Source organism: Pseudoalteromonas sp. ASV78 (assembly GCF_047806705.1).
Taxonomy (GTDB): domain Bacteria; phylum Pseudomonadota; class Gammaproteobacteria; order Enterobacterales; family Alteromonadaceae; genus Pseudoalteromonas; species Pseudoalteromonas prydzensis_A.
On sequence record NZ_JBLOPA010000002.1, the window covers coordinates 1 to 230,686 of the forward strand.

General features: G+C 41.7%; 200 protein-coding genes (1 of these 200 cut by a window edge). 79 read left to right on the forward strand and 121 right to left on the reverse strand.

Annotation, left to right across the window (positions count from 1 at the left end):
• Positions 1-187 precede the first annotated feature (187 nt).
• A complete protein-coding gene (locus tag ACMVDV_RS18205) occupies positions 188-568 on the forward strand; it encodes a VOC family protein (RefSeq protein ID WP_304180498.1) in 381 nt (126 codons plus the stop codon).
• 106 nt (positions 569-674) lie between these two features.
• A complete protein-coding gene (locus tag ACMVDV_RS18210) occupies positions 675-911 on the forward strand; it encodes a hypothetical protein (protein WP_416159120.1) in 237 nt (78 codons plus the stop codon).
• A gap of 14 nt (positions 912-925) precedes the next feature.
• Here ACMVDV_RS18210 and ACMVDV_RS18215 read toward each other — a convergent pair whose 3' ends face one another.
• From ACMVDV_RS18215 to ACMVDV_RS18225, 3 genes are all read right to left on the reverse strand, one after another.
• Positions 926-1,432 carry a zf-TFIIB domain-containing protein gene (locus ACMVDV_RS18215; protein ID WP_416159121.1) on the reverse strand — a complete coding sequence of 169 codons (507 nt, stop codon included), beginning with the start codon at positions 1,430-1,432 and terminating at the stop codon, positions 926-928.
• Between the two features lie 41 nt (positions 1,433-1,473).
• A complete protein-coding gene (locus ACMVDV_RS18220; RefSeq protein ID WP_416159122.1) occupies positions 1,474-2,067 on the reverse strand; it encodes a DUF4202 domain-containing protein in 594 nt (197 codons plus the stop codon).
• A 117-nt stretch (positions 2,068-2,184) separates the two neighbouring features.
• Positions 2,185-2,649, reverse strand: a complete 465-nt coding sequence (locus ACMVDV_RS18225) for a TlpA family protein disulfide reductase (RefSeq protein ID WP_416159123.1) — start codon at positions 2,647-2,649, stop codon at positions 2,185-2,187.
• A gap of 298 nt (positions 2,650-2,947) precedes the next feature.
• Between ACMVDV_RS18225 and ACMVDV_RS18230 the strand changes: the two genes are divergently transcribed.
• Positions 2,948-3,442 carry a hypothetical protein gene (locus tag ACMVDV_RS18230; RefSeq protein WP_416159124.1) on the forward strand — a complete coding sequence of 165 codons (495 nt, stop codon included), beginning with the start codon at positions 2,948-2,950 and terminating at the stop codon, positions 3,440-3,442.
• Here the strand turns inward: ACMVDV_RS18230 and ACMVDV_RS18235 are convergent.
• On the reverse strand, positions 3,439-4,644 hold the full coding sequence (locus tag ACMVDV_RS18235; protein ID WP_416159125.1) for an anhydro-N-acetylmuramic acid kinase: 1,206 nt from the start codon (positions 4,642-4,644) through the stop codon (positions 3,439-3,441). The two genes, ACMVDV_RS18230 and ACMVDV_RS18235, sit on opposite strands and share 4 nt — an antisense overlap.
• Positions 4,645-4,841: 197 nt before the next feature.
• Between ACMVDV_RS18235 and ACMVDV_RS18240 the strand changes: the two genes are divergently transcribed.
• Positions 4,842-7,583, forward strand: a complete 2,742-nt coding sequence (locus tag ACMVDV_RS18240; RefSeq protein WP_416159126.1) for a TonB-dependent receptor domain-containing protein — start codon at positions 4,842-4,844, stop codon at positions 7,581-7,583.
• 179 nt (positions 7,584-7,762) lie between these two features.
• Here ACMVDV_RS18240 and ACMVDV_RS18245 read toward each other — a convergent pair whose 3' ends face one another.
• The 5 genes from ACMVDV_RS18245 to ACMVDV_RS18265 all read right to left on the reverse strand — a co-directional run bounded on the left by ACMVDV_RS18245 (position 7,763) and on the right by ACMVDV_RS18265 (position 14,225).
• A complete protein-coding gene (locus tag ACMVDV_RS18245) occupies positions 7,763-9,280 on the reverse strand; it encodes a glycoside hydrolase family 10 protein (RefSeq protein WP_416159127.1) in 1,518 nt (505 codons plus the stop codon).
• A gap of 77 nt (positions 9,281-9,357) precedes the next feature.
• The gene (locus ACMVDV_RS18250) at positions 9,358-11,997 is read right to left on the reverse strand and encodes a TonB-dependent receptor (RefSeq protein ID WP_416159128.1); all 2,640 of its coding nucleotides are present in this window, start codon (positions 11,995-11,997) and stop codon (positions 9,358-9,360) included.
• Between the two features lie 363 nt (positions 11,998-12,360).
• Positions 12,361-12,939, reverse strand: a complete 579-nt coding sequence (locus ACMVDV_RS18255; RefSeq protein WP_416159129.1) for a YdeI/OmpD-associated family protein — start codon at positions 12,937-12,939, stop codon at positions 12,361-12,363.
• 4 nt (positions 12,940-12,943) lie between these two features.
• Positions 12,944-13,786 (reverse strand): SMP-30/gluconolactonase/LRE family protein, encoded by an 843-nt coding sequence (locus ACMVDV_RS18260; RefSeq protein WP_416159130.1) that lies wholly within the window; start codon positions 13,784-13,786, stop codon positions 12,944-12,946.
• Positions 13,787-13,799: 13 nt separating this feature from the next.
• Positions 13,800-14,225, reverse strand: coding sequence for a hypothetical protein (locus ACMVDV_RS18265; protein ID WP_416159131.1), 426 nt, complete (start codon positions 14,223-14,225; stop codon positions 13,800-13,802).
• A gap of 268 nt (positions 14,226-14,493) precedes the next feature.
• Here ACMVDV_RS18265 and ACMVDV_RS18270 point away from each other — a divergent pair, with 268 nt between their 5' ends.
• From ACMVDV_RS18270 to ACMVDV_RS18280, 3 genes are all read left to right on the forward strand, one after another.
• The gene (locus tag ACMVDV_RS18270) at positions 14,494-15,525 is read left to right on the forward strand and encodes an NADP-dependent oxidoreductase (protein WP_416159132.1); all 1,032 of its coding nucleotides are present in this window, start codon (positions 14,494-14,496) and stop codon (positions 15,523-15,525) included.
• 46 nt (positions 15,526-15,571) lie between these two features.
• A complete protein-coding gene (locus ACMVDV_RS18275) occupies positions 15,572-16,189 on the forward strand; it encodes a glutathione S-transferase family protein (protein ID WP_416159133.1) in 618 nt (205 codons plus the stop codon).
• Between the two features lie 222 nt (positions 16,190-16,411).
• A complete protein-coding gene (locus ACMVDV_RS18280; protein WP_416159134.1) occupies positions 16,412-18,034 on the forward strand; it encodes a methyl-accepting chemotaxis protein in 1,623 nt (540 codons plus the stop codon).
• Positions 18,035-18,136: 102 nt separating this feature from the next.
• Here the strand turns inward: ACMVDV_RS18280 and ACMVDV_RS18285 are convergent, their stop codons facing one another.
• The 3 genes from ACMVDV_RS18285 to ACMVDV_RS18295 all read right to left on the reverse strand — a co-directional run bounded on the left by ACMVDV_RS18285 (position 18,137) and on the right by ACMVDV_RS18295 (position 21,116).
• Positions 18,137-18,928 (reverse strand): diguanylate cyclase, encoded by a 792-nt coding sequence (locus tag ACMVDV_RS18285; RefSeq protein WP_416159135.1) that lies wholly within the window; start codon positions 18,926-18,928, stop codon positions 18,137-18,139.
• 201 nt (positions 18,929-19,129) lie between these two features.
• Positions 19,130-19,798, reverse strand: a complete 669-nt coding sequence (locus ACMVDV_RS18290; protein WP_304181927.1) for a response regulator — start codon at positions 19,796-19,798, stop codon at positions 19,130-19,132.
• Positions 19,791-21,116, reverse strand: coding sequence for a DUF4118 domain-containing protein (locus tag ACMVDV_RS18295; protein ID WP_304181925.1), 1,326 nt, complete (start codon positions 21,114-21,116; stop codon positions 19,791-19,793). The genes ACMVDV_RS18290 and ACMVDV_RS18295 overlap by 8 nt, the downstream gene beginning before the upstream one ends.
• 148 nt (positions 21,117-21,264) lie before the next feature.
• Between ACMVDV_RS18295 and ACMVDV_RS18300 the strand changes: the two genes are divergently transcribed.
• The 3 genes from ACMVDV_RS18300 to ACMVDV_RS18310 are packed head-to-tail and all read left to right on the forward strand — an operon-like array spanning position 21,265 to position 24,753.
• Positions 21,265-22,719 (forward strand): TrkH family potassium uptake protein, encoded by a 1,455-nt coding sequence (locus ACMVDV_RS18300; protein ID WP_416159136.1) that lies wholly within the window; start codon positions 21,265-21,267, stop codon positions 22,717-22,719.
• 12 nt (positions 22,720-22,731) lie between these two features.
• Positions 22,732-23,385, forward strand: a complete 654-nt coding sequence (locus tag ACMVDV_RS18305; RefSeq protein ID WP_304181921.1) for a potassium channel family protein — start codon at positions 22,732-22,734, stop codon at positions 23,383-23,385.
• A 3-nt stretch (positions 23,386-23,388) separates the two neighbouring features.
• Positions 23,389-24,753, forward strand: a complete 1,365-nt coding sequence (locus ACMVDV_RS18310; RefSeq protein WP_416159137.1) for a TrkH family potassium uptake protein — start codon at positions 23,389-23,391, stop codon at positions 24,751-24,753.
• Between the two features lie 84 nt (positions 24,754-24,837).
• Here ACMVDV_RS18310 and ACMVDV_RS18315 read toward each other — a convergent pair whose 3' ends face one another.
• Together ACMVDV_RS18315 and ACMVDV_RS18320 are read right to left on the reverse strand one after the other, a co-directional pair.
• Positions 24,838-25,164: a YkgJ family cysteine cluster protein gene (locus ACMVDV_RS18315; RefSeq protein WP_416159138.1), complete on the reverse strand. Its 327-nt coding sequence runs from the start codon at positions 25,162-25,164 to the stop codon at positions 24,838-24,840.
• A gap of 45 nt (positions 25,165-25,209) precedes the next feature.
• Positions 25,210-27,147 carry an ATP-dependent DNA helicase RecQ gene (locus ACMVDV_RS18320; RefSeq protein ID WP_416159139.1) on the reverse strand — a complete coding sequence of 646 codons (1,938 nt, stop codon included), beginning with the start codon at positions 27,145-27,147 and terminating at the stop codon, positions 25,210-25,212.
• A 264-nt stretch (positions 27,148-27,411) separates the two neighbouring features.
• Here ACMVDV_RS18320 and ACMVDV_RS18325 point away from each other — a divergent pair, with 264 nt between their 5' ends.
• Positions 27,412-28,716, forward strand: coding sequence for an NAD(P)/FAD-dependent oxidoreductase (locus ACMVDV_RS18325; protein ID WP_416159140.1), 1,305 nt, complete (start codon positions 27,412-27,414; stop codon positions 28,714-28,716).
• A 6-nt stretch (positions 28,717-28,722) separates the two neighbouring features.
• Here the strand turns inward: ACMVDV_RS18325 and ACMVDV_RS18330 are convergent, their stop codons facing one another.
• Positions 28,723-29,472: a substrate-binding periplasmic protein gene (locus ACMVDV_RS18330; protein ID WP_416159141.1), complete on the reverse strand. Its 750-nt coding sequence runs from the start codon at positions 29,470-29,472 to the stop codon at positions 28,723-28,725.
• Between the two features lie 167 nt (positions 29,473-29,639).
• Between ACMVDV_RS18330 and ACMVDV_RS18335 the strand changes: the two genes are divergently transcribed.
• The 3 genes from ACMVDV_RS18335 (at position 29,640) to ACMVDV_RS18345 (ending at position 32,990) form a co-directional block, all read left to right on the forward strand.
• Positions 29,640-30,209 carry a manganese efflux pump MntP family protein gene (locus ACMVDV_RS18335; protein WP_416159142.1) on the forward strand — a complete coding sequence of 190 codons (570 nt, stop codon included), beginning with the start codon at positions 29,640-29,642 and terminating at the stop codon, positions 30,207-30,209.
• A 155-nt stretch (positions 30,210-30,364) separates the two neighbouring features.
• The gene (locus tag ACMVDV_RS18340) at positions 30,365-31,870 is read left to right on the forward strand and encodes a phospholipase effector Tle1 domain-containing protein (protein WP_416159143.1); all 1,506 of its coding nucleotides are present in this window, start codon (positions 30,365-30,367) and stop codon (positions 31,868-31,870) included.
• A gap of 145 nt (positions 31,871-32,015) precedes the next feature.
• Positions 32,016-32,990 (forward strand): sulfite exporter TauE/SafE family protein, encoded by a 975-nt coding sequence (locus tag ACMVDV_RS18345; protein WP_416159144.1) that lies wholly within the window; start codon positions 32,016-32,018, stop codon positions 32,988-32,990.
• 103 nt (positions 32,991-33,093) lie between these two features.
• Here the strand turns inward: ACMVDV_RS18345 and ACMVDV_RS18350 are convergent, their stop codons facing one another.
• From ACMVDV_RS18350 to kdpA, 13 genes are all read right to left on the reverse strand, one after another.
• Complete coding sequence (locus ACMVDV_RS18350) at positions 33,094-33,327, reverse strand: CorA family divalent cation transporter (RefSeq protein WP_416159145.1); 234 nt, start codon at positions 33,325-33,327, stop codon at positions 33,094-33,096.
• On the reverse strand, positions 33,327-34,082 hold the full coding sequence (locus ACMVDV_RS18355; RefSeq protein WP_416159146.1) for a CorA family divalent cation transporter: 756 nt from the start codon (positions 34,080-34,082) through the stop codon (positions 33,327-33,329). The genes ACMVDV_RS18350 and ACMVDV_RS18355 overlap by 1 nt, the downstream gene beginning before the upstream one ends.
• Entirely contained in the window at positions 34,049-34,681 is a 633-nt protein-coding gene (locus ACMVDV_RS18360; RefSeq protein WP_416159147.1) for an FAD:protein FMN transferase, read from the reverse strand. Before ACMVDV_RS18360 ends, ACMVDV_RS18355 begins: the two co-directional genes overlap by 34 nt.
• A complete protein-coding gene (locus ACMVDV_RS18365; RefSeq protein WP_416159148.1) occupies positions 34,668-35,072 on the reverse strand; it encodes an FAD:protein FMN transferase in 405 nt (134 codons plus the stop codon). Before ACMVDV_RS18365 ends, ACMVDV_RS18360 begins: the two co-directional genes overlap by 14 nt.
• Positions 35,069-35,920: a mechanosensitive ion channel family protein gene (locus ACMVDV_RS18370; protein WP_416159149.1), complete on the reverse strand. Its 852-nt coding sequence runs from the start codon at positions 35,918-35,920 to the stop codon at positions 35,069-35,071. Before ACMVDV_RS18370 ends, ACMVDV_RS18365 begins: the two co-directional genes overlap by 4 nt.
• Positions 35,921-35,990: 70 nt before the next feature.
• A complete protein-coding gene (locus ACMVDV_RS18375; protein ID WP_416159150.1) occupies positions 35,991-36,959 on the reverse strand; it encodes a calcium/sodium antiporter in 969 nt (322 codons plus the stop codon).
• A gap of 9 nt (positions 36,960-36,968) precedes the next feature.
• The gene (locus tag ACMVDV_RS18380) at positions 36,969-37,769 is read right to left on the reverse strand and encodes an undecaprenyl-diphosphate phosphatase (protein ID WP_416159151.1); all 801 of its coding nucleotides are present in this window, start codon (positions 37,767-37,769) and stop codon (positions 36,969-36,971) included.
• A 322-nt stretch (positions 37,770-38,091) separates the two neighbouring features.
• Positions 38,092-38,769, reverse strand: a complete 678-nt coding sequence (locus ACMVDV_RS18385) for a response regulator (RefSeq protein ID WP_416159152.1) — start codon at positions 38,767-38,769, stop codon at positions 38,092-38,094.
• Between the two features lie 5 nt (positions 38,770-38,774).
• Positions 38,775-41,444: a DUF4118 domain-containing protein gene (locus ACMVDV_RS18390; RefSeq protein ID WP_416159153.1), complete on the reverse strand. Its 2,670-nt coding sequence runs from the start codon at positions 41,442-41,444 to the stop codon at positions 38,775-38,777.
• A gap of 21 nt (positions 41,445-41,465) precedes the next feature.
• Positions 41,466-42,185, reverse strand: coding sequence for a TorF family putative porin (locus tag ACMVDV_RS18395; protein WP_416159154.1), 720 nt, complete (start codon positions 42,183-42,185; stop codon positions 41,466-41,468).
• Between the two features lie 97 nt (positions 42,186-42,282).
• Positions 42,283-42,876: a potassium-transporting ATPase subunit KdpC gene (gene kdpC, locus ACMVDV_RS18400; protein WP_416159155.1), complete on the reverse strand. Its 594-nt coding sequence runs from the start codon at positions 42,874-42,876 to the stop codon at positions 42,283-42,285.
• A 2-nt stretch (positions 42,877-42,878) separates the two neighbouring features.
• Positions 42,879-44,879, reverse strand: coding sequence for a potassium-transporting ATPase subunit KdpB (gene kdpB, locus ACMVDV_RS18405; protein ID WP_416159156.1), 2,001 nt, complete (start codon positions 44,877-44,879; stop codon positions 42,879-42,881).
• A 19-nt stretch (positions 44,880-44,898) separates the two neighbouring features.
• The gene (gene kdpA, locus ACMVDV_RS18410; protein WP_227006838.1) at positions 44,899-46,629 is read right to left on the reverse strand and encodes a potassium-transporting ATPase subunit KdpA; all 1,731 of its coding nucleotides are present in this window, start codon (positions 46,627-46,629) and stop codon (positions 44,899-44,901) included.
• 262 nt (positions 46,630-46,891) lie between these two features.
• Between kdpA and ACMVDV_RS18415 the strand changes: the two genes are divergently transcribed.
• Complete coding sequence (locus tag ACMVDV_RS18415) at positions 46,892-47,923, forward strand: FAD:protein FMN transferase (protein ID WP_304181890.1); 1,032 nt, start codon at positions 46,892-46,894, stop codon at positions 47,921-47,923.
• Positions 47,924-47,968: 45 nt separating this feature from the next.
• Here ACMVDV_RS18415 and eat read toward each other — a convergent pair whose 3' ends face one another.
• From eat to ACMVDV_RS18430, 3 genes are read right to left on the reverse strand one after another with little or no spacing between them, the layout of a single operon-like run.
• Positions 47,969-49,369 carry an ethanolamine permease gene (gene eat / locus ACMVDV_RS18420; RefSeq protein ID WP_304181888.1) on the reverse strand — a complete coding sequence of 467 codons (1,401 nt, stop codon included), beginning with the start codon at positions 49,367-49,369 and terminating at the stop codon, positions 47,969-47,971.
• 50 nt (positions 49,370-49,419) lie between these two features.
• Positions 49,420-50,289 carry an ethanolamine ammonia-lyase subunit EutC gene (eutC, locus tag ACMVDV_RS18425; RefSeq protein ID WP_416159157.1) on the reverse strand — a complete coding sequence of 290 codons (870 nt, stop codon included), beginning with the start codon at positions 50,287-50,289 and terminating at the stop codon, positions 49,420-49,422.
• A complete protein-coding gene (locus ACMVDV_RS18430) occupies positions 50,286-51,692 on the reverse strand; it encodes an ethanolamine ammonia-lyase subunit EutB (protein ID WP_304181884.1) in 1,407 nt (468 codons plus the stop codon). The genes eutC and ACMVDV_RS18430 overlap by 4 nt, the downstream gene beginning before the upstream one ends.
• Positions 51,693-51,930: 238 nt before the next feature.
• Here ACMVDV_RS18430 and ACMVDV_RS18435 point away from each other — a divergent pair, with 238 nt between their 5' ends.
• Positions 51,931-52,878, forward strand: coding sequence for a helix-turn-helix domain-containing protein (locus ACMVDV_RS18435; RefSeq protein WP_416159158.1), 948 nt, complete (start codon positions 51,931-51,933; stop codon positions 52,876-52,878).
• Here ACMVDV_RS18435 and ACMVDV_RS18440 read toward each other — a convergent pair.
• The 8 genes from ACMVDV_RS18440 to ACMVDV_RS18475 all read right to left on the reverse strand — a co-directional run bounded on the left by ACMVDV_RS18440 (position 52,875) and on the right by ACMVDV_RS18475 (position 66,541).
• Entirely contained in the window at positions 52,875-53,633 is a 759-nt protein-coding gene (locus ACMVDV_RS18440) for a substrate-binding periplasmic protein (RefSeq protein WP_416159159.1), read from the reverse strand. The genes ACMVDV_RS18435 and ACMVDV_RS18440 overlap by 4 nt on opposite strands.
• 105 nt (positions 53,634-53,738) lie before the next feature.
• Positions 53,739-56,363, reverse strand: a complete 2,625-nt coding sequence (locus ACMVDV_RS18445) for a glycosyl hydrolase family 18 protein (protein WP_416159160.1) — start codon at positions 56,361-56,363, stop codon at positions 53,739-53,741.
• 67 nt (positions 56,364-56,430) lie between these two features.
• Complete coding sequence (locus ACMVDV_RS18450) at positions 56,431-58,026, reverse strand: lytic polysaccharide monooxygenase (RefSeq protein WP_416159161.1); 1,596 nt, start codon at positions 58,024-58,026, stop codon at positions 56,431-56,433.
• A 54-nt stretch (positions 58,027-58,080) separates the two neighbouring features.
• Positions 58,081-61,251: a glycosyl hydrolase family 18 protein gene (locus ACMVDV_RS18455; protein ID WP_416159162.1), complete on the reverse strand. Its 3,171-nt coding sequence runs from the start codon at positions 61,249-61,251 to the stop codon at positions 58,081-58,083.
• Between the two features lie 460 nt (positions 61,252-61,711).
• Positions 61,712-61,912 carry a ribosome alternative rescue factor ArfA gene (gene arfA, locus ACMVDV_RS18460; protein ID WP_304181873.1) on the reverse strand — a complete coding sequence of 67 codons (201 nt, stop codon included), beginning with the start codon at positions 61,910-61,912 and terminating at the stop codon, positions 61,712-61,714.
• 108 nt (positions 61,913-62,020) lie between these two features.
• Positions 62,021-64,558, reverse strand: coding sequence for a TonB-dependent receptor plug domain-containing protein (locus tag ACMVDV_RS18465; protein ID WP_416159163.1), 2,538 nt, complete (start codon positions 64,556-64,558; stop codon positions 62,021-62,023).
• A gap of 307 nt (positions 64,559-64,865) precedes the next feature.
• Positions 64,866-65,516: a UPF0149 family protein gene (locus ACMVDV_RS18470; RefSeq protein ID WP_304181869.1), complete on the reverse strand. Its 651-nt coding sequence runs from the start codon at positions 65,514-65,516 to the stop codon at positions 64,866-64,868.
• A gap of 68 nt (positions 65,517-65,584) precedes the next feature.
• On the reverse strand, positions 65,585-66,541 hold the full coding sequence (locus ACMVDV_RS18475) for a sensor histidine kinase (protein ID WP_304181865.1): 957 nt from the start codon (positions 66,539-66,541) through the stop codon (positions 65,585-65,587).
• A gap of 180 nt (positions 66,542-66,721) precedes the next feature.
• On the opposite strand from ACMVDV_RS18475, the gene ACMVDV_RS18480 reads away from it, so the two are divergent.
• Complete coding sequence (locus tag ACMVDV_RS18480) at positions 66,722-68,050, forward strand: HD domain-containing phosphohydrolase (RefSeq protein ID WP_416159764.1); 1,329 nt, start codon at positions 66,722-66,724, stop codon at positions 68,048-68,050.
• A 96-nt stretch (positions 68,051-68,146) separates the two neighbouring features.
• Entirely contained in the window at positions 68,147-69,166 is a 1,020-nt protein-coding gene (gene hemH, locus ACMVDV_RS18485) for a ferrochelatase (protein WP_416159164.1), read from the forward strand.
• Between the two features lie 31 nt (positions 69,167-69,197).
• Here hemH and arfB read toward each other — a convergent pair whose 3' ends face one another.
• Entirely contained in the window at positions 69,198-69,611 is a 414-nt protein-coding gene (gene arfB / locus ACMVDV_RS18490; protein ID WP_301562803.1) for an alternative ribosome rescue aminoacyl-tRNA hydrolase ArfB, read from the reverse strand.
• 132 nt (positions 69,612-69,743) lie between these two features.
• On the opposite strand from arfB, the gene ACMVDV_RS18495 reads away from it, so the two are divergent.
• A complete protein-coding gene (locus tag ACMVDV_RS18495) occupies positions 69,744-70,304 on the forward strand; it encodes a short-chain dehydrogenase (protein WP_416159165.1) in 561 nt (186 codons plus the stop codon).
• Positions 70,305-70,418: 114 nt separating this feature from the next.
• Positions 70,419-74,477 carry an SNF2-related protein gene (locus ACMVDV_RS18500; protein WP_416159166.1) on the forward strand — a complete coding sequence of 1,353 codons (4,059 nt, stop codon included), beginning with the start codon at positions 70,419-70,421 and terminating at the stop codon, positions 74,475-74,477.
• An 8-nt stretch (positions 74,478-74,485) separates the two neighbouring features.
• Here ACMVDV_RS18500 and ACMVDV_RS18505 read toward each other — a convergent pair whose 3' ends face one another.
• The 4 genes from ACMVDV_RS18505 to ACMVDV_RS18520 are packed head-to-tail and all read right to left on the reverse strand — an operon-like array spanning position 74,486 to position 76,611.
• A complete protein-coding gene (locus tag ACMVDV_RS18505; RefSeq protein ID WP_416159167.1) occupies positions 74,486-75,241 on the reverse strand; it encodes a phytanoyl-CoA dioxygenase family protein in 756 nt (251 codons plus the stop codon).
• A 4-nt stretch (positions 75,242-75,245) separates the two neighbouring features.
• Positions 75,246-75,836 (reverse strand): uracil-DNA glycosylase family protein, encoded by a 591-nt coding sequence (locus ACMVDV_RS18510; protein WP_304181852.1) that lies wholly within the window; start codon positions 75,834-75,836, stop codon positions 75,246-75,248.
• Positions 75,826-76,200, reverse strand: a complete 375-nt coding sequence (locus ACMVDV_RS18515; RefSeq protein WP_304181851.1) for a VOC family protein — start codon at positions 76,198-76,200, stop codon at positions 75,826-75,828. The genes ACMVDV_RS18510 and ACMVDV_RS18515 overlap by 11 nt, the downstream gene beginning before the upstream one ends.
• Before the next feature lie 48 nt (positions 76,201-76,248).
• Positions 76,249-76,611 carry a VOC family protein gene (locus tag ACMVDV_RS18520; RefSeq protein ID WP_416159168.1) on the reverse strand — a complete coding sequence of 121 codons (363 nt, stop codon included), beginning with the start codon at positions 76,609-76,611 and terminating at the stop codon, positions 76,249-76,251.
• 276 nt (positions 76,612-76,887) lie between these two features.
• Here ACMVDV_RS18520 and ACMVDV_RS18525 point away from each other — a divergent pair, with 276 nt between their 5' ends.
• From ACMVDV_RS18525 to ACMVDV_RS18535, 3 genes are read left to right on the forward strand one after another with little or no spacing between them, the layout of a single operon-like run.
• The gene (locus ACMVDV_RS18525; RefSeq protein ID WP_304181847.1) at positions 76,888-77,232 is read left to right on the forward strand and encodes a hypothetical protein; all 345 of its coding nucleotides are present in this window, start codon (positions 76,888-76,890) and stop codon (positions 77,230-77,232) included.
• Positions 77,229-78,836: a PepSY-associated TM helix domain-containing protein gene (locus ACMVDV_RS18530; RefSeq protein ID WP_416159169.1), complete on the forward strand. Its 1,608-nt coding sequence runs from the start codon at positions 77,229-77,231 to the stop codon at positions 78,834-78,836. The genes ACMVDV_RS18525 and ACMVDV_RS18530 overlap by 4 nt, the downstream gene beginning before the upstream one ends.
• A complete protein-coding gene (locus tag ACMVDV_RS18535) occupies positions 78,836-79,171 on the forward strand; it encodes a DUF3325 domain-containing protein (protein ID WP_416159170.1) in 336 nt (111 codons plus the stop codon). Before ACMVDV_RS18530 ends, ACMVDV_RS18535 begins: the two co-directional genes overlap by 1 nt.
• Before the next feature lie 267 nt (positions 79,172-79,438).
• Here ACMVDV_RS18535 and ACMVDV_RS18540 read toward each other — a convergent pair whose 3' ends face one another.
• Positions 79,439-79,975, reverse strand: a complete 537-nt coding sequence (locus tag ACMVDV_RS18540) for a lipocalin family protein (protein ID WP_416159171.1) — start codon at positions 79,973-79,975, stop codon at positions 79,439-79,441.
• Positions 79,976-80,098: 123 nt separating this feature from the next.
• On the opposite strand from ACMVDV_RS18540, the gene ACMVDV_RS18545 reads away from it, so the two are divergent.
• The 3 genes from ACMVDV_RS18545 (at position 80,099) to ACMVDV_RS18555 (ending at position 81,518) form a co-directional block, all read left to right on the forward strand.
• Positions 80,099-80,548, forward strand: coding sequence for a YaiI/YqxD family protein (locus ACMVDV_RS18545; RefSeq protein WP_304181840.1), 450 nt, complete (start codon positions 80,099-80,101; stop codon positions 80,546-80,548).
• Positions 80,545-81,078: a DUF6942 family protein gene (locus tag ACMVDV_RS18550; protein ID WP_416159172.1), complete on the forward strand. Its 534-nt coding sequence runs from the start codon at positions 80,545-80,547 to the stop codon at positions 81,076-81,078. The genes ACMVDV_RS18545 and ACMVDV_RS18550 overlap by 4 nt, the downstream gene beginning before the upstream one ends.
• Before the next feature lie 68 nt (positions 81,079-81,146).
• Positions 81,147-81,518: a response regulator gene (locus ACMVDV_RS18555; RefSeq protein ID WP_304181837.1), complete on the forward strand. Its 372-nt coding sequence runs from the start codon at positions 81,147-81,149 to the stop codon at positions 81,516-81,518.
• A gap of 29 nt (positions 81,519-81,547) precedes the next feature.
• On the opposite strand, the gene ACMVDV_RS18560 is transcribed toward ACMVDV_RS18555, so the two are convergent.
• Positions 81,548-82,459, reverse strand: a complete 912-nt coding sequence (locus ACMVDV_RS18560; RefSeq protein WP_304181836.1) for a LysR substrate-binding domain-containing protein — start codon at positions 82,457-82,459, stop codon at positions 81,548-81,550.
• A gap of 113 nt (positions 82,460-82,572) precedes the next feature.
• On the opposite strand from ACMVDV_RS18560, the gene ACMVDV_RS18565 reads away from it, so the two are divergent.
• Positions 82,573-82,878: a hypothetical protein gene (locus ACMVDV_RS18565; RefSeq protein ID WP_283708864.1), complete on the forward strand. Its 306-nt coding sequence runs from the start codon at positions 82,573-82,575 to the stop codon at positions 82,876-82,878.
• Between the two features lie 127 nt (positions 82,879-83,005).
• Here ACMVDV_RS18565 and ACMVDV_RS18570 read toward each other — a convergent pair whose 3' ends face one another.
• Positions 83,006-83,290 carry a putative quinol monooxygenase gene (locus ACMVDV_RS18570; protein ID WP_416159173.1) on the reverse strand — a complete coding sequence of 95 codons (285 nt, stop codon included), beginning with the start codon at positions 83,288-83,290 and terminating at the stop codon, positions 83,006-83,008.
• The gene (locus ACMVDV_RS18575; protein WP_416159174.1) at positions 83,287-83,508 is read right to left on the reverse strand and encodes a DUF2798 domain-containing protein; all 222 of its coding nucleotides are present in this window, start codon (positions 83,506-83,508) and stop codon (positions 83,287-83,289) included. The genes ACMVDV_RS18570 and ACMVDV_RS18575 overlap by 4 nt, the downstream gene beginning before the upstream one ends.
• Positions 83,509-83,589: 81 nt before the next feature.
• On the opposite strand from ACMVDV_RS18575, the gene ACMVDV_RS18580 reads away from it, so the two are divergent.
• Positions 83,590-84,453, forward strand: a complete 864-nt coding sequence (locus ACMVDV_RS18580; RefSeq protein ID WP_416159175.1) for a LysR family transcriptional regulator — start codon at positions 83,590-83,592, stop codon at positions 84,451-84,453.
• A gap of 63 nt (positions 84,454-84,516) precedes the next feature.
• On the opposite strand, the gene ACMVDV_RS18585 is transcribed toward ACMVDV_RS18580, so the two are convergent.
• Positions 84,517-85,224, reverse strand: coding sequence for a hypothetical protein (locus ACMVDV_RS18585; protein WP_416159176.1), 708 nt, complete (start codon positions 85,222-85,224; stop codon positions 84,517-84,519).
• A 302-nt stretch (positions 85,225-85,526) separates the two neighbouring features.
• Here ACMVDV_RS18585 and ACMVDV_RS18590 point away from each other — a divergent pair, with 302 nt between their 5' ends.
• On the forward strand, positions 85,527-85,763 hold the full coding sequence (locus ACMVDV_RS18590; protein WP_416159177.1) for a hypothetical protein: 237 nt from the start codon (positions 85,527-85,529) through the stop codon (positions 85,761-85,763).
• A 170-nt stretch (positions 85,764-85,933) separates the two neighbouring features.
• Here the strand turns inward: ACMVDV_RS18590 and ACMVDV_RS18595 are convergent, their stop codons facing one another.
• The 8 genes from ACMVDV_RS18595 to ACMVDV_RS18630 form a co-directional block, all read right to left on the reverse strand.
• Positions 85,934-86,695 (reverse strand): nucleotidyl transferase AbiEii/AbiGii toxin family protein, encoded by a 762-nt coding sequence (locus ACMVDV_RS18595; protein WP_416159178.1) that lies wholly within the window; start codon positions 86,693-86,695, stop codon positions 85,934-85,936.
• Positions 86,688-86,885, reverse strand: coding sequence for a hypothetical protein (locus ACMVDV_RS18600; protein WP_416159179.1), 198 nt, complete (start codon positions 86,883-86,885; stop codon positions 86,688-86,690). Before ACMVDV_RS18600 ends, ACMVDV_RS18595 begins: the two co-directional genes overlap by 8 nt.
• Positions 86,875-87,273: a DUF6088 family protein gene (locus ACMVDV_RS18605; protein WP_064664724.1), complete on the reverse strand. Its 399-nt coding sequence runs from the start codon at positions 87,271-87,273 to the stop codon at positions 86,875-86,877. The genes ACMVDV_RS18600 and ACMVDV_RS18605 overlap by 11 nt, the downstream gene beginning before the upstream one ends.
• A gap of 253 nt (positions 87,274-87,526) precedes the next feature.
• Positions 87,527-88,663: a HipA domain-containing protein gene (locus ACMVDV_RS18610; protein ID WP_416159180.1), complete on the reverse strand. Its 1,137-nt coding sequence runs from the start codon at positions 88,661-88,663 to the stop codon at positions 87,527-87,529.
• Positions 88,664-88,889: 226 nt separating this feature from the next.
• Positions 88,890-89,177 carry a HipA N-terminal domain-containing protein gene (locus ACMVDV_RS18615; protein WP_259398490.1) on the reverse strand — a complete coding sequence of 96 codons (288 nt, stop codon included), beginning with the start codon at positions 89,175-89,177 and terminating at the stop codon, positions 88,890-88,892.
• Positions 89,161-89,481: a helix-turn-helix domain-containing protein gene (locus ACMVDV_RS18620; RefSeq protein ID WP_145242858.1), complete on the reverse strand. Its 321-nt coding sequence runs from the start codon at positions 89,479-89,481 to the stop codon at positions 89,161-89,163. The genes ACMVDV_RS18615 and ACMVDV_RS18620 overlap by 17 nt, the downstream gene beginning before the upstream one ends.
• Before the next feature lie 663 nt (positions 89,482-90,144).
• Positions 90,145-91,239 carry a Fic family protein gene (locus tag ACMVDV_RS18625; protein ID WP_416159181.1) on the reverse strand — a complete coding sequence of 365 codons (1,095 nt, stop codon included), beginning with the start codon at positions 91,237-91,239 and terminating at the stop codon, positions 90,145-90,147.
• A gap of 355 nt (positions 91,240-91,594) precedes the next feature.
• On the reverse strand, positions 91,595-93,055 hold the full coding sequence (locus ACMVDV_RS18630) for a family 43 glycosylhydrolase (RefSeq protein ID WP_416159182.1): 1,461 nt from the start codon (positions 93,053-93,055) through the stop codon (positions 91,595-91,597).
• Between the two features lie 895 nt (positions 93,056-93,950).
• Between ACMVDV_RS18630 and ACMVDV_RS18635 the strand changes: the two genes are divergently transcribed.
• From ACMVDV_RS18635 to ACMVDV_RS18645, 3 genes are all read left to right on the forward strand, one after another.
• On the forward strand, positions 93,951-94,115 hold the full coding sequence (locus ACMVDV_RS18635; protein ID WP_416159183.1) for a hypothetical protein: 165 nt from the start codon (positions 93,951-93,953) through the stop codon (positions 94,113-94,115).
• Positions 94,116-94,117: 2 nt separating this feature from the next.
• Complete coding sequence (locus ACMVDV_RS18640; protein ID WP_416159184.1) at positions 94,118-95,191, forward strand: AAA family ATPase; 1,074 nt, start codon at positions 94,118-94,120, stop codon at positions 95,189-95,191.
• Between the two features lie 94 nt (positions 95,192-95,285).
• Positions 95,286-97,169: a DNA phosphorothioation-associated putative methyltransferase gene (locus tag ACMVDV_RS18645; protein ID WP_416159185.1), complete on the forward strand. Its 1,884-nt coding sequence runs from the start codon at positions 95,286-95,288 to the stop codon at positions 97,167-97,169.
• Here ACMVDV_RS18645 and ACMVDV_RS18650 read toward each other — a convergent pair.
• Genes ACMVDV_RS18650 through ACMVDV_RS18670 form a run of 5 tightly spaced genes read right to left on the reverse strand, consistent with a single transcriptional unit; the run spans position 97,144 to position 105,267 of the window.
• Complete coding sequence (locus ACMVDV_RS18650) at positions 97,144-99,363, reverse strand: hypothetical protein (protein ID WP_416159186.1); 2,220 nt, start codon at positions 99,361-99,363, stop codon at positions 97,144-97,146. The two genes, ACMVDV_RS18645 and ACMVDV_RS18650, sit on opposite strands and share 26 nt — an antisense overlap.
• Positions 99,364-99,368: 5 nt before the next feature.
• Positions 99,369-100,031, reverse strand: a complete 663-nt coding sequence (locus ACMVDV_RS18655; RefSeq protein WP_404688557.1) for a hypothetical protein — start codon at positions 100,029-100,031, stop codon at positions 99,369-99,371.
• Between the two features lie 2 nt (positions 100,032-100,033).
• Positions 100,034-100,861, reverse strand: a complete 828-nt coding sequence (locus ACMVDV_RS18660; protein WP_404688556.1) for a phosphoadenosine phosphosulfate reductase family protein — start codon at positions 100,859-100,861, stop codon at positions 100,034-100,036.
• A gap of 27 nt (positions 100,862-100,888) precedes the next feature.
• Positions 100,889-104,332, reverse strand: coding sequence for a hypothetical protein (locus ACMVDV_RS18665; RefSeq protein ID WP_416159187.1), 3,444 nt, complete (start codon positions 104,330-104,332; stop codon positions 100,889-100,891).
• Positions 104,332-105,267 (reverse strand): DUF4007 family protein, encoded by a 936-nt coding sequence (locus ACMVDV_RS18670; protein WP_404688554.1) that lies wholly within the window; start codon positions 105,265-105,267, stop codon positions 104,332-104,334. The genes ACMVDV_RS18665 and ACMVDV_RS18670 overlap by 1 nt, the downstream gene beginning before the upstream one ends.
• Before the next feature lie 1,217 nt (positions 105,268-106,484).
• On the opposite strand from ACMVDV_RS18670, the gene ACMVDV_RS18675 reads away from it, so the two are divergent.
• From ACMVDV_RS18675 to ACMVDV_RS18685, 3 genes are read left to right on the forward strand one after another with little or no spacing between them, the layout of a single operon-like run.
• On the forward strand, positions 106,485-106,784 hold the full coding sequence (locus ACMVDV_RS18675; RefSeq protein WP_416159188.1) for a helix-turn-helix domain-containing protein: 300 nt from the start codon (positions 106,485-106,487) through the stop codon (positions 106,782-106,784).
• 11 nt (positions 106,785-106,795) lie between these two features.
• Positions 106,796-106,951 carry a hypothetical protein gene (locus ACMVDV_RS18680; RefSeq protein ID WP_416159189.1) on the forward strand — a complete coding sequence of 52 codons (156 nt, stop codon included), beginning with the start codon at positions 106,796-106,798 and terminating at the stop codon, positions 106,949-106,951.
• The gene (locus tag ACMVDV_RS18685) at positions 106,917-107,177 is read left to right on the forward strand and encodes a hypothetical protein (RefSeq protein WP_416159190.1); all 261 of its coding nucleotides are present in this window, start codon (positions 106,917-106,919) and stop codon (positions 107,175-107,177) included. Before ACMVDV_RS18680 ends, ACMVDV_RS18685 begins: the two co-directional genes overlap by 35 nt.
• A gap of 826 nt (positions 107,178-108,003) precedes the next feature.
• On the opposite strand, the gene ACMVDV_RS18690 is transcribed toward ACMVDV_RS18685, so the two are convergent.
• From ACMVDV_RS18690 to ACMVDV_RS18710, 5 genes are all read right to left on the reverse strand, one after another.
• On the reverse strand, positions 108,004-109,272 hold the full coding sequence (locus ACMVDV_RS18690) for a tetratricopeptide repeat protein (protein WP_416159191.1): 1,269 nt from the start codon (positions 109,270-109,272) through the stop codon (positions 108,004-108,006).
• Positions 109,273-109,447: 175 nt separating this feature from the next.
• Complete coding sequence (locus ACMVDV_RS18695) at positions 109,448-111,877, reverse strand: PKD domain-containing protein (protein ID WP_416159192.1); 2,430 nt, start codon at positions 111,875-111,877, stop codon at positions 109,448-109,450.
• Positions 111,878-111,910: 33 nt separating this feature from the next.
• Entirely contained in the window at positions 111,911-114,610 is a 2,700-nt protein-coding gene (locus tag ACMVDV_RS18700) for a TonB-dependent receptor domain-containing protein (RefSeq protein WP_416159193.1), read from the reverse strand.
• Between the two features lie 113 nt (positions 114,611-114,723).
• Entirely contained in the window at positions 114,724-115,704 is a 981-nt protein-coding gene (locus ACMVDV_RS18705; protein WP_416159194.1) for a FecR domain-containing protein, read from the reverse strand.
• Between the two features lie 6 nt (positions 115,705-115,710).
• Positions 115,711-116,229 carry a sigma-70 family RNA polymerase sigma factor gene (locus tag ACMVDV_RS18710; protein ID WP_304182026.1) on the reverse strand — a complete coding sequence of 173 codons (519 nt, stop codon included), beginning with the start codon at positions 116,227-116,229 and terminating at the stop codon, positions 115,711-115,713.
• A gap of 245 nt (positions 116,230-116,474) precedes the next feature.
• On the opposite strand from ACMVDV_RS18710, the gene exbB reads away from it, so the two are divergent.
• The 5 genes from exbB to ACMVDV_RS18735 all read left to right on the forward strand — a co-directional run bounded on the left by exbB (position 116,475) and on the right by ACMVDV_RS18735 (position 119,987).
• A complete protein-coding gene (gene exbB, locus ACMVDV_RS18715; protein WP_416159195.1) occupies positions 116,475-117,428 on the forward strand; it encodes a tonB-system energizer ExbB in 954 nt (317 codons plus the stop codon).
• 1 nt (position 117,429) lies between these two features.
• On the forward strand, positions 117,430-117,864 hold the full coding sequence (locus ACMVDV_RS18720) for a biopolymer transporter ExbD (RefSeq protein WP_416159196.1): 435 nt from the start codon (positions 117,430-117,432) through the stop codon (positions 117,862-117,864).
• Complete coding sequence (locus ACMVDV_RS18725; protein WP_416159197.1) at positions 117,861-118,703, forward strand: energy transducer TonB; 843 nt, start codon at positions 117,861-117,863, stop codon at positions 118,701-118,703. The genes ACMVDV_RS18720 and ACMVDV_RS18725 overlap by 4 nt, the downstream gene beginning before the upstream one ends.
• Before the next feature lie 55 nt (positions 118,704-118,758).
• The gene (locus ACMVDV_RS18730) at positions 118,759-119,361 is read left to right on the forward strand and encodes a biliverdin-producing heme oxygenase (protein WP_416159198.1); all 603 of its coding nucleotides are present in this window, start codon (positions 118,759-118,761) and stop codon (positions 119,359-119,361) included.
• A 206-nt stretch (positions 119,362-119,567) separates the two neighbouring features.
• On the forward strand, positions 119,568-119,987 hold the full coding sequence (locus ACMVDV_RS18735; RefSeq protein ID WP_416159199.1) for a YbaN family protein: 420 nt from the start codon (positions 119,568-119,570) through the stop codon (positions 119,985-119,987).
• 207 nt (positions 119,988-120,194) lie between these two features.
• Here ACMVDV_RS18735 and ACMVDV_RS18740 read toward each other — a convergent pair whose 3' ends face one another.
• On the reverse strand, positions 120,195-121,568 hold the full coding sequence (locus tag ACMVDV_RS18740; RefSeq protein WP_416159200.1) for an ATP-binding protein: 1,374 nt from the start codon (positions 121,566-121,568) through the stop codon (positions 120,195-120,197).
• A 371-nt stretch (positions 121,569-121,939) separates the two neighbouring features.
• Between ACMVDV_RS18740 and ACMVDV_RS18745 the strand changes: the two genes are divergently transcribed.
• The gene (locus ACMVDV_RS18745) at positions 121,940-122,830 is read left to right on the forward strand and encodes a tetratricopeptide repeat protein (protein ID WP_304182012.1); all 891 of its coding nucleotides are present in this window, start codon (positions 121,940-121,942) and stop codon (positions 122,828-122,830) included.
• On the opposite strand, the gene ACMVDV_RS18750 is transcribed toward ACMVDV_RS18745, so the two are convergent.
• The 5 genes from ACMVDV_RS18750 to ACMVDV_RS18770 all read right to left on the reverse strand — a co-directional run bounded on the left by ACMVDV_RS18750 (position 122,827) and on the right by ACMVDV_RS18770 (position 126,982).
• Entirely contained in the window at positions 122,827-123,147 is a 321-nt protein-coding gene (locus ACMVDV_RS18750; protein WP_304182010.1) for a hypothetical protein, read from the reverse strand. The two genes, ACMVDV_RS18745 and ACMVDV_RS18750, sit on opposite strands and share 4 nt — an antisense overlap.
• Before the next feature lie 35 nt (positions 123,148-123,182).
• Positions 123,183-123,995 carry a nuclear transport factor 2 family protein gene (locus ACMVDV_RS18755; protein ID WP_416159201.1) on the reverse strand — a complete coding sequence of 271 codons (813 nt, stop codon included), beginning with the start codon at positions 123,993-123,995 and terminating at the stop codon, positions 123,183-123,185.
• Between the two features lie 62 nt (positions 123,996-124,057).
• Positions 124,058-124,798 carry a ferredoxin--NADP reductase gene (locus ACMVDV_RS18760; RefSeq protein WP_304182006.1) on the reverse strand — a complete coding sequence of 247 codons (741 nt, stop codon included), beginning with the start codon at positions 124,796-124,798 and terminating at the stop codon, positions 124,058-124,060.
• Positions 124,799-125,042: 244 nt separating this feature from the next.
• A complete protein-coding gene (gene deoD / locus ACMVDV_RS18765) occupies positions 125,043-125,750 on the reverse strand; it encodes a purine-nucleoside phosphorylase (RefSeq protein ID WP_304182004.1) in 708 nt (235 codons plus the stop codon).
• Positions 125,750-126,982: a phosphopentomutase gene (locus tag ACMVDV_RS18770; RefSeq protein WP_416159202.1), complete on the reverse strand. Its 1,233-nt coding sequence runs from the start codon at positions 126,980-126,982 to the stop codon at positions 125,750-125,752. Before ACMVDV_RS18770 ends, deoD begins: the two co-directional genes overlap by 1 nt.
• 191 nt (positions 126,983-127,173) lie before the next feature.
• Here ACMVDV_RS18770 and udk point away from each other — a divergent pair, with 191 nt between their 5' ends.
• From udk to ACMVDV_RS18785, 3 genes are all read left to right on the forward strand, one after another.
• On the forward strand, positions 127,174-127,803 hold the full coding sequence (udk, locus tag ACMVDV_RS18775; RefSeq protein WP_064664752.1) for a uridine kinase: 630 nt from the start codon (positions 127,174-127,176) through the stop codon (positions 127,801-127,803).
• Positions 127,804-127,822: 19 nt separating this feature from the next.
• A complete protein-coding gene (locus tag ACMVDV_RS18780) occupies positions 127,823-129,046 on the forward strand; it encodes a NupC/NupG family nucleoside CNT transporter (protein WP_416159203.1) in 1,224 nt (407 codons plus the stop codon).
• A gap of 197 nt (positions 129,047-129,243) precedes the next feature.
• The gene (locus tag ACMVDV_RS18785) at positions 129,244-129,960 is read left to right on the forward strand and encodes a substrate-binding periplasmic protein (RefSeq protein ID WP_304180951.1); all 717 of its coding nucleotides are present in this window, start codon (positions 129,244-129,246) and stop codon (positions 129,958-129,960) included.
• A 4-nt stretch (positions 129,961-129,964) separates the two neighbouring features.
• On the opposite strand, the gene ACMVDV_RS18790 is transcribed toward ACMVDV_RS18785, so the two are convergent.
• Positions 129,965-130,711: a substrate-binding periplasmic protein gene (locus tag ACMVDV_RS18790; RefSeq protein WP_416159765.1), complete on the reverse strand. Its 747-nt coding sequence runs from the start codon at positions 130,709-130,711 to the stop codon at positions 129,965-129,967.
• 121 nt (positions 130,712-130,832) lie between these two features.
• Positions 130,833-131,042, reverse strand: a complete 210-nt coding sequence (locus ACMVDV_RS18795) for a cold-shock protein (protein ID WP_058559473.1) — start codon at positions 131,040-131,042, stop codon at positions 130,833-130,835.
• A 491-nt stretch (positions 131,043-131,533) separates the two neighbouring features.
• Here ACMVDV_RS18795 and ACMVDV_RS18800 point away from each other — a divergent pair, with 491 nt between their 5' ends.
• A complete protein-coding gene (locus ACMVDV_RS18800) occupies positions 131,534-133,705 on the forward strand; it encodes a M3 family metallopeptidase (protein ID WP_416159204.1) in 2,172 nt (723 codons plus the stop codon).
• Between the two features lie 71 nt (positions 133,706-133,776).
• Here the strand turns inward: ACMVDV_RS18800 and ACMVDV_RS18805 are convergent, their stop codons facing one another.
• On the reverse strand, positions 133,777-137,784 hold the full coding sequence (locus ACMVDV_RS18805; protein WP_416159205.1) for a rhombosortase-dependent M36 family metallopeptidase: 4,008 nt from the start codon (positions 137,782-137,784) through the stop codon (positions 133,777-133,779).
• Positions 137,785-137,918: 134 nt separating this feature from the next.
• Here ACMVDV_RS18805 and ACMVDV_RS18810 point away from each other — a divergent pair, with 134 nt between their 5' ends.
• The gene (locus ACMVDV_RS18810; protein WP_416159206.1) at positions 137,919-138,419 is read left to right on the forward strand and encodes a hypothetical protein; all 501 of its coding nucleotides are present in this window, start codon (positions 137,919-137,921) and stop codon (positions 138,417-138,419) included.
• Here ACMVDV_RS18810 and ACMVDV_RS18815 read toward each other — a convergent pair whose 3' ends face one another.
• Positions 138,420-139,133, reverse strand: a complete 714-nt coding sequence (locus ACMVDV_RS18815) for a M15 family metallopeptidase (RefSeq protein WP_416159207.1) — start codon at positions 139,131-139,133, stop codon at positions 138,420-138,422. It lies immediately after the preceding gene.
• Between the two features lie 121 nt (positions 139,134-139,254).
• The gene (locus ACMVDV_RS18820; protein WP_416159208.1) at positions 139,255-140,853 is read right to left on the reverse strand and encodes a sensor domain-containing diguanylate cyclase; all 1,599 of its coding nucleotides are present in this window, start codon (positions 140,851-140,853) and stop codon (positions 139,255-139,257) included.
• A gap of 302 nt (positions 140,854-141,155) precedes the next feature.
• Here ACMVDV_RS18820 and ACMVDV_RS18825 point away from each other — a divergent pair, with 302 nt between their 5' ends.
• Entirely contained in the window at positions 141,156-142,346 is a 1,191-nt protein-coding gene (locus ACMVDV_RS18825) for an acyltransferase family protein (protein ID WP_416159209.1), read from the forward strand.
• Between the two features lie 6 nt (positions 142,347-142,352).
• On the opposite strand, the gene ACMVDV_RS18830 is transcribed toward ACMVDV_RS18825, so the two are convergent.
• Positions 142,353-145,217 carry an FAD-binding and (Fe-S)-binding domain-containing protein gene (locus ACMVDV_RS18830; RefSeq protein WP_416159210.1) on the reverse strand — a complete coding sequence of 955 codons (2,865 nt, stop codon included), beginning with the start codon at positions 145,215-145,217 and terminating at the stop codon, positions 142,353-142,355.
• A 374-nt stretch (positions 145,218-145,591) separates the two neighbouring features.
• Here ACMVDV_RS18830 and ACMVDV_RS18835 point away from each other — a divergent pair, with 374 nt between their 5' ends.
• The 5 genes from ACMVDV_RS18835 to ACMVDV_RS18855 are packed head-to-tail and all read left to right on the forward strand — an operon-like array spanning position 145,592 to position 150,674.
• Complete coding sequence (locus ACMVDV_RS18835) at positions 145,592-147,409, forward strand: glycoside hydrolase family 3 N-terminal domain-containing protein (protein ID WP_416159211.1); 1,818 nt, start codon at positions 145,592-145,594, stop codon at positions 147,407-147,409.
• A 15-nt stretch (positions 147,410-147,424) separates the two neighbouring features.
• Positions 147,425-148,222 (forward strand): putative hydro-lyase, encoded by a 798-nt coding sequence (locus ACMVDV_RS18840; protein WP_304180976.1) that lies wholly within the window; start codon positions 147,425-147,427, stop codon positions 148,220-148,222.
• A gap of 12 nt (positions 148,223-148,234) precedes the next feature.
• Positions 148,235-148,966 (forward strand): 5-oxoprolinase subunit PxpA, encoded by a 732-nt coding sequence (locus tag ACMVDV_RS18845; protein ID WP_304180978.1) that lies wholly within the window; start codon positions 148,235-148,237, stop codon positions 148,964-148,966.
• Entirely contained in the window at positions 148,951-149,820 is an 870-nt protein-coding gene (locus ACMVDV_RS18850; RefSeq protein ID WP_416159212.1) for a glutamate cyclase domain-containing protein, read from the forward strand. Before ACMVDV_RS18845 ends, ACMVDV_RS18850 begins: the two co-directional genes overlap by 16 nt.
• A complete protein-coding gene (locus ACMVDV_RS18855; protein ID WP_416159213.1) occupies positions 149,817-150,674 on the forward strand; it encodes an aminotransferase class IV in 858 nt (285 codons plus the stop codon). The genes ACMVDV_RS18850 and ACMVDV_RS18855 overlap by 4 nt, the downstream gene beginning before the upstream one ends.
• A 74-nt stretch (positions 150,675-150,748) precedes the next feature.
• Here ACMVDV_RS18855 and ACMVDV_RS18860 read toward each other — a convergent pair whose 3' ends face one another.
• The 5 genes from ACMVDV_RS18860 to ACMVDV_RS18880 form a co-directional block, all read right to left on the reverse strand.
• Positions 150,749-151,729 (reverse strand): WD40 repeat domain-containing protein, encoded by a 981-nt coding sequence (locus ACMVDV_RS18860; protein WP_416159214.1) that lies wholly within the window; start codon positions 151,727-151,729, stop codon positions 150,749-150,751.
• An 86-nt stretch (positions 151,730-151,815) separates the two neighbouring features.
• Positions 151,816-152,388: an NAD(P)H-dependent oxidoreductase gene (locus ACMVDV_RS18865; RefSeq protein ID WP_416159215.1), complete on the reverse strand. Its 573-nt coding sequence runs from the start codon at positions 152,386-152,388 to the stop codon at positions 151,816-151,818.
• Between the two features lie 39 nt (positions 152,389-152,427).
• Complete coding sequence (locus ACMVDV_RS18870) at positions 152,428-152,790, reverse strand: MerR family DNA-binding transcriptional regulator (protein ID WP_416159216.1); 363 nt, start codon at positions 152,788-152,790, stop codon at positions 152,428-152,430.
• Positions 152,791-152,793: 3 nt separating this feature from the next.
• Positions 152,794-153,555, reverse strand: a complete 762-nt coding sequence (locus ACMVDV_RS18875; RefSeq protein ID WP_416159217.1) for a polysaccharide deacetylase family protein — start codon at positions 153,553-153,555, stop codon at positions 152,794-152,796.
• Between the two features lie 23 nt (positions 153,556-153,578).
• Entirely contained in the window at positions 153,579-153,959 is a 381-nt protein-coding gene (locus ACMVDV_RS18880; RefSeq protein WP_304180991.1) for a VOC family protein, read from the reverse strand.
• A 193-nt stretch (positions 153,960-154,152) separates the two neighbouring features.
• Between ACMVDV_RS18880 and ACMVDV_RS18885 the strand changes: the two genes are divergently transcribed.
• The gene (locus ACMVDV_RS18885) at positions 154,153-154,842 is read left to right on the forward strand and encodes a 4'-phosphopantetheinyl transferase family protein (protein ID WP_416159218.1); all 690 of its coding nucleotides are present in this window, start codon (positions 154,153-154,155) and stop codon (positions 154,840-154,842) included.
• A 134-nt stretch (positions 154,843-154,976) separates the two neighbouring features.
• Entirely contained in the window at positions 154,977-157,001 is a 2,025-nt protein-coding gene (locus tag ACMVDV_RS18890) for a S9 family peptidase (protein WP_416159219.1), read from the forward strand.
• A 779-nt stretch (positions 157,002-157,780) separates the two neighbouring features.
• Here the strand turns inward: ACMVDV_RS18890 and ACMVDV_RS18895 are convergent.
• Entirely contained in the window at positions 157,781-159,382 is a 1,602-nt protein-coding gene (locus tag ACMVDV_RS18895; protein ID WP_304180997.1) for an isocitrate lyase, read from the reverse strand.
• Between the two features lie 259 nt (positions 159,383-159,641).
• Between ACMVDV_RS18895 and ACMVDV_RS18900 the strand changes: the two genes are divergently transcribed.
• Entirely contained in the window at positions 159,642-161,819 is a 2,178-nt protein-coding gene (locus tag ACMVDV_RS18900; protein WP_416159220.1) for a malate synthase G, read from the forward strand.
• A gap of 192 nt (positions 161,820-162,011) precedes the next feature.
• Here ACMVDV_RS18900 and ACMVDV_RS18905 read toward each other — a convergent pair whose 3' ends face one another.
• The 4 genes from ACMVDV_RS18905 to ACMVDV_RS18920 form a co-directional block, all read right to left on the reverse strand.
• The gene (locus ACMVDV_RS18905; RefSeq protein ID WP_416159221.1) at positions 162,012-162,737 is read right to left on the reverse strand and encodes a YebC/PmpR family DNA-binding transcriptional regulator; all 726 of its coding nucleotides are present in this window, start codon (positions 162,735-162,737) and stop codon (positions 162,012-162,014) included.
• A 178-nt stretch (positions 162,738-162,915) separates the two neighbouring features.
• Positions 162,916-163,542 (reverse strand): HAD family hydrolase, encoded by a 627-nt coding sequence (locus ACMVDV_RS18910; RefSeq protein ID WP_416159222.1) that lies wholly within the window; start codon positions 163,540-163,542, stop codon positions 162,916-162,918.
• A 167-nt stretch (positions 163,543-163,709) separates the two neighbouring features.
• On the reverse strand, positions 163,710-164,228 hold the full coding sequence (locus ACMVDV_RS18915; protein WP_304181005.1) for a DUF6702 family protein: 519 nt from the start codon (positions 164,226-164,228) through the stop codon (positions 163,710-163,712).
• Positions 164,228-166,669, reverse strand: coding sequence for a M1 family metallopeptidase (locus tag ACMVDV_RS18920; protein ID WP_416159223.1), 2,442 nt, complete (start codon positions 166,667-166,669; stop codon positions 164,228-164,230). Before ACMVDV_RS18920 ends, ACMVDV_RS18915 begins: the two co-directional genes overlap by 1 nt.
• 459 nt (positions 166,670-167,128) lie before the next feature.
• Between ACMVDV_RS18920 and ACMVDV_RS18925 the strand changes: the two genes are divergently transcribed.
• From ACMVDV_RS18925 to ACMVDV_RS18945, 5 genes are all read left to right on the forward strand, one after another.
• Entirely contained in the window at positions 167,129-167,368 is a 240-nt protein-coding gene (locus ACMVDV_RS18925) for a hypothetical protein (RefSeq protein WP_304181009.1), read from the forward strand.
• Positions 167,369-167,443: 75 nt separating this feature from the next.
• Positions 167,444-168,685 carry an exonuclease SbcCD subunit D gene (locus tag ACMVDV_RS18930; protein WP_416159224.1) on the forward strand — a complete coding sequence of 414 codons (1,242 nt, stop codon included), beginning with the start codon at positions 167,444-167,446 and terminating at the stop codon, positions 168,683-168,685.
• Entirely contained in the window at positions 168,682-172,335 is a 3,654-nt protein-coding gene (locus tag ACMVDV_RS18935) for an AAA family ATPase (RefSeq protein WP_416159225.1), read from the forward strand. The genes ACMVDV_RS18930 and ACMVDV_RS18935 overlap by 4 nt, the downstream gene beginning before the upstream one ends.
• A 12-nt stretch (positions 172,336-172,347) precedes the next feature.
• A complete protein-coding gene (locus ACMVDV_RS18940; RefSeq protein ID WP_304181015.1) occupies positions 172,348-173,013 on the forward strand; it encodes a class I SAM-dependent methyltransferase in 666 nt (221 codons plus the stop codon).
• A 188-nt stretch (positions 173,014-173,201) separates the two neighbouring features.
• On the forward strand, positions 173,202-173,786 hold the full coding sequence (locus ACMVDV_RS18945) for a hypothetical protein (RefSeq protein ID WP_416159226.1): 585 nt from the start codon (positions 173,202-173,204) through the stop codon (positions 173,784-173,786).
• Positions 173,787-173,818: 32 nt separating this feature from the next.
• Here the strand turns inward: ACMVDV_RS18945 and ACMVDV_RS18950 are convergent, their stop codons facing one another.
• Positions 173,819-175,159 carry a hypothetical protein gene (locus ACMVDV_RS18950; RefSeq protein ID WP_416159227.1) on the reverse strand — a complete coding sequence of 447 codons (1,341 nt, stop codon included), beginning with the start codon at positions 175,157-175,159 and terminating at the stop codon, positions 173,819-173,821.
• 164 nt (positions 175,160-175,323) lie between these two features.
• Complete coding sequence (gene dgt / locus ACMVDV_RS18955; protein WP_416159228.1) at positions 175,324-176,787, reverse strand: dGTPase; 1,464 nt, start codon at positions 176,785-176,787, stop codon at positions 175,324-175,326.
• 161 nt (positions 176,788-176,948) lie between these two features.
• Here dgt and ACMVDV_RS18960 point away from each other — a divergent pair, with 161 nt between their 5' ends.
• Entirely contained in the window at positions 176,949-178,148 is a 1,200-nt protein-coding gene (locus ACMVDV_RS18960) for an ectonucleotide pyrophosphatase/phosphodiesterase (RefSeq protein WP_416159229.1), read from the forward strand.
• Positions 178,149-178,281: 133 nt separating this feature from the next.
• On the opposite strand, the gene ACMVDV_RS18965 is transcribed toward ACMVDV_RS18960, so the two are convergent.
• Complete coding sequence (locus tag ACMVDV_RS18965; protein ID WP_416159230.1) at positions 178,282-179,025, reverse strand: zinc-dependent metalloprotease family protein; 744 nt, start codon at positions 179,023-179,025, stop codon at positions 178,282-178,284.
• Between the two features lie 56 nt (positions 179,026-179,081).
• Positions 179,082-179,783, reverse strand: coding sequence for a hypothetical protein (locus ACMVDV_RS18970; protein ID WP_416159231.1), 702 nt, complete (start codon positions 179,781-179,783; stop codon positions 179,082-179,084).
• A gap of 458 nt (positions 179,784-180,241) precedes the next feature.
• On the opposite strand from ACMVDV_RS18970, the gene ACMVDV_RS18975 reads away from it, so the two are divergent.
• Positions 180,242-181,243 carry an ATP-grasp domain-containing protein gene (locus ACMVDV_RS18975; protein ID WP_416159232.1) on the forward strand — a complete coding sequence of 334 codons (1,002 nt, stop codon included), beginning with the start codon at positions 180,242-180,244 and terminating at the stop codon, positions 181,241-181,243.
• On the opposite strand, the gene ACMVDV_RS18980 is transcribed toward ACMVDV_RS18975, so the two are convergent.
• The 4 genes from ACMVDV_RS18980 to ACMVDV_RS18995 are packed head-to-tail and all read right to left on the reverse strand — an operon-like array spanning position 181,223 to position 185,180.
• Positions 181,223-182,563, reverse strand: coding sequence for a sensor histidine kinase (locus tag ACMVDV_RS18980; protein ID WP_416159233.1), 1,341 nt, complete (start codon positions 182,561-182,563; stop codon positions 181,223-181,225). The two genes, ACMVDV_RS18975 and ACMVDV_RS18980, sit on opposite strands and share 21 nt — an antisense overlap.
• A complete protein-coding gene (locus ACMVDV_RS18985) occupies positions 182,553-183,245 on the reverse strand; it encodes a response regulator transcription factor (protein WP_283708818.1) in 693 nt (230 codons plus the stop codon). The genes ACMVDV_RS18980 and ACMVDV_RS18985 overlap by 11 nt, the downstream gene beginning before the upstream one ends.
• Before the next feature lie 42 nt (positions 183,246-183,287).
• Positions 183,288-183,821 (reverse strand): hypothetical protein, encoded by a 534-nt coding sequence (locus ACMVDV_RS18990; protein WP_416159234.1) that lies wholly within the window; start codon positions 183,819-183,821, stop codon positions 183,288-183,290.
• Positions 183,822-183,872: 51 nt separating this feature from the next.
• Positions 183,873-185,180 (reverse strand): DUF5666 domain-containing protein, encoded by a 1,308-nt coding sequence (locus tag ACMVDV_RS18995; protein ID WP_416159235.1) that lies wholly within the window; start codon positions 185,178-185,180, stop codon positions 183,873-183,875.
• A 209-nt stretch (positions 185,181-185,389) separates the two neighbouring features.
• On the opposite strand from ACMVDV_RS18995, the gene ACMVDV_RS19000 reads away from it, so the two are divergent.
• Positions 185,390-186,547 (forward strand): benzoate/H(+) symporter BenE family transporter, encoded by a 1,158-nt coding sequence (locus ACMVDV_RS19000; protein WP_416159236.1) that lies wholly within the window; start codon positions 185,390-185,392, stop codon positions 186,545-186,547.
• A gap of 175 nt (positions 186,548-186,722) precedes the next feature.
• Here ACMVDV_RS19000 and ACMVDV_RS19005 read toward each other — a convergent pair whose 3' ends face one another.
• The 6 genes from ACMVDV_RS19005 to ACMVDV_RS19030 all read right to left on the reverse strand — a co-directional run bounded on the left by ACMVDV_RS19005 (position 186,723) and on the right by ACMVDV_RS19030 (position 191,599).
• Complete coding sequence (locus ACMVDV_RS19005; RefSeq protein WP_416159237.1) at positions 186,723-187,760, reverse strand: DUF2955 domain-containing protein; 1,038 nt, start codon at positions 187,758-187,760, stop codon at positions 186,723-186,725.
• 9 nt (positions 187,761-187,769) lie between these two features.
• A complete protein-coding gene (locus ACMVDV_RS19010; RefSeq protein ID WP_304181041.1) occupies positions 187,770-188,831 on the reverse strand; it encodes an HlyD family secretion protein in 1,062 nt (353 codons plus the stop codon).
• 3 nt (positions 188,832-188,834) lie between these two features.
• A complete protein-coding gene (locus ACMVDV_RS19015; protein ID WP_304181043.1) occupies positions 188,835-189,311 on the reverse strand; it encodes a MarR family winged helix-turn-helix transcriptional regulator in 477 nt (158 codons plus the stop codon).
• A 114-nt stretch (positions 189,312-189,425) separates the two neighbouring features.
• Positions 189,426-190,310: a spermidine synthase gene (locus ACMVDV_RS19020; RefSeq protein WP_416159238.1), complete on the reverse strand. Its 885-nt coding sequence runs from the start codon at positions 190,308-190,310 to the stop codon at positions 189,426-189,428.
• A complete protein-coding gene (locus tag ACMVDV_RS19025) occupies positions 190,303-190,923 on the reverse strand; it encodes a fused MFS/spermidine synthase (RefSeq protein WP_416159239.1) in 621 nt (206 codons plus the stop codon). Before ACMVDV_RS19025 ends, ACMVDV_RS19020 begins: the two co-directional genes overlap by 8 nt.
• Before the next feature lie 175 nt (positions 190,924-191,098).
• On the reverse strand, positions 191,099-191,599 hold the full coding sequence (locus tag ACMVDV_RS19030) for a lactoylglutathione lyase family protein (RefSeq protein ID WP_416159240.1): 501 nt from the start codon (positions 191,597-191,599) through the stop codon (positions 191,099-191,101).
• A 103-nt stretch (positions 191,600-191,702) separates the two neighbouring features.
• Between ACMVDV_RS19030 and ACMVDV_RS19035 the strand changes: the two genes are divergently transcribed.
• Positions 191,703-192,572: a LysR family transcriptional regulator gene (locus ACMVDV_RS19035; protein ID WP_304181048.1), complete on the forward strand. Its 870-nt coding sequence runs from the start codon at positions 191,703-191,705 to the stop codon at positions 192,570-192,572.
• A gap of 60 nt (positions 192,573-192,632) precedes the next feature.
• On the opposite strand, the gene ACMVDV_RS19040 is transcribed toward ACMVDV_RS19035, so the two are convergent.
• Complete coding sequence (locus tag ACMVDV_RS19040) at positions 192,633-194,561, reverse strand: flavin monoamine oxidase family protein (protein WP_416159241.1); 1,929 nt, start codon at positions 194,559-194,561, stop codon at positions 192,633-192,635.
• Positions 194,562-194,880: 319 nt separating this feature from the next.
• On the opposite strand from ACMVDV_RS19040, the gene ACMVDV_RS19045 reads away from it, so the two are divergent.
• The 3 genes from ACMVDV_RS19045 (at position 194,881) to ACMVDV_RS19055 (ending at position 196,330) form a co-directional block, all read left to right on the forward strand.
• Positions 194,881-195,330 carry a GyrI-like domain-containing protein gene (locus ACMVDV_RS19045; protein WP_304181050.1) on the forward strand — a complete coding sequence of 150 codons (450 nt, stop codon included), beginning with the start codon at positions 194,881-194,883 and terminating at the stop codon, positions 195,328-195,330.
• A 395-nt stretch (positions 195,331-195,725) separates the two neighbouring features.
• Positions 195,726-195,935: a cold-shock protein gene (locus ACMVDV_RS19050; protein ID WP_304181051.1), complete on the forward strand. Its 210-nt coding sequence runs from the start codon at positions 195,726-195,728 to the stop codon at positions 195,933-195,935.
• A 185-nt stretch (positions 195,936-196,120) separates the two neighbouring features.
• Positions 196,121-196,330 carry a cold-shock protein gene (locus tag ACMVDV_RS19055; RefSeq protein WP_016706518.1) on the forward strand — a complete coding sequence of 70 codons (210 nt, stop codon included), beginning with the start codon at positions 196,121-196,123 and terminating at the stop codon, positions 196,328-196,330.
• Positions 196,331-196,409: 79 nt separating this feature from the next.
• Here ACMVDV_RS19055 and ACMVDV_RS19060 read toward each other — a convergent pair whose 3' ends face one another.
• Positions 196,410-197,231 (reverse strand): alpha/beta hydrolase, encoded by an 822-nt coding sequence (locus tag ACMVDV_RS19060; RefSeq protein WP_304181054.1) that lies wholly within the window; start codon positions 197,229-197,231, stop codon positions 196,410-196,412.
• A 49-nt stretch (positions 197,232-197,280) separates the two neighbouring features.
• The gene (locus ACMVDV_RS19065) at positions 197,281-197,922 is read right to left on the reverse strand and encodes a glutathione S-transferase family protein (RefSeq protein ID WP_416159242.1); all 642 of its coding nucleotides are present in this window, start codon (positions 197,920-197,922) and stop codon (positions 197,281-197,283) included.
• Between the two features lie 414 nt (positions 197,923-198,336).
• Between ACMVDV_RS19065 and katG the strand changes: the two genes are divergently transcribed.
• The gene (gene katG, locus ACMVDV_RS19070; RefSeq protein WP_416159243.1) at positions 198,337-200,514 is read left to right on the forward strand and encodes a catalase/peroxidase HPI; all 2,178 of its coding nucleotides are present in this window, start codon (positions 198,337-198,339) and stop codon (positions 200,512-200,514) included.
• Between the two features lie 78 nt (positions 200,515-200,592).
• Here katG and ACMVDV_RS19075 read toward each other — a convergent pair whose 3' ends face one another.
• On the reverse strand, positions 200,593-202,410 hold the full coding sequence (locus tag ACMVDV_RS19075) for a metallophosphoesterase (RefSeq protein ID WP_416159244.1): 1,818 nt from the start codon (positions 202,408-202,410) through the stop codon (positions 200,593-200,595).
• A 75-nt stretch (positions 202,411-202,485) separates the two neighbouring features.
• Positions 202,486-205,254 carry a TonB-dependent receptor gene (locus ACMVDV_RS19080; protein WP_416159245.1) on the reverse strand — a complete coding sequence of 923 codons (2,769 nt, stop codon included), beginning with the start codon at positions 205,252-205,254 and terminating at the stop codon, positions 202,486-202,488.
• A 292-nt stretch (positions 205,255-205,546) separates the two neighbouring features.
• Between ACMVDV_RS19080 and ACMVDV_RS19085 the strand changes: the two genes are divergently transcribed.
• The 3 genes from ACMVDV_RS19085 to ACMVDV_RS19095 all read left to right on the forward strand — a co-directional run bounded on the left by ACMVDV_RS19085 (position 205,547) and on the right by ACMVDV_RS19095 (position 209,899).
• Complete coding sequence (locus ACMVDV_RS19085) at positions 205,547-206,011, forward strand: RNA polymerase sigma factor (RefSeq protein WP_416159246.1); 465 nt, start codon at positions 205,547-205,549, stop codon at positions 206,009-206,011.
• Positions 206,012-206,071: 60 nt separating this feature from the next.
• The gene (locus ACMVDV_RS19090) at positions 206,072-206,947 is read left to right on the forward strand and encodes a FecR family protein (protein ID WP_416159247.1); all 876 of its coding nucleotides are present in this window, start codon (positions 206,072-206,074) and stop codon (positions 206,945-206,947) included.
• 96 nt (positions 206,948-207,043) lie between these two features.
• On the forward strand, positions 207,044-209,899 hold the full coding sequence (locus tag ACMVDV_RS19095; RefSeq protein WP_416159248.1) for a TonB-dependent receptor: 2,856 nt from the start codon (positions 207,044-207,046) through the stop codon (positions 209,897-209,899).
• A 209-nt stretch (positions 209,900-210,108) separates the two neighbouring features.
• On the opposite strand, the gene ACMVDV_RS19100 is transcribed toward ACMVDV_RS19095, so the two are convergent.
• From ACMVDV_RS19100 to ACMVDV_RS19110, 3 genes are read right to left on the reverse strand one after another with little or no spacing between them, the layout of a single operon-like run.
• Entirely contained in the window at positions 210,109-210,657 is a 549-nt protein-coding gene (locus ACMVDV_RS19100; RefSeq protein WP_416159249.1) for a GNAT family N-acetyltransferase, read from the reverse strand.
• A 52-nt stretch (positions 210,658-210,709) separates the two neighbouring features.
• On the reverse strand, positions 210,710-213,814 hold the full coding sequence (locus ACMVDV_RS19105; protein ID WP_416159250.1) for a multidrug efflux RND transporter permease subunit: 3,105 nt from the start codon (positions 213,812-213,814) through the stop codon (positions 210,710-210,712).
• 20 nt (positions 213,815-213,834) lie between these two features.
• On the reverse strand, positions 213,835-214,989 hold the full coding sequence (locus tag ACMVDV_RS19110) for an efflux RND transporter periplasmic adaptor subunit (RefSeq protein WP_416159251.1): 1,155 nt from the start codon (positions 214,987-214,989) through the stop codon (positions 213,835-213,837).
• Between the two features lie 113 nt (positions 214,990-215,102).
• Here ACMVDV_RS19110 and ACMVDV_RS19115 point away from each other — a divergent pair, with 113 nt between their 5' ends.
• Positions 215,103-215,837 carry a response regulator gene (locus tag ACMVDV_RS19115; protein WP_416159252.1) on the forward strand — a complete coding sequence of 245 codons (735 nt, stop codon included), beginning with the start codon at positions 215,103-215,105 and terminating at the stop codon, positions 215,835-215,837.
• Positions 215,834-216,910: an ATP-binding protein gene (locus ACMVDV_RS19120; protein ID WP_416159253.1), complete on the forward strand. Its 1,077-nt coding sequence runs from the start codon at positions 215,834-215,836 to the stop codon at positions 216,908-216,910. The genes ACMVDV_RS19115 and ACMVDV_RS19120 overlap by 4 nt, the downstream gene beginning before the upstream one ends.
• A gap of 542 nt (positions 216,911-217,452) precedes the next feature.
• Here ACMVDV_RS19120 and ACMVDV_RS19125 read toward each other — a convergent pair.
• Positions 217,453-218,130, reverse strand: coding sequence for an ArsR/SmtB family transcription factor (locus tag ACMVDV_RS19125; protein WP_416159254.1), 678 nt, complete (start codon positions 218,128-218,130; stop codon positions 217,453-217,455).
• 42 nt (positions 218,131-218,172) lie between these two features.
• Here ACMVDV_RS19125 and ACMVDV_RS19130 point away from each other — a divergent pair, with 42 nt between their 5' ends.
• Positions 218,173-218,574 carry an NIPSNAP family protein gene (locus tag ACMVDV_RS19130; protein ID WP_416159255.1) on the forward strand — a complete coding sequence of 134 codons (402 nt, stop codon included), beginning with the start codon at positions 218,173-218,175 and terminating at the stop codon, positions 218,572-218,574.
• Positions 218,555-218,854 (forward strand): antibiotic biosynthesis monooxygenase family protein, encoded by a 300-nt coding sequence (locus tag ACMVDV_RS19135; protein ID WP_304181074.1) that lies wholly within the window; start codon positions 218,555-218,557, stop codon positions 218,852-218,854. Before ACMVDV_RS19130 ends, ACMVDV_RS19135 begins: the two co-directional genes overlap by 20 nt.
• Positions 218,855-219,026: 172 nt before the next feature.
• On the opposite strand, the gene ACMVDV_RS19140 is transcribed toward ACMVDV_RS19135, so the two are convergent.
• Positions 219,027-219,617, reverse strand: a complete 591-nt coding sequence (locus ACMVDV_RS19140; protein WP_416159256.1) for a TetR/AcrR family transcriptional regulator — start codon at positions 219,615-219,617, stop codon at positions 219,027-219,029.
• A 124-nt stretch (positions 219,618-219,741) separates the two neighbouring features.
• Here ACMVDV_RS19140 and ACMVDV_RS19145 point away from each other — a divergent pair, with 124 nt between their 5' ends.
• On the forward strand, positions 219,742-220,938 hold the full coding sequence (locus ACMVDV_RS19145) for an MFS transporter (protein WP_064664830.1): 1,197 nt from the start codon (positions 219,742-219,744) through the stop codon (positions 220,936-220,938).
• Positions 220,939-221,177: 239 nt separating this feature from the next.
• Here the strand turns inward: ACMVDV_RS19145 and ACMVDV_RS19150 are convergent, their stop codons facing one another.
• Positions 221,178-222,053, reverse strand: a complete 876-nt coding sequence (locus tag ACMVDV_RS19150; protein WP_416159257.1) for a LysR family transcriptional regulator — start codon at positions 222,051-222,053, stop codon at positions 221,178-221,180.
• Positions 222,054-222,144: 91 nt separating this feature from the next.
• Between ACMVDV_RS19150 and ACMVDV_RS19155 the strand changes: the two genes are divergently transcribed.
• Positions 222,145-222,582 carry a PACE efflux transporter gene (locus ACMVDV_RS19155; RefSeq protein ID WP_416159258.1) on the forward strand — a complete coding sequence of 146 codons (438 nt, stop codon included), beginning with the start codon at positions 222,145-222,147 and terminating at the stop codon, positions 222,580-222,582.
• A gap of 106 nt (positions 222,583-222,688) precedes the next feature.
• Here ACMVDV_RS19155 and ACMVDV_RS19160 read toward each other — a convergent pair whose 3' ends face one another.
• The gene (locus ACMVDV_RS19160; RefSeq protein ID WP_416159259.1) at positions 222,689-223,378 is read right to left on the reverse strand and encodes an FMN-dependent NADH-azoreductase; all 690 of its coding nucleotides are present in this window, start codon (positions 223,376-223,378) and stop codon (positions 222,689-222,691) included.
• Positions 223,379-223,508: 130 nt separating this feature from the next.
• Between ACMVDV_RS19160 and ACMVDV_RS19165 the strand changes: the two genes are divergently transcribed.
• Positions 223,509-224,360 (forward strand): LysR family transcriptional regulator, encoded by an 852-nt coding sequence (locus ACMVDV_RS19165; protein ID WP_416159260.1) that lies wholly within the window; start codon positions 223,509-223,511, stop codon positions 224,358-224,360.
• A 150-nt stretch (positions 224,361-224,510) separates the two neighbouring features.
• Here the strand turns inward: ACMVDV_RS19165 and ACMVDV_RS19170 are convergent, their stop codons facing one another.
• The 5 genes from ACMVDV_RS19170 to ACMVDV_RS19190 form a co-directional block, all read right to left on the reverse strand.
• Positions 224,511-224,807 (reverse strand): hypothetical protein, encoded by a 297-nt coding sequence (locus ACMVDV_RS19170; RefSeq protein WP_416159261.1) that lies wholly within the window; start codon positions 224,805-224,807, stop codon positions 224,511-224,513.
• A 218-nt stretch (positions 224,808-225,025) separates the two neighbouring features.
• Positions 225,026-226,174: a lipase family protein gene (locus ACMVDV_RS19175; protein WP_416159262.1), complete on the reverse strand. Its 1,149-nt coding sequence runs from the start codon at positions 226,172-226,174 to the stop codon at positions 225,026-225,028.
• A 32-nt stretch (positions 226,175-226,206) separates the two neighbouring features.
• Positions 226,207-226,737 carry a DUF6795 domain-containing protein gene (locus ACMVDV_RS19180; protein WP_416159263.1) on the reverse strand — a complete coding sequence of 177 codons (531 nt, stop codon included), beginning with the start codon at positions 226,735-226,737 and terminating at the stop codon, positions 226,207-226,209.
• Between the two features lie 390 nt (positions 226,738-227,127).
• Positions 227,128-227,565, reverse strand: a complete 438-nt coding sequence (locus ACMVDV_RS19185; protein WP_416159264.1) for a hypothetical protein — start codon at positions 227,563-227,565, stop codon at positions 227,128-227,130.
• A 71-nt stretch (positions 227,566-227,636) separates the two neighbouring features.
• On the reverse strand, positions 227,637-228,407 hold the full coding sequence (locus ACMVDV_RS19190) for an SDR family oxidoreductase (protein ID WP_416159265.1): 771 nt from the start codon (positions 228,405-228,407) through the stop codon (positions 227,637-227,639).
• Between the two features lie 136 nt (positions 228,408-228,543).
• Here ACMVDV_RS19190 and ACMVDV_RS19195 point away from each other — a divergent pair, with 136 nt between their 5' ends.
• On the forward strand, positions 228,544-229,428 hold the full coding sequence (locus ACMVDV_RS19195) for a LysR family transcriptional regulator (protein WP_404343313.1): 885 nt from the start codon (positions 228,544-228,546) through the stop codon (positions 229,426-229,428).
• 294 nt (positions 229,429-229,722) lie between these two features.
• Here ACMVDV_RS19195 and ACMVDV_RS19200 read toward each other — a convergent pair whose 3' ends face one another.
• Positions 229,723-230,686, reverse strand: the final stretch of a protein-coding gene (locus tag ACMVDV_RS19200; RefSeq protein ID WP_416159266.1) for a S9 family peptidase. 1,367 nt of this gene lie beyond the right edge of the window; only the last 964 of its 2,331 coding nucleotides appear in the window; the start codon falls outside the window, past its right edge; the stop codon is at positions 229,723-229,725.

Sequence of the window (230,686 nt, forward strand, 5' to 3'; positions counted from 1 at the left end):
TGTAAGCTGTAAGCTGTAAGCTGTAAGCTGTAAGCTGTAAGCTGTAAGCTGTAAAAATTAAACCTTGTTGGGCACGCCCTTACAAGGTTTTTTTATAAACAAATTTAAGTGTTTAGTTTTACCTTGTGTCGCAAATCTTAGGAAACTGTGCTTTATTTAGAAGATGTAAACTTAAATAGAGTATTGAATGGAATTAATCAGTCAAGTTATCTATGTTGATAACGTTGAAGAAACCTTGGACTTTTATTATCAAGCATTTGGCTTGAGTACCTCATCAATCAGTGATAATGCCGAATATGGTGAGCTTGCAACAGGTGCTGTCAAAATAGCATTTGCTAATCACCCTTATGCACAAGCTCATTTTAAACAAGGCTACATTCGTGCCCACCCTAAGCAACCTGCCCTAGGTTTTGAACTGCGCTTTAGCTGTAGTGAGCTCAGCGAAAGCTATGATAGAGCGGTATTGGCGGGTGCAGAGCCACTTTGCCCACCAAGCTATAGAGAAACTCAATATTATGCCTACGTACGAGCCATTGAAGGTACCTTGATTTGCTTAATACAAGCCTAGTCCTTCATCAAAACAGCATTAAAGTTTAACTTTGTAGCAATATAAGCCACACGCAACTGTCATCAATTTTCCTTATCTTAGCGGTAATTTAAATAAGGAGATGGCGATGAATACACTACTACTGACATTACTGTTACTAAGCCCTAATGAAGTATTATTAAGTGAGCAAGTAAAACTACAAACAACTGAAACTCTTCACGTTATGCAGAATGAAAATAAAGCAATGTTGAAAAAGCAAATCACCACGACATTAGAGAATATGGAACTGGTATTGCCTGTGATTGTTGATAAGCAAACTTTAGCGAAAGTACAAAACGTAAAACAGCAACTTAGCCAAGACTAAGTTGCTCCGCTGGATTAGTCCAAAAACGAAGCTAAAGCGAGCTCAACTAAGCTTTCGGTATTTCTATTATGGCTTTTCTTAATACCGCGCTGGCTAAATCGATTAGTCGGTATTTCAAATTGTGTAAAACCATGATTATTGGCTTGCTGGTTCACTAGTAATTGCTTTTCTTTCACTGTTAAGTGATTTTCGTGAATTTTATGCAGCTCACTTGGATCTAGCCAAATACCTGCGCAGCTTGGGCACTCATCAATTTCGACCACATGAAGAGGTGTGAAAAAACGCCGCATCATCACGATATTCGGGCACTTAGGACAATTAATTCGTGCAGTTAAATCAACATCAGTGTCAGGTAAAGTAGCCAAATGCTCAGCAAGTACCACCGCTCTTTTTAAGGATGGATCACTAAAATTAAAAATCTGGCGATTATCAAAAAATACCCCGCCATTGGCGGATGAGAAAACCTCGATCTCCCCGACCACTAGTTTAGTGAGCTCTATATTTGTCCTTGGGCAGCGCATATCCAGCTCCTTAGCATTTGCTTACTCATTCCAGTGAGATATTAACTCGGTGCAAGTGCCTTTTCAATTAACGGTACTAACGGCGCTGGTAAAGTAACATTACCCGCCAAAACGAAACTGTGGGCTTCTGTAGACATTTTTTGCCACGTACGTTGTAAAATGCCAATCCACTTTTGCTCATCATAATCAGGTTTAGTTTGCGCAAACGCCAACATGTAATGCTCGATAAACACTAAACTTGCGATATCTTCAACTAACTGGCTGTCAGGATTACGCTTAATCTGTTTTTTTGCCACCGCATTATACACTCGTTGCTGCTGGGCTTCAGAGCAACCCGCTTGCTGCATTAATTCAACCACAGTATCAGCATGAAAAATATATAAGGCGCTACGCCATTGGTGGTAACCTTGCTTATTGAGCGGAAAATCACTTCGCGGTGAACACCAGCGTTTAATGTGCTGCGCTCGAACTGCTATATGCATTAACTCGTCGGCATCAGGCTGAAAACGATTGAGCATATCTGTCATCCGCTCTGAGTATAAGCGCTCTTTAGGCCAGTCTTTATTGTTATGCTGCTGTTGGTTTGGATCTTGGCTGTTTGCCTCATCAATTAATGCGATTACGTGTTGCAACATCGGTGACTCGTTATTGTTATTTAACTAATAGCTCTATTCTAATCAGCAAGTTGCTAATTAGCTAGAAGGAAAACAGGACGACATAAAAACAATCCCCCCCCTAATTTAGCTATCTAGTTAATTAAATTGGCTTAAATCACTGGCAATAGAGATAGTTGGCTTTTCAACTAAACGCCCGAGTTCCTTGCCTGCTGTTGAGATAATAATTGTCGGCGTATACTTCAACTGATAGCGCCCAGCGATGCCTTCAGGATCTTGTTTATCATAACCCACAGCAACCAATTGCAAACTTGCTAATGCCACGTTGGCGTTATCAAGTAGCTTAAGTAAGCGTGGCACTTCACGTTGACTATCGTGACACCATGCCCCAAATAGCACAAAAATATCTTTCCCCGCAAGGGCTTGCATTGCCTGTGTATCTGCAGATGTTGGGGTGAATTTTTCATATTCACTGGCAAACTTAGGATACTCGCTCAATAAATCTGCGGCGCTGATCTGACCTGCAAACGGCTTGTTATCTGCAGCAACTGACAAAAAAGAAACGACACAAAGTGATAATAGTAGCGCTAATCGTTTAAACATAATGATCTCAACGGTTTATTTTAACCTGACTATACCCAAATCCGTGTATATTACGAGTGCTTTTATACACAGGCAAACAAGTCAGCTTAATTATTAAAGCGATGCTAAAAATGGTTTATAAATTTATCGTTCTAAAATTTAGCAGTTTGATATTACTTATTAGCAAACGATACTGCATTGTTTCTACTCAACAAGTGAAAATCGATGAGAATTCATTCAATTTAGTCATAAATCTGCAATTAAAATATAGGATAATTTCCATTCGATTTAATTAACTTAGAAAAGACGACTGACCTTAATGACCACTCCTTTAGTGCGCTTGAACTTTGCACTGCAATCTTTTGAAGATCCGCTATCAGCTGCCATGGCACATACTATGGAGTACGATACGCTGCATCTAAATGCAAACGCACAGCATGAAATTACACTGCTTTGTGTATTACCTGAAGATGCGCATGAAGGCGACATTATCTCGTTAAGTGCAACACATATAGCAGCGCGTGACGCTCGTTACTTTATACAATACACACTGCGTCAGCTCGATATAGAAACCGGTACGGTAGCGCTGACACTTGAAAAAATAACTATCAGCGATGAAAGCGACGAATATGTGCTGCAATTAATGCTGCATGGTTTACATGCCACCCTCAAAGACAGTGCTGAATTTGATGTCGCAATCAAGGAATATGGCGCAGGTTATATACCACAATACGAACAGGCTCTAGTTTCTAAAAGTCATTCACTGCGCCAATTAATGACCAGTTTTAGTAGTTCATTTTTATCACTTTTTTAATCAGCAAAGCTCACTTTACCCATAGTGATAGTGGGTATGCCTTGCGCTTGATTACCAAAACGTTGCTGCCCTCCCGCTAAACATTCGTTTGCTAAAATAGCAAATAACACCGCTTCTTTGGCATCGGGATCAATGCCTAATGCGTGGGTGTTTTTGATCATTTGTAACTGCGGGCATAAAAATAAAATATGCTGCATAAGTAATGGGTTATGAATTCCACCACCACTTGCATAAACCGCAACATTATCAAGCTTTGCACTACAATCATTAATAGCGTTAGCAATCACTTGGGCTGAAAAGCGATTTAAGGTGGCCATAACATCTGGATGGGTGAGCTCTGTGGTATTAGTTGCTGCTTGCGCACGTGCTAGGTATTGCAAGTTAAATACTTCAGGCCCAGTGGTTTTTGGCAACGCCAAACTAAAAAATTCATTATCACAAAGCGCTGTCAGCAAGGCTTGATTAACCGTACCTTGAGCTGCAACTTGACTGTCTTTATCATAATGCAGTGGCGCAAAGTAACGCTGTATATACGCATCCATAATGGTATTACCAGGGCCAATATCTGAACTAAACACCGCACTGGCATCGGCAGATTTTGGTAAGTAGGTTAAGTTAGCAATGCCGCCCATATTGAGCAAAATACGGTTTTCATCAGCACTGGTAAAGAATAAGTAATCGCCATACACCGCTAAAGGTGCCCCCTCGCCACCAGCAGCAATGTGTTTTTGGCGAAAATCGCCAATCGTGGTAATACCGGTAGTTACCGCTACATGGTCACTATCACCGATTTGCAAGGTGCCATGCTTAAAATCAGCTTGGCTATGTTGGCTGTTCGGACAGTGATAAATTGTTTGCCCATGACTGGCGATTGCGTCAATGTCAGCCGCGGCTATATTCCATTTTGCTAAACACTGGTTCACCATTTTACCGTGTAACGTACCTACCCAAGGGTGCAATAAAGTGACCAGTTCAAGGTCACATTCTCGCTTGGCAAACACCTTTTTTATTTTTTGCTTATAGTCATCGTCATAATCAACGGTTTCAAAGGCCAAGACTGCAATTTGGGTCTCCATACCTTGGCCTGAAATTTGGCACAACGCGACGTCGAGGCCATCAAGTGATGTGCCACTCATCAGACCAATTATCAATCTTTGTTGCTTTTTAGCACTATTATACAGCTTTAATATATGCTGATGCATGATATTTACCTTTTAAATCAATATATTATTTTTTATAACCGCGTCAAACCACAAGGAATACTTTATACCTTAACTTTAAATATTGGAAGAATAATTATTGCAAACACGTTAAAAATGCTTTAAAACTAATCAACACGCTAAGTGTACCGAGATCAACACCCATAATAGCAAAAAATACATAACCACGGGAATCGACAATGAAATACTGCAAACATAACTCAATACGGCCACTGCATTTACTGTCTCCTATTGCATTGGCAATTATTACTACAACCAGCCCGGCATTATTAGCCGCAGAACAAACTGTTGAGCAAAAGAAACCTGAAGTGATCACTGTGACAGGTTCGCGTATTCAACGCACTGAATTAGTGTCTAGTAGCCCTGTGGTGAGTGTTGACGAGACACAAATACATTTAGATCGTGCTGTAAATGTTGAAGACATTACCGCTAAGTTGCCACAAGCAGCAGCGGGTGCAAATAGTACCGGCGCTACAGTGGGCGATTCATTTGGTTCATCAACCATTGATTTACGTGGCCTTGGTCAAAACCGTACGCTGGTGCTTATTGATGGCACCCGTGCAGTACCGTTTAGTTTTCGTAACTCAGTAGATGTTAATACGATTCCTGCTGGTTTGATCAAACGTGTTGATGTGTTAACGGGCGGTGCTGCTGCGGTATACGGTGCCGATGCGGTTGCCGGCGTGGTCAACTTTGTACTGGATGATAATTTCACCGGCGCAGAGTTTTCAAGCAGTTATGAAACAGCCGATGGTGGCAATGAAAAACTTAATTTTGAAGCCATTTTTGGTGGCGATATAGCCGATGGTCGTGGCCATATTACTGGCTACCTTGGTTATTCACAGCGTAAAGAGTTACTTGCTGGTGAACGTGATTATGCCTTAGAGAATGGCGCAACCATGATCAATAGTGGCGGGTTTTATACCGACGTTGCCAGCGGCAATAGTTTAGCGATTGATGACGCAGGGCAAGTCGTGAGCGACCGTCAAACCAGTGACTTTACCGGCGACCGTTACCTAACTCAGCCAATGGATAGATTCTCTGCTGGGTTATTATTTGATGTTGATGCCAGCGATAGCGCAATCATTTACGGCCGTGCTATGTATTCAAAAGTTACCGTCAATGGCGCCGGCGCTAGCGGCCAAACGCCTATCCTTGTTAACGAGCAAGTGACGCTAACTGAAGATAACCAATACATTCCTGATCAATTACGCCAACAACTGAGCTTTGATGCTGATGGCAATGCGCTAGTCAATGTTGAACGTAACTTAGGTTTAGGTGTACAAAACACCGAAGCGGTGCGTGATTCACTGCAATTTCAACTGGGTTTAAAAGGCGATATTAACGATTACTTACGTTATGACATTTATGGTCAATACGGTCAAACCGATGAAGTCGCTACAATTTACAACAATGCTTATAAAATAGATAACAGTGGCAATAGTCGCTTTGCCAGTATTGCCAATAGCATGGATATTTTCGATCCTAATTTAGATTTAAGCGAATTTAGCGATCCACTCCTTTACACCACCCGCGAGCGTACTCAGAGCGTGTTTGCCGCCACCTTATCGGGGGACTCAAGCGCATTATTTGAACTACCAGCAGGCTATGTTGATTTTGCAATTGGTTATGAATACCGTAAAGAAACCGGTAAACAAACCCCAGGTGATGCGTTTAGAAACGGCACTAGCTTTGCGTCAGTAAGCGCGTTTGATATGGATGCCAGCTTTGACAGTAGCGAGTTTTATGCAGAAATTTTAGTGCCAATTCTAATTGATATGCCATTTGCCAAAGAACTTAGTTTTGAAGGTGCTTACCGTATTTCTGATTACTCAAACACCGAAGCTGAAGACACTTATAAGCTTGGCATAAACTGGGCAATTAACGATGACATTCGTATTCGTGCTAATAAGCTCACAGCATTTAGAGCGCCAAACTTAGGCGAATTCGCAAGTCCGATCACGGGGTTATCATTAGCTTTATTTGATCAAAACAGTGACCAATTTGTGCCACGCTTTGCAGGTCGCTTTAATGGCGATCCATGCTTGCTAGGTACGGGGGACGCAGCGCAATGTGCAGCATTTGGCGCACCGCCTGCTGGCACTGAATTTGATTCAACCACGGCCGAGTATACTTACGGCGGTAACCCGAATATCAAGCCTGAACAAGCAGAATCAGATACCTTAGGGGTGGTTTATACCCCAAGTTATATTGAGGGTTTTGACCTATCACTTGATTACTACAGTATTCGCGTAACCGATGCGGTAAGCCAAATTCAACCCGCTGCGGCATTGCAAAGCTGTTATATCGACGATCCAAATCCGAACAACCCATTATGTGGCGCTGTACTGCGCGATCCTAATACCGGCTTGATCAGCACTGCAATCGTAAATGACTTTAACCTTGCTGCGATTGAGCAAGCCGGTATTGATCTAGCTGCTAACTATGTAGTTGATGCGCCAATGCAGTTAGGTGGCCGGTTTCGATTCTCATACCAAGGTAACTTTGTAACCAAGCAAACTCGCCAAAATAACAGCACGGTTGCCGAAGTTGATTGTAAAGGTACTTATGGCAGCGCGTGTTCAGGGGATTTTGCCAGTATTTTACAAGCTGACTATAAGCACCGTGCTACCTTTGATTGGCAGCTAGACACGATGAACTTCCAATTAGGCTGGCGCAGAATTGGCGAAGTCGACTATGCTGTAGATAGATCAGAAACAATCGATGCGCAAGATTACATGGACTTTGCTGCATCGTGGCAAGCTAGTGACAGCATCGCGGTTAACTTTGGTATCGATAACCTATTTGATAAAGCACCACCAACACCTGACATCGGCGCAAACCATTTTAATACTGTTAGTGATTATAGTGTGATTGGCCGCACCGTGGGCGTTGCCGTTCGTTACTCACCGAGTTTTTAGTTAATCCCAAATTGCCTATAGCAACACAGGATTAAACCCTTGAAGCGCACCCTGCCCGGTGCGCTTTTTCTTGGTTTAATTTTTATCTAGCCTATCCTGCGCGATAGAAACCTTAAATTAATCAGAGTAGGCTTGCTCATAGTAATTATTGCCTATCTCCTTACTTGCCAAACAAGACATTACTTAAGCTGTACTTCCATCGGCTCGCTAAGCACTTCATCACGGCTTACTGCAACAACTAGAATAGTTGTCAGTGGCTGTCCATTGTTGTTATTTTCAACTGTGATTGAGCGCATCATTGCTGGATAGATTTTATACTGCCAATCATCGCCATATTTAAGATAAACAAGGGTTTTAAATACATGCTCAGGTTGCGCATGATGCCAACTCAATTTTGTTTCCTGTGCATACTGGTTATAACTCACGGTAGGTTTACTCACCTGCTGAGCTGGTAACCAGTTTGATAGCGGCAGTAATGCTTGATGTTGAAACACGCCCTTTTCTATCACCTGAGAAAAGTCAGGGTTTTCTAATGATTTTACATTCCAAAATACAACGCCAGGCGAGTTATTAAGCATCGCCCGATTGATCATAATTTGGTTAACTACTTCGTCTATTCCGGCATCCGTATTTGCTATCAGTGTGTTGATACCAGGCCATAAATGACGCTGTTGAGTATTTTGCGATTGCCACCACGCAACTAATAATGGGTAGCTTTGCGAGTATTGGTTGATCGGCCAATATAATTGCGGAGTAAAATAATCAAGCCAGCCTTCATTTAGCCATAGTTTGGCATCGGCATAGAGCTTTTCATACTGATCTAAACCACGGATAGTAGCCGGTTGCTTAGGGCGATATATCCCAAATGGGCTAATACCCACTTGTACATGTGGCTTCTGCTGTTTTACTTGCTCGTAGAGCGTTTTAGTAAATTGATTCACGGCAGCTCGGCGCCAATCACCTTTAGTTAATTTACCTCCTTGCTGTTGATAATTTAAATATTGGCTATGATCAGGAAAGTCTTCACCCTCGTTATAGGAAGGATAAGGGTAAAAATAATCATCATAGTGAAGGCCATCAATGTCATAGTTTTTTACCAATTCTAATAAGGTCGCAATACTATAATCAATAACAGACTGATTAGTTGGAATAAACCAGTGCATACCATTTTTAAGCTGCACGACATCTTCTGCCATCTGCATACTCATTGACTGCTCGCTGACACTGCCGCCAGATGGGTGATGAACGCGATAAGGGTTGAACCACGCATGTAGCTTTAAACCGCGCTTGTGTGCTTGTTCAATCCAAAACTGCAATGGATCGTAAAAGGGCTCAGGCGCTTGCCCCTGCTTAGCAGTTAAATAGTAAGACCATGGCTCAGTCGAGCTTTGATAAAGGGCATCTGCTTGAGGCCGTACTTGAAAGATCACTGTATTAAAATTATTTGCTTGCAGCGTATCTAATATTTTTATTGCTTGGCGTTTTTGCTCTTCGACAGGCAGGCCAGGTTGCTGCGGCCAGTTAATATTTGCAACAGTCGCGACCCATGCGGCACGAAATTCACGAACAACGTCTTCTGTATGAATAGTTGCAAGCAACGGGTTAGCTTGTTTTTTAGTAGTAGGTGTTAACGGAGCGGACTGGCAAGCGATTAAAGTAACAGCTATGAGCAGAGAAAGAATTACTCGATGCATCATTTATTTCCTAACAAGTGAAAAAATATAGCCGATAGTGAGGACTATCGGCTATTTATATCGTATATGGCGGGGGGGAATTAAAATTTATACTGCGCGCCCAGTAAGAATCTACGGCCATAATTATGGATAGCCAGTGGGCGGTTGCTATCTGACATGCCAGTGCTGTTACTTGACATTGAACGTTGGTCTTCATCTGTTAAATTAATGGCTTGAAATACCACATTCAGGTTATCAGTCACATTGTAGCTAAGGTTCAAATCATATTGACCAAAGTCATCAATGTACTGATTTAGCCCTAAATAAGTTGTGTAAAAGTATTCAGAACGATAAGTATATGAAACCCTTGCACTAAAGCCCATGTTCTCGTAATACACAGTGGCATTAAAGGTATCTTCCGAGTTATTAGGCAGGACGGCCTCTTCGCCAGCAGCAACTTGCTCTGGTGTTTGCTCAAGCTCTGCATCAGAATAGGTATAGTTAGTTTGAATACCAAAACCATAACCTAGCTTTTGCGTATAATTAACTTCAAAACCTGAGTTTTCGCCGCCTAAACCATTTAACGGCTGAGTGATTAAAAAGGTACGTAGCTCTTCAATACCAGTATCAGGGTCGGTCCACAGCCACTCTTTATCAACGGTGCTATTTGTAATGTATGAATCGATATCTTTATAAAAGTAAGCTAACGATAAAATAGATGACTCATTAAAATACCATTCAGCTGACAAGTCATATTGCGAAGCGCGATATGGTTTTAAATCAGGATTACCTTCATTACCCTTACAGCCTGTTGCTGCAGTGCAATAACCACTTTTACGCGCGGATAAAAAATCATAATCAGGACGAGACATCACTTTTGCTGCAGCAAAGCGCAGGATGATCTCATCACTGTAATCATAAGCAATATTTAAACTCGGTAGAAAGTCATCATAACTAGTAGAAAAACCAACTTCTTCGATATTTTGCGGATCAAAACTGCGGCCAGTATATTGTAAAGACTGCGAGTCAACCTCAGTTTTGACTGCTCGCACACCTATGTTACCGCGAACATCACTGAATGCAAATAATGCTTTAACGTAGCCAGCTGTAATGGTTTCTTGCAAGTCATATGTGTAATCTAGGTGCTCATACGGCGCTGTTGATGGTTCGGTTTCTGCAATCCATTTACTGTAAGCAGCATTATCAAATTGCCATAAGATGGCATTCTCACCGCCCATAAAATCATTAACTGTGGTCGTTGCAAACTGGCCTAAATTATTCGTACTGCCATCAGCCCCCTTTTTAGGGTAATTTGCTTTAATTAAATTTGCAGCTTTACTGTGCTCGCGGTATTTAACCCCAGTTTTTATCGCCGTAAAGTAATCATTATCAAGTCGATATTCAAAATCAAATTGCACATATTTCTCATCTGAATCATTCGCTATATCGTTTTTATGATTGTAGTCTAAGCGATAATCAGCAGGCGTAAGAGAATCTGATAATGTAACCTCAGGGGTGCCATTTTCAATGCTGTAAGAAGCTTCTGTGTTTGCATAGTACTCTGAATATACATCACTGACTGCGCCTTCAGCTTTACTATAGCCAAACTGTGTTGTCAGTGTGTAGTTATCTTGTTCATAGCTAACTTTAATATCGTGAGCTTGAGTTTTAAATTCACCTTGGTATCCGGCATTGCCGTAATAGCCTAAATTATTATGGGCCGGTAACGTTCCCGCGACCACAGTACCATCGACAATATCGGCTTGCTCAATATTGCCAATGTTTTGTAATATAAAACCACTCGAATAAGTACCGTACGATTCATGCTCAGATTTTGAATACAAGTTATTAAATACGATATCTAAATTTGCTGAAGGTGCGTATTGCAAGGTAGCCGTAAGGGTATTTAAATCCGAATCACTGGCATAGCGGTTATAACCGACAGCCCCAGGATAATATTCATTATCGCCATCACCATTGGCATCTGTACTACGGTAACCAAACCTTACTTCTTTACTGTCTCTTTGGGTGGCGAGTTCTTTGCGCACAAAGCCCACATTAAAACCAAAGTCTTCATCTTCATTTTTCCAAGAGTATAAGCCTGAAATATAGGGTTTAGTTTCATCGGCATTTTCAAAATGAAATGCTTTCACTGACAGTGCTGCATAGTTAGATTCACTGTCCAGTGGCTTGCGTGTTCTAACCACCACAGTGCCACCAATTGAACCTTCATCAACATCAGCTTCAGCTGACTTAAACACTTCTAAAGTATCAACTAATTCTGCAGGCAAAAGTGAATAGTTAAAGCCACGTGATGGCCGAGTGATAGATGCCGATGCCGTCGCTGAAGCAACACTCTGACCATTTAATAAGGTAATGTTTAAATGAGGTGCTGTACCACGAATACTTACTCGGTCACTTTCTCCGCCGAGGTCTTTTTCAACTTGCACACCCGGAATACGTTGCAGGGCATCGGCTACCGTTTGATCGGGGAATTTACCAATATCTTCTGCAGATACGGCATCGACAACACTGTTAGCAAAGCGTTTCATATTAAGGCTCTTCTCAACAGACGCGGCGTAGCCTTTTACCTCTATCCGTTCGATATCTTCTTTTGTTAAGTTTTCTTTCTCTAATTGCTCTGTATCATTAGCAAAAGCCGTACTAGAAGCTGAAATAACCAAAGTGGCGAGTAATGATTTTTTGAATTGAGTTGTAATTGTGTGGAATTTATTATTCATAGTATAAGCATTTAACCTTTTTTATATTGCAAAGTACTTGTACGGCTACTACTGGTTTAACGTTGTTAAACCAAGACATAAGTTATAGTTTTGTTACCTGCTGTTAACTTAGTCAAAAAAACACACAAGGTCAATATAATTTATTCCTTAAATAATGCATTTTTACAATTTATAATTCCTATCGTGGCTATACCGTCATTTAATCGCTATCTTCATAAAAACTTAAACCACTGAAAAATAATAATAATTAAAAATGTAATCAACTCTATGACGAATTTTGAGGTTAATTTAAATTAGGTTAGCGCAGAGTTGGCAACGTGAACTACATTGTCAATCGCTTAGAAGGCGTATAAGATATTGTAACTACTGCGGTTTTTGCTGGTTGTCGAGCATCAGCAAATATTTGTTAAGGCGGCGCTCACGAGTTTCTGGTTTCTTAGCCGAGCTCAACCCATGGTAAATGATATGCTTGTTTGATTTACTTAATGTGTCAAAAAACGCTTGTGTCTCTGGCTTAGCAGCTAATGCCTGTAAAAAATCGTCCGGGAATTGCATGTCTGCCGATATTGCATAAGCGGCATCCCAGCGACCATCGGCTTTTGCCAAACGCACTGGGATCATTCCGGCTTCTTGCATTAAGCCATCTTCAATTAACTGTGCTACGTATTTGGTATTGCGTTTTGACCACATGCTGTTTGCTTTACGGGGAGTAAAACGCTGTAGATATGAATCACCATCTAAGGATTTTTTAATACCATCAATCCAGCCCCAGCAAAGCGCGACTTTGACAGATTCTTGCCAATTTATAGATTTTTGCGCAGATCCTTGTTTATAGATCTGCATCCATAGCTCTGCGCAATCAAAATGATTTTCTGCAAGCCAACTATAAAAGCTCGCAGTTGTTGCAAAAGACTTGATATTAGACGGTTCAATTTTTGCCATTTTTTTACAGCTCAATCACTTCTATCGCACCACGTTTTTGCATAGTGACAAACAGCTTGGTTTGCCCATCGTTAAACGCCACGTTGGTTGGATGTTGCCCTGTTAACGTATAGGTTTGTAACACAGTCCCTGCGGGGCTGATCTTTAATATCACGCCAGCACCATAACGCGCCACAAACAGGTTACCTTGGTTATCAACGCGCATGCCGTCCATGCCATGATCAGCAAACTTAATCAGCGGCTGTTTATTGCTAATGTTTAATTCGCTATCAAGATCATATTGCCAAATAACTCGCTGCACGCTTTCATTTACATAGAGCTTGCTATTATCGTTATTGACCGCCACACCATTGGTAGTGCCCATATTCTCTTCTAATAATTGCGTACTGCCATCGGCATCTATACGCCACAATTTACCAGTACTGTTTGCCCAGTTTGGGTCGCTGGCAAACAACGCGCCGCGCTTGGTGATGGCGATATCATTCGGTTGATTCATGGTGTTATTATGAGCAAACACCTCAACACTTTGGCTATTTGCTGGCACTTTTAAAATATTATGATTGACATAATCGGCTATGTATAAATTACCTTGGCTATCAAATTGCAAACCATTACCAACGCTGTCATTTGGCAACTTAATAAATAACTGGGCGTTACCATTGCTATCAACCTTGCCAATCGTACCTTGCTCAGCAAAATTAACCGCGTATAAGTGCTGCTTATAGAACACTGGGCCTTCTATGCCTTGAGTAAACACATTATCAGGCACAAACTCCTTGCTGTGCTGCGCAATACTGGTAGCACTAAAAAGTGCCGCGCAGCTTAATCCACAGATCATCGCTTTCATTTTATTATTATTCCTAATTTAAATTATTACTGGTGAAGATACTTAAGATGGGAAAATTATCTTCGCCAAACGACAGCGTTAATGAGCGCTGTTCGCCATCATCTAGTTTAATATTATCAGCCAGTGCCATAGGTGCTACTCGCCTGCCATCGGCAAATAACGCCATAATATGCTCGGCCTGTAAAATACGCGAACCCGAGGCATCATTACGAATTGTTACCACTGCGACTCGGCGGCCTTGTTCACTGCTCATCAGCACAGAGTTAACCACAGTAAAGTCACTGTTTTTTGGCCTTACTTTGGCATCATTTGCAAAACTGAACGGCATTCCTTGCAGCGCAACCTGATCAACTGACAATACTTCATCACTGGCCTGTGTAGTAAAACAACTTAAGCCACTGATCATCAAGGCTAACAGCATAAATGGGTGTATTTTCATTTCATTCCCTCGTTAACAGCATCAATTTAAAGGCTATTTTTAACACAACTGATTCCAAAATGGCAGCAAATAGTGCCACTGTTGCACAGCTGCAAAAATGATTCTCCGTATAGCGATAAACTAACCTATGCTAACTGTTGAATTTATAAAGCTCTGCCCTAAGTTCATGATTTAAGTATTTAACACGCTGCAAAGTACATAACCACTGCGCATTTAGTTTTACAGTCGTTATGCAGCCTTCACTCTTAACTGGATACGGAAAATAATTATGCAAGCTATCTCAAATAAGCAATTTACCCTTCAATCTCGCCCGCATGGTGCGCCAACTCTTGATAACTTTGCACTTAAAAGCGTGCAACTACCAGAGCTACAGCAAGGCGAGGTATTGCTACGCACTATTTATTTATCACTCGACCCTTATATGCGCGGCCGTATGAGCGATGCCAAATCATATGCCGAACCTGTAGCTATTGGTGATGTAATGGTAGGTGCAACTGTGTGCCAAATTGAGCAATCAACTAACGATAAATTTGCTGTGGGCGATTGGGTATTAGCCTACACTGGCTGGCAGGAATACGCTATTTCAAACGGCGAAGGATTAATGCCACTCGGGAAAGAGCCAAGCAAGCCTTCTTATGCGTTAGGCATTATGGGCATGCCAGGTTTTACCGCTTACATGGGGCTATTAGATATAGGTGCACCAAAAGCAGGTGAAACTGTGGTGGTTGCCGCTGCAACCGGCCCAGTTGGTGCCACAGTGGGGCAAATTGCAAAGCTCAAAGGTTGTAAAGTTGTGGGTGTTGCTGGCGGCAATGAGAAATGCCAATACGCGGTTGAAAAGCTTGGTTTTGACGCCTGTATTGACCACCGCAGCGATGACTTTGCCGCGCAATTAGCCACAGCCTGTAATGCGGGTATTGATGTTTATTATGAAAATGTGGGCGGAAAAGTGTTTGACGCCGTATTACCTTTACTGAATACCGCAGCACGGGTGCCATTGTGTGGTTTAGTGTCACAATATAATGCCACTGAACAACCACAAGGGCCAGATCGTATGGGCGCGCTAATGGGGCAAATTCTCACTAAGCGAATTCGCATGCAAGGCTTTATTATTTTTGACGATTATGGCCATCGTTATGATGAGTTTGCAACCGATATGCAAAAGTGGCTAAGTGAAGGGAAAATTCACTATCGCGAACATATAGTGACAGGCTTTGAAAACACCGTATCAGCGTTTAACGATATGCTGGATGGCAAAAACTTTGGCAAAACGGTAATACAAGTAAACCAGCCACTATAAACTTTATTTTTCAAGCGCAGTTATTACTGCGCTTACAAGGAACACCATGATCAAACTACATCATTTAAATAAATCCCGCTCTAAACGTATTATTTGGTTACTTGAAGAGTTAGACGTTGACTACGAAATTGTGGCTTATCAACGCAGCAGCGAAACATTTTTAGCTCCTGATGAACTAAAAGCAGTGCACCCACTGGGTAAATCTCCGGTGATTGAAGATGACGGTTTAGTTATTGCCGAATCAGGCGCAATCACCGATTACCTGATCACAAAATACGGCAACGGTAAATTTGCGCCACAAGTAGGCACAAACGAATACGTTGATTATCAACAGTGGCTACATTTTGCAGAAAGCTCAGCGATTTTACCGCTATTGTTAAAAATGTTTGTGCAAAAAGACGGCGCTAAAACCGAGTTTTTAGAAGGCTACGCCGATGCTGAAACCGCTAAAGTGATTAGTTACTTTAACGCCCGACTTGAAGGTAAACGCTATTTAGTAGGCGATACTTTAACTGGCGCCGACTTTATGATGTCATTTATTGTTGAGATTGTTAAAAATGCCGGTCAACTAGCGCATTTCAAAAATCTTGTTCGCTATGATGAGCAATTACACAGCCATGAAAAATTTCATACCGCCAATGAGCTAGAAGCAAAGTACGATTAATAAACTAATTTAATGAGTTAAAGTTAGATTCATTAAACGCATTACCATAATCAGAGGTGAGATCTCACCTCTGATTAAACGTTTTAGTTAGCCTTTTAGCGCAATTAATTACCACTACCTAATCACGCTATTCTTACTCTAAATACGCACTGACTCCAACTACACAACAGCAGCAGTGTCACTTAAAAATAACAGCATCAACAGTAAACACGGAAAATATAAATGACTATAAATACGCGATTAGCAACAGGTTTTGGGGTTATCTTACTAATGATGCTAACTTTAACTGTGATTGGCACATCAAGAGTTAATCAAATTGATGGCAACATTACAGAGATAACCGATATCAATTCGGTCAAACAACGCTACGCTATCGATTTTAGAGGAGCCGTACACGACAGCGCAATTGCCATTCGTGATGTTGTTTTATTAACAAGCCCAAGTGATTTAAATGGTACCGTTAATTTATTAAATGAACTCAACGATACTTATCAAGTATCTCACCAACAAATGTCGACACTGATTGCTGATATGTCTGATGCTGAACGTTCATTAATGCAAAAAATTGATAAAATTGAGGCCCACACCCAACCTTTGGTTGCCAATATCATCGCGGCTAAACGCGCAAATAATATTGATCAAGCAACGACGCTACTGTTAACTGATGCACGTCCCTCTTTTGTACAATGGCTTAATACCATTAATCAATTTATAAACCTACAAGAACAAGCAAACCAAACATTAACGGAACAAACACGAGAAATAGCCAGCTCTTTTGAGCTATGGATGATCTCGCTCACGGCACTGGCCATTATTATTGGTGCTGTAGTTGCCTATATTATTGGTTCGCGAATTAAAAATGCGGTTGGTGGTGAACCACAACAAGCAGCTGAAATTATCGCACGCATAGCAAAAGGCGATTTAACGACAGAAATAACTTCATGTTGCCCGAATAGCATGATGGCATCGGTGCAAATGATGCAAAAAGAATTAAAAACAATCGTCAATAATATTATTAACTCTTCAAATGAGCTGTCATCTCACTCTGCCAGTGTGGCATCTGGTTCACAACAAGCACTGCGTGCAGCAGATAATCAAGTGACGCATACTAATGCTGCGGTGGATAGCTTAGAAACAATGAGTCAAAGTATTCATTCGGTTGCCAGTGCGGTGAAACAAACTGAAGACAATTCAAAAGTCACAGCGCAACTATCGCAGCAAGGCAGCCACTCAGTGCAAAAAGTAGCCACTGAAATTGAAGGTATATCAAGCACAGTAAAAGCAACCGTTAAGCAGGTCAATATACTGCAAGATCACGTGAAAAATATTGGCGACATATTAGGCGTTATTCGCAGCATTTCAGATCAAACAAACTTACTCGCTCTTAATGCGGCAATAGAAGCCGCACGTGCTGGTGAATCAGGCCGAGGCTTTGCGGTCGTCGCTGATGAAGTAAGACAACTAGCTCAACGCACCGGTGATGCAACAGGTGACATTGAAAAAATGATCCTACAAGTACAAGAAAACACCCAAGCATCGGTAACAGCGATGGAAACGACGGTTCCCAAAGTTGAAAACGGTTTAATATTAATGGGTGAAGCGAATCAGCTGCTGCATGAAATACAACAGCAAGCCAATGACTCGTTGACAAAAGTACTCGAAATTGTTGATGAAACATCAATGCAAGTGGCCACCGTTTCAGAGATCAGCACTGGGGTAGAAGAAATAGCTAATATGTCAAAAGAAACGAGCTTATCGCTTAACAATAATGCCAAAGAAGCCGTTGCGTTGGCGCAGTTGTCTGACACTTTAAAACAATACATAACCTACTTTAAAGTAAGTTAACTAGAGTTTAGGTTCAGTTAATAAAAATAAATGTTAATCTATTCGGCCCATCTGCAATCATATTTAACTGCCGTGGGCCTTACTTTTATTTAAGCAAAATCGTTATTTTACTTGATTACGCCCAGCAGCTTTTGCTGCATACATCGCTTTATCAGCCTCGGCGATAGTTGTTTCAACATCAGTATTAGCATTAAGCTGCGCGACACCAAATGAACCTGTTACCGAAATAGTAATATCCTCAGCGACTGCAATATTAAGCGCTGCAATTGCTTGCCTTAATCGCTCGGCAAATAATCTAGCCTCAGATACTGTAGTTTGCGTTAAACATAACAAGAACTCTTCACCGCCATAACGATATAGTTGATCATAACTACGCAAGTGTGACTGTAGACATTTGACAACTGCAATGAGTACTTTATCCCCCGCAGCGTGGCCATATTGATCATTAACTGCCTTAAAGTGATCTAAATCTAACATCACTAATGCACAATGCTGTTCCTTACGTTTACATAAGGCTTGTTCTTTATGTAAATTAGCTAATAGATTGATACGATTAGTCGCGCCTGTTAACGGATCACGACTATGCATCAACTGATAAAACTCATCACTTATAGCAATAAATAATTCTCGTAATTCATCTAAATCATCTAAATCATGATGAAACTGATCGAGTAAATCAACTGGCACAGCTTGTTTACTTGCTTTTAAAGACAGCAAACTTTTAGCACCTTGGTGCATTTTTATATGAGCATCACCTATTTTTGCAAATAAAGGATGAGAATTAAGTTTATCACCTGAAAGTGTCGCAAACCATTGACCAAACTGGCACTTTAAATGAGCATCGTCACGCAGGTCTTTGCTATTTGCTGGTGTGTCTGCAATCAAGCTGCGCAATAATCAACGCCAATTGAGGGTTACTAAAAGTATATCTAGGCTGTTGCTTTGCGTTTTGATTAACGGGTGTAATGTTAGCCACATAGATAATTCATACTGGTTGGTATTTATTATAATATGCAATTAATCGCGCGATCTCAAATATTCGAAAAAATAACGACAGTTTTGCTAACTTTAACTGTAAAGCCCCTTTACATTCTTTTAATCAACTAATCGGTATCCCACCGCAGGTTCAGTAAGTAAATGCTTAGGGCTGGCAGGGTTCACTTCAAGTTTTTGCCTTAGCTGCGCCACATGCACGCGAACATATTCAGGACGATTAATATACTGCTCTCCCCATACATGGCTTAATATTGCATTATGCGTTAGCACTTTATCTTTGTTTTGCAACATCAACAGTAAAATTGCATATTCTTTTTTGGTGAGTTTAACTTCTTGCTGCGCCACTGTGACTGTGTGCTTGTGTGGGTCAATAGTAATGCTGCCGCATGTTAAAGCTAAACTCGTTTGCGTATTAGTACGTAGTAACACGCGAATTCGCGCCAGTAGTTCATTAGCACTAAAAGGTTTAGTTAGGTAATCATTAGCGCCATTATCAAGGGCGGTAACTTTTTCAACTTCACCGTCACGTGCTGAGAGCACGAGTACCGGTAACTGACTCCACTGCCTAAGTTCTAGCAGCCAATCTTGACCATCCATATCTTGTAAGCCTAGGTCTAATAACACTAAATCAAAGTGTTGCTCGCTCAAAAGCGCAAAGCCATCGAGCCCTTTAGCACTGATGCTCACTTGGTAACCACTGGCGGCTAATAGGGTTTTTAAAAAACTTTGCAATGGTGGCGAGTCTTCTAAAGCTAAAATATTAATCATTTAACTTACTCCATGCTAAGCAAGCGCTGGCACTTTGTTGTTGCTCATTGATGTCTAAAGTAAAACTACCGTGGTGAAATTTAGCGACCACATCACAAATTACACTGCCCAAGCCAACACCTTGATCGGTGCTTGATTGCAGTGAGCTTGCTAATCGATTGGTAATACGCAGTTGGTAGTCAATTTGCCGCGCATGTTGCTGATAACTAAAATAGAGCTTGGCGTGGCCATCGCCATAGCGGCTGGCATTTTCAAACATATTCGCCAGCGCTATTTCTAATAGTGTGACATCGCCTTGACAGCTCGAATTGGCATCAATATTTGTTGTTACCACAAAGTGTACTAATTGCTGTTGCCTACGTGCTTTTGCTTCGCTTAGCAAAGCTTGCAAGTTAATTGTTTGCCAGCACAGATTTTCGCCCATTTTATTGACTCGGCTTAGTTCCATCACCTTGTCAAAATGCTGATTAAGAATTTTACTTTGCTCAAAAATATTACCCGCCTGCTCTTTTACTATCGCTTCACTGAGTGTGATCTCATCATCGGCCAGCATGCTTGATGCGCCCATAATAGTTGCCAGCGGCGTGCGCAAGTCATGGGATAAACTGCGTAATAATGCATTTTTAGCGCGCTCGAGTTCAGCTTGCACTGAAATAGCCGCCGACTGCTGCCTCAGTGAGGTTTTCTCATGTACCTGATACAGTAATGAAATGGCGGTATTTACGAAGCTCCTTTGTCCTTCAGACAGTAACGTTGTAAAAGCAAAGCCTCCCAAGCTATGCTCTTTATCACTTAATAGCATAAATTCGCCAGTCGGTTGCTGACGTGTTTGTTGAAACTGGCAAGTAATGGCTAAATGATCGCTAATAAGTTGCTGAAAATACTGCTTTTGCTCATCCAGTGTGTCTAAACTATTTAACCCTTTAGCTAGCTCATAAAGTGTTCGACTATTACTCGCGTGTAATTGCCCATCTCGCACTTTGGTATTTAATTCACCCGCTAACTGGCTGATCATTAACCCCACTATGAGCATTACCAAAAAAGTGACTAAATACTCAATATTTTCAATATGAAAGGTAAAATACGGAGTAACAAAAAACCAATCGGTGCACGCCACACTGACCAAAGTGGTAATGGCTGCAACTCGCCGATTACTGCGTACAGCAACCCACGCCACCCATAACAGCTGTAGCATGACAATATCGGTGGTAGTAAACCAGTTTTTAAAAGGGTAAATGGCCATAACCACCAATAGTGGCATAACTAAACTAAGCAATAATGCCTTATACCAAAACGACTTTTCCCCTATTTTTTTCATCACAACCTTATTTATATAGATTAAGTGGCTAGATTACTGTCTTTTCACATTTGCCTCTATAAAGTTTTTATAAAGATTCTATAAAATTGTTCGTTAAACCTTTCTTAGGCTTTACAATCGTCGGCAATAATTTGCAAAAGGTTATCTTATGATAAACTGGAGAATCACATTACGATTACTGGCATTTCCAATTATTTGGATGGGCACTGTCCAGCTTATTTTTTCTACGCTGTCGTTGTTTATTTTTAAAGATCGTGTGATCGCAAGCTTTCTCATTCCTGGCTTAACAATGCTCACTACCGGTTTGTTAATTCTTGTTAATCTGAATAAAGCAAATCTTTCTGCGGCCAGTTTTAGGGATGCCTTAATTTATGCCACCGTCACTTGGGCTATTGCTGGTACGTTGGGGGCTCTGCCTATTGTTTTTATTACCGGTGTCAGTTTTACCGACGGCGTTTTTGAATCAATTAGTGCACTCACTACGACAGGGGCAACCATTTTATCTGGGTTAGATAATATGCCACCAACATTCTTACTTTACCGGCAATTTTTACAGTGGATGGGCGGACTAGGCATTGTTATCTTTGTGGTAGCTATTTTACCTATGCTCAATGTAGGTGGCATGAAGTTATTAAAGGCAGAAACGCCTGGCCCCATTAAAGATGAAAAACTGACTCCGCGCGTAGCCAGTACCGCCCATTATTTATGGGGTGTTTATTTGGTAATCACTGTGCTTTGTACTTTAGCTTATTATGCCGGCGGAATGAGTTTTTACGATGCCATTGCCCATGCCTTTACCACTGTTTCAACTGGTGGCTTTTCGACGCACGATGCCAGCATGTGGTTTTATCAAAGTCATTTACTGCTGTGGATATCAAATCTATTTATGATCGCAGGTGCGATTAATTTTGGTTTGCACTTTAGAGTCGCTTATAAAAAAAGTATTGGCAGTTATTATAATGATGAAGAAACCCGCTACTTTATTTATATTATTTTATTTTTGTCGGTGTTAGTTGCCGCCCTACTATTACTTAATGAAACCTATACGAACACTCTTGAAGCATTCAGCTTTGCAACATTTCATATTGTGTCTTTCATTACCAGCACCGGTTATGGATCTGCCAGTTTTACTGAATGGCCTGCAGTAACAGCCACTATCTTAGTGATTGCTGGTTATTTAGGAGGCTGTGCTGGCTCCACAGCCGGTGGTAATAAAATAATTAGAAATGTAATAGTCGCAAAAATTATCAACAAAAATATCAAACAATTACTGCACCCACGCGCTATTTTTACGATTAAATATCAAGACATTCCTGTAAAAGATGACATCCTTCACGCAATTATGGCGTTTATGACCTTTGCGGCAACGTCTAGTTTACTATTTACATTGATGTTAATGGCTACGGGTCTTGATTTTTGGAGTGCGTTTACTGCTGTAGCCGCATGCGTTAATGTACTTGGCCCTGGCTTTGGTGAAGTTGGCGCTAACTTTCAGCCTGTTTCAGACACCGGCACTTGGATACTCTCGGTCGCCATGATCGTGGGTCGGTTAGAATATTTTACTGTTTTTGCACTTTTTACTCATAGCTTTTGGAAAAAGTAACGAAGGAATACTATGGCACATTTTACAGTTATTGGTTTAGGCCGCTTTGGCATTGCAGCAAGTCTTGAGTTGATCCATTTAGGACACACAGTGACGGGCGTTGATAGCAACCCAAAACTCGCCGAAAAATATGTTGAGCACTTATCAGAGACAGTGGTATGCGATTCAACAGATGAAGCGGCGTTAAAAGAACTCGATTTAGCAAATAGTGAAGCTGTGTTAGTCGCGATTGGTGAAGATATGCAATCCAGCATACTGTGTACCTTGGCACTAAAAAACTTAGCCGTTAAGCAAATATGGGTTAAAGCCGGTACTAAAGCGCACCATACGATAATATCGAAGCTGGGCGTTACACGTATTATTCACCCCGAGGAAGAAATGGGAGTGCGTGTTGCGCAAGCGCTAAATTATCCAATGGTGAACGACTATATCTCCCTGGGTAATGGCTTATATGTTGTTGAAATTCATATCAAGGCACATTTGCAGGGGATGTCTTTAGGAGTGCTACTTAACGACATCAAAGGGGCAATCGATCCGCTACTGGTAAAACGTGGTAAACACACTTTTGTTAAACTCGATCATGACTTTATCTTACATGAACACGATGCATTACTGCTATCAGGTAACCGCGCAGAATTAAAGCATATTGCCCCAAGGCTGGTATAAAACATGGTCCAATGGCACCCCTTAAAAACCCCAATTGAGCGAAAACCAAGGGGTAGTAGAAAACTGAACGCCGCACCGCCAGTGATTTTAAGTGCTGGTTTTATTATTTTGATAATACTCGGTGCAATCCTGCTCAAACTGCCCTTTGCAGCACATATTCCGATCAGTTGGGAGCAAAGCTTATTTACTGCAACCTCTGCGGTGACCGTAACCGGACTCGTGGTGGTTGATACTGGCTCAGCATTCACAGGATTTGGACAAGCCATTATAGCGCTGCTGATTCAATTAGGTGGACTGGGGCTAATGACCTTTGCCGTAGTAACCTTAATTGCGTTAGGTAACAAAGTAGGATTTTTACAAAAAACCGTTACCAAAGCGGCATTTAATCAAACTGATACGTCAACCTTAGTCAGCACCGCCAAGTCAGTATTGCTGTTTTCGCTGTTGGTGGAAACCTTAGGCATTATTATTCTCACCTTGTATTGGGGTCAAGAATTGGGCTGGTTAAAAGCCTTGTTACATGCGGTATTTTATACCATCAGTGCCTTTAATAACGCTGGTTTTGCGCTTAGTCCTAATAGCTTGATGGAGTATGTGGCCGATCCGGTCGTCAACCTCACCATTACTGGTTTATTTATTATTGGTGGCCTTGGTTTCACTGTGTGGATGGATTTATACAAATCAAAGCGCTGGGCAGGGCTGTGTACTTACAGTAAGTTAATGATCATCAGCACCGTGGTTATTAACGTGGTGGCGCTGTTGCTTATTTATGCCATTGAATACAATAACCCCAATACTTTACAACCATTAAGTGAACTCGGTAAATGGTTAGCTGCGTGGTTTCAAGCAGTCACACCGCGAACCGCTGGTTTTAATACCCTCGCAATCGAAGAGCTACGCAATGCCAGTACTGCACTGACTATGATGTTAATGTTTATTGGTGGTGGCTCGCTCAGCACCGCCAGTGGTATCAAAGTGGTGACCTTTGTGGTGTTAATTTTAGCGACCTACAGCTACTTACGCCGCGATAAAGGCGTTACAGTGCTGCGTAGAGAAATTGATAAAGAAACCATTTACAAAGCATTGGCATTGACTATTATTTCAGCGGGAGTCACTTGGTTAGCTATTTTCACTTTACTCTTGGTAGAAGATGCGCCGTTTATTGATGTAGCGTTTGAAGCGGTATCGGCAATTGGCACGGTGGGTTTATCCCGTGGGCTAACAGGTTCGTTATCGCCTATAGGAGAATTCATTATTATGTTCTTAATGTTTATAGGCCGGATTGGTCCCCTAACCATTGCTTACTTTTTAGCAAGCCCAAGAAGTAAAAAACTTCGCTATCCAAGCACCAAACTGTCTATTGGTTAATGCAGTTGAGCTCGTGGTGCGTTATTTTTAGCCCGAGCTCAGCTATTTTACTGTGCCATAATGGTTATTCATATCAAATAAAAACTAAATGCCCGCCAATTCACGCTCAGTTATACACTCCCCTGACGCCATCTCAAATTCGCGGCAAACTAATGGGCGGTTTTCGTAGATTGAACACATTAACGTGTTGCGATCAAGCGCTTGGCACCAGCCATCATCGGCGCGTTTCATCACTTCGCTGCCCCATTTATCATATTCAATATAATGAAATGGCACACCAGTGTCGGTGACTATGCGCACTTCCAACTGACAACAACAGGCTTGGCAATTTGCACACGTTACAGGCTCTGGAGCTGATGTGATATTTTTAACGACAATAACGTTTTCATCGGGGTGAACAATGTGAGGCATAGAGACTTACTGTTACGAATAAGCCTCTAGCATACCTGAGTGAGTTTAACGTGCCAGTAATTTCGCTTTTATTTCACTATAGCGTTGTTGCTCGCACAAGCCAAAACCGCTGAGCTGGCGGACTTTATTACGAGTAAATAACGGCACGCTCATCCCCGCTAAAAAGCGGCATTGGGTTTCTATACCGATATTATTAACCCCTTTACTGGCTAGATGACTAAGTAACTCGTCAACCTTTTGATAAATTACAGCATCGTCAGCGAAGCGAGGTACTTGTGAATATTCAAGCGTTACGGCTTGTCCTCTGCATACTGAGCAATGCCCGCATTGTTCTGGCGCTTGATGGTCGTCAAAATAACGAGCAAGGTTATAGCTCAAACAGCTTTTTAGCTCAAAAAAGCGAATAAGCGCCGCAATACGTTTGATCTCAGCTTGCTCTTTATCAACAAAATAGCTGTGTAATTGCTGAGCCAACTCAGGATTATTGAGCACCTCATTATGTACTTGATAGACTTGGGTGATCCGCTTGGTTTCCAGCGCAATTAAATTCTTCTCGGCTAAATAATCAAGGGCTGCAACCACCCGTTTGCGATCCGCCTGAGCGGCTTGGGTAAGCGTGTCAAAATTAAGTGTACCCCAGATTTTTTTAAACTGGGTATGGCTAAATATTAAATTTAAGAATTCTTGCCGAGCTGCATCAAAATGACTTAACAACGTGGCTTTGTCTTCTAAAAACTTATATTTAAAATCAGCGTAGTAAGCATAAAGTGGCGTTATCGCGCCTTGCATTTCCAGTTGTACGAGCAAGGTTTTAAGCGCTAATTGACGAATATTACTATCACTTGAGAGACTGTATTCTTGCATCTCCCATTGCTGTTGTTGATCGTGATGTTGGCGAATATCGTTGATAACAAATTCAATCCCACTGAGTTCTGGGGTATCGCCGTAAACAAAGTTTTCTACGGTATTTAAGCCATCTAAATTGGCTAAGGTATAACACTTTGCAGGCTGCCCATCTCGCCCTGCACGGCCAATCTCTTGGCTGTAGTTTTCAATCGACTTTGGTAAATCATAATGTATAACAAAACGGATATCTGATTTATCTATCCCCATACCAAACGCAATCGTAGCAACAACGACATTAATTTTACCCGCCATAAAATCATCTTGAATACCATAACGCAGAGTATCTTCAAGCCCAGCATGATAAGCCACAGCGTGTAAACCTTGGCGACTAAGTGCTTCAGCGACTTGCTCAGCTGTATGCTGCAAGGTCACATAGACAATTCCTGGGCCCGTTTGCTCGCGCACAATATTAGCCAATGTGCTTGCTTTATCAGCGCTTTTTACACTGAGTACCGATAAGTCTAAATTAGCCCGATAAAATCCGGTTTGTACAATGCATTCTGGGGCAATTGCAAAACGCTCACTCATATCACGTTTTACTTTTTTGGTCGCCGTTGCAGTTAACAGCAGCACCAATGGAATATTAAGTTCATCGCGATATCGAGGCAGTTTTAAATAATCAGGTCTAAAGTTATGACCCCATTCAGAAATACAGTGCGCTTCATCAACCACCAGCATAGAAATAGCGATTTGATTAATAAACTCACGAAACCGTTCATTTTTAAACCGCTCCACCGACACCATTAAAATTTTAACTTTACCTGCACGCACATCGCTCATTACAGTGTGACTTTGCTCTGTAGTTTGGCTTGAATCTAAACTTGCGGCATAAATGCCTTTACTATTTAAAAAGCTGATTTGATCTTTCATTAATGCCAATAACGGCGAAACCACTAAGGTTAAATGCGGCAAATGCAATGCCGTTAATTGATAACACAATGATTTGCCAGAGCCAGTGGGGAAAATTGCCAATGAAGATTGATTGTTTAGCAGTTGCTCAATGGTTTGTTGCTGGCCTTGACGAAATTGATTAAAACCAAAATGCTGCTCAAGCGAGGAAAGTAGCGTGTCGTTCATAATATTCCCTTTATTATAATTCCCTAATAAAGGAAATTATAGTTTGAAAATTCAATACCTGCCATGGTAACTTTTTTTTGCTTTATTTTCTTGGCTTATCTATTTGTTCCCATTAAATTTACTGACAAATCAATTTAAAAGGCGCATTATTAACTGGTTGCTTGACAAGGTATTTTAAAGCTTTTTGTCTGCTCAATACCTAAGTGTTCTTCGCCTTGAGCCACCATAAGAGTGTTTAGGTATAATTCTTTTGAGGGCAACGTAATGATAACTACACATCCTAAAATCGTCATCATCGGTGGTGGCGCAGGCGGCTTAGAGCTGGCAACGCAATTAGGACATAAACTAGGAAAGAAACAGCACGCAGATATTCTACTCATAGATAAAAATCGCACTCATATTTGGAAGCCGTTACTGCATGAAGTAGCTACGGGATCTATTGATGCCGATTTAGACGGTGTAGTTTACTCAGCCCATGCTGCAAAGCACCATTACAATTTTCAACTTGGTACTTTTTGTGACCTCGATAACACCAATAAAACCATTACTTTAAGTGCTTTAAATGATGAATTGGGTCATCAAATTTTGCCACAACGCACCTTCCATTATGACTACTTGGTAATTGCCATCGGCAGTGTCAGTAACGACTTCAACACTCCTGGTATTAAAGAGCATTGCTTTTACCTTGATTCAAACCAACAGGCCGAACGTTTTCAACACGCGCTACTCGATAACTTTACCCGCTTACACCAAGACGACGACCCACAACATGCCTTAAATATCGCCATTGTTGGCGGTGGTGCAACGGGAGTCGAGCTTTCGGCTGAACTTTACCATGTATCCGATCTATTAAAACTTTATGGTTTGACCAATATGTCGGCCAAACGTTTACATATTCACCTAATTGAAGCTGGCCCACGAATACTACCCGCTTTACCGGATAGAATTGCTAATTCTGCAAAACGAGAGCTATTAAAATTAGGCGTCACCGTGCGTGAAAATACTCAAGTTAAGCAAGCCACTGAGCAGGGTTTTATCACTAAAGATGATGAACACATTAATGCCGATATCATGGTCTGGGCAGCTGGCGTTAAAGCCCCTGACTTTGTTAAAGAACTAGGAGTTTTTGAGCTCACCCGTAATAATCAAATAATGGTCAATGATTTCCTACAGAGTAACGTTGATGAGCGAATTTATGTATTGGGTGATTGCTGTGCATTTACCCAACAAGATGGCAAACTCGTGCCACCGCGCGCGCAGTCGGCTCACCAAATGGCGCAATGTGTTGAAAAAAACTTAATCGCGACTTTACGCCAACAACCCCTCCGCGGATTTGAATATAACGATCATGGCTCGTTAGTTAATTTATCACGCTACAGCACCGTAGGCAGTTTAATGGGTAACCTCACCAGCAATAGCTTTTTTATTGAAGGTAAAATTGCCCGCTTTATGTATATATCACTGTATCGTATGCACCAACGCGCCATTCATGGCAGCGCAAAAACCTTTGCATTGTGGATCAGCGAAAAAGTGTTGCGGGTGGTAAGACCGAAAATGAAGCTGCATTAATACAACTCATGGTGGTATCGCTAAAGTTTGCTCATAGCGGGCACTTATTTGCGCATATTCACCTGAGCGACGAATATTCTGCAGTCCTCGGTTAAAAGCACTAATAATTTGCTTGGCCTGAGGATGGGATTTGTGTACGCCTATATGTAACGCACGGGTTATTAAAACGGGTTGTAAGATAGTTAATTCAGCTAATTGGCTATCTTGCATTATTTCATAACGCGCAGCCCAACTATCGGCTAAAGCAACATCCACACGGCCTTTTTGCACTTGTTCTAAGCAAGCATGCAAATCATTTAACTGCACCACCGTAAGCCCTTTAATTGTTTGCAAAAAATCATGATAGCCATAGCCACGAATAGTACTTATCGTTAAGTGCTGTAAACTGGCGGCACCAGTAAAATTTATAGCTAACATGTTTTTAGTGATGACGCTTAGTTGATTGTCAAAATATGGGTCACTAAATAATATTGTTTCAGCGCGCTGCGCTGTCCACCACAACGCAGGGATCAGATCAATTTTCGTTTGTTCTAACATTCGAATGGCGCGACTAAATGGCGCAACTTGCATGTTAAATTCAATCCCCTGATCAGCAAAAACGGCGCCAACTAATTCATCTGTAAGACCTGTACCATCTTTCATAACATAAGGAGGCCACTGACTATGAGCACCGACTAATGGCGTAGCTTGCGGTTGGGCCAATACAGGAGAAAAACAGTGACCCACCAGCAACAAAGCAATTATAAGTCTAATCATCGGACTAAGGCCAAATGTTATAATTGTAAAGTGTAGACTAATAAACACTCAGCTGTATATGCAGACAGAGCTGCAGCCTTTCTAGTCATAGCGTAAATAGCACATTCAATTGTGTATCCGTTTATCGCGTATTTCTCTATAATACGGCATTTTTGAGGGGCACTCACTTGAATATTCTCACGCTTTCATTACTTTCGCTGGCCATGTCGACTGATGCCTTTGCAGCATCTATCGGTAAAGGTGCCAGCTTGAAAAACCCGCGCCTTATCAATGCGCTAAAATTAGGCCTGATTTTTGGTTGTATCGAAGCTATTGCGCCACTTATTGGCTGGTTTATTGGCAGCGCAGGTTCAGCTTACGTCGCAGCGTGGGATCATTGGATAGCCTTTGTGTTACTGGTTGCGCTAGGTGTTCATATGCTTATTGAAAGCGCAAAAAAGAGCGATACCCAACCACAACCAGAAACTAAAAAACGTACTTTACTCGCCACCTTACTGACCGCTGTTGGCACCAGTATTGATGCGATGACAGTGGGTATTAGCCTGGCATTTTTAAACGTTAATATTTACTTAGCTGCGGCCATGATAGGCCTTGCGACCACAATAATGGTCACCATAGGCTCACTGCTTGGCCATGTAATAGGTGCTATGGTTGGCAAAAAGGCCGAAGCGTTTGGCGGTATCGCTCTTATTATTATTGGTATTTGGATTTTATATTCACACCTAAGCGCAGGCTAATATTTACAGGTTATTGTTGTGGCGTTGCTGGCAGCGCCGGTAAAAAGTAAGCAATTTATGGTTGCTCTGCATTTGATCTGCAATATACAAATTTGTCTTCAAATTTTAATATTTCCCCTGTAAATTAGGATAAACCAACTAAAAGGAATGATGCTATGACGGCTAAAACGCTGATTTTCAACTTTGATGGTACCGGCAGTGAGCCCCGTGATGCCGAGCAGTTCAGTTCTGCACATTTTAAAGAAGATGCCAGTATCACCAATATCCTTAAACTACATTTGTTATTTGGCGGCGCATTAAATAACGAACCTCACACTCCATTTGCTAACCAACTTAGTTTTTATTACCAAGGAATTGGTACCCAAGGCAGTCGTTTTAAACGGTTACTTAATCAATCATTTGCGCCCCGAGGCGATGACGTTGCCAGCATTTTAAATCGCGCTATCAATGACTTTAACAGCTATTATCAAGTTGGCGATAGAGTGTTATTAACCGGTTTTAGTCGTGGTGCAGCGCTTGCTCGACGCTTTGCGAAATGCCTAGAGCCACTGCTCAGCACAGACGTTTATTTATGTGTCTTTGATACCGTTGCCTCAATTGGTTTATCTAAAGTAACTAAAGCCACCCGGGGTGCTGAGCATGTTATTTTTGAAAACTATACCCTGGCAACAAACATAACCACGGCGCTGCATTGTGTCGCACTGGATGAAAAACGCCGCGCATTCGAGCCAACCTTAATTAACCATGCTCCCCATGTTCACGAAATTTGGTTTGCGGGTGCCCACTCTGATGTTGGTGGTGGCTACTACCGCGATGGGTTAGCCGATATTTGCTTACGTTATGCCTTAGAGTGGTTAATAGAACAACCTCTGCAGCTGCATTTGCTAACCAGCACACAAATTGACTACAGCGTATTATTACCATCAGAGCGCAACGCTTTAATTGCTCAAGATGATGTGACTATTACCCCCGATCCATTAGCACTTAGCCATCAACAAAATTACTTTTGGTTTAATCCATTATTTAAACTGATTGATAGAGAGTGCTGCGTATTAGTTGATAACGAACAAAGTGATTTAACCCCCCTTGTCCATCAAAGCGTGGCTGAGCGCATTAATCGCTTAACCAGTTACCGACCTGAATCACTGAAAAGTCTCAAATACCAAGTGCTGTATAGTGACGATACGACCCTTACCTTTACCGGTTTAAGCCCACATATAGCGCTCGATAAACAACATATGACACTCCTAGCCCAAGCTGAGAGTAAAGATGTTATGGTATATGGTGCAGAGCCTTATAATCACACTGGCTTAATGCTAGAGCAAGGTGGTACCTATCGTTTTACCCCCTACCCTGAACAAGTTTGGTATGACGACGGAGTCAGTTGCGGGCCACAAGGTTGGCACCGTGATAACGTGCAATTAGGCGTAAAAGAAATCCCCATGGCTTTACTCGAACCGTTTCGACGCTTGCCACACGCACAGTGGTTTGCATTAATTGGCGCTATTGATAACAACGATGACAACCTGTTTGAAATAGCCGGTGGCGCCGATATTAAAATCACCAGATCAGGAGAGTTTTGTCCTTTCGCTAATGATTTGAAACGTTTTTATGGCGCTAATACGGGTCGTATTAAGGTTAAAGTGACGCGTTTAGGATAAAAATACCCATACTGCACAAATGTGATACGCTTATTGCCATAATAAACTACATATTAATGCTATGAATTTACTGCATCCACAAAAAAAATATCCATGGCTCTGGTTTCTTTGGCTAGGTATTTTTTACAGCATTTGGTTATGGTTAATGATAGACCAAGCGCAATGGACTACCGCGCTTGAACATTGGCCTATGGCACTTGCTATGGCCATAGGAAGCTATGCCGCTGGTTCAACCCCAATGGGAGGTGGTACGGTTGGTTTTCCGGTGTTAGTGCTGTTATTTGAGCTACCTGCCAGTCTTGGCCGTGATTTTAGTTTTGCAATTCAAGCTATCGGCATGACCAGCGCCAGTATTTTTATTCTTGCTCGTCGGCAACCCTTAGCTAAGGCAATATTAAATGGAGCAATTGCCGGGTCCCTTATTGGTACGCCATTAGGTATTTTCTTTATTGCGCCTTACGTACCCGAACTATGGATAAAACTTATTTTTGCGGTTGTTTGGGCGAGTTTTGGTTTATTACATCTGTTTAGAATAAACGAAATAGCCGGTCATACTGGCATGACCGAATTTAATGAGAGATGGGATTTTAAGTTTGGTATGTGGCTTGGACTTATTGCAGGCGCTACCATTACCTCTGCCACGGGCGTTGGTATTGACATGGTCCTGTATACCGCACTTGTACTGGTATGTCGGGCTGATTTAAAAATTGCCATCCCTACATCAGTGGTCATCATGGCGTTTAATTCCATATTGGCAGTGGCAACAAAAGTATTTTCGGGACAAGGATTGCAGCCAGGTGTCTATGAAAACTGGTTGGCAGCAGCGCCTGTTGTAGCCTTAGGTGCCCCACTAGGGGTGTTCATCGTTGCTAAAATAGGACGTAAACCCACCCTATTAGTTGTTGCAGCCTTGTGTGTCGGTCAGTTCATTTGGACGCTATTTTCAGAGCAAAAACTACTGGGAATATCAGGCATATTGATATCCACCTTAGCCGTCGCTATTTGCTTAGGCGGTTTTGAATTATTACGCCGTTGGGGTGCAAAGCTCGCAGGAGAAAGGCAAGAGTTTCCTGCAAACCACACTGGGGAAAACACCACTGATTCAAGTTTTGCAAAATAAAATTAGTTTGACGTCAAAATAACTAACCACAATAAATTGGCCTGTGTTTATAGCCATATTGGTCTAAGAAGCTGAGCCAGCTTATTTACTTTTCACAATCTCGTTATTTAAGCCACCCCTTGCGTTTAAAATACAAGTAAGGTGAAAAACCGGCCACAATCATCAACCCGATAGCCCACGGGTAACCGAATGTCCACTTGAGCTCTGGCATAAATTCAAAGTTCATTCCATACATACTCGCTATAAGCGTTGGAGGCAAAAATACGACGGCAGCAATAGAAAAAATCTTTATAATTTTATTTTGTTCTATATTGATAAAACCTTGTGTTGAATCCATCAAAAATTAATTTTATCGAATAAAAAGGTGGTATGTGACATCAAGGTCTCAATATCCCGCATGATTTCTCTAAGCGTTTCCTGTTCTGACGATTGAACAGACAAGTGTCTGAGTAAAAATGAGATATCTCGTTGTGTATCCATTAAACACAGACGGATTTTACCATTTGTGTCTTCCAGTCTAGCCAGCTTTCCTATCGCTTCTTCCAGTTCAGATGACTCATCCTCCAATACTAAATAGCTCACGGCCTCTAACTCTCGGTGTAAATCTTCCAGCGAGTCAGCGTGATTCTCAACTTTTTGTTCCAATAATGTCAGTAGCAAGTCTTGCGGCGAACGTGATTCTACTTGCCCACGACGCGCTCGCATTCTCAGCAAACGAAAGTCTGCAATATCGCCATCGTGGATCGTGATCAATCGTTCTTTCTGTAAAATACACGCGACACTCACAGTCTGATGCCGTCCTTCAGACGGCGTCATAAACAGTGAATGGATATGAATGCCCGATTTATCAACAAAACAGCGTGCAGAGGCTTCGATCTCTTCAATATCATTGGATTCAGGAAGCTCTGTATGTAACAACCGAGTCAAAAAAGTGCGATCAAAGTCATTAGCGTCATGGACATCTATCCATTGCGCATTGTTTATGACACTAGATAGATTTTCAGCATCATGTTCAATTTCCTGAATGATATTCTGGTGAATTGAGAATAGTCTTAACATCAGTTTACCCCTATATTTTTCATCGTATTCCACGCTTTACTGCTGTACTCGATTAGCAAGCCCTGCTCTTCTGCAATAATAAAAGCGACAACACCATGTTCGTTAGCGACTCGTATAGCATCACTTTCACCGAGGCACAGTAAAGCAGTTGACCACGCATCTGCTTGCGTAGGGTCGTCATGAAGTACAGTAACAGATAAGGTAGAATGAGTAACAGGTTTGCCTGTTCGTGCATCTAAAACATGACTATAGCGCTGGCCTTGTTCATCGAAGTAGTGTCGGTAAGTGCCCGACGTCATAATGGCAATTGAATCATCCTGCTTAATATCAATTACCTTGTGAACAGCCCTATCGCCAGGTAATGGGCGTTCTATCGCAATGCGCCAGAACGAGCCATCTGGTTTATGCCCGCGTGTTTGCATCTCACCACCTATTTCGACTAGGTAATCGGTTATTCCTACTTTTTCAACAACCTTAGCAATACGTGATACACTGTAGCCTTGTGCTATCGAGGATAGATCAACACTTAGTTCAGGCTGTTTTTTTAATAAGCTGGTTTGTGTTGGTGAGGTAAGATAGCTTAGGCCAATTTTTTTTATGACATTTTGAATGTCTGTCTCAGAGGGGGGCATTAAATACATCTTTGCTAAACCCCCACAAATCAAAGAGCGGCTTAACGGTCAAATCATAGCAGCCATTGGTTGCCTGACTCACTTGCCGAGCAATGTTAACCAAGTTGACAATTTCTTCTCCCACTTCAATAGCTTGAGGATTTTGATTGCGGTTAAACTGCTCAATGATAGAGTCTTGGCGGTAATTCGACATCATTTTATCAATTCGCAGGAACTCAGCTTCTATCTCTTCCTGTAATCTTTCGGTATCAATTGCGGAGTCGCTCCACACTGAAACGTGCCAAGTGGTGCCTTGTGCAGCGCCACTTAACATTTGTACCTCAACAGGCTTAGAACAAGCCACCAAGCCAAGCATTAAGCTGGTCAACACCACCAAAGTTAATCGCTTCATGACTTATCCTTTTCGGTAGGTAAACGTTGCTCAGAAACAACGTGCAGTGTGCGTTGTGGAAAAGGGATCGTCAGGCCAGCGGCTTCAATGGCTTCTTTTACTTGTTTATTCAAATCCCAATAAGCAGACCAATAGTTTTCATTGGTTGCCCATGCTCTAAGCTGAATATTTACCGCACTATCGGCCATGGATGCAACCATGACTTGAGGCGCTGGTTCAGTCATCAATCTTGATTCATTTGCTGCTAACGCCTGCAATATTTTAAACCCGTCATCTATCGAGTCTGAATAGGAAATACCCACAACAATATCCATGCGGCGTTTACCATTGCGAGTAAAGTTTTTAATGTTATTTCCCCACAAAACGCTATTCGGTGAAGCAATATACAAGCCATCTATGGTTTCAAGCACTGTAGTGAATAAACTGATTTCTTGAACTGTCCCTTGAGTGGAGCCAAACTCGATAAAATCGCCAGTTTTAAAAGGTCGTAATATCAGAAGCATGATCCCAGCAGCGATGTTGCTGAGTGTATCTTTAAGCGCAAGACCAACTGCCAAACCTGCCGCACCAACTAAAGCGATAAGGCTGGCAGTATTTACACCAAAGATGTCTAAAATAAATACACTGCCGATGACATATACCGCGTAGCTGGCTACGGTTGAAAATATTGGTATCAGGGTCGCGTCGACTTTATTCAACTTAGAGTTAGTGTTTTGAATCGCTTTGCGTACTGCTCTTGCTATCAATGAGCTAGCCACCAAAATAACAATCGCTAAAATTAAATTATAACCGAGTGCTATTATTGTCTCAGAATGACTTTGCCAAAATTGAATAAGTGAATCTTTCATATATATCTCTTTCTTTATATGCATTTGAACCGAGTTCAAATGCAAATTTCTTAATTTTTAAATGTCGTTATCAAATAACAGACGAAACTAACCAGACATTGTAAGCACAAAATGCGACCAACAAGCCCGCACCTTCAAATCGGTTAATCCGTCCAGCGCCACGAAAGCCATACGCCATGAATAGTAACGCGAGTGTCAAGCCCATCATAACCAACCAGTCGCGAGACATAACCTCCCCAGACAAGCTTGTAATGGGAGATATAAAGCCCGCTATACCCGTTACTGCCAGTAAGTTAAACATGTTCGACCCCACCACGTTGCCAATAACGATGTCATGTTCACCTTTTCTAACCGCGATGATGGATGCTGCTAATTCAGGTAGCGAGGTGCCCAATGCGACAATTGTTAAACCGATAATTAAATCACTCACACCCAGTACTTCTGCAATACTAACCGCTCCCCAGACAAGTACTCGCGAACTCACTATCAGTAATACCAGCCCAAGTACTAGCCAAAAAACCGCCTTTTTTATCGGCATGGCGCGTTCTGCCAGTTCTTGGTCCATTTCGCCTTCTAATATGTCTCCTTTGCCTTTCATGGCAGAGTATATGCTCCAGCCAATTAACGTAAAAAAACCTACCAAAAGAAGGATTGATTCAACACGAGTTAACGCGCCATCCCAAAGAAAATGACCCAGCGCTAAACTTATCAGTAATAATAATGGGATTTCTTTTCTGACTATTTTTGACTGCACTAAAATTGGCGTAATAATGGCGGTAATACCCAGTATCAATCCGGTATTAACAATATTTGAACCCAGCGCATTACCAAGGGCCAAATCAGGATTGCCATCAATGGCCGCCATGGCAGAGACCACCATTTCAGGCGCAGACGTACCGAAACCAACAATGACCATTCCAATTAGCAGTGACGGCATGCCAGCATATTTTGCAGTCGCGGCCGCACCTTCAACAAAGCGGTCAGCGCTCCAAACCAATAAAATAAAGCCACCTAAAATGGCTAAAATCGCGAGGGTCATAGTGTTACCTTACGTTAAAAAGAAAATGTAAATTAGGCCGGCTAAGAGGATGCGATATATGACATAGGGCCACATACCAAACTGATTTAGCCATTTTAAGAAAAAGTGAATTGCTGTTAATGCCATCAAAAATGATGTAATGCCCCCAATAAGGAAAGCCAGCCAGTCAACACTTGCGTTTGACTGAGCGACATCTATCAGTTTTGCGGCAGAGGCGAGCGCAGTTATGGGTATTGCTAGCAAAAAGGAAAAGCGAGAAGAAGCTTCTCTGCTCAGGCCCAGCAACAAAGCCATGGTAATGGTGGCCCCAGACCGTGATGTGCCAGGAATAAGCGCAACCGCTTGCGCGACGCCGATAAAAATTACATCTTTGAATTTCAAATCGTCTAACTGGCGTTGTTTATTAGGTTTCCAATCAGCCCAACCTAATAAAAGACCAAAGAACAATGTAGTAGCAAAAATAATAGCTACGGAGCGCAGTTGATTATCGATAAGGTCCATTAATAATAACCCAGCTAATACAGCGGGAATGGTTGCAACCATTATAAAAAACGCAAGTTTCCCCTGTCCGACACACCGACGCTGTTGTAACGATAGGAACCCATCTCTCGTTAATTCCGAAACATCTTTTCGAAAGTAAAGCAGAACAGCAAACAACGTTCCAACATGTACCGCAAGATCAAATGCTACACCTTGGTCTTGCCATCCAGCGAATAGGGGTGCCAAAATCAAATGAGCAGAACTAGAAATCGGTAGAAATTCTGTGATACCTTGAACGATGCCAAGTAAAACAGCATTAATAGAATCCATACATACCCCATGTATTAGGGCGTACGCATTGGCTTTTGAATATATTCATGAAAGTTCCTTGGGGCGGCAGGAACGAAGACAAGCGAAACCCTCCACCCCGAGAGCGACACTTGCCTTAAGTCTTGTCAATCCAATTAGGACATAACCGCCACGAACTGCTGTTCGGGGACTGTTGACGATTATCTCAGTAGAGCTGAGAGACTACTCCCCTAAGGTTAGAGATATATGGTATAATCATTTATACTTATTTACAACTTAGTAATAAGTATTGAATCTGCACGCAGTATGTTGGCTCATCTTTGACTTGCTATAGAACACAACTTTACAACATTAAGCGATAGCCGATACCCGCTTCGGTGATCAAATAACGTGGCGTGGTTGGATCATCGCCTATTTTATGGCGAATATGACTAACCACAATACGTAAATAATGGGTATTTTGTGCATGACTTGGCCCCCAAATATGTTCTAACAGCTGTTTTTGAGTAATAACGCATTGTCGATGCTGAGCAAGCTTGGCAAGCACCGCATATTCTTTTGGAGTCAGTTCTACTAATTTACCGTTACAGGTCACTAAACGCCGCGCTAAATCAATTTTTAAATGACCATCATCAAGTACAGAGGCGGTTTTATCTGGAAATCGGTCTCGCAGCTGGGCTCTCACCCGAGCTAATAACTCTTCCACACTAAACGGTTTAGTAACATAATCTTGCGCGCCAATATCAAGGGCTTTGATTTTATCGAGATCCGCACTGCGCACCGATAACACAATCACTGGCACACTCGAAAAACTGCGAATTTCGGCTAATAGCTCTAAGCCATCGCCATCTGGCAAACCTAAATCCAAAATAACTAAATCTGGTTGCTGGCGAACAGCTGCTGCCAACCCAGTACTCACTGATTCAGCCTCACAGACCTCATAACCGACACTTTTCAGTGCAATTCGCAACATTTTGCGGATCTGAAATTCGTCATCTACAACTAAAATATGTGCCGACACGCAGGTTAACCTCTTACTGGGATGTCTTGGGGATCGGGTAAGGGCAGTTCAATAATAAAACGCGAACCACTGCCAGAGCGTGCTGTATCAGCCTTAACCTTACCGCCATGAGCCGCAATCATACCACGGCAAATAGCTAAGCCCATACCGGTATTGTGCCGTTTACTATCACCATCGGCGACCACGTAAAACATATCAAATACTTTTTCTTGTAATTCTTCAGCAATGCCAGGGCCATGATCTTCAATTTCAATGCGACACAGTCGGCCGTTCTGATTCGCAGTAATGGTCACCGGCTCATCAATTGGGCTGTATTTTGCTGCGTTTTCCAAAATATTAAAAATGCCTTGCTCTAATAAAGCCGCATGAGCATATAGCAAAGGTAAGTTTTTTTGCTCTTGATAGTCCACTTCAATATCAGGAAATAAATATTTTAAGCGCTGTTTAGCACTGCCAATAATATCAGCAACCGGCACCCAATCGCGCTCTAATTTTAAGGTACCATGGCCTAAACGAGTCATATCGAGCAAGTTTTCAATGTAACGATCAAGACGTCGGCTTTCATGTATGATGGTTTCAAGTAAATCTACTCTGTCTTGCGCTGATAGCTGTTTATCGAGTACTTTTAAGCTTTCTGCCGAGCCCATCATGGCAGACAAAGGTGAACGTAAATCATGAGACACTGAAGCTAGTAATGCAGAGCGAAGCTGTTCCATTTCCGCTTTGCGAGTCGATGCTTCAAGCTCATTATTAAGATGAATACGTTGCCACACATTAACCATTTGCTGTACAAAAGTACGAATCAAATTATTATCTTGCTCTGTGATCACCTGTTGCTCTTTGGCAAACTTTAGCAATAGTACTGCAATCGATTTATTATCAGCTTGTATTGGAAATGCCGTCCAATCACTGGCATTTAAGGTATCACTAAAACGACCTGCCATTTGCTTGTGGGCATAACACCAATCAACCATAGCTTGATCAAGTGACTGTAAAGGCTGCCCTAAACGCGGGCTGATCTGTTGCTGATGATGCTCAAAAACCACCACATGAGCTGGGCAGTCCAGTGCTTGCTGTAACTGCCCTGCCAAGGTTAGGCACAATTCATCGGCTTGATTGATCACCGTTAATTGCTGAGCAAAATCACGTTGCAGCTCAGTATAACGATTCGCCTCTTTTAATAATAAGAACTGTTGGCGAATACGCGATGCCGCAGGCCCACACACAACACCAATTACAAATAAAAACAGTAAGGTGGCAATATCATCATTTTTATTAACGAAAAAGGTGTAATACGGATCGGTAAGAAAAAAGTTAAAACTTAGAAATGACAATAAAGCGGTAAAAATCGCAGGCCGCGCGCCGTATTTTAAGCCACAAAATACCACAGCTAATACATACACCAGTACTAAGTTACCACTTTGCAACCAACTTGATAATGCAAGTGCAAGCGCGCTGGCTACAGCAACCAAAAGTGAACCAAACAAATAGCCCATTTTTTGGCCAAACGCCAGTGACGGAGCGGCTTCTGTTACGTACTTGTGCTGGCGTTTACTGGCTTGCCAAACCGACACTTCTATCGGTAAACCGCTATTGATTAATTGTTGATATAAGGGTTTACGCCATGGTTGCAAGCGCCGCTTAGTGCCCGCCCCCACTAACACGGTATTGATCCTATGTTCACTAATATAGGGTAAAATTGTTTGTATGCTGGAGGGACCACGTAATGTATCGGTTTCTGCTCCCAGCTCTTTTGCCAGTGCAAAAGCCGATTGCAATCGTTTTTGCTCAAGCTGGTTATGTATTTTGCCAGTGTCCACCCACACCACAATCCAAGGTGTATGGCGTTTTTCTGCCATTTGTCGACCAATACGAATTAGGTGTTCATGATCACGGCGATTCGAGATCAACACCAACACCTTATCTTGAATTAAATAATCGTTACTGCGCGCTTTGGCTTCTTGTTCATTTTTTAGTTGATCGTCAACATGCCCAATCACCCGCTTCATCGCCATTTCACGCAGTGCGGTTAACGTTTCTAATTGAAAAAACTGCTGTATCGCTTGTTCAGCATAGTCACCAAGATACACTTGCCCTTGAGCTAAGCGGTCCAATAAATGATTAGGTGCTAAATCGACGAATACCAGTTGCTGAGCGCGATCAATAAACTGATCGGGAACGGTTTCTTTAACCCTAACACCACTGATCTGTAATACCAAATCGTTGAGGCTGGCAATATGCTGCACATTCATAGTGGTATACACATCAATGCCCGCTTCCAGCAATTCGGCGATATCTTGATAGCGCCTTTTATGGCGACTACCGGGAATATTGGTATGAGCGAGTTCATCGACCAAAATCAGTTGCGGTTTGGCTGCCAATGCGGCATCGAGATCAAATTCACTCAGTTGTTGATCGTGATAACTAATTTCACGACGAGGTAAAATATCAAAGCCCTCGAGTAAACGTTGCGTCTCGGCTCTGCCGTGGGTTTCAATCAAACCTATTTTTACCGACGCGCCTTGTTGCATATATTCTCTGGCCGCATTAAGCATGGCACAGGTTTTTCCAACGCCAGGGGCGGCACCAATAAAAATTTTTAGTTGCCCACCTTGATGTTGTTGCAAGCTTTTTAGTAGCGCATCGGCTTTTTGGTTACGAGGATCAACGGCCACGGCAGTTCCTTTTCAGTGGAATTAAAAACTTTTTGCTACACTTAATAGCAAACGGTTATCGCATATATCAGCGCAGGCATTATTGGCAATTGAATTGCCAACATAGCCAACTGACCAAGTTAGCCCTAGTTGCTCAGTCGACAGCGTCAGCCCCCAATCAGTATACCCTGAGCCATCCATCACTGGCGAGCCTAAAAAGGTTTTAAACTCTTGATCATTATCGAATTGATTGTACCCTAAATGCCAATTTAGCTGTAGCTCACTGGTTAATGTTTGTTGCCAATCAAGCGATAAATACCAAAATTTGCCCACATCGTTACCAAAATAACTATCACTCAGCGCTAAACCAAGTTGCCAATCTTGATAGTTTAACTTAGCGTAACCTTCCATGTAGTTATAGCCTGTCATATCATTATCACCTTCTGGGTAGCGATACTGTACTAGCCCCATATCTAAAGCCCAGTTTTCATCTAAAGCCCAATGACGACCCAGTGATAAATCCAGTTCCATACTGCCTTCACCAAAGCGAATATTTGACCCCCACGCACTAGCGTACCAACCATCCTGATGATTAATACTCACGCTACCTTGAATTGCAGGCCCCTGCTCAGTTTGCGAAATACCACGAAAATAATAATCAGATACCAAGGTTACAGAGCCTTCACTACTGAAAGGGGCCGCCACGACGCCAGCGCTGGTCATTACGGTTGCAGCCGTTACTAAAGAAAGTATAAAACGCATTATTGTTTTCCTATAAAAAAGCGGGAGAGAAACCGCTCTGTACTAAGACGAGAGCGGCAGTCGATTGTCCCGCATCACAATCGACTAACTAATTAATTTATAGAGGGTAATTGTTATCAAGTGCTAAATTTAATAGCAGCACATTAACCCGAGGCTGACCAAAAATGCCCCATTGTGCAGACTCGTTATATTGCGCAACCAATTGCGATACTTGTTCCGTACTGATCCCCCGAGCTTGCGCTACACGCTCCACCTGTAACGCCGCAGCGGCTGGGCTAATGTGAGGGTCTACGCCCGACCCTGAGCTGGCCAGCAAATCGACCGGTAACTGCTCAGGCTCAAGTTGATAAGTCGAAGCCAGTGCAGCGCTTTGCTGCGCCACTCTATCGCGTAACTCAGGGTTTGATGGCGCTAAATTACTGCCCCCCGTTGCCATAGGGTCATTATCAGCGCTGCTTGGTCGACCATGAAAATACACGGTACTCGTAAATGGCTGGGAGACTAACGCCGATCCCATTGCTTTTCCTTCAACCATCACTAAACTGCCTGTTGCTTGAGTGGGAAATAACATACCGCCAAGGCCTGTTATAACCGCCGCATAAAAGCCGCCGCAAATTACCAACATACTAACAGCCAAGCCGATTGCAGGACGCCACGGTGCCTGTCCAGAACTATGATGTAATCTATTCATGGTTAAAATACTCCGTTAAGTAGTAGGTCAATCACTTTAATGGCGATAAACGGCAGCGCAATCCCGCCCAGACCAAAGATCAACATATTGTTGCGTAGCAGCTTTTCTGCGCTGATAGGCTTAATTTTCACACCTTTTAATGCCAGTGGAATTAGGGCTGGAATAATCACCGCATTAAATATCAATGCTGACAACACAGCCATTTTCGGATCGGGTAACTGCATAATGTTTAACGCATTGATGCTTGGCATTGCACTGGCGAACACCGCAGGTACAATCACAAAGTATTTTGCTACATCGTTTGCTAATGAAAAGGTGGTTAATGCGCCACGGGTGATCAACATTTGTTTACCCACCGCAACAACAGCAAGTAATTTAGTGGGATCGGAATCTAAATCCACCATATTACCCGCCTCTTTCGCAGCTTGCGTGCCTGAATTCATGGCTAAACCCACATCTGCTTGCGCCAGTGCAGGCGCATCATTCGTGCCATCGCCCACCATCGCTACGAGTCGACCTTGTGCTTGCTCTTTGCGGATCAGCTCAAGTTTATCTTCGGGTTTTGCCTCAGCCACAAAGTCATCCACCCCTGCCGCAGCCGCAATTGCGCCAGCTGTGATAGGGTTATCACCGGTGATCATGACAGTACGTACGCCCAATGCTCTTAACTCAGCAAAGCGCTCGGCAACACCAGGTTTGATCACATCAGAGAGTTGAATAACCCCTAAAATCCCTTTCTCGCTGGCAACCACCAAAGGGGTCGCACCTTGTTGTGCAACGCGCGTGACGATTGGATCTAAACTGCTTGGCACTGTGAGGTCGCGTTGTTGCGCCCAATTTTTTACCGCATCGGTTGCCCCTTTTACCCAGCATTCACCGCTTGCTAGTTGTATTGATGAAAGACGCGTTTGCGCACTGAATGGGGTAAATTCATCTTGCTCAGTTAACGTTGGAATGGTGTATTCACCTTGTTCAGCAAGCTGAACAATTGATTTTCCCTCTGGAGTGGGATCTTGCAATGAACTCCAAAGTGCACCAGCAACTAATTCACTTTCAGCAACACCTGAGACCGGCAGAAACGCTGTTGCTTGGCGATCACCAAAGGTAATTGTGCCTGTTTTATCAAGGAGTAAGGTGTCAATATCACCGGCAACTTCAACGGCTTTACCTGACTTTGCAATAACATTTTCAGCCAAAGCACGGTTCATACCCGCAATCCCAATCGCTGGTAACAAGCCTGCAATGGTGGTTGGAATTAAACACACCACCAGTGCAATTAACATTAACCAATCCAGCTCAATACCGACAAACCCCGCCATTGCCGGTAAAGTGGCAACAGCAATTAAAAACACTAAAGTTAGGGCAGCCAACAGCACCGTTAAGGCCAGTTCATTGGGTGTTTTTTGACGATTAGTGCCTTCAACTAGGCTGATCATTTTATCAAGAAAGCTGTGCCCTGATTCTGCGGTTACTTGCACTGTAATTGTGCCACTTAGCACTTTAGTACCGGCAATAACACCGGAATGATCGGTACCCGCTTCGCGAAGTACCGGCGCTGATTCACCGGTTAATGCCGATTCGTTGATAGTTGCCACGCCAGTGACAATTTCACCGTCGGCTGGGATCAACTCACCACTGTGAACCAAAACTATATCACCGGCTTTTAATTGACTTGCAGAAATCTGGCTTTGCGTTTTACCATCAACCCGTAAAGCGGTTAAATCTCGACGCGTTGCTTTTAAACTACTCGCTTGATCGCGTCCTCGTGCTTCGGCAATGGCCTCCGCAAAATTGGCAAACCATAGAGTAAAAAACAGCACTAAACTACTAGCCAGAGCAAACGCAATATTGTCACCGGCAACAAACTGTTGCACCGTCATAACCATAGCTAACAGGGTGGCCACCCACACGACTAGCATAACGGGGTTTTTAACCGCCAGTTTAGGATGAAGTTTGGCAAAGGCCTGCCAACTGGCTTGTGTTAATTTTGATGTATTATTCATTTTATTCACCTGCATACTGCTATTGCGCTAGCACCACAGCGGCTTGCTGTGATATCTCAAGAGCTTCACCAATCGGACCCAATACCATAGACGGTAGGAATGACAGGAAGTTAATAATCAGGATCACTGTAATTAAAGTGACAGCAAACGTGACGTTATACAGTGGTAAAGTACCGGCACTGGTAGGCACTTGACGCTTTTTCGCTAACGAACCAGCAATTAGTAGTGGAATAACCAAAGGGACATAACGGCCTAAGATTAGTACCACCACACAACTTAGATTCCACCATGTGGTGTCATCCCCTAGTCCTTCAAAACCAGAGCCATTGTTTGCAAAGGCAGAGGTGTACTCATAAAACACTTGGGCAACGCCATGTAAGCCTGGGTTGCTATTGCCTGTTAATGCAGGAAATGCCACTGTGATAGCAGTAAAGGTTAAGATCACTGCACTTGGCAGCACTAATAGCACGCCTAACCAACTGAGCTCACGCTTTTCCAACTTACGACCAAAAATTTCAGGGGTGCGGCCAATCATCAAGCCGGCAATAAATACCGCTAACCACACGTACACCAGAAAGTTCACAAAACCACATCCGATACCACCCCAAATACCATTGATCAGCATCCCCGAGCGGGTAACAAGCCCGGCAATCGGATTAAGTGAATCATGCATGGCATTCACAGAGCCGTTAGAGGTTTGAGTCGTAAACGTGGCCCAGAGCGCCGATAAGTCAGTCCCAAGGCGAACTTCTTTACCCTCCATATTTCCGGCCTCTTGAGCTAACCCAGCAAAGGCGGCATTAGGCTGCTGCTCGCTGTAAACAGCGGCACCAATAAAGGCCAAGCTAAGCAATCCCATGACCGCAAGCGATAACAAGGTAAATTTTTGTCGGCGCAATAGGCCACCGGCCATAAACACCACTGCCATCGGCACCAATACCAAGGCAATGGTTTGAATCGCGTTACTGACTGGGGTTGGGTTTTCTAAAGGATTACTACTGTTAGGGCCAAACCAGCCGCCGCCGTTAGTGCCTAATTGCTTGATTGAGACCATAGCCGCAACCGGCCCTAGTGGGATCGTTTGTTCGCTCAAGGTTTGTTGTTGTTCAACCACGTCCACCGTTGGACTCGCCTGATAACTTGAAGGCACGCCTTGACTGGTAAGTGCAAGTGCAACAATCGCAGCCAGTGGCAGCATCAGTCTCAGCACTGCACGCACAGTATCTTGATAGTAATTACCTAAGTTACGCTCTTCACCTTCTTTTGCGGTTGTTGCATTACGGCCTCCTAACATGCCGCGTAATACCGCAACACAGACCGCCAATGCCATTGCCGGAGTAACAAACTGCAAGGTAAGAATGACAAAACCTTGGCTTAAATAACTCAGCTGAGCCTGCCCAGAATAGTGCTGTTGATTTGTATTGGTTAAAAACGAAACCGCCGTATGCAGCGCCAAGTCCCAATCTAATGCCTCGATATCATTAGGGTTAAGGGGCAATATATGCTGAAATTGCAACAGTAAATAGGCGATAATGCCGAGCACTAAATTACTTAACAAAAACGCGATACCGTAACTTTTCCATGTCATACCATGACGTGGGTTAATACCCAGTAGTTTAAATATGCCATTTTCTATTGGCAAAAAAACCTTATCACTCCAGTGTGATCCCGCAGAGAATATACCGGTCATGTAACGACCCAATGGCCATGCTAACAGCACAGCTAATGTAAATATTAGTAGCACTTCCATCAGTGATTCCTTAAAACTTTTCAGGTGCCAACATGGCAACAATCAAAATGGCGCTTAACACGCCAAGTATTAATAACAATAACCAGCCCATAACGTTCCTTAGTGAGAAAACTTAAGGCTGTACAATAGGTGGGATCGGTGTAAATTTTCCAGATTGATAGTCGCCGAAGGCGTAAAGATTTCGTAAAAATGATGCAACGCCGCGCAAAAAAGTAGCTGTAGAGGTTACAATTTAGCGACATTATTTAAGAGGTGAATTTGAATGAAAACCACACTGATGCTATTAGCTATCGCCGTTTGTTTACTGGGCTGTCAGCCAACAGAGCAAGTGCAGTCTTTTTCAGGCGCGGCGCAAGGCACGACTTATCATGTTCGTTACTGGAGCGAACAACCGATTAGTCAACCCGCTTTTCAGCGGGCAGTAGAGCAAGAGTTACAGCGTATAGACAGCTTAATGTCTAATTATCGTAATGATTCTGTTATCGAAAAATTTAATCAACAACACACAACGGATGCTATCAATGTGGGGCCTGAAATTGTCCAGCTCGTGACTATCGCAAAACAAATAAGTGAGGCTACATCAGGTTGTTACGATTTAACCATTGCCCCACTTTTTTCATTGTGGGGGTTTCGTGATCAACAGCTTACAATTCCCAGCGAGCAACAACGGGCACAACTTGCCCCACAGATTGGTCTCAACTTAGTTAATATCGTCGCAACTGAGCAACTTGCCAAAAGCCATCCTGCTGTTAGTATTGATTTATCATCAATCGCGCAAGGCTATTCAGTACAGCGTTTAGTGGATATTGCCAAACAGTATGGTATTAGCAATTACCTGATTGAAATTGGCGGTGAACTACAAACCCAAGGTAGCAAACCTGATGGCAGACACTGGCGTATCGCAATTGATAAGCCATTACCCCAGCAACAGCAACTACAAAAAATTGTTGACGTTATCAAGCCTGAGCCGCTCGCCATTATGACCTCGGGTACCTATCGGCATTATTATGATCAGGCAGGTAACCGTTATAGCCATATTATTGATGCACGTCGTTTAGCGCCGGTGTCGCATAGCACGGTGTCGGTTACTGTGTTTCATGATGATCTGAGCGAAGCCGATGCATGGTCAACGGCATTATTGTGCCTAGGCTCCGCAGCAGGTATGGATGTTGCTAAGCAATACGGGTTATCGGTATTATTTATTGATCAACATCAGGATACTTTTACTGAATACAGCTCAACAGCGCTGCAACATAACCGCGCCATTACCCTCACTCAGCCACAGTACCCCTAGCGATGAAAATGGCGAGCAAATTATGGCGTTGCTCGCCAGTGTCAGTTATTTAGCGACTGCAAGCTCCGATTCTGCCTCGGCAAGCATGGCAAACTCTTCATCGGCACTTTTTGCCACTAAGTGCTTACTACTGTAAGCAAAGTAATAAATCGCCCCGATCACAAATAACACCATAGTAAACAAGAATGCGCGAGGATCAAACGCGTACACCCCCGTTAAAGCCACCAAGGATAAGACCAGCGCGATTGCCGACGTTACCACGCCACCGGGCGTTTTATAAGGACGTGCGAGTTCAGGCTGTTTAATGCGCAGCAAAATATGGCTCAATGCCATTAACGCGTAAGAGACCGTAGCACCTACCACGGCCATCGCCAGCATTAAGTCACCTTCACCACTTAATGATGCTAAGAAGCCAAAAATACCCGGCACAATTAGGGCACGCGCAGGCACTTTACGGTCACTGGTGATTGACAAGCTTTTGGGCAAATAACCCGCTCTTGATAATGCAAATACTAACCGGCTATAGCCATAGATAATCGAAAAGAACGACGCCACTAAGCCAGCTAAACCTAATATATTAACGAGTGTGGCTAAACTTGTATTACCCGTTACATTTAGCGCATCAACTAACGGCACGGCACTGGCTCCCATTGCACTGGCACCACCGGCACCGGGGATCAATACTACGACTAACAGAGCGGTAAACAATAAAAACACCATAGCGCCTATAATCCCTTTTGGCACATCTTTAGCGGGATCTTTGGCTTCTTCTGCCGCTAATGGTACGCCTTCCACGGCCAAAAATAACCACATTGCAAACGGCAAGGCTGCCCACACTCCATACCAGCCAAATGGTAAGAACTCGGAGGCTCCTGCAGCATCGGTAATGGCAATATCAAATAATTGCGACGCATCAAAATGTGTAAACAATGCGATCGCAGTGGCTATAATGGCAAAAACCGCTAAGCCACTTATCACCATCATCACTTTTAATGCTTCACCCACTCCCGCTAAATGAATACTGATAAATACAATATAAAACAGCGCATACACCCAAGGGCCATTAAACCCTAACAATGCCTCTACCGCAGAGCCGATAAAAATAACAATCGCAGCAGGTGCTAATGCATACTCGATTAACACTGCCAAGCCGGTCAGATAACCACCAGCAGGGCCCATTGCCTGGCGCGCAAAGCTATAGCCACCACCCGATGCAGGAATGGCCGCCGACATTTCTGCCAATGACAAAACCAAGGTTAAATACATCACCGCCATTAATACTGTGGCTACAGCAAAACCGCCCCAACCTGCTTCTGCAATACCAAAGTTCCAACCCGCAAAATCACCCGAAATAACATACGATACTCCTAGTCCCGCCAGCAAAATCCAACCCGCGGAGCCCCGTTTTAACTGCCTTTTTGCAAGGTACTCTTTATTATCTGACATTATCTTCTCCTGCTCTTTATTGTTGTAATTAAATGATGTTTTGTTGTTGATTATTCTGATAGTAAAAAGTTTGTTGGTTGCGTTTGATGTTCTATCACATCATCTTGGCTGCGATCTTTTAATCCCACCCCTGACAGATTTAAACGCTGCGCTTCTTGTAAAAGATATACAGTACGTTGTGCGGCGTCCTGATATGACAGCCCCGCAGGACGAATATTAGAGATACAATTACGACAAGCATCATTCAGCCCTGTTTTTGGCTGCCAAGTTAAATACAAACCTAAACTATCTGGCGAACTTAAGCCTGGCCGTTCACCAATTAATACCAGCACCACCTTGGCGTTAAGGAGCTCGCCAATGTCGTCGCCTATCGCCACTCTCCCTTGCTCCACTAAGCTGATCGGTGCTAAACGCCATGGCTCTGGTTGTTCATCCAGTATGGTCAGTAACTGAGCAAGAAAAGGATGGGCATTTTTTTGCACAGCTAAAGACGATAAACCATCCACAATAACGATTGCGATATCATGATGAGGCTCAGTAGCTGTGGCCGCTTTACTCATAAAATTGCTTAACTGATCCCGTGATGCTTGATCCAGCTTGCGGCCTAAATCAGGGCGTTGTAAATAATGATTGCGATCCACGGCTTGGCTATGTAAATGCAGTGGTGACGCGCAAAAATCCTTTAGCTGTTCGCTTAACGCAGCTAAATCCAAAGGAAAACTCACCGCATCTCGTGCTTGTGCATGGGAGAGTTGAAACGCCAACATTTCAGCCGTCGGAAGACTGATCCCAGCGCGCCCTAAGCCAATCCGTGCATCGGTAAAGCTGCGCAGTTGCCGCCATGGGTTATGCACCACTTTGCCATTCTCTTGATGTTGTTGCGGTGTTTGCTGCGCCGTTTTGGGTGATGAGTTTTTCATGGCTGTCCACCACTTAACGTTTTTAAAGAACGCGCAAATTGCGACGGTAGCGTGTCAGACAAAATATGCTGTTGGGTATCTGTCATAATGTTCATTTTTGCCAGCCAAAGTTCAAACTCTGGTGCAGGGCGCAAACCTAATACCCGCCTTGCATACAGTGCATCATGAAATGAGGTGGTTTGGTAATTAAGCATAATGTCGTCAGAGCCTGGAATGCCCATTACAAACGAGCACCCCGCTACACCGAGTAAGGTCAGTAAGTTGTCCATATCATTTTGATCTGCCTCAGCATGGTTGGTGTAGCACACATCACAGCCCATCGGCACACCCAGTAATTTGGCACAAAAATGATCCTCAAGCCCTGCGCGAGTGATTTCTTTGCCATCAAAAAGGTATTCAGGGCCAATAAAACCCACCACCGTATTGACCAGTAACGGCTTAAACTTGCGCGCTACGGCATAAGCACGGGTTTCGCAGGTTTGTTGATCAAGCCCATGATGGGCATTTGCTGATAACGAACTGCCCTGCCCCGTTTCAAAATACATCACATTATTGCCTACCGTTCCGCGTTTTAAACTCAGTGCGGCATCTTGCGCCTCAGCTAGGGTATTTAAATTAAACCCAAAGCTTGAGTTAGTGGCCTCAGTGCCGCCAATTGACTGAAACACTAAATCGACCGGCGCACCGGCATTAATACATTCAATGGTGTTAGTTACATGGGTGAGAACACAGCTTTGGGTTGGTATTTGGTATTTTACAATCACATCATCCATTAACTGCATTAGCTTAATCGCTTGGGCAACATTATCTGTAGCGGGATTAATACCAATCACTGCATCACCACTGCCATACAGCAGTCCATCTAAAATACTCGCGGCAATGCCGTTAACATTATCGGTTGGGTGATTTGGCTGTAAGCGTGTTGATAAGTGGCCTGGCAAGCCAATGGTGTTTCTAAATGCAGTCGTGACATGGCACTTTTTGGCAACTAAAATCAGATCTTGATTGCGCATTATTTTGCTAACAGCAGCGGCCATTTCGGGGGTAATACCCGCTCTGATTGTCGCTAAAACATGGCTTGTTGCGTGATCACTTAGCAACCAATTACGAAAATCCCCTACCGTTAAATGCGCGATTGCTGCAAATGCGTTAGTGTCATGTTCATCGATTATTAGCCGAGTAATTTCATCGTCTTCATAGGGGATCAATGCCTCGTTTAAAAAGGTTTTTAAAGGCACTTCCGCCAGTGTCATTTGCGCCACGGCGCGCTCTTCAGCAGAGCTGGCAATTACGCCTGCCAAGCTATCACCAGAGCGCTGCGGGGTTGCTTTTGCCATCAGTTGAGCCAAGTTTTTAAATTGATAGCGTCGATGACCTAACGTATAACTGTACAATTGACCCATAAACTTACCTTGTTGAGATAATGTGTGTTAAAAAGGATGAGCATAGCTATTGCTTATAAGGCAATAAAAAGCAGTGCAAAACTAATTCGATTCACATTTAAACGTAGCTTATAACGTACCAAGTACCTATCAAGTTTTGGCAAATCTTATTTAGTTATTAAAAATCAAAAAACTATAAAAGGTACATGCGTCAATTAGGTCACTTACGAGTGTGCAGCCAGAGGTATTATAGACAATAATGCAACATAACTTAGCAGCTGATGCACCGATTAAGTGCACTACCCAAACCACTGATGTCGACCAACAAGCCGACAACTTAAGCAATTGGCAGCAAGAATATGATCAAGTTAGTAATGGCAGTTTTTATGGCTGTATTGAAGAAATTGCTTACGATGATTTACAAGTATTTAAAGAGTACACACACCGCGCTTTGCGTCAGCAGTGTCAAGTATGGCCTAATTCACTGTGGCTTGGCATTCCGGTACAAACCAGCAACAGTAAAATAAATGGCCTGACTATCGATAGTAATCAGCTTATGTGCCGCCCCAGTGCCTGTGACTTTGAGCTGGTTACACCAGAGCAGTTTAATATTTATGGCATGGTAGTTAACCAAGATACTTTACGTCATATAGCGCAGTGCCAAGGTATATCACTAACAGGGCTTTGCCAGCATGAGTCGCCACGCATTACGACGTCAGCAGCGCATCTTGAACAAGCGCGCAATGGCATAGCACAGCTTATTAAAAATAACTCGGCAGTAAACACACACATACAACATGAAATGCTGTTCAACCTAATACTTACTTTATTGCAATCACCACAGCCCAAGCAAAAAGTATCGCCCAGTTATCAACATCGCAAAGCAGTAGTCGAGCGTGTAAAAGACTACATAAACGCGCACCCTCACGACGTTATCACCATGACGCAATTATGCGAACTGAGTCATGTTAGTCGTCGTACTTTGCAATACAGTTTTGAGAGTATTTTAGGGATTAATCCACTGCGTTTTTTGCGTATCACTCGGCTTAATCAGGTTAGGCGCGAGCTAAGCGATCCACAATTGCACAAACCGGTATCGGTGATCGCAGCAAATTGGGGGTTTGGCCACCCGGGTCAATTTGCCAAAGACTATAAACAGCTATTTGGTGAAAACCCATCGGCAACGGCAAAACGCAGGGATCGTTAATAATAGTGCTTACTATAGTTATTAATAATCGTTTGAATACGTTGTTTGCTATTGATGATAGCCAAATTAATGGCGTTCAATTCATCATCACTCAGTGTGTTTTTGCTTAGCATAAAATGCACCGGGTTATCATTTATAATATATGGGTGCACATTGATGCCTTTGATATTCTCATTATGGACTAAGTATAAACCCGCCAGCTCATCGTCAATAAAAAAATCAATTCGTTTCGCCACCAGCATATCTAAACGCTGTCTCAGTAAAGGTACAGAAACAATTAAATCATTGTATTGGTCATTATCACTGAATCTGGCAAACTCCTCACCATAATAGCTACCGCTGTTAACCACTATTATTTGTTGATTGGTAAACAACCCAGCTAAGTCTTGCTCTAACAAAGCCTGATTGGGATACCAAAATAAACGCATCACTTCGCGTCGATAAGGTTCAGAGAAATGGCTGAAACGGGTTCGTTGTGCGGTATAACTTGCTGCAGGTAATAAGTCTACGCGGCCTTTTTCAAGTTCGACAAAAGCCCGATTCGACGATGGAAAGCGAATAAACTGACTACAAAACCCAGCCTCTTGCAATACCAGCTTCACAATCTCGATATCAATTCCAGCTAACTGACTCTGAGCATTAAAAATATAAGGCGGCCATAACTGACTAGTGCCAACTTTAAGGGTTCGCTCACAGGCTAACGTCATCCCGCTGAGCGTCAATAATAACCCAAACAATAACTGCATATACTTCATTAAATTGACCTCTATTGCTCAGTTCTAAGTATGGATCATAGAATTTAAAACACAAAAAAAGCAGCCTAATTGCTGCTTTTGTTTGTAATAAAATGTGCTAAGTCATTACAGGGCTTGCCATACATCCGCGCTGCCTGGCTCATCTCCTTGAGTCCACCACTGTGCTTGATATTGCACGCCTTGATAGGTCACTTGGTCACCATTATTATAAATACCTGATGCTTGCCAAACTACATCGCCATTACCATCACTTGGTTGCGACGTTGCTTCCCATGCACCGCCCAGATCAGGGCGATCACCTTGTGTCCACCATTTTGCGGTGTACTCAACGCCATTGTAAATCACAGTGTCACCGCCAACATACACTGCCGTTTCTTGCCATGTATCACCTGTGGGTGGTGTATCAGCGTCGGTCACCGTTACGGTAAAGCTAACAACGGTTGAGGCTTGACCATCACTCACTGTAACAGCAACGCTATAATTTGTGTCTGCATCAACTAGGTCAGCCGTTAGACTCACGTTTGCGCCACTGCCGACAAGAGTTAAACCTGCGGGTACATTGTAGCTATAACTAAGGGTGTCTCCTTCTGCATCGCTTGCTGATACATTCACTGCTGTTGATCCACCTTCTTCGACTGTTACATCTGCAATAGCAGCAACCGTTGGCGCAGTATTTTCACCCGTACTTGGGGCAAGCACATTCACGACCACATCTTGGCTAACCGTTGCTTCACCATCACTGACCGTCACTGTCGCTAAATATTGACTGTCACTTGTGACGTTCGGCGCACTGATCACTAAAGTGCTTGAGTTGCTACCTGATACCGTTAATTCAGGTGATGCAGTCCAACTAAACGTCAGTGGATCGTTATCGGCATCCGTTGCTGAAGCACTGACAGAAACACTTTCGCCAGCGTTAACGGTTACAGTGCTTGATACTGATAACACAGGTTTTTTATTACTTGGCGGTGTAACAACTCCACCTAAGCCATCATGCATTGCATTTAAGATATCACCATTGTCGGCATCAATTTCCCAAGCAAATAACCCCCCTAAATCGTGTTGATTCACATACTGGCCTTTGGCAATAACCGAAGCAGGGCTATCGTAAGTAATTAATTTACCCGTAGCACGATTCCACACATAAGCGCCTTTAGCTTGCTCATCGTAGCCGACTTCAAAGCCATTGATACCAGTGCCCGCAGCACCAATCATATGCGCTTTGACCCCTTTGTAATCAATCACGCCATCTTCCCAAACACCTTGTGCCGTTGAGCCTGTTAATGGCCCACTGCCAGTGGCCGTCATTGGGTTACCGTCAATAGTAGTGCCTGTTGGAAAAACACCTTCCCAACCACGGCCATACATAGCAGTTCCAACAACGATTTTCTTCGATGGTACATTTTGCGCTAGTAATAATTGTACTGCGTTATCAGTGGTATAGGCAGGGCCTTTGCGTGGCTCGCCATTTTCATCAACACCGGTGCCATTACATTGGCCTGCACTCATGTGCTCACCACAATAAAGTGCCGTTTGATGGCCCGTTACGCCACTCCATGCCCCATAGAAGTCATACGTCATCGCGAAGATGTAATCCATATATTGGCTAGCGGCTTGGTAATCAACGTCTTCAATTTTGTCGTAACCTGCGCCAATTGCTGACGTAAGCTCGTAAGTGCGGCCAGTTTCAGCTTCAAGCTTATCAAGCATAGCGCGCAGCTCTTGCATTAACGCAACATAGGCAGGACCATCATTGATTGGATCGCCAATATCTGGGTTAGGGCCGTCACCACCAGGAAATTCCCAGTCAATATCAACCCCATCGTAAAATTTCCAGGTTCTTAAAAACTCTTCCATTGAGGCGACAAAGGTGTCGCGGTTAGCTTTATTAGTAAAGCCACCGAATGGGTCAGATAATGTCCAGCCACCCACTGATGGTAAGATTTTCAGATCAGGGTAACGCTGTTTCAGCGCCATTAACTGTGAATACGTACCACGGATTGGATCTTTTGCGTCCACCCCTGGTAATGCTTTTTGCACAGCGGCCCATGGATCGTGAATAACCACTTCATAATCAGCAGAGCCTGCACAGGCTGTTTCAAGTGCTTGCTTAGGAGCACCCGTTAATGATGCATTTTCACCACAAATTGGAATAAAGCCATATAAAATGTGGCTTAGGTTTTGTGCTGGAATATTTGTTACATCATAATCACGACCATAAATGCCCCACTCAACAAAGTAAGCACCAGTTACTAAGCCTTGCTTAATGCCAATATCACGGTTATTAGGATCAACGTCCATCGGTAATGGCGCTAAATGGCCGCCGTCTGTATCAGCAATTACAATTGGCTTACCAGCACTGCGCGCACAGCTAGTACCGCCTTCACACAATTCTACATACAAGGTATGACGGCCCGCTTTATCATACGGGAATGAAATAGTGCCAGTCTTAGAACCTGCTGCAAGTGGCCCTTCATTTACTAGCATGTCATCAAAGTAAACTTTATAGCTATCACCACCATCACCGCTCCATGCACTCCATTGAATGTTGATAGCGACTTGCTCAACACGGGTAACAAGTTGCTTATAAGAGCCATTTCCTTCAAGGTCCACTTCAACAAACGAATATTGTTGTGGCTCCCAGTTGATGCTTGGTGTAGATGGCGCAGCAGACACAGTGCCTGCAAATAAAGCAACACCAATGGCTGCGGTTAACTGTTTGATATTCATATTTCTCTCTTATCCATTATTAATGTAATTATTTAATAAGTTTGAACTACAAAACTTAGGCTTTTATTTAAAGTTGAGTCCATACATTGGCTTGTCCAGGAGTATCCCCTTGAGTCCACCAGTTAGCGCTATAGCGCTGTCCTTGATACGTTACTTCGGCACCAGCTTGATAGGCTTTGCCTGCATTCCAGTTACTGTCTACGTCGGAAGTCGATGTCTCTTGCCAGGCATTGGAGTTGTCAGGTTGTTCGCCTTGATTCCACCATTGGGCGGTGTAAACAACACCTTGAAAACTGGCTTGATCACCAGCCTGATAAACCGCACTACTGCTCCACGGTGCAACAACAGGATCAGTGATAACGCTGTCATTTACAGTGACGGTAAAACTGGTTTCAGTACTGAGTTGACCATCCGATACCGACACAGAAACGCTGTAATCTGCGTTTGCCGATACTTCAGGAGCAGTAATTACAATATTTGCGTCCCCTCCAGTAAAACTCAGTGGCGCAGGTACTGACCAGTTGTAAGTCAATGCAGTTTGCTCATCGTCAAAAGCATGAAGGTGCACGGCTACGGTGGTATTTTCATCGATAACTAAATCATCCGGAGTGTGAACAATTGGCGCCGTATTAGTCGGTGCAGTTTGCACGCTTAATGTGTAGGTGTAGTTTGCATTACTGCTATAGACTTGATTGGTGAGTACATCATTGCCATTAAATACCACCTCACCGGCTTGATTTTGCACGCCAATTTGCACTAAGTGGGCGTAATCTAAGTTCAGCTGCGCAGCGAGTGTTTGTTGCCAATTTGCTTGGTTTTCTGCGGTGATTTTTAACTGCTGATTAATCACTTCTTGGCCATTTTCATCAAATAAACGTGCCCAAACGCTCTCCCCTGCAATCGCATCTTGCCCTTGGCGAACAAAATAACCCACGCTTGTCCAAACACTTGGATCCGTCGGCCCTGCGTCGCTCACAATGGTAATATCGCTACAGTTATAGAAGCCTTCACCCACTACATCGTTACGTTGCCAACGGCTATACAAAATAGCCTCGCCGCTGCGCCCTTGTGGGATAGCAACGCTCATTTCGTAATAGCGCTTGCCATCGGTGTCTTTAATTACTGCAACATTGTCATGATCTTGCACTAATTCTAGATCAGCCCATGTCAATACATCGGTTGCAGCATTAAAACTTGGCTTGGTTAAATAAAACTGCCAAAAGCTTGGATTATGCGGCGTCGCTGCAAGGTAGCGAATTTGAATATCACCATTAGCATTAGGCACCACATCGCTGCGCTGCCAATGTGGCGAAGGTAAATCCATGCCGCGTTTAGCATTATCACCACCGGCGCACAGCAGTCCATTGGGAACCGATGCCTCTACCGCAGCTTGATTTAAATAATCTGGTGTATTAACAGAAAATTCAATATCTTGTACAAACTGGACTGTGCCTGATTCTAAAAATGCAGCACGACATGCAAGGTTTGGAATATTAGTGCCATCTTCAGGCCACCAATATCCGCCATCGGCTTGGCAAAATGCTTGACGCGCTTTGGGGCTGTCCATATAACCGTGTGCGTTTACATCCGTAGGTATTAGCGTTAGTAACACGCTACTTGCTACTGCTGACAGCGACAGGGTTTTTAATTTAATTAATGTCATTGTGTTGTCCTTAAAAAGCGAAAGTTCTGGGGCAAATGAACTTGCCCCTATGATTTACAGGCTACAACTCTTGGTCCAATCAGCCGTTGCACCCGGCTCTGAACTTGTCCACCACTTCGCTTTATAAACCGCGTTGTTATGAACCATTAAGTCACCACCTGTAGCATGGCTGGGATTGCCAGCCCAATCTGTTTGTGGGAAGTTTGGATAAACAGCAATTGCAGTAACGGCTACGCCTTCACAAGTGCCTGACGTGTCGTCGCCACCAGTATCGGGATCTGTATTACCACCACCTGTTGAAGTACCGTTTGGTAGGTGTGGATACTCAAATTTGAATGCGTAAACTTTGCCATCTTTTTCAATGGTAAAGTTACTCGGACCGGTAATTGGCATGTAATACATCACTTGCGCATTGACTGTTTTACCAGCGCTGAAATCTTTTGGCTGACCGCCCCACTCATTGTTAAGTGTGATTGAAAACCGGTGGAACTCGTGCTCGTAACCGCCAATGTTATTACCCGCTGCATTAGAGCCATTTACTTCAACGGCCATGCCGAGTTTTTCTTGTGCGTTCCAATTAGATTTAAAAATAGCCGAAGTTGATACCGGCACATCAAACGAGATTTTCGCACCGCTTAGATCAATATTTGAGTTATTAGTAAACGCAAAGGTTGGGCTAATTGGGTAGTTATCATCACCAATGGGGAAGTCTTTTGCTGCAAACTTTACATCTACCGCTTCGGTTGGTACCACAAAGTGTGGGTTACCTGGATGAGTGTCATATGCCACACCGCTTTGGTTAAACTTGTCATAAGCTAGTGTCGTTAAAGTCGAGCCCATAAAGTACTCGCCCTTTGCCGCGTCAAAATCATAGTCACCAGCAAGTTCCCAGAACATAATCCCGCCAAGGCCATTGTTGATGACATAATCAAGCTTAGCCGCCATTGACTGTTCATCTTCAATAGAGAGGAATACTTTTTTCTCGGCGTTCCATAACCACGGTGCAACCGCAACATCATCGTAATGACGCGTATAAGTACCTGTTAGCTGATCATCAGGATCGGTATCTGGTGTTAAACCATAAACACCTAAGTACGAACCAACAATACCATTTTCAAGATTTTTAACATGCCATAATGGGTTAGACCCTGCTGGCATTTCTTGCCCTGCATCGTTCTTATCATGCCAAAGATTATCTATTCCTAATGCACCATTACCACACTTGTTCTTTTCACCAACGCCAGTGCCTGTTGCGCAATCAGCTTGGTTTGGCAGTGCCGCTTGGCCCCATAAACCATTCGTGCCACCGCTTACGTCTTTAAAGCCACGCGTATAATAAGGAAGGCCGATGTTAATACGCCCTGCAGATACAGCACCACGGAAATAACGTACCGCCCAATCGGTATTTAAATAACCAATGCCTTCAAACTCAGCCGTGGTGTATACGCCCCATTGTGCCAGCTCAGAGTCAACACCGGTGTCAAACAAGGCTGCATTGTGGCCAACATGTGAGTTCCATGCACCGTGCAAGTCGTAAGACATAATGTTTACGTAATCTAGGTACTTAACTGTTTGGAATGTTTCCATACCGCGTAGTAAATAACCTGAAGATGGCGATGCAATGGTGAGCAAGTAATGTTTACCCGCTATTTCACCAGCGCGGTCTAGTTCTTCACGGAGTTTTTTCATCAACACTTGGTAAGAGGCATTTAAACCAGCGCGGCGGGCATTTGAAATAGGGAAATCATCAGGGTGGCCTGAATCTTTCATTGATGATGGGTATTCATAATCGATATCAACTCCGTCAAAGCCATATTTTTCAATGAATTCAACGGAGCTTTTTGCAAATGCCTCAATACCCGCTTGATTCACTGAACCATCAGCATTGGTTGTCATGGTATAAAAACCACCACTTTCAACACGGCCCGTTTCATCAAAGTAACCACCGGTTTCAGCCCAACCGCCAACAGAAACTAATGTTTTTACATGAGGGTGTTGTTTTTTAAATTTATTTAATAGATTGAAGTGGCCTTTATAAGCAAAGCTAGGATCCATTTCCGCACCTACAATACCTGGCCATTCCATATTGGTAGCTGGGTTGTCGGCTGCGTTAGGATCACCAATTGACACTTTATTATTGGCATCAACATGGGCAAACGCATAGTTGATATGGGTTATTTTATCCCATGGAATATCGTTCACTAAATAGCTAGGTTGACCATTTGCGCCATTGCGCCAACTAGTAAAGTAGCCAATTACACGACGCGGATGATCAGCGCCCATGATCTCACGACCATCTGCATCATACACTGTACAATACGGCGTATTAACACCTGGTGTTTGATATAAACCTTGTGGGCGACAATCAGTACCTGGAACTGGCCCTGTGTTTTCCTCAACAACAGTAAGCACCTTAGTTACTTGAGCTGTTGCGCCTTCGTTATCGGTTACCGTTAACGTAAACGAGGCTTGGCCAAGTGCCGTTGCTTGCCATGCATAACTACTTGATGCCGTACTGGCTTGATGTACGTCGATGCCATTAGCAGCAAAGCTTAATCCCGTTACTTGACCATCACTGTCAGTACCTGATAGCGCAAACACCACTTGAGAACCAACAATCAGTTGCTCAGGTAAAGTACTAAATGAAATAGCAGCAACCGGTGCTTGATTAACAGGATCAAGCACCTCTGTCACGCTAATCGTGTTGCTCACTTGTATTGATGTAGCACCTTTATCATCCGTTGCCACAGCACTGAGCTGATGCGAACCCGCCACAGCTTGCCAGTTAGTCGTAAATGGAGCCGTGTTGTCAACAGCCACAGAACTACCATCAACAAAAAACTCAACAGCAGCCACTGAACCATCGGCATCCGTTGCTTGCACCTCAATGACAACGCTGTCTTCATCGTTAAATAAAGAGTTATTCGCCGGTGTTAATAAGGTGATAACTGGCACTTGGTTTTCCGTGACAGCGCTGTCACAAACACCCAAAAGTTGCCACTCTTGATATTCACCAGCATTTTCCACTGGATTTGACTGTGTCCACCACTTAGCTTCATAGGCACTCTCTTGTGCATGTACTTGGCTGCCACCCGTATGAGTTTGTCCCGCTTGCCACTGCGTTAACGTACTGCAATCGACTGCTGCATACGCACTTAAGCCGACAAAACTAAGCGATACTACACTTAGCTTAAATGCATTTTTTATTATCATTTGTGAGCTCATCAGCTCCTCCGCCCAGAGTTTTAATATAACATTAATTTTACAATTGAATTTGAAAACTACCACAGTTTACTCATACGTCAACTTAATTTGGCTATATGATGTATAGAAAACAGCCATAAAAGTAATGAAAAAAGACCATAAAAAAGTTTTTTTATCGCCATTTAACACTAAACAAAAACATCAAGTTTAGAGAATGGGTAATTTCGCATACAAAATATGAACGCAAGGTTAATTTATGGTTACAGTTTATTTACGAGTATCTTAGCGGGCTCTAGCAACCTTTACGCAAACGTAAACAAGAGTGGGAATAGGCAGAAACAATAAAATGGCAGACTATATAACCAAAAAACCTCGCTTAGAAAAAAATTATCTAAGCGAGGTTTTTAAAAAATGTCCGAGCTTGCTATTTTTTTGTAAAAAATAGCGTTTAGAATAAAAGCCCTATTTGATCACAACGTCATTAAGCGGCGATTAAATAGGACTCTTGTCCTGCATGTTTGTTGTTGCGCTTATAAGCACCTTTGCCTTTTTTAGCGGCTACAATTTGTGGTTTAAAAATTTTCGATGTAACTAATGCGGCTAATGCATTATCGCGAATAACACCTCGGCCAGTATCTACTGATGCAGTAGATTTAGTCACTTTAGAACGACGTTTGCTCATTTTTTTTCCTCTTTAAAAGTATCGCGATTGTATGCTTGATATAAAAAAATACAAGCAGTTTTAATAAAAAAGCCCGCATAATTGCAGGCTTAATAAACAACTCTAAATTTAGAAACTAAAACTTACTTTTGCGTAGTAACTTCTGCCATCAAAGCCATAAGGCAATGCACGTACAGGGTATTTAAATGCGCCATTGGTGATAAAGTTTAGTACTTCGTCATCGCCTAGTTCATCTGGCGTTTCATCAAATACGTTATCCGCACCAACCGAAAGCACAAACATATCGTTAATTTGGTAACTAACGTTTAAATCAACTAACACTGCAGATTCAACTGTACTTGTTGGTTTAAACGAACCTGTTGGCGAAAGCTCACCCGGTAATGGTATATGATCGTTACCAAAATATTTTACATCGGTTTCGCCAAAGTAATTAAAACGAATTGTTGAAGTGTATGCATCACGTTCGTAATCAAAGGTAAGTGTTGCTCGTTCACTAGGCTGACCGTCGGTAAAAAAACTGCGTTGTAAATCATCAAACGCTACAGATTCTGGAATGCCATCCGCTGCGTTTACACCATCAATTTTAGTATCGTTTAAGTTACCCGCAAAAGTAACACCAAAGTTACCGCCTTCTACATCTGTACGATATGATGCAATTATATCAACACCTTGAGTAGTTGAATCAACTGAGTTTGAGAAGTAGTTAGCTTGTACTGCGCCGGTTGCTTGTAAAGCAGCAACAGCCTCAGAGCTAAACGATACATCGTCAGCCGTTAATAAGCTGCCAAGTGTAATACGGTCTTCAATTTCTACGCGGTAAAAATCAACCGTTAACGAAAGTTCGCTTGTTACATCGTAAACAAAACCCGCACTGTAGTTTGTCGATGTCTCAAGCTTTAAGCTGTCTACACCTAGTGCACTTGGAAAAGCAGTGCCAGTGTTTGCAGTGAATGACTGGGTTAACGTGCCGTCGGATCCTAAGTTAGTAGTAAATGCTGTATAGCCACTCTGCTGCAGCGAAGGGGCCCTAAAGCCAGTAGATACCGCACCACGTACTGCAAAGTCGTCTGAGAATTCATAACGCGTTGCTAGCTTACCAATTAAATCATCCCCGGCATCAGAGAAATCTTCATAGCGAAGTGCACCACTGATGTTCCAGGCATCAGTGAGCATGGTTTCAACATCTACGTAGAATGCGTAGCTGTTACGATCACTTTCATTTGCAGCTTCTGGACGCAAACCGTTATAAGCTTGAAAGCCACATTGTGCAAATTGCTCAGGGTCGTTCACTGATGGATACGATGTATCCATATTTGCTAAACCACATGCGTACGATGCTTCATCACCAGGTACTATTTCATAATTCTCTTTACGGTATTCTGCGCCAATTGTTACATAAAGTGGTTCGCCGCGACCAATGTCCACAATACCATTTACGTCAAGGTTAACTGTTGTTTGATCGAACCTAAAACCACCGGAGTAACCACCACTTGGGCCTGCATTTGCTGCTATATCCGCATCACTTGCCGTTGGGTTATTAAATAAATACTCCGCCGCATAAGAAGCGTTTAATGTATTGCGTGATGTAAAGTCATATTGGTTTTCACCATAAACTGCCGATACATCGTAGTTCCAATCTGGATTAATATCACCTTTAAAACCTAGTGCAACAGAAATATCCTGCGCTTCGTTATAAATGCGCGGTAAAAAACCATCACTGTATACTTGAGTAACATTTTTAGATGCTTCATTAAAGTTACGGTAAAAGCCGTTACCCAGTGCTGTACGCTCAGAGTAACCACCAAACGAGTAAAGTTCACCGTCGCCCATTGGCAATGCCATATTATAAAATAACGAGGTAAATTCACTTTCCGAATTACCTTGGCCCCAACGAACGTTGTCAGATAACGTACCTGGTTCTACATCAAGCGAACCACCGGTATCGCGCTCTGCGCGGTTAGTACCATCGGCATCACGATACTCAAGTGATAAGTTAATAAAGCCACCTGCAGTGCCCAAATCAAAACCGCGATTTAAACCCGCTGAAATGGTCTCGCCATCACCTTCAGCTGTTTCACTATATTGTACATAACCAGTTGTTATACCTGTTGAATCATTCAGTGATAAGTTAATGACCCCAGCAATAGCATCAGAGCCGTACTGCGCTGCTGCACCATCACGTAATACTTCAACCCCTTTAAGTGCAGTCAGTGGAATTGCATTCATATCGGTACCCGCAGCACCTGCACCAACTGTACCATTAAGGCCAAAAATAGATTGATTATGACGACGTTTACCGTTTACTAATACCAGTGTTTGATCTGGCTGTAAGCCACGTAACGTCGCAGGGCGGAATAAATCAGAGCCGTCTGAGACTTGCGTACGCGAAAAGTTAAACGATGGCGCGGTAGCTTGTAAACTTTGCCCCAGCTCAGTAAAGCCGCCTTTATTTAAATCATCAGCGTCAATTAAATCAATTGGTGACGAAGATTCAGTTGCTGTGCGGTTAGAGACCCGCGAACCTAAAACGGAAATTTGTTCTATGTTTTTTTCTGCTTCGACTTGTGCGTCTTCAGCCATGACAGCTGAGCTACTAAATGCAAGTCCTACGGCGATAGCCAGTGTATTTAAACGAAATGTTGTCATGTGTGTTGTTCGACCCTGTTGACTCTTCACCTGTTTACTCAATTGCAGTCATAAACAAGTGAATTCATAAAAGTTATAATTAGTGTAATCAAGCGTCATTTACAAAAATAACGCCTTGGCGAACATCCTAGCAACATACACGTACAAAAAGAAACATATTTAACTGCGACAATGGTCGAAATATGCAAAAATTAGCTAAATTATCTCCTATTTTATGATTTTGATTGAATTTCAAACAAAAAAAAGCATGATTATTCAAATCATGCTCATTGTTAAAATATTGTTGTGCGCTAAATAGCGTGAGGGATTAGCCTTCTTCTTCCCAAAGCGCTAACTTTTCATCTTCAAGCATTAATGCCATTGATGCAATGCTGGTTAAGCTTTCATCCAATCCTTTGTAAAGTAATGCAAAACCATCACTGAGCTGCTCTGGTTCTGGGTGTTCTTTAATCGTATCAGGCCACATTGCAAAGGTCGCAAGTAAGTTTAAGGTTGCTTCAAAGTTATCAATAAACAGCTGCCCATCAGCTTGATTTGCAACTTGTTGTTTATCCGCACTTAATAAAAAAGCAAAATCACTTTGCCACACTTCTTGGTTAACCATATACGCAGCTAAGTAACCCACACACCACTGTTGCAGTTGCTCACTTGGGGCTTTAGCATCATCCCCATGAGGATAAATAGTGCTCAATAAATGTTGCTGTGCTACCTGCGCTTCGGTCACATTATCCAATAACGTGATCATTGCCTCGTGTTCAGCAGAGCCGGTCATTAAACGGGTATAAATAGGATCATTTTTATCAGCAATGTAATTGGCAATTTCTGACTCGCCATAAAACTCCGAGCACGCTAATAAACCACTAATAAAGCCAATTACACTGTCAGTGCTCACCACTTTTAATTCAGGGTGCTGACTTAAATAATCACTCAAAACCAATGTACTTTTTTCATTAAGCATTATTCACCCTCAGGTCGTTATACAATCAGTCTATACACTAACCAACTATTGGTTTTTTTTAAAGCAAATTATTCATGTCTTAGAATTGGGAAAAAACAATGTATCTGTGTACCTTGCCCTTGTTGGCTGTCAATTTCAATCTCACCTTGGTGATCATGGACCATGGCGTACACTAACGTCATCCCCATTCCAGTGCCAGTGCCAACGGGCTTAGTGGTAAAAAATGGATCAAAAATATGTGCTTTTACATGTTCACTCATGCCGCAGCCATTGTCACTGACGGTAATGCATATCTGCTGATCGGCAAAAGCCACCGTGACAGTAATTATTGCTTGAGTATCACTAAGCTCATCACATGCGTGTTTAGCATTAATTAATAAATTCACCATCACTTGATTAATCGCAGCTAAGTTACACCATGTCATTGGCACTGGTTGATAATTGCACTTAACCTCGCAGTGACCCAATTGATTTAACAATAATTTAACTGCATTTTTTACTGCATCAGTCATATCAACAAGCTGTTTTTCATTGTCTTTTGGTCGAGCAAAATCCAGTAAATTACGCACTGTATGGTTTATCCGCCTAAGCCCTTGGCTGCTATCGGCTAATAATTCATGAATATCATCACGCAGACTGAGCAATGACTGTTGCTCAGTAAGCTGGTTAAGTTGCGCAATTAATTCGCTATCGCTAATTGTTCTATCAAGAACCTGTTGATTCATTTCAAGTAAACGGTAAACAGTGTTATTACTGCTATGTAAACTTTCAATATTACTCATCGCATAAGCTAACGGATTATTGATCTCATGAGCAACTCCTGCGCATAACGTGCCTAAAGTCGCCATTTTTTCAGCCTGAATAAACAGCCCATGTTGATGCTCTAATGCCACGACCTTTTTTTGCAGCTCTTGATTTAACGCAAACAACACCCTACTTTTATCTTCAAGTAGTTGTTCCGCCTGCTGTCGCGCAACTTTTTCGCGTAAAAACGCCTCCCGATAATTGTCATCTGTTAATGTCATAATGAGCTATTCCATCCCTAGTGCTAATAATTCGCAAGTAGCGTATTCGTACGGTTTGAGTATAGTTACTTAGCTGTACTTAATACTTTAAAGTTAGCACAATTAACGCTTACACGCTTTAATTCGAAAAACTCGCAGCAACAGACTATGGTTAATAATAACGCTTAACTTTATGAGGCCATTGTGGGACTAGCAGCAAAACCGCCGAAAACACAGCAAACACAACAAATATTATGCGTCGATGATGATGAAATTGTGCTGCGTTCGTTATCGCATTTATTAAAAAGCCATCAACTCAACGTGCTGACTTGCTGTTGTCCCGTTGCGGCATTAGAGCTTGTAAAACAACATCAGTTTGAAGTGATCATTTGCGATATGCGGATGCCAAAAATCAATGGTGCACAGTTTTTTCAGCAAGCAAGAGAACTTGCCCCTGACTCGCAACGTATTTTATTAACCGGTTTTACAGATATAGACACCACACTGACCGCCATAAATGACGGGCAAATTCATGGTTATATCCAAAAACCATGGCAAAATGATTTATTACTCAGCTGCATTGTCGATAGCATGGAAAAATACCAATTAAAAAAACAAAACCAAGCTTTACAACAACAGATCAATGCACAAAATATCGCTTTAAAAGAACTCAATAACTCACTAGAGCAGCGCGTCGAAAAACGCACTAAGCAGATCAAACAAGTACTTAAACAGCTTGAAATCGCTAATGCCAGTGAAAAGCATGAGCACCGCTCAACGGTTGAATTACTTTATAACTTTATTAACGCCAACCCCTATTTAGATGGCATAAAAGCAGAAAATATCGCCAATACCTGCACGCAGATAGCAAAACAACTGCAACTCCCCGAAAAAAATATCGAAATGGCCGCCATGGCAGGCTATTTAGCGCAAATTGGCTTGCTGGCAATGGATCCTCAGTTATATGAACACCCTTTACATGAACTGACCGAGCAACAACGCAAACGTTATTATACTCACCCAAGTACAGCCCAATTAATGCTGATGCCAGCGACCCATTTACACGATGTGTCTGATGCCATTTATCATCAATACGAACATTATAGTGGCAATGGTTTACCTAAAGGGCTCAAAGGTAATGATATTCCACTGAGCGCAATGATCCTTGCCTTAGCGCGTGATTATTGGGATGCCTATGAGCAGTGCCAGCAAACTGATGCTAAAAAACACCAACATGCTTTAGAAACAGTCACGCGATTCAGTGGCACTTATTACCACCCCAAATTAGTGCACGCCTTAACTGAATGTAGGATCAAGTGTATAAAGCAACAATCAAAAATCGGCTCCATGCAAATCATTACTGCACGACAGCTCACTGTGAATATGGTGTTAGGCCATGCTTTGCATAGCCATAACGGCATTATGCTGCTGCCAAAGGGCCACCTTTTTAGTGCCAAATCGATAGAGAAACTGCAACAGCTTGAGGCTAAAAAACCATCACCTTTTCGGATCATGATCAAATCATCATAAATCAGTGATCCTATTTAGCCTTTCATTCGTTACAATAGCCTAATAATATACATGGAATATTTTCCATAACTGGCTATTTTTCTTTAGGAGCAGTGTGTGTCGCGATTTTCAGCCGTTACCGATAACCCTCATGATCAGCGTTTTCATCAAAAAACAGGCGTTTTACTGACCAACTTAGGGAGTCCAGATGCACCCACAGCGAAAGCATTGCGCATTTACTTAAGAGAATTTTTATCTGATCCGCGCATCGTTGAGATCCCGCGTTTAGTCTGGATGATCATTTTGCATGGCATTATTTTGCGAGTACGCCCTAAGCGCTCAGCAAAATTATACCAAAGTATTTGGACCGAAAATGGCTCGCCATTAACCCATATAACTCGTTTACAACGGGACAAACTCGCCGCTCAGCTAAAAAACCAAGGCTATGAGAATACCGACGTCGTGATGGCGATGCGTTATGGCAATCCATCCATTGCAGCAGGTTTAGAAAAATTACGCGACAAAGGTTTTACTCGCATTGTGGTGCTACCTTTATATCCGCAGTACTCAAGCCCCACCACAGGCTCGACCTTTGATGCAGTAGCAAAAGTACTGCGAAAATGGCGTTGGGTGCCAGAGCTACATTTTATAAATGGCTATCATAAAAACACCACATACATAGAATCTTTAGCCAACAGCATTAGTGAAGACTTACAAACTAATGGGATGCCACAAAAATTAGTGTTTTCATATCATGGTATGCCGAAACTGTTTTTAGAACGCGGCGACCCATATTATTGCTTATGCCTGCAAACCACCCGTTTAGTGGTCGAAAAACTTGGCCTTGATAAAGACTTAGTTGTCAGTACCTTTCAAAGCCGCTTTGGTAAAGCTGAGTGGTTAAAACCCTACACAGATGCAACCCTTGAGAGCTTGCCTGGTGAAGGTATTAAAGATGTGGCTATTATCAGCCCTGCATTTAGCGCCGATTGCCTTGAAACACTTGAAGAATTAGAAAGTGAAAACCGTGAAATTTTTGAACATGCCGGCGGCGAAAAATACCGTTATATTGCAGCGCTTAATGACCGCGACGATCATATTAACGCACTAATCGATGTGCTTAAACCAATGCTTTAAAACCCCTGAGTAGGCGCATTTTAGTGCCTACTCAAAATTTAATATTACCGCGTAATGCTTTTGTGTTGCCGTGCTTGGTTTTTTTATCCATGCGTTTACGCTGCGAACTACGACTGGGCTTAGTCGCGCGGCGTGCTCTTTGCACTTTAGTGGCAGACACAATCAGCTCTTTTAAACGTGCCAGCGCATCTTCTCTATTTAATTCTTGAGTACGATGACTTTGCGCTTTAAGCACAATCACCCCGTCTTTAGTAATACGACTATCATTAAGTGCGAGTAAACGTTCTTTATAAAATTCTGGGAGTTTTGAGCGATTAATATCAAAGCGCAGGTGTATTGCACTGGCTACTTTATTAACGTTTTGCCCACCAGCCCCTTGTGCACGAATAGCAGTTAGTTCAACTTCCCACTCATCAATTGTTACAGCGTTTGAAATAGTTAACATTAGGTTCAGTTACATTTGGCAAAAATGCATTATAGCATTTGCTGCATAGAGACCAAAATCGACTACTATTAGTAGCGGTTAAGCTATATTTCGTCTTTAAAGCGACAATAGAAATAAACAAAGGATCTAACTATGAAAAAACTATTATTATCAATCAGCTTATTAGCCATGAGCTTTTCAAGCCTAGCTGTAGATATCACTGAAAGTGAGCTGCAAGGTTACATGAAAGCACTCCCTGCCGTAGTTGACTGGTCAAAAAACCAAGATTCATTAAAAAGCATGGACTTAGGCAATATGTTAGGTGGCTCTGAAGGGGGCTCGACTGCAACGGCATTAGGTACTCTAGGTATGATCAAAGATAATGATTTATACAAAGAGTTTACCGCATTAACGACTAAATATGGTTTTACTCCTGAGCAACTTATTGCTGTAGGCTCTGAAGTATCAATGGCTTACCTTGAAAATATCAAAGGTAATTTATCACCAGAGAATAAAGAAACAGTAAATCAGCTAATGGGTGGCTTACAAAGTATGAGCGGCTCGCAAAATAACAGTGCTAACTCAATGCTAGGCTCAGTAGCTAACTCAGCGAATGCCGCCAGTGCAGATGCGCCAGTTGTTAATGAAAACAATGTAAACCTCGTGAAAGAATACATGCCGCAACTGCAAAAACTATTTGCAATGGTGCAATAAGTACGGCAAAAAATATTTATAACGCGACCTTTTGGTCGCTTTTTTTATTGGTTGTAACCAACACCACTGAAATTTATACTGGCAGCAATTATTAGCGACTGACTTACTGATTTTATGCCAATTAACCTAGCCCCAAGTGCCACAACTGACGAACAACAAAAACAACTGTGTGTATTACTTGCAATTGTAATTAGCGGTGCCTCGAGCGGCTATGATAATTCGACCCAGCAAGTGACTAAACGCCTTTATAACAACATTAAAACAGGCTATTCATTTTCTAAAACAGAAGTCGCCAAGTTCACCAAACAACTTGAAGCACAAGATTTCATTTGGCAATACCCGTTTGGGGATCGCTTTCGTATTTCAATCAATGCCATCGCTTTTATAATCGTTAATGTCACTAAACACCCTAACTTGCTGAATGCCTTTGTGACAGAGGCAGTAAAAAGTTGTTTTTATTACGATAACAATGTTGCTTTTTTACAATGCTTATTTGATCACATTAGCCGTACCCAAAATGGTAAACCGCAATTACTCAAGGACTTATCACAAGCGATTGATTTAAATTATATTAACTCACTCGCACAGTCGCAGTATAGCAGCCAAGTGTGGCACTGTTTACCCCAGCAGTGGCAACAACTGTGTTTAGAAAACTTTATTCGCGGGCAGTTTTTTAATCTTACTGCCACTCCAGCCTGGCCGACACTAATCAACCAAGCAAAGCCAGCACTTACAAGACATACACGCATTTACCTCAATGAAAACTTAGCCGTTTTACTGCAAAATAACAACTACACACAGTTGCTTGATGACAAACGCGATGCTGTTTTAGCCACCTTTATCGAGGCAAATCGCAATGCCATCAATGGTGGGTTTATTGATATTGCATTAATACAGTATAAAAGCGCATTAACAGTGTTTAGAAAACAATTTGGCAAAGGAATTTACCCAGGCGAACTGAGCGGGTTACTCTATACAGTATGTTTATTTATCAGCGGTAGACCTGCCGATGTAAAGCAGCTTAGTACCTGTCAAAAATGGTATAAGAAAAATTTCGGCGAGTTCAGCCATGCCAACCAAGCGATTGTTCACCTACTCGAAGATGACTTAGCAAGCTGTGAGAAGCATCGTCTAAGTAACGATTTATATCGTTATATAAATAACCCAAATGCATTGGCGCCGCTATTTTGCTTATTGCTGGCAATCATTAAAAACGCCACTGATGAGCAAATAAATCACCTAAGAGGTGATACTGAGTTATTAACGCAACTTAAAACAGCCGCTAGCCAACAGCAACATTGGTTAGCAGAGCAATGTTCGCACCTCGTTAATTGGCTTCGCGATGACATACCATTACCCAGCACTGGTTTACTACAGCACTTTACGCGAGTGCCACACTGGCAACGTTGGCTTAATGAAATTAGCCAAATAGACACCCCAACTGCGCAGCAACGAGTGATTTGGCAACTGGATGTCACTCATCTAGATTTACCAATTATTCAAGCTAAAGTGCAACAACTCAATGCCAAAGGCGACTGGACCAAAGGCCGCAAAATAAACGCACATGAACTTGCCTATAGCCAATATGAAGACGCATTAACCAGCATTGATCGCAACTTAATTCAAGTGCTCAATAGCCATGCAGGGTTTGGCTATAATGAGATACACGCAACTGGCGCAGTATTACAAGCGCTGATCGGATTTAAAGGGCTTGAAGATCACAACGGACAACCGCTGACTCTAATTAAAGGTGAGTTTGTCCTTGAAATTGCACAAGACATAAATGATTGCTACCGGCTTGTGATGCAACCGAGTATTAGCGATATTGATTGTGATTTTGTACTTTTACACAGTCATGCGCACTGTTATCAAGTTTTTAGAATTGATGATAAACAACTAAAATTACTACAATTACTAGAGCAACAACCCAACAACTTAACTGAAGAAAGATTGCCACAACTCAACGCCGCATTACAAGTACTGGCCAACGAGCACCATATTAGTAGCCAACGTAGCGAGTTTGCCGAGGTTAATAACGTACGCCAAGGGCTCTGCGACATTGCCGCAGTGATTGCGCTGACTCAATTAGGCATTAATGTTAATTTCTACAGCATGCCAATTGGCGTAGAGGGTCCTTGGCTTGAGCCAGGTATTGGTGCGTTAACACTGGCACACAGTACGGATGAACAAACCGACAGCATTATTATCAAGCGCGATTTGAAAGCAGAACAAAAAGCGCTGCGAAAACTACTTAAAAATATGGCAGGGGTTTTTGCTGATCGACAAACTGGGCAATACAACAAGTCACAGCAACAATTTTACTTACCAGAAGATATCAGCCAAGCAATAGAACTACTTGAAACAGCACAGCAACAACAGTCCTTGGTACTAAGCTGGGATGAAAGCAGCCAAGGCATGCAAGTGGCGAAGAGCAAGCACCTGTCACTGAACCTCAATGACGATAATGACTGGTTAAGTGTCAGTGGCAATATCTCACTGCCCAGCGGCCAAATATACGAATTACAAACGCTACTCAAAGCACCTCGACGCGGTAGCATTTTAGAGTTTTCAGAGGGTAATTCGCTGTTATTGGATCAGCGTTTAACTAACTTGTTAAATCGTTTAGAAGGTATGCAAAACCTTGATAAACACAACCCTACTGATGAGCTAAGGATTGCCAATGCGCGCGCCCTGCCATTACACAAAACGATTGCCGACTTAGGTGATGTCACATTTGGTGAAAGCTGGCAAACCCGTTTAGCTAAGTTTAACCAAACAGTCGAGCCAACTTTACCTGCACATTTAACCCATATTCTGCGTGATTACCAAATAGTAGGCGTGAACTGGTTAATGCAATTAGCTAACTGGGGACTCAATGCCTGCTTAGCCGATGACATGGGACTTGGCAAAACACTGCAAACCTTAACCGTGTTACAAATGCGCAGTAGTTTAGGTGCCAGTTTAGTGGTTGCGCCAAAATCAGTGTGTCATAACTGGCGAGTCGAAACCGAGCGATTTGCAGCTAGTTTGAACGTAAAAATTATTGAAAACGCTGCGACATGCGCCGAAGTACTCGCCAATGCGGGCAAACACGATTTAGTGATTGTCAGTTATGGTTTACTGCCGCTGATTGGCGAGCAGCTCTGTCAATTTAGTTTTGCTAATATTGTCTTTGACGAAGCACAAGCAATTAAAAATCCTTTGAGCTTACGGGCAAAAGCCGCGTTTGCACTCAATGGTCAATTTAAAATAGCACTGTCGGGCACGCCGATTGAAAATCACTTAGGTGAACTGTGGAGTTTATTTAACTTTTTAATGCCGGGTTTTTTACACACCCTGCCCGTATTTAAAAAGCGCTTTGGCAATGCCGACAAAAATCAGCAGCAAGCCGACACCCTAAAAACCTTAATTGCACCATTTATCCTGCGTCGTACTAAGCAAACTGTGTTAACTGAGTTACCAGAAAAAACCGAAATAAACTTAACCTTTGCGCTCAGTGATAAAGAGCAGGCACTCTACGAAGCAACTCGCTTAAATGCGCTTGAGCAAGCGTCACAGGATGACAGTCAATACATCACTATCTTAGCTTCATTAACTAAATTACGCCGCGCCTGTATTGCTCCGCAGTTGTTACTGGAAAATAGTAAGTTACCATCGAGTAAACTCGACACCGCCGAAGCCATTATTGAAGAATTACTAGAGAACAATCACCAAGCGCTGATCTTCAGTCAATTTGTTGATGTATTAAAACTGCTTGAGCAACGTTTGCAAAAACGCGGTATCGATTACTGTTATCTGGATGGCAGTATGAGCAGCAACAAACGCAAACAACAGGTTGATAAATTTCAAGCCGGCGATGCGCCGTTGTTTTTGATCAGTCTAAAAGCCGGTGGTACAGGGCTTAATTTAACCGCAGCCGACTATGTAGTGCATTTAGATCCATGGTGGAACCCAGCGGTTGAACAACAAGCATCTGATAGAGCCCATCGTCTCGGGCAAACTCGCCCTGTCACTGTGTACAGGCTAATTGCACAAAACACCATTGAAGAAAAAATTCTACAATTACATGAGCATAAACAAGCATTAGCAGACAAAGTATTAGCAGGAAGTGGTGATGCGGGGCAAATGTCTAAAGATCAATTACTGGCTTTGTTAAATAACAATGATCTGTAATGTGACGGTTACGCTTGGTGCGCCAAGGTAACCGCAAAGGCACTGTCATCTTCTAGTTTGCGCAGCATTTTTGCAGTAGGCAGGCAGATATCTTGCACAAAGTGCAGCACATGGGGCTCTGGCTCACAAAACAAAATATCCAGCGCTAAGCGATCTTTACCGTATAAACCACGGTGGAGCATATTCGCTGAAAAAATCAGTAAGTCGCCCGCTTGCATTTCAATAACCTGGCCAGAGGCTAAATCATCACTTGAGTTATAGCCGCCTTCAGATAACCTAGTCGCCAATTCAGCTGGGGTATCCCAACGACGATGGGAACCCGGCACCAGCTCAATACCTGGTTCATCCTCAAGTGCCACCCGACAATGAATAACTTCTGGGCCTGATAACGCTGCTTGTTGCTCAAGCAAACTCAAATGGTACTGCATATCACGATGCCAATAGTTTTCTTGCTCAGGGTTTACTGGGTTAAAAAATAGCTGCGTATTGATAAATGCCGCAGTGTCTAAAATTGAGTCTACTTGCGCCATTAACTTATGGCTGGCAATAAACTTAAACAATACTAATCGTTGCGCTTCATCTAAATAGGTGCTTGCAGTTAAGTAAGCGCTATTAACCGCCTTGGTTTGATAAAACTGTTGGTTATCAGCAATCCAATGCTGGTGAAAACAATTGGTCACTTCGCGCACTTGCACAAGCTCACGCTCAGTGTAAAAACCTTTAACATGAAAAAAGCCGTGTTGCTCAAATTGCGTATTGATCATCTGGCTAATCACCCTGAGATTTTAAAATTGATTGCACTGCTTGCGCTAATTGTGGCACTACATCACGCTCAAACCAAGGGTTGTTAGCGAGCCAAATATTATTACGCGGGCTGGGATGTGGTAATGGCAGAATGGTTGGCCAATACTCACGCCACGATTTTACTAACTCAGTAAGCGGTAAATGTTTGGTCTGTGGCAGATGATACGCTTGCGCGTATTTACCCAGTACTATGGTCAGCTTAATATTTGGCAGTGCGGCTAACAGCTGCGCACGCCAGGCAGGCGCACACTCTTTGCGTGGCGGTAAATCGCCCGACTTACCTTTACCGGGGTAACAAAACCCCATCGGCAAAATAGCAATTTTAGTCGCATCGTAAAAATCGTCTTTACTGAGCCCTAACCACTGGCGTAACCGCTGACCACTGGCATCATCAAATGGTATCCCAGTTTGGTGCACTTTAAGCCCTGGTGCTTGCCCAGCAATTAAAATTCGTGCGCTAGGGTTAAATTGCACAACCGGACGTGCGCCGAGCGGCAACTGTGCTTCACAGATCACGCATTGACTAACTTGCGTTAATAAATCGCTAGCCAGCATCACTATTTTGCCCTATCCGCCACAACACACCGCTTGGATCATAAACCACAAAATCAATCATCTGCCATGGCTGTAAGCTTGGCTCTGTTATAGTAATGCCATACTTTTGCGCTAAAGCTGTGCTTTTTAGCTGCGCATGCCATGCATGCACATCTGCAACTAATAGGTGCATCATAAAGTTATTAGCATGCTCTGGGTTATAAAAGTTTTGCAATAAAAAGCTGCAATCACCATGATAAAAATACGCCATCTCTGGGCTTTGCCATGCGAGCTCAAAGCCCATTTGCTGATAAAATTCGCAGCTCAACGCGTAATCTTTTGCAGGCACAAATGCCTTGATCTCTTCGCAACTCAAATTTGCCATGCAATTCCTTTCTTTGAGTTAGTAAAATTATGATCTGTTATAAATGAACTAGATGCGTTCTGACCACACCGCAAACTCATTACCACTGGGTTCGGTAAAATGAAAACGACACCCACCAGGAAAATCAAAAATAGGTTTTATAATTTTTCCTCCATGCTGCTCAACCTTACTGAGTGTTTGGCTAATATTTTCACTATAAAACACCAGTAATGCGCCGCCATGTTGCGTTAATGAACTGGCATTTGCTTGATAGAATCCGCCATCAAGCCCTGCACAGTCACTATTGAACGCAGTATATTCTGGCCCATAATCAATAAACTGCCAGTCAAATACAGCACTAAAAAACGCCTTCGTTGCCGTTAAGTCGGCTGCCGCAAATTCAACATAATTTAACTTTTCATGTGCACTCATAATAAATCCTGAAAAAAATAACAATCATAATGCTACCAACCACTAAGCATACAAGCAGTTGAAAAATTTGCGAACTTTTCAATTAAAACAGCTGATAATCCGCTAGAGATCACGATTTTACTAAGTAACCTAAACTCTGGGTAATAAAAAATAATGATTATCGGGACTTACTTAGATAATAAAGCCAAAGGTAATACGAATCACTATCTTTTCTGTGTCTAGAATATATAATACCCTCTTTATTCGCTCCCCATTTTGGGGCTTTGAGGGATCACTATGCACGCTCAATCGGTCAAAAACAGGCAAACATTCTCGATAGCTTCTAAATTAAGTCATGTTTATCAATCTCATAGCTATCGTATTGCGGTAATCTCACGATTTTTAGCAGCCATTGTAGGTGGTTACGTCTTTACCGCCGTATTTAGCTCTTTACTGAGCATTATGTTACCGCTGAAAAAGTCAGATGCCGTGTTACTTAGTATCAGCCTGACTATTTTTATTTATAGCTGCGTGTTTATTTGGGTGTTTGCCGTTAAATCACTCACTAAAATTTGGATCACTATTTTACTAACTACAGCAGGATCTGCGTTGATCTTATCGTTACTTAAGGGCTGGTTATGAAAGAGAACTTTTTTCGCTCTATGACTTGGATGCATACATGGGTTGGCTTATTGGTATGCTGGCTACTGTATTTAATTTTTTATGCCGGTACATTAAGCTTTTTCCGTGATGAAATGACGCTGTGGAATCAACCAGCTTTACACAATGTACAAGCGCCAGAACAGCGTGTAGCGCAACAGCGTAGCCAAATTATCAGCGGTATTAATTACCTACAAAATGCAGCACCAGAGTCTACACTTTGGGGGATTTACTTACCCACAGAGCGAAAACCGCAGCTTAATTACGCCTATGAAAAGCCTCGTCCTGAAGGCAAGCGTTTTGGTGGTTGGCAAGATCACAATATCAATCCACAAACAGGTGACGAAATAGCGCAAACAAGAGACACCAGAGGTGGTAACTTCTTCTACCGACTGCATTTTGACCTACATTATATTGATGTCCGCACAGCCCGCTGGATAGTCTGCTTTGCGAGCTTATTTATGTTGGTAGCGCTTATATCTGGGGTTGTGATCCACAAACGTATATTTAAAGATATGTTTAGTTTTCGCGCTAATAAAGGCAGCCGCAGTTGGTTAGATGGCCATAATGTATCGTCGGTTTTAGCCCTGCCTTTTCATCTTATGATCACCTATACAGGCTTAATAACACTGATCTTTATGTTATTCCCCTATCCGGCAATGACCGCCTATGAAGACGGTGTACGCGGCTTATTTAATGATGTGTTGCCAACCAATGTTCGTAGCAAAAGCAGCCCTGAAAGTGCCCCGCTAGCTGGTATCGAAGGCATTTTAGATCAAGTTTATACTAACTGGCCTAATGCTGATTTAACGCAAATATCAATCCGCGATCCGAACAAAGCGTCGGCGACTATCACGGTTCGCGCCTCTACCGGCACACAGGTACGCGATCAAACCCCAACCTTATTATTCAATGGCGTTGATGGTAGCTTAATTGCAAAAAGTGCCACTGAGCTGAGCAACACAGAAGTGTTTTACGATTCAATGACCGCACTGCATACTGGTCGCTTAGCCAACCCGCTACTGCGTTGGTTATATTTTTTATGTGGCATTGCCGGCTGCGTAATGATAGCTAGCGGCTGCATAATGTGGGCTAAACGGATCCGCGAGCGGATGAAAAAACAACAAACAGCGTCGTTTGCTTTAAAACTGGTAGAAGGTTTAAACCTTGCCACGCTAATGGGCCTACCACTGGCAACCTGTGCATTCTTTATTGCCAATCGGCTACTACCAATTAACGCAGTAGAGCGAGCTGATAAAGAGATTTTAGCGTTCTTTTTAACTTGGCTTGCAGTTGCCTTATTTGCCTTATTTAAACGCGCCACAGCACAATGGTTACAACTTGCTTGGCTCAATGCTGCTGCCTGTATTGCCGTGGTGCTTATCAATGCACTCACAACCGACGGCAATATAATCAGCTACTTACTGAATGGCCAATGGGCACTGTTTAGCTTTGACTTTTTATGTATCATTTTTGCTGGGCTATTTGTTATTCAGGCCAAAAAAATACCTACTCGAGCTCAGCCTAAAGCACAACAGCAAGGTTCGCGACGCGCTGCAAAAACCAACTTACAGGAGCAATCATAATGCATGAGTTACTGCAATTTAGCCTGTGTTTATTGGCTTTTAATTGTTTTGCTTTAGCAAAATTCAATCATTATCGAGAGGTATTTAAAACGCGCCCAAATGAAAAGCAGAGTAAACAATTTTTATTGGCGGCTTGGATCAGTATTTTACTAAGTTTAGTGCTGAGTGTTGTGCAACATAACGGCTATGGCGCCTTGCTTTTTTGTGGCTATATTGCTGTAAGTCTTTTAATTTTAATGATTTTTTATAGTTTTAAAGCATCGTGGGTAAAAATCATCAGTGTACTAAATATCACGGTAATAATGCTCAGTGGGCTGTTTTTAAGTGTTTTTTAAGCTTAGTTAGTAAAATCATGATCTGATACCAATAACTTAACACGATTGGTATAACATAAAAAAAGGCAAACTAAGTTAGTTTGCCTCTATATCCAAATAATTTGGTTATAAAAAGTAGGGGGATACACATGTCTACAAATAGCTATGGGCAATTGCTACTCAAGCTATGTAGGCATAATACTCATTTCATGTGTCATATTTATTACTGCGCTAATTTTTCTGCATTCGAAGATTAATTAACACAGTGGCTGTAAAGGGAATTTACAATCACTGTGCAGGGTCTTGCTTCACCATTATCAGGTTGTCAGTATTAAAGCCGCGTTGTTTTGCGCTGGCTTTAAAATCCGCTAACCGTTGCTCACTCACAGTCGGAGTGCGCGCTAATAGCCACAGGTAATCATTATTGTAACCAGACACATAAGCATACTGATAATCTTGCTGATCTAAACCAAACACCACGTAGGAGCTATAAAACGGCCCAAAAAACGACACTTTTAAATGCCCTACATTATCACTATCAACAAATTTCGCCTTACCTTGCGCCTCGCTCCATTGCTGCTCCTCTGAATTAAACCCACGGTTTAGCACAGTGACACTGCCATCCTCATTAATAGCGTAATTCGCAGTTATATTGTCTAAACCCCGCTCAAATGAGTGATCTAATCGGGCTATTTCATACCATTTACCTTGATACTGTTCGATAGAAAAAGGACTTACGGGGGTTACTTTATCAGGCATGCCAGTACAGCCGAGCAGTAAACTACTAACGAACAGAGTCAAAGTGATAAATAATTGATTTTTCATAGTCGATCCCTTTATGGTTTATCAAGCATTCTACGCTGTAATCTATAAAAAAGTTCACTTAATACTAGTGGTTAGAAAAGGCTTAGGTTAGGATCATTTTTTTACTAACGATATGAGCTAATAATGAAGATATGGGTTGATGCCGATGCCTGTCCGGTGGTGATCAAAGAGATTTTATTTCGCGCCGCAGAGCGTACGCAAACTGAGACCATTTTAGTCGCTAACCATGCCATGCGTATCCCGCCTTCAAAATATATTAGCCGTTTGCAAGTATCATCAGGATTTGATGTCGCCGATGACGAAATCGTGAAACGCATAGCCGTCAATGATTTAGTGATCACCGGTGATATTCCACTGGCCTCTGAAGTGATTGATAACGGCGGCCAAGCACTCAATCCGCGTGGTGAACTGTACACCAGCGAAAATATTCGTTCATTACTTAATGTACGTGATTTTATGGATACTATGCGCTCCAGCGGCGTAGAAATGAATGGTGGGCCACCACCACTGAGTCAAAGCGACCGGCAAAACTTCGCCAATAATCTTGACCGTATTTTAGCTAAAAACAAATGAGTAACAGCGTAAATAATATCGGCTTTGGTGATCCCAGCTTTACTGTTGCGGTCTACATCGCAAATCTGCCACCAATGCCTGAATATAGCCATTTAAGCGATGTCACTGCGCTGCGTGACGGGCAAATAAATACCATTAACCAAGCTTGCGGTAATGGCTGGCGTAAAGTGTTTAACGTGTATGCAAAAGTGCTGTTTGCACTGCCAAGTGAGCATTATCAGTTTGCTAAACTCGCCCCCACCTGGCAGCAATATCGCGATAGCCAATTATTGCAAAGCGATAGTCACACCGCTTTATTGTTTAGCCCTCCACAACTGATCAACAACTCTACCTTGCATATTATTGCTGGGCGAACGTATGCCAAAGCATTGATAAACCAAGGGCTGTTAACGGCAGAATTAGACTGGCTAGATGAGCAGTTTGCGATAGATAAAGCCAACAAATTAATTGTCTGCCCATACTTTGACTACCGTCAATTGAGCAATATAAAAATAGCCCGACTCAGCCAATTAGTTGCCGAGTGTTTTTAATAATATGGCGCGGTATCACTTTGTTAGCTAATCTTAATGGCATGAAAAAGCTCGGATGATTTAACTCTATGAAAATACTCGTCGTTGACGATATGCCGTTAATGCGCCATGTATTAATTAACATGCTCAGAGCACTTAATTTCCCAGATCTAGTCGAGGCCACTGACGGCATACAAGCACTTACCTTTTTGAAAAATCAACACTTTGATCTGGTGATCACCGATTTACACATGCCAAAAATGGATGGTAAAACCCTACTCAACCGCATTCGTGACGATCAAGAATTAAAGGCGATCCCAGTGCTTATGATCACCTGCGAAGACAGCTCCACAGCGATCAAAGAAATTATTGCCGCGAAAGTGTCTGGCTTTATTGTCAAACCTTTTAATTTAAGTGTGTTAGATAACCAGTTAAAGAAAGTTATGAAATTAGCGAGTTAAAAAGTGAGTTAGTCAATCTCAATGTTGTATTACTTTAAACATAGCTTAAATGCATCATCATCTTGCTCAAATTGAGCTAATAACCACGCTTGAAAAGCGATCACTTTAGGCCAGTTAAAATGCGCTTTTGGGCCCACTAAATAATATTTATAGTGGCAACTAAATTCAAAATCTGGGTAAATTTCTAACTGCCCTAATTTAATATGCGACTCAATTAAGCGTCGTCTTACTAATGCAACACCTTGCCCTGCAAGGGTTGCTTGGATCACCAAAGCGGCATTATCAATTTCTAAAAATACCGGCATCGCGGCTGCGCTAATTGCCAATTCATCAACCAGTGAGCGCCAACCACGCTCAGCATCAGGGCAAATATCCATAATCAATTGCTGCTGTAATAACTGTGCTCGTAATGGTAATTGTGGGTCAAGCATGCCCGGCTTATATGCCAAATATAAACTGTCATCAGCAAGAAATTCACTATGCAACTCAGGGTATTGCCCTAAGCCAAAACGAATGCCTAAATCTACTTGCCCAGCCGCAAAGTTGGCATGTTGGTCACTCGGATCAATGCGTAAATGAATATCAGGGTAATGGCGTTGAAAATCACTAATATGCTGCAATAACCAACCGCTGGCAAATGAGGGTAAAACAGATAAGTTTAAACTATGCGGCTCAGTATCTTGGCTGAGCCCGTTAACTCCAGATTGAAAGTGACTAAAGCCTTGTAAAATTGCAGGCAGCAGCTGCTCACCTGCCCGCGTTAAGGCAACAAACCGAGTTTGTCGAGTAAACAACTGACAACCTAAATGGGCTTCTAACAACCTGATCTGCTGACTTACAGCCGCTTGGCTGACAAACAATTGCTCAGCAGCAAGCTTAAAACTCCCCAGCTCCGCAGCGTGCTTAAAATACCAAAGACTTTTTAATGGCGGTAAGTTCATCGTCAACCACAGTTAAGAAAAACTAAAGCATAGCCAATTTTATATCGTTTGTCAGTTTTTCAACTAAGCGCAATACTCATACTGTAAAACAAGCCTAAGTAGGAGCCACTACCATGAAATACCTCGCTATATTAATCATTATATTAATAAGTACGGCAAGCCAAGCGCAAGCAAACAGCAATATAAAACTGACGACAGATGAAGGGTACCCTTATAAAAACTTAATTAATAAGGCGCAAAGAATTGAACTGCGTTACGTTGAAAATGATCATCAAGTGAGCTGTAAAGTAAGCGTGCAGACACTGCATAATCAATATATGGGCAAACAGCAGACTGTCTCGGCCAAAACCTTTAAAAAGCAACCACTGGCGGCATGCTTAACCCGCGTAAAAGCAAAACAAATTTTAAATATGTTGTAGCGCCTTGCGAATAATAGTTTCAACCTAAACAAACTGGGCTACGAAAAACCAGTACTTTCCCCAGTAGCCCAGTTTTATTACCGTTGTAATTGCAGTTCCAGCCAAATATCGGCTACCGCTGCGTAACTTAGTTTACTGCTTGCAGGTAATTCACCTCAACGGGTAAAGCAAGTGCCGACTCATAAAATGCAAACACCGCTGTAACATAAGGTTGTTGGTAATGCGTATCGAGTGCTGCTTGCGATGCAAATTGTTCAATTAAAAATAAACATTGCTGCTGTGTATCCGTATATAACTCAAAGCGCATGCAACCAGCTTCTGCCAAAGTTGCTGCTAAGATCCCCTGTAAACGCCCTTTACAATCATCAAACAGCTCAGGCTTTGGGGTTATTTTTGCCACAATATTAATCATTTTTGTTCCTTACTAAACAAACGCATAACCATTAAACGGATCGGGGGTGCCACACTAAAGGCCACCACAAATGCCGCAGGCCAGGCATTAGCAAAAGCTGTCATCCAGCTTTGCATAAATGTTTCAGTTAAGCCTAAGTTTACGTAAGTCACACAAGCCGATAATAAAAACGACATCAAAAATGAGAATGCCGCGGTAAATGTTAAATGAATTTTCATATCTCCTCCTTAGCGTTACTATATTCAAAGCCGAGGCAGGCAAACAGTCACGAAAACGCAAACTAAGATTGAGAAATTGATATGCTTGATGATCTTCATTTATTTATTGAAATAGCGCGGCGTAATAGCATGAGCCAAGCAGCGAAAGATCTGGGGTTGAATTTATCAACCCTGTCAAGACGTATGCAAGGACTAGAAGAAAAGCTCGCAGAGCCATTATTGCAACGCACAGCCAGAGGCATTGTGCTTACCACAAAAGGCGAGCAGCTTTATAGCGAACTTGCCGAGCAAGTGCTGGCGCTCAATGATCAGCTCAATCAACTAAACAGCAGCGAGCATGGCCTGAGTGACTTTTACTTACTGTGCCCACAAAATATTATGACAGGGCCACTAATGCCGGCAATCAACGAATTTGCAGCCACTAATTCGGCGCTCAATCTGCACATTTACCCAAGCAATGCCAATAGTCAGCTCAGCCAAAAGCGTTTTGATTTAGCCATTCGCATTGGCGAACAACAAGATTCGAGCTATTACCAAAAACGCTTAGGTTCAATTGCTATTAAACTCATTGTTAAAAATAATGCGCCCACTACTCGGCTGGTTTTACCCTATACTGAATCGCAGTTCCCTGCAGGGCTTTTAAAACAGCTTAAACAAACGTACCCACAAATTAGTTTTTGTTTTGATATAACCATTGCTAAAAATATGGTCGAGTCAGGGTATGGCGTAGGCCTACTGCCGATGAGTGAAATTGACACTATTTGTGAAAAACATGCCTTTAGATATCTTGAACTACCAATAAATTTCCCAGCAAGGCCTATATACGCTCTATGGCCACATTCTCGTAAGCCCAGCTATGCAGCAGAGCAATTAATTAGTTTAGTACAAGCGAAGATTGCACAGAACCCCAGTTTGCAAGGTGAAACAGTTGAGTTGCTTGGCTAGTTAGCAAGTTAACCCACAGCAGATTTTATATCGCGACTTTCCTTTTTGTCATGCAAACCTAGTTTAATCTTTAAACCAGCGATAAAAGCCAAACACACCCATAACTGCAATGCAACCAACAACCAATAGTTGCCAAATTTTGTAGTTAGGCCTTTCTTGCTCTGGCGCTAACACAATCAAACGGGTATCTACTTTTGACACTGGGGTTAACGTCATAGAATGAGTCAGCAACGTTGTTGCATTAGCGCTTTCCTGAGGCATTGCAACCTCAGCTTGTTTAACATTCGTGCTTGCTTTGCTTGGTGCTTGCCACTGGGCTTCAAATTTTGCGCGCTGTTCAGCTCGGTTTTCACTGCACCAAACAAAGTCAGTTTGTTGCATTTCTTTAGCACGGCAGCGCCCAGGATATTGGTAAAAGTTACTCCACGCGAGTCGTTTGCTATCACTGTCATATGTTTTACTATAGACCGTAGAATCATGAACTTTTTTATTTAATAAATCATTAGCCGATGAACGGGAATAACTACGCGATGTTGAGCTACTCCCTTGACGCTTCGGACTTTTACAATAGCGCCCTAACTCTTTAAAGAGCTCCGTTGAACGCTGCCGTAAACGCTCACCTTCGCTTGCGCTATAGCTAGATCTCATTCTATCCCGAATCTTTTCTCGCTCGGCTTTTATACGATCACACTGTAGTTGCGAATACTGCTCTGCGGCCAATGCGCTATTGCCTGAAATCAAGCAGCTAGCTAATAAAATCCTTTTAATCATGTTTACATCACTATAGCTAAATTAGGATTAGCGTATCAGTTTTTACACTAGCAGCAAACTTTACTCTTTTGTCAGCTTAAATTAATCGAAAATTTCAAAGGCCATCTTCTCCACCTTTGATGTCTGGTCAAAAAATGCATCTCAACGATTTGCTTTAGTGTCACGCCCACCTTTTGCGCGCTATTGTTGCCTACAAAGGTCGGCCATAAGTAACCTGGTGCTTTATTGCCAGTGATATTGATTTGCGTACTTTTTGGGTTTTTATGCTTTGGCGCATGCAAAGCAGCGGTTCGGTTGAACAATTGACAAAAGAAGTTATTACCGGATTCCCCGCTCTACTCAATGATATACCTGCGACTCAACACAGAAAACCGAGCGATTTGTTAGGCACTTTAATCAAATCTCGCTTTATAGAACGATTTTTACAGTTTTGGGGATTTATCACCGTTAACCCTAAGCGATTTTCAGATGGCAAACCCATTGCAATAAAAGCAAATATACAACCTTTATTAAAGCAAACCTTTGCGTTTGATATATAAAGTTTAAGCTGTTATTCGCCTCACAGAATGAGGCGAATAATAAGCTTAATTGCCTCATTGTGTAGTTTGCGAGTGTGCGAGTTGAAATAGCAACGGGTTTCGAGCGACGAATTGCAGGTTGCCCCAAGCCAAGAACCTTTAGTAAGTAAAGCGCTTTTCAAAATTGATGGTTAAAGCTCGATATCAGTTAAAACAGCTAAACTAAACGATTTAAATACATCAAATGCATGTTCCCAATTAACGCTATGATCACCATAAACCATTGGCACGACATATTCATTAAAGCGCGTTTCATAGAGTGAATTAGTTTGCAATACATCTAAAGCAAACTTAAGTTCAACTATAGGATCTTCCATGAATTCTAAATGCTGATTACCGTAGCGGGTAATATCTTCTGCTATGACTTTTTTGACTAAAGGTACTACATCTTGAACATTCGCCAATGCTGCTTGTTGAATATAATAGGTATCATAAATATGACGAATTAGCGCAGGATCATCGTCTCTTTTATTATCACGTGCAAAGCTCGCTGTTCGCCTAAGCATAGACACTAACTTTTCAGCTTGTGTACTCTTAATATTAGAAAAATCCATCAGCGGCACTTCTGGTGCCTGTTGAGTTACCTCGTTCACTAAAGAAGATATATTACGGCTTTGTACATTATCAAAAAGTAACGTTTCTATAAGCTCTAATTTAATAAACGGTCGTAAGCATGGGACTTTTGAATGGGCTTGAGGATAGCGAATATCAATTTGTTGATATCGATATTCATCAAAAAGAGTTGGAGTATTTTCTACAGAAAAATAATCATGTGAATTAATCGCAGCAATTAACTGCAAGTGGAGCGCTTTTCTAGCCTTTCTTCTTTTAGTTTTAGACGTGTTAGCAGCTAAATCTTTAGGAATGATTTTTATATCAACATCTTCAGACATTCTGATGAGTTTTAATGCCTGACTTTGTTAATGCCGTACCACCTGAAAAAACTAAAAAATGCGTATCAAAAGATAACTCACAAAGTAGCTTAAGTAGTACAACTACATAGTAATCTTTTTCAACAATGGCAGGATTACCCATACCAAGAGCATCCGCTACATCTAAAAATAAATCGCTATCAACTCGCATTGATAGCGCTATTATTTACAACAATCTTACGCTTAAATCGACTGGTGGTCATTATTTTAAATGAAGCGGGAACTTGTAAACTTTCACCATTAAGGCTGCGTTGTGAAAATTCATCAAACTGATACTCAACGCCCAGTTTTTCAATAGCCTCTAAAATGACTCCATCTGCACCCGCAGGTGATGCTGGCATTAACTTACCAGTAATGCGATTTTCTCGCGCTTTGGTATAAAGCCCATAACCAATGCGTAACAATTGACCACTATCAACCAACTTTTTTAGTACACGACCAACTTGGTCGTAACCTGCAATATCAGCAAAATCAGCGCGCTCAAAAACATAACGCTTAGAGCGATTTATTCTTGTCGTTACTTTACTTGCTATTGTCATATTAATTACTCTCGTTGCTTAGACAAAATATAGCAAACATACGACATTTAAACAATGCAAACATACGACACTTAGTTGATGTAATCACATCATCTTAATGGTATCTATCACCAGTAGGAGCGCGCTTTAGCAGTAATTGTTTTTAAATCCAGCCACGGGCATCGAGCTATGGGCTACGGTTACACACTAGTCCCTAGTCACTTCCCTAGAACCTAGCTCCTTTTACTACCTCACTTCACTACACCGAAGAAACTTAAATAAACGCTTTCATACTTGGTAACAGCTCAACCTGCTCACTCAGTTCGCCAGCTGCTTTATTGATAATGTTAATACATAAGCCGATGTGTTCTAGTTCACTATTAGACAAGTTATTTGCAATAGCAGTCGCTTTAGCCATTGTTATTGCAGCTAATACTGACTGAATTGTTTGACTCATCAGTAGCTGCATACGCGCAAGAGAAATATCAAACTCATCAGCAAAATCAGCTAACATATAAGCCGTTATTTCATTACTAAAATTACCCGCGTCTTGTGAATTATAGTCACCTAGCGACATTGCATAATGCCTTGAAATAGCTAGCTTTGAACCACCTTTTGCACAATCAATCCCCGCCTGTTCAATAATCGCTTCTATGTTTACCAAATCGTAAAATGGTGTGAGCTCTAAACCATTTTTACCAACAAAAAAACTAATGTTTTTGCCGTGAGCATCATAATTACGCACTAGAATATTAAATGTCATCCAGCGAATAAGTTGCGCCTGATACGCTTGCAGATTCACTGTTTCAATATTGAAGAGCTTAGGAAAAGAAACACCATCTCGAATATAAATACCGTCCCCCTGATCACCGTGCTGACGCTCGTATTTGTAAGAAGGAGGCAAATTTGTCGCTTGGCACCCATCAATAACATGACGACGTAACACTCGGTTTTGCTCTTTAACAACACGCCTATCAAAACGATCGATAACAAAGGCCCGCATTTCACCATAGCTACGCAATTCAACGTCAGGCACATCAAGTCCTGCGCCTCTTGCCAGCAACATAGTAAATAACTCATTTACGGCTATGAAAGGCGCAGCGCCCGTTTCAAACTTAAATATTTTATTAGAGCATAATTCGCCTTCACCAAACCCCAGCCTGCCGTCGATTTCGAGTAAATTAAGCTTATCTTGAACCCCAGCGACAGAGAGCCTCGTTCGCCCGTCCCATAATGTAATAGGCTCGCCCGCTTGCTTAAAACGGTTCAGCTTTTGACTCAATTGGTGATTCGTTACTTCACGAAAAGATGTTTGCTTTACTGCACGGTTACTTGCTCTAAACGACAAAGCGCCCGATGTTTCTTCGCCAATAACTTTAATTAAACCAAGGGTATACTCAAACCACCTCAAGATGCAGAATTCAGCGTTTCACAGGAGCTTAATATCAAGGCGTTACTTTGCAAGAATGGCAGTCCCTTTTAAGAAGTAACAACGCTGAGAGTAAGTGCCTGTGAAACGCCCAGCGGGTTGGTTTAAAAGCAATTTATACTGCGTTATTGATTTTAACAATAGAACCACTATTACTTGCAATCAATGCCTTGCCTAAATCGCTTTTAATTCCAACTGAAACTCGTATCTAGAGGTAGTTTGAGTATGTATTCTTAGAAATGGTCGTGCTACTGATGATCTCCTCAAGCCCTTTACCTTCCGGTAATAAATTTTGCAAATAATTACGTACTGCACGAGAGTCAAAATCGCCATTGAGTGGCAAATGTGGTGAAACTGCAAAACCCTCGTTGATCCATTTAGCCTCATAAGTAAATGAAATCTCATTTTCAGAGCCTATTGCCAGCGTTATCTCAGCCACCTTTTGCGATTGACCGATAAACACATCTAAACGATTGGTGTTAGTACCACTGTTCATCGCTCACCTCATCATTGCTATGAGCTATATCATCACTGACAAGGCTGAACGACAACCCTAAATACTCCATAACTTTTAGTACATTATGCAGTTGCACAGTTACATCACCTTTTTCTATTTTTATTAGCGTAGGCTTAGAAATAGCAAGCGCTTGTGATACATCCACTAATGTCAGCTTCATACCAGTTCGCTTTGCAGTAATGGCTTTAGCCAGCTGCATGGGTGAAAATGGCTTAGAAAGCTCAGGCATTTCAGTACGCTTAACAACTCTTCCGAGTGTTTTTTTGACGGAGGAATCGCTCATTTATGGTCAACTATAGTTTACTTATACAACCAATTCTAGAATACCTTAAGAAAAAGTCAACGGTACTTTACTTTTAGACTAAATAATTAATCAACAAGACCATAAGTAAAATATATTTAACTTATGGCGACTTGTAATTAAATTAAAACCCATAAGTAAATTTTAATTGACTAGTTTATAGCGTAAAACTGGCAAGTTGAAAAAACGGGCTACGGATTAATCCTAGAGGCTAGTCATTTTCCTAAAACCTAGCGCCTTTACCTTAATCTGTGATTGTTTTAAAACCAATTTTACCACCGAGCTCACCGAGGCGCGGCGCTACACAGAGAAGATAAAATGCTACGGGCTATGGGTAACAGGCTACGAATTAACCCTAGCCACTAGTCACTTCCCTGAAGCCTAGCACCTTTTACTACCGTAGGCGTTAAGCTTGCTGACGCGAAAAGCGCAGCTTTTGAATAGGTAGATGCGATTTTATATCGCGCTTGGGTTTATAACCGTTGACCCAAAACAAAGGGTTAATGGCAACGTATCCCCATAAACACAGCCATAGAGTCATTACTAACACAAACTTTTCAATTTGCATTTTTAACACAGCACTTATAATTATTATTCGCCTCACTAAATGAGGCAATAAATTCACTTAATTGCCTCACTGTGTGATTACGTTACAGCATAACGTGTACTTCGCCCCCCAGCTGCAGTTTTTGCAATAAACCCCAACCTCTGCAAATCAGCTAAATGGCGCGTAGCGGTAGCGCGGCTCACCTTAGCCACTTTTTGATATTGGCTAGCACTTATACCGTGCTCAAATTGACCATCAAGTAATTTATTAAGCACTTTTACTTGTTGTTCATTTAGCTTTGTTTGGTCTTTACTAAGCCAATAGTTACTTTTAAAAACTGTTTGCTCAATATTTTTTAGCGTATGCTGTATTGCTTTATTAAGCGTGCCCAAAAACCAGCAGATCCACTGCGTAATGCAAAGATCGCCGCGTTGGGTCGCTTCAAGTACTTCGTAATAGCTTTTTCTGTCCTTTAAAATAGCCACCGACATCGCATAAAACCGGATTGCCTCGGCATGCTCTTGCGCCAGTGCTAAGTCAGTAATAAGTCGCGTAATACGCCCATTACCATCCTCAAGTGGATGTAAAGTTACAAACCATAAGTGTGCGATAGCTGCGCGAATAAAAGGATCTAGCGTTATGTCATTATGACTGCTGTTAAACCAATTAAAAAAAACCGATAGCTCACTTTCAATCCGCTCTCTAGGTGGCGCTGTAAAATGTAATACCGGTTTATCTAATCGTCCCGACACCACTTGCATTGGCTCGTTACCACGTAATTGGCCACCTTCTATTTGCGTAAATAAACTCTGTTCACCGGCAAACAATAAACGATGCCAATTAAGTACGCGGGTTAAATCAAGTGGAGTATGGGTATTATTAATTGCATCTAACATCATTTCAGCAAGGTTATCACTTTGCACTGTAGTTGGATAAGGCTGCTCATCAATGTGGAGTTTTTTAGCAAGTGACGAGCGTACAGAAAATGCGTTAAGCTTCTCCCCCTCAATTGCACTTGAATGAATAATATTAGCGAGTAAGGTATCAAGCGCTTGCTGCTTTAATTTAACGTTTTGCAAGCCCATTTGCCCCATTAACAGTCCTTGGTTATACGTGAGTTCACGCAAAATCGGCGCCAATGCTTGTTGATCCCAACTAAAATCAGGCCAGTTTTGCTGCTGCCATATCCACATTATTATTCACCTCAAGATTAATTAAGACCAGTATATGACAACTATTCGCCTCACACAATGAGGCGAATAGCCAGCTTAATTGCCTCATTGTGTGAGTTAGCGAGATTGTGTAAACATCCTAGCACCTAGTCAATTCCCTACAACCTAGGCCCTTTCCCTTTAACCTAGAGCACCTAGCCGCTAAAACCTAATATCTTTTACAGTCCTAGCACCTATATCTTGTGGGCTGTGATTATTTTAAAACCAATTTGCATATGAGCGATGTCTAAAGCTAACAATAGCGTTACCAAAATTAATAACTGGTTAGTTTAAAAATAACAACGGCAATATTTATTGCCGTTGTTATTACTAAAAACTAGTCTAGATAGTTAATATTCCATCGCTGGCCTTCACCACCCCAATATTCCCACTGCACTATATTTGCGCCATCCTGGCTGCTCATATCAACTACATCAAGGGCCAAGCCGCTCCATGCGCTTCTTAATGCATAATGGCCATTGCCAGTATATTGCATTAACCAACGTTGACCTTCGCCACCCCAAAGCTCCCACTGTACAATATTACCCTCATTGTCTTGGCTCCAGTCGTATACATCAATTGACTTGCCGCTAGCTACATTGGTAATACTGTAATAACCGCCGCCTACATGAACAATATCCCATTGCTGATTAGTCCCTCCCCAATAGTCCCATTGCACAAGGTTATCGCCATCATTTAGCCCTGCGTTACTCACCTCTAACGCTTTACCACTGAGTACAGACGTTATACTGACACGGCCATCGCGCAGACGCGTATCGTTGCCTAAATTAAGGTTGCGAGAAAAGTATGGCCAGCCATCATTGCCAAATTGAATTTTCAGTACATCTAAACGCGCAGGCCAACCCGTAGGAGAATTGCCATCATAATAATGGATTGTCGCTAAATCTTGTTCGCCGTGGCGCAGGTAACCAAAATGGCCTGGGCCGATGTAGATACCTTCTGTTGATAATACGGTACTGCCGCCGTAGTTCCACATATCAACATTGTTCTTATCAAGGAAAGGTCCTGTCGGTGAAGTCGAGCGGCCCATAACAATATAGTAATCACTCTCTTTACCTTTACAGCAATCTGCTAGGTTAGCAAAAAGATAATAATAACCATTAATGTACTGTACTTGTGCAGCTTCAAACTCATTCCAATCGCCACCACTGCCTACAGCTGGGTAACGTGTATTATTCATAAGCTTACCGTTATCAGGGTTAAGCTGCCTGATAAAAATACCCGCATAGTGAGAGCCATAAATCATCCATACTTTGCCCGCAGTGTCACGATACACACCTGCATCAATCGCATTTACCGCAAACCCAGCAGACGAAACAGGGTCGTCATTAGTCGACACTAACATACCTAAATCTTGCCAATTAGGATTATTAAGTGAATCGGTGACCATAACACCAATAGCTGAGTGCATACCTTGGCTTGCTGAAAAAGCAGAGTAATACAAATAGTATTTACCCTTCATCTCAATTATGTCAGGAGCCCAAAAATTACCATCAAAACCAGGGACTTTACTGTTGATCCAACTTGGGTATGTATTAGGCGCGATAGGTGACGGACCTCGCTGCCAGTTAACCATATCGGTAGAATAAAGTGCATTTATGGGTAATCCGCTAGCTCCAGTGCCTGTACCAAAAGTCCAGTAAACACCGTCTTCGCGAATAATTGTTGAAGGGTCATGAATATCAGTGGTGCCCTGTAGATTAACAGCAGCACTCGTTACAGTACTTACTAACATAAAGAGCAAGCATGCTAGTAGTGGTTTAAATCTTATAAACATTTAATGAGTCCTTATAAATAGGTTAAACCTTATTGTGTGTAGTTTAATGTTGTAAGCACGAACAAGCCTGTACGTGCCAAGCCTTACTATAGTCAAAACACAGCAAAATGTTAATTTTATATTATAAAACTATTAAATTACTAACAAGACAGAATATAACCGAGTTCGCGACCAAGATTTTATCCATGCACGGCTATTACTATCAGTTGAGTTTTTGGAAAGTGACGGAGGAATTGCCATAACAACAGCATTTAAATTTGTTACAGGCGCAAAGAGAAGTAAATAAGAAACAAAAGGCTACCGGAAAACCCTAGCAGCTAGTCACTTCCCTAAAACCTAGCAACTTTACCACCGTAGGCGTTAGCTTGCTGACGCGAAAAGCGTAGCTTTTAAAATGTAGGTCGTGCCGTAGGCGGGAGTTTACCTCGCGCTTTGGTTTTTAATTGCAAGTTTTGTAAATTCCTCATTCGAGGTATTTGCCAGATTGCTGGCGGCAACCAAGGGGCGCATAGCGCCGTACGCCCCTTGGAACCCCACGGCGCCCCGAGCATTTTGCTATTTCCTCAAAGCCACAATTAATATGAACGTAAACGCCGTGTATTCGCCCAACTTGCACATCCCTGTACGCTCTCCAGTTCGGGTATCCTTGCCCTCTCGTTCAAAACTGCGTTTTTCACCCATGGCCAAGCTACGCTTTTTAACAGCATTGCCTAAAGGGATTTAGGTACTTGGAATTTGTCGGGAACAAAATTCCGCCATGCTGTTAATTACTCATCATTAATTCAATTTCGGGTGTGATCACGGGGGAATTGCCTTAGCAGCAGCCTTTAAGCAAAATTTGTCGATGCACCAAGAGTTATGTATATTGAATTTATACATAATTTGGGCGGTTTAAATGGAAAATCAAGATCAAAAAGGGAAATGGCTTTCGAGTAAAGAGGCGATGGCGCATCTAAAAATAACGGGCTGTGAGCTTATGCATCGCCGCGAACGTGGCGAGCTTAAGTTTGAAAAGCGCGGGCGGGCATATTTTTATTTTTTTGAAATAACAAGGAATTAACTATGACATTTAAAGATCTTATCAACGTTTTTTATAAAGCAGATATCCAATACGCATTAGATAAACTTGGAGAAACAAAAACAGGGAAAAAAGAAGATTTAGTTAATCAGATTATAGACTCCTCAACCCCTGAGAATGTTTTAAATGCTTTTCATCATAATGATTTAAAATGGCTTTGCGATAAGTATGATATTGATACTTCAAGGAATAAATCAGCTCTGATTCGAAACCTATTAGAATATTCAAAACATGAACTGGGTATTGAAGATAGCTATACACAAAACGCACCAATCGATAAATTGAATTCAATGATTGGCCTTCACACTGTAAAAAAACATATAAATAAAATAGATGCGTTTTTAAAGGTACAAAAAGCTAGAGAAAAGAAAGGCTTACAGGAAGTTAAGATTAGTAAGCATATGGTTTTCACTGGTAATCCCGGCACAGGAAAAACAACAGTTGCTAAAATTGTTGCTGATATATTTAAAGAGTTTGGCTTTTTAACTAAAGGTGAAATAATAGAAGTAACACGCTCTGATTTTATAGGGCAATACCTAGGTGAATCTGAGAAAAAAACAGCCGAAATTTTTAAAAAAGCTGTTGGGTCCATTCTATTTATTGATGAAGCATATTCTATTTTTCAGGGTAAAAACGATGATTTTGGGAAAGCGATTTTGCCCGCTTTTCTGACTAACTTAGAGAATCATCGAGATGATATGGTTGTTATAATAGCAGGTTATAAAGCTGAAATGGATAATTTTTTAGATAGTGATCCAGGACTAAGATCTCGATTTTCTGAATATATTCATTTTGATGATTTTAACTCAGATGAATTAATTGAAGTCTTTAAAAAATTAACTGAAGAAAAAGATTATCAACCATCACAAAATCTTGAGTCATCTCTAAACACATATATTAAACAAGCAAAAACAAAGCAAAACTTTTCAAATGCTCGGTTTATTCGTAATACTATTGAAAAATTAATTCAAAACCATGCATTAAGAGTCTCTCAAAACCTAGATGACTGTTCTGAGTTGGATTTAAAAACTTTAAACGTTGAAGACTTAGAGCTGTAAACTTCAACTTTAAAACAGCCGTTTCCTTTAATCTAATCAATACCTTAATCTGGGCTATCGGAGGCGGAGTTCTTAACAATAAGAAGCAAAAACTATGAACGCAGAGCAATTTAAGCAACTTGTAAAAAAAGTAAAAATAGCAAAAAAGCTACCTGATGCAATCTATTTCCATAAAGATGCATTTGCTGATGCACCTGCTGAATTAGTCAAATTTATTAAAGTTGTTGCTCAAGTTCTCAAAGTAGATAAAGCCGATTACGATCTCATAAAGCTATTTAAAAACGACTTTAGACTTTCGCTTTTAAGTTACCCCACGTTCTATGAAGATTCATACCCTGCACTTAAACAAAGCGTTACAGTAGATTTAGCTAAACTTAGTCATAAAATAACTAATTACGATAACAGTGAAAACCCACCTATTTTACACCGAAAAGAAACCATGGTTTCGCCTACTAATAAACACTATCAATTATTTTGTGACTTAACTGCTGAAGGGGAACAAGCGGGGTTATACGAAAATACACGTATGATCGGCTTTAAAGGCTCGTGGGAGCGTTTGATTGCTAAAAAAGGGTATGAACTCGCCGATGGGCGTTTGTTTCGCAGCTCTGCAGTACAAAGCCCTACTGATGACAAAACAATTGATCGACATTTAACTGCAATTGTTCGCCATGAACTATCAGCACCTCTAAAAACATTAGCTAAAAATGGCTTTTTAAATGGCGACTATTCAATTTTTGATTACGGTTGTGGCCGAGGTGATGATTTAAGAGAGCTTGAGGCCCATGGTATTGATGCTTTAGGTTGGGATCTAAATTACCGCCCCGATGCAGATAAAATTATTTCTGACATTGTTAATATTGGTTTTGTAATTAATGTAATAGAGGATCGTGATGAGCGGATAGAAGCCCTACTTGGCGCATGGGAGCTTTCACAAAAGCTATTGGTTGTATCTGCAATGTTAGGTAACGAATCACTCGTTAGTCAGTTTCAGCCTTATAAAGACGGTGTGATTACAAGCCGGAATACTTTTCAAAAATACTATACGCAAGCTGAGCTTAAAGCGTTTATAGAAATGAGCGTTGACGAAAACGCGATTGCTATTGCCCCTGGTATTTATTACATATTTAAAGATAAGCAGCTCGAACAACACTTTTTACAAAACCGCCATAAACGTACTTATAAGTGGCAACATCTAACAGCACCAGAACCCGTAAATGAAGAACAAGCACGAATTTTATTTACGCAGCACCAGCAGCTTTTTGAATCGTTTTGGCTCACATGCTTAACCCTTGGCCGCTGTCCAGCTAATAATGAGTTTGCACAAAGTGGCAAAATAAAAGAAGTTATTGGCTCTAATAAAAAAGCGCTGCAACTTGTATTAAAGTGGTTTGATAAAGACGAGCTCAAAACTGCTGAAACCATGCGTAAAGAAGATTTACTGCTTTACTTCGCACTTGCCATGTTTGAAAAGCGAAAGCCTTATACTCAGCAACCTGAAGATTTAAAACGCGACATAAAAGCATTTTTCGACACTTACAAAATAGCGCAACACCAAGCGAAAGAGTTGTTATTTAAGATAGCTGATGTAGTAACAATTAGTGAAGCCTGTGTGAAGGCCAATAAAATATTACCTGCATCAAAACTAAACTATGAAAGCAAAGAGCTACATTCTCTTACATTCCATAAAACCTACCTAGAAGAACTCCCATTATTGCTTAGAGTATATGTTGGAGCAGCCTTACAACTGTACGGCGATTTAGATGACATACAGCTGATTAAAATTCATGTTAACTCTGGCAAAGTTACACTACTTGGATATGAAGATTTTGATAATGACCCGACTCCAAAACTAAAAGAACGGGTCAAAATTAAAATGGCAACACAAGATGTTGATTTTTTTGATTACATTAATCCCGAGTTTACTTGTAAGTTATATAATAAACAGGAGTTCATATTAACTTTCTGTAATAGTTAATATCTAGGGCTGCTACAGAATTTGTTAGGTTCTTTAAGAATCCTTTATAAGAAGCAAAAGATTCATCAAAAATTTGTTCTCGACCTTCTTTGCCCAAATCAGATTCATGTATTAGTTTAGCTTTACAGAATTGTTTTAAACCATCTTCATATAACTCTATGAATACTTGATTTCGACATTCATCTAATTCACGGTCTATAACTTTTTGCATTTCCGTAGATTTTGGTTTCCACAGCTCTAATAATAAATAACGGTATTTTGGCCATAAATCTGGTTGCATTTCGCTTCTACATACTACGTTTCTAAATGAATCAGCGCTTCTTTCGATATATTGAATATTAGAGCCATTATCCCCTGTTAGCTTCCCAGAAAATACACTCACAAACTTTTTAAATTGACTAAAAGATTTAGGCTTAAAAAACACATTTAAATTATCAAGATAATTATCCAGTTCTTCGCATAATGATACGTCCGCATTTCCGTCAAAAGAAGTGGAAACTTGTTCGAAAATATGAAAAAAGCCACAAATTAATGCGCTCTGAAACGCAACTGTAGTCAAGCTATTATCAAAAATCCCGTTAACAAGTTCTTTTAAATCAGTATTAATATTTCCGTTTTCATCATTTAATTTGCTTTTATCTGTTAATGCCGAGATGAAACGATTAAAGCGATTTTCCTTAAACTTTAACTGTAACTTTTCTATAGCTTTGGCTTTTCCATCAATTTGATCTAATAGTTCTTTTAATTCTGGCGATGCTCTATCTTTATATTTCTCATTTAAACTTGAACGATGCTTTTCAAAGACTTTAGCAACTCCCTGACCATCAAAAAATATGGATTTTATAGTTTTGTCTGCAGTTTCTTCTATTTCTGACTTTAAAGTTAAGACTGAATCGCAGTGTATTGAGAAAGGAAATAATTTTTCAAATATTGTTAGTACCGATTTACCATATATAGTTTCAAATTGTTTCGATAAAATACTTTCTACTTTATTACTGAAAGATGAGCGACTAATCGTAGAATCAACATCAGTACCTAGAACATCTGAAGTATTTAGCCTTCTTTTAAGCCCATTGATGTAACCATCCGATTTACGGCTCTTAAAGCGGCCAGAGCGTGGTGAAACACCATTGACATCATCACTGTTTAATAACAAGTGTTCAATAATGTAATAAAGGTGCTGAACTCCAGTGAAGGCTGTTGTACTTTGTAATTTCACCTTATTATCAACTTGATCTAACTCGACATTAAAAATTCTAAATGAGTTATCTTCAGTTAAATCTCTATTTTTTACTTGTGCAAGAATTCCGCGTAAAAAAGAACTTATAATGTCATTGTCATCAAGCAATAGGTTTCTAACATTGGAAACCGGCCTCGCATTTTGGTTAAGTGTAAGAAATATTGAACGCGCAGCTTTTTTTAAATTAAAATCACCAACATAATCACTGTCTAAATCGGGCAATGTGCATAAAATAATTGGTAATTTAATACCACTTAAGTCAAATGTATTTATAAAATCTGGTGTCCATTCTTCATAATATTGTTTAAATGCTTCTTTAGTTTCCCCATCCCATCCTTTTTGAGTATTTCTATATAAAGCAAGTAAAGCCATAGCGCGATGTTGTCCATCAACAATTACTAATTTACTTTTATTTGGATTAACTCTTAATGTTACAAAATTATGACTATCCGGTTTGTCACCAAATAAAATAGGCTGATCAAACTGAAACACTTCGTTACCAGGAGAACCAGATCGAATACAAGACCACCTTTCTACCCCTTTGATAGTTTTAAATGGTTCTTCTATAGTTTCAACTTTTTCATAATAAGCTGCAGGCTTAACTTGATTGGTTTCTGTAGGCAGAAGCAAAACTACTATCGGGGGGAAAAACTTTACTGCCGCTTGATTTTTTTCATCTAAAATATAAGGGATCAATTCATGTGATACTCGTGCATCATCGATATCCCTCTGCATTAGTTCATCGAACTCGAGATCTTTAAAATCAAATATTTCTCTAAATGGTGCAAGCTCTCTTAGTAATGATTTATCTTGTGAAGAATTTGGATCTAAACTAACGTGTGTCAATAAATATTTGACTTCAATAGTTTCATTTCCATGCCCAGCTTTAAAAGTTCCACTAGTACCATTCATTGAAAGCGTCAACGCACTCTCAGGAGTATATTCAAAACTCATTTGATTTAGTTCCTTCCTAATACAGGGTAGTTGATTCTATTTAAAAGGTTTTCTATATCTTTATAAATATCTCCCCCATTACTTATCTCTTGGATATATACAAACATTTCTGTTTCAGGTATCCCTCGATTAACAACTCTCATAGCAAAATTATGATCTCGTTTATCTTCATCAAGCAATTGATTATTTTCTATCGCTAAAAAACTTTTAGTTGTATATTTTTCTATAAGAGTTTTATGTTTTTTTAAACGATTTTGCAAATTACTTGCCATTCCAATGTAAATTGGACTTGCAAAATTAGGGGCTGTTTCTATCAATATTTTGCCGACACTCTCAATACGAATAGGATCATTAAACAACCTATCAACCAAGCTGTCAGAAACTGTAGCCTCATGAAAGACTTTACCAATATACTTAGGTTTTAAGGCACCTTCTAATGTTGCTTTGTAAGGCTCTTCGTTATAAAAGTTAAGTATTTTACTATTAACAAATTCACGAATTGTATCTTTCGCAGAAATTGGTTTCCCTTGTTCCTTAAAGGTAATCACTCTTTGAGTAACAATTTCAATATCTTTTTTGCTCAACTTAAGGGGTAAATACCAAGCATATACCCCTTCAGAAGCTGGCACTCTCGAAATTTGATTCCATTTATATTTATTAACTGTCATTTTTATAAACTACAAATAACACAAGCTTGATCATCTGCATCATCTTCTTCCATATTTTGAAGCATTTTTTGCCAACGCTCCTTGTCGGTTGAATGTGACTTATAAATAATCCCTTTTTCTTTTTCTTTTCTTTCGGCGTGGGCAACCACTTCATCTAAATTTTTACCTTGTACCCAGGTATAACCGTTCCCTGAAACTTTTTCAATATTCTTGGCTTTTTCAAATAATTCAGGGTGATTACGTTTTAAACCCAGCCATTCATCTTGACGTTGAAAAAAGCAAAAATAGCAACCAGATCGAGAACGCCATTCATAATATTTAGGAACCCCAACAGTATCTCTAAGTATTTGGTAGATATCATCACGCTCTAATTCATCCTCTTTAAAAGGGAAAACAGCCTTGATGTTCTTTTTAGTACTAACATATCCATCTCGATTTTCATCAGCTCTTATACCTATATAACTAATGACAGGCGATTCACCAACAAATTTTTCAAACGGTTTGATTTTCATATTTACTGTACACCAACGCTGCCGTGGTGAAGGTAAAAAATCATTATTTACTTTTAGCCAATGTTCAAAAGGCCTATCACTTCCAATTCGAATTATTTCTTTACCCAAATAGGACTCCATGACTTTTAGAAACTCATACACTTCATCAAGCTCAGCACCTGTATCTGAAAAAAAATATTCTATTTTCTCATGCAACGTTGGATAGTTATCTTTAATATGAATAGCCAAAGCTGCACTATCTTTACCACCCGATAAGCCAAGCACATGTCTTGAGTCAGTATCAGCTAAAGCTTGCTTTAATGTAAAATGATTATCCATTGTTTGTGCCTTAAAAATCTATTGTGTCTATGTATTATCAGGTAATGTCGATAAGAAATCATCGACTAATTCGGCGAGTAATACAAGTTTCAACTCATTTTTTTGATCTGATAATAAATGATCAATTTCTTTACGGATAGACCTAATTGATTCACGTTTTTCATCATCAATTGTCACAGCTCGGCCTCTAGGACTAACTCCTTTTTTGAGAGACTTTAATAGTATAACATCAAAATCACCGCTGATATGTCTTCGGCTATTATCATGCTCTCTACGTAGCATTTCTAACTCAGCAATCCGCTTTGAATAATCACTTAAATTGAATTCAGCCTTACTACGATCAGCGTCCAACCAGCTTTTAGGTGGTTTAGAAGCTAAAAACATAAACACATTTTCTAACCACATTGCATCGGAATCTTTATCTGAGGTTAAACGCTTTATAAAAGCCTTAAGGCCATCGGTATCGACTGAGTAATCATCTAAACCCTGATAGTGAAACAAATGCTTACGGAGTTTATTTAAACTTAAGTCAGTATCTAAGTTAAAAGCACTACAAAGCAACCTCTGTTCCTTTTCCAGCAACCTTGTGTAATGATACTTAAGTTCGGTAATCGTTTCTATTAAAGTATTTGCATACGCCTCGTATACTTTTCCATCATCAGAGTTCAATAAGCTTTCATCATAACCTAAAGCATTAGGGAGCGTTTCTAATAAAAGTTTTTGTGGTGATTTAGATGTAGAAAATGCTTTCAGTAACTTATGCGCATTTTTACTTAACTCATCTGACTTAGTTTTCTTTGTATATTCTTCAAGATTACCAACGAATTGTGCTAAAGGCTTAGCAATATCAAGCAATGTTCTTTCTTTGTCGTCATTAAATAATGCTTTTTTGTAACTATCAAATAAGTTGGCTTTTAGCCCTTCAATTTTAAAGCGCTCAACCTTAAATAAATGCGGTGCTTTAATGAGTCTTTCTACAGCATTAAGAGTCAGAGCAGGAATAAACATCCCTTCTTCAAATAAGGCTAACTCATGAGCATTCACTAATAATGCATGAACATACAGAATAGGTAAAACACCTGCTTTAATACCATAAGGGGCTGATGTTAAAAAACCATCAAGTTCTAAAAATGACTTAGGATTACCATTTTTTGTACTATCAAAAAACTTGTTAATACGTTTCCAAGTAGCATCTAAAGAAGAACCTTTATATGGTGCTATAAGTTGCCACGATCCATTAATTTCAACATGTAAATTATGTTGTTTTAAAATAGACAGGTACATTGACTTTTCTGGAGGAAATTTATCGATACCCAATGAAAGTTCGTTAGGTTTACTAATCATTGCTGCTAGTAATTTATTTCTGCCAGCTATGGCTTGGCTTGATGGACGATCTCTATTAACTAATTCATTATGGAACGATGGCGATTTACTATAAATCTTCAATAAAGCAGACGACATAATACTTTGTAAATCTCTGCGCTTACTAACTATTTGACGTTCATGCAAAAAAAACCATTCATAATTTTGAGGTTCGAGTTCATATGATTTTATTAATTTTTGTGTTGCCGCTTCGGATGCATTTCTACGGTCAAAATACTCACGTTTAGCTACAGGATCTTCTTTTAAAGCTTGGCTTTCTTGCTCTACTTTACGCAGTGCAATGACTTCTGCAAATGCCTCTTTGAGCTGTGTTGAATTTCGGCAAAGCACGACAATATCGTTATCACCAAAAGCTTTATGTATTTTATCTTCAAATAGTTTAACGTCGTCTTGGCCATATGCTAGAAAGAAAATAATACGAGGAACATTACTTTCATTTTTTATATCTGCTTTATAGCTTTTTGCATCTGAAAAAAGTGGAATGAAATATCTTAATGTACCATTTTCAACTGTGTATTTTCTTGCAACTAGAGGCTTTAAAATTTTTGAAGAGTTAAGCTCTTCTGAAAGAGAAAAATTACCTAATAAGCTTAACTGCTCTTGTAACGCATCTTCAAGATCAAAATCGCTCCCCTGCCACACTCGATATTCATTATTATAAGCACGGTAAGTAATGATCGATTTTTTAGTTAATTCAGCAATTGCCAATTTAACTTCATTTGGCTTTGAACCAATTGTCGATAAAAGTGCTTCAGATGCCTTAAAGTTTCCTTTAGAATTAATGATATTGAATAAACCGATCGTTTTTAATGTTTTAACGACACTTTCTTTTACACTACCTAACCTTTCAACTGCCGTAACCACTTCAGCCCAACGTCGGTGGGTTAGATGGTCTGAAACTACTGACGATTGATTTGTTATAAAATAATCAAAAATAACATCGGGTGTTATAAAGCGACCTAACGACAAAGACTCTAGAGAATGAATAAAACCATGCTCTTCTGTACTACCTAAAAAATTAAAGAGTGTTCTTTCATTTTGGGCTAACTTTTGACAAAGGTGAGGCAAAATTAATGCAGATAATGGGTGCAATGGATAGCACTCTTTAAATAATGTTTGCGCATCAAATTCATTTAGTACTGATGGAAGTGCCTGCTCTGAGGACAAAACATTAACTATATCTGTAATTGCATCAGCAGTGTCAAAAAACTCTAACTCTGAGTAATTATTAACTATTGCCTTGGCGACTACTTTTAAAGTTTGCTCTGACGACTCTAGAAAAGGTACTTCTTCAAATCGGCCTTGTACTTTTGCCCATTCATTTTTTAATGTTTCTCCCAAACCTTTAGCATACTGCTCAAACGACTGGTGTAAGAGTACAAACATTAATAGATTGCACGTATGTCCTTTGCAAGCAAGCTCAGCTAGTTCTTGCAATAAGAAAACATCATTTGCGCCGTAATGTCTTGCTTCATATTCTAAGAACTTACCGAGCTCATCTACAACAAGTAGTATACCTTTAGGTTTTATACCATCAATTTTAGCTATTTCATCTTGTACTTGCTTGAATAGCTTTACAACATCTGAAGAAGAACAACCTTCTGTAGTCGCAGCTTCTAACTGTTCTATGAAAGCTGGTTTCTTACCTTTTCGGGTATTCCAAAATGTATTAACTGACTTATATAAAGCAATAATAACTCTTGTACTTAATGACTCAGGAGAACCTGATATGAGAACTTTTAAATATCCTGAACTGTCACTTGTGTGCTTTTTAAATTCGCTACATTCATCAATATGATTAGCTTCTAAAACTGAAAAAGCACTTTTAGTTAAAGGGGCTAGGGGATCACTAAGTAAATGCGATAAAAAAACACTAAATGATGACTTACCTGAACCATACGGACCAATTAATGACCAAGCTCTTGGTTGAACTTGTTCATTCAAAGACTCTGTTATACGTTTTAATAAACGTTTAGATCTTGATGTTGGTATATAAGAAGCTATTGTACTACCCGATTCATGATCCCGTTCTAAATTGATAGAACGTGTATACTGGCTGTTTATAGTTATATTTTGCAAGATCGACATTATACTTTACCCTCTTCAAAATATAATTTTAAGTATTCAATAGGCGACACTTCTTCTAACTTAAATACCTGGTGTATACCTGCTGATTCATTAATTTCAAACTTGCCTGGTATATAACGGATTGCCTCTTCTATTAATGCTAACGTTTGGCTTTCTGTTGTTCTAAAAACAGCCCCTATCGCAGCCCAATCACCTTGACTATATATGAGCTCTTCAACAGGAATTGTCGTAGCTTGTCGACTTTCAAATATTTGCGCTAAGGCAAAACCAACTACAGACTCATGTAAGGTAGCTTTGACTGAAGCTGCTGATTTATACTCTTTATTTACAGTTGCTTCAATTAAACCTAATTGGCTCATTGGTGAGTCTAATATATCATCCCAGCTTTGCTTTTTATCAGCTTCTACACTGCTATACATTCGGGTTAAAACTGAAATATCATTTTTTATTGTTCCGGCTGACGTGTTAGCGGAAATATTTTCTTTAATAAAATCATTTAACGCAGTACGTAACTCATCTTGTGTAAATTGCGTTTTATGATAACGATTAAAAAACCAATAAAAGGCAGTTGCTTTAGTGGCATTTGATGCAATTAGCCAATGAAGTAGCCATAACGTTGCTTCATCTTCCAAGTATGCATCCCATCCAGGCTCTAAATTATCTCCCATTAACGCCATACCTAAGTCTGTAGGTATTAAAAAGCCTTTTTCACTAGACGTTAATAGTTGAGTTGCTTGTAGCCAATACTTTATTGAAGCCACCATATTTTTACCAACGCCAAGTTCGACCACTGCGTTATCTGATTTAAAAATATCACTTGGTGTATTATCATTGATATAAGATAAGTTTGCCCAAAACCCTTTTGTAAGCCAACCATAGCGGAGGAAAAAAGTTTCATGTCGGCCGAAGGCCGCTTTTTTAGGATTCAGTTTCATTATTTATCGTTTCATTTTTTATACATCGAAGTGAAATGAAACTATGCCAAGAGCGATAGTTTTTAAGACACTTATGATTTATGTATGCTTACTGATAATAGCCTAGCTATCATCCCGTCTATACAAGGTCGCTTACTAAAAGCATAAATCGCGATGTTGAAATACATCTCCTAATGATACTGTCTATAGATCCAGTTTTAAAGCTTTAAAGTGTATTCATTTTCAAGGTTCAGACTTACTTATCAGAATATAGTTATAGCTTTATGTATAAAGGCTTTGATAAACATCGACTCACTAGGTTTTGTGTATAAAAATCAATTGATCTTAGAAGACTAATCAGCACTACATTTGTATCTATTTGTTGTATATGTATTCTCCCCGTGATCACACCTGAAACTGAGTTAATGATGAGTAATTTACAGCATGGATGCTGTAAAAAGCGTAGCTTGGCCATGGATGGCCTATCTACGCTGATTACGTTCACATAATTAACGGCAGTTGAAAATCTAGTGTGATCTTCGGGTGCGCCGAGAGAGTCCAGAGAGAGGTCGGCGGCAGCCTCTCTTTGGTTGCCATCGTCAACGCGATAAAATCTCGAATAGAGGTTATTTAATCCCTTAAAAAATCTCAATTGAAACCAAAAAATCACGGCTAAAGCCGATTCCTACAATGGTACAAAGCGCTAGGTTCTAGGAAAGTGACTAGACGCTAGGTATGCTCGCAGCTCATTGCTCGAAGCCCGCAGCTTTTGTCTGCTCATTTACCCTCATTCACTTCTCTTTGTGCAAAAAAAATGGCTAGGTTCTAGCAAAGTAACTAGGCGCTAGGCTGTTTGCACAAGCTCGTAACTCGAAGCCGTTATCTTCTCATTTACCCTCATTCTCTGCTCATTGTGCAAATTGTTTTTAACTGTAGTTTGATCCAACTAAGCTAACAGTCTACAAAAAAACACTATATAGGTTATATTTTGTAGACTTAGAGGCTCTAGGTTTTAGAGAAGTAACTAGGGGCTAGGTATGTTTCGCGGCACGTAGCTCATTGTGCAAAAAAAGGGTTAGGTTCTAGGGAAGTAACTAGGTGCTAGGATTATTGCGTAGCCCGAAGCTCGTCGCTCGACACCCGCATCTCGTCACTGATCTTTTTAAATCACCTTGCAAACACACCAAATACCGCTAAACTAATCATTAACAATCCAATGACTGCATAAGTAATCATTCATGAAATCTGAACAAGCATTAAAACTGGCGCAGCGTTTGGGGGATTTAATTCGCCAGCACCGAACTTTGCATTACACACAGAGCACCTTTGCCAAGATGATTGGCGTATCACGCTCTACCGTGCAAAAGCTTGAGCAAGGTGACGTGGTTAAAAGTGATATTTTATTTGAAGCACTGGTGGTGTTGCAATTACAAGGGTCACTGCTCGATGAAATTAACGAATTAGCTGCTGATGTAGGTGGCTATAATGCACGGCAACGTAAAACCAATAAAACACAGGTGATTAACGATGACTTCTGAATGCTATGTGTATGGCGAAAGAGTTAGGTATTCGGTGTGCAAATACCCAAGTTCATGAAACTGAAAACGGTGATGTACTGCTGGTTGAACGATTTGATGTAAGCGAAGGTTTACCAACTAATCACTTTTTAAGTGCCAATAGCTTACGACATCACCCCAAGCAATAACTCAAAACAACATGGTATAGGACTTGGCGATGATGGCCGGTATGCCAGTATCGCCAATTTATTATCGCAAGCTAAACGTTTTGGTTTAACGAGGGCAAAAGCGACAAAAATAATCAGCCAGATGAAAGACTATACCCAGCAATGGCCGAGCCACTTTAAGCGCTTTGCTAATATCAACGATATAGATATAAAACGCTTAGCAAGTGTTATTCCAGATATAGAATAGAAAGGTTCTAGGTAAGTGACTAGGTGCTAGCATACACTCATTACCCGCAGCTCGAAGCCCACAACTTTTGTCTTCTCATTTACCCTCAATACCTTCTCTTTGTGCAAAATGCCTTTAAGTGATTTATTCACAAAGAAGTTAAGAGGCGCTGCGCTGAAGAGGAAAAATATAAAGACCGCGTCAGCAAGCTTAACGCCTACGGTAGTAAAAGGCGCTAGGTACTAGGATTAGCCCGCAGACCGTCGCTCGAAGCACTTTTTATCTTCTCCGTGCAGCGCAGCGCCTCAGTGGCCCTCGGTGGTAAAAGTGGTTTTAAGATAATCACGGCTAAAGCCAGTTCCTACGACAGAAAAGGAGCTAGGTGCTAGGATCAGCTCGTCGCTCGAAGTCAGCAGCTTTTGCCTTCCTCATTCATTCCTCCTTTTGCAAAAAGTTATTAACTGACTGATTCACCACAGAGATAAAGAGGCGCTGCGCTTTAGAGAAATAATATAAAGATCGCGTCAGCAAGCTTAACGCCTACGGTAGTAAAGGTGCTAGCTAGGATTAGCCCGTCGCTCGAAGTACTTTTTATCTTCTCCGTGCAGCGAAGCGCCTCGGTGGTAAAATAGGTTTTTAAACAATCACAGATCGAAAAAGCTGCTAGGTTCTAGGGAAATGACTAGGTGCTAGGATCATTGCGTAGCCCGAAGCTCGTCGCTCGAAGCCCGTAGCTCGCATCTCGGCACTGATCTTTTTAAATCACCTTGCAGACAAGTTAAATACCGCTAAATAAATCATTATTAGCTTAATGACCGACTATCGAGTCATTAAGATTGCACTTTATTTACTTTTTTCTTAGCCAAAACAAGCTGCCTTCGGTGGCTATCCAAGCTTGTTTGCCAAGTGAATTTAGGTATATACCCACTTCTTCTTTACTGCCTGGGCTGTAAAAATGAAACTCCTCAGATTTCAGTTTTTCTTGCCCGGTGAGTATTTTTATAAAATGCTTATTAAGCTGTTTAAGTTGCTTTTTGTATTGCTTAGCTTTGCTAGAGTCACCATGTTTATGAAACTCACTCAAGGCGCGGCTTGCTGTGGCATGGAGCTCTTCGCTGTCGAAGTCGGCTAAAAACGCATCCAGCTTTTGCCACTGGCCTTTAATAATGTAGCAATTCATTAGCCAATGGCGATTAGCTTGATTATCCATGGGGTTTAGTTGCCAAAGCGCTTCAAATTCGTCAATAGCGTATTGTATGTTACCTTGTAATGCGTTGATTTGTGCACGATGCGCTCGTAACATCATATAAGGGCGTGTTTCGTGGATCAGCCAAAAGTGGCCTTGGTTCTGTGCTATGTATTGCTCTGTAATAACACCTTCAAACAGTTCCAGTAACGCTGCTATAGGTTCAAATGCGCTTGGAGTAAAATCGCTAAGGATTGCTTCCATTAATTGATCAATCACTTCGTCGTCGAGCACTTTACCAGCAAAGTCATCGTTGTGGTGTTCACCTGCAAACTCTTCCGCAAATTGTTCGTTAAACGCGGCTTCATCTGTCCAGCTGGGGTTTTCAATAAAACGAACGCTATAAAGCACATCGGCTACAAAATAGCTGTAGTTCTTTTTATAGGCTTGCGCTAGGCCTTGGTTGTCAGCAAATTTTTTAACTGCAGCTTGTTCAGAGCTAAATGCACTCAGTACTTCGTTTAAACTCGTTAGCAGGTCTTTTTGGTGTTTGTTTAGGCTGCGTTTGTCGATAAATTTAAGTGCTTGTAATGCCCCTTTACAGTAATTAGGCAGTGGCATATTAGCTTTGAGTGAATCGCGGTAGTCGGTTTTCGATAAGCTGCATTTAGTGGGCATTTTAAGGTCTTCGGTCATCACTTTATGCATGCTGTTATTGTAATTTTCCATCAGGCTTTCGAGGTACTTTAGCTCAGTGTCTGTTGTAAAATTAATGTCACCTAATAGGTCTGACTGCCATTGGCTGGGCATTATTATGTCGGGCAGTAAGCCTAACCCTAAAAAATAACCTTGGATAAAATAGTAATCTGGTTTTTTATCGCTTAATACAGTTAATTTAATGACATCACTGCGTATTTTGGCGGGCGACATAGCTTGTCCTGCTCTTTATAAGTTGGCTCTAGTGTACCAATTGATTTATGGGTTACAAGATTATGGCGCGAAATTTTCGATAAAAACAACGATAGGAAGTTGATTAAGTTCATAACAAAAAACCCAGAGCGGTACTCTGGGTTTTTTGTTATTCGTTGAACTACCAAGTATTTAGTTATTCAGCAGCACATTCAGGCCAATCATAGAATAAGCTTGATTTGTTAGCGGTACGCCATGTTTCATATACGAAGGTGATTTCAGGGATTTCTTTAATGTTAAAAGAAAAATGAAATCCTTCAGACGCTTCTTCGTTACGAATACACGCGACCACTGGCAATATAGTTTTAAATGCAACTGATTCGCCCTTTGCTATTACTTGCTCATTTTTTAGGTTTTCGAAACGCGGTGTTAAGCTTGCTAACTCACCATTAATATGGCGCACCTGTAAGTTTTCAATGGTGTAATCTGCATCAGCGGCGGTTAATGACCAGCTAATATAACCCTCTTCAAGATAAGGTTTAGAGCTGGCACTAAAGTCGTTCGCAAAGGGTGGAATATTCTCATACGGTAATGGCTGCCATAAACTTTCATTATCTTCATTGATGCTACGTAAACGTACACCTGTAGCCTCTGTGAGTGGGTCAACGTCAACGACAAAGTCATACTGCGGCGCATCATCAATTAGGTCTGTTGCAGAATAACGGAATGTATATTTACCTGGCTTTGTAAATACTTGCCCACGGGTATTTGGGCAATCGGCTTCACTTGGGTTGCTAGTAAACTCGCCGCCTGCAGGGGTACTGACAAGCTCTTCATGAGTGAATACTTCATCGCCATCGGCATCAACGGTTACTGGGCGATGTAATAACGACATGCACGGTAAAATTTGATAGTAGTCTTGGCCAGGATTTAAGCGTCCCCAGCTACGCGCCCATACAACGGAACGGATCTCTGGAGCGGTATTGGTAAATTTAGCTAAACCACTGTCTTGTGCATACGCCTTAGCAAATAAGCCACGGTCATCTTCTACAATTAACTGCGCGGTATAAGAGCCAGGCACATCGGTGATCACTTTTGCACGGCGGTATTCTTGGCTTTGCGGTTCAATTACCGGTTCGATAGTCGCGTTACTGCCATCTGGTCTATCTGTCAGCTCCCAATGAAAGGTCAGTGGATCATCATTAGGGTCGCTACTTGATGCATCAAATACTAAAGCATCACCCACCAGCACTGACTTTGATTGCGCATCAACGCCGCCCGTTGCAGGTTGACCGTTAACGTTACCTATTTTGGCTTCCATGCTGGCATCAACTGAGATTTGGTTTTCACCATCAGAGATAACCATACGTACTAAATAACTGCCGGCTATATCGAGTGTTTGAATCTTTTTACCCATAGGCTTCCAAGAGCCTATATCCACTAGCTCTGCAGTACTGCCTGGTGGTTTTGCAACTAAAGTGGCTGCAATAATTTGTAACGGCTCGCCTTCAGGATCATAACCGGTAAAATTAAATTCAGCCCTTAAGCCTACTTCTTGTTCACCAATACTATTAGATGGGTAATAGCCGGTTGCTAATAATTTACCAACCGGTGGGGCATTGGTAGTTGCGTTAGGATCTTTTTTGACGGTGACTGTAACTTCTCTTTCTTCACTTTTTCGGGTGCCATCAAATACAAATAGCATTAATTTATAACTTGCCACAGCTTGTGGGGTAAAACGCACTACAGCCGTTTTTGTACCTGTAAGCTCTGGTAGTGGTACATCATCAGGATCCGTTGCTGAGCGTGACAACCATTGCCAGCGATAGTGTAGTGACTCCCCTTCAGGGTCAATACTGGCTGATGCATCTAAGATAGCTTCTTCACCTAAGATAATCGTTATGTCGTCGGCTTTAGCCACTGGTGGCGCATTACCCGCTGAAACGCTTACCACAACTCCTTTTGGTTTACTTGCTACGTCGTTATGAGTCACCACTAATTGCAATCTGTAATCACCTGCTAAATCGACAAACAGTGTGCTTTGGCTTTGCTCTGCGTTATTTAAATAACCCGCGCTGTCGGTGGGCTTTTCCATAAGCGTCCATTCGTATAGTAATGAATCTGTGCCACCTGCTGGGTTTACGCTTTGGCTACCATCTAAACCTACGCTATTAGTGCCTAAATTAACACTGTGGACTGACTCGGTAATTGCGACTGGGTAGGGGCTGGTTGCGCTAAGCGTGATACGCGCAGCTTCGCTATTATTTGACCCATCATTAACAATTAAACTCACAACATAATTGCCTGGCAAATCTGCAGTAAAGTCTGTTGTTATGGTATTGGTGCTGGTGATATTAGCAGTGCTTGTTGCTGGTCGCTCAATGAGCTGCCATTGATAGATTAAATCGGTTCCCTCAGCACTTGTACTCGCATTAGCATTAAGGGTGACTTTTACCGCACCATCTTTTAGTGAGAATGCTGATTCTGCTGGTGATTGCAGCTCAATAACCGCTGTTGGTTTTTGCTTTGTTGTTTGTGTACTGTCTTTGTTATCACTACCGCCACCACAGGCCGCCATAGTAAGCGAAAGCCCGACTATGGCTATTGCGCCAAATAATTTTTTCATTCTTTTGTACTCCTTGCTGATAGGTGTTATCAGTTAAAAATTATAAGTTAAGCTCAGCCGTGCAGTTCTTCCTGGTGCAGGTACTAAACCTAAACTTAAAGCGTCGAGGTAATAACGATCTGTGACATTATCGATAGTAAAATCGAGTGTTGTGTCGTCGTTAAATTTATAACTAGCGTAGATGTCTAAAAGGTTATAACTGTGCCAAAGTACCGGTTCATTAAACCCTGTTGGTGCGTTATAACGAGGAATTGAGTTGCGCTCTCCCATAAAGGTGCCACGCAGTCCAGCTTCTAATCGCTGCTCAAATAAACGTAAGCCAAGGTGAGCACTGGCGTGCCAATTTGGCGGGATCATGTTATTGATATAACTTTCAGGAAGGCCCCAATCATTACAGTAGTAGCGCACATAACTGCCCACGTTACACACTGCAATCTGGGTATAATGCGTGCCGCTAAGCTCAGCAAGCCAGTATTTTGTGTCGTAGCTAAAATTAAGCTCCCACCCATTTAAATCTAGGCTGTCGATATTTCGCATTCGAAAAAAATCGTTGAGGCCGCCTTGTTTTTGCTCCCACGCATTGGGTTGCGTACGGGTTAAATAGTCATCAACATGATTTTGGAAATAAGCGAGCTTAAAGCCCACTTTATAGTTATCCGTTAGTAATGCGTCTGTTAAATAATTAAGGCCAATTTCTTGGTTTTTAGCATGCTCTGGCTTTAAAGGGATATCTAACACGGGGCTTACAGACCAACCTGAGGTGCTTTCGAATAGGCTTGGCATACGCAGCGCTTCACTGTGGCGAATATAAAACTGTAGCCCTTTATATGCCTGCCACTTTAAAGCAACCAATGGTGCAGTGCCTGAGTGGCTATTTTCATATTGTACTTCTAGGCAACCACCGGCGCCGTCAGACACACAAGCAGGATCGTTGCTAGTGATGGTCACTGGGTTATTATCTTTCGATGAAAAGTGTGTAAAACGCAGTCCCGCTTCGAGTGTCCATGCTGTTAAAAACTGCCAATCGATGGCAGTAAAAGCACTAAATTCTTTACGCCAACCACTGCGCGACCCAGCATAAAACCCTTCGGTTTCAGGGGTGTCGGTATCCATGTCTTCATACTGGGCGGCAGCACCATAGCTCAGCGCTAGTTCGCCCGCTGAATAAAACATCATGGTATTACTCACATCAGTTCCAAAGCGCTGATAATCATCGCTGCGAGCAACATTATCGACTATATCTACTGAGCCGACACCTGGGGTATTTAAATGGGTAAGTGCATCGGTATGCCAAAAGTTGGCTTTAAAATCAGCCCAATCATATTTGCTTGGCTGCCAGCGATAACGCACTGTGTAAGTTTGGTTGGTTACTTCGCTATCGAGCCATTGCCTTGCTTGACCAAAAGAGCGTATTTGCGATGGCATCATTTCGCCGTAAGCGCTGTTATAATGTATGTAGCTCATTTCGAGGCTTTGATCGTTGGGCAGCAACACATTGCTTTTTAACAGCCAAGATTCACTCGAAAAATTGGTATTGGGGATGCGCTCATTGGCGCGAAACCGCGACGCGCCTTGCATTGATACTGCTGTTTCTGTGTACCAAGCAAGCTTGTCGGGCGCTGCGTAAATTATTTCAGGTGCAGGGCCGTTACTACCGGCATAGTAATTACCTTGCTCGCGCTTAGCATAAGCAGCAATTAGATCGCCCCACTGAAAATGCTTAGCAGCAGCAAAGCTGCCAGCATAACTAGCAAACTCAAATAAGCTGGGTCTATCCATGCCCTCCTCTGGGGCAAAGCGCTCTGGCATTATGTACTGCTCAGTACAATAACTCGAAAAACGACACTGTGAACGATAGGCATTGCGTGGTAAATAATACCCTGCGTATGTACCTGGCTCCGGCGTATTAGCGCTATTACCGATGGCGCTAACACGTAATCTAAATCCGCTGAGCTCTCCCTCTTTAACAATATCATCAGCCGATAATGTACTTACGCTCACCAAACCACCGGTGGCCCCCGTGCCATCAGCACTCATAACTGGGCCTTTACTGATTTTAAGTGAGCCAATTAAATCGGGATCAATGTAACTGCGACTCGATACACCAGCGTAGCCGCGATACACGGTGGTTTCTTGACGACTCCCATCAATGACTACGGGTACTCGTCCTTGTCCCTGCATACCGCGAATATTTATATCAAGTCCGCCTGAGTTACGGTTTTCGCTGATCAAAACACCCGCAGTACCTTGAAATATATCGCCAACACTGGTGCCTCTAAAGCGTTCAATATCTTGCAGGGTGATTAAGTTTACTGATGCGGCTTCGGTATAGGTTTGATCTTTTAGATCCCTATTACGACTTTGCACATTAATGGTATTTAGTGTGATCAAATCTTGGGTGGTTTTTTGTTGCACTAACCATGCGCTATTACTAACAGGTAAAGCGTGTAGATTGGTATTGCTTAACAGCCTTTGTAAGGCTGCCTCTATGGTCATTTCACCGGCTATTGCAGCGACTGAAAAACCACCGACAACACGCTCTTCAAATGATAAAGTCACACCCGCTTGGCGTGAAAACAAAGTCAGTACATCCCCAAGCCGACCTGCGGGAAGATCAAATTTGATCATTGTTAATTGTGATGTTGCAGGTACTTGTTCAGCAAAACTTGCTGAAGGGGTAATCACCAATAAACCAGTGACAACTGTGAGTAAATTTAACGCTGCGCGGGGCATAACTGCTTTCCTATTTCTTTAATGCATACTTATATGACGCATGAAAATAGTAATCCCGTAACCCTAAATGATAATTATTTTATATTTTTTCTTGATGAACTAAATACACATGACTATGAGCGAATTTCGGCCCACCAGCGGGTTCTGTAATGCACACTTGCACGAGCGCTACGAGCGACTGTTTTAAGGATCAAGTTAGTGTCATTTAACTGAAAAACGCCGGAGACAAGGTAATCATTTAAACTGGGGGCAATTTTTACAAACCCACGGTGATAACGTGATAGTTCAGCTAAAAAAGAATTGATTGGCATAGTTCGCACTGACAACAGCCCTGCTGTCCAACTACTGTAGTCAAATATATGATTGTCTAACTGTTGCATTGAATTTACGGTAATTTTATATAGCTCGCCGGCCTTGATCGCCTGATTGGTAAATAAGCCGTTTGCTTGCGCGAGCTTAACACTGCCTTGCATAACTTGAACTAAAGCATGATCGGCTTCATTACGCACAAAAAATTGTTTGCTATCACAAAGTAAAGTCCCGTGCTGTAACGTCACCTGCACAGGCTGCGTATTAGCTGAACCTATAAATTGCATTTCTCCTCGAGTTAAATCAATGTTCCTATTGTGAGCATTAAAATTCAGTTCAACAGTGCTGTTATTATTTAACCAAAGCTGGCTATTATCGGCGAGCGTGAATAATTGCCGTTGATTGGTCGTTGCGTGATCTGCGTTAAGGTACTGCCATGCCCCCTGTTTGTCTGCCAACCAGCTTACACTGGCAAGTCCTAGTGTGGTTCCAGCGATCCTTTTTAGCGCCTGACGACGACTCATGCTTTGTATATCATGATCGGTTTTTTTTAAGGTCATATGGGCAAGACGGGCATTTTTTTTACTCGCCCCGGCAAACGCAGCCTCCATGTTTTCTATCCGTTGCCATGCTAGTTCATGCATCGGATCGGCAAGCCGCCATCGCCTATATTCAGCCATATCTGCGGACTGTGCGTTGCCCGACTCTAAACAAATACGCCACGCAATCGCTTGCTGTACGACTTGCTCTGGTAAAGGTGTTTTTGGCGCACACGTATTATTCACAATCGCTTACTCGATATCGCAGTATGTAAGGGTGTAGCACTCAAGCATGGCTTTCGCCATGTATTTTTCAATAGAGGATAGGCTCACCTTGAGTTGCTTTGCGACTGCTTTGTAACTTAGTCCATCGAGTCTAACCATTAAAAATGCTGTTTTTTCGATTGCTCTCAAACCACTCAATAATTTATCTATTTGCTCTAGTAAGCTGAGCAGCTGTAGCTGTTCTTCAGGCGAAAAATAGGCTGCTTCTGGCATGCTTTCTAAAAATAATAGATAGTTTTCTTCTAGAACTTTGCGACGAATGTTATCGGTTACTAAGTTTCCGGCAACTTTTGTAAGCCATGCTCGCGGGCTTCGTATTTCGTTATACAAAGAGGGCTTATTAAGTAAACGCATAAATGTATCTTGAGCAAGATCTTGCGCATTATCATTGTTGTAGGTACGCCGAGCGATCCAGCGAACAAGCCACTCATGGTGTTCTTGGTAGAGCGCATTAAACCCAACTGAGTTAGCGGTAGTGCTAGTCAAAATTTAACTATTCCTGTAGCATATTTACCGCGAGTATAAATGATTTTAATTCCCATTCAAGTAAATTCAGATATTCTGCAAATATTATTAATAAAAAATTTATTATTCTTTTGATGAAAATCGGATCTCGTTCGGCATTAGTTATATAGCCAATAATTTGTCCATCAAAACGGTGCTACAGATTGATCTAGTTTGTTGGTGTTAGATCGCCGCATTTATAAATGACGTAAAAATTAGGGAGCAAAATGTTTATAAGAACCATGTTATTTTTGTGTTTAATCGGTGGTGGAACGTCTGCTGCTCACGCACAACAAGCAGCGCCGTCAACAGCCTCCAAAGCAGAAGTTACAGACAATGCTGTTACGCCAGCCGTGCATACAAATGAGCTATCAGCTAAGTCTTTAACCGTAGGAGCTGATCTTGATACAGACACCAGGGTGAGAGTTGACGAGGCGGCTTTTGCTGCACATGACTTATCGCCAATCGGCATGTACAAGGCCGCTGATGTCGTTGTGAAGAGCGTAATTATCGGGTTACTTTTAGCATCGTTAGTCTCATGGGCTATCTGCATATTTAAATCTGTACAGTTAAATATTGCTAAGCGAAATGCCAAGAAATTGCTTAAACATTTAATTCAAAGTGAAAGTTTTGCAAAGGCCAATCACACTTTATTACTGCAACAAAGTGGGGCCTTAACACTACTAAAAGCAACCCAACATGAATTACAACTAACCGGCGAAGGGCTTACTACTGACGAAGGCTTAAAGGAGCGCTTAATCGCACGTTTAGAGCGAGTACAAGCAGCACTAAGCGCAAATATGAATCAGAGCACAGGCATATTGGCAACGATAGGCTCTGTGGCACCGTTTGTCGGTTTGTTTGGTACGGTTTGGGGCATTATGAATAGTTTTATTGGTATTGCTAAAACACAAACAACTAATTTAGCCGTAGTCGCCCCTGGTATTGCAGAGGCCTTATTAGCAACCGCTCTGGGGTTAGTTGCAGCGATCCCAGCCGTTATTATGTACAACCATTTTTCTCGTGTAATTGGTAGTTACAAAGCACAATTAGCCGATATTCTCACCGCGATCATGATACTGGTGAGCCGAGATCTTGACCGAAAGCACCCTGATGCAAAACACATAGCCTACCTACTTAACGATAAAGACGCTGCAGATGCAGTATCTAAAGAGCTTTAAAATGGCATTTAGTAGTAACAATACCGATAGCGATGAATTACAAGAGCAGCATGAGATTAACGTTACTCCGTTTATTGATGTGATGCTGGTGTTGCTAATAATTTTTATGGTGGCGGCACCATTAGCCACTGTCAGTGTGCCAGTTAAGTTGCCTGCCGTTGCGGCACCAACCCAACCGAAAAGTGATGATCCAACTTACCTTACTTTGCAACAAGATCTCACTTTAATACTTGGCGAGAGAGATAAAATAAACCAACAAAATTTGCCGCAAGCGCTAAAACAACATGGTATTGAAACCCAGCAGCAAATTTTGATCCGCGCAGATAGCAAAGTGGAATATGGTCAGTTCATGGCATTATTAAATCAATTAACTAAAGCCGGCTACTCACAAGTTGCTTTAGTCGGTCTTGAACATGAAACGGATGTTGCTCAGTGAGTTTATTAGCAGGAAACGATACCAGCGCTGCTCGCTTGGTGCGTTGGCATGTTGTAGGCGCTTTTTTTATCGCCGCGATGTTACATGCCGCCATTGCAGGTTATTTTTTAATGCCGACAGAGCATAACAATACAGTGCCCATGCAAGCTTCACCGCACCTGTTTGCAGTCAATATTGTGGCAGCCCCCAAAGCTGAGCCATCGGCACTTCCTGTAGGGCCAGCACAACAAGAGTCAGCACCAGTAAAGCAGCAGGTAAGCGAGCCGGCAACAACAATAGATAAACCCTTGGTAAAGCCATTACTCGAAAGTAAATCTGACTTTACCATTAGCGATACACAACCTGAGCCTACACCAAGTAAACCATTAGAGAAATCTAATCAGCAAAAAGTGCAAGATCCACAGCCTACTGCGCAGCCTGATAACACCAGCATAAAAGGAGCCAGTGAACACTTGGTAGAGCAAAGTAGTGCTCCTTTGGCTATCCCAGTGAAAGAGTCAACAGTCGCATCTGGTCCGGTAAAAGGTGCTTTAAGTGAAGAACAAAGTACAGCTAAACAAGTATGGCAAAGTGCTATTCAGATCCACCTAGAACGAAAAAAGCGCTATCCACGCATGGCAAAATTAAGGCGCCAACAAGGTGTTCCTTGGGTGAGTTTTACCATGGACAGAGCAGGCAATGTTTTAGACGTCACCTTATTTAAAGCGAGCGGAATAGCGGCATTAGATAATGAGGTCATCGAATTAGTCAGACGTGCTGAGCCCTTGCCCGTCCCTCCAGCAGAAGTGACAGGGAATCCAATAAAAATGGCCGTGCCGGTGGCATTTTTTATTCATTAACAGCTACTCGCTGTGTTTATTACCAATTACTGAAATATAAAACTAAGGATATACAATGATTGCAGACCAACATGTTACCGATGAGATTAATACGCCTTCATTAACAACACTATTTAAACTCAATACCACGACTATTCACGATAGCCTTGATAAAACGATCATGACTAAGCGACCGTTTGCAAGTTTAGACCGTTATGCTTTATTTTTAGAAGTTCAATATCGCTTTCATTTGGCTATTGCCCCTCTTTATAGCGATACTAATTTAAGCCGCTTAGTGACCGATCTGCCAACACGGCAGCGCCTAAGCCACCTTGAACAAGACTTACGCGATATTAACGTCGATCTGAGTGAAGTAAAACCAAGCGTTAACTTAGTACAGGTTGACTACCCTGCCTCACTGGGTTGGCTTTATGTATCCGAAGGGTCTAATTTAGGCGCTGAGTATTTATTAAAAGCAGCAAAACGTATTGGCTTATCAGAAGAATTTGGTGCCTCACATTTAGCACCAGCAACAATTGGCCGCGGGCAATCATGGCAAGATTTTACAACGGCTTTAAATACGATTGAATTAACTAAAGAACAGCAAACACTCGCAATTAATGGCGCTCGCGATGCTTTTAGTTTGGTTCGTAACGCTGTTGATTGTGTATTTGTTTAAGTAATACCAATCGACTTAAATATTTAACCATTCTAGCGCGCTAAATAAAGCGCTAACTGCGTTAGTAATTTTTCATGTAGAACAACTAGATGTCAAAATTTCTGCCTTGTTATCACGCTATTTTTCTGTCGCTATAAATGGTCAGTAACTTAACACGATTGGTATAAAACATGAGCTGCAAGTGCATTAAAATTAAGTGATAAAGTATGAAGCATACAAATAAGAACAACTCGATGTTAGTTATCAGTAAATTTAAACAAGTGACTTATTTATTAAGTGGCTTGTTTTTAACCGGAATGGGGATTCTCGGTGCCTTTTTGCCGGTAATGCCAACAACAGTATTTCTTATTGGTGCTGTTTTTTGTTTTAGCCGTTCATCAAAGCGTTTTGAATCTTGGCTACTTAATCACCCTCGCTTTGGCAAAACACTGACCAATTGGCAAGCCCATGGCGCTATTTCTAAGTCTGTAAAAGTAATGGCCAGTTTGGGGATGGCTGTTGGGTATGGATTATTTTACCTAGGCGCGCAACCTTCGTTATTACTGGCAACTGTTGTCGCGCTCTTTATGGGTGGCAGCGCGTATTACGTTTTGTCTCGCCCTTTACCACCAGAAGACTGCTCGTAATGGTTGCCAGTTAATTAGGCGCGAGATTGATAACCTCGTGCCTAAGAAGGAATTAAGGTATCCAGCGCTTGCTTGTTACCTACAGCCTGTAAACAACTCACCTTTAAGTTACCCTGTCACCAGAATATTTACTCAACAATGGCAGTATCCTTTACGAGCAAACCGTTTGAATATCATGCTAAATGCTCTGAATTTTAGCAAATATAGCTAGCTCAGGCTAAGTGGGAAAGTAAAAGTGACGGTTATACCTTGCTCTGGCTGACTATGTATTTCTACATCGCCTTGCAGGGCTTGGGTGGCAAGGTTATAAACAATAGCCATGCCTAAGCCACTGCCGCCATTACCCCGGGTGGTGGTAAAAAAGGGTTCAAATACATTTTGTAATACGTTTGCGCTCATGCCATGACCGTTATCGCTATAGCGCAACGTATACGTGTTTTGCTGGGTATCTACGTGTACTACAATATTGATCTGGTTATTTGTTCTATCTTTAAAGCCATGCACGCAGCTATTACTCACTAGGTTCATAATAATTTGACTTAAGGCACCCGATACCGTCACTAAGCTAAGTGTATTGTCGCACTCAATTGTGGTGATGACTTGGTGACTGCGGGTTAATGGCGTGAGGCTATGTATTGTATTTGCCAAGTAATCATTAAGCATCACAGTACTAATATCAAGAGATGATTGATCAACGGCCGTTTGCTTAAAATTACAGATCAAAGCAGCAGCTCTATCAAGGTTACTACTTGAGATAGTTAAGCACTCATCAATATGCGCGAGCATAGTCATCAAGCTATTTTTTGATAACGTATTATTCTCTAACTGTTGGTTGAGTTGCTTTAGGTTATCTGTTGCCGAACTATTGGCGGTAACGGCAATGCCTATTGGCGTGTTTACCTCATGGGCAACCCCTGCAACGAGGTTTCCTAATGCTGCCATTTTTTCCGATTCAATTAGCTTTTCTTGCGTGCCGGTTAGCTCTTCTAAGGTTTTTTGTAGGGTGTTGGTGCGCTCAATAACACGCTCTTCAAGGTAGTGATTTGCAACTTCTAATTGTTGCTTAACTAAGCGACTCTCTTGCGCCGACAGTGCCCGGCCATAGAGATCAGCCAGTCCGGAAAGAAACGTACACTCGTCGTCCTCCCATTGCCTAAAACTGCCAGTGTGCTCACAGCAAAAAATACCGATCATTTTGCCTTTAAAGCGCAGCGGTGCATCCAACATCGAGTTTATACTTAATGGGGTTAAATAATGCTCAGAAAATTCAGATGTTGCTGGATCGGTATGCGCGTTATTAGCAATGATCACACGTTGCGTATCGAGTGCACTAAAATAAGCAGGAAAATTAGCCCGCGTTAAAATTAACGACTGATCTGGTTCACCGTTTGTTTTATCTAACAGTAATTGGCAATGGCATTGACTATTATCACTATTAAGTAACCATATACTGGCACGTGCAGTATTAAGACCGTCTATTATGGTATTTACAATCAATTGTTCTGCAAGCTCTATATAGCCATCATCTAACACTGCTGAGGTAGACACTTTATAAAGTAATTGCACAAGCTGTTGCCGCATTAATAAAACCTTGTTTAAACCAGCCAATAAAGTTTAGTTTAGCCGATCAAATTAAATTCACCCTTGTATTTATAACACTTTAAATATTAAGACATTGTTCAGATTGACTAGGTTATTATGCAAACTCACTCCTGTTGATACCCCTGACGACATTTATGTTGTTTAAGCAGTTTTACCAGCTCTCCTTTTGAGCTGGTTTTTTTTGCCTGCAGTTTACCGGCTGCATTTTTACAACGACCTCAATTTAGCAATTACCAAGCACACTGCTGTGAAATAACCTCGAAAGATCAACACGCCCTAGTTACTAATAGGTTGTCATGTTACAGTTTCACTCATTCATACAGCACTCTAATTATCGACTAGGCAGCACTATGCATCATTATTTTTTATCCATTTTAGTTCTTTTTGCTACTTTAGTTACAGTTCCAACAATCGCAGCAGAGTCTCGCTCTGAGCCCAGCCCACACCAGCAACAACAGGCGCTCAAAAAATTGCAAGAGCCGATGTATCGACCCTTGATGGAGCGCTATATTCTTGATGAACTTAAAGCAGTACGCCAAGATCAGCAAAAACTTCGCGAAGACGTTACCAAACAAGTCACTCATGCTCAGCTTGATACCGCTGATCGCGCACTGACTTACACCACTGATACCATCAATAATGTATTTTTTATCATCACTGCCACAGCTTCTATTTTGGTGCTGGTTGGCTGGAACTCACTACGTGATGTAAAAAACAAAGTCGAAGATATTGTAAATACCCGTGTCAGTGTGATCACCAATGAATACGAAGCACGTTTGAATACATTTGAAGAGAAGCTACGCGAGCGCTCTGAAGAAATTTTAAGTAACCAACAAAAAATCTCCGTTACTAATGAAGTGCACTCTTTATGGATGCGCGCTAATTTAGAAAGTGATATAGCCAATAAAATTGAAATTTTTGATGAGATTTTAAAACGTAAGCCTGAAGATGTGGAAGCTATCGCTTACAAAGCCGATGCATTATTAGAACTTAATGAAACAGCCCAAGCGATAGAATTGTGCAACCAAGCGTTAGATATCGATAGTGACTACGGCTATGCGTATTGGCAACGAGCCTGCGCCTATGCGTTAACCCATAAACATGCCGATGCGTTAGCTGATATAAAAATGTCGTTGGAGTATTCGCCAAACTTACGTAATGAGCTATTGCATGAAAGTGCATTTGCCAGTTTACACGACAATAACAGCTTTAATGCGATTGTCGCTGGCGATAAAAATTAACGTTCTAAGAAGTGTTCGATTGCTTGCGTGAGTAGCTCGTCGAGTTGCTCCTCAAACTGATCTTTGTTGGTTTTAAAGTGTGCTAGATATGCCTGCGCATGTTGATCAGACAACAGTCGAGCGTTAATGCTGTATTCGCGCTCGGCCTTACTTTTATCAAAGCGTGGCGTAAAATGGTAAAGAGCAAAATAAGGGGCGACTAGTTGCTGATTAGCATAGTCACAAAAGCGTGCAATTGTTTGCGCGCCAGTCGGCCCTAAGCAGCCTGGCTCGACACGATAAAGTAATTGAATTTTTTTATCATCGCTAATCTCCATACTCGTTGCGGCCCCTTTGTCTGCCTATTTATACTTTATCTAAAAAACAGCACTTTGGTAATTTTACCATTTTCAACTTGATAGCTAGAGATCAACTCTGTGCGCTTATCAACCACGTTAGGATCTGATGAACAGGTTTCTGACAATTCATGATCAATAACGATATTACCATGCACAATACGTTTTATAGGTGATGATTTAATACACTTTAATTTTTTAAACATTATTCCGTAACGTGCGATAAGTTTTTCTTTACCTTTAAATAATAACTCATTTGGGAAAGCATAAAACTCAACATTTTCATCATAGATACTGATAAATGCGTCAATGTTTCTGGCGTTATAGGCTTTAATTAATTGCTCAATAACCGCTAGTGATTCGCGTGACTGCTTTGCTTTAACTTGTTGTTTTAAAGTAAGCGCTTCTTTAGCTTGAATAACAGCTTGTTCAGCTTGCGCGACTGCAACTGCTTTTTCTTGTTGAGTTTTAGGAATAGCTGCAGGTTTTGCCGTTTCATTGCCAAGTACCTTACTGGTATCAACCTGTGGAGCATTTGGATTAGTTGCCGTTGCTGTAATTGGCTGGGTAGATTCTACGGCTTCAGGCGCTGTTGCTTGAACAAGCTCTGGGGTCAATGTGATCACTGCTGGACTGTCTTGTAATTCACTCTCAGTTGGTTTTTCCACAGATGCAGACTCCGTGGCTTTAGCTAGCTCGGCTTTATCTTTGGCGACTTTATCTGCGCCAGCTTTTGCTTCAGTTTTAGCTTGCGGCTCAACTGGCGCACTCTCAGTTGCTAATAATTGCCACGAAAATAATAAACTAACGACAAAAAATAACGGTTTCATACTGTTCCTGAGTAATTGAAGAAACGCTAAAATAACAAAATTTAGCGGTCCGCGATAGTTATTTACCAATACTGCTCAACGGTAATTTGCCCAGGCTCCCTGCGGCGATTACGGGTGTAACCTTGCTCGGTCAATAACGCCGATGTGTCTTTGACCATATCTGGATTTCCGCAGATCATAAATTGCGCATTGTCTGGCGTCACCGCATTGTGACAATGTGCAAACAAACTATCATCGGCTATTCTACTGGTGATCCGCCCATCTAAACCAATAATAGCCGGCTCTCGACTCACTACAGGTAGATAATGCAACTGCGGATACTGCTGCTGTAACTGAGTGATCTTTGTTTGGTAACTTAAATCTGCATTTAAACGCACGCCATGCACTAAAGTGATGTGCTTAAACTGCTGCCACACATCGCCTTGCTCTAAAATAGATAAAAACGGGCCAATTGCGGTACCGGTACTAAGCATAAATAGCTGTTCACTGGCCGGAATTTCATCAAGAGTAAAAAACCCACTGGCACGGCTTTCAATCATTACGGTATCACCCGCTTTAAGCTTAGCTAAGCGCTGTGATAATAAGCCATCTGCCACGTTAATAAGGTAAAACTCTAAGTCAGGCGAGCTTGGCGCATTCACATAAGAATAAGCCCGCGCAATACGCTTTTCATCCATCATCATTGACAGCTTAGTAAACTGCCCCGCTTTAAACGGCTCTACATCCGCGTTAACAATTAAACTAAATAAGCTGTCTGTCCACCAAACGATGTCTTTAACACTCGCCTCAATCCAATTAGACACAACCCACCCTCCTTTTTTATTACTTTATATAACAGTGGCAAGGGAACAGGACTGTGTCAATGATCAAGAAGCTATAAGTTTTAAGCGGTCTGTATTTTACAACTTAGAACTTATGACTCATCGCTTAAAGCTCATAGCATAAAAAAAGCCGCCTAGGGTTACTAGGCGGCTTTGGAGGTTAGTCTCACTGTATTTGGGCGTGTCTCCAAACAAGTGAATACGTTACCAAGGAACTTTTTGCTTATTACGCTTCGATTGACTCAAGCGCAATTTTAACCATTTCATTAAAGGTGCTTTGACGCTCATCACTGGGGGTTGCTTCACCGGTGATCACGTGGTCACTTACGGTAAATAATGCCATCGCTTTTGCGCCGTATTCAGCGGCTACGCCATACAAGCCTGCAGTTTCCATATCAACGGCTAACATACCTAATTTATCAAGTTCTTGATAAAAGCTGTTATCGGCTTGATAAAAAGTATCGGTGGTAAATACATTACCTACTTTTGCTTTAATGCCTAACCCTTTAGCTGCGTTTACGCCGTTAAGTAGTAAGTCAAAGTCAGCAATTGCGGAAAAATCATAACCACGTACACGCGCACGGTTTACGTTTGAATCGGTGCTGGCGCCTTGCGCGAAGATAACGTCGCGAATTTTAATATCGCTACCGATACCACCGCAGGTGCCGATACGAATAAGGTTTTTGACGCCGTAGCTAACTATCAATTCACGGGCATAAATTGACATAGATGGAATACCCATCCCAGAACCCATAATACTCACTGGCTTACCTTTGTAGGTTCCGGTAAAGCCATACATATTACGAACGCCTGTTACTTTAACAGCGTTATCAAGAAAGTTTTCTGCTATATATTGCGCGCGTAAAGGGTCGCCAGGCATCAACACAGTTTGTGCAAAGTCACCATTATTAGCTTCAATATGCGGAGTACTCATTATTCGTTTCCTTTTACAATTGGTGTCGTTAGCTTATCGATAAAGCCATCACCATATTCAAGTGCAGGTAAATTAAACCACTGGGCAAGGGTTTGACCTATGTCTGCAAAACTAGCACGTTCACCAAGCGGGGTATTTTCAAGTCCAGCTCGATAAGCAAGTACAGGTACATATTCGCGAGTGTGCTCACTCCCCGGGAATGTTGGATCACAACCGTGATCCGCAGTAATAATTAGTACGTCGTCTGGTTTAAGCTGCTTAAGGATCGTTGGTAAATAATCATCAAACTGTTGCAGCGCTTTGGCATACCCTACAGGGTCGCGGCGATGACCAAACTTTTCGTCAAAATCAACTAAGTTAGTAAATATCAAACTATGATCTGGCGCTGACGCCATCACCTCAGTGGTTTTTTCTAACAAGTTTTGTAAGCCTGGGGCTTTGTGTTTTTGGGTAATGCCTTGGTGCGCGTAAATATCCGCTATTTTACCAATGCTAATTACTTCGCCGCCGTCATCCGCTAATTTATCAAGCAAGGTTGGCGCTGGCGGTAATACGGAATAATCACGACGATTGCCCGTTCTGGCAAAGTCTTGATTAGTGGAACCCAAAAATGGCCGCGCAATCACTCGTCCTATGTTCATTTCATCAAGCAGCGCCCGTGTGATTTCGCAGACCTGATAAAGCTTTTCTAGACCGAAAGTTTGTTCATGCGCGGCTATTTGAAACACGCTATCAGCTGAGGTGTAACAGATTGGTTTACCTGTTCTTAGGTGTTCTTCACCCAACTGTTCTAAAATGGTGGTACCTGAGGCATGGCAGTTGCCTAAAATGCCCGGAATACCGGTACGAGCAATTAGCTCGTCAATTAACTCTGGTGGAAAACTCGGTTGTGTTTTAGGGAAATATCCCCAATCAAACAACACCGGCACACCCGCCATTTCCCAATGGCCCGATGGCGTGTCTTTGCCGCTTGAAAGCTCTTTAGCATAACCCCATGCTGCAATCGGTGTTTGCCGGTCGCTAACAAGACATGCTTCATTACCTGCGGCTTCACACGCAGCTACTAAACCCAATAATGATAAATTAGGTAATGATAGCTGTTCACCCGTTTCTGCAAAGTAGGCTTTAAGCAAGTGCGCAAATGTGTTTGCACCCAGGTCGCCAAATTTGTCTGCGTCAGGGGCTGCACCTATGCCTAGGCTATCTGCCATCAATATAATTGCTCTTGCCATGCTTACCTCGTCTATCCAATGTGGCTACTTTATATTCTTGTGCTTTTTAACGTACAGGACATAAGTCCTGTTTCATAAAACCTAAACATTATAAATTTCACTCCTTAAAACGAAGCAAGAGAGATTATTCGTGTCTTTTTTGCTATTGTGATCTACCAACAATGTATCCTTCTGTGTGGATGAGAACTTTAGTGACACGAACAATAATAGCCATTGCTGGCGCCTCTGCGTCGGGAAAATCTCTTTTTAGCCAAACTATTTATAATGAATTGGTGAATGAGCTTGAACCTGGTGCCATCGCCGTGATCGAAGAAGATGCGTATTACAAAGATCAATCGCATTTGCCGTTTGACCATCGTACGCAAACTAACTACGACCACCCTGATGCGTTTGAACATGAGTTAATGTATAAACATTTAACGCAATTACGCGCAGGCGAAGCGGTAGAAGTACCTACCTATGATTATGCGCAGCATACTCGCAGTGATAAAACACGCACTGTGATGCCAGCTGAAATTCTCATAGTAGAAGGTATTTTATTGCTTAGCGACAAAGCGCTACGTAAAGAATTTGATATCAAAGTGTTTATTGATACACCTCTTGATATTTGCCTAATGCGCCGTATGCAACGTGATATGGAGCAACGAGGCAGAACATTACAGTCCGTTGTTGAGCAGTATCAAGCAACTGTGAGACCGATGTTTTATCAGTTTATTGAGCCCTCAAAGCACAACGCTGATTTAGTGGTCACGCGCGGTGGTATGAATCGTGTTGCGATTGATATAATTAAAAGTAAAATAAAATATTTACTGCAAAAATAACAACGGGAAATAACTAAACATGACAACATTTATGAGCTTAGTCGGCATGTGTGTGCTGCTAGGCATTGCTTTTGCGGCATCAACCAACCGCAAAGCGATTAGTTTAAGAACGGTTGGTATTGCCTTTGCCATGCAATTTATTATCGGTGGTTTTGTACTGTTTTTTGAAGCAGGTAAAAACGCCTTAGTGAGCATGTCAAAAGCCGTATCATCGGTAATTGGTTTTGCAAATGACGGAATATCGTTTTTATTCGGTTCGCTTGCTAGCCAAGATACCTTAGGGTTTATTTTTGCCATACAAGTTTTGCCCGTTATTGTGTTTTTCTCTGCTTTGGTTGCAGTGCTCTACCACATTGGCATTATGGATTGGATCATTAGGATCCTCGGCGGTGGCTTACAAAAGCTATTAAATACATCACGAACAGAGTCACTATCAGCAACGGCTAATATTTTTGTTGGCCAAACTGAAGCGCCGCTGATTGTAAAGCCATTTATTGCAACCATGACTAAATCGGAGTTGTTTGCGGTAATGGTCGGTGGCTTAGCGACTGTAGCAGGCTCGGTAATGGCCGGTTATGTCATTATTGGGGTTGAGCTTAAGTATTTAATTGCAGCCAGCTTTATGGCAGCACCAGGTGGATTTTTAATGGCCAAGATGATTGTGCCAGAGACAGAAACGCCTAAAGATACTTTAGCTGACTTAGACGATATTGAAGATAAACCGGTTAATGTGATTGATGCAGCAGCATCAGGTGCGGCTAACGGCATGCATTTAGCATTGAATGTAGGTGCAATGTTACTGGCATTTGTAGCACTTATCGCATTATTAAACGGGTTGTTAGGTGGAATTGGTGGTTGGTTTGATTACCCAACCCTGACACTACAAGAAATTTTAGGCTATATATTTGCGCCGGTTGCCTGGTTACTTGGCGTACCCTGGAGTGAAGCAATTATAGCCGGTAGCTTTATTGGTCAAAAATTAGTAGTTAATGAATTTGTTGCTTATTTAGACTTTATAAATTATCGCGATACGTTAAGCGCACACACACAAGCGATTGTCACATTCGCGTTATGTGGGTTTGCTAACTTATCATCGATAGCCATTTTACTAGGTGGATTAGGCGGTATGGCGCCTAGTCGGCGAAAGGATATCGCACGCTTAGGGCTCAGAGCAGTGTTAGCAGGATCTATGGCTAACCTTATGAGCGCCGCAATTGCAGGTTTTTTCCTCTCGCTAGCTTAGAAACTTTGAGATGAGCCTTAGTTGCAAAACAATAGGATAAAGCTTTAAGGGGTTAAAGCCTTATCCGATTTGAACGATACTTCACCAAGGGCCGCAAGGCCCTTTTATCGTTTTAGCACAAAAATTTTTATTCGTTTCATCGTACTTTTCTTTGTTATTGTTATACTTAGTATTCTCAATCTTATCTGGGTAAATAAATGCGACTATTCATTAATTTTCTGCTCATTATCAGTGTTCATGGTGTTGCGCAGCCAAACTTAACTGTTGTCACAGAGCTGTCACCACCGAATCAAATGTTGATAAATAATCAGGTAACCGGCTACAGCACTGAATTAGTGAAAATGATAATCTCAGAAGCGCAGCTCAATGCATCAATCAGCATGTACCCTTGGGCACGCGCTTATAAGATGGCAAGTCATAACAGTAACACCTTAATTTATAGCATGGCACGCACAACAGAGCGCGAAGCGCTATTTCATTGGATAGGCCCAGTCGCACAATTTAAAATGGGCTTTGTGAAGCTTACAGAGCGCAGTGATATAAACTTTAATGATACAGAGCAAGCTAAACAATATAAGATTGCCGTGCAGCGCCATGATCTTGCATCACAAGTATTAGTAAAGCGTGGCTTTGAAGTGTTGCTGACCACTGATATTCAAAAGTCATATCAGTTATTACTGGCAAGAAAAGTTGATATGGTGGTCGACGATGCGAATTACATCGCCGCAATGAGTGAACAACTAGCTATCAATGCTAATACACTGACGTTTGTGCATGCCATAGAAGGACTGACAGTGGCAGGTTACTTAGCCGCAAATATCAATACTGATGAAGAGGCGGTAAAAGCATTACAGCAGGCATTTTTAAAGGTTAAAAATACTGAAAAATACCATCAATTAATAACGGCTAATTAATTCGCTATTTTACGTAACGATGCCGATAAGCATCAAGGTTATCAACCGCTCTAAGTTTTTCTAATTGCTCATTGAAGCGCTCAACTATTGCAATAGGCATCTCTTTATTAAACACTAAATAGTTACCCTGTAATGCATTTAGTGGCAGCTCAACTAGTTTGACGACTTCTTTACCACCGTGACCAAATTGCTGTAGTTGATAATCCAACGTTAATTCAGAGCTGAGTATTAAATCGATTTTGTTTTTAAAAAATAAGTTCATATACTCATAATGATGAGCCACTGTTAAAAGATTTTTATCTTTTTCAAAACCGATCCCCGCCACTAACTCTTCGTAAATATTGCCTCTAACAACCCCTAAAGTATATGCACTTATTTGAGAAATATCAGTTGGGTTAATGTGCTTATTACTCGTAAGTCGATAAAAAAATGTACGTGAAGAAAGCAACGGACCGACCCAATAAAATAACTCTTCTCGCCCAGCACTACGCGCGGTTGATACTAACCCTGAAAGTGGCTCTTTTTGCACTAAATCGTATGCACGATCCCAAGGTAACAGCTCAAATTTGCATTCCACATCAGCAAGCTCGCACAAAGTACGCACAATATCTAAATTGATCCCTTGCAGCTGCCCTTTATTGGAAAAATTATAAGGGGGAAACTGTTCAGTAAAAATAGTAATCGTTGCCTTTGCAGTGCAAGTAAAAGTGGATCCAAGGCTAAATATAAGGATAAGTAGTCGGTAGATAATCTATCTCACTGCAGAATAATAAGAATAGATAAATAATAGGAGGGAGAGGAAATTACGTCAATTTTCAGACACAAAAAAGCAAGCCGTAGCTTGCTTTTTTTATTCTACCTAGAAGGTAAAATTAAACAGCAGTGATGTTCTCTGCTTGTGGACCTTTTTGACCTTGTGAAAGAGTGAACTCTACACGTTGGCCTTCAGCTAAAGTTTTGAAACCTTCGCTTTTGATTGCTGAGAAATGTGCGAAAACGTCTGGACCATTTTCTTGCTCGATGAAACCAAAACCTTTAGACTCGTTGAACCACTTAACTGTACCTGATACGATGTTAGACATAGTAATATCCTGATATAAAAATAAAATAAATTGCTCATATGAGCGGGTGTAGCAAAAAATGAGATGGTACTTTAAAAACTTCAGGACGGTACTACAAGTATTACTTATACAACATCGAAATGGAGATTTATAGCTTTCATGCTTTCTTTCTAGCTGCGGCCCACTATATAGAGTTAATTAGCGATGTCAACCCCTTTGTGGTTTATTTAAATTAGATTAAACGCTAAAAGTAATAAAAAGCATGGCGACTTTTTATGAAATTTCACCACTTATCGCAGCTAATGATCAGCTTATCGCAACGGATGAGGTCATTAGTGCTCATCCACAGTATGCTCGGCGATTAACTATCGAGTGGTATCAGCTCCATCTCAGTTCGCTGTGCTGTCATCTTTTGTGCAATTTCATTATCTAACAGCAAGCACTTAGGTTTTAGAGCGCTCACAGCGCGATATCGACACAATTTAATTTTTAAAAATGACAAGAGAAAAACAATGAAACACTTATTACTCGCAACCGCGATCAGCTCAGCGTTATTACTAACGGCTTGTTCTGAACCTCAAACAACAGCCAATAACAATACTCAAACCGAGCAACCCACAACAGCCGCCGAAGTACAGCAAGCAAATCCACTGTTCGTGAAAAGCGTTTTGCAATACCAAACGCCTGACTTCAATGCGATTAAAGACGAACACTTTATGCCTGCGTTTAATAAAGGCATGACAGAGCAAATGACTGAAGTGCAAGCGATCATCAACAATGCTGCAAAGCCTGATTTTGCCAATACGATTGTTGCACTTGAAAAAAGTGGTGAGCTTTTAACCCGCACTCGCAGCATTTTCTATAATCTAGCAGGCAGTGACTCAAACCAAACGCGTCGAGAAATACAAAAAGAGTTAGCCCCTAAAATGGCCGCGCACAGCGACAACATATTCTTAAATAAAGCATTATTTGATAAAGTAGCGGCGATCCATGCGCAGTCAGAGACACTGCCACTTAGCGCTGAAGAAACACGCTTACTCGACGTTTACTACAAACGCTTTGTACGAGCGGGTGCGCAGTTAAACGATCAACAAAAACAACAAATTCGTGATATCAACACCAAGCATTCAAGCTTAACCACGCAGTTCTCGCAAAACCTATTAGCACTGACTAACAGCAATGTTGTACTCGTTGCAGATAAAGCTTTGCTTGACGGTTTACCAGCGGGTCAAATTGAACAACTTGCCAATGCAGCCACACAAGCGGGCCATCCGGGTCAGTACCTGATCAAAATCACTAACACTACGCGCCAGCCAATTTTAGCAATGCTGAAAAACCGTGAACTACGTGAAAAAGTATGGCGCGCATCTGCAGAGCGTGCGCTATCGGGCGAGAATAATAACCGCGAAATTGTGGCTGAGCTTGCTCAGTTACGCGCTCAAAAAGCAAAATTACTTGGTTACGATAACTGGGCTGCATTTGGTTTAGAGTCACAAATGGCGAAAAAACCAGAAGCCGTCTTTGATATGTTTGCCAGCATGATCCCTGCGTTGATGCAAAACGTTAATGCTGAAGCTGCTGCGATCCAAGCGAAAATCGATGCCTCTGGTGAGCAATTTAAACTACAGCCTTGGGACTGGTTATTCTATGCAGAGCAAGTACGTACTGATAAGTACAACCTAGACGAAAATGCAGTGAAAGAATACTTTGAATTTAACCGTGTTTTAGAAGACGGCGTGTTCTTCACCATGAACCGCTTATATGGCATTACTTTCAAACCACGCACTGATATTCCGGTTTATCACCCAGATGTTAAAGCGTATGAGTTATTTGATGCCGATGGTAAGAGCCTTGCGATTTTCTTTGCTGATTACTTTGCTCGTGAAGGTAAACGTGGCGGCGCGTGGATGAGCTCGTTTGTCAAACAATCTGGCTTAAAAGAGCAAAAACCGGTGGTTGTGAATGTCATGAACATCCAAAAAGGCGCCACAGGTGAGCCAACGCTTATTAGCTATGATGAAGCGACTACTATCTTCCACGAGTTAGGTCACGGTCTACATGGCATGTTCTCGAAGGTGAAGTACCCTACGTTATCGGGCACGTCGGTGTCTCGTGACTTCGTTGAGTTCCCGTCAACGTTTGAAGAAGATTGGGCGATGCACCCTGAAGTTATCGCAAACTATGCGAAACACCACGAAACAGGTGAGCCAATTCCTGATGAGTTACTGACTAAAGTAATTCAATCACGTAGCTTCAACCAAGGCTACGATACCTTAGAGTACGTTGCTGCTGCACTGCTAGATATGGAATGGCACTCATTAGCTGCTGATGCGCCATTACAGGATATTGAGAAGTTTGAGCAACAAGCCCTAACTAAGCACGGCGTGAACGTACCATTTGTACCACCGCGTTATAAGTCAGCGTTCTTCTCACACTCAATGGGGGGCGGTTATTCAGCGGGCTACTATGCATACATGTGGAGTGAGATTTTAGCGGCCGATGCCTTTGCTTTCGTACAAGAGCAAGGTGGTTTAAGCCGTGAAATGGGTGATAAATACCGTAAAGAGATTTTAGAAGTCGGTAACTCACGTGACCTAATGGAGTCGTTCAAAGCGTTCCGTGGTCAAGAGCCAGACACCTCAGCATTATTGAAACGCCGTGGTTTAAAAGCAACGGTTCAGTAACAATTTATATTAATTAAAAAGCCCTTGCAGTACGCTGCAAGGGCTTTTTTTATCACTGTAAACTATTAAGATTAACGCTTACGGCGGCGACCTAATAATGCTAATGGAGTAAGCAATAACATCAAGAAGCCAAAACTACCACTGCTTGATTTAGGTTTCGGCTGCTCAACCACAGGTTCAGCTTCGTTACCCACAGCAACAGTTACTTGCTCGGTAACCGATACTTGACCATCACTTACCACGACTGCGAATACAACGTCTTCGTCACTTGTGATTGCGCCAGGAGTAAAGCTCAGTACTGCTGTATCTGCATTGGATAGAGTTGCTGATGTGCCACTTACTTGTGTCCATGAATAAGTAAGTTCATCGTCATTTCTATCCGAAGCTACGGCAGTTAAAGTGCTCGTTGCTGATTCAGTAACGCTATTTTCACCTGTAATTGTTACAACAGGCGCTGCGTTATCACACGCTACGCTATCGCCGGCAACCACTGTTGAGAAGATAGGTGTTGTAACATTATTAAATGTAAGGTTATCTATCCACCAACCAAAATCGCTTACAGCGCCATCTGATGAAAGGCGGAAACGTAGTTTTGCTCTGTTGCCATTCAGCTCAGTACCAAAATTAATTGTTTCGTAGTTACCGTATACATCACTATCATCAATATTATTACCTGTGAACGTATCGCGATTTTGAATAGCTTGTGATTCGTTCTCAATTAGCGGGCCATCATAGCCTCGATTAAATGTACCGCCCATCTCAGTCACATCAACCCAGTTACCACCATTTACGCTGATTTCAACAACGCCACCATCCCACTCATTTTCGATAAGATAAAAATGCCAGAATGACACTTCAAAATTACCGGAGAAACCAATATCAAATGCTTTCGTTTCTACAGCCACATCTGATTCAAAATCATTGTTTTGGAGGAACATTGTTTGTTCGCCAAGAGCAAAGCCAAAGCTATTGAAAAAGGCAACATTGTCATCAGCAGCCATGCTTTGCGTACCTTTGGCTAAATCACCGCCGGTCATTACATTTTCTTTTAGGTCAAACAACGACGCAGCCGCTACTTCCATGTTATCCATAGTTTGCGCACTAACAGGCTGTTTTTCTTCAAAGCCCATGTTGACCGTATATGTAAATGTCTCACTTGCCGCTTCAACAATTTCATCATCAGCAGATAGCTCTGGGAATGAGACTTCGATTTCTAAGGTTTCGGCTGTTCCTGATTCATTTAAGATAAACTCAATAGGTGAGCTCGTTGTCGAAGCAAATGGCATTGTATCGGCAAATGTTACTAAGCCATCATTTTCAAATGTAACATCATGACCACTGACTACTGTCAGTTGAGCTTGAGTACCACTAAGCAGTTTATTACCAGTATTTGTAATGCTTACTGTTAATGTAGCCGTTTCTCCCTTATCGACTATACCGTCGTTTGAACAAAAACCTAGCTCTACACCATTGTAGTTTGCATCAATAGCCACATCTTTGAGGTTAAAGCTAGCCAGTTCCATCTTGTCAGATTCTACAACGCCCGTTAAATCTGCACTGAAACGATCTGGTGCTACAGCACCTAAACCCATGCCGCGTTTAGCAAATGCACCTAAAATCAGCTCATAATCTTTGGTATCAACAGCGTATGCCGCCGCTAATATCGCATCACGTGCTTCAGTATATAAAGGCGCAATTGGTGTTAGTTTATAGCCTGCAACAAGGTAGTTAGCCATGCGATTTTGTGCTTCTTCAAAACCATGCTCATTGATTAATGCAACATAACTTTCCCATAGCATGGTCGCCCAAATTTCACCCGCAGCATGTGGAGAGGCTACGCTGGTTGGTGAAATGCCCACATCTGCACCTGCATTTTCAGTAATGTGACGGAATGAAAGTGGGTTAACTTCTTTGTTTGTCGAGTATGGTACACGACGAATACCGTAGTAGAAGTCTTCAACAAACGTACCGCTACCATATGCTTTTTGGAATTTGTCATTACCTGTAATGTTTATGTCGTCCGCTTTTGCGATAAACATAAGTGAGTGGAAATCCCCCCAACCTTCGCCCATTGCCCGGCCTTGGAAGTTAATTAGCCCCGAAGAGTTACCAACAAGACGGTTACTAATATAGTGACCCCACTCGTGAGCAATGATACCGTTATCAAGTGTGCCATCTTTTAATGTAGCATTGTTGAACATATTAACAGTAACAGTGTTACCAGCATCGATAGAGTCATATATCAGGTGGCCATCAACGAAGTTAAGACCCATGTTAGGAATTAACACCGCATCATCTTCACCACCCATAGGAGCGGGCTCAGCTGAGTCTGGATCGTTATTTACAACAATAGCGCCAATAGCACCCGCTTCTTGCGCATGCAAAACTTTTGCAGTGAAATTACACGAACCACGATCAACTAAAGCAATTTTCCCAGCTAACTCTGCGCCATTCGTTGCAGGCTCACAACCATCGAAAAAACTACCTGAATCTATATCATTACTATCAACTAATCTTACAACTTCAGCGGCAATATCTGAGAACTGAGCTTGACCAAAGCCTGATACTTTTGAAGAGTCAAGAAGACCAATACCTGCATCAGAGGTAACCACAACGCCAAAATCAATACCGACTACAGCATCTTTACTATTGTATAAATACATTTGCATACGCGGGCTTGCGCCATCAGCTGGTGTTGACATATTAGCGTTATTTAAACCGCTATTATCTTGTGCTTGTGCCTCAATTGGGTCACCTTCAACACCACCACGTTCATAGTTAGAAAGCTGAGCTACGTTCGAAGTTTCATCAAAGCCATGATCATAAAAGAAATCATGCAAGAAATTGTTCATGTAGAACAAGTTAACAATTGCTGCCTTGCGGTTATCGTAGCTGTTCGCTACTTGATCAACTTGATATGGATAATCAAATGTAAAATCAGATGTTGTTTCAGCAGTAAAGTCACCTTCGGTGAAACCCTGTGGTGCAATAACATCCGCATATGCAAATACGTTATTACCAGATGTAGTCGTAGCGTCATCAGCAAGCCATGGATCCATGGTGCTTAACTTACTGTAATAAGAAAGGCTAACCAAAGGCGCAGCAAGAATTTCGGTTTCATCTATTTGATCTGGGCCATCGGCGGGGATCACATCGCCATGAGGGCCTTCCCAAGGATAACCATCCGCATCAGCCCAGACACGGTAGTTAAAATCAGCTGCATGCGCTTTTAAGTCTTTTTTGAAATATACTTTGCTGTTTTGTGCGCCAATAACATAACTGAAATAGTCACTTTCTAGGCTGTTTTGATCAGCAACTTCAACCTCAACATAATATGCTGATTCAAGCTTGCCATTTACCTCAAAGAATACTTTTTTAGCGCGCGGCTGACCAAGTACAACTTTATCACCACTTTGGCTCGTTACATTATATTTAACGTAATCGCCTTGTTCAGCTGACTTAGTCAGTGATACGTTAATATCTGCAAGCTTTTTAATCGCTTGCTTGATGCTTTGCTCAGCTCCAACAAAATCAGCTAATGGCGCTAATGAACGATTAGCATTTGAGCTTGTATTAGCGAAGTAACCAGATCCTGCAACTAAGTTATGTTCCTTATCCATGATAAGGTTATATTCTCGGTTAAATACTTCAACACCATGTACTTGTTGTTTATATTTAGCAGTTATAGAGCCACGCTTTTGCTCTGACAAATCGGTTAGTACCGCACTTACAATACCTTTTTTAGCAGTACTAACGCCTGTTAATGCATTTAGATAGAAATCTGCAGCATAAGCATTACGTTGTTCAGGTAAAACAACTGACATGTTAGGTTTAGCTTGACCTACAGCTTGCCAAAGAAAAGTTGCCTTGCCAAGCTGAGCATCAAAAATTGAATTGTGCCCCGAGACTGTTTTACGTTCTGCTAATGCTCGTTGCTGTGTCATTTGAGGATTAAATTGCACTTGAGAGCTGACACTTGGCGCATTAAAAAATCGAGTTTGTTCACTCGCTTGTATTTGACTCGATGCCAAAATAGCAGTGACCATAGTAGCAACAGCTGTTACTTTAAATTGAGACATTATTGATTCCCTATTGTTATATTTTTAATTCCGGTTAACAATCATAACCAAGATTAATGTACCGAACAACATTAACAAAAAATACACAATAGTGTAAATGAAAGTAAATGAACACGAGATAAAAGCGAGGAACAATGAAAAACAAACATAAATTACAAGTAGTTATACTTTCAATTGCATTGATGGGTGGGTGTAAAAAAAATGCAACGCAAGTTGATAGAGATGATGAAACAGTCAATTTAAGTACATTAAAAGAACAAGAGCAAGCTCTTAACTCTTCGAAAAAGCAGCATAACCCTGTCGAAAAGCAATTAATCAGCAAATCCATTAATAATAATGGGGATAAAATTAGCTATAAAACAGATAAATTACTCAAAGGGACAATCGTTTTTAATCATGCAACAGCAGAGCAAGGCATTGTTACAGGGACAGTTTTCATCACTTTGAGAGACGATATACTGCCATTGGAACTTAAAAATACATACGATGTTAAAAAAGTTACAAAGCATACGTATCGATTTTTAGTCGATAAAAATACCGACTTAAAATTAACTATAAGTGATTTAAAACAATTTGCATCTATTGAAAGTACTGAAATCGCTGTTAACTACTCACCGATAGAAGAGCAATTTTAATCACTGCACCACAAAATCAAAATAGCTATTAGGATAGGCTTGTGGCTGATAGGTAAAATGCCACCACTCCATAGCGTAAGGCGAAAATCCAGCGGCCAGCATAAGATTTTTTAACTTATACCTATTCGCTTGTTGTTCTGGGGTTACACGCGGATCGTCGGTATTTGAAATGGTATCGAACATATCAAACAGCGAGCCCATATTAAGCGCTTTACCTTGGCTATCCGTCAAAGTTAAATCAATCGTTGAGCCGCGGCTGTGGCCTGATTTAGCCGCGATGTAGTCACCTAGCAACTGGTCTTTACCTAAGTTGGGATAATACGCGGCTTTGGTTTTTGTGTCGGTTTCGTCATTAACCCAACGTACAAAATGATCAACAGCACGCTGCGGCCGATAACAATCATAAATTTTAAAATTATAACCAGCTTGCTCCGCCTGAGAATGTGCTTTTAGCAGCGCTGCAGCTGCTGTTTTATGGAGTAAGCATTTAGGCGCGTTATAACCTGCAATTGGCTCACCGACAAAGTTTCGCTCGCTAAAGTAACGGATATCAAATAATGCGGTCGGTATTAAGGTTGCCACATCAACAAACTCACTGCGATAGCTGTGAGCTGGGTCAACATTTGTATTGTTAGCTTCGCTGGCAATTGCCGCACAACTAAACGTACCAACACCCAGCAGTGAGATTAATTTAAAACTGATATTTAACAACATAGTTGTGGCTTTGAATATTAAAAACAGGCTATTAATATTGCATAATTAAAAACCATTGCCAATAAATTATTCCATGGAACTTGACATAAAAATAAAATCAGCGGAATACTCGATCAGCATATTATTGCTGTTCGACAAACTCAGATTGGATAAGCTGAGAATCAATAATACACCGATTACGACCCGTTTTTTTCGCTTTGTATAAAGCCTGATCCGCCTGTTTGAGTATATCTTCAACACTTAATTGCATTAGTGGCCAGCCAGATATACCTATCGATATGTTGATACTTCCTACTGGTTCGATGATTGTTTCTGATACCCGCATACGTAGTCGTTCCGCGAGTAAATAAGCTGATTTGGCGTTAATATTAGGTAATATAACAATAAACTCTTCACCCCCCGTACGTGCAACAAAATCATTTTCACGGGTTACATCAACAATAATTTTAGCCAACGACTGTAAAACAATATCACCAATATCATGGCCAAATTCATCATTCACACGTTTAAAAAAATCAATATCGATAGCAAGCACAGTGAATGGCGTTTGCTGTAAAGTGAGTTGCTCTAACATGAGCTCCAGACTACGTCGATTATGCAAGCCTGTAAGGGGATCTGTTTGTGCTTCATGTTTTAATAAACCAATCTGGTTTTGTAATAAACCAACCCCTTTTAGCATCGCTAAACGCAGTTCAGAGCTTTCATAATACCAAGAGCGTACTTGCTTTAACTGCTGCGATGTAGACGGGTTATCAAGTGTTTTTGCGGTTTCTGCTAGTTGCCGTAAAGGCTTTGCAATTAACCGAGCTAACACCCAAATAAACACAAAGGTTGCCAATCCGACCGGCAGAGTTCGATATAAAACATTCATCATTAAATCGTCTAATGGCGCAAATGTAGCGTCTAATGGTCGTTGCGTAACAATGCCCCAAGAAGCACTTTTTAATGGTGCATAACCTGCCAACATCACTATGTTTTGACTATTGGTTAACTGCCTAGTGCCACTTTCACCTCTTAGCACCGCTTCGATCACTGGATTGTTAAAAACTTGCTCACCGACCCGAGAAACATCTGGGTGATAAAGTAAGCGTCTACTTTTATCAACTACATAAATATAGGAACCGTCTTTATGAAAATGTACTTGCAGTAAGTCATGTAAAATTCCTTTTTGCTTGAGATATAAGGTCCCTCCTATATAGCCAAGGTATTCATTTTGAAGGTTAAATATAGGGTGCGAAATAAATATTATGAGGTTGCCGGTGACAGAAATATAAGGTTCACTGATCATTGGTTTTTTATACGCCAACGCTTGTTTTGCACCATCACTTTCTAATAGTTGCCCTTTTATCTTTAGACTCAATGGCGAAAGTCCTAATACCACGCCATTTTTATCGACGATCACCGTTGAGTTAAAGCTATCAGTTTGCAACCTAAGTCGCTGCGCCTCTTGTTCGAGCGTGTTTGCATCATTAAATTGAGTCGCAAGGACTTTTGCTGAATAAGCGAGTTGCTGTTGCGATGCCAATAAAAACCGATCCGTTGCAGAGACGAGTTTAGCCGCATACGCATTATGATTTTTTAAGGTCTGGGATTGCAGTTGCTGCTTTTGTACTTGGTAGCTGGAATAAAAGCTATTTAAAAAGGTGATCATCGTCACTGAAATAGCTAAAAACAAGATTAATTTTTTTAAATCAAGGTTGATATTAATAAGGCTTCGCAAAATAGGTCTACTCTATGCTGGCCTTGTATTTCCTTGGCGATTATCTAAACAACCCATACTAGCAAGTTACTTTCACCAGCTCCAATTCAATTTGCTCTAAACTTGATTTAGCACAAGTTAACAGTGTATTTATTAACTTTTACTTGTTTTAATCGCTTACGCTAAGCGATTGCTGTTTCCCCCCATGCAAAAATCGACTCATAAGCTGGCGTCTTTTTAACAAAATAAGCGAAGAAAATTTACCTTGCGCCAAAAGAATAAATTATTACAATGAGAAAATAAATAACAAATAAAAGAACATTATGGTTAAACATCACTGCCAAAAAATATTACAGCAATTACCCAGTCATCGGTTGCTCGCCTTAGACGTGATGCGAGGGCTGACTATCGCGGCGATGATTTTAGTTAATAACCCAGGAAGTTGGTTATATCTATACTGGCCGCTTAAACATGCTGATTGGCATGGCCTCACACCCACTGATTTAATTTTCCCATTTTTTATTTTTATTGTTGGGATGTCGATCACGCTATCGGTTAATGCCATGCAGGCCAAAGCAATTACCAAGCAAAGCATACTCAGAGCTGGCGTAATACGTACGCTAAAGCTAATTGCATTAGGTTGGTTTTTAGCCCTGTTTTACTACAATTTTCGCGACCCTAATTTCAGCTGGCTAGATGAACGTTTAGCAGGTATTAGGATCATGGGCGTTTTACAACGCATCGGTCTAGTTTATCTCGTTGCCTTAGCTTGTTACCTTTATATAAAACCAAGGTATATTGCACTCACCTTTGTTAGCTTATTAATCGGGTACGGCACATTAATGGTATATATGCCCTATTCATTGCCTAACGGCGAAATCGTTAAAGGGCTGTGGTTACATGGTAATAATCTCAGCGCTTGGCTCGATAATTTACTACTTGGCGCACAACATGTTTACTATGCCAATGCTGAGCCTTTGCCGTTTGATCCTGAAGGTCTACTCTCAACCTTACCAGCCATAGCAACGGCGTTATCAGGGGTATTATGCGGATACTATATAAGTACTGAAAAAAACCTTGGCAAACAAGTCAAAATATTTACCATAGTGGCTATTACAAGCATTATTTGCGGGTGCTTACTTTCATTTGTAACACCAATAAATAAAGCGCTATGGACGCCAAGCTATGTAATGATCAGCTCAGGACTCGCGATGTTGTGCTATGCACTGTGTAGCTATATTCTCGATATTCGTAAAGTTCGCTTATGGAGTGCGCCTTTTTTAGTGTTTGGTGCCAATGCGATTTTATTTTTTATGTTTGCCGGTGTGATTGCACGTATTCTAATTATGATCCCGGTTGGCGAAACGAGCTTAAAAGGTGTTATTTTTAGCAAAGCCCTGCAACCACTGTTAGGCAATTATTTAGGCTCATTTACCTTTTCATTGCTGTTTTTATCGCTTTCTTATTTAGTGATGTATGCCTGCTATAAACGCGGTATTTTTTGGAAAGTCTAAGCCTCATTAAGAGGCTACTTGGCTCACTTTATCCAGTAAATACAACACGGATTGATAATTAACGCCGCTGTGTTGGGTTAAGCCAATTTCACAGCTGCGACTATTAGAAATCCCCGAGCTGCAATTATTAGGCACTTGGCTGCGCAGTGTTTTTAATGCATTAGCGTTTAGCTCTGGTAAGTTAAAGCCTTTATCGCCGGCAAAACCACAACATTCAATATCGGCTGGAATAATCACCTCACTGCAACACGCTTTTGCTACATCCACCAATTGCTGTTCGCTGCCACGGCGCTTACTGCTGCACGTGACATGCAGCATTACCGGCTCTGATTGTGCTGTGAGCGTTAATTTAGGCAGTAAATATTGATAAGCAAATTCGGCGCTTTCAAGCACAGTTAAGCCGCGCTGTTGCGCTGCTGCTGAGGTGGTTAACGCACATGGGCTGGCGTCAAAAATAATCGGATAACGGCCATGTTCAGAAAGTTGTTCAGCAATAGTGAGTAGCTGTTCAGCCTTGCTGGTTGCTTGTTTCGGCAAGCCTTTACTCGCAAATGGCATACCGCAACATAGCTCGTTGACTTGCTTTGGTAGCAATAATTCAATTCCTGCTTTGCTCGTTAAACTGTGCATGACTTGCATGATTGAGCGTTGATCCAGCGCAGTTTCATCTGGGGCAAAGACGCGACTAGCACAGCTTGGCAAGTACACCACTTTATCAAGCTGCGTTGATGCAATGTCGTTACGGTTAATTGGCTGCTCACCTCGCGGCCACGCGGAATAATAAAGCGGTGTGCCAAGCAACTTGTTTGCAGGTTTAGTTAAACTGCGCAGCATTGGCGCACCAATAATATTACGTATCACAGCCAGACTGGTTAAGCCAAACCGTGCCGTGCTGGCAACTGCTGCAAAGTGTTTTACCGCAAAATTAGCCGCGTAACGGGCTGTTTTATTATCGCGTAATTGCTGTGCTCGTAATGACTTAATAAATTCGCCTGTATTGATCCCCACTGGGCACTTCATGCCACATAACCCGGTTGCGGCGCAGCTGTCTATACCTAAGTATTGAAAGTCATTTTCAATACTTTTTAATTGCCGATTAAGTTGCTGTTTAACGCTTAAGTCATCTGTTATGGCTAATGTATTAACTAATTCAGTGCGCCGCCGCCATAAGGTGATCCGCTGGCGAGGCGTTAAGGTCAGCCCTTTTGATGGGCAGACTGTTTCGCAAAAACCACACTCAATACATTTGTCGATGATGTCGTCGCTGCTGGGCATGGATTTTAAATGTTGGATGTGGCAATTTTCATCTGCGTTGATGATCACCCCTGGGTTTAAGATATTATCTTCATCAAACAGTTGCTTAATACGCTGCATCACCGCAAAACCATCAGCCCCCCACTCGGTGGCCACAAACGGTGCCATATTACGCCCTGTGCCATGCTCGGCTTTTAATGAACCATTCAGCTCTACCGCAACCAATTGCGATACATCCTGCATAAATTGCTCATAACGCGCTACTTGCGCTGGTGTATCAAAGGCTTGAGTAAACACAAAATGTAAATTACCCGCTAGGGCATGACCAAAAATAATCGCTTCATTGTAGCCATATTTATCAAATAACTGGTGCAGTGCCTGCACGCCTTGCGCTAACACGTCCAGTTCAAACGCCACATCTTCGATGATCACTGTGGTGCCATTCTCTCGTACAGCCCCTACAGCAGGAAAAGTTCCTTTACGAATATTCCACAATAGCGCGTTGCGTTTTACATCCGTTGAAAACGCCATTGTCACTAATTGATGGGCGCTGAATTTTGCCACTAGTTCATCAATTTGTTGTTGTAAATCAGCCAGCTTAACGGCATCTTCCGCGCGTACCTCAATCAGTAGTGCCGCGCTATCGGCTGGATAACTGTGCACATCTTTAGGCATAATGGCATGTTGTGCCACCGATATCAGTGAGCGTTTATCCAGTAACTCAACCGCCGCGACATCCAAGCTTGCCAGCTGTTTTACCAATTCACAGACTTGGCTTATATCGTCAAAAATAATAAACGCGCTGCTTTTATGGGCATGTTCAACCACCGTATGATAAGTAATATCAGCGATGAATCCGAGTGTGCCTTCCGAGCCAATCATTAAATGTTTGATAATTTCAATGGGATCTTGGTAATCAAGTAACGCATTTAGGCCATAACCAGTGGTATTTTTTAACCGGTATTTATGCGCAATGCGCTGTGCTAACTGAGGATTACTGCTGACCTCGTGGGCAAGCTCAGTGATATCCTTAATAAACTGCTGATGAGTTTGTAAAAATTCAGCACGACTTTGCTGACAACGGGTATCAAGTACTGCGCCGTCAGCGAAGATTAAGGTCATGTCCTTTACTGTATGGTAACTATTTTGTGCAACCCCACAACACATACCAGAGGAGTTATTAGCCGCCATACCGGCAATTTTACAACTATTGATTGAGGCCGGATCAGGGCCAATTTTACGGCCAAAAGGGGCCAGCAACTGATTAACGCGAGCACCAATAATGGCCGGCTCTAAGCGAATAGTATGACCTTGGTTTTCAATTTCATAGCCTGACCATGAGTCGGCAAGTAATACCAACACTGAGTCAGTGATAGCTTGCCCAGATAAACTGGTGCCCGCGGCACGAAAAGTAATCGCGATTTTATGCGTGGCGGCGGCACTAATAACTTGTTGCGCTTGACGTTGATCGCTAACTAATACCACTAATTGCGGCACTAAACGATAGAAACTAGCATCGGTGCCAAAAGCGTAGCGCCTAGCGTAATCTTCAATAAACGCCGAGGCAGGCAGCTTATCACTGAGTTGTTGTTGAAATAGTGTCAGTGCTGTTGCCATTATTTGCCCCTTTGCGTTCTATTAATTAACTCGCTTGGCGACCCACCAAGCATTATGGAATATATTATTACTTGAAATAAGAGCGAATTACCATTAATAAAAGCTCTTCTAATATTATTTTTTTTCATCTAAATAACTATTACGCCTTAATATTTATGTAATGTTAAGGCAAGCATGTGATTCGTCGGTGGTTTTTGCAGTTCTGAAAAAAAACCGTTAACGTGGCAAAAATATGTTGTATTTTAATCCAAAATGGCATTACCATCAGGAATAAAATATTCACAATTAAAATAAGCAATTCAGCTTTGGAGCCTACTGTGTTAAATAAGTTTGCCATATCATCAATTCTCTTTGGATTAGGGTGTTTATTACCAATGAAATCGACCTTTGCAGCGACCAATTTAACCCTTGAGCAACAGCTTGGCCAAAAGCTGATGCTCGATTTTCGTTATTATTGTGAGCAAGACAGCGAGCACACACCTGAGCAAAAATGCCGCAATGCAGTGACTGAATTACCTGCAGATTTAGCCAAACTGATCACTAAACATAATATTGGTGGTGTGATTTTATTTGCTGAAAATATCGATAATATCGCACAAATCGTTAAATTAAATAATGCGATGCAGCAAGCTGCAGCACAGTCGAGCTTAGGTGCACCGCTATTTATCTCAATTGACCAAGAAGGCGGACGTGTTGCACGTATTCCTCGTGATGTCGCCACCTCATTTACCGGTAATATGTCAATTGGCGCAAGTTATGCGGTTCACGGCACCAAGTTTGCTACACAATCTGCGCAAGTGATTGCAGATGAATTAAAAGCCATTGGTGTTAATGTTAACTATGCACCAACTGTTGATGTCAATATGAATCCTGATAACCCGGTTATTAATGTACGTTCATATGGTGAAGATCCGACACTAGTGAGCATCTTAGGCGGCGCACAAGTTGCTGGTTTTGAAGGCAATGGCGTAATTACCTCACTGAAGCATTTTCCGGGTCACGGCGATACCAACGTGGATAGTCATACTGGCTTACCAAAAGTAATGCATGACAAAGAAACTATTTGGGAAAAAGATTTACCGCCATTTCAATCGATCATAAAAAATCAAAACCCAGGCATGATCATGACTGCGCATATTCAATACCCTGCACTGGATAGCAGTACTTTTGTTAGTAAAGATGGCAAAACTATGATCAAACCCGCCACCATGTCGCATAAAATCATCAGCGAATTATTACGTGATGAAATGGGCTATCAAGGTGTGGTGATCACTGATGCGCTAGATATGGCCGGTATTAGCCACTTTTTTGAGCCAATCGAAGCGGTTGTGAATACCTTTGCCGCGGGTGTCGATATTGCATTAATGCCGATTGAAATTCGCAGTCGAAAAGATTTAGTGGTACTTGATCAACTCATTACTCGCTTAGTCAGTGAAGTTAAAAACGGTAATTTAAACGCCGATGAAGTTGCCACATCGGCACAACGCATCATCAATTTAAAAAATAAATTTAAACTCTCGACTGAACTTGACGAATCATTAGCCATGCAAAAAGCGCAGCTTATTTTAGGTGATGAAAGCCATCGTAAAATAGAAGCTGAACTAGCACTTGCTGCCATTACTGAAGTTAAAAATGACCAGCACACTTTACCAATTAAGCTGAGCGCAAACAGTAAAGTACATATCATCATGCCCGATACCCGTAAGTGTCTCGCGTTACAGCAAGCAATGCAGGAACACACGCAGCAGCTCGTTTCGTTTAGTTGTACCAGCTTGCAAGGCTTTGAACCGATTGCAACATTAAAAGCGCTTAACGAAGCAGATATCATCATCGCGGGTCATGCTTCACCAAATCAAAGTGCGGTTGAAGTGGGAGGGATGGATGATCTCTCAGACAATCCAAGCTTCGCGATTGCTCAAGCAGAACAAGGTCCGGCACTTGAAAAACTGCTTCAGCAAGCGCAACAGGCCAATAAGAAAACCGTTTTTGTGAGCTTGCGGGCACCGTATGATATTGCCACATTTGGCCAATATGCGGATGCAATTTTAGCAACTTATGCGTATAACATAGATGTAGATAATAATGTTAAAGTAGCAGGACCGGCTTTTACAGCCCTTGCAAAAGTACTAGTTGGGAAAAAACCAGCACAAGGTACTTTACCTGTTACCGTAAACGGCATTAATAACAACTAAGTTTAAGAGGATACTATGCAACATAACGCATCACTTACGACGCCTTACGCTATTCGAAATATGATCCGTAATGAAGATTACACCGGTCATACGTCAGGGTTTGTGCCTGGTTTTGTACAAGCTAATTTAGTGATTTTACCCCAGAAGTATGCGTTGGATTTTTTACAATTTTGCCAAGCGAATAAAAAGTCATGCCCGATTATTGCAACCAGCCGATTAGCGGGTGCTACCAGTATTCCTAATGTCGCTCATGATTTAGACATTCGTACTGATTTACCGCGCTACCACATTTTTAAGAATGGCCAATTGATTAAAGAGGTCACTAATATCAAAGAGCAATGGCGCGATGATTTAGTAACCTTTTTAATTGGTTGCTCATTCTCATTTGAAGAGCCATTAAAAGCAGCAGGGATAGAAATACGCAATATTACAGAAAATAAAAATGTGCCTATGTACATGACCAATATTCCGTGTGAAAGTGCCGGCATATTCCACTCTAACATGGTAGTGAGTATGCGACCGATGAAACCTGCGGATGCGATTCGTGCGATTCAAATTTGCAGTCGCTTTCCTGATGTACATGGGGCACCGGTGCATTTCGGCGATCCTGCGGCAATTGGCATTAAAGATATTTACCGCCCTAATTTTGGTGAGTCTGTCACCATTAAAGAAGGCGAAGTGCCGGTATTTTGGGCGTGTGGCGTCACTCCTCAAATAGCCATAGCGAATGCCGCGCCTGATTTTTGTATCACACATAGCCCCGGGCATATGTTGATCACCGATATTCAAAATGCCCATATTTCGGCTTTTTAAACGGAAACAATAATGAAGCTCAATTGTGATTTAGGTGAAAGCTTTGGCGCATGGCAAATGGGCCTTGATAAAGAAGTCATGCCGCATATTGATATGGCAAATATCGCCTGTGGTTTCCATGGCGGCGATAGCGATGTGATGGCCAACACCTTGAAGCTAGCTAAACAACATAAGGTACTGATTGGTGCTCACCCAAGCTACCCTGATAGACAAGGGTTTGGCCGTCGCTCGATGGCGTTAACAGCGCAAGAGCTAAGCAACTGCCTACATTATCAAATAGCCGCTATTGAAGGCATGGCAAAAGTACAAGGCCTCACTTTAGAGTACGTAAAGCCACATGGCGCTTTATACAACGATATGATGGTTGATGAAACATTATTAACCACTGTGATGCAAGCTGTTGCCAGTTATCCAAGTGCATTAAAGTTAATGATACTTGCTAGTGCAAACGCTGAGCAGCATCAACAATTGGCCCAGCAATACCAACTGGAGTTAATTTTAGAAGCGTTTGCTGATCGCCAGTACACCGATGAAGGCCTGCTCGTTTCACGAAAAATGGCTGGCAGTGTGCATGATAAGCCTGCATTGATCGCACAAGTTAAACAGTTACTTGCTACAGGCTGTGTAACTACCCGCTCTGGTAAGCAATTACCACTGCATGCCGATAGTTTATGCGTACACGGCGATAACGCCGCAGGTATTGCCCTCATTGCAGAGATCAAAGCACTATGTCACAGCAACTAAGTGATGTGCAATTCAGCCAAGTAATCGAAACCATGATGGTTGAACAAAACCTTCGGGGCATGCAAACTCTTTATGCTCATCAGCAGACAGGGACTTACCTACGCGCTGCAAAATCGTTATTTGCAGCAAAAAACACGGTGTTAATTGGTACCGGCTTTGCGGTAAAACAAACCTTTGAAACCGACGGCCCAGTTGGTGCTATTGCTTTATACAATGCATTGCAGGCGCTTGGCAAACACCCCATATTAGTGTGTGGCAACCCCCTTTACAGCGTGTTAAAAGCTGACTTTAACTGCTTTGAATTACCACTTAATAACTTTACCGATGCAATGACCTTTAGCCAAAAGGCGCTGACTGAATTAAAGCCAGACTGCGTACTCTCAATCGAGCGACCGGGGCTGTGCCATGGTAATAAATACTACAACATGCGTGGTATCGATATCTCTGCTGATTGTGGCTGCTTTGATTTTTTTATTACTCAAGCCCCCTGCCCTACCGTTGCAATTGGTGATGGTGGCAATGAAATTGGCATGGGCAACTTATCTCAGTATATGACCGAGCTGAGCATTATGCCGAGCCTAACCTGTTGTGATGAATTGTTATTGGCTGATGTCTCAAACTGGGCAGCCTACGGCATCATTGCGTTGTTAAGCCGCTGGTGTGGCCAAGATTTACTCGCAGCTGTCGACCCCCTCGCCATCCTGCAATACTTGAGTGAACGCGGCAGCATTGATGGTGTTACCCACAAGAATGAATTAACCGAAGATGGCCTGCATGCGATGCATGGCCAACAACTCATCGCAAGACTACGTCAGCTTAGCGGTGATGCCAATCAGAATGAGGATTTACAATGAGCACGGTGTATTTAAACGGCGATTATATGAGTGCTGAGCACGCAAAAATATCACCAATGGATAGAGGGTTTTTATTTGGTGATGGCATCTACGAAGTGATCCCAGCCTACCATGGCAAGATGCTTGGTTTTGCGGCACATATAGAACGCATGAATAACGGTTTAAATGAGCTGGAAATTAACTTAGATTATACAGCCGATCAATGGCGTGAGATCTGCCAGCAACTGTGCGAAAAAAACCAAGGTGATAACTTAGGTATTTATTTACATGTCAGTCGCGGCGCTGATACCAAGCGTGCTCATGCTTATCCTCACAACATAACACCGACTGTATTTGCTTACGCGTTTGAAATTCCTCCACAGCCTGTTTGCGACATCGATAATGCTAAAACCTATACGGTGTCTGTAGAGCAAGACAAGCGCTGGCAGCGTTGCCACATCAAATCAACCGCTTTGCTTGGTAATGTGATGCACTACCAATATGGTGCGGCAGCGGGTAACAATGAAACTATTCTATTTAACCGCTTAGATGAACTTACCGAAGCAAGTTCAAGCAATGTATTTATTGTTAAAGATGGCGTGATCAGCACACCACCTCTGGATAACCAAATATTACCGGGGATCACTCGCTGGTTAATTTTGACGATATTACATAGCCACAGTGACTTTAAGGTCCAACAGCGCATTATTACTAAGCAGGAGTTATTTGCTGCCGATGAAGTGTGGATCACCAGCGCCACAAAAGAAGTTGGCCCAGTGGTAAAACTCAACGGGCAACCGGTTGCTGATGGCAAGCCTGGCAAAGTATGGCAACAAGTGCAAAGCTTATTTACTAAGCATAAGTTTGATTATTAATAGCGGTAAGCGGTAATTATAAAAGCCGTGTTTGTTAAATCAACACGGCTTATTAAATCCAATTAAATGCTGACTTACTTAGGCTGATACGGCCAAACTTCTCGTACTCCATCACTGTTTTCGCTGACCATGTTTTTATTTTCTTTATCATACGCAACCGCTAAAACTGAGCCACGAATGCGCTGTTGTGCTGCTTTATATTCAGCGAGCAATGTACCGTCTTGCACCCGCCATAATTGCAATGTGCTGTTTGGCGAACCCGTTAAAAACCACTTATTATTATTGATAAATCGCGAATGATTAAACTCGATAAAATTAGCAAATATATTTAACTGCGCTTGCTCAGTGCCCGTTTTTAAATCAACAAATACACGATCATCAACAGAATCAATGGCAAAACCTAACGTTGCATTTTCGTTCATGCTAACGTGGTTAACACGTGTCGCTAATTTAAATTTTTGCAAAATAGCGCCATCATCAGTTGCCCATAAATAAGCAAATTTATCGCTGGAACCCGTGAATGCTGTTTGGCCATCAGCAGATAACGCGACAGAATTAATATCCAGACGATGTATTTGAAATAGCGTATTTTGCTTAGTGTTGGTGTTGATCACATCAGCTTCACCGCTGCGATAAGCGACCACCATTAATTGACCATTTGCTGATAGTGCGATATCACGGGCAATGTTTTGCCCTGTTGACCAACTACCAAGTAACTGCCCAGTTTTAACCGAAAATAAGTGCACTGACATCCGGTTAGAAATATAAAATTTAGTTTTATCATCGCTAACCCCAACCAACTCAACATGCTTAGCATCATCACCGGTTATACAGTTAAACAAGGTCTTCTTAATCGTGTTGTCCCATACGCACACCTTACCTTGCTCTGAAACAACACTTAGCTGGCCGTCATTCGATAATGCGACTGACTCAACAATCTCTTGCGTATGACGAAATTGTGATGTTGACGAAGCTTCAAAGACAGGCTCACCTGAGCAGCCAACCAATACCGATAAAATCCCTGTTAAGCCGAGTTTTGAAATATAAAAACGCACACCTATTCTCACTTATATTATTGTTATTAGACGCGGCTCTAAACTCTTACAAGCTATCAAAGTACCGCGATAGCAACGCTATATTCTCATTTCATCGCCATTTTAGCTATCTGCTTTAACCACTTAGCCCGCTGCTCTGTGGTTGAACTGATTATTGGGCCAATATACGTCATCGAAACAACTTTAATGCCACAAAAGCCTAAAATAGTGTGTTTTAACTGCTTTGTCACAGAGTCGCCTTGAAAATAACGATAATAAAACGGAGGTGTATCAAGCGTTAAAACAACTTCTGCGGTGCGCCCTTTCAGCAGTTTATCGGGGATGGTTTTATTAGGCTGATATCTAAATGCAAAACCAGATAGAAAAGTACGGTCGATCAAGCCTTTAAATTTGGCTGGTAACCCGCCCCACCAAACGGGAATAAACAATACAATATGTTCAGCCCATTGTAACTTTGCTTGAAACTCGACTAAATCCGGCTCCAATGGCTGTTCACTGCTATAGCCCTCACTTAAGTCGGGGTTAAACTGCATCGTATTGAGAGAAAGATAGTGCACATCACTTCCACTATGACATGACGCAATATAAGCTGTTCCCAATGAGCCACAAAAACTGCTGCTTTTTGGATTTGCATCAATCACTAATATATTTTTTTTCATGCTAACTACTCCTTTAAAAGCAGCAGCATACACCCTCCCCTAAAGGGTAGAGTCAAGCCTATCTAAACAATTTTTTATATCTTGATGGTAATATTCTAGCAATTTTTCTTGTTCCCGCAGCGCAGCAATAGCGATCAACACTTGCTGCTTTTTATCTTCTAGCAAAGCCATTACCACAGGCCAATTTAAGTCATGGCGAGTAACTTTTAAATCTTTTAGCTGAGTTAAGCTTAACCCTAATAACTGTGCTCGTTTTATCAGCGTCACAAACTCCACATCAGCGTTTTCATAAATACGGTAACTCCCTTGACGTTTTATGTTCGTCAGTAGACCTATCCTTTCATAATGCCTAATTGCTTTAATTGACACTCCTGAACGCTTTGCCATCTCACCAATATACACCAGTCACTCCTTAGTCTGTTTGTTCATAATATTAATATAGGAGTCAACATAGTAGCGTTCTTTATTCGCAGCTAAATAGTCTAACAGCTGTGCGTGCGCTGCAACTGATACACTCAAATGATCACCACCGACACCATGAAAAAGAATATTAATCAGCTGTACTTCCTCGGGTACAGTTTTCACATAATCAATCAATTGTTGCCCAGTTACATTTGATGGCGCCCATAGTACTGAACGACCATTATCGTCATCAAGCCCTTTGATAGCTATAAAATGCGCTCGTAACGGCGCTATGAAGTCGCTTTGGGCAGCTTGGGTATCAAAGCAAGGGGGCGTGAATGTACGCTGCGTTTTGCCATCAAGTGCTTGTAAGAATACATTCGCCGTTAGCACTTCACGTATCGCGCGTTCAGCGGTGTAATTATCAAGATTTTGCTCTTCGCTAACCCATTCTCGCGATGCTTTTGATGCGCTGCAGGGGTGAAATAAACTGTGATTACCAAGTTCATGCCCTTCACTTGCTAGTGCTTGCCACTCACCCATACGTGATTGCACATTCGCTGAGTTTGGAACTATATAAAATGATGCTTTAAAGTTATATTTATTAAGTGCAGGTACTGCGTTATCGAGCTGACTCGCTAACGCGTCATCATAAGAAAGGCTAATAGCGATTTTATTGTCTGGCCAGGTTGGTATTCGTTGCGCGTTAGCCGCAGGGAAACTAAACCCTGCGAATAACGCCATCAAAACCGTTATTTTAGTCATGCTTTTACCGTTAAATTGCAAGGTTATGCAGCGTGGCTGAAACAAAACACATTCAGTTTATTACCATCTAGATCACGGAAATAACCGGCATAAAACCCCGGCATTTCACGCGGTCCAGGCGCACCTTCATCGGTTGCCCCAAGTTCAATTGCTTTTGCATAAAAAGCATCTACTTGCGCAGGGCTGTCTACAGCAATCGCGATCATAGTGCCATTACCGACTGTTGCAACATTACCATCATATGGTTTAGTGATGGCAAAACCAGGTTGCTGAGGATCAACACTCCAAGCGACAAAATTATCTGTTTCTAAAAAACGTTGCGCATTGAGTAAAGAGAATAGTTCATCGTAAAATGCCACTGCATTTGGCAATTTATTGGTGCCTAACATTGTATAGCCAATCATCTGAGCTCCTTTGTCTTATTTTGCTTAAATAACAAACTGAATTTAACGCTAAGATCATAGTACGTCTACTGCTAATAATGCTGATGAGTATTTATTAGCAACTAAATAATCATCGCCTTTACTTTATTTATTAACTTATTAACCCTATTATCAATAGCCTTACTAATGACACTAAACTAAACAGCAAAATATTATGGACTTTTCTCTTTATACTAAACTGAGCCCACAACTTCACCATAATAGTTATTGCTGTGAGTTTGATAGTAGCAGTTTTATTAACAGTGACTTTTTAAATTATCAGATTTTGTTTCCACAACAACTACAAAAGGCAGTTATTAAACGAAGAGCTGAATACCTCGCCGGCCGTTTTTGCGCTAAACAGGTGTTAAGTGCTCTCAATATCCCCTGTTTCGATATTATCTCAGGCCCCGATCGCGCCCCCATCTGGCCCGAAAACATTATTGGTAGTATTACCCACACCCAGGGCGTCGCAATGGCAATGGCGTGTCAGCACACTGATGTCGCTGGAATTGGTATTGATATAGAGCAACTAATGAGTGCAAAGCAAGAACTAGAGCTACAAAAGCAAATTTTGCATCCTGATGAATATCCACTATTTAGACAATTGGCTGAGCAGCTTTCACACCCATTAACAATAATTTTTTCAGCAAAAGAAAGCATTTTTAAAGCGTTATACCCAAGCGTAAAGCAATTTTTTGGTTTTGAAGCAGCCAAGCTAATGGCCTTTGATGAGCAGCAATTGCAATTTACAATAACCAACACACTTGCATCAGCAGTGCCTAAAAATACTCAAATTACGGTGTTTTACCAAATAAATGCAAGCATCGTACTCACTGAGTGCGAGTTTACTATCGCACCTTAACCACTAAAAAGATTGATGGCGGCTATCATTATTAATTCCTATTCATTTTAAAGGTATTCATCGCATCATGGTGTACCTTTGGGTTTTGTTATTCTATAACGGTTAGGTGCGATAATTAATAACAAGGAATTAAAATGAAATTGATTGCCCCCGCAGCCCTCCTAACCTCACTGTGCTTTTCAGTATTAGCCAATGATAACCTGCAGACTCTACAACTTGAAAACGTATTCGACCTTGAATATGCCAACCAAATTGAAATGACCAATGATGGTAAAACGGTGTACTTTGTTCGCAATCGCATGGACATTAAAAGCGATAGAAAAGTCAGTAATATTTGGTCTGTAGATAGTAATTCAAAACAACTACAACCACTTACATCTGGCGTACATATGGACTATGCGCCAGTACTTTCTCCTGACCAATCACGCTTAGCGTTTATTTCCACTCGCGATGGCAGTAGCCAAATTTATGTTAAGTGGCTAAAAACAGGCGCACTAGCAAAAATTAGTAACCTGACCCAAAGCCCTTCAAATTTGCAATGGGCACCTAATGGACGGCAACTGCTGTTTAGCCAATTTGTCCCGAGCAAAGTTAGTGCCCCTATTAATTTACCAGGTAAGCCTGAAGGTGCCAGCTGGGCAGAGCCTGCTAAATTTATTGATGACGTATATTATCGCGCCGATGGCGGCGGTTATAGCAAACCTGGTTTTCGTCATTTGTTTACTATTGATGCCAATGGCGGTAATGCTCGTCAGTTAACTTCTGGTGACTTTGATCATAGTGGGCCAGTTAGTTTTGCTGATGAAGGAAATACTCTTTATTTTTCGGCAAATCGACATGCTGAATTTAGGCTCAAACCAACTAATTCAGAAATTTATCAACTGACATTAAACGACTTACAGATCACCGCAGTTACCGACCGAGTGGGCCCTGATAACCAACCACACGTTTCACCAAATGGTCGCTACCTCGCCTACACCGGTTATGATGATAAATTGACCAACTATGAAAATAGCCAATTGTATATTCGCGATTTAAAGTCAGGGGAAACCACTAGTTTAACCAGTGATTTTGACCGTAGTATCGGGCAAATAAAATGGGCTGATAACTCTAATGGGCTTTATTTTAGCTACGCCAGCGAGGGGCAAACCGTGCTTGCTTATCAACCACGCAGTGGTAAGCGTAAAGTCATTACCGAAAAAATTGGTAGTGTATCTTTTGGTCGCCCGTACTCTGGTGGTGATTTTGATATCAGCGCTGACGGTGACGTGGCAATCACGCTTGCTGATAGCCAACGCCCTGCTGATGTAGCCATAGTTAAAAATAGCAAAACGCAGCGGCTAACTAAATTAAATGATGATGCCTTAGGTAACAAGCAGCTGGCGAAAGTAGAAGAAATTTGGCTGAAATCAAGCCATGACGACTTACCAATCCAAGGCTGGGTTGCTTATCCTCCAGGGTTTGATAGTAGTAAAAAATACCCGCTTATTTTAGAGATCCATGGCGGTCCTGTGGCCAACTATGGTCCGCACTTTAGTGCTGAAGTACAATTATTTGCCGCCAAAGGTAATGTGGTTTTATACATGAACCCCCGTGGCAGCGATTCCTACGGCAAACAGTTTGCTCAAACCATTCATCACAATTACCCAAGTAACGATTTTGATGATTTAATGACAGGTGTTGACGCCCTACTTGCCAAAGGTTTTATTGATCAGTCAAAACTGTTTGTAACCGGTGGCTCAGGTGGCGGTGTACTTACGGCGTGGATTGTTGGCCATACCGACAGATTTGCCGCCGCTGTTGTTGCCAAGCCGGTGATCAATTGGATCAGCTTTGTACTAACTGCTGACTTCTACCCATTCTTTGCCGATTACTGGTTCCCAGGTAAACCATGGCAGCATATTGAGCATTATATGCGGCGTTCACCCATCAGCTATGTTGGTAATGTTAAAACACCAACTATGCTATTAACCGGTGAAGCGGATTACCGCACGCCCATTTCTGAGACCGAGCAATTTTACCAAGCACTGAAACTACAAGGGGTTGATACCGCGATGGTACGTATTCCTGATGCATCACATGGTATTACGCAGCGTCCATCAAACTTAATGGCTAAAGTGGCTTATATCCAATGGTGGTTTGATAAGTATAGTAAATAGAAGTGAGTTTGCGAGTTTGCGAGTTTGCGAGTTTGCGAGTTTGCGAGTTTGCGAGTTTGCGAGTTTGCGAGTTTGCGAAGCATTGTAGGCGCGATTTATATCGCGCCATATTCGCAACATAAAATAGTCATTTATAAAAACATTACGCGGGGTAAACCCGCTGCTACTCGCTAACTTTCCCCTTGCTAACTTTCCCCTTGCTAACTTTACTCTTGCTAACTTTACTCTCGCTAACTTTTTGTAAACCCCCTTTACAGCAATAATGTAAGTAACTCCTTACATACTTAAACTAAATATCGGACTTTGTAAAAAATCGAGTTAGTAAAATTTCGGTTTATGACATTTTTGGGTCGCTAAGTTAGTAAAAAATCGGTTTGAGTCACTGTTTATGGCGTTTGAGTTGGTAAAAAAGTGGTTTACTGTGGTTTCGAGTTGGTAAAAAATCGGTTTATATTTTTACTGTAACGACCAATTACAGCTGTTTTTATCTGAAATCGCCCTTGCCAATCGCCAAAAAAGCGATTTGATCGCAGTATTTGTTAAAAAATAGCAAGCAAAAGCTAAGCTGGTTAAATACTGATCCAAAAATTTAGGCCAAAATAAGCAGCTAGTTAAATACTGATCCAAACAATCATTGTGGAATTACCAGCTAGTTAAATAGTGATCTGAGTGGGAAAGTTAGCAAGTTGGAAAGTGTAAAGCTGAATATCCTCTGTAGTTGCTAGCATCAAAAAAGGGCCTTGCGGCCCTTTGTAACATTGTTGAGTTGGACTGTTATGTTAGAACTGGTTCATAGTATTTGCTTCACCGCCGGCTTTAAGGGCATTGTCACCTGAGAAATACTCTTTGTGTGTATCACCGATGTTAGAACCCGCTAAGTCTTGGTGCTTCACAGAAGCTTGCTCACGACGAATTTCTTGACGTTGCACATCACGTACGTAAGCCAGCATGCCTAAGTCACCAAAGTAGCCTTCAGATAGAATATCAGTACTTAACGCGGCTGTATGGTACGTTGGTAAAGTAATTAAATGATGGAAAATCCCTGCTTCACGTGCGCCATCGCGTTGGAAGTTTTGTACTAACACATCGGCTGCTTGTGCCAATTCAGTATTATCCATTTCAGGTGCCATCAGTGCCTTATTATCATCAATGCTTGGGTAAGCTGATAAATCTTTACCTTCATCAAGCCACTGTTGATAAACCTGCTCACGGAATTTAAGTGTCCAGTTAAATGATGGTGAATTGTTGTAAACCAGTTTCGCGTCTGGTACTTGCTGTTTAACACGATTTACCAATTCAGCGATTTGCTTAACGTGTGGTTTTTCAGTTTCAATCCACAGTAAATCGGCGCCTGACTGCAAGCTGGTCACACAATCAAGTACCACACGGTCCTTCTCTGTGCCTTCGCGGAATTGATAAAGGCCGTTATCAAGGCGGGTTGGTTTGCACAATTGGCCGTTAAGCTTCATTGCCGTGTCGCCTTCGTTTAAGTCCTCTACGCCGTTAATCGGTGTGGTTTCTAAAAACGCATTGTATTGGCTCGCAAGATCGCCAGGTGTTTGCGATACCGGCACTTTTTGGGTCAAACTTGCACCCAGTGAATCAGTACGCGCTACGATAATGCCGTTATCAATGCCAAGCTCTAAAAATGCATAACGTACCGCATTAATTTTTGCTAAAAAGTCTTCATGCGGTACCGTTACTTTACCTGCTTGGTGACCACATTGTTTTGCATCTGACACTTGGTTTTCGATTTGAATGGCACATGCGCCGGCTTCAATCATCTTTTTAGCCAGTAAATAGGTTGCTTCTTCATTACCAAAACCGGCATCAATATCGGCAATAATTGGCACTACATGACTTTCAAAGTTATCAATTTTATCAAGTACCGCTTGCACATCACCACCGTTCGCTTTGGCGTTATCTAAGTCTTTAAATAAATGGTCCAGTTCGCGGGCATCAGCTTGTTTTAGGAAAGTATAAATTTCTTCAATAAGTGCTGGCACAGAGGTTTTCTCATGCATACTTTGATCAGGTAGAGGGCCAAACTCAGAGCGCAGTGCCGCGACCATCCAACCACTTAAATATACGTAGCTACGCTTGGTGGTTTTTTGGTGACGCTTAATCGCCATCATCATTTGTTGCGCAGTAAAACCATGCCAGCAGCCTAAAGATTGCGTGTATTGACTGGTATCAGCATCGTATGCAGCCATATCTTCACGCATAATATCTGCCGTAAATTGTGCGATATCTAGTCCGGTACGAAAGCGATTTTGTAAACGCATACGACTGGCGTACTCAGGGTTAATAGCTTGCCATGGTTTACCTTGTGCTTGACAAAGAGTTGCTAACGAATCGGTTTCACGTTGATAAGTAGTCATAATAAAAATCCTTTGAACGGGTTAAAACAAAATTAATATTGCTGGTTGTGAGAGAGGCTAATGAGTATCAGCTCGTTAGCGCTTAACTCAACATTAGGCTGATTTTTCAGATTTAGTAAATTTATAGTTGTTATGCTGGCTATATACTTTATGAATGGCCAAAACCACACTGAGCGGTCGTTTTTGAGTTATGGTTACAGCACGACAATCTACAATCGTCATTTAATTAACACCGCAACCGTTTAAAAGGATACCGATTATGACCACCTCTCACAGCCAGTTTGGGTTAACTGTAAATAACCAATTAGCCGACTTTATTAACCAACAACTGCTACCTGGCACCGGCATTAGCGAACAGCATTTTTGGCAAGGATTTGCTGATATTATTGATGATTTAAGCCCCATCAACCGCCAACTACTTATTAAACGTGAAGATCTACAACATCAGATTGATAGCTACCATGTTGCACACACCCACTGGGATGCTGCGCACTATCAACAGTTTTTAACCGATATTGGCTATTTGGTTGCTGAGCCAGAAGATTTTTGCATTGAAACCGATAATGTAGAGCCTGAAATAGCACACACCGCAGGCCCGCAGCTCGTTGTGCCAGTAAGCAATGCACGCTTTGCTCTTAATGCTGTAAACGCTCGCTGGGGCTCGTTATACGATGCTTTATACGGCACTGATGTGTTAAGTGAAGTGGATGGAGCCGAAAAAGGCAGCACTTATAATCCTGTTCGCGGCTTTAAAGTAATGGCCTATGCAAGGCAGTTTTTAGATAAAGCCATCCCCCTTGAAAATGGCTCACATATCGAAAGCACTAATTATTCGGTAGTGAATGGACAGCTTTTTATCACCTTACGTGATAGCTCACAAACTGGGTTAAAACAACCAACACAACTTGTTGGTTTTCAAGGTGAAGCACAAAATCCAACGGCTATTTTACTGCTCAGTCACGGCTTACACATTGAGCTACAAATTGACCACAATCACCCAATTGGTAACGCCGATAAAGCCGGTTTAAAAGACGTGGTGCTAGAAGCCGCATTAACAACCATAATGGACTGTGAAGACTCCGTTGCCGCCGTTGACGGCGAAGATAAAGTGCAGGTTTACCAAAACTGGCTTGGTTTAATGAAAGGCACGCTGGTTGAATCATTCACTAAAGAAGGTAAAACCATTGAGCGTACACTGGCGCCAGATCGCAACTACAGCGGGGTTAATGGCCAACCGTTGACTTTAAAAGGCCGCAGTATGATGTTCATCCGTAATGTTGGCCACTTGATGACTAATCCTGCAATACAAGATAGCCAAGGTCGGGATGTATTTGAAGGCATTATGGATGCGGTGATCACAGCCACTGCAGCGCTGCATGACTTACAAGGTAATAGCCCAGTTAAAAACTCCAGCGCAGCCAGTATCAATATTGTAAAACCCAAAATGCATGGCCCGGAAGAAGTCGCCTTTACAAACACTCTATTTAGCCGCGTTGAGCAGTTACTACAGCTTCCTGCAAACACCGTGAAAATGGGCATTATGGATGAAGAGCGCCGCACTTCTGTCAACCTTAAAGCCTGTATAGCAGCAGCAAAAGAGCGCGTTGTATTTATTAACACTGGCTTTTTAGATCGCACAGGGGATGAAATTCATACTTCAATGCAAGCCGGTGTGGTACTACCAAAAGCAGCAATTAAACAACAACCTTGGATAGCCGCGTATGAAGATCGTAATGTTGATATCGGCTTGCAAACCGGCTTAAGTGGCCGCGCGCAAATCGGTAAAGGTATGTGGCCAATGCCTGATAAAATGGCATTAATGATGGAGCAAAAAATTGCCCATCCGCAATCTGGCGCAAACACCGCCTGGGTTCCCTCCCCGACTGCTGCTACGTTACATGCTATGCACTACCATGATGTTGATGTATTTGCCTGCCAAAAAGCCATCTCTGAACGTCAACAAGCCAGTTTAACGCAGCTACTCACCCCACCTTTGATGGTCGATCCGAATAGTTTAACTAAAGAAGACATTCAGGCCGAACTTGATAACAATGCACAAGGTATTTTAGGTTACGTGGTGCGCTGGATTGATCAAGGCGTTGGCTGCTCTAAAGTACCTGATATTAACCACATAGGCTTGATGGAAGATAGAGCAACCTTGCGTATATCAAGTCAACATATGGCTAACTGGTTGCATCACGGAGTGTGTACACAAGCGCAAATAGAAAACACCATGGCCAAAATGGCTAAAGTTGTGGATGGTCAAAATGAGGGCGATGCTAACTATATTGCGATGGCTGATTCTGAGCAAAGTTTAGCGCAAAGTATTGCCTACCAAGCCGCCCTAGCCCTTGTGTTAGAAGGGGTTAAGCAGCCTAGTGGCTATACTGAACCATTATTGCATGCGTTTCGTATAAAGTTTAAAGCGCAACAATAACTCTCCTTCGAGTTTGTTAGTGTCATATTGCCAGCCCTCGGGCTGGCTTTTTTATTAGCTATTCATAACTACAATGAATGGCTAACATTCAGCAACCAACAAAAAAGCGCATTAAAAATAATGCGCTTTCAAAACAACGGCGTAATCTTACGCAAGATTTATCCTAGCTAACTTTACTCTCGCTAGCTTTACTTAACTAACAACCGTTGCATTGTGATAAACATGTTGTACGTCATCACAATCTTCAAGCATAGTTATAAACTTTTCAAAATTAGCGATGTCGTCCGGATCAGTGATATCGACATGGACTTGCGGTACGAAGGTAATTTCGTCAACTTCAAAGTTAATATCTGCAAATGCATCTTCTAGCGCGGTTTTTGCTTTGTAATATTCAGTATGAGGGGCAAATACAGATACTTTACCGTCTTCCACTTCAACGTCAGTAACATCAACATCAGCCATCATCAGCGCTTCAAGCACCACTTCATCATCATCCCCCGAAAAACCAAGCACAGCTAAGTGATCAAACATATGGGCTACACAGCCTGGCGTGCCTATTTTAGAGTCTGTTTTAGTGAACGGTAAGCGAACATCTTTGATAGTACGATTTGGGTTATCTGTTAAACAGTCAACTATCACCATGCAATTACCAGGGCCATAACCTTCATAGCGTGCTGTTGAATAGTCTTCCCCGGCACCACCTGCTGCTTTTTCTATCGCTTTTTCGATAACATGCGCAGGAACTTGATCTCGCTTGGCACGTTCGATTAAACGTTTCAGAGATTGGTTTACTTCTGGATCAGGTTCACCATTTTTTGCCGCAACGTAAATTTCTTTGCCGTATTTAGAATTAACTTTGGTCTTCGCATTGGCTGTTTTTGCCATGGCGTTTTTACGGACTTCAAATGCTCTGCCCATCTTATGCCTCTATTGGAAACTCGATATTGCCGCCATTTTAACAATTCACGCAGTTTTCAGCTAGTGATTAAATGGCTACAAAATTACGATTAGATATTTAATTTTTTATGGCTTAGTATTAATAAAAATAAAACAACATGCTATTTAACATAATAATAAAAATTCGTTAAACAGTGGACTATGAGATCCGAGATTGTTGCTGTTTTTCACTTAATTGATTTATTAACCCAGGTAATTCAGAAAAGTGCTTTACAATGTAATCGGCTTGATTGGCATACGCAGGAATATCGCTCGGTGCATATAAGCAGGCTCGCATATTAGCATTATGTGCGGCTTGGATATCATAAAGGTAGTCGCCTACATAAAGTATATGCTGTTGCTCCATTCCCCATAATGTTGCAATTGCATTTAAGGCACTAGGATCAGGTTTTGCTGGTGCATCACTGCGAGTGAGTACAGTGTGGATAGGCAATGGGTTTTTTTTTAATTTAAGTGCAGCTGCGCGGTCATAATTACGCGTTACGATTGCCATCGGTAGCGCTTGATCTTTTAACAGTGCAATAGCCTGCGCTACACCAGGTAGAAGAACGGCGTGTTGAGCATCTATAAGCTCGTGCTGGTGAACAATATTCATTGCTTCTTCACGCATATAGGGCGAAGGAAGCTGGGCTATAAAACTAAGTAAATCGAGCTCTGCTGGGCAACCAATTTGTGCCTTTATCAGGGTGAAATCTAACTCCGATGACATAAGCGTGCCATCTAAATCAAAAATGACCCCAGTGACCATGCTCTGATGCATATTCATATCATTCCTTGTATATTACTTCATTTTCATCCGCATAACTTAACTCCCTATAAGATAGTTTAACTAATTGGATATGAAAAGAAACATATTAATATTTAATATAAAAAATTAATAAAAAACGCGCACAAAACTACTGTGCGCGTCGGTTGGGGGACTATTAAATTTGCCTACTTAGTTTGCTCTACCGCTGTATTCGCTGGTTCAAAGCGCGCTTCTAGCCAAGTGTCATCTTGGGTAAAGTGCAGTGTTTTCACTTTGCCTTTACCTTCAACATTAACCATATTGACTTGTGCAGGCCATAAATCACGCAGCGCACCATGACTCATACGAATACCTTTAATATCTTTAGGAATGGGCGCTTCTTGGTACACCCAAAAGAACTTTCCATCTATTTGCGCGCCCACTTCCTGCAACTCTAATGGCTGTCCATCAAGTGTTTGCAGAGCTACATGCGACTCTATATAGTCTGCAAAGCGTTGTTGATCTTTTTTATTACTAATAATATCAGCACTGCCAGGGAATAAATGCTCCACAGCATGCTCGGTATCGTGTAAATAAAAACGATGCATCAACTCGATGTTGTTAGTACGCTTATTAAATAAAACCGTGGTTACAGACGCTTTCAGTTGATGCGCCAGCGCAGGCGCAGCAACTAACATAGCAAGCGTAATGAGCAAAAAACGCATTATTGTTGTTCCTTAGCGTCATCTTTCTCTTGATCATTCTTTAATTCAGTTTTGCTATCATGCATGATATCGCGGCTGACTTTCGCTTTACTCTTATCACGCTTATACACTTCAATACGTGATGGAATAATACGGCGGGGGTAGTTGTTATTTTCAACATCGACATCAGCCGTTTCCCAGCGAGGGTCAACAGACACTGACACAAGTGGCTTATTGTTATCGGTGATAATAAGCTTTTGCACATGCTTATGATTACGACGCCAAATTTCAGCAGGGATATACTGCTCTTCTTTACTGCCGTCTTCATAAGTCAGTTCAAGTAGAATTGGCATCACTAAGCCACCTAAATTTGAGAACTCCAGCACATAGTAATTTTTATCTTCTGCAACGGCGCGATCCAGTACTTTCCTTTCCCACGGCTCTAAACCTTTTAAGAACTTGTTATACGCGTTACGCTCTTTATTAGTCACAGTAAAGCGGTCATTGGCGTCATAGAAATCAGTCACGTCTGGGTTTTCTTCAACCCATAATTTCTTACCTTCGGCTTTATTACGCTCAACGAATAAAGGCATTGGTTTAGCCGCTTCAATATCACGGAGGCGGTTAAAATCAATGTCTGGATTTTTGGTGTCTAAACGCAATTGATAGACTTTATCTAACGAAATATCAACATGATCTGTGCTGTAAAACCAACCACGCCAGAACCAATCTAAATCAACACCAGACGCTTCTTCCATAGTACGGAAGAAATCAGCAGGGGTAGGGCGCTTATATTTCCAGCGCTGGGCATATTCTTTAAAGGCAAAGTCGAATAACTCTCGGCCTAAAATAACTTCACGCAAAATATTCAATGCGGCAGCAGGCTTAGTATAGGCATTAGGGCCTAAGCGCAATACGCTGTCAGACTGCGTCATAATAGGCACTTGGTTTTCAGACTTCATATAAGCGACGATATCGCGCGGCTCTACGCCCCATGGAATAGTTGGATCCCATTCACGTCCAGCTACACCATCTAAAAAGCTATTTAAGCCTTCATCCATCCAGGTCCATTGCCGCTCATCGGAGTTAACAATCATTGGAAAGTAAATATGACCTACTTCATGGATCACCACACCGATTAAAAAGCGTTTTTCGGCCTGCGAATAAGTACGAGAACCATCATCTTGTAGTTTAGTACGTGGGCCATTAAAGGTGATCATTGGATATTCCATGCCACCTACAGGGCCATTCACAGATTGCGCAACCGGATATGGGTAGTCAAACGAATAGCGAGAATACACTTGCATGGTATGGATCACAGCTTCTGTGGAATACTTTTTCCATAAATCGCCACCTTCTTTGGGGTAAAATGACATCGCCATCACTAACGGCTGTTCATTACCACCTTGCTGATAACCTTTGGCATCCCACATAAATTTACGTGATGAAGCCCAGGCAAAATCACGTACGTTTTCGGCTTTAAAGCGCCACGTTTTGGTTTGATCTGTGCCTTGTTTTTCGTTCTCGAGCGCTTCTTCTTCAGTGACAATGAATACAGGACGCTGCGCATTTTCAGCTTGTTCTAAGCGCTTACGCTGAGTACGCGTTAACACACTGCTGGCATTATCAAGTTTACCGGTTGCTGATACGATGTGATCTGCAGGCACAGTGATCTCAACATCATAATCACCAAATTCAAGGGTAAACTCACCACTGCCTAAAAACGCTTTGTTAGTCCAAGCTTCATAGTCTGTATATGCGGCTAAACGCGGGAACCACTGCGCAAGTAAAAATATGTCATTACCATCTTCTGCAAAGTGTTCATAGCCTGAGCGAGCACCGACGGCATCTTCCTCAACAATGTTGAAAGCAAAGTTCATACTGAACTCAACATCTTTACCAGGCTTAAGCGGCTCGTTCAGATCAATCCGCATTAACGTATCAACCACAGTAACATTTAACTCTTTACCGCTCTCATCTTTAACATTAGCTACCGTAAAACCTAACTCATTATCGCTCATAAATTGCTGACGACGAAGTTGCGCTAAGCTTAACTTGGCCGGTTTGTCGTCTGGGCGACCTTGTAATTTATCAGCGTTAAAGGTTGTTGTACGTTCTGCGATTGAATCACTTTTAAAAATATTTTGATCGAGTTGCAGCCATAAATACTTAAGCGTATGTGGCGAGTTATTTTTATATTCAATGGTTTGGCTTGCTGTTAAACGGCGCTTTTGCTCATCTAAAGTAACGTCAATATCGTAATTAACTTTCTGTTGCCAATATTTTTCACCGGGCTCGCCAGCGGCACTGCGATATACGTTCGGAGTCGGCAGAGCTTCATCAAGTTGACGAAACTTATCAACATAACTGCCTTTTGTTTGTTCAACTGAAGAAGCCAAAACAGAACTTGAGAGCGCTAATGGTAAAAACAAAGCCCCTAAAGTTATCACTGCTTTTTGCATAATTAATCCTGTTAAATTTTCGTGATCTTACTGTGTCAAAATGGCCTGAGTTATTCAATAAAATAGCGATAAACCGCCGCTTTTATAGGGTAAAAAATGACATATTTGAAAATACAGATTAATTCTACTCGTAAACACCTTGTAAAGGGGGTTTACAGTAGCCAATGTATTTTGTCGAAGTAATAGCAGCCTGCGACAAAAAGGGCGCTTGCAATCACTTTCCAAAACAAAATTTAAAACGTAAAACTGGCTTGCTTTATGCAGTAGTTTGATGGTTATACCCATAACTTTGGGCCCAATTTCGGCTATTTTTAGATTAATCGCTAAATAGTGAATTCTTTAGTTGACCTTTATGGTCATTTGTATTTAAAATCGCCCACTTTTTTAATTTGAGGGATTTAAAAGCATGGCTTTTCCTTTCAAATATGTTTCAACATACAAGTAAAATGCGGTGGGCATATGGATTTTTATATCCTAAAAAAACAACAAGAATTGATTGCAATTCCAGCAGATGAACAAAGTTGTAAACAGTATCTAGATTCAGGCTACTTTTATATTGATAAGGTGGCGGCCTGTAATGAAACTAATGCATTAAAAGTGTTACAAGCCAAGCAAACCAAAGCATTAAAATTCCCCTTAGTGATGGCGTTATTGGCATTACCGATTGTGATTTTTGCTTGGTATAACCTCAGCCCTTAAAGATTGCTACTATGCCCTTGCATCTTATTTTAGCTTGGGTATATTGACGCTCTTAACTGATTTTAAGAGCGTGACATGAAAGTCTTACACACCTCAGATTGGCATCTTGGCCAACAATTTTATGAACATCACCGTGCAGATGAACACCAGCAGTTTTTTAGCTGGTTGATCGACACGCTCGTCAGTGAAAAAATCAATTTACTGTTAGTTGCAGGTGATATTTATCACACAGCCACACCGCCTGCTAGCAGTGAAAATCAACTTTATCAGTTCATCAAAAATGTTAAAAAGCGCTGCCCAACATTACAGATAGTGATTATTGCAGGTAACCATGACTCTGCAAATCGGATCATGACCGCAAAACCTTTACTGGCACAGTTTGATACTCACGTAGTAGGGCGTTTTGATGTAAATAACCCTGATGATGTTGTGATCCGTTTAAATACCGACTCAGTGAACGCTCATATCGTCGCTATGCCATTTTTACGCGCCAGTGACGTTACCACCTTAAGTAATACTGAAAACGGTCATGATTACGCTCAAGGTATTGCAAAAGCGTATCAACTTAGTAGCGATTGCGCACTCAAAGATAAACCCGCCTCGACACCTTTGATCATCATGGGCCACTTGCATGCTAAAGGTGGCGATATTTCCAGTGATTCAGAGCGTAATTTAATTATTGGCGGTGAAGAATCGGTCACTGCACAGATCTTTAGTAGCCAGGCAAACTACGTGGCACTTGGGCATTTACATAAAGCACAGCAAGTCGCAAAGTCTGACACTATCCGCTATAGCGGCACACCAATGCCGATGTCGTTCTCTGAGCGCAACTATAAGCATCAAGTATGCGTTGTTGAATTCACAGCCACTACCAACAATCATATTGAGGTTACTGTAAACCCCCTTTACATTCCCCGTGCAACTGAGGTTATGCTGCTGCCTGAAGGGGAGTGTGTGCCCCTCGAACAATTATGCGAACAAATAGCGAATTTGGATCTAAGCCGTTACAGCCAAGCGCCGTATTTAAGAGTAAAGCTCAGTGCTGGAGATACCGATACCACCTTTAGAGAACAAATAGAAAAAGCACTGGAAAATAAAGCGGTAAATTTTTGTGGTATAGAACGAGTACGGCAAATAAATAAACAGCAAAACAGCGCTGTGTTTGAAGATTTAAGCCAAGTCGAAATGCTCAACCCACAAACATTATTAGAGCAAGCGTTTGCAAATAATAAAGACATGGCTGGGCAAAGCGTACCCGATGCACTAAAAACACTTTTAAACGAGGTGATAAGTGAACTGACGGAGCAACAACTATGAAAATAACCGCAGTACGCATTCATAATTTAGCCTCAATTGTTGATGCTGAAATAGACTTTACCAAAGCCCCCTTAAAAGATGCAGGGTTGTTCGCCATAACCGGCGATACCGGGGCAGGAAAAAGCACCATACTCGATGCCATCTGCCTAGCCCTTTATGCAAAAACAGCAAGACTCGGCAACGATAAAGGCAATGTCATTGATTTTAATGGCGACACTATTAAGCTTAATGATCCGCGTAATTTATTAAGACGAGGCACCGGGCAAGGCCACGCAGAGGTTGATTTTGTTGGCCAAGACAAACAGCTGTATCGAGCACGCTACATAATATCGAGAGCGCGAAGCAAAGCCGATGGCAATCTAAAAATTGCTGAGCATAAACTATCTAGTCTTCCGGATGAGTCGTTACTTGTTAGTAATAAAAGTGCGACCAGTAAAGAAGTCGAACGTATTATTGGACTTAATTTTGAGCAATTCTCGCGCGCTGTCTTACTAGCACAACACGAGTTTGCGGCATTTTTAAAAGCCACTGGCGATGAGCGAGCGCAACTTTTAGAATGCCTAACCGGCACCGATAAATTTAGCTTAATTGGTAAGCGTATTTATGAGCGCTATCAAGAGCAAAAAAATAGTTTGGCACTACTCAAAGCCAGTTTAGCCAGTTACACCTTGCTTAGCGATGAAGAATTGGCAGCAAAAACTAACCAGCTTACAGAATTAAAACAGCAAATTGAGCACGCAAAAAAAGCAGCAGCTGACACCGAGCGAGGCGTTAATTGGTATCAACAAGCCAATAGCTTAGCGCAAGCTCTAAACCAAGCACAACAAAACCAACAACAAGCCCACGCCGCTCTTGCAGCTGTAGCAAAGCAAAGTGAGCAGGCGCAACAGGCAAAAAGTGCCCTGGAAATTAAAGACAACCGTAGTCGGTTTACTAGCTTAACGGCACAAAATAATGAGCTAAACACCAAGTTAACTGAGTTAAAGAGTATTGATCATACGACACTGATTGCAAACCTTGCCAATTCACTTGCAAAGCACAGTACAGCCTTGCAAACAGCTAAGCAGCAACAGAAAAGTGCTGAACCACTGATTGCCAAAGCCCGTGAGCTAGATAGCCAATTAGCTATCTATACGCAAACTATAACCAGCACCAGCCTACAAACTGAAAAAGAACAAACACAATTAACAAGTTTACAGCAGCAACTTGAGCAAAGTAAAACAACGCATGCTGAAGCCGCTAAGCTTAACGCTGAGCAGCAACAATGGTTAAGTCAACACAGCCAACTTAAACCATTAGCGAGTGATTGGGCTTACTTTCAACACAGTTTTAAGCAATTTATAAGCGCCACCGAGCAATTAAATACAACCGCTGCACAGAGTAAACAATTAGCAGTAGAGCTGTCGAAACACAATGAGCAACTGGCAGCGCAAAATAACCAAGTTGCAGTGAGTGAGCAGGCTGTGCTGAATCAGCAAACCGCACTCAACCAGCTAAACCAGCAGCAAAGCCAATTTAATATTGAACAAGGTGATGCCCAGCTGAAAAATATTGATTACTTAAAAGAGCAGCGCGAACGCTACAAGCAATTTAGCCAAGAACTAAAACAAAGCACGCAACAACAGAGCAACCTTGTTAGTGAATTGAGCCAAAGCGAACAACAGCAAACGGCATTAAAGCAAAATTTAGTTACGTGCGAACAAACACTTAAACACAGCGAGAATGCGCTTAACCAAGCACGACTGCGCGCCAGTGAAAGTGTTGAGCAGTTACGTGCTCAACTGACACTTAACGAGCCATGTGTTGTCTGTGGCGCTACTGAGCACCCATTTGCAACTAATCAAAACCAGCAATTAAATAACTTAATCGCCGACTTTGAAAGTGATTATACGCATGCAAAACAACACTATGAACACGCGCAAGCACAGCTGCACCAGCAGCAAACTCAGCATGCGCTGTTGGTTGCAGAACATACGCAGCTAAATCAGGCGATACACAATGCGCAGACTAAGCAGCTTGAAATTAACAACACCATGCAAAGCACGCGCAGTGAACTGAATAATTTAACTGCAGAGCAGTTAGACATGCGCTATGCGCAACTAAACGAACAAAAAGCACAGTATTTTAAGGTGCAACAACGCCAGCGTGACTTACAAGAACAAGTAAATCAGCTGCAAAATAGCCTCAAAGCAGAGCAACAGGCTCAGCAGCAGTTACACGGCCAACACGTTGATTTAACCCATCAACAAACCCAGCTGAGTAACAAGCACAGTGAGCTAAGTTCACAACTACATGAGTTAACCCATGCCCTAAGTGCACAATTTGCGCAAAGCGACTTTTGGCAGCAACTGCAAAACAATACGCTCGACCTCAATGAGTTAGCTCAGCGGGTAGGGCAGTACCAGCAAACTCAAAGTTTGCTTGAAGAAACTCAAAAACAACTCGATAGTAGCGAACAAAAAATCCAGCAACTTAACCCGCTCATTAGTGAAAACGCACAAACGTTAAAAGCGTTAACAACGGATTTAGCGAAGGCGCAGCAGCAACATAGCAGCACTCAAAGTGAGCGTTTGGCATTATTTAATAATGAGCACATCAGCGCAGACGACTACCAAGCAAAACTCGCTGCGCACTGCGAGCAATGCCAAGCACAACTAACACAAAGCCAACAAGCCCATGACAATGCGATAAAACAGCGTGACGAGCAGGCCATTACAGTTAATAACCATCAGCAACGTTTACAGGAAAACAACCAAGAACAAACCACGTTAACAACACGCTACGAGCAATGGTTTGCTGAATTTAAAAGCCAATATGCCGATGCTAGTCACGAACAGATCGCTATTTTACTAACTCTAAACGGTGATGAAATTAAAGCGCAATTGCAGCAACATGAGCAATTAACACAAGCATTAGTCGATGCAAATGCCGCGTTAAAACAACAGCAAAACGCCCATACTCAACACCAAAGTAGTGATAAGCCGCAACAAACAGAGGCTGAGCTTACAGCGCAGTTAACGACACTAACCGAACAACAAAACGCACTGCAGCAATCGCAACTGGAGCTCAATACCGCGCTTGCGCAGCATGACCAAAACAGTAAAGCGCTGCAAACCAAACAACAGCAACTCGCCACCTTGCAACAGCAAGTTGAGCAATGGCATCTGTTAAATAAAGTGCTGGGGGATGCAACGGGTAAGACCATGCGAAATTTAGCACAAACCCAAACCTTAAAAATATTGCTGCATTATGCCAATAGCCATTTGCGAACACTGAATAAACGCTATGAATTAACAGCCATAGAGCAAAGCTTAGATATTGCGATTGTTGATAAAGACATGGCCGATGAACAGCGCTCGGTAAATACGCTCTCCGGTGGTGAGTCGTTTTTAGTGTCGCTGGCACTAGCGTTGGGGCTTGCTTCGCTATCATCAAATAAAGTTAGTATTAATTCTTTGTTTATTGATGAAGGCTTTGGTACGTTAGACAGTGAAACTCTCAGTATTGCCATGGATGCACTTGACTCATTACAAGCGCAAGGGCGTAAAGTCGGAGTTATCTCCCATGTTTCACAAATGACCGAACGGGTTGCAACGCAGGTTCATGTAGCCAAAAAGCCCGGTGGTTATTCAACTGTCTCTATAATTTAAAGGATTGATTTGATGCCAACATTTACACATGAAGAAGCTAACGAGTACGATTCACGGATCACTCGTTTAGTCCCAGGTTATGATTTATTACATACAACAACAGCAGTACAGCTAAAAGCAACTCTGGGCGATAATGCACATATTCTAGTTGTCGGTTCAGGCACCGGAAAAGATATTGCAGAGCTTGCCGCACTCAATCCAAGCTGGCATTTCACAGCTCAAGATATTTCAACAGATATGCTCAATATTGGTCAAAAACGCTTTGCAGATTTAGGAATAAGTGATCGCGTAAAAATCCATGTTGGCGCTGTTGAGCAATTAACTGATACTTTTGATGCCGCATTGTGTTTATTGGTACTGCATTTTGTAGCCGATGATGGCGATAAAAAATCACTACTTAGAGCCGTTGCCAAACAATTAAAGCCATCTGCGCAATTGTATTTAGCAGATTTAATGCGCCCAGAAACAAGCTTTGAACGTGATGCACAGTTTAGTCTTTGCCAACAGTTAGGATTAACTGATATTGGGGTAGAGCGAATGAAGCATAATTTTGAGCATGAGTTTTATCCGTTAGACCGATTACGTCTTTCGGAGCTACTCGATAATGCAGGCTATAATGCGCCTAAATTGTATTTTAAAGCGCTAGGCTTTAGTGGCTATGTAATTCAAAAACGTTAAGAGTTTTAATAAGCTCAACCTATACAAGTACTGGTTGAGCTTATTAGTAAACTTTAATGTTGTTAAAACTCAACACACTGGTAATTATGCTAGCGAATTAGTTATTACCGCCTTATCTGTACCTATAAACTTGACTTCAACTGAAATACTGGTAGGCTATACGTTCATCTTTTACAGGACGTAAACTAATGAAAAAATGGATTTTTATCTTAGTGGCGCTGAGTTTGTCGCCCTTATACATAGCAACAACTTCAGCAAATACTGCACAACAATCATTAAAACCCACGGCTCCCCCCTTAACTGACCCCCTGTTGTTAACTGATTTAGTTAAGTCCCCCATTGCAGGTTTAACGCTCGAGTCATATTTTCATCACCATTATAAAAAACAAACCGCCTGGCATGAAGTTTATCGACCGCAACAACGCTGCAACGTGCAGCTAAGCAATGCAGATAGGGCTATTTGGTGCAAAAAAGGGATAGCTGCTGTTACGCCACTGCAGTTAGATAAGCAATCGGATAGCACCTCAAAACGCGCAGAAGCTCACCCTGATGATCAGGTATTCGAAATCATCTTGCCCAAACACAAACCACAATCCTTTAATTTTTTAGGTCAACAGATCACCCAGCAAACACACGTAAGTTTACTACAGCAAGTTTCGCCTTTACTAGGTATTGCGCTTAGCTGTTTATTAATCGTTATTACTGTTGCACTTTTTCACTGGCGAGAAACAATAAAATCACGCGCTAATACTGTTCAAAACCAATCAAAATAACCTTGTCAGCGCGTTTAGTTACAGCATCTAGGCTATCTTTCATCCGTTTTCAATTGTTTTGCTCGTTCTTCAGCAGCGATCAGTTTGGCTGATTTAGGCACTGTTTTTTTCGGCGCTATAGTCGGCTTTTCGGTTGAGTTTGGATCCCAGCTTGGATCCAGCGATAAGTTCGCAAATGGGTTCGCTTTTTGCTCACTCGACTGTGACTCAGCAGGCTCTGCACACTCATTATTATGGAGTGCTTGCTCTTGCTGTTCGGCGGCAAGCTCTTGATTAAGCGCTGCAAGTGCTTTCGCAATATCATCATTGCTGTCAGTCGCCGTAGGTTCAGTGCTTTCAAAGTCTTGGCTGCATGAATCATCAAGCAGCTCAACTGCCACCGTGCTGTTAAGTATTTGCTCTGAGCCATCTTCATCATTTTCAAGCTCTGTGCCTTCAGGCTGCTTTGAAGCAACGATTTCAGCGTCTTCATCTGCTGCAAACAGCTTGGTATCAATACTGCTTTCATCGACGTTAACAGCCGCTGAAGTGAATGCTGTTGCAGTGTCAGCAGCAAGCTTAGTTTTGTTAGTTATGGTTGCGTTAGTAATGGTTTCATTGCTTCGTTGCTTTTCAAGCGCTGCACTAGGTTGTTGGCCAGGTAGTGGCGCATCAGGATCAAAAGTACGCACTTCAGGCTCTTTGAAGTCGTGCTCATTACTAAAAATGCGTTGCGTTAGTTTATCTTGGTTTGGTACAGCTGATTTATTTGGCTGTTCCTCAGCGGTGCTGACAAGTGGAGCTGCTATGTTTGTGTTATTTTCGACTGTTGCAGGCGCTGAATTTTTCTTCCCACGTAAACGCAGCAACAGCAATCCAGCTAATAACAATACGGCTAATAACAATAAACTTGGCATTAACAATGAACCCGTATCAGCATCGCTACGACTAGCGTCAGTATTCATAGCCGTAACTGGCGGTAAGGCAATAACAGGAGCTGCATTTAGCCGCTCGGCTTGCTCATTAATAGCCTCATCGCTAAATTCTGCCGCTGGTGTTGCAACTTCACGCACTGCTATCGCAGCGTCTGGCACAGCTGCTGATACGGTTTCGCTTGGCGTTGTTTCATTTAACTTTGCTTGTGATGTGCTTGCCTCTGCGCTGCTGTCAAGGGGGTTTACAGCCTTACTCGGTTGCTCAGTAGGCACAGCGTTGCTGTCTTCTGCTTGCTTAGTAACTGGCTCAGGCATTGTGCTTTTTGGTGCTGTGATCTGTGGTTGCGACTGTTCAACTGGCGGCGGATTACTACAGTTTTTATCGTAATCTCTGGCCGCATTACGATAACTACGACTGCTGGTATTATCACTGTATTGCTGCATCTGTTGTTTGTACAAAATGCACATAGCTTCGCTGTATTTTGCAAAGCTATTAAAACTGCAAGTAAGTATAATAAAAAGGCCAAGCCGTGATAAGTAAGTGAGCATAATTCTATTAAGCAAAATAACACAATACTCTCAGTTTAATTGTACTGCGCAAATTTATCTAGCTGTGAATTTCACTAATCAATCACCATTAAAGTCCGATATTCATCATAAGCAAACTGATCAGTCATACCGCTGATATAGTCTTGAATAAAGCGACAGCGATAATAAAATTCGTATGCAATCACATGATCAGGCTCAGCTTGCATCGCATCGATGGCGTGCAGATAAGTGTTTAAATGCTTTTTTGACAGTTTTTGCAGCAAACGGGTTTCAATTAAAAAACGGCTATCGCCCTTGATCACTCGTTTAAAGTTATCGTGACTTAACTGGAGTAAGGGCTTATAACAATCCAATAACCCCGTAATAATACGATATCCTTGTAACTCTAACTTACCCACTTCTTTGTGAGAAAACACATACTCAAAGGCCACTTGTTTTAAAGTGCTGGTAATCGCGTGCAAATGGCTGCGATCTTCTAATAATGCTTGATTAAAGTCGCCGTGATAGACCGCCTCTATATTATCTATAAACCGTTTTGCAGCATAATTAACTAACGGATGAAGCAAGCTTACCCGTAAATAAATGAAAAATTCACTGTTGAAGTTATACGACTGTAATTTGGCTTTTTCTAAAGCATAATTAACTGCTTTATCAACCACATGCTGATGCTCAACAGCATCAATAGTATAGTTAATGAGTACTTTTTTATAATGTAGTTTAAGTTTATCGCAAAGTAGCTCAACGCTAATAATGCCTTTTTCCACGGCATCTTCAATATCCGCTAAACAATAGGAAATATCATCCGCTGCTTCCATAATGTAACTGGCAGGGTGACGACATTGTGGATCTATTTCGAGCTCTTTTTGCAATCGCTCTACAAAGTTTTTTTCGCTGTAATAAAAACCGACTTTTTTCATCAGATAATCTTTATCACGGGGTATATCTTCTTTAGCCATACTGGCCGGACGCGTGTATTTTAAAATAGCCGCGCTTTGGCTGTAAGTTAAATTCAGCGATAGCAACGAATGAATAATACGAATACCTTGCGCGTTTCCCTCAAAGTTAGCTATATCGTGGGCTAAATGCTTAAAGATCACCCCAATACCGGTATGCGGATCACCGCAACGTGCAGGAGTCAGTGCCGACAAATTTTCCTTAAACCAGTGGTTAATTGCCGCTTCACCAAAATGGCCAAATGGCGGATTACCAATATCGTGCATCAAGCAGGCCATTTCGACTAGGCTTTCCAGTGGTCGCTCCAAACCGGTCAGCCCATATTCCGTCTGTTGTTTAGTGGTCAAATTAGCAAAAATACGCTGCACAATAAAACGCCCCACTTGTTGTACTTCAAGTGAGTGGGTAAGCCGAGAGCGCACCGCGGCATTGCGCTCCAGTGGAAATACTTGGGTTTTTTGTTGTAAGCGACGAATTGCCGCACTGTTGATAATACGCCCACGATCGCTTTCAAGCGCGGTTTGTAAATTAGGGGTCGAACGCTGCTCACGTGCAGAGGTGATTTTTTTACTAAAGTCGATCATCGTCACTCCTTTATTAATAACTTTAATCTAACAGCTTGGAGAATAAATGAGAATTGATAATTAACTTTTAAAATAAAGCCTTATGTATGTCACAAATGCATATTACACTGCACTCTGGCACTTTTTTAACTCAACATTGCTTTAACCAAGGTGGTTTCCAAATGAAGTTTTTGGTTTTTTCAGTTCTATTATTTTGCTTTGTCAGTAATGCACATGCATTACAAAACCCAAATAACACGGTCGTGCTTATTTCGCTGGATGGCTTTCGCTGGGATTACATTGAAAAACACGGCGCCCCTCATTTAGCTGCTATCGCTAAATCAGGGGTTCGAGCGAATAAAATGCAGCCAGTGTATCCAACTAAAACCTTTCCTAATCATTTATCTATCATTACCGGTTTGTTACCTATTAACCACGGAGTAGTGGATAATCGCTTTTGCGACAGCAAACGCAACGACTGCTATAGCATGGGTAAAGGTAAAGACGACAGTACTTGGTTTAGTGGCATTCCACTTTGGAACCTCGCGACTATGCAAGGGCTAAAATCAGCAAGCTATTTTTGGCCCGAATCAGATGCGCGTTTTAATGGTATGACACCTGATTATTACTACCACTATTCAAAACACAGTGATTACCAAAACCGTATAGAGCAAATTATCCAATGGCTAAAACTCCCTGCACCACAGCGCCCACAATTAGTCATTAGCTATTTTTCATTGGTTGATAGTATGGGGCATAAATACGGGCCAGATGCTGAGCAGACAAAACAAGCGGTGCAGCAAGTCGATGCCTTAATGGGGCAATTACAACAGCGCCTAGCAGCCCTTGAGCAAGATGTTAACTTGGTTATTGTCTCTGACCATGGCATGAGCACCGTTGCGCCAAACCAAAGCATTGCCATCAGTAGCTTACCCAAAGATGATAAATTTATGGTTAAAAATACCGGCCCACGCGTGCTAATTTATGCCAATGAAAACACCACAGCAGCAGATATCAGCGCTTATAAAGAACGCTTAAACAAAGCAGCGAAAGGCCGTTACATAGTCCTAACTGATAGCCAGCGAGCGCAGTATCATTATCAAAATAATGGCCGTACTGGCGATATTATTTTACAAACCACAGCACCAAAAACCTTCGCCGATACTGGCAAAGTTAACTATTTAGGTACCCATGGCTACGCGTACAGCGATGATATGGCGGCAACCTTTATTGCTAATGGCCCCGCATTTAAACAAGGCATTACCCTTGATAAAGTCAATAACCTCGATATTTATCCTATGATTGCTAAAGTATTAGGGATTGAGGTATTGAGTAAAATTGACAGTGATGGGGCTACACTTTGGCCGGCCTTAAATAACTAACCTGAGCTCAGGACAAGCTATCTTTAGTCCAGTGTTCATCGCTATCTGCGTTGCATATACTGGCGCTAGTTAGCGCCAGTAAAAAGAGCGCAACTGCGCTCAAAAGGGAAAAACAATGTACTAAAAATAACGCTTATTTAAAGTTAGCAATACTGTTTTTAGTCTCGTTCACTGTGCGCCAAGCAAACGACTCGCCAGTTACACCATAAGGAAGGCCATTCACACTCCAACTTGGATTAGAAAAATAATCGTATTGTGTGGCGCTACCAAATACATGCGGGTACGCCATTATACTGGCGAATTGATTTTGCACACCATGACCCATACCATCTACATATACACCACCTGAGGTGTCACCTTGTTTACGTGAATGCAGCAAGCCTTGATTGTGACCCAGCTCATGCACAAACGTTGTCGCCCCACAATCTACTGCTGTAATACTATACATACTGTTACTTGAGGAGCTGTATAAACTACCGTTACTGCCATTACCAACCCACGCAATACCGCAGGAAATTAGATTACTGCCCGCACTTTGACCAGTACCAAGCACAGCGACCATATCTGCCCCCCAGCTATTACGTAAACCTTGAATATAGCTACTATTAGTTACTGAGTTTAACCAACTGCTCGAAGGTGTAATAGCATGGTTGCCTAAGTTTTCGCTACCGACTAAACGTAACGTAATATCAACCCCATTTTGGCTATATACTTGGTTACTAAAGGCAATGTACTGGTTGATTTTAGTGTTAATGTTGGTGGTGGCAGCTGCCGCTTGATCGGTATATAAAATAGCAATATCAATGGTCGCCGCTTGGCTAGTTGCAGTCATACCTAATGCACAAAATGCAGCTAAAGTGGTTAGTCGTTTGTTCATCTTATTTCCTTGTTAGTTGTGTTTTATTGGCTTAAAAAATTACGCGTGATGAATTTTTATAAGCTATTAGCCTTAGCTTTTGGAGCAAAAGGATCATCCCCTTCACTGGGCTGAGCAGCGGGTTGATTGGTTACTTGGTGTTCAATATGGTTTTTATAGAGGTCGCGCTTAGCCGCTAACCAGCCATATTGCCCTTTACTTTCAAACACGTAATTACCACTTGGGGCAGTAAATTGGCCATATACAGCATCTTTTCCGATAGTCAGCACTGTGGTATGAAAACGTCCATCAGCACCAATAACGCTGCCAAATACACTTTTATCGCCATTACTGGCGGCAATCACATTAGTCACTTCGGCGCTAAAAGTTTCAGCCGTCTGCGGGATCGCTAAATCAAAGCTATCACCTTGCTTAAGCTTTCTTAGTGCAGCTAAGTCAAATTCAACATAGGCTTCATTTTTTAAATCAGTCGGTAATACACCAGCCGCTTTAAGTACCTGCTTAGCTTTATCTGATGGACGGTTGATGGCATCAAACTCGCTATCACTTTGCAGCGTATTTGCAGGTGTTGTTGCGCTTACACTCGGTAATGATTTACTAGGCAAAGGTTTAGTGACTATTGGTGCTGCAACTACAGCAACATTTTTTTCATTCATTGGCGTAACCGTAGCTGTTTTCACCTCTTCATGAATAGCGTATTCATAGATAAAAAATACACTAAGTGGGACAATGACAATAAATGCAATAGCTGCCTTCATTTGTTTCTCTTCCAGATCCAAAGGTTAATTTGATGTTAACCTTAAATCGAAACAAAAAAAATCGCAAGCACAAAACTGTTACCGATAACAAAAACATGAAAATAAATATTTTCAGACTAATCTGAGTGTTAATAATAAGTTCAGTTGCAATTATGGGAAAATAATTTGAACGACCTAAATAGCACGCCATTTAATTAACAATAAGTTATCATTTTTACCTTTTTTCGCTTGATTGCTCTATTTTCCATTAATGCACTTTTGTAACGCTGTAAATGGTGGCTAATTCAAAAAATAAATTATCGTGACGATAAAATTTATTTGTTTTACTACTGATCCGACGAGCTTCATACTCCGCGTCTTTTGCCGCAGACTCTGCCCCATCACGAGCGCCGGTGAATATCTATCGCGTAGTGAGCCATTTTTCTGTGAGCTGCGAACTAAACCCAAGAGGAATAACCATGCGTGGTTGGATCATTTACAAAGACAGTGCAGGCTTACTTAAACAAGAAACTTACGAAGTAGAGCGCCTATTAGCAGCCGCTCAGGAAGAGGGCATTGATTTACAAGTTTTCTCACCCGATCAATTTGATTTGACCATCACTCGAGAAGACGGTAAAAGCATTCTAATTGACGGTGTAACCACCATTTTGCCTGACTTTGTTATTCCTCGCATGGGTGCCAGCACCACCTATTTTGCGCTGGCAATTATTCGCCATCTTGAGCGCTTAGGTGTGTACTGCGTTAACAGTTCACAATCAATTGAAACCGTAAAAGACAAATTATTTGCACAGCAAATTTTAGCTGAGCGTAACTTACCAACCCCCAATACGATGCTGGTAAAATTTCCGGTAAATATCGACTTAGTAGATAGGCAAATAGGCTTTCCGGTGGTGATAAAAACGCTGTCTGGCTCGCAGGGCAGTGGCGTATTTTTATCAAAGTCAAAAAGCGAATTTGACGATTTAATGCAATTAATTGAAGCCGCTAATCCACAAGCGAATATTATTTTACAACAGTTTGTTAAATCAAGTCATGGTCGAGATTTGCGAGTACTTACTATTGGCGGTCGCGCTGTGGCATGTATGGAGCGTAACTCAGGTGGTAAAAACTTCAAAGCGAATGTGAGCGCCGGGGGTACAGGCAAACCACACCCAATCACGCCCGAAATTGAATGGTTAGCGACCCAAACCGCCAATGTACTAAACCTTGATGTGGCAGGCATTGATCTATTATTTGACGATAATCACTTTAAAATCTGTGAAGCAAACTCAAGCCCTGGTTTTGAAGGCTTAGAAGCCGCATTGGGGATTAACGTAGCGCGTGAAATTTTACATTTTATTCGTATTCGTTTAGGTATTTTTGACCGTCCTGAGAAGTTAAATTTAAGCTTAGATGAAAGCACTGATACTGTCACCGAATTGCCAACGCCAAAAGCGATTTTAAGCGCTGTCACTAAGTAAAATTGAGGCACTAAATCCATCACTATCACTGTGTAAATTAAGTTGCAGTTGGTGACGGGAGCAGATTGCCTGCACTGTTGCCAACCCTAAACCAAAGCCTTCATGTTGGCGAGCTGGATCGGCACGGTAAAAACGTTTCGTCAGCTGAGTAAGTTGTTCTTGACTCACCCCTTTACCACTATCACTGATAGTGATAGAGCGAGGATCGCTATAAATAACGATACTAGCGCCAATCCCCGCATATTTAATTGCGTTATCTAATAAGTTAAACAATGCCTGAAACAATAAGTTTTTATCCCCTTGCAGGTGCATAACCCCATGACTATCAAGCTTAATTGTTTGCTGCTGTTGTTCGGCACTGGGTTGTAACATTTCAATTAGATCAGTGAGCAGTAACTGGCAGTCAACTTGTTGCATTGCCATTGGGAATTTACCATGCTCGAGCCGTGTTAGTTTTAACATAGCGTCAAAGGTATTAATAATAGTGTCAAGCTGCTCAATATCTACGCCCATCTCAGGGTGACGTAGGGCTTGTTGCTCAAGGTTTAGCCGTAATCGCGTTAACGGGGTTTTTAGGTCATGGGCAATGTTATCGGTGATCCCTTGCACTAAGGCAAAGTTCTCTTCTAGCGCATCAAGCATGGTATTAATATGCGCACCTAAGCGGTCAAACTCATCGCCTTTTTGATGGTGTTTAATACGTGCCGATAAATCGCCATTTTGCACTTGTTCCGCCGTATTATTAAAGTAATGCACACGGCGTAAATGGCGTCTTGCAAATATATAGCCAAACACCCCAGTTAATAACAAACTAATTAAGCATGCCCATAAAGCAATGGTTTTAAACTCAACAATTAACCGTTGCAGGTGTTCGGTCGCGGTCGCAAGCACAATATCGCCATGTTGGGTTTGCACTATGCCAGTGGTTAATAAGCGAATTTGCCCACGTTGTGCGTCCAATACCGGAAAAACCACTGTACGTGGCAAAGTAGGGATATTCTCTGGCAAAAAACTTAATTGCTGACTCTGCTCGCTCTCACTTTGCCAAAATATAAGTAAATCACCTTCACTGCGAAATACCTCTAGTTGCGCAAAAAAACTATCTGCAGAGAACTCACTCGCAAGGCCTTCGATCCTAACTTGCTCAGCGGCGAGGCGTCGTTCAACTTGGCGACTTTGCTCACCTAATAAAAGTTGATAGATCAGCACAACCGTCAATGCCAGCATCACCGCCATAATAACAGCAAAGCCGAGCGTTAAACGCCATACAGAACTATTACGCGGATCAAATTGACGCCAAATGGAATCGTTAATCGGCATAATTTTGCTCTTTAGCAAGGCGATAGCCCACCCCGCGAATGGTTTCAATATGAACTCCGGCATCGAATTGCTGTAACTTTTTGCGTAGCCGTGCAATGTGAACATCAATAACGTTGGTGCCAGGATCAAAATGGTACTCCCATACAGCTTCAAACAATAGTGTACGGGTGACGAGCTTACCTTGATGTTCTAATAAAAAGCGTAATAACTTAAATTCTTTTGGCTGTAAGCTCAGTGCTTGCCCAGCGACTTCAGCTTTGTGATTGGCGTAATCTACCTGTAAGTTTGCTAAACGAAGGATAGTATTAAGCGGTGGGTGAGCAACTTGGCGTTTAATCAAATTTTCTGCGCGAATAGCCAGCTCTGAAAATGCAAAAGGTTTTACAAGGTAATCATCACCACCGGCTTTTAGCCCAGTAACACGATCATCAACTTTATCAAGCGCGGATAAAATCAGTACTGGTGTTGTTTTTCCTGTCGCTCGCAAAGCTGCGAGTACTTGCAGACCATCAAGTTTCGGTAACATCCGATCCAGAATAATAATGTCATATTCTTCACAGGTACTCAGCAATAAACCTTGTTGCCCATCCGCCGCCGTATCAACCGTATAGCCTTGTTCACTAAACGCTTTATAGAGAAAATCACGATTTTGCTTGTCGTCTTCGATCAGCAGTAATTTCATTAGTCAGTTCAACTTAGTTTAATCAATAGACAAAATAGCCGCTTAGTTACCCCAACGCAGCAAAGGCAGATCTTTGCCCGTTGCCAAATCAATGGCTTTTTTATGCCGTCCTTGTGCTGTTATAAAGGTGGCCACCATGTAGGTCACGCCCATATCTTGCTCAAGCTGGGCTTCAATAAGGTATTGATGGGCAGGATCATGCATTTTGCGCACTAAGCCTTGCATGGTATAGCCCTTATGACGCATTAACTCTGCCGCGGCAATTTCTTCTTGTTCATCAAGCTCAGGGGCGTTGTACTCAAGTTCAATCAAGCTGCCGTTTTGATCTACTAATAACTCAATAAAGCGTGCACTACTAGCTTGATATAATGTGACCTCATACGTGGTATTGCCTTTTTCAAACTCAAGCTCAAACTCCACGATCACGGCTTTATTACTGTATTCGTTCTCAATTTTTTGTAATATGGCGCTCGGCGTTGGTGCGTTTGCTTGATGCAGCTTTGCAAAAATAGCGGAGCTGGCAGCAATACTCATTGAGGTGACAAACAATAAGCTAACTAGCAATAATTTTTTCATGTACTTACCTCAAACCACAGCCGTTATTAGCAACGGCTGTGGCATTTTCAATTAATCGTCAAGTCGACATGCTGTAACTTGATCCTCTGCAACCCATCGGCATTCAAGTTCAACATACTGATCAAGGTATTGATCGAGTGAATTATCCTCACTTACATAACCCCATAAGCTAGCTTGCATGTTTTGATCTGCACTGACAAAACCAGTTAGATTAAGCGGCTCATTGCCATCCATTAGCTCAACTTCGCTAACGGTTTGTTTATCATCGGCGATAATCCCCTCAAGTTCAAGCCATCGGCTCTCTATGTTATTTAACGTTAAGCCATCATCAAATACGGTTTGGTTATTAAGTATAAATTCAATACCATTGATTGTCGCAACACCCTGTGTGTAAGTCACTAACCCTGTAACTGAAAAAGCGCTGTTGCTGTTCACAACATCATTTGCTGATCCAAACTCAATCTCTTGCGCTACAAACCTGTTATTTGCTTGCTGCCATAGGGCATCAATCTCAACAAACCGTCCAATCGCTAGATCAGCTACCGTTCCATCATCATAACGCGTTTGCGCATTTAAACTGACTTGCCATTGGCCATTAATAGTCATTAAGGTTGAATCATTGTTTAGCCACGTAATTTGCCCCGCTAACTGGCTATCCGTGTCATCATCAAAACTACTGTGTTGCTTGGCATCAACTTCGTTTGCCAACAGCTGTTGGCCATTCATAAACCCTTCAACTTCAACGAATTGTCCATTAACAAGAGGCCCATCCACATCTGCTTGTTGATAATTAATCATAATATTCCCTAACGAGAATGTCCTTTGTTGGGTATTAAGTGCAGAGATTACCCCTTCGACTTCAAGCTCAGTTTGGGGATCACTGATTGGCTGCTGGTAGGTCACTGTTAACCTGTTGTAAGCACTGTTATAACCACTTACTTCAACTAAATCACCATCCTTTACCGTGCTGCTATCAAATCCTGTTAATCTCACACCAGCAATATTAATAGCGTTACCTTGAACCTGCACTGGACCTTTAAAATTAGGATCGTAATCAATTTCCGTTGCGTGGCTGCCGTTGGTTTCTACTACAACCATCATGCCTTTTTTCAAGTCACTCAATGAGCCATCTACACCATCAATCTCCACCTCGGCATTACTTGCCGGGATCTCATGCTGATTTACTGTAATTGTTGTTGCTGTAGTGGCGGTTAGCTCACCAATTAGTACGCTTGGTAACTGTGCAGTAGGCGTAGTAGGCTCATTGCTCTGTGAATTACTACTGCCACAAGCAGTTAATGCGAGTGTCAGTGCTGATAATGAAATAATCTGAGTGATTGTTTTGTGCTGGCTGTGCATAATTAACTCCAAATTTAGTCGGCTGAATAAGCTGTTTATGCCAAGCACTATAACCGGCTATAAATATCGGCAAGGTGGAGAGAACATTAAATTTTGTTAATGTTTACTTAAGCGAGTAATACCTTAGTCAAAAATAGCTTACTGCGACTAGCATCACTGCAATATTTATGTATAACTAGAGCGATAAGACTTATCCCTTTAGGAATTTCATGCAACTTTCAAATCAGCTATTAAATCGCTTAACCGCAGGCTTAGTCGCTGTGATCATTGGTTTTACCAGCTCAATCGCTCTTATTTATCAAGTCGTTATTGTACTCGGTGGCACTGCTGACTTAGTTGCCAGCTGGGTACTGATGTTAGGGCTTGCGATGGGAGTTACCTCAATTGGTTTATCGTATTATTATAAAATTCCTATTTTAATTGCATGGTCAACAACCGGCGCCGCTTTACTGATCACCAGTGCCCAAGGCTATAGTTTAAACCAAGCGGTGGGCGCATTTATGTTTAGCGCCTTATTAGTGTTTATTTCCGGTATTACTGGCTGGTTTGCAAAAATAATGGAGCGTATTCCCAGCCAAATTGCCTGCGCTATGCTAGCGGGTGTGCTGGTGACGTTTGGCATTGATGTATTTAACTTTATGAGTGAAAAACCGTTACTCATAGGGGTTATGGTATTGGTCTATTTGATCTGTAAACGGCTCATGCCACGTTTTACTATGCTCATGGTGCTAATTGCAGGCTTTGTGATGGCGGGCGCCACAGGGCAAATTGATACCAGCAACTGGCAATGGAAAATGAGTGAGTTTGCGTTTATTAGCCCTGAATTTAATTTACAAGCAATGATCAGCGTGGGTATTCCGCTTTATATTGTCACTATGACCTCACAGAACTTACCCGGTATTGCGGTGTTAAAAGCCCATAACTACCCTGCACCTGTTTCTGCGGCGCTCAACGTGACTGGCCTCACTAATATTTTGATCGCCCCTTTTGGTGGTTACGCCATTAATTTAGCAGCCATTACCGCAGCAATTTGCATGAGCGAAGACGCTGACAGCGATCCTAACAAACGCTACTGGGCAAGTATTGCAGGCGGTGGGTTTTATATTTTGATGGCCATTGCAGCAGCGACGTTAGTAGGGTTAGTCGCAAGTCTACCGCAAGCGCTAATTTTAGCTCTCGCTGGTATCGCCTTATTTACCACCATTGCATCGAGCTTACAGCAAGCGTTGTCAGACAGTTATTATACGGAAGCGGCGATGATCACCTTTTTAGTGACGGCTTCTGATCTTACTCTGTTCTCTGTTGGCTCTGCATTTTGGGGCATACTTGCAGGCGGGCTGACTTTATGGCTGATCCCACGAAAATAACACCCGTAATAAACCAGCTTGCGCATCGTTGAGTAGCCATTGTGCTAATTAGTGTTTATAAACTCACGCCCACAGTGATCATTATTTAAACACACTTAGTATAACAAGATAATAACCGCCCTAGTGCATAAGGAACTGACTAAGGCGGTTATTATTCAACTATTCAACTATTCAACTATTCAAAAGTATGGTGACGCGTCACACTAAACCGATTAAGAATATGGTGCATAATATACACCGCACATAAGCTAACGATGATTGCCACAGAAACCGATGAAAATCGATACAGCGCACTGTAAATCAAGTCTTGTCCAGGCCCAAGTGACTGACCAAATAAAATTCCAAAGGTGGTTATGATACCAAAACCAACACCTGGGATCCCGCCGCCGATAATATGATAACGGCTAAATATAAAGGTCAAAATCCACAATATCAGCGCTGGAAAAAGCAAAATGTCAGTGTGGTTATATAAAAATAACTGCGACACCAACGCTAAGTTACAGCCAATTAGAGTACCGATTGCTCGTTGCCAGCCAGCCATACCAGCCGCTTTCCAACACAACGGAAACAAAATTAAAATCGAGGCTGCTTGCGCTGATATTGAGTCTTGCAAATCAAACACCTGAAACAGTACAAATGACAGCGTCGCGACAGTTGCACATAACAGTACTTCATGGCGAATGCTCTCTTTTGCTTTAGTTGGCATTACACGAGCTTGGCGTGGGGCAACATCAGGAAACATAAAGTGCATTAATACCGCAGTCAGTACCGTGACTAGAACCGCTAAACCATTGCTTATAATTAGCGGATAAATACTGGTGCCATTGCCGACATAACTGGCAAAGTGCAATTGAATAGATAAACTCACCACACTCAAAGCACCAAATAAAAAGTTAGCTCCACGGCTCATTTGATAAAATAAAAACGTAAATGCTAAAAAGCTCAACATGGTCATAACCACAGGTAAATGCGAAAACAACCCTTGCACAATCAACACAAATAATGCGCTAAATGCGGCACTGGCAAAAAACTGACGAATAATATGCGCATTTAAAATCGGCACTAAACCAAGTAACAACATAGGATAAACGGTAAAGAAAATCCCATTAGGCCAATTCATTAACTTACACAAACTAAAGCCTAGGGCACTACCACCGGCAATACGAAGTGCTTGACGAAGGCCATTTTTATCAAGGACATATGGTGCTGACATGACGTCCCCTTAATAAATAAAATGCAATAAGCTGATCAAACGAATTTGTGCACTGGCACACCATTGGCCTATTGTAGATTCAGGTAATAATTGCACTGTTGCCCGCGCCCCACTTGGTAACTTACTGAGTAATTGCGGCTGTTCTAAATTAATATGAATACGTTGACGCTGCGCATCCCTCACCCAACGATTGCTATTTTCGGTGCTGCTAAGTAAACCATTCGCACTAAGTTGACCATCACTTACACCCGCTTCAAATGAGCCAATATTGGCGTCAAAAACCTGCCCAGGGAGTGCATCAAAAGTGACTTTAGCTCGACTCCCTAAGGCAAAATTTGCCAATGATTTTTCACGAAAATCAGCCACTAAATCGGCTTTGTTTGCCACAATGGCTAACATTGGCTGGCCTTTACTAGCAAAGGTCCCCGTGCTCACTTGCAAGTTTGCTACTTTCCCATCGGTATCTGCAGTCACTGTGCTGTACGATAAATTAAGCTCTGCTTGGGCCAATTGATTCCGCGCATGACGCAGCGCAAGGTTGTCATCTCCTAATTGACCTCGTGCTAATTTTGCCTCGGTTAATTGCGCCTCGATCGCCGCCACATTGGCTTTGCTCGATTGAAAATTAGCACTGATGGTTTCATATTCTTGCTCTGATATAGAGCGTTTTTTCAATAAGGATTCACTGCGATCAAATAACAATTTTTGCTCATGCAATTTGGCATTACCCGCAGCCAGCTGTGCTTCGATCGCCTTAACACTGCTATCTAAGCGCTGGTTTTGTAACTGCGCATCGGCAAAAGCCAGTTGTGCTTGCTCAACCGCTAATTGAAATGGTGCCGCTTCAATTAAAAATAATCTCTCGCCTTTGTTTACCGCTTGATTATTGTTCACCAACACTTGATTAACACGGCCACTAACTTGCGGCGTTACTTGTACAACCGGGTGATAGACTCGCGCTTGTGGCGTCACGGGTAAATACATATCAGCCACTACAAAATAGGCAAATAATAAGATAAACCCAACTAATGATATTTTTACATAGCGGGCAAATTTTTGATCTGGTGTCATTCTTTATTTCTCTTGGCTTAAAAGTGTTAAACAACGGCGCGCATTCTCTTCCATTTGCACTAGTCCATAAGCCATCGTATCTAGTTGTGCTGTGGTTAGTCCTGCATACAGCTGTGTTTTCACTTCCGCCATTATGCCTCTAAGTGCTTCTAATAATTGTAGCCCTTGTTCAGTAAAATAAATTTTACGGCTGCGTTTATCTAGCTCATCAACACGACGAACAATGATCGCTTGCTGCTCTAATTGCTTAACAGTGCGTGTTAATGAAGGCATTTCAATGCCGAGGCTAGTCGCGAGCGCTTGCTGTGTAACACCTTGCTGTAAATGATCAATATGGATCATCGCCGTCCAGCGAGATTGGGTTAACCCCAAAGGCTCAACAGCTAACGTGACGGCGTCACGACAGAGTCGAAAAACACGGCCCATGCTACCGCACAAGCTGAGATCGAGGGTTTCATGAAAAGGTAAGGGAATAGTCATGATGGCTCCATTTAATTAGCGTGCTAACCATTTTAAACTAGTTAGCATGCTAAGTAAATATTGCCGTGGCACTTTAGCTTTAATAGCCAGCAAGCTGGCCATTAAGTAGCGAATTTAAAAATTAAGTAGGTTAGCAGGAGAGTATTGATCAGTCAGAATTTTAGTGTCACTTGGCCAGTCTTGATTATTTTTGGTGGACTTCATGCCTTTACTAATCGCTTTAATATCCACATCATAAGGGGACAATAACGGACGTAATTTTTTTACACGCTCTGCAATACTTTGCTCTGTTGGCATGTTATCAAAGCCTGCCAAAATAATGCGGTTACTGTTTTTTTCAGTGATAACATTAATGAAGTCACCGAATACAGCATGATAAGTTGCCGATTCATGTTCATACAGTTTACTTGATGAAAACGTATTAGCGGCCACAATACCATTAGGCGAGAGCACGCTTTTTACTTCCTCAAAAAACTCTTTCGTCAGTAAGTGCTCAGGGATGTAATCACCATTAAAGGCATCGAGAATAATCCAATCATATTGCTGCTGCTTAAGTGCGGCGCGTTTTATAAAAATACGCCCATCTTGAACTTTTGAAGTCACTTTATCAGTTTCTTTAAAATCAAAATAATCACGCGCGACCTTGATCACCGCAGGGTCTATTTCAACATTTTCAATGTTAGCAGCAGGGTATAGCTCATGGATCATATTTGATAAAGAACCACCGCCAAGGCCTATAATCAGTACATTTTGCGGATTATCTATCATCAATAAACTGGCAAAGGTGAGCTTAGTATAGTTAAACACTAACTTTTGAGGCTTGCTTTTATACATGCAGCTTTGGCTACTGCTACGGGTTTTTTCGTCAAACTTTAAACAACGTAAATCACCGTTTTCTTCCACCAAAATATTACGATAAAGCGAACGCTCTTGGTGAATAACGTCAGCGTAAGCACTAAAAGCCGTTAACAATAAGGCAGCCATAACCCACTTAAACATGTTTACTCTCCTTGTTAGTTAATTGATTGACTGCAATCGCCAGCAAACCTAGAAGCCCCAAGGTAGTGGCGAAGCCTAAAATAATGGTATTCACATCAAACGCGAGCACCATATAAAACGAGGTAATAATAGTGCCGAGCGCACTGCCTAAGGTGCTGACAAAATATAAACCACCCGCAACTTGGCCGCTGTGTTCGCTATCGGTCACTAATAAACGTACTGAATAAGGAGAGATCATGCCAAGGATGATCGTTGGAATAAAAAATAACGCGGTAGAAGCTAGCAATGAGCCATAGCGGCTATCTTCAATGTGAGTAAAAATAAACGCCATTATCGGCTCTGCAAACAATGCAATGGGCACCACCATAACACTCGCCAATAAAAATATTAAGCCGTATTTAGTTAACGAAGGGCGTTTAATTGATAACTTACCACCAAGCAGATAGCCAAACGATAAACTAAGCATAAACACCGTAATAATACTGCCCCAAATATGCACACTACTGCCAAAAAATGGCGCTAAAATTCGCCCACCTAACAGTTCAATACCCATGATACTAAAGCCGCTGCTAAAGGCTAAAAAATAAATTAATGCGTTGGTTTTATTTAACATTCATTTTAGTTCTTATTATTTTAAGTAAACTCATCTTATCGTGATGAACAAAAACTGGCCAGCTTTTATACTGTAAAGGGCGTTTACAGATTGTGCTAAGCATTGCTAAATCAAGCAACATCAGCTTTGTATCAATAAAATAGGATGCAGCCACACAGGCTGCATTATTCTCAGTTTAATACGCACCTTCGCTATAAATAAGCTCATAACTGTGACTGTATATCTCTAGGATATTGCCAAACGGGTCTTCCATATAAATCATGCGGTAGGGCTTTTCGTCTGGGTAATAATAACGCGGCTCTGCCATACGTTTTTTACCACCGGCTGCAACAATGCGTTCAGCAAGTTCTTCTAGATGAGGGTCTTGCACACAGAAGTGGAACACGCCGGTTTTCCAATACTCAAAGTTATCGTCTGGACTTTGTTGGTTTTTAAATTCAAACAGCTCCACACCAATTCGGTCGCCAGTTGATAAATGCGCGATCCGAAATTTATCCCAGTTGGCACCAAATACGTCAGTACACATTTGCCCAATTGCGCTATCGTCTTCAACTATTTCGGTTGGTTTCATAATTACATACCAACCTAAAACTTGAGAATAAAACTCAACGGCTTGTTCAAGATTTGGCACTGAAATACCAATGTGTGAAAAATTACGTGGATAAACGTTGCTCATAACCTATGCTCCTACTCACCAATATTTATTAGAGTGGCCACTTTACGAACAACAATACATTAAGTAAAATTATCATTAAACATGATAATGAGTACACTTTGTTATGATAAATCCCGTTTGGCTAAACACTTTTTGCACGTTAGTTGAAGTAAATCACTTTACCCGTACTAGTGAACGTTTGTTTATGACCCAGTCAGGGGTTAGCCAACATATCAAAAAACTGGAGCAACAACTTGGCAAACCACTATTAGAGCGTCACGGCAAACAATTTACGCTCACTGCGCAAGGGCAAAACTTGTATCGAAATGGCAGCCAACTACTTAAACAGTGGCAGTTTTTAGAGCAAGAATTGCACAACGATTCTCCATATAGCGGTATCGTAAAAATACAATCGCCAGGTAGTTGTGGGCTTAAATTCTATGAGCAGTTACTTAACTTACAAGCCCAACACCAAGCACTGACAATTGATTATCGGTTTGCTCCCAATCACAGTGTTGAGCAAGCAGTGGCAAGTCATAATGCTGATTTAGGATTTTTAACTCAAGCTCCAACGCTCAATGAGGTTGTCAGCTATAAGATCGGCCAAGAAGCACTGTTACTCATCACTCCAAAAGACAGCGATACACCAGATTGGCAAACATTATGTAAGCTAGGTTTTATTGCTCACCCAGATGCAAACCACCATGCGCAGCTATTACTCAGTGAAAACTACCCTGAGTTTGAACACATTGATCAGATACAACGCACTGGTTTTTCAAATCAGATAAATTTAATTCTTGAGCCTGTCAGCCTTGGTTTAGGTTTTACGGTGTTACCTGCGCATGCGGTGCGCGCATTTAGTAAACCACACTTGATCAGCGTTCATTCATTACAACATCCGATCAGCGAATCTATTTATGTTTGCCAGCATCGTAATCGCCCTTTAACAAAGCGGATCAGTAACGTGCTTGAAGTGATAAAAGCAGGGCTGTAATTGGCTCTTCCTTATAAGCAATGGAATAGGGGAGTGCTAACTCCCCAAAATAACAACCTCTTAAATACCCTGCACCATTAAACGAGTATCAGGTAAGTTAGCTAAGTGCGCTATTTCAACATCAGGTCTGGCGATCCGGCTAATTGCATTTAATGCCGCAGCAATCGCACCTTCTTGCCAGCCTGGCAGCGACGAGATCTGATCGCCAACCACAAAGAAGCAAGCATCACTGAGAGTGCCATCGCTAAGGTAAACTCCAGAGCCTTGCGCTATCGCGTTAAATTGTTTGGTTGCATAATCAGCATCGCCAACCGCTTGCCAATATGCCCAGCCGCCTTTTATATGGGGCATGTTTTGCCAAGCAATTGCTAACCCGTCTTGCAGCCCCTCTGCAAATTGCTGGTTAAACTTTGCAGCACCATTACGGGCTTTAGCTAAACGCTCTGTTACTGACAACTTGCCCCAATCAGAGGCTACTTTATCAAAGTTATATGCCCCCGTTAGCACTCCTTTTTCATCTTGATAGCCGGTAGATGGATACCAAATTTGCTGAATTTCATCATTTGTCCAAGAGATGCCACCAAAGATGGGAACTACACCTTGCTCCGAGCTTGGTACGGCCATCACTTTTGTCTGTAAGTCGTCATCATGGACGGTAGTAATTGGGCTTCCTTGCCACAAATTGCGATCTGCTTGCCAGCCTACTTTCGAAGTACTTGCAAGAAAATGTGATATATAGCCATTCTCACTAGGGGTATAACCGGGTGCTTGAGTAGGCTCAAACTGGCCAACAAACACGGCGTTTAGGGCATCTTTAAAGCGGCTTTCAAAACCACTACTGGCACTATTATTTTGCAATTTGTCAGTCAGCATCTTACTCAAAAATGGCATTGCCGCATTGCAAATACAATAATCTGCTTGGTATTCAATTAATGCCTCCGTGCCCACTTGCGATACGGTAATTTTGAATTGTTTTGTTGCCTCGTCCCAATCAATAGACTTAACAGGGCTATTTAAGTGAATGTCTCCACCAAGCGCTGCAACGTGTTGTGCAAAAGCGTGCTGCACTTGATCCATGCCCCCTACAGGCTGAAACAAGGTTGGTTGCCATAAGAAGTCAGCGGGTTGATAAAACCGGGTGCCTTCCCAAAAGCGTGCCTCCAGCAAACTATCAAAACTCAACGCCTCAGCAACAATACCTGCTGCAACCCCCGGTAATACGCTGTAGCCAGCGCGAGTTTTACCATTTTCAAATCCTTCGCTGCCAGGCGTAACTTGATAATTACCTGCGATATCAAGTTCACCAAAATCAATCATTAAACTTTTTAATGCATCGACCCGCTCTTCAAACTGATCAGGATTAATATTTAAACTCGGTTTTTTTAACAGTTCTTCTGCATTGGCATACACCATTTCAGCTAACCAACCGCGAGTATTATTATCAAGGCGACGATAAACAACAGAGCTGCCATTAAAGCTGCTGTCTTTTTGCACTAGATTGGATTGACTGTTCATCACATAGACTTCGACATCGACCGAAAACTTTTTCAAATATGATAACAACCGTTTATGGCTACTCGGAATACGGCCAGGCCCTGCATTGAGGTAAGGTTCGCTATCACCAATAGGACGTTTAAACCTAACCACCTGTGATTCACCTGGGGTTGAATTAAACAAATCACTATCTGCATCTTCGGTTAAAACATCGCCGGTGCGTAAACTTAAACAGCGCCCTCCCGTGCGATTTAATGCTTCAAGCACCGTTACGGTTGCACCCGATTGTTGCGCCAATATTTCATACGCCGCAGTTAAACCACCAACCCCGGAGCCAATCACCACTACTTTTTTCCCCGCTAATTGGCCAGGCTTGAGCTTTATGGCACTGTCAGTGACATTTTTTTGTTGTTTAGTTGCATCGGCTAATGCAGCAAATGCACTTGCACTAGGGTTGTTGCGAAGAAAATCAGCACGACTTTTAAAATTTGACATCTGTTTATCCTTTTCAGTATTGATTGTGATATTTGCTGCTCAGCCACAGCTGACAGGCGACATCAATGAAGTACCCGATATAACCTGTCAAAAATTCTACTGTCGCTAATAAAACTACCACTTCATCAACAAACATATTCATTACACGGCATTACAGAAAATGAATAGTAAGCTTGCTAGATGCTCAACATCGTGGCTACCTAATAGGCTAGTTAAAGCAATATTTAGTTACTTCACAGCGTTAAGAAGCACATTGTATTTAGTTGTTGCTCGTTTTTCTGTTAAGTTAGTAGCGGTCATAAATAAGAGGGCAGTCACTATGGAAGTAAAACAACTAGCAAGTAAGTCTTTAACTGGTTTAAAAGTAAGAACCTGTAATGCTAATGAAATGAACAGTGGCACAGCAAAAATAGCTGAACTATGGCAAGCGTTTGGCGAAAAATACACAGCAAAACTCACAAAAAATAGCCACATTTATGGTGTATATACTAACTATGAGAGTGATGTTACCGGTGATTTTGATGTGATAGCCTGTTGTGATGACTTATCAATTAAAGTGACTAATAGCGTACAGTGCAACACTGTTACGGGGCGTTATTTGGTGTTTACCGGCGAGGGGGAAATGCCCGATGCCATTATTGATTTATGGGGTGAAATTTGGCAATACTTCAGCTCTGACGATTGCGCTCACACGCGTACCTATACCAGTGATTTTGAATATTATAAAGGCGCAAATGAAGTAGAAATAGCGATAGCGATTGCTGAATAAATACAGCAATAATCGCGATTTTACGTGTTGTAAGGCTCATTATTTTTTGGTGGGATGGCGAATTTAGCAGTTCGCCATCCCTTTTGTTCATCCCTCCTTGCTCATTAAAAAAAGGGCAACAGCGTGATAAATATCGACCTAGCCCTTTGAAATCTGCTCAATAAACGTACACAAATTTACTTGAAATTAAAAAAGAAAAATAAATAAAGCTTGTTATGTAGTTTAAGTTGCTGTTATCCTGCTTGGCATCGGGTTGATAGAAAGCCCTGTTTATTTGTACGTACCACGTTGTTATTAGTAATAATCCTTCGCGTTATCCTCAGTTAAATACTTGTTTTCTTCCTGCTAAATTGCCTATTTAAAGGCGAATTTTTATTAATTCTTAGGATACTATTATGTCTACTACAACAACTGGTTCAGTAAAATGGTTTAACGAAGCTAAAGGTTTTGGTTTTATTGAACAAGAGTCTGGCCCTGACGTTTTTGCACATTTCAGTGCAATCGCAAGCGATGGCTTTAAAACACTAGCCGAAGGCCAACGTGTACAGTTTACTGTTACTCAAGGTCAAAAAGGCCCGCAAGCTGAAAATATCGTTTGCATCTAATTTTTAATTAATGGGTTAGTAATAACCCGTTAATGCACTATAAGTTTGAAAGAAATTCTGTTTATTTGTACGTACCACGTTGTTATTAGTAATAATTCATCGCGTTATCCTCAGTTAAATACTTGTTTTTTCAGCTAAATCGCCTGATTTTAGGCACACTTTTATTAATCTCTAGGATATCTATTATGTCTACAACTACAACTGGTACAGTTAAATTTTTCAACGAAGCAAAAGGTTTTGGCTTTATCGAGCAAGAATCTGGTCCTGACGTTTTCGCACATTTCAGCGCGATCAGCGGTGACGGCTTCAAAACGCTAGCTGAAGGCCAACGTGTACAGTTTACTGTTACTCAAGGTCAAAAAGGCCCACAAGCTGAAAACATCGTTTGTATCTAAACGATTGTTTTAGTTAATGCGTTTAACGTATTAAAAGCCCACTGCTATTAATTTATCAGTGGGCTTTTTTGTATCCGCGCTATTTTGCATATAGCCAATCTAAACCTTGGATCAGCGTAGTTGGAAATGCTGTGCTATGTTTTGCACCTTGGGTAATAGAAAACGCTAACTGCAGCTGATTATTATCACTTTGCTTTATTTTATCGGCTAACTTTTTAGCCCCTGCAAGCATATCTTGCCCTTCGCCAAATTCAGGTGTTTCTTTACTACCTACCGATAAGTAAACCCTAACCTCTTGTTTAGCTGTGGTAATCGACTGAGATAATATGCGCTCATTATCAAACCACACCGACGGACTACCAATAATGTAACTTTCAAACATATTGGGTTGAGTAAAAAGCACATGAGCCGCAAATAAACCGCCAAGAGAGTTTCCCACTAAAGTACGTTGTTTTGGGTTAATTCGGTAGTTAGCTTTGATATGTTCAAACACCACATCAGCAATAAAAGCGATATGTTGCGCGGCTTTTCCTGTCTCGAGCTGCCAATCATTTACTTTACTTGGGGTGTAATCGCGTACTCGGCTTGATGACCCTTTTGAGCCTTGCGAATAACCAATAGCAACGAGTATTGCTTCGTCCATGGCGCCACTGTTCATAGCAAAACGAGTAGCCCCCGATGCTACTTGAAACGCATAAGAGCCATCAAGTAAGTAAACCACTGGGTATGTTTTATCTTTATTACGGCTGTAACTGCGCGGTAGTTTAATAAATACTGGGTAGCTAAGTTTGCTTTGTTGATCGGTAAGTTTAATCACCGAGCTTCTGGGGATTTCAAATGCCTGTTCAGCCGCGCCGCTAACAGTAAAAAATAGCGCCACGATCAATAGTAAATATTTCACCCTAATCCTTATTTAATTTTTGTTCTAATTTACAGCTTTAAATACCATACTAAAAATCTTCACGACCTTTGAGCTCAGTAAAATCACTCATGATCCATTTTTGATAACCCGCTCTGGTTTTTAGTAATGCAAACCACTGAGTCACTCGTTCCGGCAATGTTATTGCTAAACCCTGTGATGTTAGGCGATATAAAATTGCCCCCACACAAATATCAGCCAGAGTGATTTTACCACCGGCAAGATAAGGGGCATGGCTTAGTTGCAGCTCAATTATCTGCAAACATTGCTCACAGGCTTGTAAATCGCGAGTGATTTGCTCCATACAACGGTTGTTTTGCGCTTTGCGGTAATAGCCCCAAAATGTGGCCATAAAAGCGGGTTGAAAAATTACCTGTGACCAATCCATCCAACGCTCGTACAACGAACGCTGATAAGGCGATGCATAATACCAGTCTGTAGTACCATAACTTGCTGCCAAATAGCGCAATATGCTGTGTGACTCCCAAATAACATTATCGCCATCCACAAGTACCGGCACTTTTTGCAGCGGGTTCAATGCTAAAAAGTCATCGCTATCAAGGCCACCAAAACGACCACCCACTTCAATATGTTGATAACTTAAACCAAGCTCGTCAACAAACCAGAGTACTTTTTGTACGTTAAACGAGGTTGTTCTTCCATAAACTTTCATATTTAATCTCACTTAGGCATTAACTTAATAAACTATATTTCATAAAGTCTAAAACGCTTTAGCTTGTACCTTAAACGTTTAATATGTTTGGCAGTTTACTCGATCACCTAAATGATTAACAAGCCAAGCATTTTATCTCAATACAGGAAATACCGTTGCTCCTCGCTACTATTTCAGCTTCCTTTATGCTTTTTATAAACTAGATATCTAATTTATTGATGGCTGCAATCGCTTTAAAGCATTGATCTAGATCTAGTTTTTAATCGTTAATATTCTATATTGGCACAAGGGATGAACTTCGACAGGGTTTATCAATCTGAGTATTACCATCGTAGCAAGTTAGTTGTTATGAACTAAGCTTTTAAACGTAGCGATTTATAGACCACGTTTTATATTACGATAAAGGAGCTAAAAATGAGCAATTCAGGTGCGGGCAAATGCCCAGTTATGCACGGTAGCAACACACAAACGTCTAATGCCAATACTGATTGGTGGCCAAACGCCTTAAATTTGGACATTCTTCATCAACACGATAGTAAACCGAACCCCTATGGCGACGACTTTAATTACGCCGAAGAATTTAAAAAATTAGATCTTGAAGCAGTAAAAACCGATTTAAAAAACTTGATGACACAAAGCCAAGCTTGGTGGCCTGCCGATTGGGGTCATTATGGTGGCTTGATGATCCGTATGGCGTGGCACTCAGCAGGATCCTACCGTTTAGCCGATGGCCGTGGTGGTGGCGGTACAGGCAACCAACGCTTCGCTCCGTTAAACTCTTGGCCAGATAACGCCAACCTCGATAAAGCACGCCGCTTACTTTGGCCAATCAAGAAAAAATACGGCAATAAGTTATCCTGGGCTGATTTAATCATTTTAGCTGGCAATATGGCTTATGAGTCAATGGGCTTAAAAACCTTTGGTTTTGCCGGCGGTCGCGAAGATATTTGGCACCCAGAAAAAGACGTTTATTGGGGCGCTGAAAAACAATGGCTTGCGCCAAGTGATGAACGCTATGACAACGTAGCAAAACCAGACACCATGGAAAATCCGTTAGCTGCAGTGCAAATGGGCTTAATTTACGTAAACCCTGAAGGCGTGAACGGCCAGCCAGATCCACTAAAAACCGCAGCACAAGTACGCGAAACTTTTGCCCGTATGGCGATGGATGACGAAGAAACCGCAGCACTGACGGTAGGTGGTCACACTGTAGGTAAAACCCATGGTAATGGTAGCGAAGAGAACTTAGGCCCTGAGCCAGAAGCAGCAGACGTCTTCGAGCAAGGCCTTGGCTGGAACAACCATAAAACGCGCGGTATCGGCCGCGATACTATGACATCAGGCATTGAAGGCGCGTGGACAACCCACCCAACTAAGTGGGATAACGGCTATTGCCACCTTTTGCTTAATTACGAATGGGAGCTTACCAAAAGTCCAGCGGGTGCAAACCAGTGGGAACCGGTAAACATTAAAGAGGAAGATAAACCGGTTGATGTTGAAGATCCATCAATTCGCTTAAACCCGATTATGACCGATGCCGATATGGCAATGAAGATGGACCCAAGCTATCGCAAAATTATCGAACGTTTTTATAATGACTTTGAATATTTTAGTGATGTCTTTGCGCGCGCTTGGTTTAAGCTTACGCACCGCGATTTAGGCCCTAAATCACGTTATTTAGGTGCAGATATACCAAGCGAAGATCTGATCTGGCAAGATCCGATCCCAAGTGTAGATTACACCTTATCTGATACTGAAATCAGCGACCTTAAAACTAAACTGTTAAATTGTGGCATTAGCGCCAGTGACTTGATCAGCACCGCCTGGGACAGCGCCCGCACTTATCGAGGCTCTGATCATCGCGGCGGTGCCAATGGCGCACGCATTCGCTTAAGCCCACAAAAAGATTGGCAAGGTAACGAGCCAGAAAGACTCGCTAAGGTATTAGCAGCCCTTGAAACAGTACAAGCAAGTTTAAGCAAACCAGTTAGTTTAGCGGACTTAATCGTACTTGGCGGTACTGCCGCCGTTGAGCAAGCAGCAAAAGCGGCGGGGGTTGATATTATCGTGCCATTTGCAGCAGGGCGCGGTGATGCGAGCGACGCAATGACCGATGCAGAGTCGTTCGATGTACTTGAGCCAATTCATGATGGTTTTAGAAACTGGCAAAAGCAAGACTATGTTGTATCAGCCGAGGAGCTACTTTTAGAGCGAGCACAACTTATGGGCTTAACAGCCCCTGAAATGACGGTGCTACTTGGTGGAATGCGTGTACTAGGCACTAACCATGCGGGCAGCCGACATGGCGTGTTCACTGATAATGTAGGTACATTAAGCAATGACTTTTTTGTTAACCTCACCGATATGAACTACCGCTGGGAACCGGCCAGTAAAAGCACCTATAACATTGTTGAGCGCAGCTCAGGCAATACTAAATGGACCGCCACTCGCGTTGATTTAGTATTTGGCTCTAACTCTATTTTACGAGCCCTTGCCGAGTTTTACGCACAAGACGATAACAAACAACGCTTTGTAAAAGACTTCGTCAATGCGTGGGTTAAGGTAATGAACGCAGACCGCTTTGATATTTAATTAAACCTTAGTTAAATATCTCGTAATAACGCAGGGCGCGAGAGTATTAACCCTCGCGCTTTTTTCTAATAAACCACCTTAATTTGCTGTGCAATCACGCAGCGCCATTTTTGCAGACATATCAATAATCAAGCACTGATCGGGCAGGGCATGACTGAGATTATCGTAGATTGAAAATGCCTGTACCAACGCTGATCTTAGCTGACACATATTATCAGCTTTATTAAGCTTATTAACTTTACACTCAGTGGCATGACTTAATAACTTAGCCATTGTTTGATAAGCTTGCCGAGTTGATTGGGTAATATCAGTAAAGGCAAGTGAGCCAGCATTGCGCACTAAGTAAAAGTCAGTGATAAAATCGAATATGGTTTTCGTTTGTAAATCTAGCTGTTGGGCTTCAGTTAACTGGCCGTCACTGTTAAACAACACAATTGCATCTAATAAAGTCATATTTAGCACTTCATCACGCACGCTCTGCAGCCATTCACGGGGTATAAACCGCCACTTCGCCAATGCCTGTAGATGCAACTTGCTGTAACTATGGTAATCCTTAGCCATTAAAATGCGTTTATCCCATACTTGCTCAGGGTGATTTTTTATCAGGTAATCATGCTCTGTTTGGTAAGCGCTAAATAATCTATCAAAATGAGGCACATCATCAATCGTGATGGTATCCACTTTTGCAAACTGTTTATCCAGCGTTACTAATTTATAAGCTGGCCGATACGCGGCAATAGAAGGTGCCTGAATATTAAATAGCGTGTTATGTTCAGTTTCGATAACTGAGGTGTCATTCATATGCATATGACCGCCAATATGCAGCTTTAAACCGGTTTCCGCTAACAACTTACGAGTATTAAGTTCAGGCTCACGTGCGAGCTGAAATGCAGACTCACCAAATAAGGATTTAATTGACTGCGTTTGACCGTCGTAAAACTCTCCCATCGGAAAATGACTAAACGCAATCAGGGTTTTATTTTCAGCTTTCGCGCGTTGCACCACTTGCGTGATCCAGCTTAATAAAAACGGTTTTTCTGTCAGTACTTTGTTATAGCCCGCATTGCCCGAGCCTTGAAACTGTAATACGCCATTTTTAAGTGCTGGTATATACACATTAGCATCAATGGCTAATAGCCAAAGCCCTGGGATCGGCTCAACTAAATAACTGCTATCAGGCACTGTTGAGCAGCGTGTTTTATCGTTCTCTGCACATTGCATATAACTGCGCTCAGCAAGCGCTGCACCTTTGCCAAATGGCGTTTCCCATAAAATATCACGGCTATTTGGCATTAAACCAAACGGCGCCATTATTTCAACAATCTCTTTATAACCTGCTTGAGCGATTTTATCACTGCATACTAACCAATGGTTTTCGCCAGATGCATTCTCACAGTACGGATGATCGGTTGAGTAAATCCCTACTTGCTGCCCTTGCGCACCTAAAAAGTCAGCTTTTCCCCCCACACTTTTAAACGGTTTCACTGGATCATGATTACCAGGAATAGCAAAAAAGCGCATACCGTATTTTTTTGCGTAATTGTCTAAAATAACGTTTAAACCGTTTAAGTATACTGGTTGGCCGTCATCGCTAAAATCCCCTGGCAGCGCAACTAACTTCACGCCTTTGGCGGCAATATCATCTAAGGTGGCAATTAGCGCAAAATAGTTTTCATTAAATAAGCGCGTAGAATGAATTTGCGCTTGCATGCTACGAATACTGACGGGGGCAGTGCCTTTGCTCAGCTCAATGCCTTTAAATCCAGCATCAGCAAAATCCCCATAAATATCATGAAAGTGAATGTCGGGCACAAAGGCAATTTTTGTATTGCTAGGAAGGGCGGCGTGTAGCAATGTACTGCTTAGAAAAATCAGCAGTGATAACAGTAACTTCATGTAAAATGTCCTGTGGTCAGCACTCTAAATAACCAAAAGCCGGAAGCGTAAAGCCTCCGGTTGTTGCATCAACAATTAAAAGATAGCCCGAACACCTAACGCCATGCGTCGGCCCGAGAACTCATACATGGTTGGAAAAGCGGGATCTAATGTATAACCTTGGGTTGCTTCATCCGTAATATTGATCCCTTCTAATGTCACTTTAACAACATCATTTATATTGTACCCAAGCGATACATCCATTTGCCCATACGCATCACGATAAACGGGGTACATATCACGCTCAATGTACTCTACGTATTTGTCTTTGTAGTTATATGAAATGCGCGCATCAAAGCTGTCGTTTTCATAATAAAAAGTCAGGTTGTAAGTTTCATCAGCAAGCCCTTCAGGAGGCGTAGGAATGCCTAGATCAGATGCCCCCGTTAATGAGTTTTCTAATGTGGTGTAGTTGGCATTAATACCAAAGCCTTCCAACATACGATGAAAGCGAGCAAACGGAATTTGTGCAATAAACTCGATACCACTAACATCATACGAGCCTTCAGCATTGACTTTTTGATAAACATCAAAGTCATAAACACCATCAACACTGCCGTTATCGTTGTATTTAGTAACGCCTTCGACCACACCGGTGAGTGATTCACGCACGACGCCTTCGATTTCTTTTTCAAAGTAAGAAACAGCTAATAAGCCACCTTCTGCTAAATACCATTCAAGGCCTACTTCCCATTGATCAGCATAAGTTGGTTGTAAGTCTGGATTACCATCGCGGTATTTAAATTCGTTTAAACTTACAGTGCGTTTATAAGCAATATCAGTCAGTGCAGGGCGCATAAGTGTTTCAGATGCTGCGGCACGAAGTACTAGGTCATCAGTAAGCTCAAGGGTAAAGTTAACACTCGGTAGTAAATCGCTGTAATTACCATTTTTTGACACTGGCGCTGAAGTGTAATCAGTTGAGCCATCATCATTTTGCACTTGATGATAACCCGATGAATTTACATCGGTATCAATATAGCGCACGCCAGTGTTAAGGGTTGCCGGCATATCACCAATATCAAAGGCAAAATCAGCCATAGCGTAAATCGCCGTGGTTTTTTCTTCTACTTGGTAGTATTGATCTGGTGCAAAATCAACCACAAAGCCTGTATATCTAAGTTGCTCACGGGCATAGCTATTTGAGATTTGGCGCCAATCTGCCTTAGCAGACACCTCAGATAAATACTCTCCCCCATGGACCAGATCTGCAATGCTGGTCAGCTCGCTGTCAGCCAATGTACGCGTGCCTACCCAAGACGTGTCACCTGCTGATGGACCCGTTGCTCGATTAGTGCCATAGTTACGCTGTTTTGATTTATCGGTATAACGTGCACCAAATTGCACTTTAGTTAGCGCGGGGAAAAACGTTAAGTTTAATTGACGAGAAAAGTCTAGCTGCGCGGCATATTTGTCATCTGAAATTGCCTCAAGATTGACTTCGTTATAGTCGAATAAATAAGCGTCTGGTGAGTTATACATATCGAAGGTGTTGGCATTATCACTTGGGATAGTCTCGGCACCTGTACTGGTATAACGCGAGCGGGTAGCTCGGTATGCTGTATGCTTTAAGTTGGTGGTTTCTGTTGATTTATCAGCGCCACTGTAGCCAACTAAACCATACACATCCCATTCACCGACTAACCAATCCATCGCAATACTGAATTGTTGATAATCCGTATCGCTGCTGTGCTCTTTACTTAAAAACTCGTGTTGCGTAGCAGCGTAATCAACATCGGTTAATACAGTTATACCGTAATCAGCAAGCGTTGTGTTGTCGTATTGGTTTACTCGCTCAAGCGAACTAATACTGGATGCGGTGTATGCTGCTGCATCGTATTCGTCCTCATGATCATCAAAATTGCCCAGTAAGCCATCAAAAGTTAAGCTAAATTCACTGCTGGGTTTATATTGTAATGATAACGTTGCGCCCCATTTTTCTTGCTCTGTTAGGTAGGCACGGTCGCCTACTTTATCTAAAAACACCACGCGACTGGTTTCGTCACTATTGAAGCGATCGTCAATTGTAATACCCGTGTCCCGCGCTAACACATCAGCGGCTTGATCTGACTGCCACTGCGATGAGCCTTTCTTTTCTAACCAACGTGAAAGCGGGCGAAAGTTAATTCCCGAGTTACTATCGGTGCGGTTAGTACGCTCAGAATAAGCAAGCGAGGCAAGGGCGCCCCAATCACCAAATGTGTCGCTGGCCAAAAAGGCAAACTTAGGATCTGTTTGTTCAGATATTTCGTTATACGCCCCTTCAACCGAGGCAACTAACTTACGGCCGTCGTAATCAAAAGGCCTTGCCGTGGTGATAGCGACCGAACCTGCAATTCCCCCTTCTTCATCCGCAGCGGTGGGCGATTTTTTTACCGTGACACTTTGAATAATCTCCGAGGCAAAAATATCAAACTCAACATCGCGCCCGCCACTGCCCGATGCCGTAGCTAGGTTATTGATTGATACAAACGTAAACTCGCTCGGTAAACTGCGCACATTCACCTTTTGACCCAAACCTTTATTACGCTCAATCGTAACACCGGGCATACGTTGCAGCGCTTCCGCTAAGTTTTGCTCAGGGAAATCTGCAATGTCTGACGCCACTATCGAATCAGAAAAACCAATATTTGCCCGTTTTAAGTCTATCGCTTGTTCTAAACTTTTAATGTAACTGCCTGTCACAACGATTTGTTCCATCGCGTGTTCTTCATTTTCAGTGTCTTGTGCGTAGCTTGGCGCAACAAATAATGCGCTCAATGCCAATGCTAACGGTGAGAGGGGGAAAATTCGCTTAGTCATCATGTTGGTCCTGTTGTATGTATTACGACTTTAAATTGATTTCGCTTCTAAGACGTGGCTGAAAATGGATAGGGGACGTATTTAATTGATGAAGTTTTTGTGTCGGTTTTACGACAGGGCGCTCATAAAAATGTCATTAAATGATCATAAAAGTACTGTCACCTTTGCTCTAGTATGAGTGTCTATTAAAGAACCTAATGCTGTAGATATCGATATAACAATGCCCCAAACTAAAACGCCTCTATCGCTTGTAAGTAAACAAGGTCAATCCCACAGACCACTAGTAAAATGTTTTATGGCGAATCAAGATGCGCTCAAAAACTTTTTCCGTCGGGCAGTGGGTGAGCAAGCCGATGCCGATGATTTATTTCAAAAGCTACTATTGAAAGCATTAAAAATTGACAGTACTGATCATATTGATAATCCGCTCGCCTATGGCTACCGCATGGCACATCACTTGGTGGTTGATCATCACCGCGAGCAAAATAAATTACCCGAAAGCCTAGAGCACGAGCCATTAAGCGCAGAGCTCTCCTTAGAGAACTTACTTGATCATGAGCAACGCTTACGTTTATACCAACAGGTACTCACGCAAATGCCTGCGCTACGTCGTGATGTATTTATACGCCGGCGTTTGCATGGACAAAGCCGCCAACACATCTCGCAAAGCTTAGGGTTATCGGAAGAAGCGGTTAAAAAGCATATTTCCCGTGCTATGGATATGCTCAAAGATGCAATCAGCACATTTATTGGTGACTAATTGTCCCCTTAGTGAACGTTTACTCGTTATATTAGTAATACAGATAGATAGAGAAATAACATGGTCCCCTCATGCAAACATGACGATGAAAATAATGAGCCACTCAAACACGCTATTTGGCAAGACACGGCACTTACCGAAGCATTACAAAAGCTAGATGCACAAGCCAAAGCAACGGCACCTGAACAACTAAAAGCAAAGCGCCATAGTCACTTTTGGTTATGGGGCAGTGCGCTTGCGGCGAGCGTTATTATGGCGGTGATAGGGGGGATGCAATTAACCCCAGAGCTTCCCCCTGCGAAAACAAATTTCGTTGCTGCACAGCAATTTACTGCCAGCCAAGCCACCAATATTACGTTATCGGATGGCTCTGATGTTGCGTTAAATACACACACTAATTTGCAATTTAATGAAACCGACAAAGCCAGACAAGCCACGCTGAGTAAGGGCGAAGCTTATTTTAGCGTAAAGCGCGATGAACAAAGGCCATTTACCATCAATACTGGCAACGCCACTATTCGTGTTTTAGGCACCGCCTTTAATGTCGATAAAACGCTGCACGAAACAGTCATTGATGTCTTTCATGGCAAAGTCGCGGTAACCAGCAAAGATAACGCAAAACCGGTGGAATTAGTCAAAGGGCAACGTGCTCGCGTACATGATAAGCAAATTGTTGTCAGTACGTTTAAAGCACAGCAGCCTGATTGGCAACTCGGCTGGCTTGATTTAGACAATGTGACCATTAACGATGCTATCTTTCAACTTAATCGCTATAGCGACAAACCATTGGTATTGAGTAATGTGGATGCGAGTTTACGCGTCAGCGGGCGCTTTAAAACCGCCGATGTCATCGGCGCAGCCTCTTTGATAGCGCAATTAAATCAGCTTGCAGTGAATAACTTTGCCGATAGTGTTGTACTGTCGCCAATAGACTAATTTAATTATATATTTCTAAGTAATAGGTACAGTCATAAATTGTTCATTTATATTCTGCACACTGTAGTTTTAATGAAGTAAAAAGGTCGTTGATAAATGTTACGTATAAGCAGTTTTTTATGTGTAGCATTATCGAGCTTTTGTATTACAGCGCATGCTGCAACGGCCAGTTTAATAGAGCAATTAAGCGAACTTTCTAAACAGCTCTCCACTGCGTTGATATACGACAGCTCATTGCTTGAAAGCTTAACCGTTGAGCAAAGTGCAGTAACAACGCTTGAGCAAACTCTGGATTTATGGCTTACCCCTCATCAATTAAGCTGGCAAAAAACAGCGGCTGGCATTGTTATTTTTAAAACCAGCACGCCAACTCAAACAGCAGCTAAAACTAACAATGCCAAAATAGTGGAAGAAGTCACAGTAACAGGGCAATTACCGACAACAACCTCAACACAGGCATATAACACTGATTACCAACACGCTGTTAATTACGCCCAACACGTTAAAAGTGAGTACACTGGCGAGAGCGAAATTGCCATAGGTGCTATGCTCACTCAGCTACCGGCAGAAAACCTAGCTGAAGCACTGCAAGCCATTCCTGGGGTAAGTATTACCCGCGATCGCGGTGAAGCACTTAATATCAATGCCATGGGGTTAGGGGCTGAGTATCAGCTAACGCTCTTTAACGGTCACCGCCTGGCAAACACCGAAAACGTCCGTAACTCCAATCAATACGGCCAACAGCACCGTTTTGATATATTTAGCGCTGGTTTGTTCTCAAATATCGCCGTTTATAAAACCACTGAGCCAAGCCTACCCAGCGGGGCAATCGGCGCTACCGTCAATTTACTCAGTGATGATCCGCTCGCTTATCAAGAAAATAACCTACAAGTGACGCTCACAGCCGCTGCGCTTGAAGATGCAGGTAATTTTCAGCCAAGCTTTGGGCTTACCGCCAATGCTAAAAACGCAGACGGTGATCTGGGTGTAATTGTAAAAATGAATTACGAAAACCGGCTGCAACGGCAATTTCAGTTTGAAACTTGGCATTGGGGCGACAATAACGGGGCACCCATCGCCTATCAATGGCCTGACATTAACGATAACACTTTAGTGCCAACAGATGGCTTAGCGTTGACCATAGAAAACGAAGACCGTACCCGCGCAACGTATTATGGCGCTTTAGCGTGGCAAGCCACAGAGCGTTTAAATATCAATACACTGTGGTTTAGATCCGATACTGATTTTTCGTTTGATGAGCATCGTATATCGATTAACCCACAAAGTCAGTCGGCTCAAGCCCGCGTGGCTAATAATAAAAACAGCTTAAATCAGTTGGTATTTAGCGAAGTAAATGCCAAAACCAGTCGAGAAGAGTCCAACTTATATTACGCTAACCAAACCATCCAGATTGATGGCAACTGGCAGCCAAGCCAACATGTACCTTTAACACTTTCTCCTTTTTACAGTCGCAGTACAGCAAACAGCCATACGCAAAAGCCAATCTCTCGCGTCCATACTGTACTTTCGCCTATGCAAGCATTTGTTGCATTACACAATACCGCTGTAGATGACTTTAGCTTTACCAGCAATTTAGGGTTAGTAAGTAGCTACTCACATATTAGCCAAATGAGTAAGCGCACTATCAATGTGCTTAACCAAGTGGATGAATGGGGCCTTGATAGCAGTTGGAATAGTGCAACCCATTGGGGCTTACAACAACTAAAATTTGGTTATTTACATTCAACACAAGACTATAATTACACTCGCCAAGATGTGAGTTTAGAGTCTTCATCATTGCAAGCATTACCTAATTTAGATGGTCGTTGGCTTGAACCAATGCCTCATCGTTTTTCAGCAGGATTCATGAACTCAGATATACAGCCTTGGTTGATCCCAAAAAGCGATCTATTTCAGCTGTATGATATTGATTTGCCCTTTACTGATGTAAGCGCTAATGATCGCCTCAATAGCTACAAAGTGAAGTTTACATCGCAAGAAGGGTATCTGTCTTCGCGATGGCAATTAGCGCAGTTTGCGTTAAACGCAGGCCTACGTTACAGCGATACACTGAGTCAAACGCAAGGCACGCAGCTAACCAGCCAAACAGAATTAGCAGCAATAACGAATCGTCGCAATGACCGCGCTTGGTTACCGTCACTTCATATTAAATGGCAACCTTCGCAATATTGGCAATGGCGGGCGGGCTATAACCGCTCTTTAAATCGGCCTAATTACTCTGATTTAAACCCGAAACTGCATGTAAACTCTGGCGGCTTACCTTATGCTGAACTTGGTAACCCCAATTTGCAGCCCGTTATCGCTGATACCAACACTTTGTCTGTCACTTGGTTACAAGATGATATAAGCACTCAGTTGCTTGGTTTTAATCACCACATGAATAATTTTATTGTAAAACAAAGCAAAACCGTTAACTACCTAGGCCAGCCCTATAACTCAATACAACGCAGCAACAATGGCAAAGCCAATATAACTGGGCTGCAAGCAAGTACACAGTGGCAATTACCATTTTACAGCGCGTGGTCTTTACAAAATCAATTATCGGCAAGCTTAACCCATATAACCAACGCAGCAGTAACAACGCCTAGCGAAGACGCTTTTGATGTTGAAGGGGTCTCCGATTGGACCGCAAACCTGCGCTTTTTAGTAAGCGAGGACCAATGGCAAGCCGCATTTAATATCAACTATCGCAGCGAGTTTCTTGAACAACGCGATATTAGCAACAACGCCGATACCTATGTTGCAGCCTACACCAGCACGGACTTAAGCTTCAGCTGGTTTTATTCAGCCAATGTTAGCCTGCGTTTAGATATATTTAATGCCACCGATGAGCCTCTTATCCGCACCGCTAAAAGCGACGATGCCAGTTCATTAATGAAAGCAGAAGAATTTGGCCGTCGCTTTGTTGTTAGCTTGTTATTGAAAATATAATGGCTAAGCCAATCATCTCTAACGGCATAATTGAACTGCTGTACATTTGCTTTTTATTATTTTTTTTGGGTGGATACCTCTGCCAAAGAGGGGAAAGCGTTTATAACTCTTTTTCAATCCCCCCAACTAATAAAGCCTTTGCACCGAGATCATTGATAAATGCATAAGCGAAAGCAAACATACAAAATTAGTATGTTTGCATTACTTATCTAGGATGCAGAATTAAGCGACCGTAACCATTCTTTTTTAAGAATGGCATATTGAAAAGTGTTCTCATATTTCAAAGTGCCATCTGCATTATTGGTAAAGCTAATAAATTCCATGAAACAAGCTTCTTTACGCATATAGAGTTTTTCACATAATTGCTGCGAGCGATGATTATCGTCTTCTACATAAGCATAGATTCTTCTGGCATCTTTTTCCGTGAATAAATAATGGAGTAGAGTCTTAGCACTTTCAATTGCATAACCTTTTCCAGCTACTTTGGCATTAAAATGCCAACCCACAGAAAAGGTGTCAGGTTCTTCTTTTCGCAAAAACAGTTCCCCAATAAGCGCACCAGTATCTTTTTGGCAAACTGCGATCATTGTATCATCCTGACTTCTTGCTTTTGCTTTATCAACTGCTTGCTCAATACTTGATACTCGATCAGCAAGGAAGCAATTAACCCTAGGTTTAGCAAGGTAATCAAAAAGTTCAGCTCCATCATCTGCAGTAAAATTACGCAGAACTAACCGAGCCGTATTAATATCTTGCATTTTACACTCCACTAAAAAGATCATTTCCATAAGTTACACCAATATTGAATTATTAAGGTGTCCGCCATCGACGAATGCTTTCTTGAACGCTCATCACAAAAACAAAAAATACGGGAACAAAGAAAACCGCCAATACCGTTGCACTGATGATACCACCCAGCACACCAGTACCAATCGCTTGCTGTGTTTCAGCACTGGCACCAGAAGCAATAACCAAAGGCACAACGCCTAAGCCAAAAGCGAGTGATGTCATCAAAATAGGGCGCAACCTAAGCCGCGCGGCGGTTATAGCAGACTCAATCAACCCTGTCCCTTGCTCGTGTAACTGCTTAGCAAACTCAATAATTAAAATCGCGTTTTTAGCAGAAAGACCAATAACCGTAATCATACCGACCTTAAAAAAAACATCGTTTGGCATATCTCTAAGAAAGATGGCAATAACCGCACCAAGTAAACCAAGAGGCACAACCAGCATAACAGAAAGAGGGATAGACCAACTTTCATAAAGGGCAGCCAAGACTAAAAATACCACCAACATGGATAACGCCATCAACAAAGGCGCTTGAGATGATGACTGACGCTCTTGGAGTGACTGACCGCTCCAAGCAACCGCATAACCTGTTGGCAATTGGGCTACTAAACGTTCCATTTCTTGCATGGCGTCACCACTCGAGAAGCCAGTCGCGGGCGCTCCTGAAATACGTGTTGCAGGAAAACCTTGATAACGCGTCAACTGCGAAGGCGTTTCTGTCCAAACAGGGGTCACTACTTCAGATAAAGCAACCATTCCTCCATTACTATTGCGCACATACAACTTAAGTACATCCTCAATCTGCATTCGCGCGGATGCCTCTGCTTGCAAAATAACCTGTTGCATGCGTCCAGCATTAGGAAAGTCACCTATATAAGTTGAGCCCATCGCTGTGGAAAGCATGTCACTAATACTATTGAACGATACCCCCATAGCTTCTGCCTTAAAGCGGTCGATATTCAATCGAATACTAGCGCCTGCAGGTAAACCATCAGAATAGACGCCTGTCACAATGTTACTTTGTGCCGCCAGTGTAAGCAGTTTGGCTTCTGCTTCTTTTAATGCTTCATAACCTCGATTAGCACGATCCTGCAAACGCATCGAAAAACCAGAGCTTGTGTCTAACTCATCTATTGCTGGCGGCATCAAACTCATTACTGAACCTTCAGCAATATCTGCCATGGCCTGCTGAGCAAGCGATACCTCTTCCTGTAAAGTGGTATATTCTCTATCTTTCCAATCTTTTAACATAGTAAAAGCCATGGCTGCGTTTGAACCTGAACCAGAAAAACCAAAGCCCAAAATCGAGAGATTAGACTCAATGGCAGGACGCGAAGCAATATACTCTTCAAACACTTTCACCACATCCAGCGTGCGTTCAGTGGTTGCATCAGCGGGCAACTGAATCGTTGTCATGAAATAACCTTGATCTTCTTCTGGTAAGAATGATGTTGGTAATTGTCGTAGAGCAATAATTAATACAGCTGTTATAACCACAAAGAGCATCATCATTCGCCCAGTTCGTGTCACCAACTTACCCACATAAGAAACATAGCCTTTTGTCATGCCATCAAACGTGTGATTAAACCAACCAAAAAACCCTGCTTTCTTTAGGTGTTGTTGAGTGTGAGGTTTAAGCAGTGTGGCGCACAACGCTGGTGTCAGAGTTAAAGCTAAAAAGGCTGAAAACAAAATAGACACCGCCATTGATAATGTAAATTGCTGGTAGATCACACCAACAGAGCCACTAGCAAAGGCCATGGGGATAAACACTGCCGTTAACACCAAGGTAATACTGATCACTGCGCCGGTTATCTGCTTCATCGCTTTGATTGTCGCATCCTTTGGACCTAAACCTTCCTCAGCCATAATCCGCTCGACATTTTCCACCACAACGATAGCGTCATCGACAATAATTCCAATGGCTAACACCATGCCAAACATTGTTAAAACGTTGATGGAAAAGCCTGTTAGCAACATAATCGAAAAAGTACCTAACAGAGCAATTGGCGCAACAATGGCAGGGATCAAGGTGTAACGAATGTTCTGCAAAAATAAAAACATCACGAGAAATACCAGCGCCATTGCCTCTAGAAGGGTATAAATTACTTTTTCAATGGAAACCTTCACAAAAGGAGCGGTGTTAAAAGGAATGGAATAACTCATTCCAGCGGGCATGGTTAACCCCAACTCCTGCATACGAGCCTGTACTTTATTTGACGTGCTCACAGCGTTTGCGCCAGGTGCTAATTGAATAGCGGCAGATGTGGCTACTTTGCCATCTTCTCGATTACTAAAACCATAAGATTGGGCACCAATTTCCACTCTAGCAACATCACCCAGCACAATTTTTGAACCATCTGTTCTCGCCCTCAAAACAATATTGGCAAACTCTTCTGGTGAACTTAACTGCCCTTCAATAGTTAATGGCACGGTAACTCTTTGCCCTGTTACTGTAGGTGAAGCACCAATACTACCAGGTGCGATTTGTGTATTTTGCTGAGTAATGGCGGTCGTCAAGTCGGTCATGGTCAAACCAAAAGACGTTAGTTTATTAGGCTCTACCCAGATCCGCATTGCTTGTTCAGAACCAAACAATTGCACATTACCCACACCGTCGATACGACGAAATTCTTCCAGTAGATTACGTGACATATAGTCGCTTAGCGATGTTTCGGTAAAACGCCCATCATTGGATTTAAGGCCAACAATCATAAGAAAACTAGACGTTGCAGATTCGACACTTAAACCATTTTGACGAACAGCCTGTGGTAGACGAGCTTCAACCGCTTTAATTTTATTTTGCACATCAACCTGAGCCAGCTTAGGATCTGTCCCTGGTTTAAATGTCACCGTGATAGAAGCGGATCCCGAGCCATCTGCTGAAGATTCAAAATACAACATATTTTTGACACCTGAAAGTTCGCGTTCAATCAAACTCAATACGGCATCATTCATTGTTTGCGGGTTAGCACCTGGATAGTCTGCTGTAATACTAACAGAAGGAGGAGCAATGGATGGATAGCGAGCTATTGGCAATTGTGGAATTGACAAAACACCACCTAAAATAATAAATAAGGCAAGCACCCAAGCAAATACTGGGCGATAGATAAAAAACTGAGCCATGGATTAATATTCCCGTAAAATTAGTGGACGGTTACAGAGACTGTGCTAGTTGACTTCCATTCTTGTTGGCGAACTTTTGCACCATCAGTAAGCCGATCCATTCCTTCAACAACAACCTTCTGTCCAGCTATAGCCCCGCTCTTCAAGCGATAATATGTATCAACTAATTCAGCTAGTTCAACAGGTACTAAACGTACCAGACTATCTTCGTCGATAACCCATACTTGCGATTTACCTTCAGTATGAACGACTGCCTGTTGAGGCAGCATCAAAGCGCTATCGTAGTAACGACGATCTACTCTGGCTTGTACAAACATTCCAGGTAAAAGCTGATGATTCTGATTGTCTACGAGTACACGTAACAACACATCCCCCGTACCTGAATCAACACTAATTCCCGAAAATAAAACATGCCCTTTTATATCGCAAGGCTCACCGTTAGAACGTAAAACTGATACAGGTAAACCATTTTCAGAGTTCGATGTGCTCAATGCTTTTTGCAAAGACTCTAAGGATGAGGCTGGACGCCTTAAATCGAGATATACCTGATCAATCTGCTGGATCCGAGCCATTGGGGTAGCATCAGTACCACTGACTAAAGCGCCTTCAGATACTAACGCTTGCTCAATGCGACCAGCAATTGGGGCTTCTACTTTGGCATATTTTAAGTCAAGTCTACGACGAGCTAACGTTGCTCGTGCTTGTGCTACTTCGGCCTTGGCTTGATCTCGGTTAAAAACCTCATTATCGTATACTTTACGACCAATTGAATTGGATTTTAGCAATGAACTCAGTCGGACCATTTCTGCTTGAGTGTGCGCCAATGCCAATTCTGCCTTTCTGAGAATGGCGGTTGCGGTATCCACCTCAGCTAAAAAGGGTGCTGGATCGATTTGATATAAAGGTTGACCTGCTTTCACCTCGCCCCCCTCAATAAAGAGCTTTTTCTGTACAATACCGCTAACTTGAGCACGAATTTCGGCGATGCGCACAGGAGCGACTCGGCCAGGTAATATATCTCTCACAGTTAATTGCTCAGAAGTTAACGTAAGTGTTGACACTAAAGGTGCCGGTATTAATGTCTCTTGAGTTGATTGAGATGAATCACACGCGCTCAGAATAAAAGCGATTACAGCAATCATTACACAACGGGTACTACTAAGGTCAAACTTCATCGAAAATCCTTCGCCTTTCAGTAAGCAAATATTGAATAATCTAAATTCTACTTTGACTCTATGGAGTTATGACCGAGAATGTGTGTAGATTTGATGGAGATGAATACTTTATTATGAATAATATGATGACAGATTCAGCAATGCACACAGAGAGTCAAGCCACAGTCCTTATTGCAGAAGACGAACTTGATATTGCAGAAATATTGATAGCCTATTTAGAGAAATCAGGCATGCGTACTTTACATGCAAGCAATGGTTTGCAAGCGCTTGAAATGCACTTAGCACATAAGCCGGATATTATTTTACTGGATGTACAGATGCCAAAACTTGACGGATGGCGGGTGCTTTTTGAAGTCCGTCAACGTGGTAACACCCCCGTTATTATGTTAACAGCCATGGATCAAGATATTGATAAACTAATGGGGCTGCGTATCGGTGCTGACGATTATGTCATCAAACCATTTAATCCTGCAGAAGTAGTTGCGCGAACACAAGCAGTATTGCGGCGTACCATAACAAAAGAGTTTTTACCGCAGAAAATACTTCAGCTGGGCGCATTACATATTGATATAGAAAACCATTTAGTATCAGTAGAACAAGGATCAGAGCGTTTTGAAATTACATTGACCCTCACTGAATTCAAGCTATTAGCCTTAATGGCTCGCGCTCCAAAGCGTGCCTACAGTCGAGCAGAACTACTGGAGAATTGCTTACCCGAAGGCGATACGTTAGAACGAACAGTGGATAGCCATGTCAGTAAACTACGAAAAAAATTGGAACAGGTTGGCATTAGTGATATTCCTGTTGGTGTTAGAGGTATTGGTTATCGTTTTTGGGAGCGTAAATGAGAATCATCGGATTAAGCGGTAAAATAATTGTCTCAATGATTGCCATCACTTTGCTTGCAATATTACTGGTATTCTTTACTGCGTATTTTTTTTTCTACTTCATGAATGTATTTTGGCCGGAGTATATATTTGAAGACAATATTATTCCTAAAGGCCCTGAACTGATCTGGGTTGCGGGCACCGTTGTTATAGCGCTAACCATCACCATAAACGTAGCCATAAACTTGGCCCGCCATATTGTCTCCCCGTTAAATTCCGTTACCAAAGGCATTCGTCTTCTAGCACAAGGAGATTTATCTGCGCGAGCCACATCATTTCATAACGCGCCAAATGAAACAAATCAGCTAATTCGTGATTTTAATATGCTCGCCGAAAAATTAGAACTAATGACTAACGAGCAAAAGTTCTGGAATGCAGCTATTGCTCATGAATTACGAACTCCAGTTACTATTTTGTACGGCCGCTTGCAAGGACTTTTAGATGGCGTATTTACCCCAGACAATCATCAATTTCGTAGTTTATTAGTACAGGTAGATAGCTTAAAAAATCTGGTGGAAGATTTGCGAGTTGTTAGCTTAGAGGAAAGTGGTCATCTAAATTTAAAACTACAAGATGTAAATTTAAGTACGGAAATCATGTCGGTTGTAGAATTTATGAAAGATTCTTTAGCGGCGACCCAACAATATGTACAACTGGATTTAATCGTAAACAATGCTTTATGCGATCCAACACGGATCAGACAAGCACTTATTGCGCTACTTACTAATGCTATTAAACATGCCGTACCTGGTTACATTAAAATTCAAACACGAAGCAGCCAAAACTCACTGACCATATCAGTAGAAGATGAAGGTCCCGGCATTTGTGAAGATTTTGCTCCACATGTGTTCACCGCATTTAGACGCACATCTGAGAATGACGTCTCCGGTAGCGGTTTAGGCTTAGCCGTGGTTGCCGCTATCGCAAGAGCTCATAATGGTGAAGCCAGCTGCCACGCCACCGAACACGGTGGTACTCGCTTTGAAATATGTTTGCCGTATAAGCAAATAACACAACCAAAAAAGCCTCTTTAGACGGTATTAAACCTATAATAATTAAAAACGATTAAAAGGGCGCACGTCTAATTATTACACCTGTCCCGCTGTTTTTTGACATACATACCTCCAAGGTAATGTCCGAAAAGCTAACAGGGTCACCCCATAGTTTTTGACCATAGTTTTCTCTCGTTTCTGTAAACCCCCGTTACAGTTTGATTAGAAAAGCCACACGCTAACAGTTGCTTGAGTTTGGCTTTAAAACAATTAATTCAATATATTACAGCTAATTGATTTAACAACTTATTTGATCAATTATTTGCAAGGAGCTCAGCCATCATAGTGTGGTAGAGAATAAAATTTATACCGGTTGTGACGATCAAGCTATTAAATCTGTAAAAATTACTACAGCAGCGATTATGAGTACTATAAAAACGCAACGCAGGTGAAAATTGCCATTGCGATAGCTGAATAAATAAAACGCCCCACTAATACCATCAGGTTTGTGCGCGTAAAATAACGCGCCACAAACCTAACACTTTTTATATAAACTACTTCACTCGACGCATTACAGCCAAAAGTTATATACGGTACTGTTTATTAAATGCATTTAAACCGCTTGCGGTAAATTGAATGGCTCTGGAATCTAAATCTTGATGTGCCCATTGGCGTTTTAATGCGTCGTTTAAAATCCATTTCCCAATACTTCCAGCAAGGTGAGTGCGCCTTTCACTCCAATCTAAACACGCTTTGCATAGCGGTCGTCGGCTTTTATTTAAAACCTCAAAATCGATGCCTAACTGACTCAAGGAGCGATGCCCTTGCGCTGTGAGTACAAGTTCTTCCGAACCGCGCTCTAATATCCAACCTTCACGCACTAAAGCATCAAAAAGTTTAACGCCTAGCTCTCCCGCTAAGTGATCATAACAAATACGCGCTTTTCTTAATCTTTCATTACTTGGCCCGGTAACAATCTTAGGGCTTGATATGCTCGCGCTAACATTGAGTATATGCTCAATTAACTCCGCAATCTGACGATTTTTTAACTGAAAATATTTATGCCGCCCTTGTTTTCTAACAATTAATAATTCGCCATCGAGCAGTTTATTTAAATGACTACTTGCTGTTTGCGGTGTTATATCGGCTTCAAGTGACAATTCAGTCGCGGTAAGCGCCTTGCCAGCCATTAAAGCGGTAAGCATTCTGGAGCGAGCAGTGTCTCCGATCAGGTTTGCGATATAAGCAATATTAGGTTCCATGACAACTTTTCCATAGTTCGAGCAACATCGAAGCATCAATATTTGAGCCTAGTAGACTGCCGAAAAACCAAAAAAGAGGCAACTACTTTGAAAATTACTTGTTTTATTGAATACCATATTGATCCCTTTAAGTTAGAGCTATTTCAACAATACGCTGAAAACTGGGGGAAAATTATTCCACAGTGTGGTGGTGATCTACTCGGCTATTTTATACCTCATGAAGGAACCAATAATATCGCTTTTGGGCTGATTAGTTTTAACTCTCTGGCCGATTACGAGCGATACAGAGCAAAACTTCGTCAGTCAGAATTAGGCGCAGCCAACTTTCAGTTTGCCAAAACTAACAAATTTATCATCGCTGAAAAAAGGACATTTTTACAAGCTGTTGCTTCCACATACAAACAAGAGCCAGAAGGAGAACAACATGTTAGCTGTAATATTTGAAGTAACCCCAAAACACCAAGGTAAAGCAATCTACTTTGAAATGGCGCAAGCATTGAAAGCGTCATTGACCAACATAGATGGTTTTATTTCCATTGAGCGTTTTCAAAGTCTGTCGGATCCAGATACCTTTTTGTCTTTATCATTTTGGCAAAATGAAACCGCAATTAAACAATGGAAAGAGCACCTTGAACACCGCATTGCACAAGAGCAAGGAAAACAAACCCTGTTCAGTCATTACCGAATAAGAGTCGGCAATATTATTCGTGACTATGGCCAGTGAGATGTAATGCTACGTTAAAGGCGCTAGCGAGCGCTAAATTAATATTTATTTAAGCTTAAATAATTAAGGATATTTGGTTGGCATTGAAGTTTGTGCCAACCAATAAGAGCCACAATTTTATTAAAGACACATCAAAATATGCATATATCCTATAGCGTGGGGGGGTACTTAACTAGCCATTTTTCAAGCCTCTGAGCAATATATCGAGGCTATCAAGTGCAAACTTTAAAGCAACTTCACCATCATCATTATTTGCAATCCAAAGTGACGCATCCATTAATGCACCGTTTATTAATCGGGCGAGTATTTGTGGGTGAGCTTGCTTTATGATGCCCATTTCCATTAACTGCTCTAGCATTGTCGCAATAGAAAAAATACATTTTGTCCGCATAACGAGCAATTGTTCAGCATCAAGAACGGCCGCTGCATCTCTTAACATTATCTGTTGAACTTCAGGTTTGATAGCCATTCGCAAATAAGCATGACAACGCTGTTCAAACGCGCACCAAGGATCGTTTCGTGTGCGAGATATTTCGTTCAATTCAGCATCCATTTCCATATCTAACTGCTGTGCTACAGCATAGAACAAGCCTTTCTTATCACCATAATGATGATACAACGCCCCTCTTGTGAGGCCTACATTACCTGTAAGCTCATCCATAATAGTATTTGCATAACCCACCGTCCCAAAATGTTTTCGCGCAGTTGCAAGTAACTTATCTCTTGTTTCCTCAATCATTTTTGCTCTAGGTTTACGATCCATAAAATCTCCTGCGATAACAATTAGTATATTTATAATTGACATACACCATGTATGTCAATACATTAAACATACGCCGCGTATGTTAAGTGTATACAATCAATTTCTGTACTTTCATGGAGACGATATGGAAAACCCATACAAGAGACTATTTACTACCCGTGGAACATTAGCATTTTCGATTGCAGGTATGATCGCTCGAATGCCGATATCCATGATGGGAATTGGCATTATTACAATGCTTTCACAAATAAAAGAGTCGTATTGGCTAGCAGGAGGGGTCGCTGCAACCTTTACACTGGCAATGGCCCTAATTGCACCGCAGATATCACGTGCAGTTGATCATTTTGGTCAAAGCAAAGTGCTACCAATCACAACTGGGATCAGCGTTATAGCAACATGCTTATTAGTACTTTGTACCTACAAAAATGCCCCTGAATGGACTTTATTTATTTTTGCAGCACTAGCTGGGTTCATGCCAAGTATGCCTGCGATGATTAGAGCACGATGGACACACATCTACCGAAACACATCGAGCTTACACACAGCTTACTCTTTAGAGTCGGTACTAGACGAGGTATGTTTTATCTTGGGGCCACCGATTTCTGTTGGCTTAAGTGTTACTTTATTTCCTGAAGCCGGCCCGTTGATGTCGGCCATCCTACTTGGGATTGGTGTATTTGCTTTTGTTTTACAAAAACAAACTGAACCTGCTATTGCGCATTCTGCTACTAAAATAAAAGGCTCAGCCTTAAAGCCTCTGACTATGAAAATTCTGGTTTTTTCACTTATAGCTTTGGGCGTTATTGTTGGCACAATTGATGTGATCAGCGTTGCTTTTGCTAAAGAACTTGGTAAGCCAATTGCTGCAAGTATTGTTTTATCAACTTATGCTGTTGGTTCCTGTAGCGCTGGGCTAATTTTTGGTGTGATAAAATTGAAAACACCGCTCGCTAAGCAATTTTTTATAGCCTCTTTAGCTACAGCAATAATGACGGTTCCACTTCTTGGAGTAAATGATGTATTTACTCTTTCACTAACCGTATTTATCGCAGGAGTTTTCTTTGCCCCGACCATGATCATAGCAATGAACTTAGTGGCAAACATTGTGCCTAAAGATAAACTTACCGAAGGGCTAACCTGGATGATCACTGGTTTAGGGATTGGTATCGCACTAGGGGCAACAATAGCGGGTTGGTGTATTGATGTATATGGCATAAAAACAGCATTCATTGTAACAATTATGGCAGGATTGTCTGTACTGCTCATTGCTGCAATTAATTATCATCAACTTGAAAATAATTCGATACAAAAAATAGCATAATCGTTTTTTAGTTTACCAAAAATTTTCACTAAATTATATTTGTTTGCTAGCTCTAAGCGAGGCTAGCAAACAGGTTTTCTTTTAATAATTAATGATATATTCATAGCTCTCTCATACCATTTGCTAGCATATATTTTCTATTCACTAAGCACCACTTATCGCTACTGTCATGCCCCTTTACAAATAACTAAAACCGCATAGCTCGTACAATCCATTGTGTTTTAGTGCTTCTTTTTATTTTATAGTAGGTTGCGCAATAAATGTCGGAGCACTTTAAATACGGCTAAATTACTATGGCGTTGGTGTTGTAATACATCAACATTTGCTTGCCAGCCCATTTCTTCAAACTCGAGTGGCAACTTAACTAAGCGACCATTTTCAACAGCCTCAACGGCCACATGATCAGGTAATAAACACCAACCATGGCCTTGTAATGCAAGTTCCAGTAATAAAAAGTAATTATCTGCGTACCAAATATCTGGGCTTACTTTTAATTGAAAGCTACTTGTTTGCGTATTCCGAGAGCGAATAAGCAACTGACGATGCAATCTTAAAATATCCATATTTTCACAAACCTGATCCGCTAATGGATGAGACTTCGCAACATATAAATCAAACTTAATTGTGCCAATACATTCAAAATCTAAATAGCTCGGGATCACTAATTCACTAAAAATAACGCCTGTGAGTATTTTTTCATTTTTTAGCATATCAATAATATCTAAACTCGATGCATTTAAAAACTCCAGTGTGGTATTTGGATATTTAATCTTTAACTCATTAATTGTATTAGCAATATTCTTAAATGGTACACCTTCATCTAAAGCGATGGTGATTTCTGTTGGCGTGTTATCTGTTAATGATAGCGCTGTATTTTGTAGACGCTGGTGCTGGCTTAGTAATGCGTGAGCGTGCGGGAGTAGCTTTTCACCCGCTGCTGTCAGCTTTGGATAACGCCCAGAGCGGTCAAATAAGGCTGTATTGCAGTCTATTTCTAAATTAATAATATGCTGGCTCACCACCGACTGAACTTTACTTAGGCGACGAGCCGCCGCCGAAAATGAACCGGCTTCTACAGTGGCAATAAATGCATGCAATTGATCAATACTAAACATATCGCTTTTACAGATACTATTTAACTATTTAATATCTTTATTTTGGATGAAAATAACCATATCGTCACTAAATAGAGGAATAAATTAAAACATGAATACCATCGAGCGATTTTTTCAGGCCATTCTTTTTGAACTAACAACACTGGCAATCGTGATACCCATGACAGTTTTAATTGCTGGCTACGAAACGGGAAAAATGGCAATGGTGGGTATTAGCTTATCTATGTTCGCGATGCTTTGGAATTATATTTATAATTTACTGTTCGATAAATTAGCGGGCTATGAGCGTATAAACCGTGGCCTAGCCATACGTATTTCTCATGCCCTTGGCTTTGAATTGGGGATGGTTATCATCACCTTGCCAGTGCTCGCTTGGTATTTAAATATAACTTGGCTAGCAGCAGCAATCTTAGAGGCTGGTTTTTTAGTCTTTATTTTAATTTATACCCTAGTATTTAACTGGCTATACGATAAATATCAGCCTTACAAAAAATGGGTTAGCAATGAAAAAAATGTAGCAACTACATGATTTTATAGCTCATATTGATGGCATTTTCATACCTTTGCATATTGTATTAAGCCACGCCGGAATTTGTGGCTTAATACAAAAAACACAATTCAACGTAAAATAACTGCTATACACAGCCCACACTTACCATATTGCTTGATGATAGCTGTAATGCTAGCGCTTGCGCTTTAGTGTAAGCTTTGGCTAATGACTGACGATGGCGTTGATCTGCAAACTCTTGATACTCTGAGGCGATTTCGTGAATCGTTGTCACGCCTAAATATTTGCTTAAAGTGCGTAAATGCGGCACTAAATGGCTCATGTGTTCGCGTATACCGCCTTGTTCAAAACCAAACTCACCGGTTGAAGTGATCGCAATCAGTGTTTTACCGCCCAGCAAAGGCTGCAGTGGGAAATCACCACGGGCCAGATCAAAGTCAAAGGTTTTATTGATTCTAACGACTTGATCAAACCATGCTTTAAGCTGCGCGGGCATACCATAGTTATACATGGGCGATGAAATAACGATAATGTCAGCCGCAGCGATTTCTGCAATTAAGGTGTCTGACAACGCCAGCAATTGCTTTTGCTCAGCTGACTTTTTATCGTCTGGAGTAAATACTGCGCCAATCCACTCTTGGGTAATAAAAGGCGGTGGGTTCACACCTACATCACGGTAAATATACTCATCTATAGATTGTTGCTGTGCAAAACTATCTATAAAACGTTTAGCAATATTTTTAGAGATTGAATCGTGATCTGGGTTGTCGTTTTTTGCGGCTCTTACGCTTGCATCTATATGCAGTAGGGTGGTCATGATGTTTATCCTCGTAGTAAATGTGAGGCAATCATCTAGCTTAAAAGTGCTTTATACAAACGAGTTAACCTCAACTATAAATAAGTTATACTCATCTATAATTATTCTTATTAGTTGCGAATGCTACTTTATGCAAGTATCACTACAAGCGCTTAAAGCCTTTGAATCGGCGGCGCGTTTAGGCAGTTTTAAAGCCGCGGCCGATGAACTATCGATCACACCAACCGCCATTTCGCATCATATAAATAACCTTGAAAGCCGCTTAAATGTTGATTTGTTTTACCGCCAAATAAGAAAGATCACCCTCACGCCAACCGGTGAATACTTAAGTGCAGCCACAAGCGATGGATTTAACCGCATTGACCAAGCCTTAGCAGAAGTTCACGCAGCCGGTGCAACAGTTAAAATAACCACCACCTCATCACTCGCGGCACTGCGGTTAATACCGGCATTACAGGAGCTAGCGGTTAGTCAGCCTAATCTTAAGGTTGATATATCAACCAGTGAATCAGTTGATAAACAATCGCACACTTTACCCATTCGCTTTGCAGAGCGTAAAAATGTCAGTGCTGACGACATTATAAAAACCGAGCAATTTAATCTGTTTGGCTCGTATAAAGCCGAAGATACCCCTTGGCAGAACGGCCCTGTAACCCTTTATACAACCAAGTGGAAAAACAACGCCCTGAGCGAGCCACCGCTTGCACAATGGCTTACTCGAAATAACTTAGATCCCGCATTATTTGTAATAAAAACCTTTGACCAAGAGCTATTCGGCATTCAAGAAGCCATGGCAGGCAGTGGACTGGTATTTTGCTCAGTCACCTTAGTACAACGGCTATTAAATACCGAGTTACTCAAGCACTTTAACACTCAACCAATTGCATCTGAGTTTTGTTACTACATACCGAATAAACAGCGCTTTCAAACCCGCGATACACACTTAGTTTTAGAATGGCTAGAAGGGTTGTTGAACTTGTAAGGTTAGTTAGATTTGCAGCGACCTAAATTCACAGTTTATTGTGAATTTAGGTGGTTACGAGTTCGTTTTGGCAATAATTCACAGAATACTGTGAATATCAGATATTGTACTTTCACAACTTATCTAAGTATTAGGAACTAAGCTTTAAAGTTAGTTAAGAAGTGGAGCAGACCACCATGTAGGCTGAAATATAATAATGGGAGTGAGGACTAAAACTAAAAGCCAAAATATAGCGGCTTGAACTCGACTTTTGCTAATGCGGTAAGACAGCAACCATAAAAGGGAACTGACTATAATCACAACAAAATATAATATGACCCCACAAACACCAATACCTTTACCTGCTAAAATAAATCCTCTAAATATGATGGTTAAATAAATTTCAGTACTTACTATCAACACAATGGCAACTAAAAAAAAGAAACGTCCCATAAAATGTCTGTTCATTATCGTAACCCTAAATCACATTATGAATATTCGGCTGCGAGCGATAACGGTCAGTCAATTATTGTGATGTATGAAGTCACGATTTGACCTCTTTCTCTCAGGAGCTTGACAGTTCCATAAAAAATCCAATGAGATAAATATTCATCGGATTTTCATATCTACAGAAGATCAATCAAAAAGCTTCTTAACTGATCGGCATTAGCCTGCTGGCGGTTTTTTTAGATAGATTTTGTTAACGCTATCGCTTCACCCGCCAGTGCAAAAATATTTTTAAGCATTAATTGTAAAATATGTCTAATAGAAGCATAAGTAAAAGAAATTATCTGAAATGGATAACCACAAAATGTTAACATATGTCCTAGAATCCCTTTTACATCTTTAGTACAACTTTTAGAAAAATCAATGCTATCAGCTAACGCTTTAGCTATCTGATCGTACACTGTAAGAGCGTTAGAAAAATGATTTTGTATCGCATATAGCTTACCAGTATCACGTAAATGAGTAATTAAAGCTGCACCAATTTTCCTAGCCCATTTAGAGGTGCGGCTACATTCTAGCCGTTTATCGTAATCAAGCCTTACCTCTTCTTGAATTCGTTTTTCCATTCCTTTGTTGATAGCAGAATAACTTTTAAAGTTGCTTGCCGTATGTAAATATCCTGGCGTCTCATTAGTCATACTATGTGCTTTTGGAGTAATAGTGGCAGCACCGTGTAAAATATACTCTTGCTCCGTATGCATAAATGGCCACACAGGCACTAAAGGAACTGGATCAGCGGCGTGTACGCAACGATAGATTTTGTTATCTGTTGCGGACTCCGTTTTTACTGCAAAGCTATTATAACCAACTCGCGGCGCACCAAAGGTATATAATTTTACATTGGCACCAAAACGTTGTTTTAACCAGTTAGCAGCTAAGTTTGCTAAAGCACCACCTAAACTATGACCTACAACATGAATGTTTAATTTTTTATTAGTGCTTTGTCTAAAATACAGTTCTAATTGGCTCTTAAAAGAGTTAAATGTATGGTTAAAGCCCGCATGTACTGGCTGATTATTACTACAAGTACTTAAACCACAATGTAAATCAGTAACAACATCACGAATTTTAGCCGTACCACGTAAAGCTAAAACATAATCACCTTCAAATATTCCCTTTTTACCCTTTGCAATGCAGCCGAAGTTGGTCGAGTGATTAAAAACCCGTTCAAGAATAGAACCACTTACACCTTTTATAGATTCTGATTCGAACGAAAATAAAGAGCTAATTCTTTCAAAGTATGGGTTAGCTCTTAAGCCTCTTTTATCAAGGCTTTCGTATGAAATAGCTGCAAAATTAGCAGCTATTGCAGGGCTTAAAACATTCATTAATATTTCCTTATAATTTAGGTTTAAATTTATTAATTATCATCCGTTTCAATTTCAGAAAGGTCAAAATAAGCATTTTGTTCCACTACTTCAAAATCGTCAGACCAACGACAAATACTTAAAGCCTCAAATTTATAGCCTTCAATTTTTTTATTATCAAATTTAAAAAGAACCTTTTCATCAGAGGTATCGGCTATTAATTGCCTTAACTTTCTTGCATATTCCTCTCGATATTTAACGCCTGATAATCTGGAACCCCAGAGGCAATATTCTTCATGATCGTAGGATAAAAAAACGGCTTGAGAAGTAAAAATTTCAGCAAGTGGGACTGCTGGTTGATTAGAGCGGATATTAACTTCAGGTAGTGAGAAGCTTCCATTCTTATCAGTGTAAGTGAAATCTTCAACACATTTACCATCAGAAAAATTTAACACTCTCTCTATTTTCACATTCGATAAAGGCTTGCCTTTTTCACTAACTTGACCTTTTACCTCAGGGCATAGGTGTACCTTGTAAGCACCAATGTGATTACCAAACTTTTTAAGTGTTGTTAAAAATGACATAAACAAGAAGCCTTAAAAATAGGCTGTGAACTTTTTGTAGAGGGTTGCTATATGATTCCCTATCAAACTTTAATATTCACATACCTTTGTAAATATACCTCACATGATAAACAAGCTTATATAAAATACAATAGTTAAAACTTAAGATGTATATCTTGTCTATCATTCGGAAAATCGAAAGCCAGCAGGGTCTTCTTTTTGCACTTTGGTTTAAAAAGCAAGAAACTAGACCTGCCCCATAGTTTTCATACATAACGAAGATAATGGAAGAATAAAATGGCACAGCCATCAATTTATGCCTGTGCTTTTTTCTTCACACTCAGTTCTGATAAAGCTAACTCCGAAAAAGATAAATATTCAGGTCAACGTTAATCAAAGTGTAAAAATGCATTAATCATATCGCATTGTCCAGTTAACGATTTTTCCATTATTGACGATGAAAAGAAAATCAGCAGTACTTTTATAACTGTCGTTATTGATGTAAGTACCTGTGACAATCACTTGATTGCCATCGACTTGGAGCTTGGGATTTAATACTCGACCATGAACATCAATAATATCTGACTTTAACCATGATCTAAATTTCTCGTCTTTTTTCTCTCTTGCGTACCAACGCTCGTATGTTTGACTAGAATTATCGGTGAAAACCGCTTTAATGCGTTGCGGATCATTTACTTCCATAGCGCTAATTAATTCCAAAACAATTTGCTTAGGCGTTGGTTCATTGTCATTTGCTTGAGCGTGAGAGAAACTGAAGAATAAAACCAACATAAATGAATAAAAAAATAAAAACCTAAACTTAACGGGGCTGGGGCTGATGTTTTTCATAATTCTTACCTTCCTTTAAATATAAAGAGATCAGAAATGGTGGGCGACTTATTCAGCTGCCCACTTTTTAATTATCGTGTAACAAATCCACCATTTACAAATAAAGTTTGGCCAGTCACCCAGCGTGCCTCTTCAGATGTTAGGAAGTTGATCATTGGCACCACATCTTCTATATTACCAAGTCGTCCCATCACACTTGCAGCACTTAAGTATGCAACTGATTGCGCATTTTCTTCACCGTGGAAGAACGCCGTATCAATAGGGCCAGGAGCAACAGTATTAACGGTAACACCACGACTACCAATCTCCTTTGCTAAGGCGCGGGTAAAATCTTCAAGAGGTGCTTTGGATCCCGCGTAAACGCCGTAGAATCCGGTAAAAGCACTCAATAACGATGTCCCCATATTGATCACTCGACCGTTATCTTGGATATGTTTAGCAGCATGCTTCATGATAAAAAATGGAGCTTTAGCATTTATTCCAAATGAGCGATCAAAATCATCTTCAGTCACATCAATCATTGGCTTTTTAACAACCAGCCCAGCATTATTAATAACAATATCAACTTGCTTGAATGCTGCCAGCGTTTCTTGATAGATTTTTTCTACCGCCGCCTCTTTGGAAAGGTCTCCTTGCACCAATAATGCCCGAACGCCTTGCTCTTTAGCTAAACGCGCCGTTTCCTCTGCATCGCTGGCAGATGATTCTGAATTATAGTGGATCACCACATCAGCACCACGACTGGCTAAAGAAACGACGAATGCGCGTCCCATGTTACGTGCAGCACCTGTTACTAGCGCTACTTTACCTGCTAAGTCTTTATCTATATTAGTATTTGTCATACTTACCTCCTAGTTTATTTAGGGTTATGTCTATGCTAAAGAGATAATATCGACTTGCATTTATATTCTGTAGGGGGCATATTTTCATCAATTAAATGCATATGCTGCAATAAGTGACTTAAACATAAGGTAGGCTATGGAAACTCAAGAGCAACTCTTTATCCGAGTTGTTGAATCGGGTAGCTTAAAAGGTGCCGCTGAACAATTGAATACAGACCCTTCAACAGTTAGCAGAAAAATTGCAGCTTTGGAGAAACACTTAGGTGTTAGACTGCTGCAGCGCTCGACTAGCCGTTCGACTCCAACGGAAGCCGGTATTGAGTACTACCAAGGCTTGAAAAAAATATTAGATGAAAAACACGCCCTCGAAGCTTCAATTTCAAGTCAAAAAGAAAGTCCAAGTGGCACTTTGTGTGTCACCGCCCCCGTTGATTTTGGAGCTCATTTTGTTGTCCCTGTTCTCAAAAAAATGCAACAGATATACCCATCACTCAATGTAGAGCTGATACTAGGCAGCCAATACGAAGATATCTGTTCGAAAGGAATCGATGTTGCCATTAGAATCGGGAAACTGCCAGATTCTAATTTAATTTGTCGAAAGCTAGGTGAAGTTTCACGTGTCCTTGTGGCAAGCAAAAATTACTTAATAGAAAATGGAACGCCGCAAACAGTTAATGACCTTGAATCACATAACTTTATTTTTTACTCAAGAAACCAATCCAGATCTTTGCTAGAGCTTATTAGTGAGGGTCGATGTGAATCTGTAAAAGTGAATGGTAGTTTCACTGTCAATAGCGTCACCGCTGTCAAAAACCTTGTCCTTGAAAGCGTAGGTATCCATCTTGGTCCGCGTTGGTTTTTTCATGAAGAGATTAGAAATGGTGACCTTGAAGTGCTCTTACCGGAATACACCTTGCAGGCTTACCCTCTGCATGCACTTTATAGTTCAGCTTCATATGTTCCAGCAAAGGTAAGGAAATTTATTGACTTAATGGTCAAGCAACACTTTGATTTTAATTAGGCAATCACCAAAACAGGCGCACTTCCCGTGTCAGCAGGTTATTTGAAAGATACTAAATAAATTCACCTACAAACCAACTAGTCGCTTTCAGCAGCGGTGATTGGTTCTGTATTTTTTGGCCTTAGCTACACTTTACCCAACCCATATTGAACACTGAGTTGTTCAAAACCTTTCCCCTTGAGCCTTTTCCCTTTCAACTAGTTTTTGTAAACCCCCCTTACATTTTGATTAAAAAAGCCACACGCTAACAACGGTTAACGTGTGGCTTTTTAGCATCTAACTTTTTTAAAGCGATTATTTATTCAGTAAATTCTTCTCAAAAAACTCGGCCATCATGGTGTGATAGTGCAGGGTAGTGCCTTTGCCTTCTCGTAGGCTGTGTGAACGGTTTGGGTATGAGAAAAACTCAAACTGTTTGTTGTGTTTAACCAGCTCGTCAATTAAGCGTTCTGAGCCTTGGTAATGCACGTTGTCATCGCCAGTGCCGTGAATAAGCAATAGCTTACCGGTTAGGTTTTTCGCAAACGTAATAGGCGAGGTGTTGTCGTAACTTTCAGGGTCGGTATTGGGGTTACCCGCATAACGTTCTTGGTAAATAGTGTCGTACAAGCGAATGTCTGGTACCGGCGCTGAGGCAATCCCCACTTTAAATTTATCACCATGGCGGAACAATAAGTTAAGGGTTGAACTACCGCCACCTGAGTGACCCCACACGCCAACACGTTCGGTGTCTATTACATCCCAGCGTTTTGCCATGGCATCGAGTGCATCGACTTGGTCTTGCACTGTGATAGAGCCAATTTTTTTATAAATCGATTTGCGCCAATCACGGCCTTTGGGTGCGCGTGTGCCACGGTTATCAACCGATGCGACAATAAAACCCTGCTGAGTTAAATAAGACTTATACAAATAGCTGTCGCCTTCAAAACGGTCTTGTACCGTTGAGCCCCATGGTTCGCCATATACATAAAAAACAATGGGATATTTCTTACTGTTATCCATATTGTTAGGGAACATAATGTAGCCATCAAGCTCGGTGCCATCTTGCGCATTTACTTTAAAAAACTCATGTCTTGGTAGGCTTTGCTTAGCGAGCTTTTCTTTCAGTTGGTTATTTTCAACTAAGGTTTTTACATTACTGTGATCGCTCACTTTAATAATTTCTTTAGTTGGCGGGGTGCCAAATTTTGAGTAAGTGTGCATAGCCCATGAAGTATCTTTTGACATGTAATAGCTGTTTGAGCCGGCAAACTCAGTA

Coding starts and splice junctions, on each gene's coding strand:
- ACMVDV_RS18205 (WP_304180498.1), top strand. CDS start 188: ATGGAATTAATCAGTCAAGTTATCTATGTTGATAACGTTGAAGAAACC.
- ACMVDV_RS18210 (WP_416159120.1), top strand. CDS start 675: ATGAATACACTACTACTGACATTACTGTTACTAAGCCCTAATGAAGTA.
- ACMVDV_RS18215 (WP_416159121.1), bottom strand. CDS start 1,432: ATGCGCTGCCCAAGGACAAATATAGAGCTCACTAAACTAGTGGTCGGG.
- ACMVDV_RS18220 (WP_416159122.1), bottom strand. CDS start 2,067: ATGTTGCAACACGTAATCGCATTAATTGATGAGGCAAACAGCCAAGAT.
- ACMVDV_RS18225 (WP_416159123.1), bottom strand. CDS start 2,649: ATGTTTAAACGATTAGCGCTACTATTATCACTTTGTGTCGTTTCTTTT.
- ACMVDV_RS18230 (WP_416159124.1), top strand. CDS start 2,948: ATGACCACTCCTTTAGTGCGCTTGAACTTTGCACTGCAATCTTTTGAA.
- ACMVDV_RS18235 (WP_416159125.1), bottom strand. CDS start 4,644: ATGCATCAGCATATATTAAAGCTGTATAATAGTGCTAAAAAGCAACAA.
- ACMVDV_RS18240 (WP_416159126.1), top strand. CDS start 4,842: ATGAAATACTGCAAACATAACTCAATACGGCCACTGCATTTACTGTCT.
- ACMVDV_RS18245 (WP_416159127.1), bottom strand. CDS start 9,280: ATGATGCATCGAGTAATTCTTTCTCTGCTCATAGCTGTTACTTTAATC.
- ACMVDV_RS18250 (WP_416159128.1), bottom strand. CDS start 11,997: ATGAATAATAAATTCCACACAATTACAACTCAATTCAAAAAATCATTA.
- ACMVDV_RS18255 (WP_416159129.1), bottom strand. CDS start 12,939: ATGGCAAAAATTGAACCGTCTAATATCAAGTCTTTTGCAACAACTGCG.
- ACMVDV_RS18260 (WP_416159130.1), bottom strand. CDS start 13,786: ATGAAAGCGATGATCTGTGGATTAAGCTGCGCGGCACTTTTTAGTGCT.
- ACMVDV_RS18265 (WP_416159131.1), bottom strand. CDS start 14,225: ATGAAAATACACCCATTTATGCTGTTAGCCTTGATGATCAGTGGCTTA.
- ACMVDV_RS18270 (WP_416159132.1), top strand. CDS start 14,494: ATGCAAGCTATCTCAAATAAGCAATTTACCCTTCAATCTCGCCCGCAT.
- ACMVDV_RS18275 (WP_416159133.1), top strand. CDS start 15,572: ATGATCAAACTACATCATTTAAATAAATCCCGCTCTAAACGTATTATT.
- ACMVDV_RS18280 (WP_416159134.1), top strand. CDS start 16,412: ATGACTATAAATACGCGATTAGCAACAGGTTTTGGGGTTATCTTACTA.
- ACMVDV_RS18290 (WP_304181927.1), bottom strand. CDS start 19,798: ATGATTAATATTTTAGCTTTAGAAGACTCGCCACCATTGCAAAGTTTT.
- ACMVDV_RS18295 (WP_304181925.1), bottom strand. CDS start 21,116: ATGAAAAAAATAGGGGAAAAGTCGTTTTGGTATAAGGCATTATTGCTT.
- ACMVDV_RS18300 (WP_416159136.1), top strand. CDS start 21,265: ATGATAAACTGGAGAATCACATTACGATTACTGGCATTTCCAATTATT.
- ACMVDV_RS18305 (WP_304181921.1), top strand. CDS start 22,732: ATGGCACATTTTACAGTTATTGGTTTAGGCCGCTTTGGCATTGCAGCA.
- ACMVDV_RS18310 (WP_416159137.1), top strand. CDS start 23,389: ATGGTCCAATGGCACCCCTTAAAAACCCCAATTGAGCGAAAACCAAGG.
- ACMVDV_RS18315 (WP_416159138.1), bottom strand. CDS start 25,164: ATGCCTCACATTGTTCACCCCGATGAAAACGTTATTGTCGTTAAAAAT.
- ACMVDV_RS18320 (WP_416159139.1), bottom strand. CDS start 27,147: ATGAACGACACGCTACTTTCCTCGCTTGAGCAGCATTTTGGTTTTAAT.
- ACMVDV_RS18325 (WP_416159140.1), top strand. CDS start 27,412: ATGATAACTACACATCCTAAAATCGTCATCATCGGTGGTGGCGCAGGC.
- ACMVDV_RS18330 (WP_416159141.1), bottom strand. CDS start 29,472: ATGATTAGACTTATAATTGCTTTGTTGCTGGTGGGTCACTGTTTTTCT.
- ACMVDV_RS18340 (WP_416159143.1), top strand. CDS start 30,365: ATGACGGCTAAAACGCTGATTTTCAACTTTGATGGTACCGGCAGTGAG.
- ACMVDV_RS18345 (WP_416159144.1), top strand. CDS start 32,016: ATGATAGACCAAGCGCAATGGACTACCGCGCTTGAACATTGGCCTATG.
- ACMVDV_RS18350 (WP_416159145.1), bottom strand. CDS start 33,327: ATGGATTCAACACAAGGTTTTATCAATATAGAACAAAATAAAATTATA.
- ACMVDV_RS18360 (WP_416159147.1), bottom strand. CDS start 34,681: ATGCCCCCCTCTGAGACAGACATTCAAAATGTCATAAAAAAAATTGGC.
- ACMVDV_RS18365 (WP_416159148.1), bottom strand. CDS start 35,072: ATGAAGCGATTAACTTTGGTGGTGTTGACCAGCTTAATGCTTGGCTTG.
- ACMVDV_RS18370 (WP_416159149.1), bottom strand. CDS start 35,920: ATGAAAGATTCACTTATTCAATTTTGGCAAAGTCATTCTGAGACAATA.
- ACMVDV_RS18375 (WP_416159150.1), bottom strand. CDS start 36,959: ATGACCCTCGCGATTTTAGCCATTTTAGGTGGCTTTATTTTATTGGTT.
- ACMVDV_RS18380 (WP_416159151.1), bottom strand. CDS start 37,769: ATGGATTCTATTAATGCTGTTTTACTTGGCATCGTTCAAGGTATCACA.
- ACMVDV_RS18395 (WP_416159154.1), bottom strand. CDS start 42,185: ATGCGTTTTATACTTTCTTTAGTAACGGCTGCAACCGTAATGACCAGC.
- kdpC (WP_416159155.1), bottom strand. CDS start 42,876: ATGAATAGATTACATCATAGTTCTGGACAGGCACCGTGGCGTCCTGCA.
- kdpB (WP_416159156.1), bottom strand. CDS start 44,879: ATGAATAATACATCAAAATTAACACAAGCCAGTTGGCAGGCCTTTGCC.
- kdpA (WP_227006838.1), bottom strand. CDS start 46,629: ATGGAAGTGCTACTAATATTTACATTAGCTGTGCTGTTAGCATGGCCA.
- ACMVDV_RS18415 (WP_304181890.1), top strand. CDS start 46,892: ATGAAAACCACACTGATGCTATTAGCTATCGCCGTTTGTTTACTGGGC.
- eat (WP_304181888.1), bottom strand. CDS start 49,369: ATGTCAGATAATAAAGAGTACCTTGCAAAAAGGCAGTTAAAACGGGGC.
- eutC (WP_416159157.1), bottom strand. CDS start 50,289: ATGAAAAACTCATCACCCAAAACGGCGCAGCAAACACCGCAACAACAT.
- ACMVDV_RS18430 (WP_304181884.1), bottom strand. CDS start 51,692: ATGGGTCAATTGTACAGTTATACGTTAGGTCATCGACGCTATCAATTT.
- ACMVDV_RS18435 (WP_416159158.1), top strand. CDS start 51,931: ATGCAACATAACTTAGCAGCTGATGCACCGATTAAGTGCACTACCCAA.
- ACMVDV_RS18440 (WP_416159159.1), bottom strand. CDS start 53,633: ATGAAGTATATGCAGTTATTGTTTGGGTTATTATTGACGCTCAGCGGG.
- ACMVDV_RS18445 (WP_416159160.1), bottom strand. CDS start 56,363: ATGAATATCAAACAGTTAACCGCAGCCATTGGTGTTGCTTTATTTGCA.
- ACMVDV_RS18450 (WP_416159161.1), bottom strand. CDS start 58,026: ATGACATTAATTAAATTAAAAACCCTGTCGCTGTCAGCAGTAGCAAGT.
- ACMVDV_RS18455 (WP_416159162.1), bottom strand. CDS start 61,251: ATGAGCTCACAAATGATAATAAAAAATGCATTTAAGCTAAGTGTAGTA.
- arfA (WP_304181873.1), bottom strand. CDS start 61,912: ATGAGCAAACGTCGTTCTAAAGTGACTAAATCTACTGCATCAGTAGAT.
- ACMVDV_RS18465 (WP_416159163.1), bottom strand. CDS start 64,558: ATGACAACATTTCGTTTAAATACACTGGCTATCGCCGTAGGACTTGCA.
- ACMVDV_RS18470 (WP_304181869.1), bottom strand. CDS start 65,516: ATGCTTAATGAAAAAAGTACATTGGTTTTGAGTGATTATTTAAGTCAG.
- ACMVDV_RS18475 (WP_304181865.1), bottom strand. CDS start 66,541: ATGACATTAACAGATGACAATTATCGGGAGGCGTTTTTACGCGAAAAA.
- arfB (WP_301562803.1), bottom strand. CDS start 69,611: ATGTTAACTATTTCAAACGCTGTAACAATTGATGAGTGGGAAGTTGAA.
- ACMVDV_RS18495 (WP_416159165.1), top strand. CDS start 69,744: ATGAAAAAACTATTATTATCAATCAGCTTATTAGCCATGAGCTTTTCA.
- ACMVDV_RS18500 (WP_416159166.1), top strand. CDS start 70,419: ATGCCAATTAACCTAGCCCCAAGTGCCACAACTGACGAACAACAAAAA.
- ACMVDV_RS18505 (WP_416159167.1), bottom strand. CDS start 75,241: ATGATCAATACGCAATTTGAGCAACACGGCTTTTTTCATGTTAAAGGT.
- ACMVDV_RS18510 (WP_304181852.1), bottom strand. CDS start 75,836: ATGCTGGCTAGCGATTTATTAACGCAAGTTAGTCAATGCGTGATCTGT.
- ACMVDV_RS18515 (WP_304181851.1), bottom strand. CDS start 76,200: ATGGCAAATTTGAGTTGCGAAGAGATCAAGGCATTTGTGCCTGCAAAA.
- ACMVDV_RS18520 (WP_416159168.1), bottom strand. CDS start 76,611: ATGAGTGCACATGAAAAGTTAAATTATGTTGAATTTGCGGCAGCCGAC.
- ACMVDV_RS18525 (WP_304181847.1), top strand. CDS start 76,888: ATGCACGCTCAATCGGTCAAAAACAGGCAAACATTCTCGATAGCTTCT.
- ACMVDV_RS18530 (WP_416159169.1), top strand. CDS start 77,229: ATGAAAGAGAACTTTTTTCGCTCTATGACTTGGATGCATACATGGGTT.
- ACMVDV_RS18535 (WP_416159170.1), top strand. CDS start 78,836: ATGCATGAGTTACTGCAATTTAGCCTGTGTTTATTGGCTTTTAATTGT.
- ACMVDV_RS18540 (WP_416159171.1), bottom strand. CDS start 79,975: ATGAAAAATCAATTATTTATCACTTTGACTCTGTTCGTTAGTAGTTTA.
- ACMVDV_RS18545 (WP_304181840.1), top strand. CDS start 80,099: ATGAAGATATGGGTTGATGCCGATGCCTGTCCGGTGGTGATCAAAGAG.
- ACMVDV_RS18550 (WP_416159172.1), top strand. CDS start 80,545: ATGAGTAACAGCGTAAATAATATCGGCTTTGGTGATCCCAGCTTTACT.
- ACMVDV_RS18555 (WP_304181837.1), top strand. CDS start 81,147: ATGAAAATACTCGTCGTTGACGATATGCCGTTAATGCGCCATGTATTA.
- ACMVDV_RS18560 (WP_304181836.1), bottom strand. CDS start 82,459: ATGAACTTACCGCCATTAAAAAGTCTTTGGTATTTTAAGCACGCTGCG.
- ACMVDV_RS18565 (WP_283708864.1), top strand. CDS start 82,573: ATGAAATACCTCGCTATATTAATCATTATATTAATAAGTACGGCAAGC.
- ACMVDV_RS18570 (WP_416159173.1), bottom strand. CDS start 83,290: ATGATTAATATTGTGGCAAAAATAACCCCAAAGCCTGAGCTGTTTGAT.
- ACMVDV_RS18575 (WP_416159174.1), bottom strand. CDS start 83,508: ATGAAAATTCATTTAACATTTACCGCGGCATTCTCATTTTTGATGTCG.
- ACMVDV_RS18580 (WP_416159175.1), top strand. CDS start 83,590: ATGCTTGATGATCTTCATTTATTTATTGAAATAGCGCGGCGTAATAGC.
- ACMVDV_RS18585 (WP_416159176.1), bottom strand. CDS start 85,224: ATGATTAAAAGGATTTTATTAGCTAGCTGCTTGATTTCAGGCAATAGC.
- ACMVDV_RS18595 (WP_416159178.1), bottom strand. CDS start 86,695: ATGTCTGAAGATGTTGATATAAAAATCATTCCTAAAGATTTAGCTGCT.
- ACMVDV_RS18600 (WP_416159179.1), bottom strand. CDS start 86,885: ATGCGAGTTGATAGCGATTTATTTTTAGATGTAGCGGATGCTCTTGGT.
- ACMVDV_RS18605 (WP_064664724.1), bottom strand. CDS start 87,273: ATGACAATAGCAAGTAAAGTAACGACAAGAATAAATCGCTCTAAGCGT.
- ACMVDV_RS18615 (WP_259398490.1), bottom strand. CDS start 89,177: ATGAACAGTGGTACTAACACCAATCGTTTAGATGTGTTTATCGGTCAA.
- ACMVDV_RS18620 (WP_145242858.1), bottom strand. CDS start 89,481: ATGAGCGATTCCTCCGTCAAAAAAACACTCGGAAGAGTTGTTAAGCGT.
- ACMVDV_RS18625 (WP_416159181.1), bottom strand. CDS start 91,239: ATGTGGATATGGCAGCAGCAAAACTGGCCTGATTTTAGTTGGGATCAA.
- ACMVDV_RS18630 (WP_416159182.1), bottom strand. CDS start 93,055: ATGTTTATAAGATTTAAACCACTACTAGCATGCTTGCTCTTTATGTTA.
- ACMVDV_RS18635 (WP_416159183.1), top strand. CDS start 93,951: ATGGAAAATCAAGATCAAAAAGGGAAATGGCTTTCGAGTAAAGAGGCG.
- ACMVDV_RS18640 (WP_416159184.1), top strand. CDS start 94,118: ATGACATTTAAAGATCTTATCAACGTTTTTTATAAAGCAGATATCCAA.
- ACMVDV_RS18645 (WP_416159185.1), top strand. CDS start 95,286: ATGAACGCAGAGCAATTTAAGCAACTTGTAAAAAAAGTAAAAATAGCA.
- ACMVDV_RS18650 (WP_416159186.1), bottom strand. CDS start 99,363: ATGAGTTTTGAATATACTCCTGAGAGTGCGTTGACGCTTTCAATGAAT.
- ACMVDV_RS18655 (WP_404688557.1), bottom strand. CDS start 100,031: ATGACAGTTAATAAATATAAATGGAATCAAATTTCGAGAGTGCCAGCT.
- ACMVDV_RS18660 (WP_404688556.1), bottom strand. CDS start 100,861: ATGGATAATCATTTTACATTAAAGCAAGCTTTAGCTGATACTGACTCA.
- ACMVDV_RS18665 (WP_416159187.1), bottom strand. CDS start 104,332: ATGTCGATCTTGCAAAATATAACTATAAACAGCCAGTATACACGTTCT.
- ACMVDV_RS18670 (WP_404688554.1), bottom strand. CDS start 105,267: ATGAAACTGAATCCTAAAAAAGCGGCCTTCGGCCGACATGAAACTTTT.
- ACMVDV_RS18675 (WP_416159188.1), top strand. CDS start 106,485: ATGAAATCTGAACAAGCATTAAAACTGGCGCAGCGTTTGGGGGATTTA.
- ACMVDV_RS18680 (WP_416159189.1), top strand. CDS start 106,796: ATGGCGAAAGAGTTAGGTATTCGGTGTGCAAATACCCAAGTTCATGAA.
- ACMVDV_RS18690 (WP_416159191.1), bottom strand. CDS start 109,272: ATGTCGCCCGCCAAAATACGCAGTGATGTCATTAAATTAACTGTATTA.
- ACMVDV_RS18695 (WP_416159192.1), bottom strand. CDS start 111,877: ATGAAAAAATTATTTGGCGCAATAGCCATAGTCGGGCTTTCGCTTACT.
- ACMVDV_RS18700 (WP_416159193.1), bottom strand. CDS start 114,610: ATGCCCCGCGCAGCGTTAAATTTACTCACAGTTGTCACTGGTTTATTG.
- exbB (WP_416159195.1), top strand. CDS start 116,475: ATGTTTATAAGAACCATGTTATTTTTGTGTTTAATCGGTGGTGGAACG.
- ACMVDV_RS18720 (WP_416159196.1), top strand. CDS start 117,430: ATGGCATTTAGTAGTAACAATACCGATAGCGATGAATTACAAGAGCAG.
- ACMVDV_RS18730 (WP_416159198.1), top strand. CDS start 118,759: ATGATTGCAGACCAACATGTTACCGATGAGATTAATACGCCTTCATTA.
- ACMVDV_RS18735 (WP_416159199.1), top strand. CDS start 119,568: ATGAAGCATACAAATAAGAACAACTCGATGTTAGTTATCAGTAAATTT.
- ACMVDV_RS18740 (WP_416159200.1), bottom strand. CDS start 121,568: ATGCGGCAACAGCTTGTGCAATTACTTTATAAAGTGTCTACCTCAGCA.
- ACMVDV_RS18745 (WP_304182012.1), top strand. CDS start 121,940: ATGCATCATTATTTTTTATCCATTTTAGTTCTTTTTGCTACTTTAGTT.
- ACMVDV_RS18750 (WP_304182010.1), bottom strand. CDS start 123,147: ATGGAGATTAGCGATGATAAAAAAATTCAATTACTTTATCGTGTCGAG.
- ACMVDV_RS18755 (WP_416159201.1), bottom strand. CDS start 123,995: ATGAAACCGTTATTTTTTGTCGTTAGTTTATTATTTTCGTGGCAATTA.
- deoD (WP_304182004.1), bottom strand. CDS start 125,750: ATGAGTACTCCGCATATTGAAGCTAATAATGGTGACTTTGCACAAACT.
- ACMVDV_RS18770 (WP_416159202.1), bottom strand. CDS start 126,982: ATGGCAAGAGCAATTATATTGATGGCAGATAGCCTAGGCATAGGTGCA.
- ACMVDV_RS18780 (WP_416159203.1), top strand. CDS start 127,823: ATGACAACATTTATGAGCTTAGTCGGCATGTGTGTGCTGCTAGGCATT.
- ACMVDV_RS18785 (WP_304180951.1), top strand. CDS start 129,244: ATGCGACTATTCATTAATTTTCTGCTCATTATCAGTGTTCATGGTGTT.
- ACMVDV_RS18795 (WP_058559473.1), bottom strand. CDS start 131,042: ATGTCTAACATCGTATCAGGTACAGTTAAGTGGTTCAACGAGTCTAAA.
- ACMVDV_RS18800 (WP_416159204.1), top strand. CDS start 131,534: ATGAAACACTTATTACTCGCAACCGCGATCAGCTCAGCGTTATTACTA.
- ACMVDV_RS18805 (WP_416159205.1), bottom strand. CDS start 137,784: ATGTCTCAATTTAAAGTAACAGCTGTTGCTACTATGGTCACTGCTATT.
- ACMVDV_RS18810 (WP_416159206.1), top strand. CDS start 137,919: ATGAAAAACAAACATAAATTACAAGTAGTTATACTTTCAATTGCATTG.
- ACMVDV_RS18815 (WP_416159207.1), bottom strand. CDS start 139,133: ATGTTGTTAAATATCAGTTTTAAATTAATCTCACTGCTGGGTGTTGGT.
- ACMVDV_RS18825 (WP_416159209.1), top strand. CDS start 141,156: ATGGTTAAACATCACTGCCAAAAAATATTACAGCAATTACCCAGTCAT.
- ACMVDV_RS18830 (WP_416159210.1), bottom strand. CDS start 145,217: ATGGCAACAGCACTGACACTATTTCAACAACAACTCAGTGATAAGCTG.
- ACMVDV_RS18835 (WP_416159211.1), top strand. CDS start 145,592: ATGAAATCGACCTTTGCAGCGACCAATTTAACCCTTGAGCAACAGCTT.
- ACMVDV_RS18840 (WP_304180976.1), top strand. CDS start 147,425: ATGCAACATAACGCATCACTTACGACGCCTTACGCTATTCGAAATATG.
- ACMVDV_RS18845 (WP_304180978.1), top strand. CDS start 148,235: ATGAAGCTCAATTGTGATTTAGGTGAAAGCTTTGGCGCATGGCAAATG.
- ACMVDV_RS18850 (WP_416159212.1), top strand. CDS start 148,951: ATGTCACAGCAACTAAGTGATGTGCAATTCAGCCAAGTAATCGAAACC.
- ACMVDV_RS18855 (WP_416159213.1), top strand. CDS start 149,817: ATGAGCACGGTGTATTTAAACGGCGATTATATGAGTGCTGAGCACGCA.
- ACMVDV_RS18865 (WP_416159215.1), bottom strand. CDS start 152,388: ATGAAAAAAAATATATTAGTGATTGATGCAAATCCAAAAAGCAGCAGT.
- ACMVDV_RS18875 (WP_416159217.1), bottom strand. CDS start 153,555: ATGACTAAAATAACGGTTTTGATGGCGTTATTCGCAGGGTTTAGTTTC.
- ACMVDV_RS18880 (WP_304180991.1), bottom strand. CDS start 153,959: ATGATTGGCTATACAATGTTAGGCACCAATAAATTGCCAAATGCAGTG.
- ACMVDV_RS18885 (WP_416159218.1), top strand. CDS start 154,153: ATGGACTTTTCTCTTTATACTAAACTGAGCCCACAACTTCACCATAAT.
- ACMVDV_RS18890 (WP_416159219.1), top strand. CDS start 154,977: ATGAAATTGATTGCCCCCGCAGCCCTCCTAACCTCACTGTGCTTTTCA.
- ACMVDV_RS18895 (WP_304180997.1), bottom strand. CDS start 159,382: ATGACTACTTATCAACGTGAAACCGATTCGTTAGCAACTCTTTGTCAA.
- ACMVDV_RS18900 (WP_416159220.1), top strand. CDS start 159,642: ATGACCACCTCTCACAGCCAGTTTGGGTTAACTGTAAATAACCAATTA.
- ACMVDV_RS18905 (WP_416159221.1), bottom strand. CDS start 162,737: ATGGGCAGAGCATTTGAAGTCCGTAAAAACGCCATGGCAAAAACAGCC.
- ACMVDV_RS18910 (WP_416159222.1), bottom strand. CDS start 163,542: ATGAATATGCATCAGAGCATGGTCACTGGGGTCATTTTTGATTTAGAT.
- ACMVDV_RS18915 (WP_304181005.1), bottom strand. CDS start 164,228: ATGCGTTTTTTGCTCATTACGCTTGCTATGTTAGTTGCTGCGCCTGCG.
- ACMVDV_RS18920 (WP_416159223.1), bottom strand. CDS start 166,669: ATGCAAAAAGCAGTGATAACTTTAGGGGCTTTGTTTTTACCATTAGCG.
- ACMVDV_RS18925 (WP_304181009.1), top strand. CDS start 167,129: ATGGATTTTTATATCCTAAAAAAACAACAAGAATTGATTGCAATTCCA.
- ACMVDV_RS18930 (WP_416159224.1), top strand. CDS start 167,444: ATGAAAGTCTTACACACCTCAGATTGGCATCTTGGCCAACAATTTTAT.
- ACMVDV_RS18935 (WP_416159225.1), top strand. CDS start 168,682: ATGAAAATAACCGCAGTACGCATTCATAATTTAGCCTCAATTGTTGAT.
- ACMVDV_RS18940 (WP_304181015.1), top strand. CDS start 172,348: ATGCCAACATTTACACATGAAGAAGCTAACGAGTACGATTCACGGATC.
- ACMVDV_RS18945 (WP_416159226.1), top strand. CDS start 173,202: ATGAAAAAATGGATTTTTATCTTAGTGGCGCTGAGTTTGTCGCCCTTA.
- dgt (WP_416159228.1), bottom strand. CDS start 176,787: ATGATCGACTTTAGTAAAAAAATCACCTCTGCACGTGAGCAGCGTTCG.
- ACMVDV_RS18960 (WP_416159229.1), top strand. CDS start 176,949: ATGAAGTTTTTGGTTTTTTCAGTTCTATTATTTTGCTTTGTCAGTAAT.
- ACMVDV_RS18965 (WP_416159230.1), bottom strand. CDS start 179,025: ATGAACAAACGACTAACCACTTTAGCTGCATTTTGTGCATTAGGTATG.
- ACMVDV_RS18970 (WP_416159231.1), bottom strand. CDS start 179,783: ATGAAGGCAGCTATTGCATTTATTGTCATTGTCCCACTTAGTGTATTT.
- ACMVDV_RS18975 (WP_416159232.1), top strand. CDS start 180,242: ATGCGTGGTTGGATCATTTACAAAGACAGTGCAGGCTTACTTAAACAA.
- ACMVDV_RS18980 (WP_416159233.1), bottom strand. CDS start 182,563: ATGCCGATTAACGATTCCATTTGGCGTCAATTTGATCCGCGTAATAGT.
- ACMVDV_RS18985 (WP_283708818.1), bottom strand. CDS start 183,245: ATGAAATTACTGCTGATCGAAGACGACAAGCAAAATCGTGATTTTCTC.
- ACMVDV_RS18990 (WP_416159234.1), bottom strand. CDS start 183,821: ATGAAAAAATTATTGCTAGTTAGCTTATTGTTTGTCACCTCAATGAGT.
- ACMVDV_RS18995 (WP_416159235.1), bottom strand. CDS start 185,180: ATGCACAGCCAGCACAAAACAATCACTCAGATTATTTCATTATCAGCA.
- ACMVDV_RS19000 (WP_416159236.1), top strand. CDS start 185,390: ATGCAACTTTCAAATCAGCTATTAAATCGCTTAACCGCAGGCTTAGTC.
- ACMVDV_RS19005 (WP_416159237.1), bottom strand. CDS start 187,760: ATGTCAGCACCATATGTCCTTGATAAAAATGGCCTTCGTCAAGCACTT.
- ACMVDV_RS19010 (WP_304181041.1), bottom strand. CDS start 188,831: ATGACACCAGATCAAAAATTTGCCCGCTATGTAAAAATATCATTAGTT.
- ACMVDV_RS19015 (WP_304181043.1), bottom strand. CDS start 189,311: ATGACTATTCCCTTACCTTTTCATGAAACCCTCGATCTCAGCTTGTGC.
- ACMVDV_RS19020 (WP_416159238.1), bottom strand. CDS start 190,310: ATGTTTAAGTGGGTTATGGCTGCCTTATTGTTAACGGCTTTTAGTGCT.
- ACMVDV_RS19025 (WP_416159239.1), bottom strand. CDS start 190,923: ATGTTAAATAAAACCAACGCATTAATTTATTTTTTAGCCTTTAGCAGC.
- ACMVDV_RS19030 (WP_416159240.1), bottom strand. CDS start 191,599: ATGAGCAACGTTTATCCACGTAATTTTTCACACATTGGTATTTCAGTG.
- ACMVDV_RS19035 (WP_304181048.1), top strand. CDS start 191,703: ATGATAAATCCCGTTTGGCTAAACACTTTTTGCACGTTAGTTGAAGTA.
- ACMVDV_RS19040 (WP_416159241.1), bottom strand. CDS start 194,561: ATGTCAAATTTTAAAAGTCGTGCTGATTTTCTTCGCAACAACCCTAGT.
- ACMVDV_RS19045 (WP_304181050.1), top strand. CDS start 194,881: ATGGAAGTAAAACAACTAGCAAGTAAGTCTTTAACTGGTTTAAAAGTA.
- ACMVDV_RS19050 (WP_304181051.1), top strand. CDS start 195,726: ATGTCTACTACAACAACTGGTTCAGTAAAATGGTTTAACGAAGCTAAA.
- ACMVDV_RS19055 (WP_016706518.1), top strand. CDS start 196,121: ATGTCTACAACTACAACTGGTACAGTTAAATTTTTCAACGAAGCAAAA.
- ACMVDV_RS19065 (WP_416159242.1), bottom strand. CDS start 197,922: ATGAAAGTTTATGGAAGAACAACCTCGTTTAACGTACAAAAAGTACTC.
- katG (WP_416159243.1), top strand. CDS start 198,337: ATGAGCAATTCAGGTGCGGGCAAATGCCCAGTTATGCACGGTAGCAAC.
- ACMVDV_RS19075 (WP_416159244.1), bottom strand. CDS start 202,410: ATGAAGTTACTGTTATCACTGCTGATTTTTCTAAGCAGTACATTGCTA.
- ACMVDV_RS19080 (WP_416159245.1), bottom strand. CDS start 205,254: ATGATGACTAAGCGAATTTTCCCCCTCTCACCGTTAGCATTGGCATTG.
- ACMVDV_RS19085 (WP_416159246.1), top strand. CDS start 205,547: ATGGCGAATCAAGATGCGCTCAAAAACTTTTTCCGTCGGGCAGTGGGT.
- ACMVDV_RS19090 (WP_416159247.1), top strand. CDS start 206,072: ATGGTCCCCTCATGCAAACATGACGATGAAAATAATGAGCCACTCAAA.
- ACMVDV_RS19095 (WP_416159248.1), top strand. CDS start 207,044: ATGTTACGTATAAGCAGTTTTTTATGTGTAGCATTATCGAGCTTTTGT.
- ACMVDV_RS19100 (WP_416159249.1), bottom strand. CDS start 210,657: ATGCAAGATATTAATACGGCTCGGTTAGTTCTGCGTAATTTTACTGCA.
- ACMVDV_RS19105 (WP_416159250.1), bottom strand. CDS start 213,814: ATGGCTCAGTTTTTTATCTATCGCCCAGTATTTGCTTGGGTGCTTGCC.
- ACMVDV_RS19110 (WP_416159251.1), bottom strand. CDS start 214,989: ATGAAGTTTGACCTTAGTAGTACCCGTTGTGTAATGATTGCTGTAATC.
- ACMVDV_RS19115 (WP_416159252.1), top strand. CDS start 215,103: ATGAATAATATGATGACAGATTCAGCAATGCACACAGAGAGTCAAGCC.
- ACMVDV_RS19120 (WP_416159253.1), top strand. CDS start 215,834: ATGAGAATCATCGGATTAAGCGGTAAAATAATTGTCTCAATGATTGCC.
- ACMVDV_RS19125 (WP_416159254.1), bottom strand. CDS start 218,130: ATGGAACCTAATATTGCTTATATCGCAAACCTGATCGGAGACACTGCT.
- ACMVDV_RS19135 (WP_304181074.1), top strand. CDS start 218,555: ATGTTAGCTGTAATATTTGAAGTAACCCCAAAACACCAAGGTAAAGCA.
- ACMVDV_RS19140 (WP_416159256.1), bottom strand. CDS start 219,617: ATGGATCGTAAACCTAGAGCAAAAATGATTGAGGAAACAAGAGATAAG.
- ACMVDV_RS19145 (WP_064664830.1), top strand. CDS start 219,742: ATGGAAAACCCATACAAGAGACTATTTACTACCCGTGGAACATTAGCA.
- ACMVDV_RS19150 (WP_416159257.1), bottom strand. CDS start 222,053: ATGTTTAGTATTGATCAATTGCATGCATTTATTGCCACTGTAGAAGCC.
- ACMVDV_RS19155 (WP_416159258.1), top strand. CDS start 222,145: ATGAATACCATCGAGCGATTTTTTCAGGCCATTCTTTTTGAACTAACA.
- ACMVDV_RS19160 (WP_416159259.1), bottom strand. CDS start 223,378: ATGACCACCCTACTGCATATAGATGCAAGCGTAAGAGCCGCAAAAAAC.
- ACMVDV_RS19165 (WP_416159260.1), top strand. CDS start 223,509: ATGCAAGTATCACTACAAGCGCTTAAAGCCTTTGAATCGGCGGCGCGT.
- ACMVDV_RS19170 (WP_416159261.1), bottom strand. CDS start 224,807: ATGAACAGACATTTTATGGGACGTTTCTTTTTTTTAGTTGCCATTGTG.
- ACMVDV_RS19175 (WP_416159262.1), bottom strand. CDS start 226,174: ATGAATGTTTTAAGCCCTGCAATAGCTGCTAATTTTGCAGCTATTTCA.
- ACMVDV_RS19180 (WP_416159263.1), bottom strand. CDS start 226,737: ATGTCATTTTTAACAACACTTAAAAAGTTTGGTAATCACATTGGTGCT.
- ACMVDV_RS19185 (WP_416159264.1), bottom strand. CDS start 227,565: ATGAAAAACATCAGCCCCAGCCCCGTTAAGTTTAGGTTTTTATTTTTT.
- ACMVDV_RS19190 (WP_416159265.1), bottom strand. CDS start 228,407: ATGACAAATACTAATATAGATAAAGACTTAGCAGGTAAAGTAGCGCTA.
- ACMVDV_RS19195 (WP_404343313.1), top strand. CDS start 228,544: ATGGAAACTCAAGAGCAACTCTTTATCCGAGTTGTTGAATCGGGTAGC.